The 230,686-nt window shown below is 45.7% G+C and carries 195 protein-coding genes and 3 tRNA genes (2 of these 198 only partly in view); 98 read left to right on the top strand and 100 right to left on the bottom strand.

All coding sequences use genetic code 11. The features are described 5' to 3' along the window. From H6570_09055 to H6570_09100, 10 genes are all read left to right on the top strand, one after another. Positions 1-131, top strand: partial view of a dihydroxy-acid dehydratase gene (locus H6570_09055; GenBank protein MCB9319418.1) — the 3' portion only. Its footprint begins 1,576 nt before the window's first position; 131 of the gene's 1,707 nt are visible here — the last part of the coding sequence; its start codon lies beyond the left edge, outside the window; it ends in the stop codon at positions 129-131. Between the two features lie 22 nt (positions 132-153). Next, on the top strand, positions 154-921 hold the full coding sequence (locus tag H6570_09060; protein MCB9319419.1) for an SDR family oxidoreductase: 768 nt from the start codon (positions 154-156) through the stop codon (positions 919-921). Continuing rightward, on the top strand, positions 914-1,816 hold the full coding sequence (locus H6570_09065) for an SMP-30/gluconolactonase/LRE family protein (GenBank protein ID MCB9319420.1): 903 nt from the start codon (positions 914-916) through the stop codon (positions 1,814-1,816). Before H6570_09060 ends, H6570_09065 begins: the two co-directional genes overlap by 8 nt. Then, positions 1,817-3,253: a sulfatase gene (locus tag H6570_09070; protein MCB9319421.1), complete on the top strand. Its 1,437-nt coding sequence runs from the start codon at positions 1,817-1,819 to the stop codon at positions 3,251-3,253. Between the two features lie 111 nt (positions 3,254-3,364). Then, a complete protein-coding gene (locus H6570_09075; protein ID MCB9319422.1) occupies positions 3,365-4,426 on the top strand; it encodes a formylglycine-generating enzyme family protein in 1,062 nt (353 codons plus the stop codon). Positions 4,427-4,849: 423 nt separating this feature from the next. After that, positions 4,850-16,723, top strand: coding sequence for a T9SS type A sorting domain-containing protein (locus H6570_09080; GenBank protein MCB9319423.1), 11,874 nt, complete (start codon positions 4,850-4,852; stop codon positions 16,721-16,723). Positions 16,724-16,982: 259 nt separating this feature from the next. After that, a complete protein-coding gene (locus H6570_09085; protein MCB9319424.1) occupies positions 16,983-19,325 on the top strand; it encodes a PQQ-binding-like beta-propeller repeat protein in 2,343 nt (780 codons plus the stop codon). Positions 19,326-19,729: 404 nt separating this feature from the next. Continuing rightward, positions 19,730-20,290 carry a hypothetical protein gene (locus tag H6570_09090; protein ID MCB9319425.1) on the top strand — a complete coding sequence of 187 codons (561 nt, stop codon included), beginning with the start codon at positions 19,730-19,732 and terminating at the stop codon, positions 20,288-20,290. A 139-nt stretch (positions 20,291-20,429) separates the two neighbouring features. Further along, positions 20,430-23,267, top strand: a complete 2,838-nt coding sequence (locus H6570_09095; GenBank protein MCB9319426.1) for a response regulator — start codon at positions 20,430-20,432, stop codon at positions 23,265-23,267. Positions 23,268-24,097: 830 nt separating this feature from the next. Then, positions 24,098-24,508, top strand: a complete 411-nt coding sequence (locus H6570_09100; protein MCB9319427.1) for a hypothetical protein — start codon at positions 24,098-24,100, stop codon at positions 24,506-24,508. Between the two features lie 156 nt (positions 24,509-24,664). On the opposite strand, the gene H6570_09105 is transcribed toward H6570_09100, so the two are convergent. From H6570_09105 to H6570_09115, 3 genes are all read right to left on the bottom strand, one after another. Then, the gene (locus H6570_09105) at positions 24,665-26,407 is read right to left on the bottom strand and encodes a SusF/SusE family outer membrane protein (GenBank protein MCB9319428.1); all 1,743 of its coding nucleotides are present in this window, start codon (positions 26,405-26,407) and stop codon (positions 24,665-24,667) included. Between the two features lie 252 nt (positions 26,408-26,659). Next, positions 26,660-29,053, bottom strand: coding sequence for a hypothetical protein (locus H6570_09110; GenBank protein MCB9319429.1), 2,394 nt, complete (start codon positions 29,051-29,053; stop codon positions 26,660-26,662). 227 nt (positions 29,054-29,280) lie between these two features. Next, entirely contained in the window at positions 29,281-29,475 is a 195-nt protein-coding gene (locus H6570_09115) for a hypothetical protein (protein MCB9319430.1), read from the bottom strand. Positions 29,476-29,705: 230 nt separating this feature from the next. Between H6570_09115 and H6570_09120 the strand changes: the two genes are divergently transcribed. Continuing rightward, the gene (locus H6570_09120; protein MCB9319431.1) at positions 29,706-31,004 is read left to right on the top strand and encodes an aspartate aminotransferase family protein; all 1,299 of its coding nucleotides are present in this window, start codon (positions 29,706-29,708) and stop codon (positions 31,002-31,004) included. Positions 31,005-31,045: 41 nt separating this feature from the next. On the opposite strand, the gene H6570_09125 is transcribed toward H6570_09120, so the two are convergent. Further along, positions 31,046-32,491: a sodium:solute symporter family protein gene (locus H6570_09125; GenBank protein ID MCB9319432.1), complete on the bottom strand. Its 1,446-nt coding sequence runs from the start codon at positions 32,489-32,491 to the stop codon at positions 31,046-31,048. Positions 32,492-32,657: 166 nt separating this feature from the next. Here H6570_09125 and H6570_09130 point away from each other — a divergent pair, with 166 nt between their 5' ends. The 7 genes from H6570_09130 (at position 32,658) to H6570_09160 (ending at position 37,130) form a co-directional block, all read left to right on the top strand. Next, positions 32,658-33,950, top strand: coding sequence for an aminotransferase class III-fold pyridoxal phosphate-dependent enzyme (locus tag H6570_09130; protein MCB9319433.1), 1,293 nt, complete (start codon positions 32,658-32,660; stop codon positions 33,948-33,950). A gap of 2 nt (positions 33,951-33,952) precedes the next feature. Next, positions 33,953-34,342: a hypothetical protein gene (locus H6570_09135; protein ID MCB9319434.1), complete on the top strand. Its 390-nt coding sequence runs from the start codon at positions 33,953-33,955 to the stop codon at positions 34,340-34,342. After that, complete coding sequence (locus H6570_09140) at positions 34,308-34,982, top strand: flavodoxin reductase (GenBank protein MCB9319435.1); 675 nt, start codon at positions 34,308-34,310, stop codon at positions 34,980-34,982. Before H6570_09135 ends, H6570_09140 begins: the two co-directional genes overlap by 35 nt. A 90-nt stretch (positions 34,983-35,072) precedes the next feature. After that, positions 35,073-35,306, top strand: coding sequence for a thioredoxin family protein (locus tag H6570_09145; protein MCB9319436.1), 234 nt, complete (start codon positions 35,073-35,075; stop codon positions 35,304-35,306). Positions 35,307-35,383: 77 nt separating this feature from the next. Continuing rightward, the gene (locus H6570_09150) at positions 35,384-35,653 is read left to right on the top strand and encodes a DUF2024 family protein (protein MCB9319437.1); all 270 of its coding nucleotides are present in this window, start codon (positions 35,384-35,386) and stop codon (positions 35,651-35,653) included. An 80-nt stretch (positions 35,654-35,733) separates the two neighbouring features. Next, positions 35,734-36,402, top strand: a complete 669-nt coding sequence (locus tag H6570_09155) for an MCP four helix bundle domain-containing protein (protein MCB9319438.1) — start codon at positions 35,734-35,736, stop codon at positions 36,400-36,402. A gap of 125 nt (positions 36,403-36,527) precedes the next feature. Beyond that, on the top strand, positions 36,528-37,130 hold the full coding sequence (locus H6570_09160) for a winged helix-turn-helix transcriptional regulator (GenBank protein ID MCB9319439.1): 603 nt from the start codon (positions 36,528-36,530) through the stop codon (positions 37,128-37,130). 21 nt (positions 37,131-37,151) lie between these two features. On the opposite strand, the gene H6570_09165 is transcribed toward H6570_09160, so the two are convergent. Further along, positions 37,152-37,505 carry a hypothetical protein gene (locus tag H6570_09165; protein MCB9319440.1) on the bottom strand — a complete coding sequence of 118 codons (354 nt, stop codon included), beginning with the start codon at positions 37,503-37,505 and terminating at the stop codon, positions 37,152-37,154. An 89-nt stretch (positions 37,506-37,594) separates the two neighbouring features. Between H6570_09165 and H6570_09170 the strand changes: the two genes are divergently transcribed. The 25 genes from H6570_09170 to H6570_09290 all read left to right on the top strand — a co-directional run bounded on the left by H6570_09170 (position 37,595) and on the right by H6570_09290 (position 56,912). Further along, positions 37,595-38,182, top strand: coding sequence for a Crp/Fnr family transcriptional regulator (locus H6570_09170; GenBank protein MCB9319441.1), 588 nt, complete (start codon positions 37,595-37,597; stop codon positions 38,180-38,182). Between the two features lie 40 nt (positions 38,183-38,222). Continuing rightward, positions 38,223-38,597, top strand: coding sequence for a DUF488 family protein (locus H6570_09175; GenBank protein ID MCB9319442.1), 375 nt, complete (start codon positions 38,223-38,225; stop codon positions 38,595-38,597). 63 nt (positions 38,598-38,660) lie between these two features. Then, positions 38,661-39,095 (top strand): Rrf2 family transcriptional regulator, encoded by a 435-nt coding sequence (locus tag H6570_09180; GenBank protein MCB9319443.1) that lies wholly within the window; start codon positions 38,661-38,663, stop codon positions 39,093-39,095. A gap of 43 nt (positions 39,096-39,138) precedes the next feature. After that, positions 39,139-39,534 carry a group III truncated hemoglobin gene (locus tag H6570_09185; protein ID MCB9319444.1) on the top strand — a complete coding sequence of 132 codons (396 nt, stop codon included), beginning with the start codon at positions 39,139-39,141 and terminating at the stop codon, positions 39,532-39,534. Beyond that, complete coding sequence (locus tag H6570_09190) at positions 39,531-39,971, top strand: hypothetical protein (protein MCB9319445.1); 441 nt, start codon at positions 39,531-39,533, stop codon at positions 39,969-39,971. The genes H6570_09185 and H6570_09190 overlap by 4 nt, the downstream gene beginning before the upstream one ends. Before the next feature lie 25 nt (positions 39,972-39,996). After that, the gene (gene ric, locus H6570_09195; protein ID MCB9319446.1) at positions 39,997-40,740 is read left to right on the top strand and encodes an iron-sulfur cluster repair di-iron protein; all 744 of its coding nucleotides are present in this window, start codon (positions 39,997-39,999) and stop codon (positions 40,738-40,740) included. Between the two features lie 75 nt (positions 40,741-40,815). Beyond that, positions 40,816-41,112, top strand: coding sequence for a hypothetical protein (locus H6570_09200; GenBank protein MCB9319447.1), 297 nt, complete (start codon positions 40,816-40,818; stop codon positions 41,110-41,112). Positions 41,113-41,132: 20 nt separating this feature from the next. After that, positions 41,133-41,450 (top strand): phosphoribosylpyrophosphate synthetase, encoded by a 318-nt coding sequence (locus H6570_09205; GenBank protein ID MCB9319448.1) that lies wholly within the window; start codon positions 41,133-41,135, stop codon positions 41,448-41,450. A gap of 13 nt (positions 41,451-41,463) precedes the next feature. Further along, positions 41,464-41,775 (top strand): hypothetical protein, encoded by a 312-nt coding sequence (locus H6570_09210; protein MCB9319449.1) that lies wholly within the window; start codon positions 41,464-41,466, stop codon positions 41,773-41,775. Beyond that, on the top strand, positions 41,753-42,241 hold the full coding sequence (locus tag H6570_09215) for a hemerythrin domain-containing protein (protein ID MCB9319450.1): 489 nt from the start codon (positions 41,753-41,755) through the stop codon (positions 42,239-42,241). Before H6570_09210 ends, H6570_09215 begins: the two co-directional genes overlap by 23 nt. Positions 42,242-42,246: 5 nt before the next feature. Further along, positions 42,247-42,735, top strand: coding sequence for a hypothetical protein (locus tag H6570_09220; GenBank protein ID MCB9319451.1), 489 nt, complete (start codon positions 42,247-42,249; stop codon positions 42,733-42,735). A 55-nt stretch (positions 42,736-42,790) separates the two neighbouring features. Then, positions 42,791-44,725 (top strand): cbb3-type cytochrome c oxidase subunit I, encoded by a 1,935-nt coding sequence (locus H6570_09225; GenBank protein MCB9319452.1) that lies wholly within the window; start codon positions 42,791-42,793, stop codon positions 44,723-44,725. A 32-nt stretch (positions 44,726-44,757) separates the two neighbouring features. Beyond that, positions 44,758-45,756: a cytochrome c gene (locus tag H6570_09230; protein MCB9319453.1), complete on the top strand. Its 999-nt coding sequence runs from the start codon at positions 44,758-44,760 to the stop codon at positions 45,754-45,756. A gap of 3 nt (positions 45,757-45,759) precedes the next feature. Next, a complete protein-coding gene (locus tag H6570_09235) occupies positions 45,760-46,038 on the top strand; it encodes a hypothetical protein (GenBank protein MCB9319454.1) in 279 nt (92 codons plus the stop codon). A gap of 2 nt (positions 46,039-46,040) precedes the next feature. Continuing rightward, positions 46,041-46,472 (top strand): cytochrome C, encoded by a 432-nt coding sequence (locus H6570_09240; GenBank protein ID MCB9319455.1) that lies wholly within the window; start codon positions 46,041-46,043, stop codon positions 46,470-46,472. 68 nt (positions 46,473-46,540) lie between these two features. Further along, the gene (locus tag H6570_09245) at positions 46,541-47,908 is read left to right on the top strand and encodes a vanadium-dependent haloperoxidase (protein MCB9319456.1); all 1,368 of its coding nucleotides are present in this window, start codon (positions 46,541-46,543) and stop codon (positions 47,906-47,908) included. A gap of 71 nt (positions 47,909-47,979) precedes the next feature. Then, positions 47,980-48,207 (top strand): hexameric tyrosine-coordinated heme protein, encoded by a 228-nt coding sequence (locus H6570_09250; GenBank protein ID MCB9319457.1) that lies wholly within the window; start codon positions 47,980-47,982, stop codon positions 48,205-48,207. Positions 48,208-48,209: 2 nt separating this feature from the next. Further along, positions 48,210-48,521 (top strand): hypothetical protein, encoded by a 312-nt coding sequence (locus H6570_09255; protein ID MCB9319458.1) that lies wholly within the window; start codon positions 48,210-48,212, stop codon positions 48,519-48,521. A gap of 116 nt (positions 48,522-48,637) precedes the next feature. Further along, a complete protein-coding gene (locus H6570_09260) occupies positions 48,638-50,716 on the top strand; it encodes a 5-formyltetrahydrofolate cyclo-ligase (GenBank protein ID MCB9319459.1) in 2,079 nt (692 codons plus the stop codon). Positions 50,717-51,746: 1,030 nt separating this feature from the next. Next, the gene (locus H6570_09265; GenBank protein ID MCB9319460.1) at positions 51,747-52,394 is read left to right on the top strand and encodes an MBL fold metallo-hydrolase; all 648 of its coding nucleotides are present in this window, start codon (positions 51,747-51,749) and stop codon (positions 52,392-52,394) included. A 63-nt stretch (positions 52,395-52,457) separates the two neighbouring features. Further along, positions 52,458-53,135, top strand: coding sequence for a response regulator transcription factor (locus H6570_09270; GenBank protein MCB9319461.1), 678 nt, complete (start codon positions 52,458-52,460; stop codon positions 53,133-53,135). After that, positions 53,132-54,406, top strand: a complete 1,275-nt coding sequence (locus H6570_09275; protein MCB9319462.1) for a HAMP domain-containing histidine kinase — start codon at positions 53,132-53,134, stop codon at positions 54,404-54,406. The genes H6570_09270 and H6570_09275 overlap by 4 nt, the downstream gene beginning before the upstream one ends. A gap of 121 nt (positions 54,407-54,527) precedes the next feature. Then, on the top strand, positions 54,528-54,971 hold the full coding sequence (locus H6570_09280) for a PepSY-like domain-containing protein (GenBank protein MCB9319463.1): 444 nt from the start codon (positions 54,528-54,530) through the stop codon (positions 54,969-54,971). 140 nt (positions 54,972-55,111) lie between these two features. Next, positions 55,112-56,017: an SdiA-regulated domain-containing protein gene (locus H6570_09285; GenBank protein ID MCB9319464.1), complete on the top strand. Its 906-nt coding sequence runs from the start codon at positions 55,112-55,114 to the stop codon at positions 56,015-56,017. Positions 56,018-56,054: 37 nt separating this feature from the next. Continuing rightward, positions 56,055-56,912, top strand: coding sequence for an MBL fold metallo-hydrolase (locus tag H6570_09290; protein MCB9319465.1), 858 nt, complete (start codon positions 56,055-56,057; stop codon positions 56,910-56,912). 122 nt (positions 56,913-57,034) lie between these two features. Here the strand turns inward: H6570_09290 and H6570_09295 are convergent, their stop codons facing one another. Beyond that, the gene (locus H6570_09295) at positions 57,035-57,802 is read right to left on the bottom strand and encodes an SdiA-regulated domain-containing protein (protein ID MCB9319466.1); all 768 of its coding nucleotides are present in this window, start codon (positions 57,800-57,802) and stop codon (positions 57,035-57,037) included. 142 nt (positions 57,803-57,944) lie between these two features. Next, on the bottom strand, positions 57,945-58,355 hold the full coding sequence (gene rnk, locus H6570_09300; protein MCB9319467.1) for a nucleoside diphosphate kinase regulator: 411 nt from the start codon (positions 58,353-58,355) through the stop codon (positions 57,945-57,947). Between the two features lie 269 nt (positions 58,356-58,624). Here rnk and H6570_09305 point away from each other — a divergent pair, with 269 nt between their 5' ends. Continuing rightward, positions 58,625-58,852: an AbrB/MazE/SpoVT family DNA-binding domain-containing protein gene (locus H6570_09305; protein ID MCB9319468.1), complete on the top strand. Its 228-nt coding sequence runs from the start codon at positions 58,625-58,627 to the stop codon at positions 58,850-58,852. Continuing rightward, on the top strand, positions 58,842-59,177 hold the full coding sequence (locus H6570_09310) for a type II toxin-antitoxin system PemK/MazF family toxin (GenBank protein MCB9319469.1): 336 nt from the start codon (positions 58,842-58,844) through the stop codon (positions 59,175-59,177). The genes H6570_09305 and H6570_09310 overlap by 11 nt, the downstream gene beginning before the upstream one ends. Before the next feature lie 68 nt (positions 59,178-59,245). Here H6570_09310 and H6570_09315 read toward each other — a convergent pair whose 3' ends face one another. The 3 genes from H6570_09315 to H6570_09325 all read right to left on the bottom strand — a co-directional run bounded on the left by H6570_09315 (position 59,246) and on the right by H6570_09325 (position 61,132). Beyond that, positions 59,246-60,076 (bottom strand): hypothetical protein, encoded by an 831-nt coding sequence (locus tag H6570_09315; GenBank protein ID MCB9319470.1) that lies wholly within the window; start codon positions 60,074-60,076, stop codon positions 59,246-59,248. A 17-nt stretch (positions 60,077-60,093) separates the two neighbouring features. After that, complete coding sequence (locus tag H6570_09320; protein ID MCB9319471.1) at positions 60,094-60,312, bottom strand: hypothetical protein; 219 nt, start codon at positions 60,310-60,312, stop codon at positions 60,094-60,096. Between the two features lie 745 nt (positions 60,313-61,057). Then, positions 61,058-61,132 (bottom strand) — tRNA-Pro (locus H6570_09325). 821 nt (positions 61,133-61,953) lie between these two features. On the opposite strand from H6570_09325, the gene H6570_09330 reads away from it, so the two are divergent. Then, positions 61,954-63,570, top strand: coding sequence for a DUF1800 domain-containing protein (locus H6570_09330; GenBank protein ID MCB9319472.1), 1,617 nt, complete (start codon positions 61,954-61,956; stop codon positions 63,568-63,570). A gap of 8 nt (positions 63,571-63,578) precedes the next feature. Then, on the top strand, positions 63,579-64,814 hold the full coding sequence (locus H6570_09335) for a DUF1501 domain-containing protein (protein ID MCB9319473.1): 1,236 nt from the start codon (positions 63,579-63,581) through the stop codon (positions 64,812-64,814). Positions 64,815-65,007: 193 nt separating this feature from the next. Here the strand turns inward: H6570_09335 and H6570_09340 are convergent, their stop codons facing one another. The 25 genes from H6570_09340 to H6570_09460 form a co-directional block, all read right to left on the bottom strand. Continuing rightward, positions 65,008-66,213, bottom strand: coding sequence for a sugar transferase (locus H6570_09340; protein MCB9319474.1), 1,206 nt, complete (start codon positions 66,211-66,213; stop codon positions 65,008-65,010). A gap of 101 nt (positions 66,214-66,314) precedes the next feature. Then, positions 66,315-67,082 carry a hypothetical protein gene (locus tag H6570_09345; GenBank protein ID MCB9319475.1) on the bottom strand — a complete coding sequence of 256 codons (768 nt, stop codon included), beginning with the start codon at positions 67,080-67,082 and terminating at the stop codon, positions 66,315-66,317. 76 nt (positions 67,083-67,158) lie between these two features. Further along, positions 67,159-67,932, bottom strand: a complete 774-nt coding sequence (locus tag H6570_09350; GenBank protein ID MCB9319476.1) for a polysaccharide deacetylase family protein — start codon at positions 67,930-67,932, stop codon at positions 67,159-67,161. 29 nt (positions 67,933-67,961) lie between these two features. Then, the gene (locus tag H6570_09355) at positions 67,962-68,930 is read right to left on the bottom strand and encodes a hypothetical protein (GenBank protein ID MCB9319477.1); all 969 of its coding nucleotides are present in this window, start codon (positions 68,928-68,930) and stop codon (positions 67,962-67,964) included. Continuing rightward, the gene (locus tag H6570_09360; protein ID MCB9319478.1) at positions 68,930-70,339 is read right to left on the bottom strand and encodes an MBOAT family protein; all 1,410 of its coding nucleotides are present in this window, start codon (positions 70,337-70,339) and stop codon (positions 68,930-68,932) included. Before H6570_09360 ends, H6570_09355 begins: the two co-directional genes overlap by 1 nt. 22 nt (positions 70,340-70,361) lie before the next feature. Further along, positions 70,362-71,426 (bottom strand): DUF354 domain-containing protein, encoded by a 1,065-nt coding sequence (locus H6570_09365; GenBank protein MCB9319479.1) that lies wholly within the window; start codon positions 71,424-71,426, stop codon positions 70,362-70,364. Between the two features lies 1 nt (position 71,427). Continuing rightward, positions 71,428-72,456, bottom strand: a complete 1,029-nt coding sequence (locus H6570_09370; GenBank protein ID MCB9319480.1) for a GNAT family N-acetyltransferase — start codon at positions 72,454-72,456, stop codon at positions 71,428-71,430. Beyond that, entirely contained in the window at positions 72,416-73,303 is an 888-nt protein-coding gene (locus tag H6570_09375; protein ID MCB9319481.1) for a polysaccharide deacetylase family protein, read from the bottom strand. Before H6570_09375 ends, H6570_09370 begins: the two co-directional genes overlap by 41 nt. Further along, positions 73,300-74,322, bottom strand: coding sequence for a glycosyltransferase (locus H6570_09380; protein ID MCB9319482.1), 1,023 nt, complete (start codon positions 74,320-74,322; stop codon positions 73,300-73,302). The genes H6570_09375 and H6570_09380 overlap by 4 nt, the downstream gene beginning before the upstream one ends. Further along, positions 74,319-75,398 (bottom strand): hypothetical protein, encoded by a 1,080-nt coding sequence (locus H6570_09385; protein ID MCB9319483.1) that lies wholly within the window; start codon positions 75,396-75,398, stop codon positions 74,319-74,321. Before H6570_09385 ends, H6570_09380 begins: the two co-directional genes overlap by 4 nt. A gap of 107 nt (positions 75,399-75,505) precedes the next feature. Further along, complete coding sequence (locus H6570_09390; GenBank protein MCB9319484.1) at positions 75,506-76,621, bottom strand: GNAT family N-acetyltransferase; 1,116 nt, start codon at positions 76,619-76,621, stop codon at positions 75,506-75,508. After that, positions 76,618-77,760: a GNAT family N-acetyltransferase gene (locus tag H6570_09395; GenBank protein MCB9319485.1), complete on the bottom strand. Its 1,143-nt coding sequence runs from the start codon at positions 77,758-77,760 to the stop codon at positions 76,618-76,620. Before H6570_09395 ends, H6570_09390 begins: the two co-directional genes overlap by 4 nt. Then, positions 77,741-79,393 (bottom strand): hypothetical protein, encoded by a 1,653-nt coding sequence (locus H6570_09400; protein ID MCB9319486.1) that lies wholly within the window; start codon positions 79,391-79,393, stop codon positions 77,741-77,743. The genes H6570_09395 and H6570_09400 overlap by 20 nt, the downstream gene beginning before the upstream one ends. An 86-nt stretch (positions 79,394-79,479) precedes the next feature. Continuing rightward, on the bottom strand, positions 79,480-80,637 hold the full coding sequence (locus H6570_09405) for a polysaccharide deacetylase family protein (protein MCB9319487.1): 1,158 nt from the start codon (positions 80,635-80,637) through the stop codon (positions 79,480-79,482). Then, on the bottom strand, positions 80,624-81,703 hold the full coding sequence (locus H6570_09410; protein MCB9319488.1) for a glycosyltransferase family 4 protein: 1,080 nt from the start codon (positions 81,701-81,703) through the stop codon (positions 80,624-80,626). The genes H6570_09405 and H6570_09410 overlap by 14 nt, the downstream gene beginning before the upstream one ends. Next, positions 81,700-83,148 (bottom strand): hypothetical protein, encoded by a 1,449-nt coding sequence (locus H6570_09415; GenBank protein MCB9319489.1) that lies wholly within the window; start codon positions 83,146-83,148, stop codon positions 81,700-81,702. Before H6570_09415 ends, H6570_09410 begins: the two co-directional genes overlap by 4 nt. A gap of 7 nt (positions 83,149-83,155) precedes the next feature. Then, complete coding sequence (locus H6570_09420) at positions 83,156-84,238, bottom strand: glycosyltransferase family 1 protein (GenBank protein MCB9319490.1); 1,083 nt, start codon at positions 84,236-84,238, stop codon at positions 83,156-83,158. A 75-nt stretch (positions 84,239-84,313) separates the two neighbouring features. Continuing rightward, positions 84,314-85,498, bottom strand: coding sequence for a DegT/DnrJ/EryC1/StrS aminotransferase family protein (locus H6570_09425; GenBank protein MCB9319491.1), 1,185 nt, complete (start codon positions 85,496-85,498; stop codon positions 84,314-84,316). After that, the gene (locus tag H6570_09430) at positions 85,495-86,478 is read right to left on the bottom strand and encodes an NAD-dependent epimerase/dehydratase family protein (protein ID MCB9319492.1); all 984 of its coding nucleotides are present in this window, start codon (positions 86,476-86,478) and stop codon (positions 85,495-85,497) included. The genes H6570_09425 and H6570_09430 overlap by 4 nt, the downstream gene beginning before the upstream one ends. Positions 86,479-86,513: 35 nt before the next feature. Then, entirely contained in the window at positions 86,514-87,671 is a 1,158-nt protein-coding gene (gmd, locus tag H6570_09435; GenBank protein MCB9319493.1) for a GDP-mannose 4,6-dehydratase, read from the bottom strand. A 9-nt stretch (positions 87,672-87,680) separates the two neighbouring features. Beyond that, positions 87,681-89,141: a lipopolysaccharide biosynthesis protein gene (locus H6570_09440; protein ID MCB9319494.1), complete on the bottom strand. Its 1,461-nt coding sequence runs from the start codon at positions 89,139-89,141 to the stop codon at positions 87,681-87,683. A 19-nt stretch (positions 89,142-89,160) separates the two neighbouring features. Beyond that, positions 89,161-91,407 (bottom strand): polysaccharide biosynthesis tyrosine autokinase, encoded by a 2,247-nt coding sequence (locus H6570_09445; GenBank protein MCB9319495.1) that lies wholly within the window; start codon positions 91,405-91,407, stop codon positions 89,161-89,163. Positions 91,408-91,417: 10 nt separating this feature from the next. After that, the gene (locus H6570_09450; GenBank protein MCB9319496.1) at positions 91,418-92,191 is read right to left on the bottom strand and encodes a polysaccharide biosynthesis/export family protein; all 774 of its coding nucleotides are present in this window, start codon (positions 92,189-92,191) and stop codon (positions 91,418-91,420) included. Positions 92,192-92,193: 2 nt separating this feature from the next. Beyond that, on the bottom strand, positions 92,194-92,922 hold the full coding sequence (locus tag H6570_09455; protein MCB9319497.1) for a hypothetical protein: 729 nt from the start codon (positions 92,920-92,922) through the stop codon (positions 92,194-92,196). A gap of 204 nt (positions 92,923-93,126) precedes the next feature. Next, complete coding sequence (locus tag H6570_09460) at positions 93,127-93,678, bottom strand: UpxY family transcription antiterminator (GenBank protein MCB9319498.1); 552 nt, start codon at positions 93,676-93,678, stop codon at positions 93,127-93,129. Between the two features lie 1,105 nt (positions 93,679-94,783). Here H6570_09460 and H6570_09465 point away from each other — a divergent pair. Then, on the top strand, positions 94,784-97,174 hold the full coding sequence (locus tag H6570_09465; protein MCB9319499.1) for an alpha-L-rhamnosidase: 2,391 nt from the start codon (positions 94,784-94,786) through the stop codon (positions 97,172-97,174). A gap of 177 nt (positions 97,175-97,351) precedes the next feature. Then, entirely contained in the window at positions 97,352-98,542 is a 1,191-nt protein-coding gene (locus tag H6570_09470) for a Gfo/Idh/MocA family oxidoreductase (GenBank protein ID MCB9319500.1), read from the top strand. Positions 98,543-98,701: 159 nt separating this feature from the next. Here the strand turns inward: H6570_09470 and H6570_09475 are convergent, their stop codons facing one another. Further along, complete coding sequence (locus tag H6570_09475; protein MCB9319501.1) at positions 98,702-99,142, bottom strand: CBS domain-containing protein; 441 nt, start codon at positions 99,140-99,142, stop codon at positions 98,702-98,704. 216 nt (positions 99,143-99,358) lie between these two features. Here H6570_09475 and H6570_09480 point away from each other — a divergent pair, with 216 nt between their 5' ends. The 3 genes from H6570_09480 (at position 99,359) to H6570_09490 (ending at position 102,310) form a co-directional block, all read left to right on the top strand. Continuing rightward, positions 99,359-99,793, top strand: a complete 435-nt coding sequence (locus H6570_09480) for a CBS domain-containing protein (GenBank protein MCB9319502.1) — start codon at positions 99,359-99,361, stop codon at positions 99,791-99,793. Positions 99,794-99,867: 74 nt separating this feature from the next. Further along, entirely contained in the window at positions 99,868-101,067 is a 1,200-nt protein-coding gene (locus H6570_09485; protein MCB9319503.1) for an MFS transporter, read from the top strand. A 124-nt stretch (positions 101,068-101,191) separates the two neighbouring features. After that, a complete protein-coding gene (locus H6570_09490; protein ID MCB9319504.1) occupies positions 101,192-102,310 on the top strand; it encodes a PHP domain-containing protein in 1,119 nt (372 codons plus the stop codon). Here the strand turns inward: H6570_09490 and H6570_09495 are convergent. Then, positions 102,307-103,710: an alpha-L-fucosidase gene (locus H6570_09495; protein MCB9319505.1), complete on the bottom strand. Its 1,404-nt coding sequence runs from the start codon at positions 103,708-103,710 to the stop codon at positions 102,307-102,309. The two genes, H6570_09490 and H6570_09495, sit on opposite strands and share 4 nt — an antisense overlap. A gap of 297 nt (positions 103,711-104,007) precedes the next feature. Between H6570_09495 and H6570_09500 the strand changes: the two genes are divergently transcribed. Continuing rightward, positions 104,008-105,549, top strand: coding sequence for a GH3 auxin-responsive promoter family protein (locus H6570_09500; GenBank protein MCB9319506.1), 1,542 nt, complete (start codon positions 104,008-104,010; stop codon positions 105,547-105,549). A gap of 184 nt (positions 105,550-105,733) precedes the next feature. Here the strand turns inward: H6570_09500 and H6570_09505 are convergent, their stop codons facing one another. The 8 genes from H6570_09505 to H6570_09540 all read right to left on the bottom strand — a co-directional run bounded on the left by H6570_09505 (position 105,734) and on the right by H6570_09540 (position 110,575). Then, positions 105,734-105,943 (bottom strand): hypothetical protein, encoded by a 210-nt coding sequence (locus H6570_09505; protein ID MCB9319507.1) that lies wholly within the window; start codon positions 105,941-105,943, stop codon positions 105,734-105,736. A 38-nt stretch (positions 105,944-105,981) separates the two neighbouring features. Then, positions 105,982-106,191, bottom strand: a complete 210-nt coding sequence (locus H6570_09510) for a hypothetical protein (protein MCB9319508.1) — start codon at positions 106,189-106,191, stop codon at positions 105,982-105,984. 38 nt (positions 106,192-106,229) lie between these two features. Next, entirely contained in the window at positions 106,230-106,439 is a 210-nt protein-coding gene (locus H6570_09515) for a hypothetical protein (protein ID MCB9319509.1), read from the bottom strand. 107 nt (positions 106,440-106,546) lie between these two features. Next, a tRNA-Ser gene (locus H6570_09520) sits at positions 106,547-106,635 on the bottom strand. Between the two features lie 51 nt (positions 106,636-106,686). Beyond that, a complete protein-coding gene (gene dnaA, locus H6570_09525) occupies positions 106,687-108,087 on the bottom strand; it encodes a chromosomal replication initiator protein DnaA (GenBank protein ID MCB9319510.1) in 1,401 nt (466 codons plus the stop codon). A gap of 289 nt (positions 108,088-108,376) precedes the next feature. Continuing rightward, positions 108,377-109,291, bottom strand: a complete 915-nt coding sequence (locus H6570_09530; GenBank protein MCB9319511.1) for a metallophosphatase — start codon at positions 109,289-109,291, stop codon at positions 108,377-108,379. Continuing rightward, entirely contained in the window at positions 109,288-110,049 is a 762-nt protein-coding gene (locus H6570_09535) for a 5'-nucleotidase C-terminal domain-containing protein (GenBank protein MCB9319512.1), read from the bottom strand. Before H6570_09535 ends, H6570_09530 begins: the two co-directional genes overlap by 4 nt. Further along, positions 110,042-110,575, bottom strand: a complete 534-nt coding sequence (locus H6570_09540; protein ID MCB9319513.1) for a hypothetical protein — start codon at positions 110,573-110,575, stop codon at positions 110,042-110,044. Before H6570_09540 ends, H6570_09535 begins: the two co-directional genes overlap by 8 nt. A gap of 102 nt (positions 110,576-110,677) precedes the next feature. Here H6570_09540 and H6570_09545 point away from each other — a divergent pair, with 102 nt between their 5' ends. Continuing rightward, positions 110,678-111,028, top strand: coding sequence for an iron-sulfur cluster assembly accessory protein (locus tag H6570_09545; GenBank protein MCB9319514.1), 351 nt, complete (start codon positions 110,678-110,680; stop codon positions 111,026-111,028). Between the two features lie 76 nt (positions 111,029-111,104). Here the strand turns inward: H6570_09545 and H6570_09550 are convergent, their stop codons facing one another. Beyond that, positions 111,105-111,485 (bottom strand): hypothetical protein, encoded by a 381-nt coding sequence (locus H6570_09550; GenBank protein MCB9319515.1) that lies wholly within the window; start codon positions 111,483-111,485, stop codon positions 111,105-111,107. A gap of 177 nt (positions 111,486-111,662) precedes the next feature. Continuing rightward, positions 111,663-112,928, bottom strand: a complete 1,266-nt coding sequence (gene icd, locus H6570_09555; GenBank protein ID MCB9319516.1) for an NADP-dependent isocitrate dehydrogenase — start codon at positions 112,926-112,928, stop codon at positions 111,663-111,665. 135 nt (positions 112,929-113,063) lie between these two features. On the opposite strand from icd, the gene ruvB reads away from it, so the two are divergent. Continuing rightward, the gene (gene ruvB, locus H6570_09560) at positions 113,064-114,095 is read left to right on the top strand and encodes a Holliday junction branch migration DNA helicase RuvB (protein ID MCB9319517.1); all 1,032 of its coding nucleotides are present in this window, start codon (positions 113,064-113,066) and stop codon (positions 114,093-114,095) included. Positions 114,096-114,158: 63 nt separating this feature from the next. On the opposite strand, the gene H6570_09565 is transcribed toward ruvB, so the two are convergent. The 4 genes from H6570_09565 to H6570_09580 all read right to left on the bottom strand — a co-directional run bounded on the left by H6570_09565 (position 114,159) and on the right by H6570_09580 (position 115,782). After that, complete coding sequence (locus H6570_09565) at positions 114,159-114,362, bottom strand: CsbD family protein (protein ID MCB9319518.1); 204 nt, start codon at positions 114,360-114,362, stop codon at positions 114,159-114,161. A gap of 50 nt (positions 114,363-114,412) precedes the next feature. Then, on the bottom strand, positions 114,413-114,589 hold the full coding sequence (locus tag H6570_09570) for a DUF1328 domain-containing protein (GenBank protein ID MCB9319519.1): 177 nt from the start codon (positions 114,587-114,589) through the stop codon (positions 114,413-114,415). An 84-nt stretch (positions 114,590-114,673) separates the two neighbouring features. After that, complete coding sequence (locus H6570_09575) at positions 114,674-115,192, bottom strand: sigma-70 family RNA polymerase sigma factor (protein ID MCB9319520.1); 519 nt, start codon at positions 115,190-115,192, stop codon at positions 114,674-114,676. Between the two features lie 71 nt (positions 115,193-115,263). Then, a complete protein-coding gene (locus tag H6570_09580) occupies positions 115,264-115,782 on the bottom strand; it encodes a helix-turn-helix transcriptional regulator (GenBank protein MCB9319521.1) in 519 nt (172 codons plus the stop codon). Between the two features lie 173 nt (positions 115,783-115,955). Between H6570_09580 and H6570_09585 the strand changes: the two genes are divergently transcribed. Next, positions 115,956-116,450, top strand: a complete 495-nt coding sequence (locus H6570_09585; GenBank protein ID MCB9319522.1) for a helix-turn-helix transcriptional regulator — start codon at positions 115,956-115,958, stop codon at positions 116,448-116,450. A 4-nt stretch (positions 116,451-116,454) separates the two neighbouring features. Here the strand turns inward: H6570_09585 and H6570_09590 are convergent, their stop codons facing one another. From H6570_09590 to H6570_09620, 7 genes are all read right to left on the bottom strand, one after another. Then, positions 116,455-116,859 (bottom strand): hypothetical protein, encoded by a 405-nt coding sequence (locus H6570_09590; GenBank protein MCB9319523.1) that lies wholly within the window; start codon positions 116,857-116,859, stop codon positions 116,455-116,457. 152 nt (positions 116,860-117,011) lie between these two features. After that, a complete protein-coding gene (locus H6570_09595; protein MCB9319524.1) occupies positions 117,012-118,478 on the bottom strand; it encodes an MFS transporter in 1,467 nt (488 codons plus the stop codon). A 286-nt stretch (positions 118,479-118,764) separates the two neighbouring features. Next, on the bottom strand, positions 118,765-120,237 hold the full coding sequence (locus H6570_09600; protein MCB9319525.1) for a TolC family protein: 1,473 nt from the start codon (positions 120,235-120,237) through the stop codon (positions 118,765-118,767). Between the two features lie 22 nt (positions 120,238-120,259). Continuing rightward, positions 120,260-121,588, bottom strand: coding sequence for an ABC transporter permease (locus tag H6570_09605; GenBank protein ID MCB9319526.1), 1,329 nt, complete (start codon positions 121,586-121,588; stop codon positions 120,260-120,262). A 9-nt stretch (positions 121,589-121,597) separates the two neighbouring features. Next, entirely contained in the window at positions 121,598-122,986 is a 1,389-nt protein-coding gene (locus H6570_09610) for an efflux RND transporter periplasmic adaptor subunit (protein MCB9319527.1), read from the bottom strand. Positions 122,987-123,190: 204 nt separating this feature from the next. Beyond that, on the bottom strand, positions 123,191-123,406 hold the full coding sequence (locus H6570_09615; protein MCB9319528.1) for a PspC domain-containing protein: 216 nt from the start codon (positions 123,404-123,406) through the stop codon (positions 123,191-123,193). Positions 123,407-123,633: 227 nt separating this feature from the next. Continuing rightward, positions 123,634-123,903, bottom strand: a complete 270-nt coding sequence (locus tag H6570_09620) for a hypothetical protein (protein MCB9319529.1) — start codon at positions 123,901-123,903, stop codon at positions 123,634-123,636. A 317-nt stretch (positions 123,904-124,220) separates the two neighbouring features. On the opposite strand from H6570_09620, the gene H6570_09625 reads away from it, so the two are divergent. Next, on the top strand, positions 124,221-124,526 hold the full coding sequence (locus tag H6570_09625; protein MCB9319530.1) for a DUF3467 domain-containing protein: 306 nt from the start codon (positions 124,221-124,223) through the stop codon (positions 124,524-124,526). Here H6570_09625 and murB read toward each other — a convergent pair whose 3' ends face one another. Continuing rightward, positions 124,527-125,537, bottom strand: a complete 1,011-nt coding sequence (gene murB, locus H6570_09630) for a UDP-N-acetylmuramate dehydrogenase (protein ID MCB9319531.1) — start codon at positions 125,535-125,537, stop codon at positions 124,527-124,529. Next, the gene (locus H6570_09635; protein MCB9319532.1) at positions 125,534-127,390 is read right to left on the bottom strand and encodes an ATP-binding cassette domain-containing protein; all 1,857 of its coding nucleotides are present in this window, start codon (positions 127,388-127,390) and stop codon (positions 125,534-125,536) included. The genes murB and H6570_09635 overlap by 4 nt, the downstream gene beginning before the upstream one ends. A 95-nt stretch (positions 127,391-127,485) precedes the next feature. On the opposite strand from H6570_09635, the gene H6570_09640 reads away from it, so the two are divergent. From H6570_09640 to H6570_09665, 6 genes are read left to right on the top strand one after another with little or no spacing between them, the layout of a single operon-like run. Then, a complete protein-coding gene (locus tag H6570_09640) occupies positions 127,486-128,001 on the top strand; it encodes a heme-binding domain-containing protein (GenBank protein MCB9319533.1) in 516 nt (171 codons plus the stop codon). Then, positions 128,001-128,273 (top strand): acylphosphatase, encoded by a 273-nt coding sequence (locus H6570_09645; protein MCB9319534.1) that lies wholly within the window; start codon positions 128,001-128,003, stop codon positions 128,271-128,273. Before H6570_09640 ends, H6570_09645 begins: the two co-directional genes overlap by 1 nt. 57 nt (positions 128,274-128,330) lie before the next feature. Further along, on the top strand, positions 128,331-129,236 hold the full coding sequence (locus H6570_09650) for a hypothetical protein (protein MCB9319535.1): 906 nt from the start codon (positions 128,331-128,333) through the stop codon (positions 129,234-129,236). Next, complete coding sequence (locus H6570_09655) at positions 129,181-129,795, top strand: hypothetical protein (protein MCB9319536.1); 615 nt, start codon at positions 129,181-129,183, stop codon at positions 129,793-129,795. The genes H6570_09650 and H6570_09655 overlap by 56 nt, the downstream gene beginning before the upstream one ends. Positions 129,796-129,805: 10 nt before the next feature. Continuing rightward, positions 129,806-130,294 (top strand): GNAT family N-acetyltransferase, encoded by a 489-nt coding sequence (locus tag H6570_09660; GenBank protein MCB9319537.1) that lies wholly within the window; start codon positions 129,806-129,808, stop codon positions 130,292-130,294. Positions 130,295-130,328: 34 nt separating this feature from the next. Beyond that, positions 130,329-130,907, top strand: coding sequence for a hypothetical protein (locus H6570_09665; GenBank protein ID MCB9319538.1), 579 nt, complete (start codon positions 130,329-130,331; stop codon positions 130,905-130,907). Here H6570_09665 and H6570_09670 read toward each other — a convergent pair. The 5 genes from H6570_09670 to H6570_09690 form a co-directional block, all read right to left on the bottom strand. Beyond that, the gene (locus tag H6570_09670) at positions 130,882-131,760 is read right to left on the bottom strand and encodes a homocysteine S-methyltransferase family protein (GenBank protein MCB9319539.1); all 879 of its coding nucleotides are present in this window, start codon (positions 131,758-131,760) and stop codon (positions 130,882-130,884) included. The two genes, H6570_09665 and H6570_09670, sit on opposite strands and share 26 nt — an antisense overlap. Next, on the bottom strand, positions 131,757-132,062 hold the full coding sequence (locus H6570_09675) for a phosphoribosylpyrophosphate synthetase (protein ID MCB9319540.1): 306 nt from the start codon (positions 132,060-132,062) through the stop codon (positions 131,757-131,759). Before H6570_09675 ends, H6570_09670 begins: the two co-directional genes overlap by 4 nt. Positions 132,063-132,162: 100 nt before the next feature. Continuing rightward, positions 132,163-132,735, bottom strand: coding sequence for a nitroreductase (locus H6570_09680; GenBank protein MCB9319541.1), 573 nt, complete (start codon positions 132,733-132,735; stop codon positions 132,163-132,165). Between the two features lie 131 nt (positions 132,736-132,866). Then, positions 132,867-133,403, bottom strand: coding sequence for a hypothetical protein (locus H6570_09685; protein MCB9319542.1), 537 nt, complete (start codon positions 133,401-133,403; stop codon positions 132,867-132,869). A gap of 436 nt (positions 133,404-133,839) precedes the next feature. After that, positions 133,840-134,685 carry an OmpA family protein gene (locus H6570_09690; protein MCB9319543.1) on the bottom strand — a complete coding sequence of 282 codons (846 nt, stop codon included), beginning with the start codon at positions 134,683-134,685 and terminating at the stop codon, positions 133,840-133,842. Between the two features lie 243 nt (positions 134,686-134,928). On the opposite strand from H6570_09690, the gene H6570_09695 reads away from it, so the two are divergent. From H6570_09695 to H6570_09720, 6 genes are all read left to right on the top strand, one after another. Next, positions 134,929-136,905: a ComEC/Rec2 family competence protein gene (locus tag H6570_09695; GenBank protein ID MCB9319544.1), complete on the top strand. Its 1,977-nt coding sequence runs from the start codon at positions 134,929-134,931 to the stop codon at positions 136,903-136,905. Next, positions 136,893-137,780: a helix-hairpin-helix domain-containing protein gene (locus tag H6570_09700; GenBank protein MCB9319545.1), complete on the top strand. Its 888-nt coding sequence runs from the start codon at positions 136,893-136,895 to the stop codon at positions 137,778-137,780. Before H6570_09695 ends, H6570_09700 begins: the two co-directional genes overlap by 13 nt. Positions 137,781-137,894: 114 nt before the next feature. After that, positions 137,895-139,691: an ABC transporter ATP-binding protein gene (locus H6570_09705; protein ID MCB9319546.1), complete on the top strand. Its 1,797-nt coding sequence runs from the start codon at positions 137,895-137,897 to the stop codon at positions 139,689-139,691. Positions 139,692-139,756: 65 nt separating this feature from the next. Then, complete coding sequence (locus H6570_09710; GenBank protein MCB9319547.1) at positions 139,757-140,119, top strand: DUF3276 family protein; 363 nt, start codon at positions 139,757-139,759, stop codon at positions 140,117-140,119. A gap of 137 nt (positions 140,120-140,256) precedes the next feature. After that, positions 140,257-141,408, top strand: a complete 1,152-nt coding sequence (locus H6570_09715; protein MCB9319548.1) for a ThiF family adenylyltransferase — start codon at positions 140,257-140,259, stop codon at positions 141,406-141,408. Between the two features lie 41 nt (positions 141,409-141,449). After that, positions 141,450-142,088, top strand: coding sequence for a peroxiredoxin (locus H6570_09720; protein ID MCB9319549.1), 639 nt, complete (start codon positions 141,450-141,452; stop codon positions 142,086-142,088). A 324-nt stretch (positions 142,089-142,412) separates the two neighbouring features. Here H6570_09720 and H6570_09725 read toward each other — a convergent pair whose 3' ends face one another. Next, positions 142,413-143,720, bottom strand: a complete 1,308-nt coding sequence (locus H6570_09725) for an alpha-L-fucosidase (protein MCB9319550.1) — start codon at positions 143,718-143,720, stop codon at positions 142,413-142,415. Positions 143,721-143,820: 100 nt separating this feature from the next. Between H6570_09725 and H6570_09730 the strand changes: the two genes are divergently transcribed. From H6570_09730 to H6570_09750, 5 genes are all read left to right on the top strand, one after another. Continuing rightward, positions 143,821-144,051 carry a DUF2905 domain-containing protein gene (locus tag H6570_09730; GenBank protein MCB9319551.1) on the top strand — a complete coding sequence of 77 codons (231 nt, stop codon included), beginning with the start codon at positions 143,821-143,823 and terminating at the stop codon, positions 144,049-144,051. A 44-nt stretch (positions 144,052-144,095) separates the two neighbouring features. Next, positions 144,096-144,869: a LamB/YcsF family protein gene (locus H6570_09735; protein MCB9319552.1), complete on the top strand. Its 774-nt coding sequence runs from the start codon at positions 144,096-144,098 to the stop codon at positions 144,867-144,869. Next, a complete protein-coding gene (pxpB, locus tag H6570_09740) occupies positions 144,866-145,579 on the top strand; it encodes a 5-oxoprolinase subunit PxpB (protein ID MCB9319553.1) in 714 nt (237 codons plus the stop codon). The genes H6570_09735 and pxpB overlap by 4 nt, the downstream gene beginning before the upstream one ends. Then, a complete protein-coding gene (locus H6570_09745; GenBank protein ID MCB9319554.1) occupies positions 145,572-146,531 on the top strand; it encodes a biotin-dependent carboxyltransferase family protein in 960 nt (319 codons plus the stop codon). Before pxpB ends, H6570_09745 begins: the two co-directional genes overlap by 8 nt. Positions 146,532-146,736: 205 nt before the next feature. Beyond that, positions 146,737-147,528 carry an arylamine N-acetyltransferase gene (locus H6570_09750; protein ID MCB9319555.1) on the top strand — a complete coding sequence of 264 codons (792 nt, stop codon included), beginning with the start codon at positions 146,737-146,739 and terminating at the stop codon, positions 147,526-147,528. A gap of 45 nt (positions 147,529-147,573) precedes the next feature. On the opposite strand, the gene H6570_09755 is transcribed toward H6570_09750, so the two are convergent. After that, the gene (locus H6570_09755; GenBank protein ID MCB9319556.1) at positions 147,574-148,209 is read right to left on the bottom strand and encodes a sterol desaturase family protein; all 636 of its coding nucleotides are present in this window, start codon (positions 148,207-148,209) and stop codon (positions 147,574-147,576) included. 438 nt (positions 148,210-148,647) lie between these two features. Between H6570_09755 and H6570_09760 the strand changes: the two genes are divergently transcribed. Then, positions 148,648-150,279: a right-handed parallel beta-helix repeat-containing protein gene (locus H6570_09760; GenBank protein MCB9319557.1), complete on the top strand. Its 1,632-nt coding sequence runs from the start codon at positions 148,648-148,650 to the stop codon at positions 150,277-150,279. Between the two features lie 49 nt (positions 150,280-150,328). Here the strand turns inward: H6570_09760 and H6570_09765 are convergent, their stop codons facing one another. The 5 genes from H6570_09765 to H6570_09785 all read right to left on the bottom strand — a co-directional run bounded on the left by H6570_09765 (position 150,329) and on the right by H6570_09785 (position 166,095). Then, a complete protein-coding gene (locus tag H6570_09765; protein MCB9319558.1) occupies positions 150,329-152,380 on the bottom strand; it encodes a fibronectin type III domain-containing protein in 2,052 nt (683 codons plus the stop codon). Between the two features lie 113 nt (positions 152,381-152,493). Further along, entirely contained in the window at positions 152,494-156,573 is a 4,080-nt protein-coding gene (locus H6570_09770; protein ID MCB9319559.1) for a hypothetical protein, read from the bottom strand. An 11-nt stretch (positions 156,574-156,584) separates the two neighbouring features. Further along, complete coding sequence (locus H6570_09775; protein ID MCB9319560.1) at positions 156,585-158,921, bottom strand: hypothetical protein; 2,337 nt, start codon at positions 158,919-158,921, stop codon at positions 156,585-156,587. Then, positions 158,918-160,627, bottom strand: coding sequence for a hypothetical protein (locus H6570_09780; protein MCB9319561.1), 1,710 nt, complete (start codon positions 160,625-160,627; stop codon positions 158,918-158,920). Before H6570_09780 ends, H6570_09775 begins: the two co-directional genes overlap by 4 nt. A 56-nt stretch (positions 160,628-160,683) precedes the next feature. Then, a complete protein-coding gene (locus tag H6570_09785; protein MCB9319562.1) occupies positions 160,684-166,095 on the bottom strand; it encodes a hypothetical protein in 5,412 nt (1,803 codons plus the stop codon). A gap of 639 nt (positions 166,096-166,734) precedes the next feature. Between H6570_09785 and H6570_09790 the strand changes: the two genes are divergently transcribed. Next, entirely contained in the window at positions 166,735-167,475 is a 741-nt protein-coding gene (locus tag H6570_09790; GenBank protein ID MCB9319563.1) for a response regulator, read from the top strand. A gap of 66 nt (positions 167,476-167,541) precedes the next feature. Here H6570_09790 and H6570_09795 read toward each other — a convergent pair whose 3' ends face one another. Then, the gene (locus H6570_09795) at positions 167,542-169,938 is read right to left on the bottom strand and encodes a tetratricopeptide repeat protein (GenBank protein MCB9319564.1); all 2,397 of its coding nucleotides are present in this window, start codon (positions 169,936-169,938) and stop codon (positions 167,542-167,544) included. Between the two features lie 349 nt (positions 169,939-170,287). Between H6570_09795 and H6570_09800 the strand changes: the two genes are divergently transcribed. Together H6570_09800 and H6570_09805 are read left to right on the top strand one after the other, a co-directional pair. Next, the gene (locus H6570_09800) at positions 170,288-171,058 is read left to right on the top strand and encodes an arylamine N-acetyltransferase (GenBank protein ID MCB9319565.1); all 771 of its coding nucleotides are present in this window, start codon (positions 170,288-170,290) and stop codon (positions 171,056-171,058) included. A gap of 1 nt (position 171,059) precedes the next feature. After that, positions 171,060-171,716, top strand: coding sequence for a CPBP family intramembrane metalloprotease (locus tag H6570_09805; GenBank protein MCB9319566.1), 657 nt, complete (start codon positions 171,060-171,062; stop codon positions 171,714-171,716). A gap of 43 nt (positions 171,717-171,759) precedes the next feature. Here H6570_09805 and H6570_09810 read toward each other — a convergent pair whose 3' ends face one another. After that, the gene (locus H6570_09810; protein MCB9319567.1) at positions 171,760-173,571 is read right to left on the bottom strand and encodes a CocE/NonD family hydrolase; all 1,812 of its coding nucleotides are present in this window, start codon (positions 173,569-173,571) and stop codon (positions 171,760-171,762) included. A 342-nt stretch (positions 173,572-173,913) separates the two neighbouring features. After that, a complete protein-coding gene (locus tag H6570_09815) occupies positions 173,914-175,038 on the bottom strand; it encodes a DUF5009 domain-containing protein (GenBank protein MCB9319568.1) in 1,125 nt (374 codons plus the stop codon). 312 nt (positions 175,039-175,350) lie between these two features. Between H6570_09815 and H6570_09820 the strand changes: the two genes are divergently transcribed. Next, on the top strand, positions 175,351-176,175 hold the full coding sequence (locus tag H6570_09820; GenBank protein ID MCB9319569.1) for a M48 family metallopeptidase: 825 nt from the start codon (positions 175,351-175,353) through the stop codon (positions 176,173-176,175). A 38-nt stretch (positions 176,176-176,213) separates the two neighbouring features. Here H6570_09820 and H6570_09825 read toward each other — a convergent pair whose 3' ends face one another. The 3 genes from H6570_09825 to H6570_09835 are packed head-to-tail and all read right to left on the bottom strand — an operon-like array spanning position 176,214 to position 181,496. Next, the gene (locus H6570_09825; GenBank protein ID MCB9319570.1) at positions 176,214-177,749 is read right to left on the bottom strand and encodes a hypothetical protein; all 1,536 of its coding nucleotides are present in this window, start codon (positions 177,747-177,749) and stop codon (positions 176,214-176,216) included. After that, positions 177,746-178,789, bottom strand: coding sequence for a DUF4249 domain-containing protein (locus tag H6570_09830; protein MCB9319571.1), 1,044 nt, complete (start codon positions 178,787-178,789; stop codon positions 177,746-177,748). Before H6570_09830 ends, H6570_09825 begins: the two co-directional genes overlap by 4 nt. Before the next feature lies 1 nt (position 178,790). Beyond that, a complete protein-coding gene (locus H6570_09835; protein ID MCB9319572.1) occupies positions 178,791-181,496 on the bottom strand; it encodes a TonB-dependent receptor in 2,706 nt (901 codons plus the stop codon). A 391-nt stretch (positions 181,497-181,887) separates the two neighbouring features. Between H6570_09835 and H6570_09840 the strand changes: the two genes are divergently transcribed. Then, positions 181,888-182,853 (top strand): alpha/beta fold hydrolase, encoded by a 966-nt coding sequence (locus H6570_09840; GenBank protein ID MCB9319573.1) that lies wholly within the window; start codon positions 181,888-181,890, stop codon positions 182,851-182,853. A gap of 25 nt (positions 182,854-182,878) precedes the next feature. On the opposite strand, the gene H6570_09845 is transcribed toward H6570_09840, so the two are convergent. The 3 genes from H6570_09845 to H6570_09855 form a co-directional block, all read right to left on the bottom strand. Next, positions 182,879-184,582 (bottom strand): glycoside hydrolase family 9 protein, encoded by a 1,704-nt coding sequence (locus tag H6570_09845; protein MCB9319574.1) that lies wholly within the window; start codon positions 184,580-184,582, stop codon positions 182,879-182,881. Between the two features lie 268 nt (positions 184,583-184,850). Then, positions 184,851-185,513, bottom strand: coding sequence for a DUF502 domain-containing protein (locus tag H6570_09850; GenBank protein MCB9319575.1), 663 nt, complete (start codon positions 185,511-185,513; stop codon positions 184,851-184,853). Between the two features lie 5 nt (positions 185,514-185,518). Then, positions 185,519-186,637: an MFS transporter gene (locus H6570_09855; GenBank protein ID MCB9319576.1), complete on the bottom strand. Its 1,119-nt coding sequence runs from the start codon at positions 186,635-186,637 to the stop codon at positions 185,519-185,521. A gap of 282 nt (positions 186,638-186,919) precedes the next feature. On the opposite strand from H6570_09855, the gene H6570_09860 reads away from it, so the two are divergent. Continuing rightward, entirely contained in the window at positions 186,920-188,002 is a 1,083-nt protein-coding gene (locus H6570_09860; GenBank protein MCB9319577.1) for a T9SS type A sorting domain-containing protein, read from the top strand. An 87-nt stretch (positions 188,003-188,089) separates the two neighbouring features. Here the strand turns inward: H6570_09860 and H6570_09865 are convergent, their stop codons facing one another. Further along, complete coding sequence (locus tag H6570_09865) at positions 188,090-188,395, bottom strand: hypothetical protein (protein ID MCB9319578.1); 306 nt, start codon at positions 188,393-188,395, stop codon at positions 188,090-188,092. Between the two features lie 39 nt (positions 188,396-188,434). Further along, entirely contained in the window at positions 188,435-189,361 is a 927-nt protein-coding gene (locus H6570_09870) for a DUF4412 domain-containing protein (protein MCB9319579.1), read from the bottom strand. 215 nt (positions 189,362-189,576) lie between these two features. Between H6570_09870 and H6570_09875 the strand changes: the two genes are divergently transcribed. The 7 genes from H6570_09875 to H6570_09905 all read left to right on the top strand — a co-directional run bounded on the left by H6570_09875 (position 189,577) and on the right by H6570_09905 (position 197,032). Then, positions 189,577-190,890, top strand: a complete 1,314-nt coding sequence (locus tag H6570_09875; GenBank protein ID MCB9319580.1) for a sugar porter family MFS transporter — start codon at positions 189,577-189,579, stop codon at positions 190,888-190,890. A 9-nt stretch (positions 190,891-190,899) separates the two neighbouring features. Continuing rightward, positions 190,900-191,997 carry a beta-mannosidase gene (locus H6570_09880; GenBank protein ID MCB9319581.1) on the top strand — a complete coding sequence of 366 codons (1,098 nt, stop codon included), beginning with the start codon at positions 190,900-190,902 and terminating at the stop codon, positions 191,995-191,997. 111 nt (positions 191,998-192,108) lie between these two features. Further along, entirely contained in the window at positions 192,109-193,314 is a 1,206-nt protein-coding gene (locus tag H6570_09885; protein MCB9319582.1) for a glycosidase, read from the top strand. Beyond that, positions 193,311-194,516: an AGE family epimerase/isomerase gene (locus tag H6570_09890; GenBank protein ID MCB9319583.1), complete on the top strand. Its 1,206-nt coding sequence runs from the start codon at positions 193,311-193,313 to the stop codon at positions 194,514-194,516. The genes H6570_09885 and H6570_09890 overlap by 4 nt, the downstream gene beginning before the upstream one ends. Before the next feature lie 34 nt (positions 194,517-194,550). After that, positions 194,551-195,561, top strand: coding sequence for a DUF3500 domain-containing protein (locus H6570_09895; GenBank protein ID MCB9319584.1), 1,011 nt, complete (start codon positions 194,551-194,553; stop codon positions 195,559-195,561). A 68-nt stretch (positions 195,562-195,629) separates the two neighbouring features. After that, positions 195,630-196,817, top strand: coding sequence for an alpha-hydroxy-acid oxidizing protein (locus tag H6570_09900; GenBank protein MCB9319585.1), 1,188 nt, complete (start codon positions 195,630-195,632; stop codon positions 196,815-196,817). A 138-nt stretch (positions 196,818-196,955) separates the two neighbouring features. Next, positions 196,956-197,032 (top strand) — tRNA-Arg (locus H6570_09905). Between the two features lie 339 nt (positions 197,033-197,371). Here H6570_09905 and H6570_09910 read toward each other — a convergent pair. The 5 genes from H6570_09910 to H6570_09930 all read right to left on the bottom strand — a co-directional run bounded on the left by H6570_09910 (position 197,372) and on the right by H6570_09930 (position 200,506). Beyond that, on the bottom strand, positions 197,372-197,554 hold the full coding sequence (locus H6570_09910; protein MCB9319586.1) for a YegP family protein: 183 nt from the start codon (positions 197,552-197,554) through the stop codon (positions 197,372-197,374). A 31-nt stretch (positions 197,555-197,585) separates the two neighbouring features. Beyond that, a complete protein-coding gene (locus H6570_09915) occupies positions 197,586-198,671 on the bottom strand; it encodes a DnaJ domain-containing protein (GenBank protein MCB9319587.1) in 1,086 nt (361 codons plus the stop codon). A gap of 16 nt (positions 198,672-198,687) precedes the next feature. Further along, positions 198,688-199,128 carry a hypothetical protein gene (locus H6570_09920; protein MCB9319588.1) on the bottom strand — a complete coding sequence of 147 codons (441 nt, stop codon included), beginning with the start codon at positions 199,126-199,128 and terminating at the stop codon, positions 198,688-198,690. A gap of 523 nt (positions 199,129-199,651) precedes the next feature. Next, positions 199,652-199,957 (bottom strand): hypothetical protein, encoded by a 306-nt coding sequence (locus tag H6570_09925; protein ID MCB9319589.1) that lies wholly within the window; start codon positions 199,955-199,957, stop codon positions 199,652-199,654. A 69-nt stretch (positions 199,958-200,026) separates the two neighbouring features. Further along, a complete protein-coding gene (locus H6570_09930; protein ID MCB9319590.1) occupies positions 200,027-200,506 on the bottom strand; it encodes a hypothetical protein in 480 nt (159 codons plus the stop codon). 468 nt (positions 200,507-200,974) lie between these two features. Between H6570_09930 and H6570_09935 the strand changes: the two genes are divergently transcribed. Next, the gene (locus H6570_09935; GenBank protein ID MCB9319591.1) at positions 200,975-201,523 is read left to right on the top strand and encodes a hypothetical protein; all 549 of its coding nucleotides are present in this window, start codon (positions 200,975-200,977) and stop codon (positions 201,521-201,523) included. Between the two features lie 188 nt (positions 201,524-201,711). Here the strand turns inward: H6570_09935 and H6570_09940 are convergent, their stop codons facing one another. Further along, positions 201,712-202,182, bottom strand: coding sequence for a hypothetical protein (locus tag H6570_09940; GenBank protein MCB9319592.1), 471 nt, complete (start codon positions 202,180-202,182; stop codon positions 201,712-201,714). A 694-nt stretch (positions 202,183-202,876) separates the two neighbouring features. Here H6570_09940 and H6570_09945 point away from each other — a divergent pair. The 4 genes from H6570_09945 to H6570_09960 all read left to right on the top strand — a co-directional run bounded on the left by H6570_09945 (position 202,877) and on the right by H6570_09960 (position 209,265). Further along, positions 202,877-203,443, top strand: a complete 567-nt coding sequence (locus H6570_09945; GenBank protein ID MCB9319593.1) for an RNA polymerase sigma-70 factor — start codon at positions 202,877-202,879, stop codon at positions 203,441-203,443. 40 nt (positions 203,444-203,483) lie between these two features. Continuing rightward, positions 203,484-204,434: a FecR domain-containing protein gene (locus H6570_09950; protein ID MCB9319594.1), complete on the top strand. Its 951-nt coding sequence runs from the start codon at positions 203,484-203,486 to the stop codon at positions 204,432-204,434. 245 nt (positions 204,435-204,679) lie between these two features. Beyond that, the gene (locus H6570_09955) at positions 204,680-207,148 is read left to right on the top strand and encodes a TonB-dependent receptor (protein ID MCB9319595.1); all 2,469 of its coding nucleotides are present in this window, start codon (positions 204,680-204,682) and stop codon (positions 207,146-207,148) included. 251 nt (positions 207,149-207,399) lie between these two features. Continuing rightward, positions 207,400-209,265: a hypothetical protein gene (locus H6570_09960; GenBank protein MCB9319596.1), complete on the top strand. Its 1,866-nt coding sequence runs from the start codon at positions 207,400-207,402 to the stop codon at positions 209,263-209,265. 208 nt (positions 209,266-209,473) lie between these two features. Here the strand turns inward: H6570_09960 and H6570_09965 are convergent, their stop codons facing one another. From H6570_09965 to H6570_10005, 9 genes are all read right to left on the bottom strand, one after another. Then, complete coding sequence (locus H6570_09965) at positions 209,474-210,376, bottom strand: NAD(P)-dependent oxidoreductase (protein MCB9319597.1); 903 nt, start codon at positions 210,374-210,376, stop codon at positions 209,474-209,476. A 194-nt stretch (positions 210,377-210,570) separates the two neighbouring features. Continuing rightward, entirely contained in the window at positions 210,571-211,107 is a 537-nt protein-coding gene (locus H6570_09970; protein ID MCB9319598.1) for a helix-turn-helix transcriptional regulator, read from the bottom strand. Positions 211,108-211,235: 128 nt separating this feature from the next. After that, positions 211,236-212,741: a class A beta-lactamase-related serine hydrolase gene (locus H6570_09975; protein MCB9319599.1), complete on the bottom strand. Its 1,506-nt coding sequence runs from the start codon at positions 212,739-212,741 to the stop codon at positions 211,236-211,238. Between the two features lie 359 nt (positions 212,742-213,100). Next, on the bottom strand, positions 213,101-215,431 hold the full coding sequence (locus tag H6570_09980; GenBank protein ID MCB9319600.1) for a right-handed parallel beta-helix repeat-containing protein: 2,331 nt from the start codon (positions 215,429-215,431) through the stop codon (positions 213,101-213,103). A 261-nt stretch (positions 215,432-215,692) separates the two neighbouring features. Then, positions 215,693-216,298 (bottom strand): hypothetical protein, encoded by a 606-nt coding sequence (locus H6570_09985; protein MCB9319601.1) that lies wholly within the window; start codon positions 216,296-216,298, stop codon positions 215,693-215,695. A gap of 594 nt (positions 216,299-216,892) precedes the next feature. Beyond that, entirely contained in the window at positions 216,893-217,900 is a 1,008-nt protein-coding gene (locus H6570_09990) for a hypothetical protein (protein MCB9319602.1), read from the bottom strand. Between the two features lie 310 nt (positions 217,901-218,210). After that, a complete protein-coding gene (locus tag H6570_09995; GenBank protein MCB9319603.1) occupies positions 218,211-218,954 on the bottom strand; it encodes a hypothetical protein in 744 nt (247 codons plus the stop codon). Positions 218,955-218,996: 42 nt separating this feature from the next. Further along, a complete protein-coding gene (locus tag H6570_10000; GenBank protein MCB9319604.1) occupies positions 218,997-219,968 on the bottom strand; it encodes a hypothetical protein in 972 nt (323 codons plus the stop codon). Between the two features lie 59 nt (positions 219,969-220,027). Further along, on the bottom strand, positions 220,028-221,149 hold the full coding sequence (locus H6570_10005; protein MCB9319605.1) for a hypothetical protein: 1,122 nt from the start codon (positions 221,147-221,149) through the stop codon (positions 220,028-220,030). 574 nt (positions 221,150-221,723) lie between these two features. Here H6570_10005 and H6570_10010 point away from each other — a divergent pair. The 3 genes from H6570_10010 (at position 221,724) to H6570_10020 (ending at position 226,072) form a co-directional block, all read left to right on the top strand. Further along, entirely contained in the window at positions 221,724-222,002 is a 279-nt protein-coding gene (locus tag H6570_10010) for a cold shock domain-containing protein (protein MCB9319606.1), read from the top strand. Positions 222,003-222,086: 84 nt separating this feature from the next. Beyond that, on the top strand, positions 222,087-224,915 hold the full coding sequence (locus H6570_10015) for an FAD-binding oxidoreductase (GenBank protein MCB9319607.1): 2,829 nt from the start codon (positions 222,087-222,089) through the stop codon (positions 224,913-224,915). 44 nt (positions 224,916-224,959) lie between these two features. Beyond that, on the top strand, positions 224,960-226,072 hold the full coding sequence (locus H6570_10020) for an alanine--glyoxylate aminotransferase family protein (GenBank protein MCB9319608.1): 1,113 nt from the start codon (positions 224,960-224,962) through the stop codon (positions 226,070-226,072). A gap of 54 nt (positions 226,073-226,126) precedes the next feature. Here the strand turns inward: H6570_10020 and trpS are convergent, their stop codons facing one another. Both trpS and H6570_10030 read right to left on the bottom strand, forming a co-directional pair. Then, positions 226,127-227,206, bottom strand: coding sequence for a tryptophan--tRNA ligase (trpS, locus tag H6570_10025; protein MCB9319609.1), 1,080 nt, complete (start codon positions 227,204-227,206; stop codon positions 226,127-226,129). A 176-nt stretch (positions 227,207-227,382) separates the two neighbouring features. Continuing rightward, positions 227,383-229,569 (bottom strand): glycoside hydrolase family 3 C-terminal domain-containing protein, encoded by a 2,187-nt coding sequence (locus H6570_10030; protein MCB9319610.1) that lies wholly within the window; start codon positions 229,567-229,569, stop codon positions 227,383-227,385. A 217-nt stretch (positions 229,570-229,786) separates the two neighbouring features. Here H6570_10030 and H6570_10035 point away from each other — a divergent pair, with 217 nt between their 5' ends. Both H6570_10035 and uxuA read left to right on the top strand, forming a co-directional pair. Next, positions 229,787-230,587 (top strand): hypothetical protein, encoded by an 801-nt coding sequence (locus H6570_10035; protein MCB9319611.1) that lies wholly within the window; start codon positions 229,787-229,789, stop codon positions 230,585-230,587. 61 nt (positions 230,588-230,648) lie between these two features. Then, positions 230,649-230,686: the start of a mannonate dehydratase gene (gene uxuA, locus H6570_10040; GenBank protein MCB9319612.1), read on the top strand. It continues 1,147 nt past the right edge of the window; the window shows 38 of its 1,185 coding nt (coding positions 1-38); its start codon is at positions 230,649-230,651; the stop codon falls past the right edge of the window.

A 230,686-nucleotide genomic window follows, 5' to 3' on the forward strand; every position in this document is an offset into this window, starting at 1 on the left:
CTTTGCCGCCCATCACCGATCGCGGCTATGTTCAGCTGTACATCAATCATGTGCAGGGAGCCCACCTGGGAGCAGATCTTGACTTTCTCAGAGGCGGGTCCGGAAGTCAGGTAACCAAGGATTCCCACTAACCAATAATCCGGACCGGTGAGCATGCGAAATTTAAAGGATAAAGTGGCTATTGTAACCGGTGCAGGTCAGGGCATCGGACTGGAGATATGCCGTCAACTGACGGATGCTGGCGCCAGAGTAGTTTTGAATGATGCCGATGAGAAACTTACTGAAATGGCCGCAGCGACACTGGGAGTTCCCAGCAAAGGGGTTCCCGGTGACTGCAGTGATCCGGCAATTATCGCGGCAATGATCCAAATGGCAATGGATTCATTTGGCCGTCTGGATGTCGTGATCGCCAATGCCGGCATAACTCTATTTGGCGAATTTCTGTCTTATACAAGAGAGGCTTTCGACCGGGTGATGGCTGTAAATCTTGCCGGCTCCTTTTTTCTGGCCCAACAGGCTGCCCTTATCATGAAACAACAAGCCTGGGGTGGAACGATATTGTTTATGTCCTCCGTGACCGGGCACCAGGCTCATCAAAACCTAACGGCCTACGGCATGAGTAAAGCGGCACTGGAAATGCTGGCCAAAGGACTGGTTGTCGAACTTTCTCCTTACCGCATCAACGTAAATGCGATAGCCCCCGGGGCAACCTCCACCGAACGCACACTTGAAGATCCCGGGTATGAGCGAACATGGTCGAAAATCACCCCGATGGGTCGCCCCGCAACCGTTGGTGATATTGCGGCAACAGCACTATTCCTGGTTTCCGATGAAGCCAGACACATTACCGGTCAAACGCTTATCGTCGATGGCGGATGGACCTCCGTGAGTCCCTCACCCTATGACACCGGCAATGCATAGAGCAATTCAACCGGTAACATCCCATCGATCGGAACTGGGAGAGGGCCCGCTGTGGTCGCCTGACAATCAATCCATCCTCTGGTTGGACATCATCAAGGGAATCATTCACGAATACTATCCAGAATCCGGAACGTACCGGAATCTTGAAGCAGGTGAAATGATTGGCGCCATTGCATGGTGTGCTAACGGAAAACTTATTGCCGCACTTCAGTCCGGATTTGCATTCATAGACAGGGAAAATGGAAAGATTCAACGTATCACCGATCCGGAATCCCATTTGACCAATAACCGGTTTAACGATGGAAAGTGTGATCCTGCCGGGCGATTCTGGGCAGGGACCATGCACCTGGAGGAAAGGCCGCACGCAGGAAATCTATACCGGATGGATCCGGACCTGTCAGTACACTTAATGATACCAAAAGTCTCCGTCTCCAACGGCCTGGCCTGGCATGCCGATGGCCGGAAATTCTATTATATCGACTCTCCTACCCGACTGGTGAAGGCCTTTGATTTTAATCCGGAAACCGGTGACCTGTCCAATCCAAAGGATATCATTCATTTCCGGGAAACCGAAGGTTTTCCCGACGGCATGACCATCGATGCGGAAAACAAACTATGGATAGCACATTGGGGCGGATGGCAGGTGAGCCGCTGGGATCCGGAAACGGGTAAAAAACTCCTTCAAATAGATCTCCCGGTGGAAAAGGTAACATCATGTGTATTTGGGGGAGCTGAATTAAAGGATCTTTACGTCACCACCGCCAGCATTGGGCTTAAGGACAGTGAATTAAATCATCAACCATTTGCCGGTCATTTGTTTGTCTGGCCAAACTGTGGTTTTCAGGGTCGCGCGGCTTCTGTCTTTCGACCCGAATTCAGCAAACAAAGTAGTTAAATGAAAACTTTAAAGATCACAGCGCTCATTTATCTGACCATTATTTTTTCTTGTACAGATCCCGTAGAAACTTCCGCCAACGGAAAAAACGATCAGCCGCTTAATTTCATCATATTGTTTGCTGATGATTTGGGATATGGCGATCTGGGAGTCTATGGGCACCCTACCATCCGTACTCCACGATTGGATAAAATGGCCAATGAGGGCCAGAAATGGACCAATTTTTATGTAGGTGCCAGCGTATGCACTCCCAGCCGAGCCGCTTTATTAACGGGGCGCTTGCCGGTAAGGAGTGGGATGACCAGCAGAGTTAACCGCGTCCTTTTTCCTGATTCAAAAAATGGATTGCCGGCAGAAGAAATCACGCTAGCAGAACAATTGAAAAAAGCAGGCTATGCAACTGCATGTGTCGGCAAATGGCATCTCGGCAGTAAAGAGCAATATCTGCCCACCAATAATGGATTTGATTATTATTATGGAATTCCCTATAGCAACGATATGGATAATGTAGCCGATTTTCAAGCCATAGGAGGTTATATGAATTTCTGGAAAACAGCAGCCAGAAAAGACATCAATATGTTTCAGGTCCCTTTGATGCGGAATACGGAGATCATCGAGCGACCAGCAAATCAGCATACCATAACCAAACGCTACACCGACGAATCCATAAAATTCATCAACGAGCATAAAGAAAGTCCATTCTTCCTCTATCTGGCCTATAACCTGCCTCACGTACCTTTATTTGCATCCAAGGAATTTGAAGGCACCAGCCCAAGAGGATTGTATGGCGATGTGGTTGAAGAAATAGATTATAACGTCGGCCGGGTGCTTGACACACTTGCTGCGATGGGCCTGGCAGAAAATACCATTGTTGTCTTCACATCGGATAATGGCCCCTGGCTGATTATGAACCAGGAAGGTGGCAGTGCCGGGTTATTGAGAAATGGCAAAGGCTCTACCTGGGAAGGCGGTATGCGTGAACCGTGCATCTTCTGGTCCCCTGGCAACATCAAACCCGGTCTGGTCACCGGTATCGGCACAACCATGGACCTGTTCACCACCTTCAGTACGTTAGCAGGGGTGGCGATTCCCGACGACCGGGTCATTGATGGCATTGATATCAGTGCAACCTTATTTGAAAACGCCCCAAGTCCACGAAATGAAATGTTCTATTACCGGGGAGACTGGCTGTATGCGGTCCGGGTTGGCGATTATAAGGCGCATTTCATTACCCAGGAAGCTTATGAGCCGGAAGTGACCCGGCATGATCCACCACTACTGTATAATGTCAATGTCGATCCATCCGAACAATTTGATATCGCGGCGGATTATCCGGAAGTCATTGAACAAATCAATGAAGTGGTCAAAAAACACAATGAAAAGCTGATCAAGGGGCCGGATATGCTCAAAGAACGGGAAATTGCCGGAACCAATTAATTCACAATGAGATTATCAAAAAATAATAGTCCTATACTTATTTCATGAATTATCAATTCAGACCTCTTAGGAGTTTTATTATTAAATACGTTGAAAAACATATTCCTGAAAATGTACAAACCATTCATTAAATATTTGATTTTCAGTGGTGTGATCCTGTATTTTTCAGGATGCTCCACTTCCGATGGGGAGAAGCAAGAATCAGCACAAACCACCCAGGCACCGGAAGAGATACCTGAAGGAATGGCCTTTATTCCTGGTGGCTCTTTCGAAATGGGTGGTAAATCTGCCCAGGCCTCCCAGGATGAATTCCCAAGACACAAAGTGGTCATTTCACCATTCTTCATGGACATCACGGAAGTGACCAATACCGAATTTGAACAATTCGTTGACGCGACTCAATATGTCACCATCGCGGAAAAAGACATCGACTGGGAAGAAATGAAAAAGCAGGTTCCGGAAGGCACGCCCAAGCCACCGGATTCGGTCCTCGTAGCTGGCAGTTTGGTCTTCAAGCCTTCCGACCATCCGGTAGACCTCAATGATTATACCCAATGGTGGGAATGGACGCCCGGCGCCAACTGGCGTCATCCGGAAGGGCCCGGCAGTGACCTGAAAGGGCGTATGAATCATCCCGTCGTGCACGTGTCCTGGGAAGATGCCACCGCATACGCAGCATGGGCCGGTAAACGATTGCCCACGGAAGCTGAGTGGGAATGGGCATCCATGGGGGGCAAAGATGATGTAAAATATCCCTGGGGCAATGAGCCCATCGAACAAGCCTCTGACAAGGCAAATTTCTGGCAGGGCGCATTCCCTTATCAGAACTACCTACTTGATGGTTATGCCCGTACAGCTCCGGTCAAGTCTTTTCCTCCTAATGGCTACGGCCTTTACGATATGGCAGGAAATGTATGGGAATGGTGTCAGGATAAATACGATGCCAGCATTTACCAGTCCTATGCGGAAAAAAATCAAGTAAAAGATCCGGTAGGTTCTGAAAACTACAATGATCCCCGCGAACCCTGGTCTCCAAACCATGTTGTACGGGGAGGCTCCTTTTTGTGCAATGAAAGTTATTGCAGCGGATACCGCGTGGCCCGTCGCATGAGTTCCAGCAAAGACTCCGGATTTAATCATACCGGATTCAGGTGTGTGCAGGATGTCGAATAATCTTAGGTACGGATTGATCCGGACAAGACCGTACCCAAGCATTGATATCACCCTCTCCCAATTTTCCCCAGGGATAAAATGGCCTATTTCGCAGACCCGGTCAATTTTTGAATTTTGTTTGCGATTCTAAAACATTTAGGTAAATTGATCACAGCGTAAGGCTTGAAACCAAAATAACCCCAAGATGAAAACCAACTTTTACTCCTTCCTACCATCGATGCATGGTCATTCACCTGGTTCAAACCAGCCCAATCACTTCCAAGGATGCTGGCATCCGGTCGTATCAACATTTAATTTGTCGGGACAATAATATCCCTAATTCGGCATGTTTTGCCCGAGCTTTGGTCAATGAACAATGTGTTTTGTTCACATTAAAGCTAGCTTGTTGCGTATCCTTTCAGATTCCATTTTAAACGCTTGAAGATGAGATTGATCTATTTTTATACACCTCTACTCCTTTTCCTGATACTACTTCCAGGACAACTTTTTACCCAAACCCTGTCTGCGACGGTGGATTCGTCCGACGCGCATATAGACCTCAACTGGATGATCCCCGTGGATCCCTGCTTGCTGGACTACGGTTTGCAATATGATGAATTAGCTATCCAGATTAAAGCCGATGATGGCAGAGGCCTGATTGAGGAGGTCAAGTACACGGATTTAAGTGGTTTCTATGGTCCCCCACAACCCAGCTTTGAGGTAATCATGGCAGGTGAAAACGATAACCAGAAATTGAGATACAGCTTTGCGGATGACTCGGTGATCCAAAAAATCAATAATTATACCCTGGAATTCTGGATCAATCTTGACGCCTCATCTGCCAATCTGATAGAGGATGTAACGGGCAATGGGTACATCCAACTTGAGCAACAGGGTGATCAGTACGTGGTCAAAATTAAAAAGAGTCAGGATAACCAGCCATTCATTTCAAGCCCCCTCCCGATCAAAAAAGGCAAGTGGCAGCACCTTGCATTCACGGGGAATGGTCTCAATCAAACGCAAATTTACCTGAACGGAGACTTCAAAGCTACTGTGGACGTAAAAATTCCGTTGACATCCTTTGCGGCGATACCAATTACCTCCCGGTTTTTCTTTGCAGAATTCCGGGTTTGGGACCGGCTTCGAACCAAAGAAGAAATTAAAGCCAACTATCTCAACATCGATAACAATCAGGCAAACCTGATCATCCGGTTGCAGGCAACTCCGAACGTCGATCAGAAATTTGAGGATAACAATGGAGTGTTGACTACCACCCTTCTTATCAAGGATCAAGCTTCCAGTTACGATGGAAAAACTCAAACTTTTCAACTGGCTGTGGTCAATCAAAACGCCCTAACCATCGTAGTCCCGTACATCCCTACCCCGGATTACAAACCGATTATTGGCAAATTCAGAGACCGGGTTGGTCCAAATAAACTAGTTGGTTACACCCTTGAATTAGAGCTTAAAGGTGGTAATGATATAGATGGAGATGCTGCTTGTGGCAAATTGGAAACGGTTGGTAAAACCCTTGTTTATCAAAAACCGGACCTGCTATCGGTATCGACAAACGAAATTGAAAGGATAGACATCGGATGGCGAAATAATTCGGATTGGATCACACGATATCTGGTGCGAAGGACGAATGCCCAACAAGTCAAAGTGGATCTTCCGGTGGATTTGTCGTCTCTCAATCGGGGGATTCTGTATGCATACGCAGATGCATTTAAATATGGCAGCCCGACAAGCATCAAAAATGGAGCTAAGTATACCTATGCATTGGTTGGAATTGGACCCGATAATGCGGAATTCGTAACTCAGATAGGAACTTCCGGAAGCACCATTCCCATCAATCTTCAGGCCTCCGACATCTCCTCCTTGTTGAAAGATCGGGTCAACCTGACCTGGAACAACCTGAGTGCTTATGCCGATAAATTGGAAATCCTTCGCAAAGGAGAGGTGATATTCCAATTGGCCTCAGACCAAACGAATTATGCTGATTTGGATCCCGAATTCGGAGTAGCAATCGAATATGAATTAAAACTGTTTCGTGCAGGAAAAGCCATAGTTTCCGATTATGATCAGGGAGGTGTTCCGCCCAATGGTCGCATCAGTGGCAAAGTACTTACCCGGTCCGGGGAATTCCCGGTCAAGGGCATCGTGTTGGAATTGACTTCAAAAACCTCTGGTAACAAACTTACGGCCACGACCAATAACCATGGAACCTTTTTGTTTGATGATCTGGCATATGGTATTGTCGACACCTTTACCCTCCGGGCATTACCGCAAAGTTTGCACGATTATTCACCGAATGGGATAAATATCAGTATCTCCAAGGTGAATCCAATTGCTGAAAATATCATTTTGTTTGATGCTTATAATTACAATCCTGGATTTACTCAAATTGATGTTACATCCTTTACCAGCACCTCCCAGGCAGCGCAAGACCAGGTAGCTTTGAATTGGAAAGTCACATCCAATGCCGCCAACACCATCATTGAAGTCTTGCGCGATGCAACGCTTATCTTCCAGGATGCATCCGGTAACAAGCTCAACGGCTCATTTATCGATCAAACCGGTGCGCCGGGCAAACAATACGATTACATCATTAAGGCTTATCAGATCAACGGATCCCAATTGAGTAATCAGCAAAAGAAAATAAAGGAACTTTATCCGGAAGTTGCTGCAGTGCCGGTATTTACGGCCACATTGAATGCAGGGCTGGGGCTCGTTGAATTGGAATGGATGCACACCTCCGATAACAATTCAGGTTACCGGATTTACCGGAACAATGCCTTAATCGCTGAGCTTCCTGCAAGTACCAATAACTATACTGATTTATATCCTGTGCCTGGTGCGGTCACCGAGTATTCGATTACTTCTTTCCGCACTGTAGAGGATTTAACAACCGAATCTGAAGCGACTAATTCGGTAATGGGCGTATTCACCTGCCCCCACTTGCCTGCACCAAAAAATGTAAATGCTCTTGCCGATAACCGGACCCCTGCCATAAAGATCACGTGGGAAAAAGCGGCGGTTGACAACTACAATTTCACCGGCTACCAGATTGCCCGCATTCAGAATGGAACAAGTACGATACTGGCAACCATTCTTAAAGACCGCTTGCTTGAATGGACGGACTATCAGGGTGATCAAAATACGTCTTATCAATATGAAGTCAGGTCGTTTCTTCAAAGCCCGGTCCAGACATTAAAATCAGATCCTGTCACAACGAACACGGTTGTGTTCCCCGTTTTACCTGCTCCAACCAATGTATTCCCAAAAACCAGTACGCAGAAGGAATCTACAGGACAAAAGACAGCGCTGGTTACGCTCAACGTCGATTGGGCGTACGACACCAAAGTGATTAACTTTGATGGATTTATCCTCTATGGAAGTGGTGGAAAAGGATTGGATACCATTGCTGCAACCGCCCGTACTACTATATTTTATGCCAATTATGCTGCGGAAATTGCCCAGGCCAATACGCAGATTAAGCTCAGTGCATATCGTCTGGTGAATGGTAAATTTTTCGAATCCGAGCGTGCAGGAGCCAGCCAACAATCTTCTGATGAGACGATGGTTTCCAATGCGCCCATTGAAAAAGCTTCGAATTTTACCGCATCCAATGACCTGCGAACGCACGTTAAATTATGCTGGCAAAATGAAAATCTGGCCGACCAGGTCATTACCCGTGATGGTATCGTCCTGGATACAGTGAATAATGATGTAGAAAGCTATTACGACTATACGGCGATGCCGGGTAAGATTTACACCTATACCCTTACCGGGAACCTGAACGGCCAGAAGTCATTCAGTTTGGTGGCAAAGGGAAGTTTGCTTAGTGTCAAGAAAGTGTCTGGAATGGTCTATAATGAACAAACAGGAATGGGTGTTCATAAAGCGTTAATTACCATGTCAATTACACCCGGAGGACCGGGGATCAGAGAAGCATTTACCGATTCAACCGGTTATTACGAGATCACCGGACTGCCCCAGATCATAGGACAGGAAATAACTTTAACGGCCGCGCATCCTAACGCCCAATTAACGATACCCGTAAAAAGATTTCAGATCGGTCTTCAGGATGATTATGAGGTTGACTTTGGGGATGCTGGTGTGATACCTGCATCCTTTGATTCAATTGCCGCAATTACCTCATTTATTGCAACACCTGATCCGGTAAACCGTCACCTTATCCTGCATTGGAATACCAGTAGTGACCGGTACGATGGCATTGAATTATTGCGGGGAACTGATGTGCTGGCCTTTATACCGAAACAGACGGAACGTGTTTTCCTGGATTCTTTAGTAGGATCAGGGGTCAAATATGGCTATCTGATCAGGACCTACCAGAACAGCAGCCGGGGAAGACTGGTCTCGGCCTATGTACGTACCGATGCACTGGTACCGAATCTGTTGCCGGCAACCAACCTATCGGCAACGCCGGATACCCGCACCAACCGGGTGGTCGTTCAATGGAGTCACAAATATGATAACCATACGTACTATCAGGTGCTGCGAAACGACGAACCGGTTGCCCAGGTCCCGGTTGGCGGTGCATTGATATTTACAGATCGGGACGGATCACCTGGGGAAACCTACCGGTACACGGTGATCGCTGTCGAAGAATTGACGGGGTTGACAGGAAATACGTTACTGCAATTTTCACAACCTGCAGACATCGAGGTGGTTTATCCATTGGTGGCCCAGGTGCAAAATCTTACCCTGGCCGTAGCTGCTTCAGCCAACCCAGTTAACCTGGAAACCTATAGCAACCCTCCCCTGACTGATAATAATTATACACTAAACTTTGTACAGGTCAACTGGAATTATCCGGATACGAGTTCTGCAGTGGATGGCTTTAACATTTACCGAAATGGACTGTTGGTTGGGATGGTAAATAAAACCGAGCGAACATTTGCTGATTTCTCCGGAATACCCAACAACCCATCCGAATATGAAGTCTCAGCGCGAATCAAGACTTCTATCGGACTCCTGATTGAATCCAACCGGCGTAAGTCAAACATCAATTTCCCCAAAATTGCACAACCTTTTGACCTCTTCATCCAACGGATCGTCAACGACGGCACGGTACAACTCAGTTTCAGTTATCCCGTATATCAGGATCAGATCCATGAAGTGGATAAATTTTATATCTATCGTAATACGACTCCTTCTTTGACGCCAGCACAGATCATCGATACCATCTACATACAACAGGAAAACGCCGGTGCATTTGTCTTTGAAGACCGCAGTGGTGTCCCTGGTACCGAGTATTATTACGGTATACAGGCAGAAGCCGTCAAAAATGCAGTGCAATACACTTCTGCCATCACCTCTCCTACCCGATCCGTTGTCTATCCCGACATCGCCCCACCCATCAATCTGGTTGGCAACAACCATGTCGCTTTCAACATCATTGAATTTACTTGGGATTATGCCAATGAAAATTCAATAGATCGTTTTGAACTGGATCCGGGTAATGGAGAACCAATAGTACAAATAGAAAAAAACCTGCGTAAGCACCGGTATAAGGTCGTTAACCCCATGCCCGCTGTCGGTCATACATTTACACTGTCAGCGGTGAAACGCATCCAAGGTATCGTATACAAGGGAAGTGTCAGTATCCATGCACAGTCTGGAAGTGAAGTATTGGAACAAGCCGTAGCAGGCAGTGGAGTAGCTGATGAGCTAGGTTGGGATATCAAAATGACGGATAACTGGCTGGTAGTCAGTGCACCTCTTGAAAATGGTGCCGGAGCCGTGCATATTTATAAATACAATTTACCCGCTTTCTCCTTTGAGGAATTCGAAGTGATACGAGGTTCTGAGGCGGGTGAGCGGTTCGGTCATTCTGTTGATCTATCCGGAAATTTCCTGGTTGTTGGGGCTCCTCAATACCAGCTTGCCCAGGGTCGAATCGCCATTTATGAATTCAGGGATGGTTCCTGGCTGACCGATCCACCTTTCGTTTATCAATCAAATTATGACAGTTTGGAACTGGGATTTGATGTCTCCATCAGCGATGACCTGGTAGTGGCGAGTATGGCCAATTATCCAAATCGTCCGGATAATCCAACTTCCCGACCTGCTGATTTTAATTACTATACCGCCAGGCATGTTAACGGAACCTGGCAACAAATCAAGCTCAATCACAACAATCCATTTAAATACGCTTGGCACTATGAGGGCGCCGGGAGTGGTGACTCCAGATATCGTGCACAGAACTGGGGAATACCTGGTACCGGAATGACGCGATATTCCAATGAACCCCCGTTTTCTTATTATGCGCAAGATCCATTGCCGGTAACCGCCTTCCGGGAAGGCCAGTCAATTGTTTTACATAAAGGAAGATTGGTTACTACCAGGGTAGCGGGAAATCCCTTGGATGGGTTCTTCAAGTTGCAAATAAACGCGTTTACACTAAATGGTAACACTTGGACAACCGAAACACTTCCTGAAGAAATTCATAATAATGTGGTTCCTTATGTGGGTGAAATTAATCTAGGTCTTTTAAAATTGAAGGATAATGGATTGGTCACCTACCCGGAACAATTGACCGATTTGACAAATAATTATGATCTAACTGTCATCAATCAAAAGGAAGGGACGAGCGAATTAGCAAGGGCTACAGATATTGCTGAAGGATACGGTTCCTATTATAGCAGTACTTTTTCACCTAGTGGCAGGTATGGAATGTACACGTCCATGTCATTTCCAGAAAACCGCGCTCAATTATTGTCCGCACCGAATCCTAACAATGTGTTATTCAATAATTATGCGGGTACTCAAGTCGGTTTTTTTAATAGCTATGCGGATTTTCCATCTAAATTATTTGATTTCCCATCCTCTGATTGTGGAACATCACTGACGAATTTTCAACCTTGTGGCCCAAGCTTCTATTCTTACTATACCCCACCGATAGATACCATAACGTACATTGAATCCGTACCAGGCATCCCCCCTTTCGAACGCACGATTTCCATTCTGGATACGACAGGTTTTGGCAAAGCAATTGCAGTGAATGAAACACATCTGGCCATTGGAGCACCTGGCAGGTCCTTCCCCTTCCAACCTGGATCGGTTGCCTCCCGTTATCCTTATAATAATCCTGTTCCTATCCCGGGAAATGGTGTGGGTGCATTAACCCTGGTGCGATTCCAGGGCAATGAGGGCTATTTTGCCAGTGTAACCGCTACCGATGGAACCAAAGACAATACCGAAATATCCTGGTCGCTGGATGACAGCAAAAATCCTGGAAGCGATTATAAGTTCAAAATATACCGCGATGAGGAATTGATCGGGGAAGTGGCTAAAAATGTACGCAGTTTTAACGAAAGCCAGTCCATCGCCGATAAATCGGCAATCCCAGGCAAACGATATACGTACACGGTTGTATTAATCCAAAATTACGCACGTAAACAAGATGGCGTATTAGTGGATATCCCCCTGGAGCCAGCATCTGACGAAGGATATTCCAGAGCCATCGGCAGAATCTCTGGCAGTGTCCTGGTAAAAGCGGACGCTTCGATCGGCGTGCCCGGGGTTACGATCACTGCTACAAGCATCCTATCCGATCAGTTCGTCCAAAAGTCCGTGGTTACCAATGCAGAAGGCAAATTCTTCCTGGAAGATCTGTTGTTTGAGGAAGATGGCAACCAGTATGTTCTGACTGCTTCGTATAAGAACCATCAATTTGATCCTGTCAAACCCGTTCTGTTATCCATTCAGGAACCCAATAAAACGAATGTACTTCTGTTCGACAACACCAGTTTTGTGGTGAAAGGAACAGTATCCGCTAAAGGGTCTGCGTGTGGCCTGGAGGATCAGGTCGTTCGCTATTATCAACTGGTCAATGGACAGGAAATGTTAAAGGATTCTGCCCGTACCGATGAGAAAGGTTATTATTCATTGATAGTCAATCCGGATGTTCCACAACTGGAAAGAATCAGAATTTCGATCGCAGATGTGCAGACCAAAGCAGTTGGTCATGATTCTACTATGTTTGGTTTGGTCCGGCATCAATACAGGACATCCCATACGGACAATCCCAAGGCCGTCATCAAAAAAAATCCGGCAGGAATCGAAATAACCAACTTCACTAATTTACAGTTAATCAGCCAAGTGGACTTCAAAGATGAATTGGAATATTCCATTCCGATCACTGTCCAAAACGGCTGTGGCAACCGGGTGGACAATACCCTGTTCAAAGTTCGAATTTTCACGTTGGATCTTTGTGTGGATACTACGATTGTAACCCGGATAAACGGAAAAACGGAAATCAATTTAACGCCTAAAGATTACCAGATCGTCGTAACCGGGATTGCAGACGCAACCCCATCCCAGCTCGGAGTTAAGGCCCTGGATTATCTGAAAGTAAGACCCTTTTATCTGAAATTAGCACAATTGCACCAGGAAGCAGCCTTGAATGAGCCGGTGATCCCCTCGGTGGAATTTACGTACCATACCAGGGCAGATATCGTTTTCAACAGCAGTGCATTTTCGAACTATTTTTGTGGTGAAACGACTCAGCCGGCAATCACCGCTCAGGGGCAAAGCTACCGGATGAACTTCAGTGTGGTTGAAAATCACGACAACAACACCTGCGATGTAAAAGAAGGCTACCTGGTGATCCGAAATTCTGGCGCCCTGAATGCCGGCCCCATCCGTCTGGATTTTCAAAACGGCTTTCCGGTTTATGAGTTTACGGCTGCCGGACCGAACCTCATCAGTCCCTATATCTGGACAATCAATGTTCAGTATTTCTCAAAACTGAATAGTCTTCTCGCAGAACGTGCCATTCCGATGATCGTGGAAGGATCAACGGCCTTACCTGGTGCCGGGTTGAATATTAAATTGGACAAGAAAGATGGAGAAATTCAATTACCCTTGTTTATTCTGCGGGATCCTCCAGGTGATGGTAGTTTTGCCTCTATTGAAAAAGGTAGTGTGATCAATTCACAATTGTCCTTCAATAGTGGAAGCTCCGCATCCGGTGGATTTTTCGCTGATATCGCGTTGGCCTTTGCAACCATTGGATTTTTCACCGAGCAAAACATTCAATATGGTACCAATAGCGCCACCACCGGAACGTTTGGCTTAAACATTGAAACAACGGAAACCATTTCCACTTCAGACGATGCGGACTTTACCGGCAGAGCAGCTGATGTAATTGTGGGACTAGGGCTAGCTTCATCTTATGGGGTCATTCAGGGTGTCCGGGTGGTTAAATGTGACAGCATTCAATTGTATACCGATCTGGGCTTTAGTGCCGATGGCGTTTCGACAGAATGGAACTATACAGTGGGATTCATAGAACAATTGATCAAGCAATTGAAGCAGGACAGCCTGCTGTTACGTGAAGGAAGTCTCACGTATCGCTATCCGGACGGCACCTTATATCGTGAACAGGATGCAATCACGAAAGTAGGTAGTGAGATCGCCAGTTGGCAAAAGATCCTGGAATATCACGATATCAATACATTACCTCACTATATTTTATGTACGGACAACGCATACCGGGATCGACTTTCGGAAGCCAATAAAGCCCGTTACGACGCCTGGCGCAATGCTTTTTGCGGAGAAATCGGTGTCTATAAGGCAGACAAATTTGTACTCAATGACCGAATCATCTGGACGGATGACCTGATTAATAAATATCGAAACGTTACCGCCGTGTTGGAAACCTTCAAAGGAGCTGATATCGGTGCATTTGACAATGGAGACCTGGATTTCAGCATGGCTGAGTACCAGAAAGCAGAACGGGCATTGACCAGATTGTATGAAAATGCCACAGATACCTCCATCGTCAATCTTTCAATCAGCGGAGGATTGTCCCGTGAATTTAGTTATACCGCTGCCCGTGCAGCCTCAACCGATATTGAGTTTAATCGGTTTTATACCCTGGACGGTGCGGCAGGGCTATATACTGCAACCGATACAAAAGTGGGATTTGGATTGATCACCAGTATTGTGGAAGGTGAAGGCAAAGTAGGAGCCGCATTTTCATCAGAGGCGAATTTTCAAACCAACCAGGTTGAAGAAAATTCCAAATCGTCCAACATCACCGTAAGTCTCAAGGATGACGATCAGGATGACAACTTTTCGGTGACCATCATTCCCTCGCCGATGTCCAACCACACACCCTATTTTGCCCTGACCGGCGGCCAAAGCAGCTGCCCAACGGAAAAAGCGCTCTCCTCCCGGGATAATGGACCTTTGGCCATCGATAATTTCAGCATGGTGTTGATCGACCCGGAGACAGGGGCTACCGGCACATCATTGGCAAAAAACAACATCCCTGCCAATGGTTTTGTGCAGTTTAAACTGAAGATCAAAAACATTACCAATTTGAACCTGAACCGCATCGTGGACATATATGCCACCAATAACATCTACAATGCCCGAATTGAAGCGGCCAATACACAGCTGGGCGGAGATGGGAAAGTTCGCCTGGACATCACCGGATCAGAAGAAAAAGAGTTGTTTATTTCCATTGCCCGAAACGCACTAAGTAACTTCTATGAGTTTCCAAACATTCGTATTGGGTTGCAACCCTATTGTGATGGTGAAGACACGCGTTTTGAGCTGCAGTCAGCCGCTTTCGTAGATATTACCGTACGATTCCAGCAACCTTGCAGTCAGATCTCACTGGGTGCTCCTTTGAATCAGTTCGTGGTCAACCGCGTCAATACCCGGCAAGCCGATGATCGCGAGCACCTGGCATTTAAAATTTATGATCTGGAAGTCAACAATCCCAATCTGCGCAATGTAAAATTACAATACCGACTAATCGGAGCTGATGCTGATTGGGTTGAATTTACAGAAATTCCGGTTGCAGACATTAAAGCAGCCTATAGCACGTTTGCTTTGGATGATATTCCATTTTATTATTTTGACTGGGACATCACGGGTCAATACGATCGCTACCCGGACGGAACTTATCTGGTAAGAGCGGTATCAAATTGCGGTGCAACAGGTGGTCAGATCTACTCTGAAGAAATAACCGGTACCATCCGACGTAGCGCACTGATTCTGAAAGGTATTCCCGAACCGGCTGATCAGGTATGGGTCAATGGTGATGAAATATCTGTGAGCTACAGTCGCGATTTAAGCTGTGGACTTATCAGCACGCCAAGCTCTATAGTTAACAATTTCCAGTTGTTGGATCGCACTGCGGGTGATGTGCCGGTTGCCTTTGACTTGATCTGTAACAACGGCAAACTGATTCTGCAACCAAAAGAAGACCTCAGGGTTTATGATGGGCATACGCTGGTTGCCATTTATCGGAATGTCCCGGATGTTTCCGGAAATGTAGCTGAGGATATTGAATGGCCTTTCAAAGTCATCGCGCAACAAGCGGACTGGCAGGAACAGGAAATCGTGGTTCGCTTGTACCAGGGTGATCAGATAACCAAAAAAGCACTCATTTACAATACGACCGGAAACCAGGTTACCGGTTTAAATCTGACACGGGCGGATGCCAGTTCCAGTGCCTGGTTAACAATGGACCCGATGAATAATTTGGTGATTCCGGCTGCAGGTCAGACAATCAACTTCTCCATCGATGGCAACCGGGCTCCCGGAGATTATACCGACGACATCGCCATCACAGGTATGGCAGGCAGAATCCCGGTGATCAAGGTTAAAGCAACCATTTTACCTCCGCCGCCTGCCACCGAGAACATTGTAAAGAGAGAAAATGAGATGGAGTTGGTAGCCAACTGGCGTTTTGAAGACTTTAACCTGACCAGTGTGGATTCGTTGGATCAAATTCAGGTACTCATTGATGGTCAGGTGCGAGGCTTGGCGAATATTAAAGCTGTAGGTCCGTTCTATGCGGCAATCATCAAAATTCAGGGTAATGCCAGCGATGCCGGTAAAACGTTGCAATTCAGGGTATGGCATGGCAATGCCTTGACCCTCTATGAAGGAGTTGCCTTATCCGGTTTAATCCAATTCAGCAATGGCACCAAAGTCGGTTCCCTGGATGCCCCGGAACTGATCATTGTAAAGGATGCAATCGTGGTTAGTATTAATGAGGTCAGACAGGATAATGTATTTAAACTTTCCAGCTATCCGAATCCTTTTGCCGAAGCCACGAACATCCGGTTTGAGCTCGATCAACCAAAGGATGCACTGATTCAGATTTTTAATGTTATGGGTCAGATGGTATATGAGGAAAAAGGATATTATGCCAGTGGGGAACATCAGATACGATTTAATTCAACGGCTGGAATGGCCGGAGGCATGTATTATGTTCTGATGCAGTCAGACGGACAAATTGCGACGCATCGTATGATTCTGATCCGATAACCGGATAAATACATTTGAAAGAACAGAATGATGAACAAGTGACATAGCTTGTTCATCATTTTTGTTTAAAGTCCAGAACTATTTAATTCGTAAAATTAAAATCCGGGAATCATCCGGTGTATAAACTTAAAAAAAGGAAAGATGCTTCCAATTCTATCAATAAACGGATCTAAAAATTAGTATTTTGATGAAGACCAAATTAACCGGCTACTTCAGATGACTTTTCATTAGATCAATCTTTTAACGTAATTCTGTGTTTTTGAAATACCTCCACCTGTTTATCCTTATTGCATTCATTTCATCGTGTGCTTCTTCAGATGATGACAAGCCCCAGACTGGATTGCAGGATGCAAATGCAGGAATATTTTCTCAAATCCAGGTTCAGAACGGGCAGCAGTTATTTAATCTGCATTGTGTTGCGTGCCATGGCAATGATCTGCGAGGAACAGAAGGTGGCACGGCTCTGATGGGCGACCACTTCCTGGAGAAATGGAAGGACAGTACAGTGGCCCAATTGTATACGCTGACCCAAAAAACCATGCCCAAGGCTAATCCGGGCTTACTGGATGATCCATCCTATGCCTCATTAATCGCATTTATACTTAGTGCCAATGGATTTCCGTCGGGTGATGCCAAGCTGCCTGATGAAGCTGAACCCCTGAGTCACTTCAAACTTGGCATACCTCCGTCAGCGACCCGTGTCAGTCTTCAATTTAAACCGAAAGCCCTGGACAGTGGAAAGCATTCCGTGGAAGCGGAATGGCTCCAGCACCGGGGTGAATACGCGAGCACCAATTATTCGCCCCTGGATCAGATCAACCGGGACAATGTGAAAAGTCTAAAAATCCTCTGGCGCTGGAAGTCGGATAATTTTGGCCCGGGTCCGGAATACTATTTTAAAGTCACTCCATTGATGGTCAATGGAATTTTATACACCACCGCAGGTACCAGCCGCAGTGTGGTTGCCATTGATGCTGAAACCGGCGAAACCTTGTGGGTATTTCATTTGGATGAAAGGGAGCGACAGCCTTATGTGCCCCGGCAAAATTCCGGCCGTGGTGTCGCTTACTGGGCAAGTCCGGAAGGCCATGACCGGATTCTGTATATTTCTCCTGCCTATCAGTTGGTTGCACTCGATGCGAAATCAGGGCGACCCATCCAACCATTTGGTAAAGATGGTGTGGTAGATCTCAAGAAAGCGCTGGGGCCACACGTAGACCAGAACACGCCCATCGGATCAACATCTCCACCGATCATCGTCAATGATGTTGTGGTTCTCGGGTCGACCTTTCCGGTTGGATTGGCCCCTGAATCGAAAAAACAGGCTCGCGGTGATATTATGGGCTTTGATGTAAGGACAGGTAAAAAATTATGGACCTTTCATTCCATTCCCCAGAAGGGTGAGCCGGGTGTGGAAACCTGGGAAAACAATAGCTGGGAATATACCGGCAATGCCGGAGCCTGGGCACCCTTATCCGCCGACCCGGAACTGGGCTATGTCTATTTGCCCATGGAAGCGGCAACCGGCGATTTTTATGGAGGCCATCGTCCCGGAGATAACCTTTATTCCAGTTCTCTGGTCTGTCTGAATGCAAAAACAGGTGCATTGGTTTGGCATTATCAGATCGTGCATCATGATATCTGGGATTATGATCTGCCGGCACCACCGGTCCTGGCAGACCTCACCGTGGGAGGGAAGCCGGTCAAAGCGGTCATCCAGGTGACGAAGCAGGCTTTTGTTTTTGCATTTGAACGCACGAATGGCCGGCCCATCTGGCCTATTGAGGAAAAACCGGTTCCACAATCAACAGTCTCAGGGGAACGAACTTCTCCGACTCAACCATTTCCTTCCAAGCCTGCACCATTTGATGTCCAGGGTTATTCCGAGGATATCCTCGTTGATTTTACCCCGGAGATCAAAGAGCAAGCGAAAGCAATTGCGGCAAAATATGATAAGGGGCCAATATACAATCCGGTTGCACTCTACCATCCCCCGGATCAACTGGGAACTTTGGTCATTCCGGATGCAGTAGGCGGCGCCAACTGGCAGGGAGCCGTTCTGGACTCGGAAACAGGGGTTTTATATGTTTCTTCCAGTACGGTCCTGCGACCGATGAGTCTGGAACGTGGAGATGAAAGGACGGATATGGATTACATGGCATACCTGGGCAGTTCACGGATAGGCCCTTATGGTCTGCCATTGGTGAAGCCGCCCTACGGTCGTATCACAGCGATCGATATGAACAAAGGAGAGCATCTGTGGATGGTGGCCAATGCGGATTCGCCAGACTGGATTAAAAACAACCCGGCGCTGAAAGGATTGAATATTCCCCGTACAGGTACCCCGGACCGGGTTGGCTTGCTGGTAACCAAGACGCTCTTATTTGCCGGCGAGGGCTCGGGGCTTTATGTTTCTGATGGAGGAGGCGGGAACAAATTTCGCGCTCTGGATAAGGCTACCGGCGAGATTATCGCGGAGATTGAGTTACCAGCCAATCAATGCGGCATCCCGATGACCTACTCCATCAATGGCAGGCAATACATTGTGGTTGCAGTGGGTGCCGTGGGACATCCGGGTGAATTGGTGGCTTTAGGACTATAATTATTTTCATAAAAGGATTACACCTTTCTCATTTAATCCGGTCTATTTACCTGTTAATGATACAAGATGCATCTTACCAGATCTCCACTACCTATCTATATCCTGAACAGTTACGTTGATGTATAATTCTTTAGATCCCATTTAAATCCATTCTGTGTAAGTCACTACTACTTCTCGAGTGACGACATCAAATGGAACTATCAATCGGATATTTTGTGAATTGCTATTGAAAGTAAGCCATGCCACAATTATTCAAACCTGTGCGACACTAATGAAAATGGAACACAGGTATTGTCTTCAACTTTGAAGCGTCAAATTATTTCAACTTTCACAGTCTTCTAAAATTTGAATAACAAATGGACAATTCAATTCCACAGCTCCAAAAGAACATCTGGGTATTCTGTATGTTTTTTTCACCTTTACTTATTACCATTGCGCAGTTTTTTTGGCGAGATGGTATGCTGTCCGCGACCGCCGGCACCATTCAGGTGGTGGCCTTTGTACTTTGGATCATTGCTTTTCAGGGGATGTTTTATAGCATAAGAAATGAATTTCCTCAATACACAATTATAGGATTTATTGTGGCGGTATATGCTTGTGTAGCTGGAAACAATTTTGGGGTGGATGGCATTTATAGTGATGCGATGGGCCTGCAAAGTCTGGACGAATCCAAACAACTGATCGAACGGATAGGCTTCCCAGCCCTGATCTATCTTTACATTCCAGGGATCTTTTTCCCTCTCAGCCTTTTGATGATTGGTATCCAATTGATACGGGCTAGAAAAGTGAGCAAGGTAGCAGGCATGGTACTGGTTATCGGAGCAGTGTGCTTTCCTTTAAGTCGGATTCCCCGCGTGGATTGGATTGCCCATTTGGATAACCTGACATTGATTGCGGGACAAGTCCTGATTGCCAAACAACTTTTTCATCGGAAAACTTCCAAAACGAGTTGGTCAGCAGCATGAACGGAGTAGATAAAGTCTTCGTACTCCTTTCTGCTGGCAATACGATTATGGCCCTTCATGAAGATAGCTGGACAACTATAATGGCCGGTTTTGAATAAAAAATACTTGATATCTTTAATCCATTGCTAAATCACTGGCTTTGCAACGCGTTTCATTCTTTTTTTTGACACTTTTTACCTTGCTTTCCTCTGGATATGCCAGCCCATCGGTAATCATTAGAAATGTACTGCGGATCTATCCTCTCGACTCCAACGGTGAATGGTTGGTTGACAGTAGTGCAAGCATGCAGCTGGATGATGTCAGGGCTAAAACATTTAACTCGGAAATAAACAGCATCAACCGTGTACCACCGCAAGGAGCTCTTTGGTTAAAGACAAATTTGATTGCTGAAGATCAAATTACCGATTGGCTCCTGCTCCTGAAAAATCCATCCCTGGAGTCATCATCCAACCGGTCCATTTATGCAGCTGAATTTTGCTACATGGATGCCTTTTTCATTCACCAGGATGGTAAGATTGAAAGTAAAAAGGATGGATACTTTGTACCTCGACGAGAGCGTGCTTATTACGACCAGCCTTTGGCAAATGCAGTTCCTTTTTCTGTTGAGAAAGAAGACACGTTAACCATTTATGTGCGTGTATTTAATCCCCTCGATGGAATAAAAACCATATCGTGGGAGCTCCGCCCACAGACCTTAGGGATACCAAAAGATAAAACAGGGCTTGCCAATCTCATGACGTTTTGCATGGGCGTCACTAGCATTTTAGGTTTATTATGTTTTTTCTTTTTTCTCGCCGACAAAGATTACGCAAATCTGTATTTCAGTATTTTTTGCTATCTGCTCATGTTTCACTATAGCATTATTCATACGGAATTACCTTTTGTAAAATGGTTTGTTCCGGAGCGACCATGGTTAGCAGAATATGCCTGGTATCTAATGACCAACCTTCTTTCTGTGTTTTTTGTTTTGTTTGTCAGGTCATTTGTCAATCTGAGGGAACACTCAAAACGGTGGGACCAGATAGCCATTTTTGTTCTCGCAAGTAGTTTGTTTTGTTTGACGCTTTCACTACTCAATCATGACCTCTCCTGGCAATTAAGTTTAGAGTGGTTAAATGGGCTGGTATTCGCATGCACACTTATTTTGGTGATCAGAATTGCTTTTTTACCTGGATACCTATCAAAAATTGTCGCCTTCGGTTCCATTTGGATGTTGGTATTTGGTATTCTGGGTATCCTCTCAAATATGGGCTATTTTGGAAAGTTTTTACCCTGGCCTATTGGTCAATTGGGAATGATGGTCATCTATACCTTTGGTTTAGCCTATAAATTACAACTCAACGAACGCTCTAAAGCAGAAGCGCATAAAGTCCTTGAGCTCGATGCCATAAAGAGCCGTTTCTTTGCTAATATTTCTCATGAATTCCGGACACCATTAACGTTGATTTTGGGGCCTTTGAAGAAAGCACAGGAACAAGTTCCTGCAAGTGAATTAGCTGAAATCGAAGAAAGCTCTAAAGTCGATATCAAGGTACCAGCTAAGCATATAGGCTTCATGCGACGTAATGCAGAACGGCTGCAACAACTAATCGATCAGTTGCTTGATTTGGCGAAGCTGGAAAATGGGAGTATGTCCCTCCAATTATCCAAAGGTGATGTGGTTCCTTTCTTGCGGGCACTCGTTTACAGTTTTGAAAGCCTGGCAGAGATGCGCCAGATACACTTTCAAACCGAATTTCCTGCGGGCGGTGCACTTCATTATTTTGACCGGGACAAATTGGAAAAGATCGTAACCAATTTGCTTTCGAATGCATTCAAATTTACGCCAACCCTGGGAAAGGTCTTCGTTCGTGCCCAACTGGAAAAAGGTCGGCTAAAAGTAACCATAGAGGACAGTGGTAACGGTATTCCACCGGAGGAACTGGAAAAAATATTTGAACGGTTTTACCAGGTGGAGGGTACCGAGGATCAAGGTACTGGCATTGGATTAGCTTTGGTAAAGGAACTTGTTCAGATACATCATGGACAGATTAGTGTCGAGAGCGCTCAAGGAAAAGGAACGATCTTTAAAATAAGTATTCCGGTGGATCAAAATTTCTATCGGAAAGAAGAAATTGATCAAGCCCAGCCATTTTCCTCAGCGATCATTCGTGACGCTAATCCTAATACACAAACCGAAACCGATTCGACGCTGTCTGCATCCCCGAAAAATCAAGGATTGCCCCTCATGTTGATTGTAGAAGACAATCCTGATTTACGTCGTTTTATTGCAGAGACATTGCAAAATGATTTTTCGATTGCAACAGCAGAAAATGGCCGATCCGGTCTTAATATGGCTTTAGAGCTTACCCCCGATATTGTTCTTAGCGACGTGATGATGCCTGAAATGGATGGATTTATTTTCTGTGAGACATTGAAAAAGAACGAACGGACCAGCCATATTCCGGTGATTCTTTTGACAGCCAAAGCCGGTCAAGAACACAAAATGGCTGGACTTGAAACTGGGGCTGATGTCTACATGACGAAACCATTTGATGAGGCTGAATTACGCATCCAAGCCCGTAACCTGGTGGATCAGCGTCAGCGATTGCGGAAACGATATGAAGCCCTGGGTGAGTTTCAACGAATGATCCATATGGGTCCTGCTTCGGTTGCAGTAACTTCAGCCGACCAGCGCTTCTTAGAGAAAGTATCTAAAGCCATTGAGAATAACATAGACAATGAATTTTTTTCAGTCGAGGACCTCGCAGGAATCGTCTTCTTTAGCCGTAGTCAATTACACCGCAAGCTGAAATCAATTACTGGGAAAAGCCCAAATGAACTCATCCGGGAATACCGCCTTACACGCGCAAAAGATCTCTTGGAACAAGGCCATGGTAATGTGACCGAGGTAGCCATGAGTGTTGGATACAGCAGCCTGTCCTATTTTTCGAGAAGCTTTAAAGATGCTTTTGGCGTGATGCCCAGTGAGTTGTAAGCTAGTTACGACGGATGTACAATCGCCAATTCACAAGACCAGGATGGATTAGGACTCCGGGTTTAATGTATCCTTTACCGAAAACTTAAGGACTCATGATTTTCGCAAACAGCATGATTCAATTACTATTTAGAAAAATCAGTAGGTGCTAATTCTTAAAAGATCACCTGGGCTTCAACCAGATAAGACGCCTCGGGGATGCGACCCTTACAGTCTTCATTCCAGTTGTTGTTTTATAAAATAAACAAAATACCGATGACCATCAGAACTATTTCCCCCATTGTGTAAATCAGGTATTTTTTCTCACCTGATACGTATCGAACAGCATCCTACAGCTGCGGCGAAATAGCATTGCCACTAATTAAAGGCACAATTGATCTACAATTTACTGAACCTATCAGTAACCGGAATGATGGCGAAAACAAATGGGTTATAGTGATTCCTATGAATTTTTATGCTAGGATATCAGTGTCAATATTGGTAAAATAGTCCTTATGATTCTTGGATCCTCTTGCGAGCAGCTATCCCCAGAACAATCAAACTGCACCCTACAGCTACCAGGGCACCGCTATCTTCTCTAAATACAGCTAACAGATTAAATAATGCACCTATAAAGATGAGTACGGAGTAGCTGTATTTTTTATTTGAATTAAACATACGTTTATTCATGGTCTGGGAATAGTTAAGTTGGTCTGGTAAGTTCGCAAAACCCAGAATACCTGACTTTTTTAATCGATACAATTACCCAAAAGTTCGATAAATAGCATTTCATGCCACGAAACTGATTATATTCATTGTGTTCAGATTCAAAGTTATTAAAACCGTTTGTTATGTCTCTCCTTTCCGATTTGATGGCAGCACCACAGAAGTCGACAGCTCCATCCAGGTATACTACATTTTGCGGCATCTTTTATATGGCAAATGGGCTACTTATTTTAGCTTGGCCTGGTGTCGTTCAAACCTTGTTTCGAGATGAAGCATTTGTCGGGAATGAGTCCATGCTTTTCCGGGTAATCGGTATGCTTCTGACGATCGTCGGTTGGTTCTATTTCTTTGGTGGCAGAGCCGGATCACGGTCATTCGTTGTATCCACAGTGATCGATCGGATCATCCTGGTTCCAGCGGTGCTTATACCGGTTGCTTTGGCTTGTGTATTTCCCCATGTTCTGCTTACATTCGGCATCCTGGATCCCATCCTGGGCTTCATTGGGTGGTACCTCCTGGCATCCGATAAATCATAATTCAACCGCTTAACTCCCCTACTGAATTATTTAAAATCAGTCATTTCATTTAATAATTTATTCCCAACCCGATGTAACGGATATCTTTCACCGTTTATTCAAATTAATTGCCAGAACAGGTTATTTGACTGAATAACTTTGAGCTAATCCACTCGTTTACCTGATCAGAATAACCTTTTTACTTATCGCATATTTTCCATTTGAAATATACATCAGATAATTGCCGGCTGGTAAATCGGAAACATCGAGCCTGGTTGTGCCGTCCACATGCAGGTTGAATGTTTTCACCCGGGCACCCAATGGATTAAATAGAGTGATCTGCACATCTTCGTTTAGTTCATCGGACGTGAGCGAAATATTAATTCCTTCCCTGGCCGGGTTTGGAGAAATACGGACCACCTCCGGATCCAACTTCAATTGATGTACTGCACTTGTGTTCGACTCAAACTTGTATTCACCCGTTTCAGTATTTAAAGTAACTCTGTAATTTCCCGCAGTTACCGGAACACTGCGGCCATTCCGGCTGCCAATTCCGGTCGGGAAACTAACATTGCCCCAGTAATTTGACCAGTCATCATCCGCCCGAAACTTGACTTCACCATCTTTAAGCTGTATCGAATTGATGTACCAGAAATAGTTGTCCAAAGAATCCCTGGTCATTTTCACATCCTCATCCCAGGTACCAATAGAGGTTGCTGTCCCAATGATTCCAACTGTACCAAAAACTTTCACCAAATCTAAATTATACTCCGCGGTCGTTGAATTGAAGGTAATATTGTACCTACCCGCAGGAACAGGAATTGGATCTAATTCGTGGGTGGCAATACCGGATGGAAAGCTTACCCCACCCCAAAAGAAAATCAGGTTCGTATCTGCATTAAATACTAAAAACCCATCGGATAAATCAATCCGTAATCTCCAAATGGATGCATCGTCCGGATCGCGTGTCATAGCTGTTATCATAGTGGAATCACCTGACGGCGTAGTAAATAAGATACTGATACCGCGGTAATGAATGATTTTCTCAAAGTTATATTCGAGTGTTTTAGTGTTGAAAGAGACCTCATATTCACCGGCAGACAGGACTTGAATGTCATAGCCGTCCCGGATAGCTATGCCGTTTGGAAATGAATTCCCACCCCAATTGAAAATCCAGTCATGATTACCTCTGAATTTTAGCTCGCCGACCTCTAGCATTACTCTGGCTGTCCACAAGTCTGCGTTTACCTCATCCTGTTTAAGATCGGTTTCAACATCCCAGACTCCCGCAGTAGCATCTCCAATGATGCCGATAGAATTAAATGAGTTATCCTTCTCAAAGAAGTATTCACCAGTCGATTTATTAAAATGAACCAGGTACTTCCCTTTTGGAACCGGAATAAAAGGCCCATTCGCAATACCAACTCCGGTTGGAAAATCCACATTGCCCCAGGTTAATACCCAGGCATCATTTGCCCGGAATATGACTTCACCATCGGTCAGTTGAATGGATAGACTGTATTGATTGGTATCGCTCGTTTCCTGGTACATATCCATGTCGTAATCAAAGCCACCAGGAGTGGCATAGCCATAAATACCAATGTCGGAGTATGGTACAAATGAATAATCACCAGTGTCAGAGTTGAAGGTGATGCGGTATTTTCCACCTTTCTTTATCGGGATATTCGGACCGTCCTGAGTACCCTTTCCGGACGGAAAACTTCCTGAACTCCAGTTGGCAACCCAGCTGTGGTTCATCCGGAAGGCGCAATCTCCAGGGGTCAATTTCAGGATGAGGGACCACCTGTTTGGATCATCCTGATCCGGGATCAAATCCGTATCTGTATTCCAGCCGCCAGGTGTGGCAGAGCCGATGATCCCGATCGAGTTGGTTTGGGAATAACCATCGATTACCAGCAAACTGAGAAAAATTAGCAGTGGTAGCCGAAATTTTAATTGGTTTAAGATTGCTACCATTTCGGATGCAAGTTTTCAGGGTTAAAACAAAATGGCAAGATCTGGAACAAGTTCATGAACCGGATAACTCACCACATTGATATCAAATTATCACTTGTTTATAAATATTACAACAAACAGGAATAATAACTCCGTTCAACTCTGGAATTGGCCGTTTATAGAACTTACTGTTATCGTTTAATTCTCTGGAAGTTTTCAACGCTTTAGAAAACCAAAGTTGGTCAGAAACTCGACAAACCGGCCATCGGCTTTTACATCTGCAATGAATTGAGGATCCTTAATTAAATTCGGATAAGTCCAGGGATTTGCACAGATGGATTCAAACCGGGAATACGATAAGGAGGTGTTTTTGGCTACTATTTCATAATAATAATAAACCTCGTCAGGGAGGATCAAATCGGCATCCTGTAAGATGACCGACCGTTCGACGGCAGCCGTCGGAAAAGTATTGTTCTCCAGTACCTCAACGACCGCTTGTTCCAGCAACTTTTTGGCATCCGTGGTATCTCCCATCAGATAATCCAGCTTCGGCAAGTAGGAATCGGGATTAAAGACACAGATAGAATTGCGATTTATTGGCCGTAGAACGATGTCTTTCACGTCGGTAAGAATTTTATAGGCCTCCTCATTTTCACCCTGATCCAACAACAACCTCGCCTCATTGAGATTGTCGTTGGCTACCATGGGACATACCCAATTGCCATGTTGCTGGGTATGCGTAGCATACCGGCCCTTCCAATTCTGGTGATAGGCGTCAAATTCATCATTGAACATGGCGACCACCATTTCCTTGTTCTGGATGGCGCGTTCGTCCCATGGATTCATAGCATTGGCTGTCTCGACGCTCTCTTTAAACTTAATGAATGAAGACATCTTGCCATCCTGCAGGAATTGATAATACTTGGATTCAACCAGATAGTGCTTTTCTTCCGGATAGATCTCGTACAGCCGCTCCAGCAAGGGAACCATTTTACCATATTCCCCCTTCATTTCGTAAGCCATGGTGAGGCCATAACTCATCAATCCCTGGTCCTGCGTCAACGCGAACGTCCGCTCCATCATGTCAATGCTCTTGTCCACCTCATTCAGGCTTATGTACACCCGGGACAGCAAACTCATCGAGATCACATCACTCGGGTTTTTTTCGATGGCTTTTTCAAATGCATTGAGCGCGGCAATCCGGTCGTTTTTCACATAGTAGTAGTAGCCTCCTTCTTCACTGAGCACCGACCAGTCATCGGGTGAAAGTTCTTTGGCCTTAGCCAGGGCATCTTCGGCTGCGGCTGCTGCTTTTTCAGTTTCTTCCTGCTTGTCTTCCGACCGGCGCAACACATCGTACCGTTCACTGTGTGCCCACACCAGCATCGACCAGGCTTTGGTGAATTTTGGGTCCATCTTCACCGCATTGTCCAATAATTCCACAACTTCTTCCAATTCGTCATAGGTCTTCCGGGGTTTGTTCAGGATAAACCGGGCCTTCAGGTAATCGTCGTAGGCAGAGAGAACGGTGGTTGGCGGCTTTTCCAGGTCTTTGCGTTGATCTTTTGTGAGGCTGGCTTGCAGTTTCTGGGCAATCTCGGTAGCGATGGACGACTGCAGGTCAAATACATTGATCAGTTCTCCATCGTATTCGTGTGACCACACCGCCTCATTGCTCTGAACATCGACCAGTTGGGCGGTAATCCTCACCTGATCCTCCCATCTGCGTACGGAGCCCTGGAGGATGTAGGAGGCATTAAGTCGCTTCCCTACCTCTTTCAAATCTCCTTCGAAGTCTTTGTACTCCATGACGGAGGATTTCGAAATGATTCTGAAATTGGGTATACCTGCCAGTTTGATCATTACGTCTTCATGGACGCCTTCGGTAAAAAAGATATCCGATGAATCCTGGCTTTGGTGGCTGAAAGGAAGAACGGCAATGGTATTTTCACGTTCTGAATGACTAAATAATGTACCGGATTTGAGCCAAAAAAATACCAGAACGAGAATCAGGACTACGGAAAAGGAAATTGCAATAGGATTTTTCAGCAGGCCGGATTTGGGCTTTGCCTGGGCAAATTTTCCGCGGATGGTTTCTTTCCTGGGAACGTCAAAGCCCTCATTGGCAATGGCAAAAACCTCCAGCGGTTCGCTGACATTTTTAAAATCGAACGGTCCCAGACTCCTCAATTCAAATTCAGACTTATTCTTGATCTGGTCCCTGACGTTCTTTGAAATGAGCACTCCACCGGGAACACCCATCGACTCGATACGGGAAGCTATATTCACTCCGTCGCCAAATACGTTATTTTCAGTGAAAACGACTTCACCCAGGTGAATACCTATCCGCACCGGGATTTGTGCTTCTTTAAAGGTTGTTTGCAGTTGCATGCCACAACGAACACCCTGGCTGGTGCTATCAAATGACAACAGGCAGGCATCTCCGAAATACTGCACGATCACGCCTTCAAAGGTGGGAACAGTACCTTGTAAAAGAGCTTTAAAGGCTTGTAAAAGCTGTAAAGCGCGAGGCTCGTCGTTTTGCATTAAGGCGGTGTACCCCACGATATCAGCAAACAGTATGGTACTAAGTTTTCTTGTTTCCTGCATTTCTTTAACACGATTCACTCCAACGGGGATCGCTAGCCAATTTCAATTCTCCCTGGCTGTGGTTCATAGCGACGACATGTACTCCGTAAAATGTTCCTCACCTCTAAAGGTACCTATTTGATCCTAATTCTCTGAGTGGGAGCCCGGGCATGTCACCGGTTAAGGATAGATTCGTCAATACCTCATCCGTTGGCGTACACCCTTAACAAATCATCCGTGCAACCTGATTATTTAAGAAGGATGGCCGGCTTTTCAAGTGAAATCATGCCATAGAAATAGTCGTTTCGTTTGGCATCGAATGTTTGAGAAAAAGCCGCCATATCGTCCTCTCCATAACTCCGCTTGGTAAAAGCGAATATAGCCAGCGCTTTTTGACCTTCATTAAGTTCTACCTGGCGGTAATGGTAAAGATTAAACTCCACAACTTTTTCCTCTCCGGACTGGCTGAGGAAAAACTCGAGAATGACTTCTTTTCCGTCAGGGCTGTCCTTGGCCTGGTAGCTGCAATACGAATCCGATTGCTTGCGCTGCTCCAGCTCTTCAATTTTCTGGTCAGCTCCATCAATTTGGATTTATTTGGATTTATTGATGGAATCAGGATTACGGTTAAAATAAAAATTGGAACTTGGTTTGGTTTCATAACACATCAGAAATGGATAACAACTCGATATTACACGACCGCAGGAAAATGACCGTACCCCATGGCGTCGGTGTTTTTAACCCGGCTACCGCGGTTTCGGCCCGAAATGCCATCGTAAGGGATGCCAACGGCAAGGAACTGATCGATTTTGCCGGCGGCATTGGCGTCCAGAATGCGGGACACTGTCCCCCGCCCGTGGTCGAGGCAATATGTAACCAGGCGCAAAAGTTGATCCATACTTGTTTCAATGTAGCCACCTACGACATCTATATGGAGCTGGCGGAGGAACTTATTACCTTATTTCCCCATGGAGAACACACCAAAGTGATGCTCACCACGACCGGGGCGGAGTCGGTGGAGAATGCCGTAAAAATTGCCCGTCAGTATACTGGCCGCAGTGCAGTGATAGCCTTTACCGATGGCTTCCATGGACGCAGCATGATGGCGATGACCCTGACCTCCAAGGTCTCCTACAAATTGGGCTGTGGACCCTTTGCTCCGGAGGTGTACCACCTGCCTTACCCTAATTATCACCGGTACCACGATGGTTTGGACCGGGACCAATTTGTTCAAAGGGAAACAGGACGCTTGCGGGAAAGCCTGATTAACCGGGTTGATCCCAACAATGTGGCAGCCGTGATCATTGAACTGGTTCAGGGCGAAGGCGGATTTGTGGTGGCGCCGGTTAAATACATCCAGGAATTACGGAGCATTTGCGACGAATTCGGCATCGTGCTCATCATTGACGAAGTTCAAACCGGTTTCGGCCGTACCAGTAAATGGGGGGCTTACCAGCACTATGGAATCACCCCTGATCTTTCGGTCTGGGCCAAGTCACTGGGTGCCGGCATGCCGATCGGATGCGTAGTGGGGCGCGCTGAGATCATGGATAGTGCGCTGCCCGGAACGATTGGAGGAACCTATCCCGGCAACCCGGTCTGTTCCGCGGCTGCGCTGGCCAACATCCGCTACATGAAGGAAATCGATATCAATGCCCAGGCCGATCGCGTCGGAGCCATCGTCAGGGAGCGCTTTGAAGACATGCAGACCAGAATCGGGGCCATCGGTGATGTGCGCGGGCTGGGTGCCATGCTGGCCTTTTCACTCGTAAAAAACAAAGAGCGGGTACCCGATGCCGCGCTGACAAAAAAATTGGTTCTCGCCTGTCTGGACCGGGGCCTGATCCTGATCAGTGCCGGTGTTTTTGGTAACGTCATCCGCATCTTGAGTCCACTGACCATTTCTGACGAGCTTCTCATCCAGGGGTTGGACATCATTGAAGAAGAGCTGGAACGATTGACCGATCCATGATTCCTCGACAGGGAATTTTATCCTGATTTTCTATGTAAAGTTCACTGGGTGCTTGCTTTCCGAATTTGGAATCGTTTGTCCATAAATGCGGCGACCTGAAAAACCAGTAAGGAAGCGGCAATACCGAACACAATGGGATCCAAACCCAATGGAAGGTTGATGCCGGTAAGGATTAACGCCAACGTGGTGACACCCCCGGCAATCATCGATAAGATGGCCGCCAGTGCCGAATGCTTTTGATTGATCAGCAGCATCAACACCGGTACAAAGATCCCGGAAACCATAAACGCGTAGGAATAAAGCATGATTTCCAACACCTGCTGCATCTGCAACGCAATCAGAATCGCCAGGACCCCGATGATGAGGGTAAACAACTGAGAAGCCCGGATGCTGTCACCGAGCTTATGGTGGAAGGGACGAATAATGTCCGTCATCAGGTTTCCGGAAGCAGCCATCAGGCAACTGTCGGCTGTGGACATAATGGCCGAAAAATAGGCCGACATCACCAGACCCATCAACCCTACCGGTAAAATATGCCTCAGAAATACCGGCAGGGCAATCTCACTGTCAATGTCCGCGACCGAATGGTAGCCCATCCCGGCCAGGAGCCCCTGCTCCAAAGCGATGCGACCGAACAATCCCAGCAGGGTGCCCAGGAAGGCCATCACCGGCCACTCAAACAACCCTGCGATCAGCCAGGCCTTTTTGGCGGTCCGTTCATCCCGGCAAGCATAGATACGTTGATACAGCGTCATACCAATGAACCAGATGGGCACGATGGTGACCATCCAGTTGATAACCTGCACCAGGGAAATATTGGTCAGGCTGAAAAAGTGCGGGGGTAAATAGTTGGCTATGCCTGCCCATCCTCCCAGGTGAAGGTAACCGAAAGGTATCCCAATGAAGATCAATCCGGACATCAGGATGATCCATTGGACGGTGTCGGTATAAACCACCGCCTTGAGCCCTCCGGCGACGGTGTACACAATCGCGATGATCCCAATGATAAGGACCGCTTCGGTTACAGTGATGGTCTGAAAGGTTGCCGAAGCCAGTTTCGCGCCGGCCAGGACCTGCGAACTGGTGAAGCCTATATACCCGATAAATGAAATGACCCCGGCGATGAAGGCCGGCCGCTTGTCGTAATAATGTTCCAGGACCTGGGGGAAACTCAGGAAATTATGATTCCTGCCGTGATGATACACTTTGGGAATCAGGAAAACAACACTCAGCCAGGCTCCGATGATGCCGGTAAAAAGCATCCAGCTCCCGGATATTCCCATGATAAAACCCAGCCCACCCAATCCGATTGAAAAACCTCCTCCCACATCGGTAGCTACCACCGATAAGCCGATATGACCTGCAGACATTTCCCGTTTACCAACGTAGTAGTCTTCCTTCGATTCATTCTTGTGGTAAAAGAAAAATCCGATTCCCAGCATGGAAAACAAGTACACGATGAAGATGGCTAGATCTATCCAATGAATTTCCATACGTCATATGCGGCTGGTTGCAAAACTGGTGATATTTTAAATGTAGGGTTTTAATTTCTAATCACCGGCGTGGCAGGAAATGGAGTTCGATAATATCGGGATCCGTTGTTGGAGGAAATCAGAATTAACCCTAATATTATGCAACCGGGTAATTGCCTTGATGAGTAACCACAACATCCAGCCTCTGCTTAACAAAAACTACCTGAAGGCCACAACGGCCAGAGGCATTTTTATTATTGATGAACATGGTAAAAGTTATTTGGATGGCTCTTCCGGAGCCATCGCCTGCTCGCTGGGACACTCCCACCCTGCCCTGCTGGAGCACATGCAAAAACAACTTGGCAAAATTCAATTTGTCTACCGGTCGCAATTCGGGTCGGAAGAAGCAGAACAACTGGCCACCAAGTTAGCGGCCATTTCTCCCGGTAATAAATACCACCACAGCTTTTTTGTGAACAGCGGCTCGGAGGCTACCGAAACCGCCCTGAAAATTGCCATCCAATACTGGAGGGAAAAAGGTAAGCCGTCCAAAATTCATTTTATCTCCCGGCAAAAGAGTTACCACGGCATCACCATGGGATCTCTCGCCGTCTCCGGGCACCCGATCCGGCGTCAGCAATTCGAACAAGTTCTGTGGCACCGGCCTGAACACCTCAAAAGAGACCTGGAAAAAGACTCGCTTGCGGAACACCTGACCGAATTGGAGACGGTCATCCGGCAAACCGGTGCTGAAAACATTGCCGGCCTGATCCTGGAGCCCGTTATCGGCGCCGCCGGTACCGCGCTGGTTCCGCCGGCAGGCTATTACCAGGCCGTCAAACAATTATGCCACCAGCATGAGATCCTCTTCATGGCGGATGAAGTGATGACGGGCCTGGGGCGGACCGGAAGTTATTTTGGGCTGGATCATTGGGACACCTTTGCTGATATCGTGGCGATTGGCAAGAGCCTGGGCGCCGGCTATGCACCCATTGCGGCCACGTTAATGACCGAAGAAATCCTGGATCCCATCCGCGCAGGAAGCGGACTGATCATGAGCGGCCATACGTACAGTGGCCATCCCCTTTCCTGCGCCACCGCCCTGCAGGTCCTGACCATCATCGAACAGGATGACCTGATCAGCCATGTCCGGCAGATCAGCGCGTTGTTAAGGCAAGGTCTCCAGGGCATCGGTAATACATTCGACTTTGTGCATACAATCCGGGGCAAGGGGCTGTTGCTGGGTATGGAACTTGACCCGGTCATCAAAGGATTGCAGGGCAGGATCATCGACCGGTGTTTTGAGAATGGCCTGTTGGTGTACCCGTCGGTCGGAGGCCAGGAAGGAAAAGATGAAAACGGATTACTGATTGCCCCACCTTATGTCACCTCATCCTCCGGATTCTTTTCGTCAATGGCATTTTGCACATCCTTCAGGCTGACCTTTTCTCCAAATACCGCTGAAGGCGCCTAGTACTGAAGTTAACTTTTGGAATTGTCCCCATTGCTGCGGGGGCGGACAAGTTCCTGAACCTGCTGACCCAATGGGATGAATACCTCTCGCCGGGATTGGCAGGGCTGCTGCCCATTAGCGCTTCCACTTTTATGATGGTGGTGGGCGTGGTTGAAATTGTTGCAGGCATCCTGGTTTTTACAAAAACCCGGCTCGGGGCATACATTGTGTCCGCATGGTTGGTACTGATTGCTTTGAGCCTGCTGTTTACCTGGCATCATGTGGATGTTGCGGTAAGGGACTTGGTGATGGCTGTCGCAGCCTTTACGCTGGCAAAACTGACAGAGATTAGTGTTTCACAACCAACAAACCGGAGATATGGGAAACTGGAAGTACAAAGTCAAAATCCTTAAAAAAGAATGGCTGACACACGATGTGATGCGGCTCGAACTGGAAAGGCCCAAGAATTTTGAATTCACTGCCGGACAAGCAATTGAATTAACAATTGATGAGAAAAAGTACAGAGACGATGCCGCTCCATTTACGCTGACCGGACACAGTTCAGAATCTTTCCTGGAACTAATCCTAAAGGTATATCCCGAACACAACGGGATAACCCTGGGATTATCAATGCTGAATAGAGGGGATACACTTTTGATTGGGGATGCGTGGGATTCCTTCCAATTCAAAGAACCTGGGATTTTTATTGCCGGTGGAACAGGCGTCACGCCTTTTGTCGCCATTTTGAGGGATTTGGAATCCAACGGAGGTATCAATAACCAGATTTTGTTGTTTGCCAATAAAACAGAAAAGGATGTTTTCCTTTCAGAGGAATTCCGTGAAATGGAAGGATTAAAGTTCGTAAGTATCCTGAGTCAAGAAAATGTAGTTAGTCACTGTTTTGGGAGAATCGGGAAAGCATTTCTCGAAAAGCAGATTTCTGACTACAACCAAATGTTCTACCTCTGCGGCCCCGGCAGTTTTTCAGTGGACATCAAAAAGTATCTTACGGATATGGGTGTTGAAGAAGGCAATATCATCAGCGAATATTGAAAAGGTTAAGAAAGCGTTAAAACATTTTTTAGTTAGGATTCCTTACTATATTTACGCTGCGATTTTGCAATCATTCAAAACTCTTCCAAAATGAGTAAATCTGTATTTTATCATGCTGGCTGTCCAGTTTGCGTCAGTGCGGAGCATGACATCGTTAACCTGGTAGGAAATGAAAATGTAGAAGTAGTTCACCTCGGGGAAAAAAAATCCAAAATTGAAGAAGCAGAAAATGCGGGCGTCAAATCTGTCCCCGCTTTAGTTACCCCCAACGGAAATGTATTGCACATCAATTTCGGGGCTTCGATGGAGGATGTAAAAAGCTAATTTTCCTGTAAGCAGCCAAGCGTATGTTAATTCATGCCCGGCTGCTTTTTCTCTTACCAACAAAACAATTTGATTTAATGGGAAAAAAGATAAATGTTTGGGATACCTACGTGACCAAAAAAGAAGGCAACATCATGCACTTCGACATTCTTGTTCCGGCAGAAATTACGGACACGACCACTATTTACAACTATGGTAAAGAATATCTAAAAACAAAAAGACAGGAAGGGCAGCCCCTGAATTCCGAACAATGCAGACTGTGCCATGTCGAAGCACTCCGCCTGGAGTGGGAAGCCGAAATTGCGGATAAAGGATATTTCATTGTAGAAATGGAAGGCTGTAACTAAAACGATTCGTTCTTTTATTAGGATTACTAACTTTACAAGTGATTATCTTACACTTGTACCAAACAATCTTCTAACATTTTATGAAATGGGCTTACAGTATTCAGCAAAAACTCAAAGCGGCTTTATTGCTTGCCGTCGTTTGTGCCGTTGTCCTCATCACCAACCTTTTGGGCAGGTATCACATGGGGGAATTGGGCGACTCATTTTCCTCTGTCATCAAAGACCGCTTAGTCGTCGAGAGTTATATCTATATGATTTCTGACCATTTGCATCAAAAAAAATTGGCACTTAATACTTACTCTGAGCTTGCGAACCCTGATGTCCGTTCAGAAATCGGTCTTCACAATGAATTCATTAATAAAATGCTTTCACTATATGATAAGACCCTACTAACGGAAGAAGAAGCTGTTTATTTAAAGGATTTCAAGGCAAATATCACCGCCTTGCAAGGCCTTGAGTTGCACTTCATGCAATCTCCCCCCGACGAAGCGGCACAACATGCCGCTGACCTCACCCTGCTAAATGAACAGTTTGATTTAGCATCGGCCAATCTTTTTCGGCTCTCCCAAATACAGGTTAAGGAGGGTAAAACGCTCAATGACAAATCTCAAAGCATCGTCAACAGTTCTTCTCTGCTCACCAGTTTTGAAATGGCCATGCTCATCTGCATTGCCATCATCTTGCAGATAATTGTCTTGGCAAGCCGCCCAGCCATTTCTCGGAAGTGGCAGCAGAGCAACTTAAATTAACCTGTTATGTTGGGCTTGGTCGTTATTTCATCGTTGAAATGAAAGTTATAATAAAATTGTTGCACCCTTTCATTGGACTACCAATCCTAAAAAGGATAATATATTTTTTAACATAAATCATTGAGATGAACAATAGCCCTTTTGACCCGGCAAGGCAAAACGTCAACCTCGCTGCAAAAATCACTTCCGGTCTGGAGAGAATTGCGAGTGTGTTCAGGGTATTGTTATGGGAACACGCTAAAACTATCGGTCTTAGTCCCATTCAGATGCAGCTAATGATATTTGTGACCTACCATGACGATACTCTGTGCAATGTCAGTCACCTTGCCAAGGAATTTAACCTGACCAAACCCACTATTAGTGATGCGCTGAAAGTCCTAATGGAAAAAGGTTTGATAAAAAAAGTCCATTCTGAGGTGGATAAAAGGGCATTTACGGTAGCATTGACCACAGAAGGCAGGGCGGTGGTAGAAGAAACAGCGATTTTTGCAAGCCCTGTCGAAGCCTCCATCAATAAATTGGGCAAGGCAGAAAAGGAGCATCTGTTTTTCACCCTAAAAGAATTGATATTCCGGCTCAATAGCTTGGGTGTTATTTCCGTACAAAGAACCTGTTTCGGATGTCTTTATTATGAAAAGAAAGCGGATAGTCATTTCTGCCGGTTTCTTGGTAAAAAGTTATTAAAAAATGAGCTGCGTCTTGATTGCCCAGAATTTGAGGAGCGATAAAAAGGTGTGTTCAGTTTTTCATCAGAAAAACAGCACAAAAAGAAAAGTAATCAGTGGAACAATAACATGGAACAAAACCGTAATCAGGTAAAAAGTAATCTTGGTTTTCGTGGGTTGTTCAGCGATGGTAAGGACGATATTGGTGAAAAATAATAGGATACTAATGCCGACGAAAGCAATGAAACCCGAAAAATAAGACATTGCAAAAATGCTTATTGGCATTATTGCCGCAGGCAGGCTCATCAAAGGTATAAGATACCAGAGTATCCCTTGATTCTCCTGTGATTTACAAAATTCTGTGTACCTGGCGGCTATCCCCGTTTGGTTTTTTTTCTGCTTTATTGTTACGTTATTTGAAGCTATTGATTTAACCATTTTTATTATTTTTAAGCTATTATCAATTTTTTTGACAAAATTACGGACAAATTTGTCCGACTTTTTATGACCTATATCATGTCGTAGAAATGATTGATGAAAAAATACTCAAGGATTACGGGGCAGTGGAAAAACGTCTGGCAAAGGGCGAAACATTGTTTTTGGAAGGTGAAGTGCCAGTGTTCTATTATCAGGTCTTATCAGGCACAATGAAAATGAACAATTACAACAGGAATGGGAACGAAACTATACAGGCAATTTTTACAAAGGGTCAAAGTTTTGGAGAACCAGCAATTTTGGGTGACTTCCCCTTCCCAGCAAATGCTGAAGCCGTGGAAAATACGCATTTAATTTGTCTGGAAAAAGATAGGTTTATCGAAATGCTCCGGGCGCATACTGACATCTGCATTGAGTTACTTCGGGGCATTTCAAAACGGCTTCAGTTTAAAGCCATGATTGCCAAAGAAATGAGTGGCCACGAAGCAGAGCACCGAATACTGACCCTGTTAAAATACCTTAAATCAAATGCCAAAACTGATGGTGAGTTTCGGGTGGACATCACCCGCCAAACTAATGCCAGCCTTGTGGGACTACGGGTCGAGACGGTCATTAGGGCAATTGGTGAGCTTAAAAGAAAAGAGGAGATAAAAGTGCAGAATAGAAAAATATACTTGTGAACCGAACTTGTTCTTGCGTATTCATTAAAATAATAAGGAAATGTTAAGAATAACAATCAAAAGAATATACGAAGCCCCTTCAAAAGAGGATGGCTACCGCATCCTGATTGACCGTGTATGGCCCCGTGGCATTTCAAAAGAGCAGGTAAAACTGGATGAATGGAACAAGAATATTGCTCCTTCTACGGAATTACGGAAGTGGTTTGACCATAGAGAGGAGCGGTTCAAGGAATTTGCCCGGCGGTATGAGTCAGAGCTTTCTGATGCTCAGGAGGATTTAGAGCATATACGTCACATTGCAAAAAACAAAAAGGTTTGCCTTTTGTACGGTGCCAAGGATGAAGAATTCAACCAAGCCGTTGTTTTACAGCGTATTCTGAAATATAAACAGGTTACAAAAGTCTGTCAGAAATAAAAAACACGGACACACTTGTCCGATATGGTGATTACCCCTATCTTTGCAAAAAAAATTCAGTTCATGTTTTCAAAAGCCTGTGAATATGGAATCCGAGCCAGCGTCCATCTTGCCCGATTGTCCGAAAAGGGGGAACGCAGCAGCCTAAAGCAAGTCTCCAAAGCGATTGATTCACCAGTTGCTTTTACGGCTAAGGTTTTACAATTGCTGGCCAGGGACGGAATCATCCATTCTGTACATGGGCCAACTGGAGGGTATGAAATACCGCAGGACAGACTTTCCAAAATTCATTTAAGTGACATCGTGAAAGCCATAGATGGCGACAAAGTGTACAATGGGTGTGGTCTGGGGCTCAAAAATTGCAATGAAAATAAACCTTGCCCGTTGCACTTTCAATTCAAGGCAATTCGGGATAATTTAAAACAAATGCTCCAAACAACGACCATTCAGGATTTAGCGAATGAACTGCACCAGGGTTTGGCATTTTTAAAACGATAAAATTTTTTGACATTAAATCGGACAATTTAATCCGATATTCAATATGAAAAAACAAGATGACATAACTGATATTGAGGATATCAAACTACTGGTCAACACTTTTTATGGAAAAGTTCGACAGGATGATTTGCTGGCAGATATTTTTAATGGAATCATCCAAGACCGTTGGCCGGCTCATTTGGAAAAGATGTACCGCTTTTGGCAGACTGTTTTGCTGAAGGAGCATACTTATTACGGAAGCCCGTTCAGCCCACATGCAAAACTCCCCGTGAGTGCCACACATTTCAAGCGATGGAAGTCATTGTTTTTTGAAACGGTAGATGAGCATTTCTCAGGAGAAAAGGCAGAGGAGGCGAAATGGCGGGCAGAAAAAATGGCGGAAATGTTCCAGTTGAAAATCAATTACTATATAAACAAAGAGGCAAAACCACTTTTATGAGTTTGATTACAAAATATCCGGTGGCCATTGCTGCTGTGTTTATCTGGATTGGCTTCGTTGGAGCCATTAGTTTTATGGAGGCATGGCTAAAGTTCCGAGCACCGGGCATTACCCTGCCACTCGGACTTGGTATCGGACGTCTGGTGTTTGGTGCACTCAATAAAGTGGAATTGGTTCTATCAATTACAATTGTTCTTAGTATGCTGCTTTCAGGCATTAAAGGGTTTGAGTGGAAACACATGTTTTTTGTTATTCCTTTTGTGATTGTCATTATTCAGGGCTTATGGTTTTTGCCTGCCCTCGATGTCCGTGCGGAAATGCACATCCAAGGGCAGGAGGTGTCACATTCCAGCCTTCACTTTTACTATGTGGGAATGGAAGTCGTAAAAATCATCTGCCTGCTTATTTTCGGAATTAAACTTATAAAACCAATATAGGCGGGCAACCTAAAAAATTAACATTATGATTATTGAAAAAGAAAAAACCATTGGGCAAATAGTAGCCGATGACTACCGTACTGCCGCCATTTTTAAATCCTTCGGCATTGATTTTTGTTGCAAGGGCAATCGCACCATTTCAGAAGTATGCAACCAAAAAAATATTTCTGCGGAAACACTCAGAGAAGCACTTGAAAAAACCATAGCACAGGAAAGATATGGCAGTCCAAACTTTGTCAATTGGGCATTGGATTTACTGGTGGATTATATTGAGAAAAAACACCATCGCTATGTACGTGAAAAGATACCCGAACTGAATGCCTACTTGGAAAAACTATGCAAAGTTCATGGGAAAACACATCCCGAACTTTTTGAAATAAAGGAACTTTTCAAAGCTTCCGCAAACGAACTTTTCTCCCACATGCACAAAGAAGAAAGAATACTCTTTCCTGCTATTCGGGCAATGTCGGAAGCTGAAATGAATGGTAGACTGAACATCCAACGCCCCCCTTTCGGGACGGTAGGAAACCCTATCAACATGATGATGCTCGAACACGAAACGGAAGGAGAGCGCTTCAGGAGAATCGCCGCTCTGACTGATGGGTACTCACCGCCTGCGGATGCCTGCACCACTTATAGGGTAACCTTTGCGTTACTTGAGGAATTTGAGGAAGACCTGCATCAGCACATCCATTTAGAGAACAATATCCTATTTCCAAAAGCGATACTGCTGGAAAAAGAATTATCGAACATGGAAAACAGCAACTAATGCGAGTTTTTGTCCACCGTGTTCCTGTCCATAATCATTCATTGTACAGGAACCTGGCTATAAAATTACAGTATTATGAAAACGATGGAAAAGCCACAACTTATCCCCCTATATTTTGGAGAGCAATTCATAGTATTGGAAGTAACCGGAAATGCGGAAGTAAATATGCCACTCCATTATTGTACCAGCGAAACTGTTGTAACCATTCAAAAAGGACGGGCCATTCTGATTATTGATGAGGCAGAAAAAGAATTGGCGACCGGAATGAGCGTGCTGCTTCCTGCAAGGAAGGAACATTCCTTGAAGATAATTGAATCATTGAAAGCACAGGTGGTGATGGCAAAGGATGCCACCATTGAATTTGAATCATAAACAACTTAAAAATTTGTAGCATGCATTCCTACGATACCGTAAGCGAAGCGATGAACAACCTACGAAAAAGAGGCTATACACACGATTTCGCCATTTATGCCGAAAAGGAATGCCTTGTCTGCGGGGAAACCGCTCTAAATCTTTCACCAGAAGAGTTTTATATTGATGAGTTTTATCGTTTTGAAGGTGATTCTGACCCCGGTGATGAAATGGTCGTGTATGCCATATCATCTGAAAAATACGGGTTGAAAGGGATTGTGGTAAATGCTTTCGGCACTTATGCCGATAGTAATGTCTCCAAAATCGTGAAACACTTGCACCGGCATTTATCAATTTAATGTATCACAAACTATGGATTTTATTAGCGCTTTGGTCAACTTTTTTAAAAAAACACCAGAACAAACAAAAGGGAAAAGTCCCGAAGGGGTGTGTCCTATTTGTTGGGGATATAATGAATATGACGGGAAAATCCGAAAAGTATATAAGGATAAGCAAGTTGACGTCAATAATCACAAAGACAGCTACATGCTGGTACAAGAATTTGTAGTGAACCATATTGACGGCATCAGCCTAAAAGAGGGAGAATGGACAAGTTGTCCGACCTGTGGGACTAAACATGAGAAAAAACATTCAAAAAGAAATGGAAAACAAAAAATCTGCTAAACCGATAAAAAGACATACTGCCCTGCAACCTTTAAGCCGTGAACACCATCACGGCTTATTGTTGTCTTGGAAAATACGAGAGGGTTTGAAGTGGAACATCGAGCCTGCGAGAATCAAAAAATACACGGACTGGTTTTGGGAAAACCACCTGCAACACCATTTTGCATTTGAGGAAAAACACATATACCCCATTCTCGGCAACAGCGATAAAATGGTGAAGCGGGCAAAGAAAGAGCATGGCAGGTTGAGGCGATTGTTCACTTCTCCGAAGCAGCCGGTTGAAGTTAACTTATCACTAATTGAAGAAGAGCTCGTCGCCCATATCCGTTTTGAGGAAAGGGTACTGTTCAATGAAATCCAGAAAATAGCCGATGAGAAGCAATTGGCATTATTGGAAAACTGTCACCAACAGTTGTCAAACCCCGAAGCCTGGGAAGACGAATTTTGGGTGAAAAATAAGAATTGATTTTTATGAAAACTGTATTTTATTTTCTGCTCATATTTCTCTTTTCAATTTTAGGTTGCGAAAACAAACCTAAAGAGGAAACAGTCTTATTGGAACTGTTCCAAAAGGAAAAAGCCCTGAACTGCCAATTGGCAGCCATGAAGGACAGTATCACTACCGAGTGGGACAATATCAATTATCTATTAGAAGAAAACCTTCCTGCGGAAATGCCCTCAGAGGAAAAAACGAATATGCTCAAAGTTCGGAATGCCAGCCTTATCCGAATGTTCCAATCTTTTGACAAAGTGGATGAAGGCGTAAAAATGGCTTTAAATAAAACCGAACAATTGGACATGAAAATGACCAAACGGATAACTGTCCTAAAAAAAGAGGCTCAAAAAATAGAATCAGAAATAATAGTGCTTTTTCAAAAAATAAATGAAGCATCGGGCGCTGATGAGCTTGCCCGAATTAAGGGCATACATCAATCTTTACTTTCAGAAAACTGCAAGTGACAGATTAGGATTGATTGAGGGCTTTAAAATTATGATTTTAAAAAATCGAAACGAAATGTCAATAATCAGAAAGGGTATAAGAAGCAGCTATCTAAAATGGATACTTTTTGGGGTTTTGACCTGTTTTGCTTATCCGATTTTTTGTCAGGATTCAGCAAATAATAACTCGATTCTGGGGGAACCTGGTATTATAGGGACTATTGTGTTGGGTGTCACGATTGTAATCGTAGCCGCATTCATAGTTATATACCGAGTTATAGCACTATTAAGAAAGCTGAATGAAAACAGGCAGTTAAAAAGCTGGGGATACCTAAAAGACTTTGCCTCTAATTTGGAAACAAATGAATTGAAAGATGTAATCCATAGAAGAAAGAGCAGCGATAAAATACCTGTAGAAGAATTAAGTCACCCAAGTCTTTCCGAAAATTTCCAAGCAAAAATAAAATGGGCACTTATTCATCTGGAACATCCCCAAATTGACGATTTATTAAACCAAAAACTCGACCGGCTATCGTATCAAATAAAGGGGACGGAATTAGGCTCAAACCTCAAGGCTTCCGATTCCAAAGGATTGATAGTTTCCCAAACAAAGGATATTAAAAGTCCTGTTTATGACCAAAAGCAATACGCTAACTTTCAGATTGTTGCTGACCAAGACTTGGTAAAGGTGGTTTTAGCTTATATTGCTACTTCTGTTTTTTGGTTGCTGTTTGGGACGTTTATAGGACTGTTATTAGGTGTGAAATTTATCCTCCCAGATTTAGACTCGCTTCCTTTTCTTTCCTTTGGTAGAATCCGACCTGTACACACCAATACTGTTTTTTGGGGCTGGACTTCTTTAGCAATGATAGGCTTAGGTTATTTCGTTGTGGCCCGAACTTCTAATTCTAAAATATTTAATAAACGGTGGGCCTGGATAGCTCTGATACTTATGAATGTTTCGGTAGCTGTTGGAACCATAGCACTAATGTCAGGGGTTAACAATGGCGGTGGAGAATATCGGGAATTTATATGGCCAATCATGGCTTTGTTTGCAGTAGGACTGATACTCACTTTTGCAAATTATTATAAAATGGTGGCCAATCGGGCAACGAAAGAAATTTATATATCCAACTGGTATATTTTCGGTGCCTGTATTTGGACAATCGTCTTGACAATAATCGGTTATCTCCCATTTTATCAGGAAGGCTTGGGAGAAACGATAATACAAGGGTATTATATGCACCAAGGAGTTGGAATGTGGTTTATGACATTTACCCTTGGCTTGGTTTATTATTATTTGCCCTCGGCTTTAAACAAGCCAATTTATTCCTATTCTCTCGGTATCCTTGCTTTTTGGACACAGATGCTTTTCTATACTTTAATTGGAACACATCATTTTGTTTTTAGCCCAGTACCCTGGTGGCTTCAAACTGTGGCCATTGTGTTTAGTGCGGGTATGTTCATTCCCGTTCTTGCCGGAACCATGAATTTCCTGCTTACTATGAAAGGCAGCTTTAACCAGATAGGGAGAAGTTATGTCTTACCTTTTATGTTAGTCGGGGTGATGTTTTATTTCATTGGTTCGACACAGGGAAGTTTTCAAGCATTTCGGTTCACTAATTTTGTTTGGCATTTTACGGATTTCAACGTTGCCCATTCCCACATGACAATGTACGGGATTGTCTCTTTCTTCATTTGGGGTTGTATTTATGCAATCATTCCAAAATTGATTGGCAAGCAACCTAACCAATTATTGGTTGGCGTCCATTTCTGGTTGTCTTTTATTGGTTTAATTGCTTACACGTTTGCATTAATGATTGGCGGAACCTTAAAGGGGCTGAGTTGGATTGAAGGTGCTCCGTTCATTGAAAGTGTCGCACTTATGGTACCCTACTGGCTTTGGCGGGCGATTGGAGGCTCATTCATGTTTTTTGGTCACCTTGTATTTTGGTACAACATACACAAGGTGTATAGTAATTGGAAGGGGTTGGAATTAGAAGTTGCTTAAAAGGTTATTCCAAAATTAAAAAGAACAAAGCAATGTTCAACATGTCAGAAAATCACAGGTCATTAGCACTAACATCGTTTGTAGTGTTTGTATTACTAAGTACCATAATTGCAATTGTTCCTGCCGTACAAATGCAACAATCCGTTCAGCCTTTGTCAAAAGCAAAAGACCTGACTACCCAGGAACGGGACGGACTGCATACCTATATCGCTGAAGGTTGTGTGTCATGCCATTCCCAACAGGTAAGGAACATTGAAATGGATAAAATATGGGGAGACCGACCGAGCCTGCCTTCAGATTATTACTATTCAAAACAGCGAATGGGAATTTGGAGACAATCTCCTTCTCTGTTAGGTAGTGAACGAACAGGACCCGATTTAACAAATGTAGGAAAAAGGCAACCAAGCCAGGATTGGCACCTTATTCATCTTTACAACCCACGTATTGTGGTTAAAGAATCTGTTATGCCACCCTATCCCTGGTTATTTAAAGAAGTTTGGAAGGCAGACTCAACCGACGTAAAGGTAAATGTCCCAAAAAAGTTTTTGAAGGATACCTCCAAAATAGTAATAGCCACTGAAAAAGCACTTCATTTAGTGCAATATTTACAATCCCTTCAACAGGTTGACCCCTCTTTTGCAATTGATGACTTCATTCCCTCTACAAAGAGCAAAGAGTTTGAAGAAAGCAGCGTGGTTGATGCCGAAATAGATGGGAAATCACTTTATATTCAAAACTGCGCTGCCTGTCACCAACCTTCCGGCGAAGGACTCGCCGGTGCATTTCCTCCACTAAAAGGAAGTCCAATTGTGATGGATGAAAATTATGAACTCATGGTCAAAATTATTCTTCAGGGCTATGATGCACGACCGGATTATGGGGTCATGCCCGCCCTCGGAGAGCAATTAAGTGATGCAGAGATTGCTGCTATTGTAAATTATGAACGCAATAGCTGGGGCAATGAAGCACCAAAGGTAACGAAGGGTGACATAAAAAGAATTCGGGATTTTGTAAATGCTTTAAATCAATAATTTATGAAAAAGAAAGCCTTTACTTCAGCTTTGATGATGTTTTGCTTCTTTCAAGTCTTTGCTTGTGAACTTTGCAAATCACAACAACCGGAATTATTAAAGGATATTGTTCACGGAACGGGACCGCAGGGGACATTTGATTTTATCATCCTATGGGTCGCCATTATAATCGTTTTAGCTACTCTCGTTTTGAGTGTTTTATTTCTAATAAAGCCTGATAAATCGGACAAGAATTACAAAATTAAATTTCTACCCGTAGAAGAGGGGTTGCAAATAAATTAATTATGGAAAATACAGATTCCAAAAATATTGTGAAAATATTTTTAGACGATGAACCCTTGCCTTTTGCAGAGTTGGAGACTCCGACAAAAATATTATTCGATACTACTAAAATTCCGGACGGGAAACACACCCTCAAATTAGTAGCGAGTTCCTCCGGACGCAGGGAAGGCATCAAAATTATTCCTTTTGAGGTCAGGAACGGCCCGTCTATCTCTGTTATTGGTATTAAAGAAAATCAAGTAGTTGAAGACCAGCTTCCCGTAACTATCAACGCTTATGGAAGTGAGCGCAAAGAAATCTTTGTAGTCAGAGGTTCTGAAAACCCCAAAGGTATTCCTGTATGGATATGGGTGATTATAATTTTATTTATCGGCTGGGGCTTACACTACCTGTTTTTATACTGGGCTAAGGATAATTACAACTCGTTTTTTTAACAACAAGCGGCTCTGTTGTGTGAAATTTCAAACCCATTTCATCATATTTCTAATCAAATTATTGACCTATGAAGAAGATTTACTTACCATTGCTGGCGTTCCTTTTCATCATCAGTTCCTGCCAGAAAGACGATGATGTTCTCGTGACCAGTAGCCCGGCGTCACAGTATTCCTACAACATTCCACTGACCTGGAACCAACTATTTTTGGAAGTGGAAAGATACAGCCCTGGCTATAAGCCACCTGTTTCTGCCCGTAATTATGCTCACATCAATTTGATGGCTTATGAAGCAATCGTACACGGTAGCGGCGGAAAATACCGGAGTTTCTCTGGTCATTTTCCGGGACTGAACATAAACGAACCGGAATATGACGTGGAATATAATTGGGAGGTATGCCTCAATGCAGCTTATGAAAAAGCATTTGAACTGTTCTTCCCGGTTGCCCCTTCCGAACAACAGTTCCAGATGCTTGATGTCAGCCATGCTTTACGGACGGAATTGCAGTCGTCAGTTGCGACGGACATCTACCAACGTTCAGTGGAGTATGGTCAATACGTAGCTCAAACCATATACGATTGGTCAGCCGAAGACAATTGGGGACATGAGGGTTACCTGAACAACAACGACCCGGCTTACGTCCCTCCAACGGGAACGAATCTTTGGAAACCGACTTATCCTGACTTTCTCCCGGCATTGTTGCCACATTGGGGAAAGGTGAGGACATTTGCCGTTCTTCCGACCGATGTTGTTTCCCCACCGCCAAATTTCAGCACCGACCCTGGTTCACAGCTTTATCAGGAAGCATTGGAAACCCAGACCCTCGTCAATGAAATAAAAGCAGGGGGGAATGAAGAAGATTTATGGATTGCCGAATTTTGGAGCGATGACTGTCCGATACTCACATTTAGTCCGGCAGGTAGGTGGGTCAGTATAAACAACCAACTCATTGCTATCGAACGGCTGGATATGCTCGAAACCGTTGTGGCTTATGCCAAATTGGGTATGGCATTGTCAGATGCCGGTGTGAAATGCTGGGGCGAAAAGTACCGCTTCAACTGCCTCCGTCCCATTGACTATATCCGTGAATACATGAACGCCCCCAACTGGAACACTGTAATGTGTCCTGATGGTTCAGGTGGGTTTTATACCCCCAATTTCCCAACCTATCCTTCTGGCCATGCGACTTTTGCTGCTGCCGCTTCAATGGTTTTGGAAGATGTCTTTGGCAAGAATTACACTTTCACCGACCGCAGCCACGAAGGTCGGACAGAATTCAAAGGAACTCCCCGAACATTCAATTCATTTAAGGAAATGGCTTTGGAGAATGCGTACAGCCGTGTGCCGCTCGGTGTGCATTTTAAATCAGATTCTGATGCAGGAAGTGATTTGGGCTTTGTCATCGGTTTACGGGTGACGCACCTGCCTTGGCAATAATTTTTTTAACGTATAAAAAAGTGCTGTTGTCCTATAAAAATGACAACAGCACTTTCTAAAAACAAATTAATATGGACAAATGGTTAAATAGCTTAAAAACGGAAACACCACAGGAAGGGTTTGAACTGGCAATCAAACTCACACGGATGGGCGTAAAATATACCCAGCCCGATATGGAAGTGTTGAAATCAGGCAGAAAAGAATATGCAGAAAATGCAGCATTTCTTATCGAAGCATCACAGGTGGTCGCCATCCATTTTCAGACCGTAGCTAAAGCTAATAATTATTGGGGCAAATAATTATGAAAGTAAAACTCTCAGAAATATTTGTCCCCTTGACAGATAAAAACATCTACACGGCTGAAGAATTATCTGACCTGAATTTGCAACCGGATTTTATCAAAAAAATGGCAGCCGAATTTAACTTGATATATGTTGATAATGTCGCTAATGAAGGCAATTTGTGCTTTGCTGAAAATAAGGAAGTTCGCCAAGAATATAGAATGACATTTAGCAAAGAGGATGTAGCAACACTCATCTTTGCAAAGCCCTCTGTCGAAACGGTTAATATGGAAATAGATGTGGTGAGATTTCCGAAGGAATTTTTCTTTTAAAAGACAACTCCAGTAAAAAATGAATTGGTGAGGAGAGGAGTCTTGGCCGGACATCTTTGCTATAGTGTATAGTGTTACCTACATTATTCTTGACCGATTGTAATTAAACATAAAAGATGAAAATCAAAAAATTAGATGAAGGGCTGTCTGAAATATTACAGTACATAATTGACAATGAGCCAACTATTGAGCTGGAAGTCTCCAATGTACACAAGGATTATAAGTTGAGTGCCAAAAACTTGTGCCGATACCTGATTCTGAGAAGTTTTGATTTAAGGAAATACCACGACACATTGTCTGACATTGGCCTTTCCTCGTTGAGGACTGCGGAAGGATATGTCCTAAGCAATCTATACAATGTGGTCAAGAACTTAAAACGCATCCAAGGGATGCCATTAAAATTCGATAATAAAATCGAATTGATTGGGTACAAAAAAAGCAAGAAGTTATTAAAAAAACACGCCAATAATCTTTTCAATGAAACTCGTAAAAGACATTTTACAGAAATAATGGTCACGCTCCCTAACGAAGCGGCCGAAGACAAACAAATCATCAGGGACATGGCCTTGAGTGGGATGGAAATAGGGAGAATAAATTTGAGTCACGGAAATTTGGGTATTTGGAAAAAAATGGTGGAGATAATCCACGAGGTCCGGGAGGAGACTCAGCAAAACATCAAAATATACATGGATTTATCGGGGCCAAAAATAAGAACTTCAAAAATCGAAATTCATGGAAAAAAGGGCAAGGTCAGGGATGGAATCCCGGTTCAAAAAGGAGAGCATATTATTCTTACAAAAAGACAAACATTAGGGAAGAAATCTTTATTTGGAAAAACAAAAGAACAGCTCGAAAAAGCAGAGGTTGGTATTTTGCTCCATGAAATAATTGACGATGTAAAGGAGGGCGACGTTGTACTTTTTGATGATGGGATGATAAAATCCCTGGTGCTTTCCAAAAAAGAAGACGATGTTGAAGTGGTCATTACAGATTGCTATAAACCGAGATTGTCTTCCCATAAAGGTATTAACCTGCCCAACACCACCCTTAATCTGCCCGCTTTGACTGAAAGGGACATTGAATTACTGCCATTTATTTGTGAGCATTCTGACATAATCGGATACTCATTTGTTCGGAAAAGGGAGGATGTCAAACAACTATACAGGGAGCTTGATAAAATCAATGCCAATGAAATAGGGGTTGTTTTTAAAATCGAAAACCAAGAAGCGTTTGAGAATTTGCCGGAGATATTATTAGAAGGAATGGGACGGAATAAAATCGGTGTAATGATAGCAAGGGGGGATTTGGCAGCAGAGATTGGGTTTGAACGGATTTCCGAGGTTCAAAACCAAATACTCTGGTTTTGTGAGGCTGCACATATACCTGTCATTTGGGCAACCCAAGTGCTTGAAAACCTCGCAAAAACAGGTGTCCCGACAAGGGCCGAGATAAGCGATGCTGCACATGGAGCACAGGCAGAATGTGTCATGCTGAACAAAGGCCCGTATATAAATGACGCCATAAGGGTGCTCAAAGGTGTGCTGATAAGAATGGAAGGGCATTCCTTTAAACAAAAAAGTGAACTTCGGGCACTAAATGTTGCCAAAAATTCGATTAAAAATTTTCAGAGAACAACCATGACTCAAAACATAAAAGAACAAAAAAAATATCTCCGCCAGACCATGCTCGAACGGCGGAATAAAATGCCCCGAAAGGAGCGTAGCCTTCTTTCTGAAAAAATCTGTGACCAACTTTGGAATTTGATTTTAGAAAAAAAGATTCGGGTAATCCACAGTTATCTGACAATGGGTTCGGAGGTAAATGTATTGCCGCTTTTGCAAAAAGCCATCGATAAGGGAATTACGGTTGTTGTTCCGAAAACACTCAAAAAACGGCAGATGCAGAACCTATTTTTGACGGACTTGAAAAACATGGAGGCGGGTATTTTTAACACCTATCATCCCAAAGATGCGGAAGAATACACGGGTGAATACGACTTAATCATCGTTGCCGGGCTTGCTTTTGATAAAAGAGGTTATAGGGTTGGGTATGGTGGCGGTTATTATGATACCTTCCTTGCCGGGCAACCGAAAGCTTTGAAAGTGGGGGTTTGCTTTCCTTTCCAAATGATAGCAGAAGTGCCAGTAGAATCTCATGACATCAAGTTGGATGAGATTTTAACAATCAATGGATAGCTCGGTATAGATACAGCCTGGACAGGCGACGGAAAGTTTTCAGCTATTGTAAAATTGGGGTAGTGGATGAATTCAAGGAACGATAAATGAGACGCCCCCTATGAAACTATCTTCACAGAGGGCGCCATCGTTCATAATAAAAATTAAAATGCAGGATATTATCTCGCCCCTTTTCGCTTTTTCGCCTGCTTGGCTTCCAATTTACGTGCTATTTTCTCTTGTTTTTTTTCTTTTAAATCTATCTTGGGAGGTTTCAATTTTTTCATTCTGGCCATGATGATATTATTTAAGCATGAGTACCTCAATATACCCAACCGCCAATTACCGACTTGGTGTTGACAAAACCAATAAATTATCGGCGAACCATCATTTCATTTAATAAAAGGCAGTTGTTTAAATTGAGGATTAGGATTAATTTGATAAATATCAGACCCATGTCACTTATTCGACAGGAGCCTAACGACAACTCTATATAATCAAGCCTGTACATGCGAGTTCGACCAGGTACCTGCGCACATGGCGATGAATGATAAGGAAACAACGAATAACTGGTTCCTTAATGTCGTAAAGGCTTATAGAATTGAGAAAAGTAATATTGATAAGCACACTCGCAGGTGCTTATAAGGAAAGGAAGATGATTTTCGATTTACGGATTAGCGAAAGTTTTTGGGAGGTAATAATATATCCAAACAAAGCGAAACACATCGTAGATGATGTGAGAAGACTGGTAGTGCTAAATTTAAAAAAATTGCCCATAGCAATGAACAAAATCTAAGGATAGTTAAACATAAACGGCTCAGATAATTGAGCTTTTTTTGAACCCCAAATATCCGCAACAATCAAGGATATTCCTATCTTAAACTGTTTATTTATTTGTTAAAATAGGGAATTTCTAAATTTCGAAGTTCATGCCGCAGTATATTCTGTTTTTAGGTACGACGGCATTCGTTCAAACTGCTAAATGTTGATAGTGGTGATTCTTATTAGACTTCTGCACAATTTTTATATTTTCGAACTTAAATTAATGGACATGGAAAGTCAACCAGTATGGCACGTCAAATTTTACGGGGTCAGGGGTTCTACACCTGTTTGTGAAAAAGGTTTTCAGCTTTTCGGCGGGAACACTACCTGCATCTACACCGATTATTTGCTGAACGACCGAAGCAAAATGATTGTGGTGTTTGATGCCGGAACCGGCATCCGGGCGCTTGGAAAAGACATCATCAATGGGAAAATACCCGATACCGAAAATATATTTTTGGTGTTTACCCATTTTCACTGGGACCACAATCAAGGCCTTCCGTTCTTTGACCCTGCCTATAACCCAAAGCAAAAAATTGGCGTCTTTTCGCCGCTCAAGAGCATGAAGGTCAGCCGGTTAAAAAATATATTCGAGGTGCAGATGCAGAAGGAGTACTTTCCTGTTCAATTAAACAGAATGGGTGCGGAGTTCCAATTTTTCAACACGGAAGAATACAAAACCCATTTTAAGGTAGAAGACAATATCCAATTTACTTACCGCCCCCACAACCATCCTGGCGGGGCATTTAGCTATCGGATGGAGGCAAACGGCCGTTCAGTTGTAATCTGTACCGATTTGGAACATGGGGAATCAATAGACCCAAATCTTTCCAGAATCGCCCTGTTGAGGAACATGATGTTCGGCTCGACTATGTGATTTACTAAAATCTCCAAGTCACCCTTCCCAATTCTTTCCAGAATTTCTATTTAATTTTATCGGATGAAAATTTTAATCATTGAAGATGAGCAAGACCTTCAGGATGCCATAAAGTCATCTTTAGAAAAAGAAGCCTACGTTGTGGAAACTGCGGACGACTTTGATGCTGCTCACGAAAAGCTGTTCATTTATGAATATGATTGCATCCTGCTGGATATTACGTTGCCCAATGGTAGCGGGCTGGAATTGTTGGAAGCATTGAAAAAAGCGGGCAAATCGGAAAACGTCATCATCATTTCTGCTAAAAACTCACTGGACGATAAACTCAAAGGTCTGGAACTCGGGGCTGATGACTATTTGACCAAACCCTTTCATATTGCCGAGCTGAATGCGAGGGTAAAAGCAGTGCTGAGGCGCAACAAATTAGAGGGGAAAAACACCATTGAACTTAAGAACATCAGCTTGGATTTGGAAGAGTGGCTCTTTTTGGTCAATAACCAAGAAGTGCCACTGAACCGAAAAGAATTTGATATTCTCCAATATTTTTTGGTCAACAAAAACCGACTTGTTACCCGTACCGCACTGGCTGAATATGTCTGGGGCGACCATATTGACAAGGCTGATAACTTCGATTTTATCTACTCCCAAATCAAAAATATCCGAAAAAAAATTAAAGATGCCGGCGCTCATTTTGAAATTCAGGCAGTTTATGGAATAGGCTATAAATTGGTTGAGTTATGAAATTATTAAACCGTTCGCTGCTTTATTTATCCATTCCCATTTTTTTACTGATTAGTATTTGGTCTGTGGTTTTTTATTTCAAGATGCTGGATGAAATTTATGACAGTATTGATGATGGGCTGGATAATTATAAACTGTTGATTATTCAAAAATCAAAACGGGATTCAACTGTTTTACATAAATCTGAATTTGACGAAAGCAACTATGCCATAAGAAAGGTTGGAAAATCTGTTGCTCTCAACGTAAAGGATGTTTATTCAGATACGCTGATGTACATGCTCAATGAAGAAGAGATGGAACCTGTCAGGATGTTGACGACCGCATTTCGGCATCAAGACAGCTATTATAAATTGAAAGTGATTTCGTCAATGGTCGAAGAAGATGACCAAATTGACAACCTGACCCGAATGGCAATTTGGTTGTATGTAATTCTGATATTGGGCATTTTAATCATCAACAATTTCGTGCTGCAAAAACTATGGAAACCTTTTTATGAATTACTGGAAAACCTCAAAAGATTCCGCATAGACAAAGACAAATCCATCCCTGACATTCCTACCAACATCAAAGAGTTTCGAGAATTCAAATCTGCCACCAATACGTTGATTGAGCATAGTGTTCGGACTTATAACCGGCAAAAGCAATTTACCGAAAATGCCGCACACGAAATGCAGACACCGTTGGCTGTCATCACCAATAAATTGGAACTGTTGTTGGAAGAAGGCCGTCTGTCCGATGCGGATGCGGAAACAATTGCCCAGGTCATGCAGACAACTGACCGTTTGGTGCAATACAACAAAGCATTATTGCTGTTGAGCAAAATCGAAAACAGACAGTATTTCGATAACCAATCCTTGGTGCTCAACGAATTGGTGAAACAAACAGTAAACGAACTGGAAGATTTTGCCGACTTTAAAAGCATTAAGATAAAAGTGAAAGAAAATGTACCATTGGAGCTAAAAATGGATGCTCAACTCGCTAATATTTTAGTGAGCAACCTTATCAAGAATGCCATTTTTCACAATTTAGAAAACGGTCGGGTAAACATCCACATTGAATCCGATTCTCTCACCATCAGCAATACCTCGAAAAACGGGCCGCTGGATGAAAGTAAAATATACGAACGTTATTACCGAACGAAAAAAACGGATAAGCAAAAAAGCACAGGTTTGGGCCTGCCTATTGTGAAGGCTATTTGCCAACTCTACCATTTTAAAATCAACTATGGCTACTCCGAGGCACAACATTTTTTTACGGTGACTTTTGAATAATTTTCTCCTACCCAACCTTGTTCCCAAATCTTTCCAGAATCACCGCTGAACTTTGTGGTGTAATTTATTGACGATGGCTTGAAAGCAGCATTCAAGTCAATAATTTAAATTAAAATAAACCATGAAGAATTTCTTTTTAATCGCATTGTCATCGTTCATTTTCAGCTTCGTGCAGGCGCAGGATTTAAGCAGGGAACAAGTGCCTTCAGTGGTATTGAACAATTTCGATTCACAATTCCCCAAAGCTATGGACGTAGAGTGGGAAAAGAAAGGCGACCTCTTCAAAGTGGATTTTGAAACCGACCGCCACACCGACCATAATGTTTGGTACGATGCTTCAGGTGACTTGGTGAAACACGAAAAAGACATTGCCAAAAGCGAATTGCCCGCTGCTGTGTTGTCCCGGATTCAAACTGATTTTAAAGGCTACAATCTGGATGACATCGAAATGGTTACAACCAGAGAAGGCACACAGTACGAAGTAGAACTGGATGCGGTTTTCAAGCAAGAATGGAAGGTTATTCTGGATGAAAAAGGGGGAATTATAAGGAAAGTGGCAGATTAGAATTGTCCTTATTTTAAACAGGATTTTCGACCTGAACGGTAATTTCCTGCAGATAGATAACTAAGCGATTTTATTCAAATAAAACCAAGCAAATGGATTGCCCTAATATGTGGCAATCCCTTTCAACAAAAACGACCAAGATGTCAATCAAAATAAAGGAAATAGTTATTGCCGTTGTATCTGCCTTAGTCGGTGCTCTTTTGACTTTTGCCTTTATGAATAAAGGCTATACAAAAAATACATACACCATAGGGGCTAAACTGGGTTACGATTTTAATAAACCAAATGCTAAAATTCAACTCCCCGAAATTTTGCATGAGATTTCGGGACTGACTGATATAGATGAGCATACTCTCGCCTTGGTACAGGACGAGGACGGGATTGTGTTCATATATGACTGGCAAAAAGAAGAAATCATCAAGCAGATAAGATTTGGTGAAGGCGGCGATTATGAAGGGGTGACCAAGGCGGGAAACAGTATCTACGTATTAAGGAGCGATGGGAAGTTGTTTGAAATTGAAAACTTCGAAAGTGAAGATTTCAAGGTAAATGAGTACGACACTGAGATTCCTGTAAAAAACAATGAAGGGCTTGGGTACGATGCAAAACATAAACGGCTGTTGATTGCTGGGAAAAGTAAACCAAAAGGTGATGAATACAAGGGTAAAAGAGCCGTTTTTGCTTTTGACTTGGACAGTATGGGCCTTATGAAACAACCTGTTTATATTTTTAAGGAAGAAAACATAGAACGGTTTGTCAAAGAAAACAAAAGCGATGGGGAAACCGAGCAAAACCTGAAAATAAACCCCTCTGCCATTGCGGTGCACCCAATCACGGACAGATTATTTGTTCTTTCCTCAAAAGATAAACTGGTTTATATTTTTAACCGGGAAAATGGGCTGGAAGCCGTACATCAATTGGACAAAAAGTTACATCTCCAACCGGAAGGCATTACCTTTCTGGACAACGGGGATATGTTCATTTCAAATGAGGGAGTAGAAGAAAGGCCTTCTCTTTTGTTTTTCTCATATAATGAGGAGAAATGAGACTTCTGGGTTTGCACGAATTAAACTTATCGTTTTTATGAACAAACATGTCTGGCATATCAAATTTTATGGAGTAAGAGGCTCCACCCCTGTGTGCGATAGCAATGTCCAAAAGTTTGGAGGGAACACTACTTGCATTTATGCGGATTTACTGACCAACGACCGCAGCAAAATGATTGTGGCGTTTGATGCGGGAACGGGTATTAGGAAATTGGGCAAAGACATGCTCAAAGGCGAATTACCTGATGCAGAAACGATATGGCTTATTTTCACCCATTTCCATTGGGACCATATCCAAGGTCTGCCTTTTTTTGACCCCGCATACAATCCCAAAAAAAAGATTGGTATCTTCACTCCACACCGGGAATTGAGGAAACAGGAATTGAGGCATATTTTTGAACTGCAAATGCAAAAAGAATATTTCCCTGTCCAATTGGAAAAAATGGGGGCGGACTTTAAGTTCCTCACTTCGGATGAATACATATCAGCTTTAGATGTGGAAGAACATGTAAATTTCGATTATAGGATGCACAACCACCCCGGTGGTGCATTCAGTTATCGGATGGAAGCAGAGGGACGTTCTTTTGTAGTTTGTACGGATTTGGAACACGGGGAATCCATAGATTCAGAAGTGGTAGAATTTTGCAGGGATGCCGATTTGCTCATCCACGATGCCCAATATACCGACGAAGAATTAAAAACCCACCGAGGCTGGGGGCACAGCAGTTATTCACAAGCCATCGAATGTGCCAGGAAAGCCAATGTCAAACAGCTCATTTTTACCCATCACGACCCCGACCATGATGACGATTTTTTGGAAAAGATGGAAAAGAAATATCAAAAGGAATTTCCAAATTGCAGGATGGCAAAGGAAGGCATGGAGGTGATGGTTTAGCTTCTTCTCTTTCAACATCCACGTTTACTTTATATGGAAAACAAAGCCAACACAGGATTTGTATCCCTACCTTCCGAAGTAATTACCAATGAATTTCCATCCAGAAAAGTGATGCCTTCTGGTTATGGAAACATTTGGTTGTCAAGTGGTAAAACGTCGAGCGGTTTGCCCTGCCCATCCACGGTCAATAAGAACTGTTCGGAGCTTACGAGCAGGTAGTACAATTCTTTTTCAGGATGGGCGGCGATGCTGGCGATGTTAAATTTGAATTTCACATCGCCCGAACCTTCTTTCCTGAAAAGTTCAATGTCTTTTTTTCGCTCCACCAACTCTAAAACCTCTGAAACAGAAATTTGCAGGGCGGATTTATGCATCATCTTTTCTGTGGCAAGGTCAAAGGCATAAATTGCCCTGAAGCTTTTCTCGAAGGCTTTGTCGGTATATTTCCGCCTTGGGGCAAGCAGCAGGCGGTTATGTTTTTCATCGTAGCAAAGTCCTTCATTATCCAATGCCGGGATTTTTGTATCAATTTGCTGCACATCGGGCTTTCCATTTTCATTAAATACAATTTTGAACATTGCCCCGTCGCTCCGAAGTGCATACATATCATCGCCCACTCTGGTCAGGCCTTCAAAGTCTCCTTGCCCTTCAAAAGTTATCTGCTCGATAATTGTGCAATTTTCAAGGTCATAAACAAAGACATCACCCAGTTCATCCTGCACACAAGCTACCGTTTTGCCGTCCTCATCTGTAAGCCCGGAAATCTCCATTAGTTCCACAGGAAGTTCGCAGACTTTGCTCGGATTCTTGAAATTTGTTTGAGTCGGAAAAGTTGTGTTGCATGAAGTCATTATCAGAGCAACGACGGAAATCATAAATTGGATTATCATGGTCGAAAATTTGATTTTAATGGAATGAAGTCTGAATTCATTCATTAGACATTTGCATAATCTTTAAGAAAATGGTCTGCGAGTGTCTAATTCGCAGACCATTATTCGGTGCAGGCATAAATGTATTTATATTAAAAATCACTTACAAATTAAAATTGCCTGCTGCCTCCGGCTGGTAAATAATTTCTTCAATTTTGACTTTTGTAAGGCCTGCCGGTACAATCCATTCAATCTCATCACCCACTTTATAACCAATCAATGCCGTTGCTATCGGTGATAAAATAGAAATTTTATTCTTTTTCAGGTTTGCTTCTTGGGGATAAGCGATTTGAAATTGAACAGTTTTGCTCGTGTTCAAAAAGCTTATTTTAACAATCGTGTTCATTGTTACAACATTCGCAGGAATTTCGGTTGGTTCTACAATCTTTGCGGATTTCAATTCCTGCAACAGATTCAATGCCTCAGAAGCTTTTAATGAACGGGTTTGTTTTGCGTCATTGATGGCTTTCTGAATTCTAACATAATCAAGCTTGTTCATCATTATCTCACTCATGATTAAAAATTTTAATATTGATAAAAAAGATGAAAACTCTCTGTGCCGGGTTGGGCATAAAACATTTGAAACAAATTAGCCAGGATACAGTTGCTCGTTCTAAAGAGAAAAGGCAATTTTTTCTACAGAAAATGGTGTTAAGCTTATATTTTGTATTACTGACGCTATCACCCAAGTTCTCCAACATTTAATAGTCTAACTCATTTTAAAAATTGACAATCAATGAAGAACTGAGGTAAGGTGGTAAGGAGGAAAGAATAATGGACCAAATTCAATCAAGCAAGATTACATCAAAAGGGCAGACTACCATACCCATCAATATCAGGCAGGCACTTCATCTTAATGCAGGGGATGAAATCCTATTCCATATTGAAGGTGAACAGGTTGTCATCAAGAAAGCCCAGCCTTTGGACGTTGAATACCTAAGAGCGATTCAGTCCTCATTTGCCAACGAATGGGAAAGCCAGGAAGACTGTGAGGCATTTGATGGCCTATGAGCAATGGGATGTTGCCATCGTTCCGTTTCCATTTGTGAACAGCCTTAAATCCAAACCAAGGCCTGTCTTGGTTTTAAGCAATGCTTCGTTCAATCTTCAAACAGGCCATTACATTGCGGCCATGATAACTTCAAGCAGCCAAAATCCGTGGGCTGGAGATACCGAAATAAAGAATATTGAGGAAGCTGGACTTAACAAACCTTCATTAGTCCGCTTGAAACTGTTTACGATGGATGAACGGATTGTGAAAAGAAAAATAGGAAGACTTTCAAATAATGACGTTGTGAATGTTAGAAGTAGTATGAATTCACATATCTCAATTTAGACAAAATGGCAAACAATTGATAAAAAAGAAAAAATAATCTGATAATTTCCGTAATGTATATTATCACTCTATCTATTATATAATTTTTCAACAGTTGTAACAATTTTATTGAAAATCACACTAAAGCCTGCTTCATCAAATAGAGTGGTTGATTTATTATAAATTCCCCTGTCACCTTCATCTAAGTAATCTTCAAGATGACCTGGTAATGCATCGGGCATACTATAAGCTATTATATGTTTTACGGCCATAAGCGCCCACCCCAATTCTACCAAGGATGTTGACGAGACGGGTTCATTGTGCGGATAAATAAAAACGAAAATGCTTGTACGTCTTATCTCTTCCATAACTTCAAGATAGTCTTTGGAGGAATTGCTTGGCCCATTCCAATAATTTATTACAATTTTATTCTGGCAGGTCTCAATGTTAAACCTTTCTTCAAGTTTACTTTTCAGGCCGATTAAATGCTTTTCTACATTTTTTTGCCGTTGCTTATCGACAAATGAAATCGGACATGACAAAAATATCCTTGGGCAATCTGGCTCAAGAAAATGACTGAGCAACCTTGCCTTTGTCCCAATTTCATTTTTTCTCATTTTTTCATGAAGGGACTCTAATGTACCAGATGGGTTGGGAAGGATTTTTATCATATTCTGAAACTCATTCGCAAAAAACTCCCTAATCACCCTGTTTGTGTTCAAAAATATCCCTTTGTTTTCAGTAATGGATAGGGTCAAAGGAACAGCATCCATGTTCTCAGGTATTTTTTCTAAAAGCAGTGTACCCAAGGTAATCATGTTATCTTCTTGGCTTTGATAACCTCCCACCAATACAGTATGATTTTCAATATCACCTGAGATGTCCAACATTATATTCAAATGGCTATCGTGTACTGTCAACCCTCTCAAATTGAGTATCAATACATCATCCAGGACTTCACATTTGCCTTGGCAGTATAGGCCGCCTCTTGCTGGGTGAAGACCAACCCACCAGTGGCGAGGATTTCCCATAGCTCCACGTCCCCACTGATTTTTTGTTCGAGCACCTCTTGAACATGACTGCTCAAAGCCCCATCCTCATAGAAAAGGGCAGTGATTGCGGCTACGTTCTGGCCATATCCGATTGCACTGTCCATAGCAAGTAAATCCTTACACCGTCTTCGTGCAACAGAGTATGGCACGTATCAAAGACAGATTGAACAGAAAAGTTTCAATCTTGAATTTTCTCGGAAATTAATTGAGGGAACTGAAATCAATTGCAAGAAAATAAGGAACGTGCATCCTCAATGATGCAATCTGTCGTGAGCCTCTTGTCCTCATCTGAAACGGTCACTTGCCACAGGTTTTCCCCATCCAATATTTTGACCACTCGCTCCAAGTTGGCTACGTCGTCAAAATAGCATCTCAGGAAATACGAGGTTTTATATGGATTTGCCGTCTTACGGTACTTCGCTTTTGGCTTTGGCATCCTGTCAAGCTCGGATTTCAGTTTGTTGACCAATAGCAAGTCCCTATGGCCGAGCCACAAACTGAGACAGACAGGGTACTGAGAAGGAGGGAAGTTTTCGAAGTCTCTCTTGCAGGACGGAGTGTTCTTTCCTGCCTGAGCAATAATTCTGTCCTTGATGTATTCTTTAGTGATAACTTACCTCTCCTTGATTACAAACGCACGAAATCTTTACTAATGGGTTTGGTCGGCTTTTTCAAGAAAGGAACTGCCTCCCAACTGAGGGGGCTGAAAAAGTTTGAAAAAAAATCTCAATACAAATGACACCAGATAAGGCCAGAACATGTTTGAAAATTGTTTGAAAATAAAAAGAGGGTCAACCGAAATTTCGATTGACCCTCTCGTAATTTGCTGAAAATCAGCGTTTTAAAGTGTCGGGGTGGCAGGATTCGAACCTGCGGCCCCCTGCTCCCAAAGCAGGTACGCTAACCGGACTGCGCTACACCCCGTACTTTTCTTCTCATCTGTATGAGAAGGCAGTAGTATTTTCTTTCAGAATCTGCGTCCCTCCCGCCTTCAGCGGGATACGCTAACCGGACTGCCTGCCCGTCCGTAGCCTTTGGCGAAGGCGGGCGCTACACCCCGTACTTTTCTTTTCTTCTCATCTGCTTGAGAAGGCGGTAGTATTCTCTTTCAGAACCTGCGAACCTCCCGCCTTCAGCGGGATGCGCTAAACGGACTGCCTGCCCGTCGGTAGCCTTTGGCGAAGGCGAGCGCTACACCCCGAACTTTAAACTTTTACCTTCTCAACGGCTTGAAAAGGATGCCTCATCGAAGAAGCTTCACTTGCTTCCTTCAAAAGGCACGCAAAACTATTATTTTCCGTCGGCATTATCCAAATTTTAACCCATAAAGTATCTGCATCCCATTACATATGTTAGTAAAAATAGAAATCCAACGCCCGAGCCAGTATCAGGATGACGATTTTAGGCAGCCAACACCGAATAATTCAGCGATGTTAAAGATATTTAAGACCAATTTCTCAATTCGTGCGTTTTGAATGGATTATATTGTATCACACCATATTTGAACACTCATTGGATACTTTCCCTACCTGTATTAATTTGATCTTTATTCCCTCCAGTATAAGCCCGGGTCTGTGAAATCATGTGATCCGGGCTTCTTTTTTGGGAAGATTTCTGACTTTATCCGCCGATTCAAGCTACCTTACCGGTTTCCGGGATAATCCAATGCATCAGCCGGTCGTTATCCATACGATCAGCAGGGCCCTCACCGGGCCACCATTCGACGAGCCAAAAGTACCGGAAACGTGATCCAAACCAACCACACGACATCCCTCGCCTTACCGGCTTACCAGGGGCCATGGACCACCTCGGAGGCCGCCCACCTCTTGCGGAGGACCCTCTTTGGACCGACGCCTGACCAGATCATGGAAGCCGTTCATGCGGGACCGGAAGCGACGGTGGACCGGTTGCTGGCTGACCGGCCATTGCCCGATCCACCCCTGCATTATAAAAATCATGATCCCGATGTGCCGGTCGGTACAACCTGGGTCGATGCTCCTTACCGGGAAGATATCCATGTGAAGCAGATGGCGAATCGCAACCGCAGCCTCTATGCCTGGAATATGGCGCTGTATTTGGAGAACACCCTTTCAATACGCGAAAAAATGGTGTTGTTCTGGCACAATCACTTTGCCATCCGCGCCATCGAGGATCCCAAATACCTTTACCGCTACAATGCAACCATCCGGGCGCAGGCCACCGGCAATTTCGCTACCCTGATCAAGCAGATGACGGTCGACCCGGCCCTATTGATCTTTCTTAACGGCAACCGGAATCGCCGTGAGGCCCCCAACGAAAATTACGCCCGCGAACTGCTCGAGTTGTACACCGTCGGGAAAGGTCCCCAAACCGGACCGGGGGATTATACCAACTACACCGAGGCAGATGTCGGTGCCATCGCCCGGGCGCTCACCGGTTGGCACGATGAGGGCTTCCTGACAGAAACCGGTGGAGCGCAGGTCCAGGCCCGTTTTTCTTCCGACCATCATGATCCGGGAGATAAACAGTTGTCGCCCCGGCTGCAGTCCCGGTTAGTATGCAATCGGGAGGACACCGAATACCTGGAGTTGCTGGATATTTTATTGGAACAGGAAGCCACCGCCACACACCTCTGTTCCAAATTGTACCGGTGGCTGGTCGATGACCGGGTCGATGAGGTGATGCTGCGGGAGGTGATCCGGCCGTTGGGGGCCTTGTTGCGGCATGAAGACTATGAACTCAAACCGGTCTTGCGAAACATCCTGCTCAGTGCGCATTTCTATCGTGCGGACTACCGGGGGACCATCATCAAAAATCCGCTGGACCTGGTGACTTCCACAGTTAATCCTTTCCAGGATGGAGAGCCACTGGCTACCGGTCAAAGGTACGACCGGTGGTACCGGATCAATGAGTTGGTCCGCACGCTGCAAATGGATCCTTATGAGGTGCCCCAGGTCGCCGGCTGGGATGCCTATTACCGGGCGCCCTTGTATAACCGCCACTGGATCAATGCCGCCACCCTTCCCGTACGGATGGCCACCATTCAAACGTACCTGGACGAAGGATTTCCGGCGTTCGAAGGCAACGGCCCACGGATCCGTCCGGCGTGTGCCAAATGGATTATCCGGCATGACCATCCCGGTGAAGCGGTGGCCTTAACGACCTCACTGACGCAATGGCTCCTCCCGGTACCGCTGGCCGGGGATGAAATCCTGGAATTGAGTAAGAGCCTTGCTCCCGTCAATTTCTCCGGAAGTTGGCAGGACTTAATCCTTGCTTACCAGGAAGACCCACACGCCTCCGGCCTGGAGGTCGAGGTGGATGCATGCATGAAACGATTGATCAAGCGGATATTTTTTCATCCATCCTTTCAACTCAGCTAAATCGGAGCATGAAGCGCAGATCCTTTTTACGGACTTCAGGCCTGCTTGCCGCTATCCCTTACGGGTTAAATGGGCAGTGGCTGTCCACATTTTCACGGATATGGCCGCAGGAAAGCGACCGGATTCTTGTGCTTATTCAATTAAACGGCGGCAACGACGGGCTGGGCTGCGTGGTGCCTATCGCGGACTACGACCGGCTGTACCAGGTCCGCCCCAAGCTGATGGTCCCACAACCCAAACTCCTGCCCGTTGATGACCAAACCGCACTCCATCCATCCCTGTCCGCAATCAGGCAATTGTATGACGAAGGCTTATTGGGCATCGCCCAGGGGGTAGGCTATCCTGAACCAAATCGCTCCCACTTTCGCTCGCTGGACATCATGACCTCCGGGTCCCCGTCCGATGAGATCTGGCAAAGCGGCTGGCTGGGCAGGTACCGGGAAGGATTGGAACGGTCGCCGGCTCCACCGGATGCGGATCCTTACGCCATCACCATGGGCTATTCGATCAGCAACACCTGTCAGGGTATGGTAACCAATTTCAGCACGGCCCTGGTTGACCCGTTTACCACGATTCAGGTGCCTGCGGGTGGCCGGAACGTCGAACCGCCATTCTCCCGCCACCGGGAAGAAATGGAATACATCCGGATGATCAGCACACAGACATTGGACCATTCCCGCAGCATCAAACGTGCCGCTCAGTTGGGTTCCAATCGTATTTCCTACCCGGAATCAGAATTGGGGCGTCAGCTGCAAAGCATCGCTCAGTTGATCTCCGGAGGGCTGCAAACCCAGGTATACATCGCGCATTTATCGGGCTTCGACACCCATGCCGACCAGATCCAACCGGAAAGCAATGGATTGTTGGGCCGGCAGCCGGAACTTTTGACGGATTTGTCGCAATGCATCCATGCCTTTACACAAGACCTGGCCAGGCAGCAGCTGGATCACCGGGTCTTTGGGATGACCTTTTCCGAATTCGGACGGCAAATCCGGGCCAATGAAAGCAACGGCACGGACCATGGAGATGCTTCCGCCGTATTTTATTTCGGTGGAAAGGTCAATCCAGCAGTCATCGGGTCTTCACCCGCCATACCGGAGGAGGTACCGGACCAGGCGGCCCTGACCATGCAATTGGACATCAGAGATGTCTACCAGACGATTCTAACCGATTGGTTCGGGGCTTCAACAGCCTCTTCCCCCAGATGGGCTGAAGGGAAAAGGATTCCGCTATTCCGCGGATAGTAAAGTCTAAATTCTGAGAATTATTGGGCAGTTGCCGGTCGGAGCTGACCGGGCACGGGTAGCCGATACCTGCATGGGTCCACGCAAGTTATTCATAAGAACAAAGTAAAAATCGGGGGGTAAAAGTGAACTCAGCCGAAGGGGGGTAAGTTCAGAACTGCGTTTGGAAATTCAAGATGGTTGGTTTAAGGGATCAATTGCTCCGGGCCTGCTTGATGACAATATTGTACAGCGATTGGACTAAAATCATGAGGTCGGTCCGCAAGGGATTCCGTTCATACGATTTCAGGTACTTCACTTCGGAAGCAACGATCTCGTCAAAAGTCTTTGGTAAATCGGCATAAAAGGGAGGAATATATCCCGGCTTAAAGTTCTTGCGTAATTCTCTGGCTTCTTCCGGATACAGGCTCAGGTAATGACTGCTCACCGGCCGGACGCCAATCAATTTAATGTCTCCCCGCAACAAGTTGATCAACATCGGTATCTCGTCCAGCCAGTATTTGCGCAGGAATTTACCGACGGTGTTGATGCGCGGGTCACTCTTGAATTTGCCTCCGGATTGAAGCCCGTAAGCTTCGTAAATGTACTTCTGGAGGTATTCGGAGAATGGATACATCGTCCGGAATTTATAGACATGGATGGGTTTTCCATTTTTACCCATGCGCTTCAGTGAGATGATGGGGCCATAACTGGCGTGGGTGTTGAATGCCGGCTCATCCACTTTTTTGGCGGCGAAATAAACCAGGCCGTTGTCGTGGATGGTGTCCAGGATCTTGTACCCACAAGACATCAGCCGGCCGTACGTCTCCATCTCAGAAATCACCCGGTTCTTTCCCTTGGTCAAACGGAAATACAACTTTTTCAATTGAGGCATTTTGGGCCACACCCGGTTGATCACGTAGTCGAAGCCATAGGCCACCTGTTTGAAGGGTTTGGGAATCCGAGCCAGGAATCCTTGTTTGCGGTGACTGGCGGTCTCCACACAGCCGATTATGTGTCCGTTAGGCCGCAGGATGCCGTTGATGGATTCAAGCACCTTATTAATGTGCCGCATATCGTTCAATCGCAGCAGATTGACGACACATCCGGTGCCTGCTTCATAATCGGCAAACCATGGATTGACATTCATCGGGTTGATGGGGACGTCGGTTTCAACCAACATCATATCCCATGCCATATCGAGATCGGCATATTCCTCGATGAATTGCAGGACATTCTCGGAAACCCGTTGTCTTAACGCCTTCCGGTACGTCCTTTCCCGCCTTAGTACACTGGGATCGGTCGTGGTGATCGTGGAGGTGGAGATCGCAGGAGGTGCGATGGGAGTGGCAGTATCTGCCAAGGCATTGGAGGTCAAATAACTCGCAAGGCCAGGCAGAGTCAACTGTTGAGTTGCCATGGTGCATACTTTTTATAAACTGGTTTCGAAAAATTGGTTTAAGATCCGCGGGGGCAGTTGGTTGGTATGGTTGGTATGATTGGTTTGGTTGGTCTGTCTTTTTAGTTGGTCTTTCGCAGTTTTATCAATGCATATTTTATGGTGTTTTTTAGTTTTTGAATAAAGAAGTCCCTCCACCACTGCTGGTTATCATCGGTCCAGCGTTCAGGGTGAAAATTGAACATAACCTGTTCCGGGAAATTCCCATTTTTTATGCAATGGATTATTTCTTCCGTGTGGTGAAAAGAGAGGTTAAAATTGGATTTTACCTTATCGCGCACACTGACTTTGTAACCGTCCCAACGGCGTCCGGTGTCCGTGAGGTAAAATATTTTTTTAAAATCCAAATCCAGGTAGGGTTCCGCCAGGATTTTGTATTGCTTATAATCGTAGGATTTCCAGATGTCACGGTTATCATATCTGCTCCGTGGGCTGCCATGCATACATATCGTTTCGATAGGCACAATCAAACGAAGCTTTTTCAGGTGTTTCTCGAAATAGTCCAAAGCCACCGCAGGATCACCATGGGCAAAATCCATATCTTCATAATGATATCCGATCTCATGGCCCATGGAAGCGATCTCACGAATGACTTCTGGGTCGTAACTTTCCGGCACGACCCTGAAATAAAAAGTCGATTGTATGCCGTATTCATGCTGGATTCTGGCAAATTGCAATGAATGCAATTTCCGATCATCCACGTCCTGTCTTAATAAAATGACCCTGGCGGCAGGATTGCGGACAAAATCCCTGACAGTTTGGAACACATATCCTTCATGAACAAGCGCATCCAGTAACCTGCGATAGCTTACCGTCGTAAAATCTCTCATGTCGATGACGGGTTATCTGGCCCTTAATATGGTTTTACAAATTTCATTTGGTGCTTTTCCGGAATCCCTGGTTGCTCTAAGAACCAACCTGGGCGAAATGGAGCTTTTGAATTGGCTTATACAGTAAAGTTTGAGCTTCATCGATCGATCGTACTGCCATCGAGCGAATTTCACAAGACTTGAGAACCTGGTCAAAATATTCAGGTGAACACCCATATTGGGTATATTCTTTCTGGACATCATGGGTGTGGAATATGATCCATGCATTGTGATGCAAGGCCATATCCAATTTATGTTCAATATCCTTTATACTGTATTTTTGCTCGTACAGCTTTATGGATTTCAGGTTTGCCATATCCACATTTCCAAAGTTGAGACCTGGCCTGTTTCCTCTGGCAGATAAAAACTGTTTACCCACGAATTTTTTAAGCGGATAGGTTTCCGACCCAAATGGAAATGAAAAATTCTGAAATTTCATTCCTGGAAATAATTGACTGAGCCGGTGCTGGTTGTATTCAATATCCTGAATTGCCTTTGCCCTGCTTATCTGACTCAGATCGATATGACCGTAAGTGTGACAGCCTATCTCATGACCCTGGTTAACAATTCGCTTTAATTGGGCCAACTGGAAATTCGGTTGTGATTTTAAACCCAGGAATTTAAATGAAACGTAAAATGTACCATGAAATTCCCTTTGCCATAACAGATCGCCGGCATGATCAAAAGTACACCCATAGGAATCATCGAATGTGAAAGATACGATAGGCGCTTTCAGATCTATGGTTTGGTATTTTTGGTAAAACTGCGTGGCAAAGCTTCTACGCATAAATTTCAGCAATCGGTACATCATGAATTATTGGTTTGTTGGTAATTTCTAAATCATTCGTATTCAATAACGGTAACCGGGTCCTGAACCAGGTCAAATGCATCTTTAATTTTATGGGCTACTTTCCGTGTAAAAAGAAGTGCTCCTTCAGGATTAAAATGATCGCGGTCCCCATACCAGGAAGCATGAGTGATGAAGGACATATTTTCCGAATACCGGAACAACGGTATCTGATTCTTCCGGCAATAATTGGCAACATATTGATCGGTAGATGAATTAACCACCTTTAAATTGTAATTCGGAGGGGTAACAATAATCACCTGAACCCCGGCTTTCTTAAACCGGTCCATAAATTCCTCAAAGAGATCAACTGCCTCAGGATTGAGGGGTGCCAGCTCCGACTCGATGGTGAATTCACGTTCTTCCCTGGGATTCACCAGTCCAAACCTTGGCTTCCATCCGTGATCAACCAGCTCGCCGTCAAGATTGTGGAATATATAGGGCCTGAACAGATAATAAAAGCTTGAATTGAATGCATACAAGCGAGATTGGATCAACCATTTCTCAAAAGGAGAAATAGCGTCAATAAACGGTCGTATTTCCGGGTGATCCTGATAAAATGGCCGTAGAAAACCTGCCCGCTCGTATTCGGTAGGCATTTCGAGCATATTATCTTCAACATTAAAGAGTATTAGTTTGGGTGTATAGCGTTTTAGTAAACCTTCCTGAATAATGCGGAAATAAGGTAAACCCTGCCCCCCGCGGCTGGCATTCCAGCATGACATATGCAGTGAATCCTCAATAACGGTTGGCAGATAATCCATTTCTCCGCGAGAATCACCAATGATTACAATATCGTCCTGGCAATCCTCCAGTGAATATTTAGCCTTGTAATACCGGCCATCCGGTGAATGATTTAATGCCAGATCCAAAAGAGCTCCGACACACTGATCAATACCCATCAGGATGACCAGGTAAAGAATGGCTTTCCTTACCAACCCCTTCAATTGTAACGGATCCATCAAAATTGAAAATAGATGAATTGACTGTTATCAAATACGCCCAGTCCCGCCATATAAAGGATTAAAAAACTGGTACTAAATACCCGCACCGCATAAGAACGATGGTACAACAAAGTCCAGTCCGGGCGAAATTCCGCCATCCATTCGCTCACCAGCAGAAATATCACTGCCAGGAGCGCAAAACTGAATATGCCAAGATCACCGGTGTATAAGCCCTGACCAGGGTGAAGGAATATCAGCTGAATAATTTGAAATGCTTCATGGACACTGCCAGCTCTGAAAAAGATCCAGGCAAAGCATGTAAGAGCAAATACAATAATCATGGACATGGCTTTAGGGAGCCGCAACCAATGCGCGTTTTGCAGGGCCTTCTCAACTGTTTGAAAAAACCCATGCAACGCGCCCCAAATTATAAACGTCCAGTTTGCACCGTGCCAGAGGCCGCTGATGACAAACGTGGTAAAAAGATTAGCATAAGTTCGTCCATTGGACTTCCGGCTGCCACCTAATGGGATGTAAACATAATCCCTGAACCAGGTGGATAACGAAATGTGCCACCGGCTCCAAAAATCCTTAAAGGAGCTGGCAAAATATGGGCGATTAAAGTTGTCCATTAAATCAAACCCCAGAGTTTTGGCACATCCGATAGCTATCAGTGAATAGCCGGCAAAATCACAATAGATCTGAATGGCAAAAAAAAACGTCGCAACCACAAAGGTCATCCCATTGTGGTGATCCACATTGCCGTAAACCGCTGCGACATAAAGCCCCAGGCGATCAGCAATAGCCGTCTTCATGAACAAACCCCACACGATCTGCTTGAAACCTGCTGACGCCTTTGCTTCATCAAAATGCCTGATCTCCAGAAACTGAGGCAATAAATTAGAAGCCCGTTCAATAGGACCTGCAACCAGCTGAGGAAAAAAACTAACAAAAGCCAGAAAGGCAACCGGGTCCTTGACGGGTTTTAGCTTTTTACGGTAAATATCGAGTGTGTAGCTCATGGTCTGGAAAGTATAAAAACTGATGCCCACCGGTAAAATGATATTTAACGTGCTAACCTGGATATCCCTTCCAAAAAATGAAAAGGCTTCGACAAAACTGTCTGCAAAAAAATTGTAGTATTTAAAAAATGCCAGCAAGCCTAAATTGCTTGCCACACTTATTGCAACCAATAATTTTCTTTTACCAGATGTACTTACATTGCCCAACTTTAATCCTACCAGGTAATCGATGATCGAACTGAGCAGGATTAACATCAGGAATCGCCAGTCCCACCATCCGTAGAACAAATAGCTGGCACCCAATAAAAATGTATTGCGCAAGAAAATCCCACGGTTGGCCACGAGCCAAAATAACAAGAACACCATCGGGAAAAACAACGCAAAATCAACGGAATTAAAAAGCATCCGGAAATCGGTTTTTGGGGAGTTATTTACTTACCGCGGCAGCAGGCTTAACAATTTGTCTTGCTGCCTCTTCTTTTCCATAATGTTGGTGGATGTAGTCAAACAGATAGGCCGTCACGTCCGTTTTTTCTGCCAGCATTTTCTCCCGGCGGATGCGGAAATGTTCTCTCGGCAGGTTCAGAATGGTGTCCACAAACGAAAGGACTTTTTTAGATTCGGGCGTGTTGTAGATCATCCCGTACCTTTCCTGTTCCTGGCAATAGCTCATCGGATTTGAGTTGATATAAATGGCGGGAGTACCCAGTACACCTGCTTCTGAAGCAATCGTGGAACCTTCACTGACCACAATGGATGCATAATAGAGTGCATGATGCAATCTTTCTGGTGCAATCCTGAACTTATACGATTCCAGTTCTTTGGGCAATTTAGCCTCCGATGAAATGAAAACTTTCATTTTTTTATTCAGCTTGGCCACCAGTTCGGATTTATCTTTTCCGGTAAGGCCATGCTGTCCAATGTCATGGGTGGCATTCCAGGAGACAAATCGCACGATCCCGAAAGGTTCACCTTCCTCCAAACCCAGCCATTCATAGACAGAGGGATCAGGCGTGAAATATTCCGGCCTCAGATAGGCTAATTCATGAAACCCATTGTAACGGATCTGCTTGGGCCCTAGTTGAGCCGGCAGCACATTCGGTGAGATGATGACATCCGTAAATGGTTTATAAATACGGATCTGCTCCATATTTCCGGTATCCTCCATGGCCATATGCTTTTTCCCAAGCAGAAATGCGGCATGGGCAGCGTAGATCGAACCATGGCTTACCAGCAAATCCGGTTTGAATTTCCTGGCCACAGCCCAGAGTTTCAGATCATATTTGATCAAACCCCAGATCTTTCCGGTCATCGATTTGTAATGGGGCCCCAGGGAAATGAAGGGCAGTCCGGCTGCTTTAAGCAACAGCAATTCAAACTCTTTATCCCGGGTGGTGAATAAGACTTCACTTCCTTCATCGATGAGTTTATAGGCCAGATTTTTGAACAGGTGCACATGACCTGGATGTCCGATGTCAAATAATACACGCATGTTACATTACTTTTTGATAGACCCTAAGGCCTAGTTTACCAACTTGATAGAGGGCTTTATTTACAATCAGGTGATAACGGCCAAAGCAGACCTGATCACCACCAAAACGTTCTTTAAAATCTCTTACGGAGTAGGCTTGATCCGGCTGACCGGCACCCATGAAATCGAAATGGTCCATACCGTTCCGGATGGCATAATCGATCGGTGCCCAGGTGGCTAACACACTGGGTGAAATTCCTTTCTCTTTACCATCTTCTCCACACACGTACCATTCATAAATGATGCGGTTCTGATGAATCGGACAGACGATACCTCCCAGGACTTCACCGTCCTTTTTCACCAAAAAGATCTTGCCAGCATCGGACTTCCAGAATTTCAGGAAAAACTCCGCTGCATACAATGGCTTTTTTACTTTTTCTTCATACAGTTTAAGCAGGATCTGATAAAATGCCAGAACATCCTGTTCAGATTCCGGCTCAACGATTTCTGCGCCATTTCGTAAAGAAGATTGTATCTGACGCCAACGGCTTTTACTCATTCTTTGCTTGACCAGATCCAGCGAATCAGTCCTGACCAGGTAATTCAGGTGTGGCCTGTATTCATATCCTGCTCCGATAAAATTCTCCTGCCAGGAAGTCGTATCGAAAGCATTTCGGAATTCAATGAACAAGGATTTACCGGCCGCAAAACGATGCAATTCTTCCAGTAATCCAGTCAATGCCTGTGGCTTGTCATCAGCTACCAATGGACCACCCCATACGATGATGCGCCGGGACAACCAGGACTTCAGACCATTTCCATTGGATTGTATGGTTCCCAGCAATGAACCCACTACCCGACCGCCTTCCTGCGCAAAAAGTAACACCGGTTTCGACTCCGGTATATTCTGGGAAAAGGCAAAATAATTCACCCCCTGGAAAAAATTACTTTCCGGATGTCCTTCAATGAACGTCTTCAAAGCAGCATTTGAAGGATGCTCATTCAATTCTTCAATGCACGATAGCTGGAGTATATCCATTCTTTTTTCCATTTCTAGTTTTTAGAAAACCCCATAATCCCGAGGCTTTGACAATTAATTCATTGAGATCACCCGTGTCATTGATGCTCAACCGTTTTAGACGGAAAGGATCAGATGCGAGGGTATTATATCCGTAGTCCACGGTGACTCCGCATTGATAGCCGGAACTACGGCTGATCTCAACAGTGCGGTCAGAATAATCACCATTGGGATAGGCTATCGCATACACGTCCAGATCAAATTTCTCTTCAAGCATATGCTTACTCTCCCGGATCTCTGCTATCTCCTCTTTTTCAGAGCAAGTGGGCAGGCAGGGATGAAATACTGTATGCGCCTGAAAGTCAACCACTTCCTGCATGGCTTTGATCTCATTACTGCGCATGGCGTGCCTCACAGGATATTCCTGTACACTGGAATAACCATACTTCTCCAGCAGGGAAAGCCGCTCACTGTTTTTCAGGTGTTTTATTCCATTCGGAAGCTTCTGAGCATAGTCGTGTTTAAACCAATAATGTCGGTTGGTATCCACAACCCCAGCACATAGAAATATGGTAGCCGGAATATTGTATTGCTTTAAAAGCGGGAGTAATTTAAAATTACCCTTATGCCCGTCATCAAATGTTACAATCAATGCTTTTTCGGGTATGGTATCTCCCTTGCCACTTCTTAATGCATCGCTGTAGGCTTTCAACGAATAAAAATTATACCTGCTTTTCAGATATGCAAAACTTTTTCGAGCACTCTCCGGATCGATGTCGTGCAACATCAGGATGGTCACCTTATTCCGTTGAATCCATTCCCTAAAGATGATTGGCAATCCGGAAAAGCGTAAAATTTTATACAGGAATTGTGTCATCATGACATTGAAATAGGTTCCCGCTGCTGAGCCATTTCCTCTGATCCGTCTTCAGAAATTACATGGACGTAAATCGATTCAAGCTGTTGTGCCACGTGTTTTCCATCCAGGCCCAAATCATAAATACGGGCTCTTCCTTTTGTCCGGCCCTGGGTCTCAGCATATTTCAGCGCTTCCGCCAGCTTCTCACTATATCCTTCAGCGTCATACGGGCCTACATAACACCCGGGAGTATCACCAATAACCCAGGGTGCGTCCCCTGCCGGGGTTACTACCATAGGACAGTTACAACTCATTGCCTCTTTCACTACATTGGGAGATCCCTCACTGTAGGAACATAGCGTGAATACATCCACTGCATTGAGGTAATCCACAATCGTTTCGTGTGAAACTTTGTAAATATTGATGAACTCCAGATCCGGGCGGTCCAGCAATTGAACGGCATTCTGAACAAGCTGGATGTTCTTATTGGGGTCTTCCGGATTAGCGAGAAATAATACATACTGCTTATTTGGATCCAGTCCCAATTTTGTACGCGCGTCATAATTCAATGGTCTGAACTTATCCATGCGAATGCCATTGGGAATCGCGTATACTTCTTTCCTCTTGACTACTTTGGCACGCATTCCCGCTGATTTTACGATAACAACATCCACAAAAGGCTGAACGAACCGGGTAAGCAGCACGAATAAATTGCTTTTGAATTTTCGTTTGCCTTTTTCATTGATGTCACCGAATACATCGCTACCCATCAGGGACAAAATAATCGGCAACCTGGTCAATGTGAGTACAGCAACCCATCCGCAAAGGGCATAATGAGCGTGTAACAGATCGTAATTATTTGATTTTATTTCCTTCCTCAGGATTGGAACATTTTTTAAATAATTTCGAATTCCTTTGCCCCTGATGTAGAAAAAATCAACCACCACGCCATCCGATTCAAGCGATTCGGCCTGGGCCTTAATAAATGGTGATAGAGTATTGAAAGTAGCATTCCCACTGCAAATAAATAAAACCTTCATATCAGCAAACTTTCATGATGTTTTAGACTAAGAATCTGAATGAAATGGTCAATACGGAGCAAAAAGGATAAATATTGGTTGAAATCTCCCGCTTCAAACACCCAATGACCATCCAGGTATCGATATCTTCCGGGTTCGCCATCCACCAGCATCTGGTAAGGATCCGATTGTCCGAATATGCATTGCATTTCATTGACCAGGAAATGACCATCCGGGTCTACAAACAGATCAACCGATAAGGAGTAAAATCCGGCACGATCCGTAATTTCCTTGATGAAGTCCAGGAGTTCCAGCGGCGGATTGTCGTAATTTTTTAAAAGAGCTCCACTTGCTTTCTCTCCCTTAACCATTTTTTTATGGGCAAAGAAGGATTCACCAATGCGGACGCACCGCCATTCAAACTGATGGGGAATAAATTCCTGGAAGATCACAAAATCGCGTTGGAGTTCGGATCTTTCAAGCCGGTAATGCCTGAGCCGATCCATGATGGAACTCGGCTTGAATAATTTCTTGAACGCACGGGTTATCAGTCCTTTTTTTCGCCAATTAGGTCCGGTAACCCTTCCCCCTCCTTTGCCGGCAAATAAATTGGCCACATAACGTCTGGCCGCAACTTCATTGCGAAGGATTACGACTCCTTTGCCGGAAGCGCCTACACTCATCTTGCCAACAACCGGATATCCGGTATAGGACAGGAACTCATAGGCATCCTTATCGTGATAAAATACGTGGGTAGCAGGATGCGGTATCTTATTAGCCTTCAACCAGTAGGCCAAATATTTTTTGTTTTCGTAGACCAACACTTCGTCTACGGACGGATAAATGGGAATGTCGAATGAACGGCTTATAATGGCCAGACGTTCATCATACATGGTCTTTAATGCAGAAGTAAGCCCCGGGGGAATAGCCAGAAGCCCATCGAAATTACCTTCTGCAATCTGTTCAAACCAGTCGGATCGACTCAGATCGACAATGGTATAGTTTAACTTATTTTGTCGTAGTCGGCAGACTTTCTCCCACCAACGGTAATCTTCATCAAATTCCGTTCGCAGAATCGCAACATTAAATTTTTGCATAGAAAGGCTGGTTAATTGAAATGATTAATACTTCTCCTGACTGTACAGGAAAAGGATTTTGCAAGTTTAAATGTATCGTGAAGTACATTTCGTAATTCGGTTACAAGTCAATTTATCAGGTGGGTTGCTCGGTTTAATAGCGGCTTCAACTGGTGTAAAAAGATGTTTTTTAATCTCGGTCTCCTTTTTAACTCCTTTTGTAAAAAAGCCGAAATAATAAACCAGATGCTCAACCGGTTGGCTATTTGTATACGTTCCAGTTTACGGTCTGAAACGGGAAATTCATATTTATAGGGATCATCGCCATCACCAAAATCGAGACAACGAATTCCATTGTTTTTCATCCATTCAATCAGGTAGGTAAAAAGTACTTTACCGGGGCTGTGTTTATAAAAACTCATCATGTAGCCTTGCCCCTGACCCACAAAGGTATCTCCCTGTAACAATCCAAAATTAGTAGCGATACGCTGTTTTTCTACCACCAGAGCTGCACGTACCAACACACCCTCCTGGGCCCATATTTGCAGGCATTCCAGAAGCAGATTCCGCTCTTCCTTGTTGTGATATTTTGAAGGCGTATCGGTCTGATCCCAGCGTTCCATGTGCATACGGATGAAATCATCGACCCAATTTTGCATATCCTCAGTTCCGGTCAGAATTTCAAAATGAGTAGGATAATTCCGGCTAAGACGCCTCGATTTGTATTGAACATTTTTACTGATTTCCATCCGGTCAAACAGGTTTTCCGGTGAATCGTCCGATATGTAGGGTGATAACGCGTAATGATAGCTATTCATATAGCTGCTCTGCATCTGGGCTGCCAGTTTCATCATGTCGTACTGCCTGACCCATGCCGGAACCTTATTAAGCATGAGGTTCCACCTTTTGGTTTTAACCTGATGAAAGAAGTCATTAAAAAACAATTCCAGGTCATAGGGTCGCAATTGCGACGACATGACAAAGAAATTCAAATCCGACCGAACATCAGATAAAAAGTGAAACGCTCTTTTTTCCTTCCTGAAAAACCCAACACCCAGTAACTCATTGTCTTGCCAAAATTGGTATGTAGCTGTATTTCCGGAATATTTGTCCATAAAAAATCGAACAAGTGCCGGAATGTAGAATACCGATTTGGGGTTACTGTTCTGCCATAAAGTGTCGTAATGTTTCCAAAAGGTTTCCTGAGGTGTTGCAAAGCTTATAAAGGCTTCAACTTTTTTCATGAGGATGTCTTTATAAAAGTCAGCATTTTTTTTGTGTAACCGGCCAGGCCTAAATGCTGAATTACATTTTTTAGATCGTCCATTAATCTGGCTTTAATAATAAAGCCTATTTTTTCCGGTGGGGACAGCCGTATGCTGTATAGGGGTAGAGTTTGGTTCGTCAGAGATTGTTTATAGGATTCCCCACCCTCTCCAAAATCTAGAACCAGATATCCATGGTCCTTCATCCATTTTGCCATCGTTAGCAGAAGTACTCTACCTGGACTGTATTTCTTAAAGTCCATATCAAAGGCCGTAGTATGATGGATCAACGTCTTTCCGTGGAGCAGGCATATCGAGTAAGCAATGCGATGGGTACCAATCCGGATTGAGAACCGAACAACAACGCCATCATCAATCCAGGCATGCATAGCTCTTCTCATCATTTCCCGCTGTTCTTCATCATTGTATTTTGACGGAGTATCCGTGGGATCCCAGCGCAGACGGTGTAGCTCAAAATAACCATCCAGCCAGGTTTCAAGATCCTCTTCTCCGGTCAATATCTCGAACACCGGATGATGATGCCGGATTAACTTTCGCTCGCGTTCACGAATATCCTTTGATTCCAACAGGAATTTACTTACCTCCTCCGGCTGGTTTACATTCAACACCATGCATACCTTCTGTTTAGACAGGTACCGCGGCATTTTTGAATGTTTTATTTCATGAAGTAAAATATCCACATCCCTTGTCCAGGAAGGAATGTTTTTCAGAAATATCTGGCTCCTTAATTTCCTGAGGTGACGAAATAAATTCTGGTAGAATTCCCTGATTTCACAATCTGTACATGCTTCGTGAATAATGAAATAATTGTGATCAGATCGTACATCACTCAGTAAATGATAAACATCTTCTTCTTTTCGAAACAGGACAGCTCCCAGGAGGTGATTGCGCTTTTCCATTTTAAAAACCGCCAGGTTGCCCATAAACTGATTGGCCAGAGAAGCCATATAAGCCGGCGCCTGAAATGGCGACCGGTTCTTACTAGACCACCACAGGTTATCGTAGGAATCCCAAAAACTGGAATCCGGTTTTTCGTCAAAATGAAAAGAGACAAAATTATTTATCAGAGGGTTAATACTAATAAGTTGTGCTTGCATAATGGTTGGCATTCAGCTTAGTAATTCCATAAGCAATACTAAGCCAGTTTATTAGTGTGTCCCGATCCAGTCCCTTAAATGATATCCCGGTTCCGGGTATAACATCTAATGGAGAATCATGCATAAAGCGGTTGATTATCACGAAGACATTATTATCATCATGTACTTCATTTTTATTTAATTTTTGAATCAGATAACGGTAGAGTAATATGGGCTTACGCCAGGATTCCCCTACATCATTCGGAGCGTATCCTTTGGATGTTTTTAACCGATACAGCTTATCATCACTGTTTCGAAGCACCTGCGCATAAAAAAATTGACCAATCATCCGCTTGAACTTGCTTTCTTCAAACAAGGGGCGATGGACGCCCGACCAGACGGTTTGATTTAATGCCCGGACAAATTCATATTGCAAATAAGGTGTCCTATTATTTAAAAAATGACTCTGCATGATGATTTCGGGGCCAAAATATTTACGAAAAAGCTCTTCGTAAACAAACCGGTAAAATCTGGGATTTCCATCCAAACCGGATTCATTAAGGTATTTATCCAAATCCTCGATCAGAGCCTCCAATTCCTGATCGTATTTACTTTGCGCCCAGCTTTTAACATATTCATTGAGCCGATCTTTCCAGCGATTATCCCGCGAAGAAAATACATCGATCAACTGTCTGGTCATCATCATCCCCGGAAGATGCAAGGCCCGGAATAGCTCGCTGCCAAAATTCCCGGTCATGATCACTGGAGTATCCTGGCCCAATAAGGCAGCACTGTAGTAATAATGCGGCCTGCCAATGTTCCCATGGAAATCCGTTAACGACATGAAAGCTGCCAGGGCTTCACTGGCGTTGTTTTCCAGATATTTATCACCCAAAATAATAGACTTGTACTGCAGCCCCAGTGTCAAAGCCTGTTGCGCTGGTACCATTATATCGGAAGAATTGGACTCACCGAAGCTGTAGGTAAAAAAATCCCGCCGGTATTTTCTCCCGACACCGACCAGCGTGCGTCCATCAAAACCGCCGGTGAGCGAAATACCAAAGCGACTTGCCGGCATAAAGTCATTGCAGGAGTCAATAAATTGATCGGCTAACTGCCGCAGGTCCTTCTTTCCAGATCTGGAGGGATGACCGGCATAACCGGTAAAATCCAGAGTCCGCTGAATGGAAACCTGATCTTCATTCCAGGATAGTTGACTATGGGCAGGTAATAATTTTATGGATGAATACCAGGTCGAATTAAATAATGGGTAATGAAACAACAGTCGTTCCAGGATATAACGACGGTCATCAGCCGGCGCATGGGTCTGTTCTGCAAGGATAACGGATGACGAACAGATATAGGTGCCATCGTCTTGTTTGTTGTAATAAACGGGGGTTATTCCGCCAAATGAAGAGCCTAGCCTCAGCTGTTTTCCTTTAATCCAAAACCAATAATAATGTCCGGACAGGTCTTTATACAATTGATTTAAGTCGATCGCACCATCAGCCGCAATTACACGATCTGGATCCAGTCCTTTTCCAATGGGGTCACCCAATACCCACAATTTACCTCCCAAAGGAACTTCATAGCTGGAAATAAATTGCTTTCCGGCATCCAGATATAACACATTCTCTTCAATCCCGGGAGGCAAATCTCCAGAAAAGATTGTAACCCGGAAGGGTCGGAATGATTGGTATGTGTGTTTAAGAAAAAAGAACATCTGGTATTACCTATAAATCAGACACGTTTAAGCAAACGGTTTTTCAAATTGTACATTTCGCGTACTGTACGATATGGTTGCCGCTGATAATGGCTGTTTATTTTAAAGTGAAACTTCTGTCGGCTTATCCAGGGAGCATTTTCAAAATCACCCCCCAACCTTGGAATACGATCCAGTTTGGTTGCCTCATCAGAAAGCTTACCGGAAGTGGTAGCACGATAGCCTACAGAACGGGCTAATTCATGGGCTTCCTGGGTATTGTCACCGTGTGGCCAGCACAGGAATTTAACCGGCTTCTCCAGCTTCTGTTCCAATATTTCCTTGGACGTTACCACTTCGTAATGCATTCGCTGGTAGTATTGCTGATCAGGCTCCTGATCAATCACCAGATTTTGTGTTACCTGAAAGTTTTTCAGGATTTGACGGGCTTTGATTTCATATTCCTGCCGAGCTGCAGGCTCCTCTAAATCTTTAGAATTTTGTAGAGAATGCAGTTGCTGATAGAGTTCGGGATTGATCGTGATCCGGTGTGCTATAACCGCCGATTCTTCTTTGAAAAGCGGATAGCCCCAGGGAAGCCGGTGCTCGAAATCAAGGTCAGCCATATAGTCCGGCTTAAGCCCCGGATTGAGGTTCCAAATTGGATACACTCCACGGGAACCTCCATAATAAAATCCCTGTAACTCACCAGAAGTGACATACTTGGTATGCGACATGGTGTGGGATTGAATATCAACGACGCCCGAATCCTGCATCATTCGCAATTCATCCCATGTCAAATACCCCTTATCATCCAGGTCCTGTAGGTTGCAATTTCCATCCCATACATCTTCCAGATTTGGCCGTATAAGTGAACGTGGATCTATACATTCCGGTGAAACAAAGAGCGTAAAACGCAAGCCGTACTTCTTCACCAAAGGCCAGACATAAACCCAATTATCCAGATAACCATCGTCAAAAGTGAGACAGATCTCGTTGCCCTGACCAGGCTTTTTCCCCTCCCGGATGTCACTGTATTCATCCAAAAAAAGAGACTTAAACCCATGTTTTACCAGATATTGCAACTGGTCCTCAAATTTTTCCAGTGAAAATGTAAGTCCATTCAGTACCCAGCCAGAAATTCTTTTTGGAGCTACCGAATGGTAATAAAAAACTGGTGGACTACATCTGGACATAAAGGGCTTTGATTTGATCCACATGATTTTGCTGAGAAAATCGATGCTTCAATTCTTCAATCATAGATAATGGTTTAGAAGCGAGAACGGGATAAGTTCGTACCGCCTGGATAAATCGCTGTTTAATAAATTCATAATTATCAGGTTTACCCAGTTCAAAAACATGATGTTCGCCATAGATTTCCCGAAATGCCGGAATATCACTGGTTAATATGGGGAGGCCTGTAAGCAATGCCTCGACAAGTACATTACCAAAGGATTCAAATGCGCTCAGGAAAAGGAATAGATCCATTTCTCCATAAAATCGTTCGATGTCTGCAATAAACCCGTGACAAATGATGCGCTGATGAAATGGGCTGGCATCACATTGTTTTTGAATGGCCTCCTGTAATGGCCCGGAGCCGGCAATATGCAACTCCAGCTGCGGATGGTCTGCCGCTATTTCTTCAAATAACCGAACGACCAGCTCAACATTTTTCCCCGGATGCAGTCTGCCGACATAAGCCATTTTCTTTAATCCTTTACGGGGATGAAAATGAGCATAAAAGCGGCTGGTGTCTATTCCATTGTAAATAACCAGCGTGTTGACCGGTAAAACATTATCATGAAATACTTTTTTGCTGTAGTGGGAATTGGCCACAAAGGTGACTTTACGGAAAGTCAGTAACATCCGGATTACGAACCATACAAACTTTAAATAGATCTTCTGGATGCCTGATTTCCAATAAATTGTGCCGTGAATGTGATAGATCGGGTTTTTAATCCCTGCTAAAAGTGTGATGAGCAGGATGACCGGTCCCCCGTTGTTCAAATGAAAAATATCCCTGCGGTTTGATCGGCAATATTTCCAATATTTCCAGTACGTATTACCTGGGCTATTCCGGGCACAAATGACTTTTATTTTTTTCTCGTCGAAAAGTGTGTTTTCGGTTGCACGGAGGCCATAAACCTCCATTTTGGAACGGCCGTAAAAATGGTCAATGTATTGCAGAACATTTAATTCCATGCCTCCGGGGCCGAGATCCCAAAGGATATAATGGATCGGCTTCGTGTTAGCTTGATTCATACTGCTACTGCTGACTCTGTTTTTTCCTTGGGCAAGGCATAGAAATACGTCAATGCGATCATACCGAAGAATACTGCTTGTGTAATTCCTGTAGAAGGAAATTGGTAATAGGCAAATTCTTGTTCGGAACTGGAATGTATAATAAACCATCCGATGAAGTAAATCGGAAATAAAAGTAATGCCTTGCGGTATTTGAAATCAAAATCGACATTCATATATCGAAGCCATAACTTGACGGTCACAAATCCAATAAAGAAGATCAATAAACCGGCACCTATTATCCCCGATTGCATCAGGATGTTTTGATTGCCCACGTGTACATCATTATTTTCCATAAATTCCCTGGAAAAGCCCCACCCGGTTAATTTTGACAGTTCCCATTTGCGCATGACACGCGGTCCTCTTTCGGTTATGCGAATCAATGTACCACCTGCGGTCGCGTCCCCCTGTGCCAGTTTTTCAAGTGTCAGTAGGCGCTTGAAGGCATTATTGGTCTGGATTCTGAGAGTGGGTATGGCCTGACTTGCCAGTATTGCCAGTAAGATGATTGTTGATACAGACATCACCCTGCGGCGGTCAAATTGTACAATGAATAGCATCGAACTTAAAAGAATAAAAACCATATAAATGGTCCATCCTCGGGTCGCAGAAAGAAATATGGAAGCAAAATTTGCAATTAACACCGTAAACAAATACAGATTGGAAAAATGGCTTTTCCGCTGAGCCAGGTAAAAAAGTGCTCCCAAGTTACTGGCTATAATGAGGCTTTCGTTGTACAGTCCGCGGTAGGTCTTGTCTTTCGTGATCTCTATTGCCCACCATATTTCTTTTTTTGCTCCAAAAAAGGCGACAGGAGAAGAACTGGTCAATATGGTAAACAGCTGTGTTCCCAACGCCACCAGGGCTACCGGAAAGAGGTAAACGAACAATTCCGTATACTGCTCCTGTTTTTGGAATAAACGCGGTATCGAATAGAGCAGCATCAGCGGGACGATCCACTTAAAGATCCTGAACTGCACATTCATGGCTAAATCCACGCCAGCTACATAGCCCTGTATGATCAGGAAAATGAGGTAAATGGACAGAACGATCAAAGGCGTCTGGTAGAATGGCCGGTATGTCGAGACGGTATTTCTGGCTTTAATAATGCTTAGGATAATGTACAGCTGCGATACTTCCACTTCCGGCAATCCAGGTAGCAGGCTTAACGTAACTTCGTACAATCCAAAAAAGCCGAAAAATCCGTCGGCCAGAATGAAAAAATACGCCAGCCAAAATGGCTCCTCTTCCGGTTTACTTTTAAAATAAACGACCAAAGTCGCAAGGTGAAAGAGAACCTTACCCCATACCGGAGCATAATAATTGGCCAGTATAGCCATGATGGCCAGGCCAAAAAAGCGCAGGACTTTCACCAGATCCGACCGTGTATGTTCATGGTTGCTCATTCGGGGACTAGCGGTTTACCAATACTTTCTGGTTTTTTACAGTGGATCCTATTTTCATGGTCTCGGCAAGTAACGCTGCATTATTCGCTATGGAATGTTTTTCCTTTACCAGGTTTTGCATCCAGACGACCAAAGCACGGCGCTCTTTTTCGTGACTCAGGTAATAAGCGGTCATTTCGCGGGCTTCATCAAACACCTTGACGGCCGGCACTTCCGCATCACCAAATATCTCCACAACATTTTGTTGCCATTCCAGGACAGGCAGCGCCCCGGCACCCAATGCTTCCACCCAACGCCAGTGCAAGGCATTCAACAGTCCCGGATTTGCATCGACAGGTGCAATTTTTGTCGCATTATACATATCGTTCAGGCGTTCCACTGTGATGTGTCCGGTCCGAGGACGGTAACATTTTTCTATCTCCGGATAATATTCGAACCACCGTTCCATGGAATCATCGCTGTGGATCTGTAAGTCGAAATCAGCAAAGCAGCTCAGGAATTTCGCTTTTTTCATCCCCCAGCTGGTCTTATACCCCATGCCTACATAGAGGACTTCAGATTTTAATTCCTGATAAACTTCATCGGATAATTTCTTTTCGTAAAATGAATCCGTCGGGGTATTTGGATACAGATAATGCATATTCCGGATTCCCATTTTAGTCATCTGCTCGATCCAAAATGTGTCGTACGTATAAACGGCATCCGCAAAATAAAGCAATGGTAAAAAATGACGGTTTCCCGGAGTATAATAGGGACAGTCTCCCAAAAAGAAAGCAATTTTTGATTTCCTTTTAAAATAGGCCAGTGTCTCCGGCACCAATAATTCGTGGTTGTAAATGAATACAATGTCCGGTTGTATCCGGTCATATTCATCACGATATAATTTATTGATATCCTGATAATAATACCCTTCCCATTTTTGCCTCCATTTATCCGGTAAACGGAACATCTGAGTATTGATTCGTTGCTTCCAGCCTACCATGATGTGTTGATAGTCAATGGTATGGATCTCTCCACCTAACGCCTCAAAGGTTTCCCGGAAAGACTGGTGAAATCCATATCTTTTGGGTACCAGTAATAGAACTTTCATCACTTATCGATTATAATTATTTCCGTAATTCTTATTACTCATTGCATTATCATACGCAATCGTAAATGCCGGTTCTCAGGATAAATGTTCAAATACCTTGACCACAGCTTCCACGACACGTTCTTTCTCCTGATCGGTCATTACCGGATAAATAGGCAATCGCAATAAACGATTGAAAAAAGCCATTGATCCGGGAAATGCTTCGTCGGTTCCCAGGTGTTGGTAATACTTGTTCCGGTGCAATGGGGTGTAATGCACATTAGCCATCACCCCTTCCGCTCGTAAGGCATCCATGATCCAGTACTTGCGTTCTTCAGGAACGAGGATCCCGAACAGATGCCAATTGGAGGTTACATCCCCGTCCACGTGAAGGAAGTCGAGACCAGCAATTCCCTGAAGATTCGACAGATAATACTCTGCAATCTCTTTCCGGCGCTCATTCATGGCTTCCAGCCTGTTGAGTTGTGTAATCCCCATGGCTCCGTTGATGTTGGACTGGACATAACTATTTCCGATGTCTACATACTCGTAATAGCCACGGGTCTGCTGGTCCGTCAGAAAGCTGTACTTATTCGTTCCTTTTTCGCGTAAGATCTTAATGCGTTCAGCTATGCGGTCATCGTTAGTAACCAGCGCCCCGCCCTCGCCGGTGGTAAGATTTTTGGTTCCATGAAATGAGAAGGTACTTGCATCGCCTTGATTGCCGGTGTATTCTCCCCGGTATTTCGAGCCAATGGATTGAGCAGTATCCTGCACAATGTAGAGGTTATGTTTTTTTGCGATTTCCCGGATGCGGTGCATTTCGGGTGGATTTCCGGCATAGTCTACCGGACATATCGCCACGGTCCGGGAGGTAATATAGGATTCTAGCTTATCGACGTCAATATTGCCATTATCCGGACGTACATCGGCAAGAACGACCTTGAGCCCATTAAGCAATGGCCCAAGTGCTGTGCTGGTGTAGGTGAAGTTTGGCACGATCACTTCACTTCCTGCCGGAAAATCTTTGACTCTGAACGCCAGATCCAAAGCAACCGTACAGGACGTCATGAAGAGGGCATGTTTAACACCCAGATACTGTTTGAGGTGTTCCTCAAACTTACGGCATTCGGGTCCGTCACCACTGACAAATGTGCTCTTTACTGCATCGGTAACTGCCAGTACATCCGCTTCATTTATCGAAGGTTTATGGATGAGAATCGGTTCTCTGGAGACTGGCTCTCCACCCTGGATTGCCAGGGCCTCTTTGGTTAGGATCATACGAGTGCGTGTTTATTGTTTTGCTGGATTACGTTCTGGTGAGATTCGTACCATTCGATGGCTTCGGCCACTCCCTGATAAAATGGCCTGGATGGTTGCCAGCCCATCAACTGATATCCACGGGTTCCGTCGACCGTTTTATAGGCTGCCCCGTCAGGCTTACTGGTATCCAGACGGATCTCACCCTGAAAGCCGGTCAGTTCCCTGATAACCTGGCTCATTTCCCAGACCGAGATGCCCTCTCCGATACCAACATTAATAAACTCCTGGGTCGGCGGAAGGATGGAGGCCCGGATCATCGCCTCGGCTCCGTCATCTACATGCATCCATTCACGAACCGGCTTGCCACTACCCCATACGGTGACATAAGGTGCACCGGTGCGCTTAGCATCAACAAATTTCATGATCAAAGCTCCCAATGCGTGTGACCGCTCTTCCTCAAAATGATCTTCCGGTCCATACATATTGGATAATACAATATTGATCACATCGAGTCCGTACTGTCTTGCATTTGCCCAGGAACCTACCCAAAATGCCTTTCGTACGAACCCATACACCATAACGGATTCATGCATCGGGCCGTCCCAGATCTCATCTTCTTTGAAAAGCATTGCTTTTGCCGGATAGACGCAATTGGAAATAGGATTCACAATTCTGCCTACGCCACTCTCCCGCGCTGCCCGCAGTAGATTGACATTCATGAGCAGATTGTTCTCGAACAATTCCGCCGGATATTTATACCCGAATTGAATCCCGCCTACAAACGAAGCACAGTTGAACAGAAGATCTGGCTGAACCTGCTGAAAGTAAGCGTAAGTTTCTTCGTAATTTCGCAGATCGACGCCCAGACTCAAGGACGTTTTCTCAGCAAAAATTCCTTCTGCCTCCAGCATCCTGGATAGACGTTTACCCAGAAAACCAGTCGCTCCGGTTATTAAAATGCGTTTATCGCGAATGGCATTAAAATCAAACTTTGCCATGGAGATGAATTGATTAATGGTGATTAAATGTGTCGTTAAATAATATCCTCCAGTTCATTGTGGACCACAAAACCATTTTTCATCAAATGATGATTGCGTTTCAAGAGGTCAATGTCGTTATCGATCATTTCTGTGATCATCTCTTCCAGTGTATATTTCGGTGTCCAGCCCAGCGTATCACGTGCTTTACTGGCATCACCAATGAGTAGATTTACTTCGGTAGGCCGGTAGTAAAATGGATCGATCTGGATGACCGCCTGTCCGGGATAAATGTTTTCCGGAGCCATGCCGAGTTTATCACCAAAGCGGTCTTTATCAATACCCGAAATCAGACCTTTTTCATCCTTGCCGGCACCGGTAAACTCCAGCTCAATACCTACCTCACCAAAGGCGTGGTGGGCAAAATCACGGATCGTTGTCGTCCTTCCGGTCGCGATGACATAATCATCCGGGTGATCCTGCTGCATCATGAGATACATGGCCTCTACAAAGTCTTTGGCGTGGCCCCAGTCACGTTTGGCGTCCAGATTACCCAATGAAAGGATACTCTGCAGGCCAAGGGAAATGTTTGCTACCGCCCGGGTAATTTTACGCGTCACGAATGTTTCACCACGCACAGGAGATTCATGATTGAACAGGATTCCATTGCAGGCAAACATGTTGTAGGCTTCCCGGTAGTTGACCGTAATCCAGTATGCGTATAATTTGGCCACACCATATGGACTGCGCGGATAAAAGGGTGTCTTCTCCGACTGCGGTACTTGTTGTACAAGCCCAAATAACTCAGAGGTTGAAGCCTGATAAACTTTGGTCTTGGCAGTGAGGCCCAGCATTCGCACAGCCTCCAGGATACGCAGTGTGCCCAACCCATCCGCATTACCTGTGTACTCCGGTGTGTCGAAACTGACTTTTACGTGGGACATGGCCGCCAGGTTGTAAATCTCGTCTGGCTGGATCTCCTGAATGTAGCGGATGATGTTGCTGGCATCCGTCAGATCACCATAGAAATAATGGAATCGTGGGTTTCCATCCTGACGGTCATTCGCAAATAAGGCATCTATCCGTGCGGTATTGAAAGAGGAACTCCTGCGTTTCATGCCCCACACCGTATAACCTTTCTGAAGCAGGTATTCTGCCAGATACGAACCGTCCTGACCGGTAATTCCGGTAATCAATGCCACTTTTTCAGCCATGATATTTCGTTAAGATTTTAAGATCATTTTGTAAGCCCTGGGCATCAGATCTTCCAGCAGTAATCGGAATTCATCTGACTTGAAGACCCAGTGCAACAACACATAGATGCCGCCGCCGCCCAGGCCCCCCACCAACAACATTAGCAGCGGAGGTAGGTCCAGGGTAATTTGCACCAAAGCGACCGAGAGCCCGGCAATCACTGCGAAAACCAGACTGGAGGTGACATCCCGGAGTTGCTCTCCAATGGGATAATCCAGGAAAAGCTTGGTGTAGTACGAGTTGATGATGATCGCGATGTAATAGGAGATCACCTGGCTGATGACCAGTCCTAAAATGCCGAACTGGATTCCAATCACGATCAGGATGCCGGTAATAATTTTTTTGACGATTTCTATACGCAGGCATAAATCCACCCGGCCCAGAACGAGTAATAAATCCAGATTGATGGAATTCAGATGGTACGTAAGACCTGCCGCACTGAGCAATTGGAGAAATAAAGTCGCCGGCAGCCATTTTTCTCCTACGGTGACAACAAGCAAAGGGCCGGCTAAAACACCCATCAGGATCATGACGGGAACAATAAAAAAGGAACTCATTTTGATCACCTGACGATACCCTTCTTTTAGCCTGACCAAATCGCTTTTTAATTTGGACAAAATGGGATAGGTGATTTTCTGAATGGCCTGCTGAAAATTATTTGCAGCCATATTGGTAAAACTGTTGGCCTGGGCATAATATCCAAGCGTGACCACGGAGAAAAATTTACCGATCAAAACCTGGACGATCTGACGGAAAAATTTGTCGATCAATGCTTCCGCCAGTAGCCGGGATCCGAATCCAAAAAGTTTCCTGAAAGAAGCCCTGCTGAATACGAGACTTAATTTCCAGGAATTATACACCCAGAGCAAAACGGTACTGAAAAATTCATTGAGGAGCAATTTGGCAACCAGTGCCCAAACACCCCAACCATAATAGGCCATGGCGATAGCAATGGATCCCGACAAAACCACCCCGATAAAACGAATCTTGGTCTGGGACTTGAAATCTATCTTGTGGGTCAGAATCGTCTGCTGGATGGCTCCTAAAGCGTTGATGATCAGCATCAAACCCATCACCCGGACGATACCGGATAGCATGGGCTGACTGAAGAAATTTGCAATGGCAGGCGCTGCGAAAAATAACAGCCCATAACAGCAGACCGCTACCGCCAGGTTGAAAATGAACGTGGTACTTTTATCCACATCCGATATTTCTTCCTCCCGGATAAGAGCAAAGGAAAATCCGCTTTGGATAAAGGTGGAGGCAAGTTCAAAGAAGATCATCACCATTGCCAGCAGACCAAACTCCGCAGGAGAAAGTAATCTGGCAAGAATGATGGTGATCAAAAAATTGGAAGTACTACTACCCAATTTATCGATTACCACCCAGAAAAATGCCTTTACCGATTTGTCTTTTAAATTGTCGGACATTGCTTAATTCAGCAAAAGATCAATAGTGATATCCGTACTGCTGGCTGTTCTTAAACTTAAAGCCATTGAGAACAACATACGGATTGGGGAATTTTTTATTTACGACGATATCCTTCAGTTTATCCAACATGGTCTTGGGAGTGTAGTCCGAACGCACCACAAAAATGGTGGCATCGGCAATATCATGCAGGTGGAAGGTATCAGCTACCGGAGCTATGGGTGGAGCGTCCAGAATGATCATATCGTACTGGCGTCTGGCTTCATCGATCAGGCGGCGCAAACGGCTGGACATCAGCAATTCACTGGGGTTACTGGGTTTGGTGCCGCAGTAGATCACATCCAGGTTTTTATTGAGCTCACCCTTACTGGTTATTTTTAGGCGTGTCAGATTTGAACTGCTGAGATAATCGGAAATACCAAATTCCGGTTTCTCCTTAATTTTTTGGTATTCCAATTGTTTGGGCTGACGCAAGTCAAGTTCAATCAATAGTACCTTTTTATCACCCAGTGCCTGAATCATCGCCAGGTTCAGTGCGACATACGATTTGCCTTCGCCCGAGACAGAGGAGGTTACCAGCCAGGTCTTCAGGCTGTCTCCGGGAGAGACAAAGGACACATTTGCGCGCAGAGCCCGGAACATTTCCGTGGATAATGAAGTTCCGTTTTCTTTGATGGCCAGCTGCCGGCTCCGGCTTCCGTGGGGCAAAATACCCAGGATCTGTACCTTCACTTTATTCGTTATATCCCGCTCTTCCAGGACTTTATCATTCAAAGAATTGAAAAGTAATACCAGAGCGGAAGGAAATGCCAGTCCAAGGAAGCCGCCCACCAATAAGATAAGCGGTGGTTTGGGGCTGATCGGGTCGGACGCATTAGCTGGTTCGATCAGTTTTCCATTATCCGTTGTGACTGCCATGGAGATCAAGGTCTCTTCCCTTTTTTGAAGTAAATAGGTATAGATATCTTCCTTAATGCTTTTCATCCGCTGGATATCCAGCAGGTCGCGCTCCCGCTTGGGCAGACTTTGAAGCCGGTCAGTCAAACTGGATTTGATCTCTGCACTGGCATCGCGTTCAATGGTAAGATCCTTCTTGATGCTGTGGATGTTGTCAATGATATTTTCACGCAAATTGGCCAGCTGCCGGTTTATCTGAATGGTGGTTTCATGCTTTGGCCCATAGGTATTGGTGTTGCGACGGGACAGCTGCTCATTGAATTTATCAATCTGAGAAGCCAGCATGAGGTTATTGATGCTCAGGTTGGTAGGCACGTATTCAAAATCATCTTTATTCTTGGATAGAAAGTCTTCTATTCCGGACAGGATCTCCAATTCCGTATTGTTTTTTACGAGGTCCTTATTAACGGACATGACTTCATTAAGCAATAAATTTCCTTCCGAAGACAGCTCAGTGATATTATGACTCTGACGGTATGTCTGCGCCTGCTGTTCGATGGAGGATAACTCAGTAACGACCAGGTTAATGCGCTCATTGATCAGATTAAGGCTGTTTTCAAAGGCTACTGTGCGGTCCTTTTTGGACTCTTCATTGTATGCCTCCAGAAGTTCCGACAATATGGATTCGGCTCGCTGAGGCACCTGGTCGCGAATGGATAATGATACAACACTGGAATTTTCATCAATGATACTTACCTCCAGCGCTTCGCATAAATTCAATGCTTTGAGCTTTGGGGTCATTGCAGTGACCCGGTATTTTTTACCCAGGGTAGAAAAATTATTACGGGCTAAGGTTACTTTACCGATGGGCAACGCCAGTTCCTGGCCGAATTCACCCCGGTATTCTTCTTTCTCCATTTTAAGGGTATACTGACCATGCTCGCCGGGCATAATTTCACACTCCAGGACCTGAAATTCATCTGCAGGCAGCCAGTTTACCACATCGATCGGATGGTTTTCATAGAGATCAACCGGTTTCCAGCCACTGATGTCAACATACTGATTTGCAATGCCGAGTTTATTGACCACCTGTTCCATGAGCGGACTTGAGGTCAGGATGTTGACTTCATTGCCGATGGAATTATCCGCCTTGTGCATACGGATGTCGGAGAAGATACCTTCTTCGGGCACCTGCCCAGCATTTTTAACCCCTTTGATTAAAATCCGGGTCTGGGCTTCGTATTGAAATGGGGTGATCTGCAGATAGAAGTAAGCTGCTCCCACGGTTAAAGGAAGCAGTATTAAATAGAGCCACCAGTACTTTAATGCCTTCTTGAAGACATGGATAAGATTTACTTTATCTTCGTTCATGGAGAATGGATTACTTGTTTAAGGAAGCACCTAACAAAAAGGTAACGAGTGTTACTACCGGAAAAAAGATACCTGAGTAACGCTGGAAAAAGTCGCCGGTAGTAGCATATTGTTTGGCCTTGAGAGGATCGACTATGACAATGTCATTTGGACTCAAATAGAAATAGGGTGAAGCAAAGACTGATTTGTCTTTTGTGTTGATCCGGTGAAATTCCCTGACCTGATTTCTTTCCCGAATAATCAATACGGAATTGCGTTTCGCGTAGGGTGTAAAGTCGCCGGCCATTCCGATGGCTTCAAGAATATTCAGTCGCTCGTTTGGAATAACATAGGTATTTGGTCGATTGACTTCACCCATCAGGGTTACCTTAAAATTAACGAACCGGACCTGAACATTGGCTTTAGGCAAATATTGAATCAGGCGAGAATTTATATCCTGCCGGACAGCCATGATTGTCTTACCGGCGGCTTCTACCTGGCCTATATAAGGAAGGTAGATGTACCCCTGTTCATCAACGCGATATCCCTCCGATACACCAAGTGCTTTCTCACCTGCTTCACCGGTTGCATTGATCGTGTGCTGAAAAGCGCTTATGGTATTATTGTCTTCATCGACCACCTGGATGTTCAGAATATCATCCGGCTGGATTTTCAGTACCGGTAATGAATCCACATTGGCCACTGCATCCTGTACATCGGTAAGCATCAGCATGTCCGAATGCTTCACACTTCCGCAGCTGCTTACCAAAATGACCATTAAACCAAAAAACAAGATATTCTTCATATTCAGTTGGGTTGTAGCAATTGTGCATTTAGAAATCGGAGGCTGGAAGGATCAAACGAATAAAGCCCCAATTGAGCCGGATGGTGCAGGTCCGTGCCTGCGAAATGGTACATCTGGTGTTCTATTAACTGCCGGCTCCAGTTGGAAACTTCACGGCCGTAATAACCGGCAGGCGACAATAAATTCAGCTGCATCAAACAGCCCATCTGCTGCAATTCCTGGAAAGTTGCCAGGTCTCTCCGGTAATAGGAATACCTTTCCGGATGTGCAAGTATAGGAGTATAACCTACCTGAAGGATCGATTCCACAAACCGCTTTGCCAAAGGAAAGGGCTTATGCATCGGAAATTCTATAAGCAAATACCGGTCAGCAATAGAGAGAACCTGCCGTGAATTCAGGTGATCCATGAAGCCTTCATCCAGCATGTATTCTGCAGCGAGCCCCAGTTCAACTTCAATGCCTTCTTCTGTCACCCTCTTAACCAATGCTTGAAAAACATTTCGAAGCTTGGTTGCATGATTTCCATAATGATCATGCATGATATGAGGGGTAGCAATAAGTTTTCGAAATCCGAGGCTGACAAGGCCACGGATCATAATAAGGCTAACATCGATATCCGGTGATCCATCATCCACTCCGGGGAGCCAGTGCGCATGCATATCCACTTCGATATCAGCAAAATGGACATCCTGGGTTTGCTTATTATTTAGTGGAAATAAACGAAACACCATGATAAGATGTTTTTCGAACTATGATATGGCTTCGCCGTTAAAAAATCCCGAAGGTTTTTTTTCTGAAAAATTGCAGATAAAGCAATTGTATTTAGATATCAATCAGCAACAGAAAATAATGATTGCTGATTGGGACCGCTGCCATAAGGCAGCGATCTATTTCAGAATATTCCCGGTCACCCGGGAAAAAATATATTGGGCGCTTTATAGCGCAGAAACCCTGCTTGCCGATAATTTCAAGCAAGCCGGATCTACATACATTCGAAAACTCTGTCCGATGCCAGAAAATTCCACGAGGAAATTCTTTTTGTTTGAAGTATTCATCAATGTGCCTTTCAAACCAATTAAATTTCCCCGAACGACTTCCACTCGCTGGCCCGCAATCATACCTTCCTGATCCAATTCAATGCTTAGGTCTTCCAGAAGGATTTTTTGCAACCATTGGATTTCTTCTTCCGGTATGGAAATAAGATTATCGGAGAACTTGATAAATTTTACGACGCCTTCAGTTTCAAGAACTGAAACATATTCTTTGCGGGTAATTTTGGTAAATACATAACAGCTGATGAGGGGAATGTCGAAATGACGAAGTCTTTTGTCATATTTCCGGAAACGACGGGTCAGGGGGACGTACGAATCGATCCCTTTATCCTTTAACCTTTTTAGAACCACTTTTTCCTGCTTGTAGCGTGTGTACACAGCAAACCACCTGGGTTCTAGTTCATCCAATTGATTTATAGCATGTTTGAGATTCATAACCAAGTTCTGAATTCACGTGTTGCTGAATAATGTCTAACGTATTGGAAGAAACTTCAGGGGGGGTGAGGTCTTCTCGGACCAGGGATAAACATACGTTTAGCCTTGAGTCAAAATAGCGTCTCAAACAATCAGAACAATTAAAAATCCTGATTCTGACAACTGACATCAAACGTGAAAAACATTCAGCGATGAATTCAGACCAAGTGATTACAGACATCCCAGGAACTGGAATGCATACACGCATTGTACGAAACATAAATGGAGAATCTTGCTGGAACGAGCTGGGGTCTCTTAATCCGGAAGCAAGATGTTACGTAAGATCTATACTCTTTGGCGTTAAATATAGTCTTATACGTAGCCCACCTTAATTCAAGGCGTGCACATGATTCAAAAAATTACCGCATCTCACAGTTTGGCATCAGCGTCTATGCTTGATGATGCACTATGAACAATCTCGTATAAAGACTTAATTACTACAAAAATAAACTTCCAAACGCAAAAGTAAAATTAAATCATAAAAAAATATTGAGCCCGGCCAATTGGATAAAAGGCAGCATTCATAGCACCAACGGCACACCAATAATAAACTCCATGCATATCTGCCCTCCACCTCATATTATACTGATTTTCAATATACTTTACACACTTATCATTAACAGTGAATTAAACTTTATTGTATTATTTATTATAACCATTTATTAATATGTTTTTCACATCTATTATATTACCAAATTAACATCTATGAATTTCTTACAAATTAAGAATTGTATAATTTAACAGCCTATTCTATCAAAAGGTATTGGTTAACAAGCCTTTAAAATTACGCTTAAACATGCTATCAAATTTCCTGTAATGCGTACCAGCTATAAATTACAGCAATTATAATTGAAGAAATAATTCATTTAATCCGGCTTATCTTTTTTACTACATCTCAATGACAGGGTTTGTAAACACCGCTTTCAGGGTTAAAATCTTCACCACCGGGAGGCCTATTGCCCTTCAGGCCCTGTTCATTACATTCAGTCAACTGATTGTTGAGGGGCATTCTTAGCCGATTTCATTCAAAACAGGTTAAATTAGAACCTGTAATAAATCAGCATCCATGCGATACAAGTTCATTCTGCCTTCCCTCTTCTTAGTGCCTGCAATTCTGCCGGGACAAACTGGCCAAGAATCTCTTCCTGCTACCAGATTAGCAGATCAATCCTGGACCGCAAACTGGATAGGCCATCCCGAAGGATCACCTTATGATTTTGGTGTTTACCATTTTAGAAGGGATTTTGATCTGACTACCCTACCCGATCACCTGGTCATTAATGTGTCAGCAGATAACCGGTATCAACTTTACATCAATGGAGAGCGAATCAGTGAAGGTCCTGCAAAAGGTGATTTGTTGCATTATCACTATGAAACAATTGACATTGCCCCATACCTGCAGGCAGGAATAAATTGTCTGGCTGCAGTCGTTTGGAATTTCGGAATAAGAAGACCAGTTGCACAAATGAGCCATCGGACTGCGTTTCTGTTACAGGCCAACGAACCTGAATTTGACTACCTGAATTCCGGGCCGGCGTGGAAAACGATTCAGGATAATGCCTACTCCTTATTACCGGCGGAAGGAGGCAATCTGAGAACCTACCTGGTCACCGGGCCGCGAATCCATCTACAGGCAGGTCTCTGTCCCTGGGGCTGGGAATCCCCGGAATTTAATGATGAGTCCTGGACGGCTGCCCGGAATGTTGGGCAAGCCCATGCTTCCGGACATACCACAGAATTTAACTGGGAACTGGTACCCCGGGCTATTCCACAGATGGAGTTGATTAAGGAAGATGCACCGGTTGTACGCAGAACTGATATCAACGGGAACAAGGAACAACCTCCAGCCAAATTTCCAATGCATATTCCCCCACACACCAAATGTACCATCCTGCTTGATCAACAGCATCTGACCAATGCCTATCCCCATCTGTATGTCAGCGGCGGAATGAACAGTAAGATACGTTTGGAATATGCGGAATCGCTGTTTGATGCAAATGGCCAAAAAGGAAACCGGGATGAGATCGAAGGCAAAATCATCAAAGGATATTTCGATGAATTCAGTCCGGATGGCGAGGCTGACAGGCTTTTTAGCACGTTATGGTTCCGTACCTGGCGGTATATTGAAGTTACCGTTGAAACCCAGGATGACCCTGTGGAAATCAATACTTTCTTTGGCATGAGGCGAACCTACCCTTTCAAATCCGTGGCACATTTTACTGCTCCTGTTGAAAACCTGGATAATCTCTGGGAAGTGGGATGGAGGACCGCCCGGCTTTGTGCAGGTGAGACCTACTACGATTGTCCCTACTACGAACAATTGCAATACGTGGGTGACACCAGGATCCAGGCATTGATTTCGCTCTATGTGACTGGTGATGATCGTCTTATGCGGAACGCCATCCAGCAATTTGCAGATTCACGTTATTCCGATGGTCTAACCAAAAGCCGCTATCCGGATCTGGCCGGACAGGTGATACCCACCTATTCGCTCTTCTGGATCAATATGGTGCATGACTACTGGATGCTAAGGCCCGACAGTGCTTTTGTAAGTCAGCAGTTAACTACCGTCCGAACGATCCTTGAATGGTATGATCAGCAGGTAGACAGCAATACCGGGCTGATTGGAGCCACCAACTATTGGAATTTTGTCGATTGGTCCGACTGGCCAGATGACGGCGGACATCAGTTCGGAGGGGTGCCGCCTCTGAAAGGAGGCAGTTCAATACTCACCTTACAGTGGGTTTATGCCTTGCAGGATGCCGTCGAACTGATGGAAGCATTTGGCTCGAGAGGTGATAAAATCTGGTATCAGAAACAAATGGAACGAGCAAAAAGAGCTGTCAGGATGTATTGCTGGGATCCGGATAGGAAACTATTCAGTGACACTCCCGATAAGACATCTTACAGTCAGCATGCGAATATCTGGGCCATACTTACGCACCTGATCCCGGAAGCAGAAGAACCTGCCATGATTGATCGAATCGTCCAGGACAAGTCCCTGATACAGGCTACATTCTATTTCCGGTTTTATCTGATGCAGGCACTCCATCAGGCTGGTTTGGGTGATCGCTACATGGACGAATTAAAACCATGGTTTGACATGCTGGACATCGGATTAACCACTTTTGCTGAAAAACCAGACCCTACTCGGTCCGACTGTCATGCCTGGAGCGCCAGTCCGAACTACGACCTCCTGGCTACGGTAGCTGGTATCCGGCCGGCGGCTCCGGGATTTAGGAGTGTTTCCATCCGGCCAGCCCCTGGAAGGCTCGATCAATTTGACGCGGTAGCAGCTCATCCCCGCGGTACTATCCATGTCCGGTACAACCGCAAAAGCCAGGAGAATGAATTTGAGATCACCCTGCCGGATATGACACCGGGTCAGCTGATCTACCAGAATAAAATGTATGACCTGCATCCCGGTAAGCAAATTATTTCGGTAAAGCCTGAATGAGCCTCCGTTTATGTTTCCGGTGAGCAGGAGCAAAACCAGTAAACGATCCTGGTGATCAGGTTTTCGACAGCGGCAAGGATGAGGTACATCATTCGTGTTTATACCGGATTTTACGAACTTAAGCCGCGAATAGTACCCAATGTGGGTTATTTGATCATCACTTGTATCTAAATAAGCATGAAGCGCAGAGAATTTATTAAGCAAAGTGGAACCATAACTGCCGGGTTGTATGCCTTTCCTTCCGTAATCAACAATTATCAGAAAGAGCGTATCAGAGTTGGTGTGATCGGTACCGGAGACCGGGGCTTAGGTGTCTCCGGAGTCATGCAGGGAAGTGAATGGTTTGATGTGAAAGGCTGCTGCGATGTCTTACCTTTCCGACTGGACAATGCCCGTAAACAGTTTGGAGGTGAATCCACCTATTACACCGACTACCGAAAAATGCTGGACAATCCCGAGCTGGATGCGATTTTAGTGGCAACACCGCTGTCCATGCACCATGAAATGGCGATGGCCGCATTGGATGCCGGAAAACACGTGTATTGTGAAAAAACCATGGCATTCCACATTCCGGAAGTGCAGGACATGGCAGCCAAAGTTAAGAACTCGGATAAGACCTTTCTGGTTGGACACCAGTATCGCAGTGTTCCATTATACTACCGTGTAGCCGAGATGATCCAGGAAGGTTACATAGGTCAGGTGACCAATATCTATGTCCAGTGGAACCGTAATGGAAACTGGCGCAGGCCGGTACCAGACCCACAGTATGAGCGCATGGTCAACTGGAGGATGTACCGGGAATTTTCCGGTGGTCTAACAGCTGAATTACACAGTCACCAGATCGATTTTATCAACTATGTATTTAACAGCCACCCGGTACGCATCATGGGCATGGGTAGCATCGATTATTGGAAAGATGGCCGCGAGACCTTCGACAATGTCAATAATGTACTGGAATATCCGAATGGCATGAAAGTCAACCTGATATCCCTGACCGCAAACGCACGAAACGATTATCTGATGGAGTTTAGGGGCAGCAAAGGCACGATTGTGCTGGGTATGGATGAAGCGCGGGTCTATCCAGAATCTGACGAAGTCAAACAATTAACCACGGTAGACGGGGTTACCGGAGCAACTGCTCAGGCTTTAATACGCGGTGAGGGGATACCCGTTAAAGTAGCACATCAGGAAGGCTGGTCCAATACCACCTATGCGCTTCAGAATTTTTATGACTCCATTGTCAATCAAGCCAAACCTTACTCTACGGTTGTTTCAGGTGGAACAACTGCCATTATTGTACGGCTGATCATTGATGCCATGGTAGACGGAGAGATTAAGACCTGGCAACCGGAATACAAACTGGGCTGATACGGATCAGGATTTCTTTTTCTTCAATGGACAATCCTTACAACGCTTCGAGGTTTTGTATTTTTCACAGCATTTCTTTTTCTTCTTGCCCATTTGCTTCGAACTCCTCCGGGTTGATCTTCCGGACGCATGGAAATAACAAAAGAAAATGGATATTGATCATTCTGCCATTCCGTGACCATTGCTATTGGTAAATACCTGAGGTCTGAATTGAAACTTCAGAATATCGTAGGTGGTCACAATCCCAACCAGCCTTCCATGATCCACCACCGGTAGCGCATGAAAGTATTGATCCAAAAAGATATTCGCTGCCTGCTCAATGGTTTCGCGAGGTGAAATGGTGAATACTTTACTGGTCATGATGTCACGAGCCAAAATGCTCCGGTAGGCATTCTCGCTGAAGTGATGACGTACTGCGGTCAGTCGCAACAGGTCCTCTTTACTGATGATGCCCTGAAGGATATTTAATTCATTGACGACCGGAAGATGATGGAACAGATGATGTTCAAATATGGCATTGATTTTCTCCAAGCTCGTATCAGGCATAATGGTTAAGGGGAAAGTCGACATGATCGTTTCCACCGGTATTCGTTTTTCCATATGGTGTCTAATTATCAGGTTGTCAGAGGGGATTTAATCTACAGTCAGACACTCCCGGTTGTATTGATGAAGGTCATAAACCCGTATGATTCTAGGCTCATGCATGCATAAGGATTCTAATTATATTAGTAATGGATCATGGGTATCTGATGATTTCCTTATTTTGGTACGCATGATTGCCAATACGACAGATCGTGTATTAAAAGCCTAATTGATATGAACGTAAATGCACCTGTTTCAGACTATATGAGCTATCCTCTTTATTCCGTTCAGCCGGAAGACCCTTTGAAACTGGCTCAGGATTTATTCCAGGAACATCAAATCCATCATCTGCTCGTTACGGAAGAAGATCGATTAATGGGGATTCTTAGCTATGGTGATCTCCTTTATCTTTTGAACCGTATGGACAATGACGGATTTGAAGCCTACCGGAATCAGGTTCGACTCAAGAACTATAAAGTGAATGAGATCATGAGTTCAAAAGTCATCACCTTACAGAAAGATGAACCATTACTTCATGCTTTAAATCTGTTCTTGGATAAGCGGATCAATGCACTACCGGTCATGGACGGTGATAAACTTGTTGGCATCATTACCACCCGGGACATCATCAAAAAACTGGTGAAAGAAGCCATGGTCAAAACAGCCTGACATTACCTGGTCACCCTAATCTTTTTTAAGGCAGCCTGTTTCAGCTAGTACACCAGGATGCTATCTTCGTGCTCATGTCAGAAACCGCTACATCAACTCCGATTGGCATTATTAAGGTCATCACCCATCTGCATGCCTTTATACGTCACAAACTTGCCCTGCATACGGGATTTCTCTTCGCGGTTGACAGCATACTATTTGGTAGCTGGGTAGCACACATTCCCTGGCTCAAAGAGCGCTTCGGCCTTGATGAGGCAGGATTAGGGATTGTATTATTTGGTTTACCCGCAGGCCTCCTGACCATGAACCCGATTTCCGGAAAAATAATTGCCCGTATCGGCTTGCGCAATGCCTGCCTGATTGGCGGGACCGGCGTAAGCCTGGGCTTAGGCAGTGTGGTGTCAATGCCAAGCCCTTATTTTGTTTTTGGAGCATTGTATTTCGCCGGAGCTTTTAACGCCCTGCTCAATGTTGCGATGAACACCAGTGCTGCAGAAATAGAGCGGCAGGAAAATATCAAGATCATGTCCGTTTGTCACGGGATGTGGAGTTTCGGAGGTATGGTTGGCGCCGGAGTTACGGCCGTGTTGATCGGTTTACACCTTGATCCGCGGATCCATATGGCGGTACTGGCCGTATTAATCCTGCTGGTAATATTTCGCGCCGTGTACGTTCTGAGTAGCCTACCCGATGTATTCAAGGGATCCAGCGAGGCATTGGCACGTCCAAACCTGTGGTTGCTGTTGTTGATCTTCATTGGTTTTACGGTGAATTTGGGAGAAGGGATCGCATTTGACTGGTCTGCTGTTTACCTGAAAGAGACGCTGATATCCACATCATCTATAGCGGCATTGGCTTTCACTCTGTTCAGCTGTGCAATGATGTTAACACGATTCACCGGCGATCTTCTGATTGCCAGGTTTGGCACACATCGATTACTGGCAACCGGAGGAATTGTCGCCGGAGTAGCAATGATTGTACTGGTCTTGGCTTCAACGCCATGGATTGGTTTGGGTGCTTTCCTCATCCTTGGGATTGGGGTCGCCCTGGGAGCTCCGATAACCTATGCCATGTCCATGCGAATACCATCCATACCGCCTGCAACGGGACTTGCCACCTATGCTACCTTTAGTTTTCTGGGTTTTCTGATCGGACCGCCAATAATCGGCCTAATCGCAAAAGCCATTGGCTTGCGCTATGCCTTCCTGATTGTCAGCTTGTTATTACTTATGGGGGTACTGGCAACAAGGGGGCTATTGAAAAAATCTGCCTGACGGCGGTTTCGGGATATTAGATTATCAGCCATCAGTTTACAATTTCTTAGCAATAATTTTGCGACTCTTTAACTTGTCATTCCAACGATATTGTAGTTCTTTGGGCTACCAATAAATTATAATCATGCGTCTTTTAACCTTATTGCTCACCACGGTTCCGATGGCTTTTTCCTTTGGGCAGGATCATGGTCACAGTCATGGCCGCGTCATCGAATTTCCGGATGTGCCGGGATACAAAACACTGAAATGCGATTTTCATATTCACACTGTGTTTTCAGATGGCAGTGTATGGCCAACGATTCGGGTAGAGGAAGCGGTAAAAGACGGGCTGGATGCAATATCCCTTACGGAGCATATTGAGTATCAGCCGCATAAAGAGGACATACCTCATCCCGACCGGAATCGTTCTTTTGAGATCGTCCAGGAATTGGCCAAAGCCTACGACCTTATGATCATTCACGGTACCGAGATAACCAGGGAAATGCCTCCCGGACACTCCAATGCTATTTTCATTCAGGACGTTAATAAGATCAATGTGGATGACCCGGTTGAAGCGTTCCGGGAAGCAAAACGTCAGGGTGCATTCATATTCTGGAATCACCCCAACTGGATAAGGCAGGTGCCCACCGGTATTGCCACCCTGACTGATCTGCACAAGCAACTTATCACGGAGCACTTACTGGACGGCATTGAAGTTGTCAATGATGTAACGTATTCTCAGGAGGCCCTGCAGATCGCGCTGGACAACAACCTGACTGTGATGGGAACTTCGGATATTCATGGCCTCGTCGACTGGCAGTTTGGAATTCCCGAGGGAGGTCACCGGCCAATCACCCTGGTCCTGGCAAAAGAACGTTCTCCCGAAAGCATCCGGGAAGCATTGGATGCCAAAAGGACCATAGCTTATTTTAATGATATCCTGGCCGGGTATCAACAGCCACTGGAGTTATTGTTAAGTTCCTGTCTGGTTGCCGGAAAGGCTACGTACCAGGGTTCTTCTTCGGTAGTCAATGTAGAGTTAACCAATCTGGGTGATGCACCACTTATTCTCCGCAATAAAAGCCCGTATGCCTTTCACGCGCATGCAGACATTATTACCATCGCACCACATACCATGGAAACATTACAGGTAAAAACGATGGAACAGTTGCGTGATTTCGTCCTTACTTTCGAAGTGTTAAATGCCGTGTATGCACCGGAAAAGCACCCAACGCTTGAATGGAAAATTGAGGTAACCCCTTAGTCAGCAACAGGGACTTTGAAGACCCAGGCATAATCACAGGGACGATTGGAAGGTTCCTGCAGCGTAGCCGGTATGGATACGACGACTTCCCCACCCTGTTCATGCTGTTCCAGGGCTGTGTCCGATCCCAACAACCGGATGTCACCTCCTGCTACAGGTTTTATTGTGCCAAGCTTCAGTTCATCACCAGGCCAGGATGTCGCGATGATGTAAGCCGTTTTTCCGTCTTTGCTATACGTTATTTTGGTTGTTTCATCAAGTTGATAGGGATTCCCATTCCTTCTGGTGTTGTAAATGGCTTCCGAGTTAACATGCATCCATTTTCCGATATCGTGCAACCTTTCAACACTTGCCTCCGGGATCAATCCTTCGGCAGTAGGACCTATATTCAGTAAATAGTTACCTCCTTTAGCAGCACAGTCAATCAGGTTATTGATCAATGTTTGGGAGGATTTCCAATGGTCATCGAATGACTTGTATCCCCAGGTATCGTTCATGGTCATGCAAGACTCCCAGTCGTAATCCGAAGTGCCGGTAAGGATCTCCTGCTCGGGTGTGCCAAAATCGCCGGCATAATCCTGATCACCTTTATTCATGCCCTGCATCCCCTGCATACCTTTACCCACCCGGTTATTTATGATCAGTTCGGGCTTCAGGTTTCGCAGCTCATTGTACAATGCTTTGCCCTGGTCTTCAGTCCATTCAGGGATCCATTCTCCATCAAACCAAAGGACTGCCGGATCGTATTTCGCTATCAGTTCATGCAATTGTGGCCGCAGGTAATTGTCACGATACTGTGCGAATTCAGGATTCATCTTGTCCTGGGAATTGTAATCAGGATAATTGATCGATTGCGCCTGAGGGTGATGCCAATCCATAATCGAATGATAAAAACATAATTTTACACCGGCATCGTCACAAGCCTTCTTTAGTGACGCCAGGATATCCTTTTTGTAGGGAGATGCATCCATCACGTCGTATTGGCTGACTTGGGAATCCCAGAGGCAAAAACCGTCATGGTGTTTTGAGGTGATCACCAGGTATTTCATCCCTGCATCGGCGGCTGTTTGAGCCCAAAAGACCGGATCAAACTGAACCGGATTAAACTCCCCGGCCAATTTTTCGTAATCGGAAACGGGAATGTGGAGGGTTTGCATGATCCACTCACCAATGGAATGGGTTGTGTCTCCCTGGAAAACTCCCGCCGGAATAGCGTAAAGACCCCAATGGACAAACATTCCGAAACGGGCATCCCGCCACCATTCCATCCGGGAATCAAAATCGGCCTGCGATTCATGCAGGTAATCGACCGGTTCGGCAGTCTGTTCGTTTGACGCAGTCTGACAGGCCGCCCAGACGGCCACCCAAAGAACCAATAACATGAAGCGCATTTGAGCCATAGAATTGAGAATTTTTATATCCATTGTGACTGGATGAAGATACAATTTTAGCCCGTTAAATCTATGGCTTAGGCTTAGGCACCACGAGTGAATAGGAAGTGCATCGAACGGAAAATTTGCCCGGCACAAGCAGCCATTTAATGTGAAAGTGCCAACGTCTGGGCCCCAGAAATTGGATCATAAATACCGCTGATCGGTCCTTATCTCCAATGAGGATTTTCTTAATCCATACTTTTTTCTAAATTTCGTCCTCCAAATACCATCGAAACGGGTCAATCGTACAGGATAAAATAGCTCATGTCGCCAATCATTGGAAATTTAATCAAACGAGGATTATCCCTTGGGGAGACTTTTGAATCCCGTCAGGTAGACGTTTCTCCCATTCATTTCCAAAAGAAGACCCTTTACCGGCTGCTGCGTAAAGCACAATCCACCACATTCGGAAAATATTACGGTTTTCGCGACCTGATGCGATCACCGGACATCATCAAAAGTTACCAGGAGACTGTTCCTCTCTACACCTATGATCAGATGTACAACCGGTGGTGGCACATGAGTCTGAAGCAGATCGATAATGTATCCTGGCCCGAAAAGGTGAAATATTTTGCCCTTTCCAGCGGCACATCAGGCGCTCCAAGTAAATACATCCCCATAACCGATGACCTCCAAAAGTCCATGCGCAGAGGGGGTTTACGTATGTTTTTTGCCTTATCCCAGTTTAATGTGGATCCGGCTTTGTTTACCAGATCCATGATGATGCTGGGCGGGAGCAGTGATCTGCAGAACGGAAGCGGCTATTTTGCGGGGGACCTCAGTGGGATCAATGCCAACAAATTGCCCTTATGGCTGCGACCATATTACAAACCAGGTATGGAGATCGCGCAATTGGCAGACTGGGATTCGAGGCTCGATCGTATCGCCAGAAATGCCAGGGAGTGGGATATCGGGTTTTTAGTCGGGATTCCTTCGTGGTTACAGTTGATGATGGACCGGATCATTCATTATCATAAGGTTGATACCATTCATGACATCTGGCCCAATTTGGAGGTATGCGTGCACGGAGGGGTTGCCTTTGAGCCATATCGCAAGAGTATGGAAAAATACTTCGCCCGCCCACTGATATACATGGACAGTTATCTTGCTTCGGAAGGTTTTATTGCGTTTCAGAGCCGCCCGGAGACCAATGCCATGAAGCTTCTCCTGAACAACGGGATATTTTTAGAGTTCATCCCGTACACCGATGCAAATTTTGATGCGGAAGGGAACATGATCGGCCAGCCTCATGCCTATTCGATCGGCCAGGTCGTGGAAGGAGAGAATTATGCCTTGTTGTTATCCACTTCCGGAGGAGCATGGAGGTACCTCATCGGAGATACCGTCCGTTTTACGGATGTCGCTCGTTCAGAGATCATCATTACTGGTCGTACCAAACATTTTTTGAGTGTTTGTGGTGAACACGTTTCGGTGGACAATATGAATCAGGTGGTCCAGAAACTGGAAGAGGATTTCAATGTCTATATTCCTGAATTCACAGCCGGTGCCATCCAATCCGGCAATCGTCATGCTCACCGTTGGTATATTGGTATGGAACCCATGATGGATCCCAAAAAGGCGCTCGAGGTCCTGGACAAAAAGATGTGCGAGATCAATGATGATTATCGCACCGAACGGAGTCATGTCTTACTGGAGCCCGAGATCATCATCATTCCTCCGCAGCTGTTCCTGGATTTCCAGCGACAAAAGGGACAGTTGGGCGGTCAATACAAATTCCCCCGAGTGATGCGCGGTGCTGCATTTGCCGAGTGGGAACAATTTGTGATGAGTCACCAGGTAGCATGATCAGCCAGCTGGTTCCAACAATCCACTCCTTGGGTGGCAGAGCTCTCAGTCCATTAATCTACAGATGAACAAAGTGGGTAAGCAAATTAAGCCTTGACTTCGTCGATCCCGATGATGGGGTGTCCTGCTATACCTTTTCTTTCCATCGCTGGCTCAATGGTTTTTTATTTCCTTCATCCAGGCTTCAAGCATAGCTTGGCCTGCCTGCCGCGATGGATTGACTTCGTCGATCCCGGTGATGGGGTGTCCTGCTATACCTTTTCTGTCCATCGCTGGCGAAATTGTTTTTTATTTCCTTCATCCAGGCTTCAAGCAAAGCTTGGCCTGCCTGCCATGATGGATTGACTTCGTCGATCCCGGTGATGGGGTGTCCTGCTATACCTTTTCTGTCCATCGCTGGCGCTATGGTTTTTTATTTCCTTCATCCAGGCTTCAAGCATAGCTTGGCCTGCCTGCCGCGATGGATTGACTTCGTCGATCCCGGTGATGGGGTGTCCTGCTATACCTTTTCTGTCCATCGCTGGCGCTATGGTTTTTTATTTCCTTCATCCAGGCTTCAAGCATAGCTTGGCCTGCCTGCCGCGATGGATTGACTTCGTCGATCCCGGTGATGGGGTGTCCTGCTATACCTTTTCTGTCCATCGCTGGCGCTATGGTTTTTTATTTCCTTCATCCAGGCTTCAAGCATAGCTTGGCCTGCCTGCCGCGATGGATTGACTTCGTCGATCCCGGTGATGGGGTGTCCTGCTATACCTTTTCTGTCCATCGCTGGCGCTATGGTTTTTTATTTCCTTCATCCAGGCTTCAAGCATAGCTTGGCCTGCCTGCCTCGATGGATTGACTTCGTCGATCCCGGTGATGGGGTGTCCTGCTATACCTTTTCTGTCCATCGCTGGCGCTATGGTTTTTTATTTCCTTCATCCAGGCTTCAAGCATAGCTTGGCCTGCCTGCCGGAAATAAAAAAGTCCCGCCTATGGCGGGACAGAAAAGGTATTGCGGTGGAGGCGGGATTCGAACCCGCGGTACCCCTTTCGAAGTACGACGGTTTAGCAAACCGTTGGTTTCAGCCACTCACCCACTCCACCGGGTGTTTGTCTGAATTGTGGGTTGGCAAAGATAAGTTATTGCCCAAAATATCAGTAGGCCAATGTCATTTTAATTTTTTTCTCGAGAGACTGCATCGAGTTGCGAAACTCCTGGTCGGTATCCAGCAAATCCTGTACCGCCTTTATGGCATAGATTACAGTACTGTGGTCGCGGCCGCCAAATTCTTCACCGATGGCTTTAAGAGGTTCATCGGTCAGATTTTTAGCCAGGTACATAGCTACCTGCCTGGCCATTACCACTTCCCGCTTACGAGTCTTGCTACTAATCCGTGCAACCGGCAAACCAAAGTGTTCGGCTACGATATTCTGAATGTTGGCAACGTTAATCTCCTTATGCTGGCGCTGAACAAAATTCTGGATTACCTCCTTAGCGAGTTCGACGGTGATCTTCTTGTTGTTAAGCGATGCCTGTGCAACCAGACTGATCAATACACCTTCCAATTCGCGGATGTTGCTGTTGACGTGATAGCAGATGTACTCGAGCACCTTTTCCGGTATACTGGTTCTCTCCTTTTCAGCTTTCTTATGGAGTATTGCGATGCGGGTTTCAAGATCCGGGATCTGGAGATCGGCGTTGAGTCCCCACTTAAACCGGGATATCAGGCGTTCTTCCAGGCCGTCAAGATCCTTGGGAGGCCGGTCTGAAGTGAGCACGATTTGTTTCTGGCTCTGGTGGAGCTGATTAAAGATATGGAAGAAGATCTCCTGGGTTTTGGTCCGGTTGGCAAGAAACTGAATGTCATCCACAATCAGTACATCTACCAACTGATAGAAGTTGATCAGATCGTTGATGGAATTGTTCTTGATGGCTTGAATGATCTGGTTCGAAAATTTTTCGATGCTTACATAAAGCACGGTTTTGTTAGAACCATTCTGAACGATGGCATTACCGATAGCGTGAGCCAGGTGTGTTTTGCCCAGCCCGACATCACCAAAGATCACCAGCGGATTAAAGGCAGTAGCTCCGGGCCGGTCTGCAACGGCGATACCGGCACTGCGAGCCAGCCTGTTGCAATCTCCCTCCACAAAGGTGTCGAAGGTATACCACGAATTTAACTGTGGATCTACCCGCATCTTCTTGATGCCCGGAATGACAAAAGGGTTCTGGATTTGATTTGCATTGATCATCTCCACATCCTCATTGATCCAGTTGCCACGTTGGGATTCACTGGCTTGCTGATCCAGGAGAATCTGATATTCGAGCCGACCTTTATCACCTAATTCAGACTTAATGGTTTTTTTCAGGAGACCCAGGTAATGTTCTTCCAGCCATTCGTAAAAGAATTGATTGGGGACCTGGATGGTTAAGATGTCATTATCAAGCCGTACCGGTTTGATTGGTTCAAACCAGGTCTTGAAACTCTGCATGGAAACGTTTTCGCGGATCTGTTGCAGACAATTTTCCCAGACTGTTGTACGGTCCTTTGTCACCATTCTCAGTTATAAATCCTCTTACTAACTCTTTCTTCACGATCCCGGGAGCAGCATCGAATTGTCAGGTTCTATCTCTGTCTTCGTAGCGTCCAACATTAGACAGAGTGTAACAAAGATTGCAATTTTTTTTGATATATCAGGATCAAATCAGGCAATCTTTTATATAATTTGCCAATTTTTATAAAGATCAGAATATCAGTATTTTAGCTACTGCCACCCCCATGATTCACCTTCGGTTTTTTGGTGGGGCCGCAAGGTAAGTAAAATTAAAGGAAGTGGAAAGCGATCAGGCAACTTGTAAGTTGCTACAGGTCACACAATGTTTACGTTTGTTCTTTTCCAGGTAGATATCCAGCCTGCCGAGAATCAGCCCGGCCCATCCGACTTGATTGATTATCACCGGTTTACCAACGCTGTTATTTCGTGTTTCCGGTTTATCCATAAACGTGTGGGTATGACCTCCGATGATGATGTCAATATTTTCACTTTGATCGGCCAGTATCTGGTCAGATACCTTCTCTTCCTTGTACCGGTATCCTAAATGGGAAAGACAGATCACCAGATCACATTTTTCTTCGTGAACGAGTAGCCTGGCCATCCGGTTGCCTTCCTGAACAGGATCAAGGTACTTCGTCTCTCCGAAAAGTTTATCCGGTACCAATCCGCTTAATTCAATCCCCAAACCAAAAATGCCAATGCGTACTTCATCACGGACGAATACCTTGTAGGGACTGACCAGATCCTGCATGGGCGTATTGCGAAAATCGTAATTGGCTATCAGCAATGGAAAGTTCGCATGGGGCATCTGTTTTGCGAGACCGTCAACTCCGGCATCAAAATCATGATTTCCAATGGTGCCGGCATCGTATCCCATATCGGACATCAACTGCATCTCCAGCTCTCCCTTGAAGAAATTAAAGTAAGGGGTCCCCTGAAAAATATCACCTGCATCAACCAACAATACATTAGGCTCTGCTGCCCGAACTGCTGCGATCATTGCAGCACGGCGGGCCGCTCCTCCCTGACCCTGATTCCGGCTTCCATCCATCGGAAAAGGATCAATGCGGCTATGAACATCATTGGTATGCAATAGAGTGAGCTTCGTAATCTCTGGTTGGCCTACGGCAGCTAAAAGTGAATTTCCCCAGAGCAGCCCTCCGGTAGCCAGGGTGGATTGTCTGAGAAACTGTCTCCTGATCATTGGTTGATGATTTTTATCCGGCCGTCTTTAACAGCCTCGATCGCATGGCCTTTTTTTGTTTCTGCCTTTACATACTCAATCAGACCGTCCCGGATTAATAAGCCGGTTTGTTCCTGGGGATTGTCTTTCAGGAAATCACAGTTATCACCTCCATTGGCTACATAATCAGGTAATGCAACCCGGTACGTCCGGCTGGCGTCAATTGGTTTTCCTTCAAACAGAATATTCTCTGCATGACCATCCCGGATAGCATAATGAATACCCCTGCTGATAGGCCATCCACCGGTTGCAGCCATATGGTTAATGAACTGCACCAGTTCAGCACTGTCCAGTGTTAAGATCACCAGATAATTATCAAAAGGCATCAATTCGTAAATCGTACCCACTTTGACAGGTCCGGCGGTCAGGTTGCTTATGCGTATACCTCCAAAATTCTGGACTGCAAAATCCACAGGCTTGCTGCTCGCCGTATTTCCCATGGCTACCAGAGCATCCCCAAACCAGTTGCTGAGGGTCGATTCAGGCCTTTCTTTGACCATGGTTTTCGTACACTGGCCGATGACGGTCTCCATGGCATCTGTCAGCTGTGCACGATATGGTGCGATGGTCGCATCCATTTCCTGATCGATGTTTCCGGGTTGGACCGACTGGCTTTCTTTCTCAATCCGTGCCAGGTGATAGACCGGTTTACACCCGGCAACCAATACCAGAAGTGCAAACGTTAAATAGCGGATTGGAGCAAAATTCCGGTTAAACATAGAGTTGTACTTCCTGATTGATGGCCTCTAATGCTTTGTATAATGGATTCTTATCCGGCAAAGGATCCAGCTCAAATAATTTCTGAATAAGCTGGTCTCCCGTACCCTTATCTCCCGCTACCTGCATAGCCTGATTTACAAGATGTGCAATGTCATCTTTAGCGAGGCGGATGATCTGCCATAACTTATGGGACACATAGATCTGCTGGCTCATATTGTGCTCAAATTCCTTCTGGATACTTATGAAGATTGCTGCTCCCAGGTCCTGTGCGGATATACCTGGACTGTTGAGCCGAAATATCAATTGTGGAATGGAGATCCGTTCACAAAATAATGCCAGCCGTTCGTAAGCCTGTAGCTTAAGCGGACTGTGTTGCTGCCTCGCTGAACGAAGGTTGCTGGATTGATTTAGTCCGAAAAAGAGTCTCAGGAAGTACCTCCCCAGCCAAAAAATAGCCAGGGACAAGGCGGTAAGTTTAATCAGGAAGTAGACAAGATGGATGCCTCCTGCAAGCATATCGGTCATGGTTTGCGATTAAAGGAGCGAAGTTAATGAACTAAAGAACTAAGGGATGTGTTAAAATGGAAATTTAGCGTTTTCTTTATATTTGTATAAAATCTAAATAAGATGCCTGAAACGCATACCCAAATAGATCCGATCCAGCTTACTGATGGTGCCGTAAAGCAGCTTCGGGCGATCATGTCTGAACAAAACATCACCGATGAATACGGATTACGGGTCGGTGTCAAAGGAGGCGGATGCTCTGGGTTCAGTTATCAGCTTGGCTTCGACCACCCCAAAGAACATGATGAGATTTACTTCATTAATGGAATGCGGGTTTTCATGCAAAAGGCCCATGCGATCTACCTGCTGGGCATGGAAATCGATTGGGTGGAAGGTCTGAATAACCGTGGTTTCTCATTTAACAACCCCAATGCAAAAGATACTTGCGGATGTGGGACTTCCTTCTCCGCGTAAGAACGTTTTTCAACATATCAAAGGCTAAGAAGAAAGGACCGGGTGAATTTACATTCATCCGGTTTTTCTTTTACGGTTATCTGTTTTTCACCACAAAAGTCATGAACTCACTTTTCAGATCCCTGAACATCTGTTTGTAGGTATCCATGGCTGTGCGCATACTTCTGTGGTCGCCGATCGGCTTATGCTCCACGGCACCATTCCTGGCAATACTTACCAGTAAATCTTCGTGGACATTAATCTGATGTCTTATTTCATCATTCACTTCACGCTGCCGGATAAACTGATTCTGGAAATGTTCTACCCAACGCATGGCTTCCGAATCATGGTTCCCGGTAGCTATTTCCTCCAGCCGATGGGTCAAAACCGCCAAATCGTCAAGATAGAATTCCAAATCATTTTTCCAGCTTAAGTGCTCGGCATGCAGATCCTGCATGTCGACGGTATACTCTTTCATAACCTTGCTTTTTTACAAATAAAATTAACCACACCCGGATATCAGAGTGTGACCATCACAGCTGCCAATGATCATGGTCATTCCTTCCTGCCCTCGTAGAGGTAAATGAACGTTCACCTGATCTATGTCAGCAATTTTAAGAACTCATGAATACAGTGAAACCTGATGTCGCCTGGCTTACATATTGTTTACGATCTCCTGCCCGAATTCACTACACTTCAATAAGGTAGCTCCTTCCATCAAGCGGTGGAAATCGTAGGTTACATGTTTTTTCCCGATGGCACGTTCCATCCCGCTGGTGATCAGATCCGCAGCTTCCTGCCATCCCATGTATTCGAACATCATCACCCCGGAAAGGATTACCGAGGACGGGTTGACCTTATCAAGTCCGGCATATTTTGGAGCGGTACCGTGAGTCGCTTCGAATATGGCTGATCCATTGGTGTAGTTAATATTGGCGCCGGGAGCAATTCCGATCCCACCTACCATGGCAGCCAATGCATCGGAAATATAATCCCCATTCAGATTCAGCGTGGCAATGACATCATATTCTGCCGGACGCAGCAGGATTTGTTGCAGGAAGGCGTCAGCGATCACGTCTTTGATGAGCAGTTTACCGCTTTTCATTGCAGCATCCTGGGCTGCATTGGCGGCAGCACTACCTTCCTGTTCTGCAATCCGGTCATATTGTGCCCAGGTGAACACCTGATCTGCATATTCGCGTTCAGCAACCTCATAGCCCCATTCTTTGAACTTGCCCTCCGTAAATTTCATAATATTACCCTTATGGACCAAAGTCACCGATTTCTTACCCTGAGCCAGGGCATAGTCAATGGCGGCACGAACCAGCCGTTCGGTTCCTTCCACAGAGACTGGTTTGATACCGAGAGAAACTGAATTCGGGAAGCGGATCTGTTTTACACCCATCTCATTGATGAGGAAACTTTTGACTTTATCACATTCCGGCGTCCCGTTCAGGTATTCAATACCGGCATAAATATCCTCCGTGTTTTCCCGATAGATCGTCATATTCACTTTCTCAGGATAGACAACCGGGCTGGGCACGCCTTCAAACCACCTGACCGGGCGAACACAGGCATACAAGTCCAATTTTTGCCGTAGAGCCACATTCAGTGAGCGAATACCACCGCCGACCGGAGTAGTCAATGGACCTTTAATTGCAATCAGATATTCTTCAATGGTGTCTAAAGTCTCCTGGGGTAGCCAGCTACCAGTCTTCTCGAATGCCTTCTCGCCAGCAAGGACTTCAATCCAATGGATTTTGCGTTGGCCTCCATAGGCTTTCTCTACAGCAGCATCAAAGACCATTTGCGATGCATACCAAATATCCGGGCCGGTGCCATCACCTTCAATAAAAGGAATAATCGGATTATTTGGAACCTGAAGTGCTCCATCCTTAATTGTAACCTTAGATCCACTCATTGATATTATCTTTTATATTAATTTGTAAATTGTTCAGAAAAATCGGGGCAAAGGTATGAAATTAGAGCTTCACCAAGGCATTGGGACCGGGTAACTTATCAAAATTTTCCATCTTTGTCTGGCAATGCTTCATCTATGCATAATCCATATTTAAACCCTCAGGGAAGTGGAGGTCCACCGGAAGACCAGATCATTGAAAAGGCACTACGGCCCAAGGATCTTCAGGAATTCCATGGGCAGTTAAAGATCGTTGAAAACCTGAAAATATTCATTCAGGCAGCGCGTCAACGGGGAGAGGCACTGGATCATGTACTTTTGCATGGCCCTCCCGGACTGGGCAAAACGACCCTGGCGCATATCATTGCCAACGAGCTGGATAAGAACTTAAGGATGACTTCCGGCCCCGTTATTGAAAAGCCAGGCGACCTCGCCGGCCTGCTGACCAATCTCCAGGAGGGAGACGTGCTTTTCATCGATGAAATACACCGCTTGAACAATGTCGTGGAAGAGTACCTGTATTCCGCCATGGAAGACTACCGGATCGATATATTGATCGACAGCGGACCCAATGCACGCAGTGTCCAGATCGGTCTTGCACCGTTTACCCTGGTCGGCGCCACCACGCGGGTAGGCTTGCTTACTCCGCCCATGCGTGCACGGTTTGGCATTACATTCCATCTGGATTACTACAACAGCGATGTTCTGGCTGGGATCATCAAGCGCTCAGCCAATATCCTGCAGGTACCTATCGATGATAAGGGGGCATATGAGATAGCAAGAAGAAGCCGCGGCACACCCCGTATCGCGAATGCTTTGCTCAGACGCATCCGGGACTTCGCCCAGATCAAGGGTGATGGCCACATTGATCAGGGCATTGCTTCGTTTGGACTCGAGGCGTTGAATGTAGATATCCATGGCCTTGACGAAATGGATAACCGGATTCTGGGTGCTATCATCCATAAATTCAAGGGTGGACCTGTGGGACTGACCACCATTGCCACAGCAGTAGGTGAAGAACCTGGCACCATCGAGGAAGTGCACGAACCTTTCCTGATCATGGAAGGATTCATCCAGCGCACACCCCGTGGAAGAGAAGCGACCGAAAAAGCCTATCGCCATCTGAAAGTGGTGCCACCTACCCAAAACCAGGGTAAGCTTTTTGAATAATAAAAAAGCACCCGGTAAGTACCGGATGCTTCTTTCATAGTAAGTGCAATGATTCCTGCCGAATTAATTAAGCAGATCGTTTAGCTCACGGCTTATGGCATCCTTTGATTTGCCCAATTTTTTCTCCAGGAGACCAACGAGCTGATCGGTTTTTCCTTTTGTTTTAACTAAATCGTCATCGGTCAATTCACCGTACTTTTCTTTGAGTTTTCCCTTCAGTGAATCCCAGTTACCTTCTATTTTCAATTTTATTGCATCGATATTCATTGCGTGATTTTTAGGTGATCAATTATTTTTGATTATTTAATTGAATCAAGCTATAGTCTCGGTGCCCTTCCGGTAACCAGATGAGCCAGAATTGAGATAACAGCTAATACGAGAAAAATGTAAAACACGATTTTTGCAATACCTGCAGAGGCCACAGCTATACCTGAAAAGCCAAATAAACCAGCGATAATTGCAATAATAAACAACCAAATTGCTGCGCGTAACATAACGATAATTTTAAAAGGTTAAACAAATCGATATTAAGACAATACAAGGGAAGTATTTTGTTCGGCAGATAGTATCTTATTTATTCAATTAACAGCAGGATAGAGCGGATATACGCTATTAATTTTGAATTTATTTCTTAAAAAATTAATGCGACTTTTTACGGTTCCCATTGCAATATTGAGCATGGTGGCTATTTCAATATAGGTGTAGCCATCCACAAACAATGCAAATGCTTCATAGCTGCGTTCACCGAACACCCGTGCCATTTTCTGAATATCTTCGACGACAAGGCTCCAGTAACCATCATTTTGCCGTCTGTCCTGATTGTAGAAAAAAGCCTCGCTATTTCCATTTTTGACAAGCAGGTTCCGGCGCCGGGTTTCTTTGCGAAATGCATTCAGATAAGTATGATGCAACACCCGCAACATCCAGGGATAGAACCGGTCGGAATCCAGTAGCGAGGAGCGGTGCTCATAAGCATGCAAGGATGCATTTTGCAAAAGATCCTTCGCATCATCGGCATCTCCGGTATACCGGTGCGCCTGATACAAAAGCCTTTCATAGCAGGATTTGTAAGCGATTTCAAATTGCGAATTGTTCATTACATTTTGATTGAAGTTCTATTTTAGAACAGAACCACGATCAAAAATGTTGTGTTATTCTACAATTTTGTTTATTTATTTGTCTTTTGTGTAGAATTTACACGATTTATTTCCGCGATCAATAATGCATTTTGATGCAGCAATTGTCTGATGATAAACACCAGCTGTTTGCTGGTCAGGTCAATGGAAGCATCCTGCTGTTGCAGGGCATGAAGTGCCAATACTCCTTCGAATGCCTTCTCAATCTGACGGTAACGGCTGACAAAAGTATTAAGCACTCCCGAAGTCAGTTTCGGCAGCTGGACCAAAGGCAAAGGTCCCGATACCTTCGGTTGAGTTCCAGATTGGTACCTGGTTTTCAAGGAGTCATAATTATCTCTGGTAACCGGCACAGTAACCAGTACATCGATAGAAATGGAAAAGTAAGCAGCGATTTTAGCTAGCAGTACCAATTTGGGTTCGATGTTCTGGGTTTCATAGGATGCAATGCGGGTTCGGGTCACTCCTACTGCCTTAGCCAGTTTTTCCTGGTTAATATGCTTTAATTGTCGTAATGTTTTTAAGTTCTTACCCAGTAAAGTTGTCGCCATAGACCTCAATTCTAAACTCCTTTTGTTTGACTAAAGGACACTACTCTGCAACTGCATTGTTCGGTCTTGCACCCAAAATGTCTACAAATTTAACATTTATTAAATAAACGTCTATTTTTTAAACAAATTTCAACCTGTTAACCGGACCTGTATGAATTAACATTTGACAATGCATGATTAGCATTATCTTGCTTATTATGGAGATGGAAGAACCTGTTACATTTTTCAAAGAGAATCTCCGCTTTCTGCGGAAGAAAGCCACCTTGAGCCAGGACTCCCTGGCAGCTCTACTGGGATGGAAGAGGAGTTTGGTGACGGCATATGAATCAGGGCTTTCTGAACCAAATCACCAGCGATTATTACAACTGGCTCAATATTTTGGTATCGGGCTGGATGCCCTGATCCTGATCGATCTGCGGGTCAATAAATTGGAGAAGCCTGCCATGAAGACATTTGCCATTAAAGACATGCAGGAAATCCACGAAAGTACAAAACTCGCCCTGGAAGGCCTGCAGGCCATGATCGATCTTGCACAGGGCGAAGAAGGTGTAACACAAAGTCTGGGGTATCAGGAAACAAAGCAACTTTTGTGGCTTGCACAAAAGTTGCTTTCAATGAATGACGAATTGCTAAAGACCCTTAACAACGAGGAACCTCAAGCTTCCTGATCGGTCAGGAATCGTCCCGCAAAGCTTTATCCAATTCCGCAAAATATTCTTTGGTCTCCCGCTTAAAGACGTCCCAGTGTTTAGCAGCATCGTCCTGTTGCATTTTTAATTTGTCCTGGATTTTATTTTTCCAGCTGACCAAATCACGCTTCTTTTTTTCAAGCGTTGTTTTCGCATCACCACTGGCATCTGCCAACTGATCATCTATTTCTTTGATCCTGTCATCGATCTTACCCTGATAGGATTCAAGGGATGATTTGATGTCATTCCATTGTTGTTTCACATCGGATGCCATTTGTTCGGTCAGGTCCTGAACCGCCTCACCTACATCCTTTGCATCGTCTTTTTGTTTTGAATTGCAAGCAAAAATCAATGCCAATACCATAAATAAACCAACGATCTTTTTCATAACTGCGTCTTTTAGTGTTTCAATAATAATTCTTACCACGGTGTATATGCGTAGTAATAAATAAGAAACACATTAAAGACAATACCAGTTTGGCATTTGTTCGGTGACTGGCAAGGAGTACCTTAATTTCCTACCCTATTTTGCAGAAAAGATCAGTTGTGATCATGTACCCTTAACACCAGAATGGCAGCGATCAGGAATGAAATCCCTCCCAATAACATGGCATTGATCGCTTCTCCATGAAAAAACTGAGTCAACAAATATCCCAGGATTGAAGCAGCAATGATTTGTGGTATCACAATAAAAAAATTGAAAACACCCATATAATAGCCCATTTTACCGGCAGGAAGTGCCCCGGTTAGAATAGCATAGGGCATGGAAAGGATACTTGCCCAGGCAATACCGATACCAACCATGGAAGCGAGTAGCAGCCTGTAATCGTGAATCACCAGGATGGACAATAATCCAATGGCTCCGATCACCAAACAGATGGCGTGAGCCATTTTGCGGCTGGTGCGCTTCGCTAATACGGGCAACAAAAAGGCAACGATGGCTGCGATCCCATTGTAAACCGCAAAGCAAATTCCAACCCAATTCGCTCCCTGGTTGTACAATTCCGAGGCTTTATCGGTCGCGCCAAAAATGTGGCTGGTCACTGCGGAGGTGGTATAGATCCACAAGGCAAATAAAGCAAACCATGAAAAGAATTGTACCCAGGCCAATTGTTTCATGGTCGCAGGCATGTCATGAAAGTCATTAATGATGGTCACGAATCCATTTTGGTACCGGCCCGAACGCTGTAACTGACCTGATGCCAATAACAACAATCCCAGCACCAGCATACCGCCTGACAGGACAAATACCTCCTTTTCAACATGCAGCTTGCTTAAAAGCCACCACAGCAGGGCGCCTGCTGTAAAGACAATGGCACCATTGCGTATTTGCCTTGCCCCATTCGCTGAATAGGATGATGCGGTTGTCGTTTCCTTATGGTAAACCTCTTTGCTTTCAGCTCGCTCGAAAGCTTCCAGCTCTTCGGGCGGGTATTCACTGGAACGGAAAACAGTCCACAATACGGCCAGCAGGAAAATACTCCCGCCTAAATAAAAAGAGAGTTTGACAGAGTCCGGTACGATTCCTTCCGCTGCTGTATTCGATACCCCAAACCAATTTGTCAGCATGTAGGGCATTGCAGATGCTACCACGGCCCCGATACCTATAAAAAAACTCTGCATGGCAAATCCGGTCGTACGCTGATGGGAAGGCAGGTTGTCACCAACAAACGCCCGGAACGGCTCCATGGAAATATTGATGGAAGCATCCATGATCCATAACATACCTGCAGCCGCCCAGAGTGCCGGAGAATTTGGCATGATGAATAAGGCCAGGGATGCCAGTATGGCTCCAACCAGGAAATAGGGCCTTCTTCTGCCAAGGCGGTTCCAGGTTCTGTCACTAAAATAACCGATGATGGGTTGTACGATCAAGCCGGTCAGAGGGGCCGCAACCCAGAGGATGGGTATGTCCTCAACATCCGCACCTAAGGTCTCGAATATGCGACTTACGTTAGCATTCTGCAATGCAAATCCAAACTGGATTCCTAAAAATCCGAAGCTCATATTCCATATTTCCCAGAAAGTGAGCGTTGGTTTTGCCTTCACGGTCTTATCAGTAGTCACGATATGCGTTTTTAATCCAATCGAATATCGCCGGTCGCCTGCTCATACCCTATAATTATTTGCTTACAAGCGCAAAGTACGACTTCACAGAGGTGTATGTTGTTTGCGCACACAGCTTAGCGAATATACTCAAATAAAACCGGAGCATCGCTGACCGCAGCTATGACATATCTATTACTGATCAATGAAAAGTTGTCCGTGTAGCCGTATTGATTAGGAGATCACCCTAATTTTCGATCACGTCCCGCATGAGGGGCTCATTGCTGATAAAGTCAAACAATGTAAGGGTCCTGATCTCGTAATAGGCGGTCCAGAACGACTGCACAGCGTTTACATAGGCCTGTCGGTTGCTCTCCCGGTCATTGTTAGCCAGGTTTAACTCGGTGACATCCACTTTGCCAATGACATAGCGCTTGCCGGTCAGGTCAAAACGTTTATTAGCCGCTTCCAGGGCTTTCTGTGCACGCTTTACCCCTTCCCGCAGTAAGGTGAGTTGCTGGACCTTGATGATGATATCACGCTCAAAATTAACGCGCTCCTGGGCAACATTTTGTTGTTCCAGTTTTTGCCGGGCTTTAGCTATTTCGATACGGGATTTTCGCTTACCCCAATCCGCGATGGGAACGGTAATTCCCAGGGTAAAGATTTCCTGGTCCAGCAATTCCGTATACACATCACCGATCACGGGACCATTTTGAGTCAGACCAAAACGCCCGTTCATGTTGAGATTTACACCTCCGGCTTTCTTTTGTTCTTCAACATTGCTTTCCATCTGCAAAAGCCGTCGTTCAAATTCGTCGATCTTGCTCCGATTGGCTGTGGCGTACCGCAACGCTTCTTCCTGGTTGATGATAAACTCCGGAATCTCATCCGGTGGAACCAGGTCAAAATCGATGGCGTCATGAATACCCAAAAAATTGCGCAGTACTTCTGTCTTCGTTTTGATATCCAGCTCTGCCTGATTGAGGGAGGCATCCGCATTCATCACCCGGAGTTCGAGCTGGAGCAACTCAGTCTCTGCAATTTTGCCCACCTCAAACCTACCCTGCCCGATCAGGTACAAAGTATCCGCAGCCGCCTTTTCCTGTTCTGCGGCCCGGACCGCCAGTTGTGACCCCAGCAGATCAAAATAATTCTGCACGGCCTGGTAGGCAATCTGTTCCATATCCTCGGAATAGGATTTCTCCGCTTCTTTCAACTGGAGAGGCTCGATCAGTTTACGCCATTTCCAATCATTGTATCCAAATATGGGTTGCTGGATCTGAATACTGATGGGATTGGATAAATATTGGGTATAGGGATCAATATTGGGCGTACGCAGGTTGTCAAAACGCTGAAGACTGGTGTACGCAAAGACTTGTCCTCCCGTTTGCGGTATGGCCTGTTGTAAGGTCAATCCCAGGTTTCCGGAAAAATTCGCCCGTTGAATGAATTGTTCCGCTCCGTTGGGCTGAACCACCGATTCAATTGCACGGGTAAGGCTGGGAAACGTGCCAAACAAGTTCAGCTGTGGTTTCAGATCGGCACGATAGGACTTAAACAGCCAATATGCCTGGGAGTACCTGGTTTCCGCCAGCAATACATCCGGTGCATCCGACTGCGCGAGGTCGATGACCTGCTGCATGGTCAACCGCACGGATTGCTGAGCATCGGAATAATAGAACACACACACCAAAACCAGGGTATAAATAACTCGCATACATGACAATTATATGGTAATATCAATCGGTTCGCAATGCTTTAATGGGGTCCTGCATGGCCGCGCGCTGAGCCGGGATCAATCCAAAGACCAGGCCGATAATAAAGGCCACACCAAAGGACACTGCCACCGACCAGCCTGAAACCACAGTGGGTATATTTGCGGAGTTAGCGATCAGGCTTGCCGAAACAACGCCCAGGACTATGCCGATCAGTCCGCCAATCAGACTGATCAGGATCGCTTCCAGCAAAAACTGAAGGACTATATCGATCCGTTGTGCACCCAGCGATCTACGCACACCGATCTCTTTGATCCGCTCCAATACGGAGGCCAGCATAATGTTCATGATACCGATTCCACCGACCAACAAGGAAATACCTGCTATCACGGCCAGGACAAGGTTAAAGGTCTCCTGGGTTTTCTGCTGTTGCTGCAGCAATAGTTCCGGGATCTCCATTTCAAAATCGACCTGACCCTGATGTCTTCTTTTCAACAACCTGGAGATAACATCCGCAGTAGCCTGCAGCTGATGTGTATCATGCACCCGGACGACCAACCGGTCCAATTGGTGGTAACTGTCCACCTCCTGATTCTGGCCACGCTCACCAATATCCCGGTTGGTGATTTTAGCCCGGTTCTCAAACCGCAGCAAAGCCGTATGCAATGGGACATAAACGTCTGAATTATAATCGCGTATGCCCAGCTTGTCCAGATTTTCCTTCTGGGTGATGCGTCGTTCCAAAACTCCAATGATACGTAGCCAGGTATTGCCTACCTTGATCGTTTCTCCGATCGGGTCACGTTGCTGGAAATAGTTTTTCTGAATATTCCGGCCAATGATACAGACCGGTGCACCTGACTCATGATGAAAGCTGGCGAAGTCATGGCCGGCTCCCATAGGTATATTATTCAGGTCAAAAAAGTCTCCGGTTATCCCTACACAGCGCACATCTCCCTGACGGTTATTGGCCAGTAGCTTTTTACTCATGATGACCTCCGGAGATATTTTTTCAACAGTGGGAACTACTGCTGTGATGGCATCAACATCGGATTCACGCAGTCCCGGACTCCATTTCGTTTTCCCTTCTTTTTGAGAATCCGAGCTCGTTCCGGAACCTTCTTCCGCTTCATCCTGTGAGATCGTTTCTTTCTTGATCTGAACCACGATGGAATTGGAACCAATGAGTTTAAGCTGGTCGAGGATAGCAGCTTTAGCGCCTTCTCCGATGGCAAGCATCGCGATAACTGCGGCCACCCCGAAAATGATACCCAGTGCTGTAAGGAAAGCCCGGAGCTTATTCATCAATACGCCATCGATGGCCAATACCAGATTGAATAGAAACCGATCCATGGATAGTTGTTAGAATATGATAAAATCTCCTCCTCCGGACTGATCCGCTGAAATTTCTACGTTCTTGACTTTTGACCGCAATGCATCCTTGGCTTTCTGACGATCCAACCGGTCCTGGGTCAGGGTATTCAGCGCCTGACCTTTTTCATTGGGCTCCAGGTAGTGAACGGGAAACGAGTTAGCGTCTTCCGGAACACTGATCAGGATGCGGGTCCCCGGTTTCAACCCATACCAGACGATCACTTCGTTGTCGTTCGCATCACCCAGAACCACCTCCTGTTTATACGTGCCGGCGTGATCATCAACGAACACATAGGACAGAGAGTCCCGCACGATGGCATCCAGCGGCACAAAGGTGACCTTGTCGAATTCGTCGGTGATGATCTCAAGGGCTGCGGTCATTGCCGGTCTTAGCAGTGAATCAAATTCATTGATCAATACCGACACTTCAAATACTTTCGAATCGTAGTTACGGTAGTTTTCTCCGATGTTGGCAACCTGGATGATCTGCCCGGTAAATTCTTTCTTGGCCAGCGCATCCACGGTGATTTTCGTATCCATTCCCAGACCGATCTTATTGATATCCACTTCATTGACGTATGCCTGAACGATCATCTCCGATAAGTCCGGAAGTTCGGCAATACGAGGGTTCCAGGCGTTAATCTGTGAACCGGGTCCTTGCTTGGATCCGTTCCAGTTCCGGATATAAATGACCATCCCTTCCGTCGGGGCGGTGATTGTAAAATCTTTGGCCACCAGGTTCAGTTGATCCTGCTTATACTGTTGCTGTTTCAGATTTGTCAGGATTTCCCGGATCTTGGCATCTGCCTTTTCTTTGGACAGTTTGAGATTGTTGGAAGTTTTATTAAGGTCCCGCTCGGCTTTCTCCATATCAATCTCGTTCTGTCTGCGGATGGCTTCAGGCTCATACTTGTTCAGTTCAAGCTGCAGTTGTTTTTCCTGAATCGAGAACTCCAGGTCCTTGATCTGGTCCCGGATGTTTCGCAGGTCAATGGTCGTATCGATGATGGCCTGCTCAAGTTGTGTATTGATCTTATCGATCTCCGCCTGTGCATCATTTAACTGAGAAGCCAGTGGGGTGCGGTCCAGCTGAGCTACGAATTCACCCTTGCCAACGACCGTTCCCTCCGGGATAATATTCTGAATGGTGGTTTGATAAACACCTACCCGCTGCATGGCAGCAGGTCCCCGAATCACTTCAGAACGTTTGGCTTTGATTTCACCGGTAGCTAATACCTGTACTGAAAAAGGGCCTTCGGTAACCTCAGTGAAAATTTCCTTGATTTGTTCCTCTTTTTTCGAGCCGGAAAATAGTACAATAGCGGCAATAACGGCACCCAGGAGGAGAATGGGTAATAATAGCTTGTTCAGTTTCATGGATGAATTTGTTGCAGGCATACCTCATAGAGTGGACATGGGTTGCCTGAAGTTCTTGTTGTATAGATGGAAAGTAAGTCAAAAAAGTTGGTTAGACATCTCAACTTTTTCAGGTTAACATTTCCGTAGGACAACTTTAACATATGTAAAATGCTGTCCAGCAGACCCGTTGGGTCTGTGAAAAGAACTTATCAGGAGGAGAAGTTAATCAAGCAGCAGGTTGTAATTTCTGCGGATGTAATTCTTCACATTCAACCAGAATGCTGCAACCAGATAAAAAATCAAAGGGCTGCCCAGGGTCAATAGGGAGGCGTAAATAAAATAAATCCGGATACGTGAGGTAGCAATGCCAAACCGCTCGCCGATGGATGCGCAAACACCAAAGGCAGATCGTTCAATAAGGTCTTTGATCCTGATCATATTACACAATTGAACATGTTGTAATAATACATAAAATGCAGAATTGGTTCAACAGTCCATTGAAAATTATCATTATTCCAGGATCACCTCAAGGCAAGATCCGGGACAGTTAATCCTTAAACGCTCGGAATTGGCAAAACAGCATATTGGGGGTAAAAAAGCGGGGGGCTAGTAGGTTAGCGCTTACAAACCACTCATGAGATGTGTGAACCAATGCAACGGGTAAATCACTTTACGGTATCCGCTGCACTTTCAGGTAACTTCACTTCTTCTTTTACTGGAGTTATCAGTTGCTTCTGACTTACGATCATACCGGATTGGGTATGCATTTTTTGCTGTGTGTAAGCCGTCGTGCGACTTGATGTCGAGACCAGATAAATGGAACCAATCAGGCCGATTGCTCCAACCAGGTACAACAATGTATTGTCCAGGGAGACTCGCTTCGGCGATTGTTTTTGGTGAGGTGAAACAGGTTTACGATGTAGAGTTACTGCCATAGGACTTTTTAATTGGTTAACAAATATAGTATTTCAAACATATATTACAAATAAGTGTAATACATTAATTCTTTTCCAATACGATCTATTTCAATATGTCCTAACATCGGGACAAATTCGGATACAAACTTGTGTGGTTGGAATAAGAAGGAAATACTTTTCGTAGATGAATTCCTGTGGAGGAATTCCAGATTGGTAAGTAAATCTACCTATTTCCCTGTAATAATCAAGGGTTAGAACAAAAAACTTGATATAATCCACAAGATTCTGACCATTTAGTCCCATTGAACTATCTTTATCGGGCAAATGAACTCAATATGTCAGAAAATAAGAACCAGGTTAACATCGAGTTACCTGAAGAGATTGCTGAAGGCACCTATTCAAATCTTGCCATCATTTCACATTCCCACGCTGAATTTGTGATTGACTTCATCCGGCTGATGCCCAATGTTCCAAAAGCCAAAGTTAAAGCTAGGATCATCGTCACTCCGGAACATGCAAAACGTATGCTCAAAGCACTAAAGGACAATATCAAAAAATACGAAGCCCAGTTTGGGGTCATCGATGAGCCGGAACCTCAGATTCCGCCGATGAACTTCAATACGCCTACTGCACAGGCCTGATCAACCGACAATATTCACTTCCGGTTCAAGGCTTATACCAAATGCCTCTTCTACGGAACGTTGAATCGCTATAGCCAGTTGGACGATATCCTGTCCGGAGGCATCGCCGTAGTTCACGAGGACCAGGGCATGCTTTTCATGGACACCTGCATCACCCATGCGATAGCCTTTCCAGCCCAGATGATCAATAAACCAGGCGGCGGGTATCTTAATCCGGTCCGTTTCCGCCGGGTATCCGGGAATATCCGGATGACGATTTAAAAATGCTTCGTACGCATCCAGAGAAACCGTTGGGTTTTTAAAAAAACTACCAGCGTTACCTATTTTCGCCGGGTCGGGCAGTTTGCTTTGCCGGATGCGGATGATTGCATTACTCACCTCCCGCACATCCGGGACCTTAACATCCATGGCCTTCAATTCGTCCCGAATAGCACCATAATCCAGGTGCAAAACCGGATGACGCAATAACCGGAAATAAACCCGGAGAATGAAAAGCTTATTGCGGTAGGTCGTTTTAAAAATGCTGGTCCGGTATCCGAATTCACAGACTGAGGCCGGGAACCGAAGCACTTCACCTTTTTCCAGATCATAGGCATCAACAGCCTCGATGACTGATCCGACCTCCACACCGTATGCGCCAATGTTTTGAATTGGAGCTGCCCCCACCTGGCCGGGTATCAATGCCAGATTTTCAAGCCCTCCATAGCCTCGCTCTACCGACCACATGACCAGGTCATGCCAGCGCATACCAGCGCCCACCGCCAAACGGGCCTCATCATCATTTTCCTGAAGGATATCAATACCCTGGATCTGGTTGGACAATACAGCTGCAGGCAGGTCATCAGTGAATAAAATATTGCTTCCTCCACCGAGGATAAAAAAGGGTGCAGGCTGTTCACGGACCGCACTTTCGAGGGTGGCCAGATCTGTAATCTGGGCGAAAAAGGCCGATTTTGCCTGGACACCGAACGTGTTGAGTTCGCGTAGAGATTTATCCGTTTCCCAGATCATTCGCTTGTATCAAATTGTAATTTGGCAAAGCTGGAATAAGCTCCATCCGGAATAGCGGCCAGCTCTTCATGAGTGCCTTTTTCGATGACCTTGCCGTGTTCAATGACGTAGATACAATCCACTTCCTTTATGGTGGCCAGACGGTGCGCGATGATCACCGAGGTTCTGCCCTGCATCAGATTATCCAATGCCTCCTGTACAACCCGCTCTGATTCGGCATCGAGCGATGACGTAGCCTCGTCCAGGATCAAAATTTTAGGATCACGTAAGATGGCTCTGGCGATCGCAATCCGTTGTCGTTGTCCTCCGGAAAGTTTGATCCCCCGTTCCCCCACCCTGGTTTCCAGGCCATCCGGGAATGACTTGATGAACTCCCAGGCATTGGCCTGTCTGGCCGCTTCGATCAACTGGTCTTCAGTTGCATCAGGATTACCATATAAAATGTTCTCGCGGATAGTGCCTCCAAAGAGGATAACCTCCTGTGGTACCAGCCCAAGAATGGAGCGATAAGATTCCAGCGGCATCCCGGAAATGCGCTGATCGTCGAGCAAGATGGCTCCACCGGTCGGCTCATAAAAACGTAGCAGCAATTGGGCGATCGTTGACTTTCCCGCCCCACTCGTTCCGACCAGGGCAATTTTATGACCGGCAGCTATCTCCATATTAATTCCCTTGAGTACCGGTACATCCGAACGGGTCGGATAGCTGAATTCAACCTCCTCGAACCGGATATTACCCACTACAGGTGGGCGTTTCGTATTCCGTTGGGTGGATACCTCCACATCATGATTCAGGATCTCACGGATCCTCTCGGTGCCGCCGACGGCAGAAATGATCGTGGTATAAAAGTTACCTAAACTTCCTATTGCTCCTCCAATAAACATGGTATAAGCAATGAAGGCTACCAGCTGTCCGACCGTCATCGAACCATCCTGGACCATACGTGCTCCAAACCACAACAAAAAAAAGATCCCTCCAAAGAGAACCACTATCACAAAACTGCCGAAAGAGGCCCGGTATTTGGCCAGATGCAAAGCCGTCTGAACAACCTCCTGGATCTTATCCCGGTAACGACCAAACTCAAACCATTCATTGGTGAATGACTTGACGGTGTGGATTGTTTGCAGGGTCTCATCAACGACCGTATTGGTTGCAGCCAGCTTCTCCTGCCGCTCTTTTGATAATCTCCGGATAAAACGACCGAAGAAAAAGGCAGCAATTACAATCAACGGGAATGTAGCCAGCATCAGCAATGAAAGACGTGGCGATGACACCAGCAACAGGGTAATGCCTACAATCAATATGAGGATCTGCCGGATAAATTCTGCCATCGTGACAGACAAAACCTGCTGCAATTGATCCACATCCGCCGTAATGCGGCTGATCAATTCTCCCACGCGGTTCTTGTCGTAAAAGACCACCGGCAGGGTGATCAGTTTCTGATAAAGCGCCACCCGGACATCGGCCATGCTTTTTTCGCTGAAAATGGTGAACAGGATTACCCGGACATAGGACACGACACCCTGTAATACCAAAATGAGCAATAAGATGCCTCCCACCTGATCCAGGGTGAGATGTAATTTCGACTTGCCGGTAGCAATATCTGCCAATTCTCCCGCCAGGTAAGGAAAGGCCATCACGATAACGGAAGAGAAAAAAAGCAATACCAGTCCCAGGACAAACTGAGTAGTATAGGGCTTAATGAATCGTGCGAAATAGACCAGCTCTTTGATCTGTTCTCTGGTTACTTTCGATTTTTTTGTTTTTTCCATTGCCAATGCAAATATGAAGAAAATGAAAGATACCCACTGTACCTTTCCTTTCACCTTGCATAAGAACGGATCGCATACCATTAGGTTCAAGGAATTGATCCGGCCACCTCAACAGCCGACAGGTGCCAGGTAATCAGAGCCTGGAAGCCACGACGGTTTTTCTTAATTTCGCGCCTATGAACAAATCGAAGCGATGGAGAAAGGCAGGCTTGGGTCTGCTAACACTCCTGATGGTGCTGCAGTTGATACCGGTTGACAGAACGAATCCCCCGCTAAATACGGGAGAGGACTTACTCTATTCGAGGATGGTATCCCAGGAAATGCAGACACTAGTGAAGACCGCGTGCTATGATTGCCATTCCAATGAAACCAATTATCCCTGGTATGCACGGATAGCTCCGGTATCCTTCATCCTGCATCATCATGTCCGGGAAGGTCGCGAACACCTCAATTTTTCGATCTGGAACACCTACATGGATAAACGAAAGGACCACACGCTTGATGAATGCATCGAAGTCGTCGAACAAGCAGAGATGCCATTAAAATCTTATACCTGGCTGCATCCTGCGGCCCGGTTGACATCAGATCAGCGTAGCCGAATCGCAGATTTCTTTAAAGAGCAAGTCGCGGCTCTTGGCTGGCGGGAGATGGGTAACGAGGAGGAAGAGGAAATGGAAAATGAACACAGGTAATGGCAGCAAAACGATATATCATCAGTGGCAAAGTACAGGGTGTCTGGTTTCGGGCTTCTGCAAAACAGCAGGCTGACTCCTTAGGACTGACCGGTTTTGTACACAATCTTATAGGTGGCGAGGTTGAAGCTTTTGTGCAGGGGCCTGCTGATGCATTGCTGGCTTTTGAAGATTGGTGCCGAACCGGACCACCTCTTGCAAGAGTCACGCACGTTGAAATCATAACACAGCCCGAGGATCCTGCTCTGGTGTCCTTTTCGGTCCTGAGGTAAAAAAACTGGATTCAGTGCTTCAAAAGGGGTAACTTAATATCAAATCAAACCGTAAATATGATCGTACGACCAATATTTTCATGGCTTCTTCCGCTCCTGATGCTGATGCACACCCTCACCACTGGTTCCGCCCAAAAATCAGGTCGCCAGGACTACCCTAACCTTGGCATTTCTTTTACCATCCCGGATGGCTGGGTCGGACAGGAAACCAATGATGGAATGATCATCGGGCATCAGACGATCCCGGGCGTCATCATAATGAATACCCATACTTACCGCACCATTGAAGAACTTAAGGAAGAAGCAAAAACCGGACTACAGGCCGACGCAGGGACGCAACTATTGTTAGCGGGAACTCCAGGCCTGTTGGACAATCAGGCAGTAGAAGCGCATTACGAAGGCACATTACAATGGGAGCCAGCCAAAGCATATGCCATCGGTGTTTTGAATACCAAGGGAGCCGGCGTCCTGCTCATGGCCATAGCCAACAAGTCCGTTTATCAATCAGAACTAGAGAACACCTTGCGCAGGTTACGTAAAAGTCTTGTCTTCAGCGCTCCTAAAACCGGTCCGATCGTTGAACAATGGAAAAGCCTGCTTCAGGGTACCAGACTAACCTATATGGAATCTTACACATCCGGCAGTTCCTACGATGGAGGCATAGGCGGAGGTTACAGTAGTGATGCCCGTATCGATCTCTGCTCACAAGGCTATTTCAAGTTCGCCAGTAATTCATCCGTGGGTGTAGGAGGTGCAGGTGTCAGTGGATATGCAGGAGGAAATGATAACGGTGCCGGCACCTGGACAATCGAAGCCCCCACCGGAGTTCCGCTGCTGGTCCTTACCTTCAATGGCGGAGAAGTTCAGCAATATCAATTAACCAGCGATGGCGATAAAATCTTTTTAAATGGAAGAAGATATTTTCGTACCACGAGTGGTGAATATGCACCCGATTGTCCTTAAGTGGGCATTTGTAATTATTCCGGCACTATTCTGGTCCGGCTCATTGCAAGCTCAAAGTAAGCCATTCGTCTTGCCAGATACACTTTCCTATCCGGCTTGGATGGGGCTGAATGAAGCAGAACAGCAGCAATATCTCGAGCAATGGAATGAACAGATGAATTCCTGCATTGTACAGCTGGAACAACAGCTGGAATTGGAAATCAACCAATTCCGAGAACAGGGAGAACTTAGAAAATCAACCTTTTTACGAAAAAAATCATCCGCTCTGGATAGTCTGGAACATGTCTTTCTGATTCAGTTTGAGGCTTTGAGTGGTCAGGAAGAACAATCTTTTTTTAAAGAAAAGAAATTTCAGGCCAGGGATGCATTACAGGCGGATTACGACCTGGCCAAGGACAGGTTTCAAGCAGAATGGGCGATAAAGGAAGCAGCGATGCTGGATAAATTGCATCAATTAAGTGCTTCAAACACCCAGATACTGAGCGAAATGCTCAATAAAAATTTAACCTGGCTGGAAGGATACCGCAACCGGCTAATTTCCACCCAAAAACATCAATAACGCTCTTGGAATGATCACATACCGGACTGCCCTGGATACCGAATGGCCAGCCATTATAGATCTTTGTACATTAACTATTAAGCACATTAATAGTCAAGATTATCTACCTGAGCAGGTCAGGGAATGGGTCAGCAGAATTTCCAATCCGGGACGGATGAAAAATCGACTGATCGAACAATCGGTGTGGGTAGCGGTCGATCGGGACTCGCTGGCCGGAGTTATCACCTGGAAATCAATCGGATACATTGACCTTTTGTATGTAAGCAGGGATCATCAGCGTCAGGGAATCGGAAGCCGCCTACTGGCCATCGCTGAAGAAGTATTGTCTGAAATTAATGTTCGTGAAATCCAGGTGGATGTAAGCCTGACTGCCAAACCCCTGTTTGAACAAAACGGATATGAGGTATTGCAAATGCAACAGGTGGTGATTGGAGCGGCCACCTTAACCAATTTTAAGATGGTGAAGCGACTCAATGTACCGGAGGAACAGAAACAATAATCCTATATCTTTGTCCGAAGAATTTTGAGAAACCATGAAGCAGGGCTTTCGGCTTAATGCCATTCTGACGATGCTATTTCTTTTTCTGGCAGTTCTGGCGTTCGGGCAACGCAAGGTTTATGCCGGTGGAAAGATTGGCGGATCAAGTTATCCGGCACTGATCGACACCCGGTTTAATTATTACGGAGCCTCCCCGGTATTTCAGTTGCCGGTTTCCCGTAAAAAGGAAAATGTCCTCTGGACCATCGATTTTGGTTACCAGAAAGGTAGCAAGTCCAGATTTCACGGAAGCATCCTCCACGCTCAAACGGGAATACAATGGTACTTCAATACCGAGCCAAAAGGATTTTATCTGGCACCGCAGGTTTCCATCCTGAAGGAAAAGACCACTGAGCAGCAAATACTGGGACTGGATCTATTCGCCGCAGTAAACAGGCAGGTCTATTACGGAGGTGAAATCGGCTCTGGTTATGAGTTTTTGTTAACACCGAATTTCCGGATGGGACTACAGGGATATGCGACTTTCTATACCCCAGACTTTGTAGTCAGGCCCAAAGTTCAATATGGAGCAAACCTTACCTTTATATTCAAAATTCCTCTTGAGTATTATTGATGTGCAGGTTTTGACGGATCGCCCGGATCATTTCCGGTGTAGAACCGCAACAACCACCCACAACGGAAGCTCCCTGACTAATCCAATACATGGCGGATCGCACAAAACCTTCAATTCCTTCCTGATCATGATTGTCCCACCCGCAGGCAGGATCAGGCGCTCCCGGACCATTGGCATAGATCCCCCAGGGTTTACCGGCATCGCTGAACACTTTCAACCAGTCATTCATTTCTGTATGAGGCCGGCAATTCAAAAGGACCATGGAAGCCCCCAGATTCCACAGCTTAACTATGGCTTCATGGAGCATTTCCTCCTCATTAAATGATGAATCCGGTCCGGGCAACAGGCTTATCCACGCCGGAATATTTGCCTTTATACAGCACGATAAGATCACTTCAGCTTCCTGTAAGGTATTGATGGTTTCCGCAAGTATCAGGTCTGCCCCGCTCGCCTTCAACCATTGGATCTGAAGCTGATGTGACTTCAGCAAAGCGTTATCATCCGGTACCAGATCCGGACGATAGCAGTCCTCAACCGGCGCCAGCGATCCCGCCAGGATTACCTTTCTTTCACTCTGAACAATGCATTGTTTAGCGATAGACACTGCTGTGTCCAAAGCCTGGTGGGCTTCCTGATCGCTTCGTCCCGCCTTATGGTAGGCATAGGCTGTGGTACGAAAGGTATGCGCAGTGATGATATCAGCTCCCGCATCCAAATAAGCGAGATGAATGTCCCTGAGCATGTCCGGATGTGTCATGGCCGCCTCGGCAGTCCATAAGACCGGATGACCGGGATAGCCGCGTTGTTCAAGCAAGGTTCCTACCGCCCCATCCAATAGTCGCACTAGGCTCATAAATAGTTTACCCGCATCTTATCTATCATTTCAGGAGAAAGCGCATCACCATATACACCATAGGCATCAACCAGTGTGCCTTTCATCCCGTCATCGGTTTCGATAAGATATAATATGGAGTTATCGTCGGTACTGCTCATACCTTCGAAACGATGCACTTCTACAATTTCAAAGTGGGAAGGGTCATAGATGCTTTGGTTACCATGACAGAACAATTCCTCATAGTGCAACTTAAAGTCAACTGAAAAGCCCCGCTTGCGCACATCCTCCAGGGCCGCTACTAAGGTATCATAATGATGCATTGGCTAAGCGTTAATAGGATGAACAATCCAGTTCCAATGAAATGGACTGGTTATTCTATTATAACCATCGCCAAATAAATGAGTTCAGCAGAGTCGACAACTACCTCCGGAATACTACTTTATCCTGCCAATCACCGCGTTCTCCGGTAGGCCAGTAATCATCGGCGACGGTTCCCATATACAACAAACCCAATAAGGACTGGCCTTCAGGCAGATCAAATAACTCCCTGCCATGATTGACTAAAAAACCAGGTGAAGACCAATACGCGCCGATGTGATAGGCGGCACAAGTCAACCACATGTTCTGTATCGCGCAAGCTACGGCAGCCTCTTCCTCCCACTCGGGTAAGGAAGCCTTAGGATCGCGTTGCATCAGCAGGACGATGGTTGCAGATGCCTGTAATGGCTTTTGGGCAATTTTACGCCATTTGATTTCGGAGAATGCATCTTCTGGGGTAAATTTCTTGAATGCTCCGCCTACAATTTCAGAAAGCTCCTGACGCGCCTCTCCACTGTATAGGATGAAGCGCCACGGCTCAGTCAGTTTATGGGTAGGCGCCCAATTGGCATTTTCCAATATTTCATTCAGGATTGCCTGTGGGATCTCTCCACCGGTAAATGCTCCTTCGAAAACAGCTCTTCTTTTTCGAATGATCTCAGATACGGGATGCATAATATTGTTTTTTAATGATCATCATTTGTCGCCGCAAAATTAGGGCTTAACCAGAAAATTTCATGTCATGGAAATAAAAAAAGCCACCGTGAAAGGTGGCTTCATTTATTTAGGTTAGAGCAAGTTAAATATCAAGTTTCCTTGCCGCCCTGGAGGAAGTGCTGGTAGTCATCCAATTCCTGCCATTTGCCTTCGTGAGCCAATCTCGCCTGTTTGGGCCAGGTGCCCGGATCGGCCAGTTTGTAGCGGTCACCAGCTGCATCCAGGATTTGCTGGATTTTCTCCACGGAGGTGGCAGCCAATGCTTCCCAGGTTTTGACACCGGCATCATGGAGCAGCCCTTCAATCTTAGGCCCGATGCCTTCGACCAGCTTCAGGTCGTCTTTGGCAAACTTGCGGAGCAATCCCATTTTAATTAAAAGTTTCTCCACTTTTGAGTCGGTAGGTCCTGTATTTGTATCCCTACCCGTATCAAGTGCTTTCTGCATGTCTATTAACCGGGGCCATTCTCCCTTACTTGCCAGAGCTGCCTGGTCTGGCCAGGTCGTCGGATCAATAATCTGATACCTGGTCCCAGATTTATCCAGTAGAGCACGCAGTCCTTCGGGCGTTTGTGCGGCAAGTGCTGACCAGGTCTTTATTCCATTACTTTTCAGCACTTCATCCATTTTGGGTCCAATTCCCTCGACCACCTGTAAGTTGTCTTCTTTTAATGCTGCATACATATTTGCCGAGCCCCGCAGCACTTCACCTCCGGCCAGAGAGCTCACGGCGCCACCTACGGCTGCAGAGGCAACCGGGGCTCCTGCTTTAGGTTTCGACGCCGCCGCAGCCTCCATTTCACGGATACGGCCGCGTAGTGTAGCATTCTCATTTTCCAGAGATTTATATGCTTTCCGGCATTCAGCCAGGTCTTCTTCCAGTTGTTTGGATTTTTTCCGACAAGCAGCCAGTTCCTCTTCGGCTTGCTTCAACAATCCCTGGAATCTGCCCCAGAGTAACCATCCCAACAGGAGGCCAATTAAAAAAGGTAGTAACCACATCAACCACCAGGGGACGGAACAGAGTGAAATCAGAAAAAACATAGTCCGTTGATTTTAGGTTTTATTTAATCAATTCAATTTCTGCACGACGATTCTTTTTACGATTTTCTGCGCTGGTATTAGGAACCATCGGATCATTTTCGCCTTTACTTGCCACTGTGATCCGGCCTGGGTCCACACCTAATTTAGTCAGATAATCTCGTACGACCTCTGCCCGCCACATTCCTAAGTGGTAATTACTGGCTTCGGGGCCCAGGTCACAGGTGTGTCCCGTTATGACCACTTTCTCAGTCGTTTTTGCTAGCCGGTCAGCCATATCCCGGAGGTATTTTTCGATATCCGGATCGTCTATCCGGCGCGTTGAGTTGTAAGGGAAATAGACGATGGCTTTGTTATCTATTTCCTTGACGGTCTCTTTGAAAACAGCGTAATCAAACCGGGCACTCCGGAATGGATTATCACGGATCCCTTCCCGGTCAGAGACCAACTCACTGGCAAACTGAAATTTATCATCACTTTCTCCTGGCCATAATTTCATCTTAATGGCATGAGCCCTGGCGATACCGAGGTTTTCATAACTGGAATTGTTGGTTTCATCCGCAAAATATTGTCCGGTAATACGCAACTTCTGGTCTGCCTGCATGCTGGAGAGGAGTGAGTCCCGCAACCGTTCATAACCTGCTCCCAGAATGGGATCATCACTGTTGAAACGGAATAATATCGGGCCTGTTTCCGCGGTGAATGCTGGAGTAGTTACCACCGGCTTCTCAGGAGCCTCATTGATAATCTTTTCAGTGCCCTGAGTTGTCGAAATCTCACTGGGACAACATTCCTGCTGCATGGAACACATGTAATATCCCAACAGGAAATAGAGTATCAGTAAGATAATTATCCATACTGTTCTCATTCGAAACTGATTTTTAGTGCCTTTAAGATATTAAAAACCACACGATAATTTTCAGTTCCGATCTAAAATCAAAAAGCCGGAAGCGTGAAATTTATTCAAATATCATGGCGCCGAATGATGAAAGCCTTAAAATTATTGATATGCAATAAATTCATATGTATGTAATGCTGCCTTTTCTACGATCTGCTTAAACGTGGGCTTTAGATTTGACGTGAATAGCACACGCTCCAATTCACTGTCCCGATGCCAGCAAAACCCAGATATCCGATCCTTCTCTTTACGCTTCCTTTTTTACTAGGAGCCCTGCTGACGAAACTGTTGCCTTCTTCAGTCACCGTACCCCAATCCTATTTTTTGTGCAGCTTGGGAGTCCTGGCTGTTCTCTCCATTCTGGCCAGGGAACAGCCTGTTTTTGACCGGCTGTTTTGGGGGGCCCTGGCTATTACAGCCCTGAGTAGTGGCTACTGGTTATTGGAGGATGCGGCCAGAATGCCTGGCCTGGACCGGTTTGACCCACCAAGTGCTGTACGGATAACCGGAAAAGTTGTCCAGCGAAATGAAACGTCGAACGGACAGTTTCTTGTCATCAGAAGCCAATCAGTGCTAATGGAAGGAATGGAGCCTGTACGCTGCAACGATCTATTACAAATTTATGTGCCCGGCAATAAGGTTCTTCCCCTGTCGAGCTTGATCACCTGTCAGGGCAGCCTACAAAGGCAATCTCCCAGCGCCTCCTTTGAACCGGTGAATTGGTTCGCGATACGTGAAATGCAGGGGATCAATCACATCATGTGGATCCGGGATACCTCCCAGATTACCTTGCTTCATACTTCAAAGTTGCATGCATGGGCAATGCAATTCAATCAACTGCTGGCAGAGAGGATTCATCTGGGGGTAAGTGCTCCAAGCAATCAGATTCTTGAAGCAATGATTTTGGGAAATAAATCAGTCCTGGATCCTTCGGTGAAACAGGTATTCAGGGAATCCGGAACTGCACATGTCCTGGCTATTTCCGGCCTTCACGCTGGAATCCTTTACGTTTTTTTGTTGTGGATTTTTCGTCTTGCCGGATTGTCGTTAGGCTACCGCGGCATGGTTCCGGTTGCCTTAGCCATCACAGGACTCTGGGTGTACGCTTTCCTCACCGGGCTTCAGCCACCAATCCTACGAACAGCCTTTTTATTATCCCTTTTGCAAATAGGCAGGATGTTTTTCCGGGAAATCTCAACCCTGACGTTACTCACAGTCATTGCAGTCGGATTCCTCCTTTTTGATCCTCTGTTGTTATGGAATACCGGATTTGAGCTATCCTTTCTTGCTGTGGGCGGGATCTTGTTGTTTTATCCACGACTCATGCGCCTTGTAAAAGGCCGGTCTGCCGTTATTCGTTATCTCTGGGGTTTAACGAGTGTTTCCATTGCCGCACAGGCCCTGATTCTGCCAATTCTTTTATTCCAATTTCACTACTTTCCTTCTTACTTCGTTCTGACCTCCCTATTTGCTGTGCCTTTGACCGGTCTAATCCTGACCGGAAGTTTTGGGACGCTCCTGCTGGGTGCCTTGATTCCCTGGATCAATGTCTGGGGATGGAAAGGAGTCGACCTGCTGACTGGGTGGCTTTACAAGAGTCTGAATTTTTTCCAGCAACTGCCAGCTTCCTACTTAGGCCCGTTTCATATACCAGGTATTGCGCTAATCCCACTTACTGCTGTATTGTTGTTATTCCTCTATTCCATATTGTACCAGCCACGTTATCCTGCTACCACAACCGGATTCCTGCTAATGGCTGCGATCACCGCTTACCTCAGCTTTGAGGCACAACCAAAAGTTATGGCTGAATACCTTGATGGAAGAGTTATCGTCCATTTTTCGGACTCCCCCTATTGCTACGACTGGGTTCTGCGAAGAACTTCATCAGAAAATGCAAAATCCGCTGAGGAGGGAAGTGAAGCGGAATTCCATCAGGCATATAATAAGGTCCGGGTCCTGCTTCCGGATCAGTTTCAAAACCATGAAATATGGAAATACCGGGACCTGGTTTTGTTCAACGGTCACACCTATGCAACGGAAAATCTGGTTCATACCATGGCTGCTACCACTCTTTCGCAGGCCATCTTCTTTTCATCTGTCAGGGAACAGGCCTGCAGCCATAAAAGAGATCAACTTGATGTTTTCTGTCCTGAAAGGCTCCATAAAGAAGGTTATCAATGGATCGAATAAAACCTATCAAACCAACATTCACCCGGCATCAGCGGGACCGGACGGCAGGATTGATTCTGACGGCTGTGGCTCTTGCAGCTATGGCGTGGTATCATTTCAATCACCAAATCCGTCCGTTACGAGAAAAGGAAATGCTTGCCCTGGTTGAAACTGCAAAAGCATACTACGATTCACTGGATGCGGCCGCCGGGTTCGATGGCCAGCAATTCCCAAAAACCATCATCCTAAGACCAGAGAACAGCAAACCGGAACATGGAAAAGAGTACATTGAAAACAAGGATGAAAACAACCGGGATCCGGATGCCCTGGCAGGTAGTCATAGCGATACTTCTTTAACCTCATCGACCGATAAAATAACACACAGTTCCGGGATCAAATCCGTGGCTCATCCGCCTTCCACATTTACAGGTGCATCAGTAAATAAAATTACACCGCGAAAAATCCTTCCGGTTGACATCAATCGATCGGAAGCGTTGGACTGGGAAAGCCTTCCCGGGATAGGCCCGTATTATGCCAGTAAGATCATTGAATTCCGGGAGAGACTGGGTGGGTTTTACAGTAAGGACCAGGTGCAGGAGACCTGGCAGTTGCCGGATTCCACATTCCGCAAGATCCTGCCTTATCTGCAGGAATCACCCATCATGCGATTCATCGATCTGAACGACGTGGATATACCTACCCTGGCCAACCATCCTTACCTTACCTGGAAAGATGCCAAATTAATAGTCCGGTACAGGCAGCAACATGGAAGGTATTTGTTCATCGAAGACCTGCTCAATATCCATGCCTTCGATAGTTCTTATCTGAACCGGGTGATGCCCTATTTTCAGGTAAAACAAACCGCTCCCCCGATCACCTCTGGTGTAGGAAGCTGATCTAGGCCCTGAAAAATAATTTTCACCGGTATCGGTTGTGCAGCTCAACCCCCACCAGCATTTCCTGTTAGTAATGGATATTTGATGTATCATTGCAATGAGAATTCACGTATGGTGAAGAACCTGGCTGCACTAAATCATTATATTTTACGATACAAATGGAAATTTCTACTGGGATTTCTGTTTGTCGCCCTGTCCAATTATTTCAATGTCCTTCAACCGCAGATGGTGCGCCAGGCTCTGGACCTGGTGGTTCAAAATATCAGTCTTTACCGGATGCAACAGGGCTTTGTACATCAATCGGAATTGTACAAATCCATTGGAACCGGGTTATTGATTTTTGGCCTGTTGGTTATTCTGTTTGCCATCCTGATGGGATTCTTCATGTATTGGATGCGGCAGACCATTATTGTCATGTCCCGGTTGATCGAATACGACATCCGCAAGGACATCTATCTGCATTACCAGACCCTGGACCAGGCCTTTTTCCGCAGGAATAAGACCGGTGATCTGATGGCCAGGATCACGGAAGATGTGTCAAAAGTACGGATGTATCTGGGCCCAGGGATACTATATGCCATGAACCTGGTGACGCTTTTTGTGCTGGTTGTCGGCAGCATGGTTAAAGTCAACCTCGAGCTGACAATCTACACCCTGGCTCCGCTCCCCTTCTTGTCTGTTTCGATTTATTACATCAGCAACATCATCAACCGGAAGTCCGAAGTCATCCAGCGGCAACTATCAAGATTGAATAGTATAGCCCAGGAGATGTATTCCGGAATACGGGTGGTCAAATCCTATGTCCAGGAGAAATTTCTGGTTAAATACTTTGATCAGGAATGCCGGGACTATCAGGAGAAGAGTATGCAAATGGTCACCGTTGATGCGTTGTTTTTCCCAATCATCATTTTTTTCATTGGCATTTCATCTGTCCTGTCCATCTACATTGGAGGAATCAAAGTCAATCAAGGCCTGATCACGGCAGGTAATATCGCAGAATTTGTCATTTACATCAATATGCTCACCTGGCCGGTTACCGCCATCGGTTGGATCGCATCCATCGTACAACAAGCCGAGGCTTCACAAAAACGGCTCAATGAATTTCTCGATACCGAATCAACCATTAAAAACCCTGAAGTTGGCCCGCACCGGTTAAGTGGTGAAGTCCAGTTTGACCAGGTATCATTTGTCTATCCGGACACCGGTGTAGATGCCCTGAAAAAAGTGACTTTCCGGCTTAAGCCCGGCGAAAAGCTGGCCATTTTAGGAAGGACCGGATCAGGCAAGAGTACCATCTGTGATTTGCTACTGAGAATGTATGACGTAACGGAAGGAAGTATTAAGCTGGATGGAAGCGACCTGCGCGAACTGCGGCTGGAAGATATCCGGAAGAATATTGCCTACGTACCTCAGGATGTATTCCTTTTTTCGGACACCATTGCCGATAATATCAGTTTTGGTCTCGATGCCAATCCTCCGGAGGAAGTCCTGGATCGTTATTCCGAATACGCCTCGGTCCGTGAAGAGATTGATTCACTCCCCAATCGCTACAATTCCATGGTTGGTGAACGGGGTGTTACTTTATCAGGCGGTCAAAAACAACGCATTTCCATCGCCCGGGCCCTCATCAAGGACCCCAAGATCGTGGTTCTGGATGACTGCCTGTCTGCCGTAGATACCAAAACAGAAAGACAGATACTCGACCACCTGCAATCCGGGCTCTCCCGGAAGACTGTCATCATGGTAACCCACCGGGTTACCGGTATTACCAACTTCGATCACATCCTCGTGCTGGACAAAGGCCGGGTCGTGGAATATGGAAACCATGATACGCTGTATTCCCGTCAGGGTTATTATTTCAAAATGGTGGAACAACAAAGACTGGAAGAAGAACAAATTAAATTGCAGTGAATTAGGACATATCCACAGAATTTTTAATTTTGTTAACAAATGATTGCTAATCAAAATGGAACACCGTGGATAACGAAAGGTCAGGACGAAGATTTGAAAGCGTATACTCGACAAAAGTAAGAGCTGGAAGAAGAAGAACTTATTTTTTTGATGTACGGAAAACCAAAGGTGAGGATTTCTACATTACGCTTACCGAGAGTACTAAAAAATTCAACGATGGAGGCTACGAGCGGCATAAAATTTTCCTGTACAAAGAAGATTTTAACCGTTTTTTGGCGGCACTTGAGGATACTATACAGCATGTAAAGACCTCCTTGATGCCAGATTACGATTACGATGAATTCGATCATCAGTACGAAGAAGACTCCGAAAACAACATGGATGATACCAATGAAAATTCGACGGCTGAAGAAGATATGAATTGGTAGTGACTTCCTTATTCCCAGTTATCACCACTAGCAATGGTCCTTTATCCGGACAGTATTGAAATTGCTGACCGATAAATAAAATCATACGTTAATTGCCTTTCAATTTCAACTTTGGAAGGCAATTTTGTTTATTAGATATGGCTCATTCAAATCTCGATAGTACGGAGCGATACATCCGGCAAATGAATCTGCCGGATATTGGTTTGGCTGGACAAGAACGGTTGGCCAAGGCTAAAGTGCTGATCGTTGGAGCCGGTGGTCTTGGTGTCCCTAATCTGCAGTATCTGGCGGCCGCAGGGGTTGGCCACATTGGGCTGGTTGATGGGGATAAGGTAAGTCTGAGCAATCTGCACCGGCAAGTCCTTTACCGGGAGGCAGATGTCCACAAATCCAAGGTTCAGGTAGCAACCCAACATCTTATGGATTTGAATCATCAGATCCAGATAACTCCCTACCAGACTTACCTTGACCGGGATAATATCCTTGAATTGTTCGGCGGATACGATGTGGTCATTGATGGCACCGACAAGATACCGGTGAGATATCTCATCAACGATGCCTGTTACCGCCTGGGTATTCCGTTTATCTACGGGTCCATCTATCGCTACGATGGCCAGGTAGCCGTATTCAATGTATTGATGGAAGATGGCAGCAGAAGCACCAATTACCGGGATGTTTTCCCTACTCCACCGCCACCGAATGCCATACCGGACTGCAACGATGGCGGGGTTATCGGCCCTCTTCCCGGCATTGTAGGCAGTATTCAGGCATTTCAAGCTTTACAATACCTGCTGACAAGTCGTTGCAGCCTGGTCAACACCCTGCTCACCATTGATGCTGCGACCATGGATTTCCGTCACATCCGCGTTAAAGTACTGGAGGCGAATCCCCTTTACCAACGGGAGCCGGAAGATACACCACTGATCGACTACGATGCCTTTTGCAAACAAACCTCAATACTCAATCAACCTATGAAATCAGTTAATGTAAAGCAGCTGAAGCTGATGCTGGATGCTGGTGAAGACATTCAGGTTATCGATGTCCGCGAACCGTATGAATACGATATCGTGAACATCGGAGCTATCCTGATGCCAATGAGCCAGATCGGCAACTATGTGGATGAAATACTAAAGGACAAACCGGTGATCGTCCATTGCCGCAGTGGTAAACGCAGTGGCGATATCATCCAGTGGCTCGAGTCCGAATACGGGTACGACAACCTGTACAATCTGGAAGGTGGAATCCTGGCCTGGGCGGACGAGATCGATCCGTCACTCTCCAAATACTAAGACTTTTTATTCCTCATTCAATAACCTAAATTAATTACACTATGTCAGTAAAGCTTGGAGAAGCAGCTCCTAATTTTAAAGCTAAGACGACCCAGGGCGACCTGGATTTCTACGATTATCTGGGTGAATCCTGGGGTGTTTTATTTTCGCATCCTGCGGATTTCACTCCGGTCTGTACGACTGAATTAGGCACCGTTGCCCGGCTGAAGCCGGAATTTGACAAACGGAATGTCAAAGTGATCGCATTAAGTGTCGATCCACTGGATTCGCACATGCAATGGCTCGGAGACATCGAGGAGACACAGCACACCACGATGAATTATCCCGTGATAGCCGATGAAAGCCAGGAGATAGCCCAGAAGTACGACATGATCCATCCGGGGGCCAAAGAAAAGGCCACAGTGCGTTCGGTCTTTGTGATTGGCCCGGATAAGAAAGTTAAATTGACGTTGACCTATCCGCCATCAACCGGACGTAATTTCCAGGAGATCCTGCGGGTCATCGATTCCTTGCAATTGACCGCCTACCATAGCGTAGCAACTCCTGCTGATTGGGTGGATGGTGAAGAGGTGGTGATCCTGCCTTCTGTGAAGGACGAGGACATCCCGGCAAAATTCCCTAAGGGGTATACGAAAATTAAACCTTACCTGCGGATGACTCCGCAACCGAACAAAGACTAAATGTTCGACCGGGATGCTGTGTAAGCATCCCGGTTTTATTTTAACCAAGAATCCACACCAACTTCCTTATAAATGCTCAATAAGAAAGTGGAATCTGATGATTTCAGGCTTAAAATCAGGATTAGGATTCGCATGAAATCTTGTTCCGGATCTGTTGAATGATGGCATAACTGATCATTCCAATTCCAGCGATCGTTACAAGCGTCTGCCAGGTATGGCCAAGGGGTGCCCACTCGGGTAATAACAGAAGAAAAACGCCCGAATAAGCCCATAAACAGGAGTTATTAGGGCAGTTACCCGTAGCACAAGAAGATTGATTCCTACTCATTCCAATTCAAGTTTTCCTTTAAGCTGCACTGCGATCACCGTCATATCGTGGTCCAGAACATAATCCGGTACATCAATGTAAACCAAACCGGCATGTGAGCTCCAGTATGGCTTCATCAAAACCTGATGATCCAGCTTCGTACCATCTCCTACAACACGAATACGGTTGATTTGGTTTTTAACACCACGCAACTCGATCTGTCCTTTTGGGTCATAAGGCAAAAACAGGTACAATGTCTCACCGTCTGGTGATAGTGTCGAAGGCCCATAAAAATAGCCCGGTGGGAGCCCTGCCCGGGTCCCGTAGATGGCCTCTTTGTTCTTTTGGGTCCACCGGCCCAGGTCCAGGAGGATTTGGGACTGTTCGGCCGGGATTGTCCCATCGGCCTTGGGACCAATATCCAATAACAAATTGCCCCCATTCCCGATCACATTGGCAAAGATCTGGATGATCTGCCGGGAGGTCTTATAATTGGAGTCGTTAGGTTGGTAACCCCAGGAATCATTCATGGTCATACACAACTCCCAGTAAGCATCATCTGGTTTTTTCACGGGCAGCCCTTGCTCTGGGGTAGCGTAATCGCCATGACCTGCTAACCGTGAATTGATAATGACTTCCGGGTCTGCGGCTAACAAGTGGTTACGGACTTTCGCTGCCTCCCATTGTTCAGCAGAAAATTCCCAGTCCCCGTCAAACCACCACAGATCCGGGTGATAAGCCTTTTCCAACTCATTTAGCTGGCCTTCATAATAGGACAGGAAATGCTGCCACCGTTGTGGGTCTTTCGTGGCATCGTAACGCTTGATGCTCTTCGTCTCATTCGGATAATCAGTGAAGGACCAATCCGGCAGCGAGTAATACAATCCAAGACGCAATCCCTGCTCACGTACTGCATGAACAAAGGGCGTCAGTACATCCCGCTTTGCAGCACTATTTAATGCATTCAGTTCGCTGCCTTTGGTATTCCATAAGGAAAATCCATCATGATGACGGGTGGTTATCACCGCATATCTGGCCCCACTGGTTTTGATCAGGTGTGCCCATTCACCGGGATCGTATTGCGAGGCCGTAAAACCTTCGGTTTGTTTCAGATAGTCATCATGGCTCAGGTATTCATTGAAGAAGGACCAGGACTCATCGATCCCCTTTACGGCATAGATGCCCCAGTGAATAAAGATTCCCAGTTTGGCATCATGAAACCATTGCATGCGGCTGGCTTCGTTTAAGGAATCCGGCTGTCCGAATCCGGGCCGGACAATGCATAATAACAGCAAGGCTGCAGCGGCTATTTTTTTACAGATCATGTTCAATCATTAGTCCGGGCAAGATACTAACATTTGAAATTAAGCTCCCGCCTGCCAAAACCGCCTTTTGCTTTGGTAATTAATTCTCTACATTTGGCTAATGGATCATACCAATGTAGGTAAAGGAATTGTCGTTGTGGGAGGTATCATCCTGGCTATCGGTGTAATCTGGTATTTCTGGGGGAATAAACTATCCTGGATTGGTCATCTTCCGGGAGATATCCGCATTGAACGGGAGAATATACGCATCTACATTCCAATTACGACCATGATCCTGGCCAGCCTGATTTTGTCCATCCTTCTGCGTGTGTTCAGACATCTATTACACTGACAGATCATGATGATGTCTTTTTGAAAATCTAAAATCTGAATTGTATGGCAAGCCGCCACAGCATTGACATTAACTGCGACATGGGAGAGAGCTTTGGAATCTATACCATTGGCCAGGATGAAAAGATATTTCCCTACATAACATCCTGTAGTATAGCCTGCGGGTTCCATGGAGGGGATCCGCTCCACATCGAAAAGACCATTATCCATGCTTTACATGAACAGGTAAGCATCGGTGCGCATCCATCCTACCCGGACCTGGCCGGATTTGGACGCCGGAAGATGTCGATTGCGCCGGCAGAGCTTAAGGCCATCGTCAAATATCAGATCGCAGCCATCAAAGGCATGACCGAAGCCGAAGGTGGGCGATTGGCTTATGTAAAACCCCATGGCGCCCTTTACAATACAGCCTCCGATCAGGAACCGGAATGCCTGGCGATCATCCAGGCTATCCTGGAGATCGATGACCGGCTTCCACTCATGGGATTAGCCGGAAGCCGTATGGAGGAACTGGCCCAGCAATACCAACACCCTTTTATTGCTGAGGCATTTGCAGATCGCCATTACGAGCCGGACGGACAATTGCGATCCAGGGCTAAAGAAGACGCCGTCATCCTCGATCCGGCCATTGCTGCAGAACAAGTCCTATCGATTATATTAAAGCAGGAGGTCATTGCCATTGATGGATCCGTGATCCCAATCAAAGCACATAGCATCTGCATTCATGGAGACAATCCGCAGGCGGTTGACATTCTGCAGGCCATTGACAAAAAACTGGAAGAGCACGGAATTCAAAAACAAAGTATTGCGGCCCTATGAACATTCAGACCTTTGGTGATCAGGCTATCATTCTTCAATTCTCTTCAGAAATCGATCCTGAAGCTCATCAACAGGTCATAGCTTATCTGAAACATCTGCAAGAAAAAGCTGTATCTGGCATCAATTACCTGATTCCGGCCTATGGATCACTTACCATAGGATATAATCCGGAAAGGATCAGTTTTGAAGCGCTGACTGCTCTGCTCGAAGGATACCAGCATAATGTGGATAAAACCGAGCCATTTGCCGGCACAAGGCGATGGAAAATACCGGTTTGTTACGACCCTCCATTCGCTCCGGATCTCGAACAGGTAGCGGCACACACCGGCCTGACTGTGGAGGAAATTATCAACCAGCACAGCAAGACAAGATATCGCGTCTACATGATTGGTTTCTTACCCGGTTTTCCCTATCTGGGTATCCTACCCAAATCTCTAGCCACCCCGCGCCGGAAATCACCCCGGCTGCATGTCCAGGCCGGATCGGTAGGAATCGCACAACGACAGACCGGCATTTATCCGAATGAAGCTCCCGGTGGCTGGCAAATCATCGGGCGGACACCCATCCCAATGTACACCCGGACTGATCAATCGTTTTTACTCCAGGCGGGCGATGAAGTCCAATTTGAATGCATAACCGGTGAAGAATTTAATTACTGGTCAGCGCGCGTGGGATCAGAAGATTTCTCCTTAAGTGAATTGCATGGATAATCAGATCCGGATCGAATGCCTTCACCCCGGACTGATGACAACCATCCAGGACCAGGGCCGTTCAGGGAAGCAACATCTGGGCATCCCTCCCGGGGGAGCGCTGGATGGACAATCCGCTCGAATTGCCAATGCACTGGCAGGTAATAACATTCGTAATCCGGTTCTGGAAATCACCGTGATCGGTCCACAGTTAAAATTTCATAACGACTGCCAAATTGCATTGACAGGGGCACGAATCCCGGTTCTTGCTGATGGCCACCATGTACCCTATTACCAAACCATAAATTTACCTGCAGGTACCGTGCTTCGGTTTGGCCGGGTATTGGATGGATGCCGCTCCTATTTAGCCGTTAACGGTGAATGGCAAGTCGATCAATGGATGGGGAGTTCAAGCGCCCTCACGTCCACTCGCCAGGAACATACCGCATTTGCATACCTGAAAGCGAAATCTGTGCTTTCTATCGTGCGGGGAAAGAATATTCAACCCATTTCCATCCCACCCTTCTGGTGGCCGGATTATACCCATTTCCCACCCATCCGATTGATGCCAGGGCCGGAGTTCTTTTCGGTAGATCAGCGTGCATTGGATATTCTGCTTAGCCATCCCCATACGGTATCAAGGGACTCCAATCGTATGGGATACCGTCTCAAGAGCCGGTTTCAATTTCCGGAATCAAGCAGGGAAATGCTCTCGTCAGCCATCCTTCCGGGCACCATTCAACTGACCTCATCAGGGCAACCTATATTATTACTCGCAGATGCCCAGACGACCGGTGGATATTACCGGGTGGGTCAGGTGATTGCAGCAGATATAGATCTGTTGGGTCAACTAAAACCCGGCGATGAAATAGGATTCATCATGGTAAACAGCCATGCCGCTCTGAAAGCTGCAGATGAATACCTTAACCGGGAAACACTGATCATGGCCTCAATCCGGAAGACCCGGCAATAGAAGCACCTGATGGAATAACATAATTGTTATGATGCAAATCCATGGGGCTAAGGACCGGATCCAAATTAACAGTTGGTGTAAGCTCATATGACAGGACCGTAAAAACCGTGGTGATGCTTGTTTTCGGATAACGAGGCACGGGCAGTGAACACCGGATATTCATAAAATTTATTTGGATATTTGAAGTGTCCTGCTTTTTATTCACATGAACGAACGCACGCTCACATATCTCAATCGCCTAGGCTATTATCAGCCGGTGACACCCACGATTCAGCATTTGAATGCTTTGCAACATCGTCACTTGCAGCGCATCCCATTTGAAAACCTCGACATTCACCTGGGCAGGAAAATCTTATTGGACCGGGACCTGATCTATGCAAAGATCATATTGGATAATCGTGGTGGTTTCTGCTTTGAGGTGAACTCCCTTTTCCAGGAGTTGCTTGACAATCTGGGTTACAACAGCTACCTGATCTCCTGTGCCGTATTTTCAGAAGTCGATCAGGCATTTACGCTGGATGGAGGCCATGCGGCGGTTGTCGTTCAATTGCTGGGAAAGAAATGGCTGGTCGATGTCGGGTTTGGTGATGGCATTCAACACCCGGTACCTCTTCCCGGTGAGGATCCTGAAATGCATAATTACCGGTATTATAAGGTATTTGAGCTGGATGATTATTATCAGCTGATGAAATCGGATGACCGGACCAAGTGGACGCCGATGTATCGATTTAAAGACCATCCGGTCGAACTGTCTTATTTTAATCCAATGTGTCATTTTCATCAGACTTCCCCTTCTTCTCCCTTTACACAGCGCCGGTTGTGTACCAAACTGGTTCCGGAAGGACGGGTAACGCTGGCCGGTGACCGCATCATCCGTACCTGGAAAGATGACCGGCATGAAACCATGATCAATCCGGGCGAATTTGATCGATATCTTGATGAACTATTTGATATACGTATTGACGGAGACTGGCAACCAATCCCACAAAAGACGTAAGAGACCACCTTGTAGTGAGACAATCCTTTCCTGGATTACAGCTCCTTATTTAACAGCCTTCTTGGGAGGCATCGTACCAAACACCCAATCCCAAAACATGGTGGAAACACCAAACGCCTTCTCCGGATATTTATAATGGTGCAGGGCATGGTGACGGTACTGCGCCTTTAAATAACCGGGTACAGGTGTGGTGTGTGTTTTGTAATGGATATATGTATAAAACAAATATCCGGTCAGAAATCCAGCCAGGAAAAGGTAAACATTGGATCTAAGGAATAGCAGTCCTACCAGATACAATGTTCCAATAATAAGCAATCCAGGCGCCGGCGGCATGATGATCCTGCTTATATCACGCGGATAATCGTGGTGTATGCCATGAAAGATATAACTGACACGTGCGGCAAGCTTCGATTCCGGGAAATAGTGGTCCAGATGAAAAAAGTAACGATGGGCAAAATATTCAAAAAAGGTCCAGAAGACAAATGCCCCGAAGTACCACAAGGCTGCAACGCCAGGCTGAACCATCTTACCAAAATTCCAGGCGAGGACCAATAAGGTCAATATCACGAGAGCATAAATGGCTGCGGACACCCGGGGAGGTGATTTGGAAAAAAACTCAAGTGCGGGGTTCTGAAAGATCTGGCCTTGCGCACCGGCCGTGTCATTTGGTGTTTGGTTCATATTCAATCGTTATAAAGCCTCCTTGCAAAAATAGAGCATAGCTGCTTTCAGGGAAATATTTTACTACAATAAAATTACAAACACTTCCTGCAATTCGTAACAATCCGGCAAAATATACACACTTTTTTAGGTACGATCCGTTGAAAACAATCGATACAACCACTTAATAACCAAAGCTTAAGGCATACTCTCTTTCTCCTTATGTTCCATAACCATCATCAGATCACTGACCTGATTGGATCCCGGATAGTCCTAAATTGCTTTCTGTCTGGTCCTGCGATCCATATCCGCATTAAACTTAATCTGTAGTCCCCAATTCCGGAAATGATATTAGTCATTTCAAGGAAATCACGAATCCACTTTTCGTGTCGGAGTAATACTAATTCCCGAATCACAACGTATTCTATATAACCCTAATATCCATCAACTCGTTCACTTATGAAATACACCCCCTTTCTGACTATTGGCATGGTCCTATTGACGATTGTCCGGTCACAGGCTGCATCCTTTTACATCGATCCATCACTGGGCAAGCAAACCAATGACGGAAGTATCACGGCCCCCTGGCGCACCCTGGAGGAAGTAGTATCAGATGGTCTTATCCAATCCTATGTTTACCAGCCACTCCCTTACAATGCTGCATCAAGCAAATTGGTTGCCTTTAACATAAGTGCTCCGGTCCAACCCGGCGACACCCTGATCCTGCGGTCGGGCCTGCACGGTAATCTTTTCCTGAAGAATTATAATAATGCCCTTCCCATCACCCTGATGGCCGGCCCTGGCGAAACTCCGGTTCTCGAAGAAGTACACTTGCAAGCCTGCAGTAATTGGATATTGGATGGTCTGACTGTCAGCTCGGAGCCTTATGGGCATTACCTCTCCGATAAGTTGATCTATCTGGAATCTCATGGATGGCAGGGACCGACAAAAAACATCACCATCCGGAACTGCCATATATACAGTACAAAAAGTCCCTGGACCAATGCTGCTGACTGGGTGAATAAGGCAAGTGATGGATTGTTTATCAAAGCCGATTCTGTATTGGCCCAGGGAAATATTCTGGAAAACGTCCATTTTGGATTAACAGCCTCCGGGGATTACATTCAGGCCATTGGCAACCAGATTATCAATTTCTCGGGCGATGGGATGCGGATTCTCGGCTCGTACATCCTGTTTGACGGCAACACAATAAAAAATTGCTACGATGTGGACGAGAACCATGATGATGGCATCCAGTCATTCACCACGAACGGCCACATCGTTGATCATAATATCATCCGCAACAATGTCATCCTGAACTACGAAGATCCGGATCAACCCCTCCTGGGACCGTTACAGGGGATAGGTTGCTTTGACGGCTTTTACAACGACTGGCTCATCGAGAACAATCTCATCTGTGTCAATCACTGGCACGGCATTACCTTGCTTGGGGCCAATAACTGCCGTATCATCCACAATACAGTCATTGATCCGACACCGGATGAGGAACCTGGTCCCAGTTGGATCCGGATCGATGACCACAAGGACGGACGCAAGAGCAGCAATTGTGTCGTTGCCAATAACATCGCTAACCGGATCATCGCTGACGCCGACACCTCCGGAAACTTTGAACTAAGAACATACCAGCAATACCGGGAGCAATTTGTTGATTATACAAATTATGATTTCCACCTGCTTGCCCACAGTACCCTGATTGACCGGGGTACAGCTAATTACGGCAATGGTTTTGATGCAGAAGGCACGATCCGGCCACAAGGAGCTCAGGTAGATCCGGGTTGTTATGAGTTTTCTGCTTTAACAAGTCTTCACTCCTCTATCATTGCAAGTGAACCACAGCTCAAGCTCTATCCTAACCCGGTGGCCAACCAACTACTCCTGACGACTAAATTGGAATGGCATCACCTCGTAGTATGCGATGTACAGGGGAAGCCATTGATTTATTTATCGCAAACCAATGATCCAAAGACAGCCACCATAGACGTGACACAATTGTCTTCCGGAGTATATTGGATTAAAGTCATATCCCGGAATGGAGAAACAACGGGCTTTGGCAAATTCATGAAGTTATAGTTGAATGGCTATGACATTATTATTTGTATTACAACTAATTATGAATCATTTATTCCGTCGATATCTCCGTTATCCGTGACTCTCTTCCATCTTTTCCTTTTACCTTGATCCCATAATGATAGGTTGTCCGTCGTTTGATATCTGTGTCCTGCCAGGACGTAACACCGGATAGATGCTTGTAGGTTTGTAAAGGCTGAGTATCTATACTCCGATACAGAATAAAAGAATATTCATCTGCCTGCGAATAAGACCACTGCAATGTTGCCGATTCTTTATCCAATTCAACCTTAAAGCTTTCAACATCCGGCAGATAAAAAGGACGCACCGGAGACAGCAATAAAGTTTTTGGAGCGACAACCTGATTGCCGTCATCATCCTTCGTTACAAGCCGGTATTCGTATAGCCCCCCTTCAACCAGGTCGGTATCCATATATACGGTTGATGTATCTGAAAAATCGGTAACCTGGCTCCATGGGCCCTCATTTGTACGACGTTCAAGATGTACGGATTCAACATCTGCACTGACACTCCTGAGCCAATAAAGTCTGATGGTATCTTCGCTGACCCTGTAATCGGAAAAAATGGATGGCGATGGATGTATTACATCCGGCTTTTTAACTTCCAGAAGTTCTGAGGCTTCGGAGGCATTGTAACTCCAATCAACGGCAATCACATAAAAGTACATGCGTTCCGTGAGGGAATGCAGATTAAGCGAATCGACAAAATAAGTATGCGTCAGGTAGGATCCGGGTACCACGGCAAATTCTCCATTTGCATCATTCGCATAATGGATCAGATAACCCCGGATATCTTTGTCTGCCGGAGCATCCCATTCTACCAGAAGCCTACCCGAAGAATCGATCTGATACTGTAAGTTTTGCGGCGGTTGGGGAGCCAGTTCATCGGTCGTGATGGCAAAACGAACCGGAGACAAGGCTTCATTGCCACTGTGGTCTACAGAGGCTACGTAATAATAGTTGGTCTTTTGCTGATCCGGATCGACATCGACGAATTCTCGTACGTCGACAGGTAGGAGGGTTTCGTTCTGTCTGATAAAATTCCCGTCAGCGTCAGTAGCAGCATAAACATTGAACCCGGCCAGATCCGGCGTTTGATCCTCAATCTGCCAGTCAAGTACGAGCGCATGGTCCTGCATCTCACGGATCTCCAGTTCGACAGGAGCTGAGGGCGGCGTTCTATCTACTCCGGCAGCCCGCACGAACCGGGATGGGTTCGATTCTTCGGCAAAAGCATCGATACCGATCACCCGGTAATAATAAGAGATACCATTTTCTGCAACAGAATCCGTATAGATGATTAGATCATTATCCGGACGTAAGTTGGTCACGGCATTAATGAAAGGCTGATCGTTCAGTCGTTCAAAATGAATGCTGTCCCTACCCCGCTCGATCCAATACCCTGAAAATCCGGGACGGCTACCATACCACCGTACCTGAATGGTGTATTCTTCTTCCACCGGATCCAGCAAGACAGGTCCCGGTGAAGTGGAAGGTTTTTCAAAACCCAGCACCTGATAAGTTGTGTCTGAAGCGTACCCGGATGACGCATCGTAAATGAAGATCCGGTACAGTCCATACGTATTGGCAGAGGTATCTTTTTCCAGAAATAATAGTCCGGAGGCTTCGGCTGCCTTCCTGTCAAAGTCCGCTGCCAGCAGATTGTAGCCCAGGCGATTCTCTTCATCACGTGCTATATCAACAAATCCGCCAAGGGCATTGCGTTCCCCGTAGATGGCCATAGCCGCAGCTGCTGTGTACGGCGTTTGATCATTGACAATGGATTGCCAGTCATCCAGCGGCCATGGCTTGATGGGCGAATCCGTTACCGGAACAAATGGGTTTTCCCCGGAAGGTACCCCTTGCTTCAATACTTGTCTTTCCAGCCGATAACCATATCGCATGCCCATCTGCCAGGTCACCGGATTGGTAGGAGCCCACCGGATAAGCAAACCCTGCTGGGTTGATTTTTCAATGAGTTGGATGTCCGGTAAAGCTGGTGCTGCCTGATCGGCAACGGGCGTCTGAAAAGGCACCTCTCTGACCTGAATTAAACTGTCCTGGGCATGCACTAAAGGAGTCATTATTATTCCAAAGCAAAGGACAAACCATGCTTTGTGTAATCTTGGAATGTCAGAGAGCCAATGACAATCTTTCAGCTTAGCAACTATGTTCGGACGGGTCATTTCTTTCGGTTTTAATAAAATGTTTTTAAGATGTAGGATTGGTGGTTCATCACCTTGCCTACTTCAAAATAGGGCGTATTGTAGATCATGGTTATCCGGTAGGGTTCACTATTTGCTGGCCTTAATCGGGTATAATGATCTGCAGCCGTGATCCGGAAATCCGTCAAATTGGGAATACTAGCAGGGTATAAATTTGAGTTAAACAACGTCGGCCAGGTAATTTTTGTAAATACATTCACCGCTCCCTGGTCTGCGCTGGGTATTGGATAATTTGACAGGTATTGGATGATCCAGTCCATTTTTTTCAAATCCGAGTTATACACGTGATTTTGCGTGTTCATTTGCAATGCGCCCCATCCGGCCTGAAAGGCCGTTGAATACTGGTCTTTCAATCCCAGATAGACATTATCATCGTTGTTGAACTTCAAGTCTTTAGTATATGCAGGATAATAATTCTTTTCCTGACTGTACAGACGGTAGTAATTCGCCACCCTCATGCTGTAATAGAAATATTCGAAAAGGTTGCGGTAAGCATTCTTGGCGATGCCGGTCGCATAATCTTCTTTGACGAGTATGGTAGGGAAATTGGGGACCTGATTGTCGGTGAGATACCGCCATATCAGTTCTTCATGGCTAAAATATTCCTGATTCTGAAACCTATAAGTTACCCGGGGAACAGCCAGGTCGCTATTACGCTGATCATCCAATGTAGTGGGAAAATTCACTTTCTGATAAAGTGAGTTGTATTTGCTGGTCTTAAACTTATAGCTGAAAATAACATGCTCAGGAGGTGCCTCGCTGATGTAATTCTGATACGTCTGGCCTTTGGTAATGTACACGTAGTCCCCTTGCCGGCCTTGCCGGTCTGCAATCTCGTTGCCGGAGAGATTGTAATTCGTATTCTGGTAAGGTACCCGGACAAAATCCACCTGATATTGGGTATTGTTAGCCAATCGATCCGGCATACCGAACGTGTAAACCGTACCACCGTTGTACGTGGAAATGGCGGTTTCAAAATTTTGCTGTGATGACAGGTCGGTAATCCGGGCAATCACTTTGGTAAACCATTGCTCTCCAGCTGGCTTCTGTTCCTGGAACAAATACCCGGTGCTGAGTGCTACCTCCATCAGACCCTGTTTGTATTTGTTTTCATCCTGGAGGTAATAGCTCTCATCTTTAAATGGATAAACCAACTTGACATTATCCAGGGTAATGTAATTCGGGAGCGCACCTGTCTGAAATGCCACCTCTTTGTACTCCGTTAACGGTTGATTGGTTTTAGGATCATAAAAGAGTGCCCAAGTCCCATTAACCCACTCATAGACCTGTAAGGTGACTGCAGTTTTATAGGTGGTGTAGGGCTCCAAACGTTCCTGAATACGCAGGGTCGATGAAAGAAGATCTGCGGAGGTCTCCAGGCTGGCAGGAATACTCCGGTTACTCTTGAGATTAATCAGTGTAAAACTGGCCATCCTTACGTCAAAGTTGCGGTAGGTAGCCACGCCGGCATCATTATGTGAAACCGGAACATCGTATTTGCCAATGTGGTTTTCAAAACTCACCCGTGGGTTTACAAAGACAGAAACATCTTTGGTTCCTGAGCCCGGGTCCATGTCGGCGATGAAATGTACTCCGGCGAACGGATCCGAAACAACTTCTTCGCATTTCTCTCCAACTTCAACCGAAAAACTGGTATTGCCTTTGAGTAAACCGCCTAATACTTCATAGCCCATCCGGGCTTGTCCTTTGACCCAAATGGGGTTGGGCAGCCCGCCCTGGATCAGCATGACCGCATAGATCTTTGCCAGAGAGAATTTACCCGTATAAAACCACAGATCCACATCCAGGCCTATGTCGCCTTCCAGACCGGCATATACCTGGCCATTGGCATAATACCCGGCCATACCGATCGCTTCTCCACTTTGCCGACAGGTCACACCGGGATGATTGAGCAGGCTGAGATCAAAACCAAACATGGCCCTAAAGTTGGCATACAGGATGGAAGCCTGAATATCCAGTTTGTAATCAAGACTCATACCGATAGCAAAGCCATCACTTTCACGTGTTTGCTGTTTTCCGCTAACCCGGGCAGCCTGGAAATTACCATCCGTGCCCCGGTTGAACAGGCCGGTAATGAAAGGATCTAGGCGTGCTTCTTCAAATACGACCCCATTGCCCATCATCAGATAAGCCTTGGCGTCCACACCGTAGTTGATCCCGGGCAATTGCAGGCGTACGAGACCGGGAAGGCTGGGCCGGCCCATCAACAAGGACCATTTGTCAGCATCCACATGCATGGTTGAAGTGACTACCTGATTGGGTTTGCCTCCCGGCATGGCACCGGTAATCAACCCCTGAGCCACATTGGCATAAATATCCAGATTGGCGTCAAAGGTGGTTTCCTCGCCTTTGATGTTGAGTTTAGCAGCCAGGTCTATCTTAATACCGTCCAGTTCTCCGGGAGCCTGTTCTTTCATCTCCGGTTGAAGCATATAGGCCTCCCCGGCGAGCGAGATGTTGTTGATGCCTCCATCTCCGTTAAACTCACCCTGCAGGGCTGTTTTCGCCCAGAAAACCTGAGGCTGGGTGATGGAGAAGGTTAACCCTGCACGCAGCCCCAGCAGGGTTTGGTTGTCGGGAGTATAACGTTGTTCCGGAGTGCCTAATGGTTGTTTCTCCTTCATATGGTAGTATGCCCCGCCATTAAATCCGTAGATCTGCAGATATTGACCGACCACAAATAACGGGGTTGGCGGACCATTGGAAGAGCCACCTTTTTCCAGGTCTCCAAACAGGTACCAATAGGTATAGTCCGGTTTATTACCAAACCGGGCATCCAATCGGACATCGACCAACGGCATTTTCACTTCCAGGTTACCCAGCATGCCATTCCCAAAGTCCGGATCACTGTTGTAAAATCCCAGCTTGCCGGCAATCTCAATGGCTTTGAGCTCACCTTCGATGGAAAAGGAATCCAGCCGGAATGCATCATAAGCCAAGGAATAACCACTGCCAGAGGACTTAACCCTGGAAGAAATGGTAAATGCTCCCTTGGCCGTAATTGCAAAACCCTCTTGTTTTTTACCTGCTGATTGAGAACCGGTTGCCGTTTTGTTTTGCCCGCCTACCAGGATTACCGAAGGTTGAACTTCCAGGTTGACAAGCAGACCATCCGTCATAGTCACTTCCTCCTGTTCTTGCCCGGATTCGCCAAATGTAAATTCAACTTTGTCCAGATTCAGGGAAAAGCCATTCATCCTGGCGGGTGATTCCGGAGCTTCCGGCTCCGTGGCTTGTGATGCCGGACCGGCATCTGCAGCGGTTTGACCCGGTATCTGGTTGGTATTGCCAGTCAGATCTTTGAGGTTTATGCCCGTCAGGCTTAACACCGGTCGTTTGAAGATCAATGGGCTGGCTTTACCCGGGGTGGATTGGGGTGTAGCCTGAGAAGCAGCAGCAGTCGTATTTTGAGTCGTATTGCTTTTACGGGTCATACGGCTCAGCTCCATACCCTCAAATCGGATTCCCGGCAATTCAATGGCTGGAGTTCCTGCATCTCTTGCGGCATTTGCCCCTTCGATGAGGTTCATCTTTAGCGATATCTTGCCTGCCAACTGCGCAGAAAAGCCTTTTTCCGTTTTATCGTTTTTGAGTATAAATTGGGACGTTTCATCAAAATCGATATGCGCCTTCAGCCAATCCAAATCGTAACCCTCTTTGTCGGGTTTGACGATGAAAGCCATTTGCAATGGTTCCGTTGATCCTGGTCCACCAGGGTTAATTACATTGGTTGGGGCAATTGTTGTGGTAGTGGATTTAGCCCGGTCTATGACACCTTCATAGTTGAGGAAAGAGCCTTCGGGCAGAATAGGTAAGCCCAATCGGCCGGTCATCCTGACTTGTTTGAAATCTCCACGGATGATATCTAGGTTCAAAGCTTCAATGGATACGGCAAAACCTTCCAGTGATCCTTTATCGATGGAGAGAAGATGCTCTGCAGCACCTGCGACAGAGATCCCCACATCATCTTTAATGAAATTCCTGATGCCGGCGGTGAGGCGTTCGTCGGAAGGTGACGCCAGCCAGTCCACGGGCGCTTTGATCAGAGCCTGCTCAAACCAGATCCCTTCCAGGTTTTGTCCGTAGCCTGTCTGGCATACCCTTGCGGAAATGCGATCCCCGGTGGATTGGACAGGTCGGAGGCATCATAATAGCCATTCTTTAGTTCAAAACTAAATCCTTCCAATCCGGGAATCTGACAAGGTGATATGGAAGCTGACAACAGATAATTGCTGGCTTTCTGGAAGGTGCCGGATAAGGTCATTTTTACATTGCCATCTATCAGATTCCCTGTTTCGTCCTCCGGGATCAGGATGCTGCGGGGTACAGGCAGCTCAGCGGTCAATTGGCCTTCTTTAAATCCACTGCAGTCCACCGTAACATAACATCCCTGAATATTACCTGAATTATGGGTATCGCTTGCTTTCAGGGTAAGGGTACCCTGGCCGGTCTCAATGGCGTAATCTCTGGCCAGAAACAGTTTTACATCCGATCCGAATCCTGTTTGGGTGAAACAAATATTCGTAGCTCCCAGGGCAGGCACATACTGTCCCCAATCAGGGTTCTCCAAGCTTATCATCGCCGTCATGGTGGCTTGTCGCGGAGTAAAAATCATGTCAGTGATCCCCACAATCATCTTGTCGCCATCGACGTCTCGGTCAAATCCCAGAGGAAGCTTGGTCTCCTTCCCGGCCAGGGCTGAAACCAGTTTCCCCGAAGTACGCAGCGCGGTACTAAGTGTCTTTGCCTGTTCAAAGTCCATATCGAGCAGGGTGCTTCCCGCTGTAGTAGCCAACCCATCAATCCGGGCTGTCGACTCGTCGTAGATCGCATGGGCCTCTCCGGCAAAAACAAATTTGCCCTTATTTGCTTTCATCCCGGTGAAGGCAACCTGTACTTTAATATTCCCCATGAAATTGATGGTAACATAACCAGTGCCCTGATACCCTCCATTGGCATTATCCTTGGAAACTTCACTAACGGTCAGCGCGAGCTTACCCATAAAATAAGACTGCCGCCTTTTGATAGGCTCTTCGATCTGATCCACGGGCAAACTGGTGAGACATTCACCTCCACAGCCACTTGAATCAACCTTTGGTTCTTCACCATAAATGAATTGTACAATCGGACTGAAGCCTTCATTTTCAAACTGGATGCGGTCATCATGCGGGCTCTCCACCTGGAGGACCATGGCATATTGATGGTTTTTCACCATGGGGTGTTCCGGGTCCATCGTCAGTACAGAGTCCCTGGCCCGCACCGGGATTTCCCACAGATAATCATAATCCCCGTTCTCGAAATTGACACGCTCGATCGATGTAATCTTTTGCGTATCCATGTCCACGACCTTTAACGAATATTGCAGGGACGCACTCAGTGCCGGATCTTCCAGTTCATGATCCCAGGAATAAGGCAGACTACCCTGAGTAGCCAGAAAGCCTCCTGACGCCGGTGCCAAAATCGTTGGCGCCGCAAGCTGTTCATTTTCAGGAGTTTCCTCCTGTACTTCCGGCCCATAATAAAATGTCACCAGCTCACTTTGCCCACCAAATTGATAGCCAATGATACCATTCGGGTCGTATGCGGTCACCCGGATTGCATATCGATGGCCTGTCACCAAAGGCAAGTCGATATCATTTTGCAGGGTGACGCTGAAGTTACCATCCAGGTCTTCTTCGTATTCGGGAGAAATACCCGGATCGAGCATGGCATTTTCCACATTGCTTATATTTTGCTCTGTCAGATCCAGGATCTTGAGAATAAAGTGGGTCCGCATTTGCGCTTCCGGATCATTAAGCACCTGGGTCCACGCCACCTGGATGGTTGGGTCCAGGGAATCCAATACCTGTCCATCAAAAGGCATCATGATCTGTGGCCGCTCCGGAAAGGTAACCGGAATTTGAGTACATCCCTGTGAAGGGTCAGACAACGGCTGCCCCATCTCATCAAATGCCCGCAGGCAAAGCTGATATTCTCCTTCCGGGATCTGTCGGTTCAGTAAAATGGCATCAATCTGCTCGCGCGACAATCCATTGATATCAAAATCGGAAGTTCCAATCTCAGCAAATAAGTCCTGGATATCTCCGGGACTCAGCAAGTTGATTCCAGGTTCGACCCGGATAGCCGGGCCTAACAGGCCATTTGATTTTACAGAAACCCGGCCGGACATTTCCTGAAAACTGGCTTCAAAATAAACATCCATCGCCTGATTGGTCGAATTGGTTATCTGAACCAGATTTTGCTCCAGGTAATCGACATAGGCATCGAGATTGGCAGGATAAGGTGGCAATACGGATATGGTCACTTCAATGGGATAGCTTTGAGCCTGAATAATCAGTCCCCACATACAGGCAACCAGAAGGATTCCTGCTTTTTTCATTTGGTGGATTTTTTTGATGGTAAATAGTAGCTGAATTTCGCTGTACCTCTGTATTCCTGGTATTTCCGGTCGGGGGCATTACGGAAGACGACATTCCCATCCAGGCCAATGGTGAACGCCTGTTTTTTCCGGTATTCCAAACTGAGCCTGGTGGTAAGCGTGTTGCCGTCCGGATTGCTGTTAAGGAAATTTTCAAAATATCCTGCTGATGGGCGGACCGATAACTGACGATCAAAAAATCGCTTCTTCAGGCTCAGCGATCCACCGATACGGGTAGACTGCCGGTCGGCAAATTCATTTTGGGTGCCCAGGATACTCCAGGCTACCTGAAGATCGGCCGGCTTGATCATCAGATTGTAGTTGATGGCCGCATTGTAATTCAGTATCTGCTGCCGAACCTCACCCAACGCATTCAGATCGTTGAGCTCCTGGTAATTTGCACTTAATGCGAGTGTAGAAACATACTGGCCGCTTCCAAATTGAAACCTTGGAACCAAACCATAGGAAGTCGTCGCCCTGGCCAGCCGGATCGTATCGTCAATATTCAACAATCCGGGCGTTTGGTCATCCTGAAAATTAGCAAAGCGTCCGTTGACCGTGAAGAAAGTGAAAGGCCGTACACTCACATTCAGATTGGCTATTTTCCGGGTGTTGGTGTATTTGCGCAGGCCATTCAGGTTGTTTCGTTGAATACCGCCTTGTCCATTGAAAGTGAGACGGTTTTTCCATAGGTTAAGCCTTAGTTTGAGGGTATAGTTCTCGTAATCTTCCTGGAAATAATAGGTGCCCAGGCTCTTATAGGCAGGGTCTACCCTTTTGTATTGACCACCAAATCCAATATTCTTAAAATTCAGATCTGCTGACACATCGCCGGCAAATTGCAGCTTGGACGAGATGTTTAAGGTGAACAGTTCATTGAGGCGGATCAGCGCAGGATCGGCATTCTCATCAAGAATCCCCAGCGCTTCCTGGTTACTGGTCAATGCGCTGGCAGCTACATTTCCACGAATGGTAAGGAGTTTGACCGGGCTGATTCCCATACTTAACCCCAGGACCAAATTTTCTTCCGGTTTTACCAGATCAGTCCGAATGGATAAATGGCTTACAGAAGTTAAATCGTCCTTGGCCCGGAAGGCAGTCAGGTCAATAAAATTATTGCCTTTGCCAACACCCAGTTTTACAGCCATGGCTTGCCGACGATAACTGGGCAACAACTCGGCTCCCTCCACTAAGGTATCTATCTGGGTCAATGGATTTTCAAGGGTTCCATAGGTTGCCGCCAAGCGAAACACTCCGGGTGTAAGCTCCAGGGCTGCCCCTTTAATGATCTGCCCGGACAATGCATAGGGATGCCACTGAACACTCGTATTTCCGAGTTGTAATGAGATCCATTTGTAGGAGGGATTGATAGAAAACCGGTTGAAAGGAGAGGACAAGCTACCCTGCTGGTCTCGATAGGTAAAACTCAGGGGAACGTCAAATCCATAGAGGGTGATCACCGGAGCGGCAGTGATGTAATAGGCAAATGGACTCCTGCGGTTGGCAATACCTTGTGCCTGGTAGACAGAGGTACCGATCGAAAGGCTCCCGGACAAAGCAATCGGGGTGGACCGGTCAAATTGCTCCAACCGCTGGGCAGCTACCTGCGCACAGGCAAGGAGCAGGAGGCACAAAACACCTGATGTTGTGCGAAAAGATGGACGCATAGGTATGCTGTTTATTTTGATCGCATTCAGATTTGAGCACCAAAGCAATCCGGCAACTAGTGCACGATGATGACCGGCCTGGACGTAAGCACGTTTCGGGAAATGACCTTCAATACATACCAGCCCTCCGACAACTGATAAGCAGGTATGCGGTCCTGGACCGTACCCCTGGAATATTCTTTTTCCCACCTGATACGGCCGGTGAGGTCGATCAACAGCATCCGGGTAGATTGATATTGATCCCGCAACGCCAGGTCAATGTTCACGTATTCATCTCCCGGATTGGGAAATACCTGCAGATGTTCAACATAACGGCTATCCTGCACCGCAGTCGATGCATCGATACCAAAAGAAAACTCCTCCGTACAGCCGTATTTGTCGGTCACCTGGACCCAATGGGTGTCCAGTGAAAGATCAATCGTCATAAAACTCGTATCACCATTATCCCATAACACCTGGAAAGGGCCTGTACCCGAAGTGACGAAAACAGATGCATCTCCCAAATCGCCATTGGGGTGGATGGACGTATTGATGGTCACCTGGATGGGTGGAGGATTCGTAACCATGACCGACTTACTTACCGTACATCCGAGTGAATCACTAACGGTCAATGTGTACTGGCCGGCTTTCGTCACTACCGGATCTGACAGATCCGACATGAAGCCATCCGGGCCTGACCAGGAAAAGGATGTTCCTACCATGGAGGTAGCACTTATCTGAAGGGTCCCGTTATTGCATGGAATAATACCACCGCTGACCTGCAGATCCGGTAACGAAACGTCTTTCTGAACCGTAAGCTGGGCACTATCCATACAGTTTTGTGTATTGGAGACAACCAGGGAATAATTACCGGGATCAAACACCTGAATCATCATATCCTCCGCAGAAAAACCATCCGGACCCGTCCATTGATACCGGATGGCATCTGCAGATATTCCGGTCAACAGGACGGAATTATTTGAGCAGGTTAGCAAACTGTCACCTGAAATAGTGACTGATGGGCTCGACAATAATGCCTGATATTCATCACTTCTGGGACAACCATTACGACCAGTGAACGTGACCTTATACAGGCCTTCCTGGTGAATATCAATCCAGGCAGAATCGGCACTGAAGTTGTCCGGACCTGACCAGGTAAATACTCCGGGCAAGGGATTGGATAATGCTGTCAATCGCTGGGTATGGTCCATACAATTGACAGTGCCCGCTGTGATATTTATGAGCGGAGATGCCGTATCCCGGATCACCGTTAAGCTTTTCTTCCTGGAGCATCCGTTGGCCCCTGTTACGAATACGAAATACTTACCCGGTGATTTTACCCATGGATTTGAATCAGGAAACACAATGGTATCAGCATAGGCCCAAAAGTAGGTTATGTCTGGTTGTGTGGACAAGACGGTGAGTTGAACGGAATCCTTCAGGCATGTCAGGGTATCATTTTTGACTGTAAAATTGGGCAACGATTGGTCGGCAATGACATCAAGCTCAAAAGTTGTAACGCAACCATTTGCCCCTTTGACCGCACCCTGATATATTCCCGCTTCGTTTACCCAGGGATTCATTTTCGCAGAAGTAAATCCTGCTGGTCCCGTCCAAGCAATCTGATACTGCTGCTGATCAACTTGGAGTGAAAGTTGCAACGAATCGACATCACAGGTTAGGGTATCGCTCATCACATGAACTACAGGTAGAGCGTTATCCTGGACAATGGTCAATGAAGCCATCGTAGTACAACCATTCGGTGCTGTCACCTCTAGGGTATAATCCCCAGGAATCTGCGTCCACGGATTCAGTTCACTGGAGTGGAAATTACCGGGACCGCTCCATGCATAGGTGTAATCGCTGACCGCCGGGCTCACAAATAGCCGCAGAGAGTCTTTCGAGCAGGTCAGCGTATCATTGTGCAATTCGAAGGCGGGCGGTGTCTGGTCGGACACGATCGTCAGCGAAGCCATCGTACTGCATCCATTCGGTGCTTTCACCTCTAGGGTATAATCCCCGGGAATCTGCGTCCACGGATTCAGTTCGCTGGAGTGGAAATTACTGGGACCGCTCCATGCATAGGTATAATCACTGACCGCCGGACTTACAAACAACTGCAGGGAGTCTTTCGAGCAGGTCAGCGTGTCATCATGCAATTCGAAGGCGGGTGGTGTCTGGTCGGACACGATCGTCAGCGAAGCCATCGTTTTGCATCCATTCGGTGCTGTCACCACCAGGGTATAATCCCCGGGAATCTGCGTCCGCGGATTCAGTTCGCTGGAGTGGAAATTACCGGGACCGCTCCATGCATAGGTATAATCACTGACCGCCGGACTTACGAACAGCCGCAGGGAGTCTTTCGAGCAGGTCAGTGTATCATCGTGCAATTCAAAGGCGGGTGGTGTCTTGTTGGATTCGATCGTCAGCGAAGCCATCGTTTTGCATCCATTCGGTGCTGTCACCAGCAGGGTATAATCCCCGGGAGTCTTCGTCCACGGATTCAGTTCGCTGGAGTGGAAATTACCGGGACCGCTCCATGCATAGGTAAAATCACTGACCGCTGGGCTCACAAACAGCCGCAGGGAGTCTTTCGAGCAGGTCAGCGTGTCATCGTGCAATTCGAAGGCGGGTGGAGTCTGGTCGGACACGATCGTCAGCGAAGCCATCGTTGAACATCCGTTGGGAGCTGTCACTACCAGGGTATAATCCCCGGGAGTCTTCGTCCACGGATTCAGCTCGCTGGAGTGGAAATTACCGGGACCGCTCCATGCATAGGTATAATCGCTAACCGCCGGACTGACAAACAACCGCAGGGAGTCTTTCGAGCAGGTCAGCGTGTCATCGTGCAATTCGAAGGCGGGTGGTGTCTGGTCGGACACGATCGTCAGCGAAGCCATCGTTGAGCATCCGTTGGGAGCTGTCACCACAAGCGTATAATCCCCGGGGGTGTTCGTCCACGGATTCAGTTCTCCGGAATGGAAATTATCGGGGCCGCTCCATGCATAGGTGTAATCGCTGACCACCGGACTTACGAACAGCCTCAGAGAGTCTTTCGAGCACGTCAGCGTGTCATCGCGCAATTCAAAGGCGGGAGAAACGGTGTCTATTGGAACCTCAATCGTTGTTTGTACCGCGCATCCCAATGGTGATGTAACGGTCAACTGATAGATCCCAGGAACTGTTACAGCTTCAGAAGAATTTGCACTGGTAAAACCTTGTGGTCCATTCCACAAGAAAGATGATCCGGTTATGCTGGAAGTACCATTTAACGTAACGGTTGGCTGATTGCAACTTAATGTTCCGCCCGAAGCCGTTACTACCGGCAGTGGATTCACGACAATGTCGATGGTGTCCATTGCACAACAGCCATTGGTAGATGTTACTGTTACGATGTAAGTCCCAGCATTCTTAACAGCAATTTGCTGGGTTGTCGCACCGGTCGACCAGAGGTAGGAGCTTCCCTCATGTCCGGCATTCAGATATGCTGTATCCCCTTTACACAATACCCTATCAGGACCCAGATCCACATTTAGATTATTCATAACGGTTACGGTCCAGTCGTAGTGCGCTGCATTACCACATGGGTCGGTTACATCCCAGGAATATTGAACGATCTGAGCTAGGCTTCCTGTCGTGCAATCCCCAGACTGGATGCTGGATGCCATCGTTATCCGGTCACTGACATCTCCGTAACAGGAATCAAATGCAGTAATTACCGGCATAGCTGGCATGACCTGATCACAGGTGATGGTAACATCAGGCAGCATACCTGTAAATACCGGGGCTGTAGTATCTAAAACATTGACCACAAAGGACTGGACTGTTTCATGACCGCAGTCATCGGCTACCGAATAAGTGTACGTTATCTGTTCGTAGATACCAATCGTGTCCGGAAGCTCACAACCAAATACTGTGGAAGAAATGGCTACCTGGATCCGGTCGGTTACGTCCCCCAGACAGGAATCGTAGGCTGTAATCTGATTTCCAATTTCAGGTAATCCTTCAATCGCAGAACCACAATAAGCAATTGCGGAACCGGAAGGCACACCGGATAACACCGGAGGATGCGTATCCTGTAACCGAACGATAACGTGCCTTTTCTCGGGGTTCTCATTTCCAGATGGATCATACAACGTCACCTCATACAAGTCCTCATAGGCAAATCCACAAATAGTCTGATGATCGATCAACGTGAATTTTGTAAAGTCATTTCCACACAGCCGATGATCATACGCCCAGTACTGAAGACTATCCGGAATATTGTAATTCGTTCCATCGCATTCAAAGGTAAGAACGGTATCAGCAGTTGGTGGCCACCAGATCGGGGCTATGGTATCCACAACGGTGATGAAGTAAGTACACTCACTGGTCTGATTGCCGTCTGAAACCCGGTACACGAAGCGGTTGATCCCATACTGATAAACGTAGTTCTCATATTTTGCACCACTCTCACCCAGATTCCGGTTCTGTGTTCCATAAAATATATCGTCCAGGTAATAATCAAACTGTGCTGAAACAATGCCGCAATTGTCAGAAAAAGTCGGCACCTCAAAAGTGAGTGGGGCAACCCACTGACAAGTGTCATTCGCCGCATTATCGGGTATATATACCGTCAGATCCGGAGGACATGTGATTGTCGGCGGTGTTAAATCATTCATCGATACATTGACCTGAACATCTTGCTCGCAAATAGAAAGTGCACTTGAGCGTTCAGACGACAAATAATTGGTAATGTGAATGGTATAAGCACCGGGTGATAATCCTTCCCAATGACTTGTCGTCACGGTTAGACCATTATTCAGGGAAAAGTAGGTCGGAAAGCAGGAGCCACCATCCGTAATCAATTCGATCGTTCCGTCATTTACTGCGGAACAACTTGCATCCGTTACATTAACCGCAACCACTTCGGGACAGATGAGATTAAAAGTCAGATTGACACAGGAAACAGTGATGTCATCCGGCAAACCACAAAATCCAATTTCCCAGTCCCCGTTTGGATTAATCCCCAAATCATTGAGTTCGGTAAAGTCATCGAAAGGCTGGTAGGACTTACCGGAAGGCTGGGCCACGTTAGCCGAAGAGAAAGGCAAATTGGGACAACCTTTAAATTCGATGTTCAGTGGTCCGTTTGAATAATTAGGGAAGCTATTGAGGCCTTCTTCCCCGGAGGCCAGCAAATAGATGCTGTCATTTGGTGCGCGGAGATAAATATTGCAGGCAAATCCGGCGGATTGGGAAAGGACTACCCCTACCCCGTCGATCCCGTAGTTATCAGCCCCCAGATTCCCGACACCGCTCACCGGAACAGAGATCCAGGTCATGGTGGGACAATTGGCAGTGATAGAGACATCGACTCCACAGTCCGCATTGGCAAAAAAAGCAATTTGGCTTAATGCTGAAGATACGCTGATCATGAGCAAAGCACCAATCAGGAGAACCGATTGATGCATCAGGCGGTTGGTGCGTTTGATTGAATAATAGTTCATGTTGGACGGGTTTTTCTTGTTCGATTAAATCACCAATAGCGATTCTTTCGTAACTAAAATTAGTCAGCGAGACCTCCCATCCTGTCTCTGTGGTTATGAGTGCATGTCTTCGATGTCATGAACGGGGGCATAGAGGTCATGAGCGGTAAAAGAGAATGAGATTTAGATTTAAGATTATTTGATTTAAGATTTGAGATTTGAGATTATGTGATTTGAGATTAATTGATTTGAGATTTTGGAATCTTACTTACACCCCAGAAAACCACAAAACCCTTGCCTCCCTGACTCCCTGATGCCCTGCATTACCCACCCCTGTTTCCCCTCCTGGGAGGGGACTAATTACTGCTGTTCTGATGTCTCTTCCGGCAAGCATAGTCAATGCATGGATGAAATCGTAACGAAGCCACAGCAGATGATATGCTTTGATTACAGATAATGTGATTTGAGATTATGTGATTTGAGATTTGAGATTAATTGATTTGAGATTTTGGAATCTTACTTACACCCCAGAAAACCACAAAACCAGAAAACCACAATACCACAAAACCACAATACCACAAAACCACAATACCTTTGCCTCCCTGACACTCTGATGCCCTGATGCCTTGATACCTCGCAACCATTCCATATCTTCATTTCATGTCCCTCAAGAAAAACATCCTGATCGTAGAAGATGAGCTCCTATATGCCTCCAGGCTGGAGATGCAATTGGAGTTGCTGGGCTACACGGTGGTTGGGAGCGCCGACAGCAGCGAAACGGCATTGGATATGATCCGGGAGAATGATGTTGATCTGATCCTCATGGATATCCACATCCAGGGAAATTATGATGGAGTTGAGTTGACTGAGCAGGTCCAAAAAATTCAACCGGTCCCGGTTATATTCCTTACCTCTCAGGAGGACGAAATGACCTTTAAACGGGCGGCGCGTACCAAGCCCGCCGGGTTTATCCTTAAGCCTTGTTCCGATGTACAGCTGCAACGTTCCATCCAATTAGCCCTGGACCAGGAGAAGCAGGAGACTATATCTGACAGCGACCAGGAAGCAACCAGGGTTATAGAAGAAGATCTGTTCATCCAGAAGAATCAGACCGTGCACCGTGTACCCATACGTTCCATTGAATACCTGGAAGCCGATGGCCGGTATTGCCGCGTGCATTGTGATCTTGGACTTTTCCTGGTGCGTAAACCGCTGAAAGAACTACTGAAATTGTTACCCGAATCCCATTTTATCCAGTGTCACCGGAGCTATGTTATCAATCTCCAACAGGTAGAAAAAATCGACCTGGAAGACGATCAAATTGTACTCAAGAGCCATCGGATCCCGGTCAGTAAACGGGAACGCGAACACGTCCTGGAGCGACTCCGGCTGCTTAAATAATGATTAAACTTCCGTTTGTTTTCCCCAGAAACCGCACCAGCTTGAAGAAGTGGGAACATTTGATACTCAGGAAATAGCCGGAAGTGTTACCGTGATCTTTGTACCATGTCCTTTTTCACTCTCCACACTAATAGTCCCCTTGTTTTGTTCCACAAGGTCTTTGCAGAGGACCAATCCCAGCCCGGTCCCCCGTTCGCCATAGGTCCCGGAAGTTGATTTATGAGAGAGTTCAAACAGCTGATTCAATTGCTCCCGATTCATTCCTTCTCCCTGATCAACAATCGATAGTTGAGTGATGTTGCCCAGTGACTTGGCTTCCAATTCAATAACCTGGCCCGTGAAACTGAACTTCAGGGCATTGGAAAGTAAATTCCTTAGGAGGGTATGCAAGGCATTCTTATCGGCAAATACCATACAATCCGAATCCACCCAAGGCCGGATGGTAATCTCTTTTTGCAGTGCGGTGGAAGTATAGATCGAAATCACCTCTTCAAAGGCTTTCGCTACACGGATTTGTTCAGGATGGTAAGGGATCACGCCCAATTGCTGCCGGGCCCAATTCAATAAATTGTCTAGCAATGCACTCAACTGGTGGGTTGTCTTTCCTACCAGTCCGGCGATCTTCTCCACCTTTTTGTGATCGCCTTTATCCAGGAAATAGGCCATCTGCTGGTCCACCGATTCCAGGGCTACCATGGGACTGCGCAAATCATGGGCAATGATACTGAAGAAGCGGTCTTTTGTATGATTGAGGTTTTGAAGTGTTTCATTTTGAGCTTGTAGCATGGACCTTGTTTTACGCAACTGGAAAAACAAATAAGTCCCAAATGCCAGTAATATTGCCAGGATTATGGCTGCAATCAAGTAAGCAATGTTTTGCTGTTTAAGCAGGGATGCATAGGCTTCTGCCTGCTCCGTTTGCCGGATGTGCTCATCCACCTGCTGTTTGACCTGCTCCTGTTTTAAGAGTTGCTGAGCGTTTTCCGTGAAGACGCTATCCTTATAAGCCTGATACGATTTTTGATGCTGCAATGCTTCCGTATAATCACCATTGAGCTCATATAAATGACTCAGTAATAAATGCGCTGACTGGAGCCTTGATTTACTCACCTTAAATTTTTCAGCGACTTCAAGTGCTTGTCTGGCATGTTGAATGGCATCTTTGTATTTGCCTTCATTTTCCTCAATATTGGATAAACCGATGAAAGCCGTTTGCAACAAGTGGGCATCCTGCATTTGTTCGAGCTTTGGCAATAAACCAAGGATTATTTGTTCACCATATTGGTTATTATCTGTTCTGGAATAAAGTTTGGCCATTTGAATTTTACTTTCAAAACTGCTCAATGTATCACCGACGGATAAATAGATCGAGTCGGCACGGGTATACATCTTCAGGGCGAAGTCAATGTTCTCCTGCATCTCATAAACCCGGCCTATCCGTAAGGTGATGTCTGCCGCATCTTCCGGAAAGCTTTGGATGATCTCGTAAGCTTGATTAAAATAATGCAGTGCCTGATCGTAGTCCAGCGTGGTATAAAATAAATTACCCAACCTGATCAGGACACGGCCTGTCCATTTTTTATCCGTCAATGCTTCATACAGCTTTTTGGAAAGTTCATAGTGACTTAAAGCCTCAGATATATCTCCGGCAGTGGCATTAAAATCACCCAGATACATATGCGCATACGCAATGTCCGATGAGTTTGTGTGTTCTGCGATCTGAACACCTGTCTCTCCTTCTGCAATGGCTTCCCGGTATTTGCCCATTTTCATTAGCAACGCCCCCAGGTACAAATGGCTTTGCAACAAATTAGCCAAACCATGATCTGCATATTGTGCACTTACACGACCCAATCGCGCATCTATGGGTGGAGCGCTTCTAAACGACTCAAAGATCCGGATGGACTGCCGGTATGCGTCCTCTGCCTGGACAAACTGGCCGTTTTTCTCATATTCCCAGGCTACCGCTTTGTATATATTGCCCAGGTTTTTGGGTGAAATTTGTGCCGAATCCGGGAACAGCGCATCCAACAATTCAATACCCCGTTCCGGGCTGTAGTCACCAAACTCAACCCAAATGTAGGTCGTGAAGGCGGTGGCATCCTGTGAGCCGGATTGAATGGCCAGATCCATGGCCTCGCGAGACGAGGTATAATAGTCACCTCCCTGATTGTATTCAATCTGTGCAATGAAATTGAGACATTCGGATTCTAAATCCAGCTTACCTAACCCTTCGGCAATCGGCAGAGCCTGTGTCGCATATTCCATTGCACGTGGGCTATTGCCTTTTAACATGGATTGTCGTGCAAGCCCGAGCAGTACATCCACTTTATCGGCACCCGGGCGCGCATGTTCGAGCATCAGCTGCAGGCTGTCCATGATGTAGGCATCAGGATCACTCTGGGCATGAAGTGACTTCGTTAGTAGAAGCGCAAGAGCGTACAGATAAAACAGGCGTTTCATGAGGAGTAAATTAAGCAATAATATGGTTTGATGCCTGCACCCTGATTCTGGAAAAATCTGCAACAACAAAGGCCAATGCGATTAACCTTTGTTAAGCGTGGAATTCTCAGCATTTGAAATTAGCCAACTCCTGCGATCAAATCGATCCAAGAAATCATAACCTTTTGAAGCCTGATAATCTCCAGCGTGCCGATAGCTTTAAGCAACCTTTTATTTCATCCACCAAAGGCTTGAATTGCACTTAAGATAATATTGGTCGGTCATTTAAATCATTTGATAGAAATATTAAATCACGAATTATTCGCTTGAAACAATTTTATCCATTCATTCGATTAAACCTCAAATAACCATGATTCGTACAGAATACCTGACAAGACTAGGACTGCCTGCTCCTGAACAATTTGATTTAGCCACACTATTCCGCGTTCACCGTCAACATCTCTATCGAATTCCCTTTGAAAACCTGGACATTCACGCCGGCCGTAAGATCGAGCTGGATATTGAACGCATCTATCAAAAAATTGTCCATGAGGTACGGGGCGGATTCTGTTTTGAACTGAATGGTTTATTCCACTGGTTCCTGCAGGAATCCGGATACACCTGTTATTTCATTTCTTGTGCCGTGTACATCCCACCTCAGGAAAAATACGGAGCCGATGGGGGTCATATGGCCATCATCGCCTCACTGGACAACCAGCTGTGGTTGGTGGATGTAGGTTTTGGCAATAGTTTTCCGGAGCCCATCGCACTTAATTCTACCGAAATCGTAAGCCATCATGGCCAGTATTACCGGCTGGATAGGGACCAAGAGGATCATTATATCCTTTATAACTCCAGGGACCAGCAGAACTGGATCCCTCTGTACCGTTTCAGGGATAACCCGGTACCTTTCAACTATTTTGAGCCATTCTGTGAATTCCATCAGACCTCTCCCCTCTCACCATTCACTCAGCGCAAATTGTGCTCCCAACTGGTGGAAGGAGGGCGCATAACCCTGGCAGGTAATACCCTGATCAACACCATCGATGGTCTGCGGGAAGAGATACCTGTTGAAGAGGAAGAATTTGACCATTACCTGCAGGAACTATTTGGTATTTCTATACAACATTCAGTTCAATAACATGACTTCAAAAACCAACTTTTACACTTATCTGGGGATTTTGATCTCCTATACGACGATATCCCTGGTCAACTGGCTCTTCAAGACCTACAACGGCGCAATGCTGAGTAACTCGCAGGCCGTCAGTAAAGAGCTGATCATCCTGGGCATGGTGGGTGTGCTCTTTCTGATCATCAGATTTGGTGAAAAGCAAGGCCTGGGCTCCATTGGATTGTATCCTCAGAATTTCGGCAGATCAGTTTTACGGGCATTATTCATTGCTGTCTTATCAGTGGCTGCAGTGGCCGTCGCTATCTTTATATGTCAGGCGGTAGGCTGGTCTTTCGGTGAGTCACATACTTTTGATCAATTGTCCCTATGGACGGTCACTTTGATTGTGATCCGGGCCGGCATTGCGGAGGAGGTATTTATGCGTGGTTTTTTGCTTGAAAGACTGAGTACCATAACAGGAAGTAAATGGGTAGCCGCTGCATTATCGCTAATCCCCTTTGCCCTCTTGCATTATCCCGGCCAAGGCTGGGCAGGTGTGCTCGTTTCTTTTGCTGCCGGCGGAGTCCTGACCTGGTTTTATTTCTGGAAGCGGGATCTGAAAGCAAACATAGTAGCACACTTCCTGGTAGATTTTATTCCAAATGTCGCCGCACAATGGTTTGTATGAACATAGTACCTCCATTCGTGCTATATCCAATATTGATCAATCATCACCGGTCGATCCGGGGCAATATGATCCGGGAAGGATGCATGGCGTCGTGGTAAATTTGATTTTCTGCTGAAATCAGCTCCTTATCGGTTGCTATTACATTGCCCGTATTGGGATTGGGATCGTAATGCGGTGCCATGCTGCTGGTGACATGCAGACGGATCCGGTGACCCTTTTTAAACAGATTGGAGGTATAAGCCTGGCCTATCCTAATCTTGTACACTTCCCCTGGATTCATCAATTCCTGTTTATCCAGGCCATTGCGATACCGCATCCTTAAGTAGCCGGCATCCAGACCATGCAAATTGACTGATGTACCATCCGGATAGACATCACACAGTGTGAAAGAAAAATCCGTGTCTTTCCCCGAGGAGCTGACATACAACTCTGCAACCAGTTCTCCGGTTATTTCCAGGTCCTGTTCCAGAGCTTCGGAAGTATAGACCAGTACATCTTTTCTTGATTCAATGGAACGCTGATCATAGGGATAGGATTTTTCATAGGAAATATCCCATACCGGATCGTTGGGATCAAAAACATATTGATCCGGTGATTCTTTTCCGGGCGCAACCAGGTCGAGTTTTCCATTGTTTTTATCCAGTGCGCTCCTGCCGGTACTGTGCAGATAATACGACACTGGCTGGGCACGCTTCAGGGGCCATTCTTTTTCAGCGCGCCATTTATTTTCACCCATCACAAAAATATTCACTGGTGCCACCTTGATATCCATGTCAGGTTCCTTCAGGATACCGTCATACCAGTTCAATAATTCGTAGTCATAGTCCATTCCGGCATTGGTCCCGAAGTCCATGATCCCAAATTTTGTCTTGCGACTGTTAAGTGAAGTATGATTCCAGGGCCCCAATACCAGTCTGGTCTTTTCTCTAGCCACCGGTGATCCGGATTCCCTGGTCATCTTATTAAATGCCCGGGTAGCTCCTTCCGGCCCGTAAGAAGCATCATACCACCCGCTTAACAGAAAAACAGGATTTTTGAATTTACCAAAGTCCTGCTCCACATTCAGAAAATCCCACCAGGCACTCAAATCCGGATGCGACAACCATTCGTAATATTCGGGTGCATATTGCTTCAAAAGGGGCATATCAGCCAACGGGCGGTAATTGTACCAGGGGCGCCGGTCCGTGGCTTCCCATGCTTCTGTAGCCGGCTCATCATCCCAGGGACCTGACCTATCGCCGGCCCGCTTGCGTTTATCCGGTATAATGTATGGCATGAACCAGTCCAGCCACACGGCCGAAAAGGCACCGCCAAAATACATAAAGTGATGGCTGCCAACCGGCGTCATCTCCGGAGCCGCCGCAGCCAGGTGTGGAGGAGCTTGCGACATGGCCAGCCATTGTACAATTCCCGGGTAGGAACCACCATAAGTGGCCACTTTTCCGTTACACTGCGGATATTTGGCCACCCATTCGATTACATCATAGCCGTCCGCCTTTTCGTTGCGGTAGGCTTCAAATTCTCCTTCGCTGCGTAATCGCCCACGCACGTCCACCAAAAAGACCAGGTATCCCCTCCGGGCTGCCTTGATGGGAAATTCAGCATAACCATCGTAATCATCGATCCCGTAAGGTGTACGGTAAACGATGGCAGGGTAAGAACCGGGGGCTTCCGGACGGTACAAAATGGCACCCAGCTTAACGCTATCCGACATGGGAATCATGATCTCCTCCCGTTTCAGATTATATGAATGCTGAGCGGCCAGGGTCCCGGTCAGCAATACTAATATCGTCAGCAGGGTGCAAACCCGTTTTTGACCCATCATCCGGGTGTTGTGGTGGTTGAATTGATGCATGTGCTAAAGATAAAAGGTTAGCTTCAGTCTCAGGCAGTAATGAACCATCAAAACGAAGGTTATCGCTCAAGGCCCTAACTATCGTACATTGTACTTTCTGGCGATTGATCTAATTCGAAAAACAGTACATTTTCCTCAATTCGCCTCCATTTGCTTCCTCAATTCTTCAAATCAATTCTTCACTACACGGATCTCAAGATTTTCCGGACGGATGTTTTTGAGCAGGAGCATCGATTTGCCGTCCCGGCGAACATCGTAATTAGGTATGGCGTAACCCGATTGTGGATATAATCCTTCCATAACCAGTTCCGCATTGCCAAAATCAAATTCGGATAGCCCGGCTTACACTTTCAGGAATATTTTCTTCTTCCAGAGAATGTACAAGAATATCCAGGCGGTCATAACATAGGCTGTAGCGCCCAGGAGTTCCGACCAGCTTTCCGGGAAAAGATTGATCAATCCACCAAATAAAAACTTGGATGTATGCCCGAAATCAATGACAGAACCAGCTAAATAAATGGTGATGGAATTCATCCCAATGACCCTGAAAAAGAACGTCCATTTTTGGTATTTCCAAATGTCGATGACCAGATAAAACAGAGAGAATAACACCATGCTCATCCCACCTACATAACATACGAAAGAACTGGACCACAAATATTTATTGATCGGAAAGATCAAGTTCCACAACTGTCCCAACACAATCAACAGGATACCGGCTCCCACCATGTAGCCTATTTTGCGATAAGGCAGGTCCTGCAGATAAGAAGAACGGATGAACTGGCCGGTAAGCATTCCCAATAGAGCAGTTGAAATGGCAGGTATGGTTGTCAGAATACCTTCACTATCTCCGTATTCGTAACAACAAAATTTACCGGGAAGTAAAAGGCGATCGATGTAACCTGAAAGATTGCCCTGCATGGAGAATGGATCCGTATCTCCCAGGTCCGGTGCATGCGTAAAACGAAGCAACAACCAGTAACCAATCAGGATTCCCCATAGCCAGATAATCCTGGCCCGCGTGTTGGTGTTCATAAAGATCAGCGCGGCAAACATCCAGGCCAGACCGATACGGCCCAATACACTACCATAGCGCATATTGGCAAAATCAAACTGGATGGCGTTGTTGTAAATGATACCCAGGAGTACCAGGATCAATCCACGGGCTATGACATGGCGATACAATGCCTTACGGTTCTCCTGGCCATGGTAACGTTTGGCCATCGAAAACGGAAAAGAGATACCTGCGATGAATAAAAATAACGGGAAGATCATGTCATAGAAATGGAACCCGTGCCATTTCCCGTGTTGTAATTGTCCTGCCCACCATTCCAGTATGGGCCAGTGGGTCAAAGCGGCCAGAGCGACAAAAATTCCTTCGCCCCCCATGATCCAGAACATATCAAACCCTCTCAGTGCATCCAGCGAGAGCAAACGGCCGGATGTTTTGTTGCCTTCATTTTCCATTTTGCCAATTGCGATTTAATGATCAATCCTCGCAAATACAGTCCGTTGAATTTAATACTATTTTCAGGTTATCCGGACGAAAGCATCCACACGCAGACTATTTTTTCGTTTACGGGTCAATTCAACGATGTCGTTGGCGCCCCGGCAACCCGGTTTTTGAACCATTTGGTACACACCATAAAAAACGGCGAAGTGTTAAAAAAAGAGGCTTAAAGTAATTTTCCGGGTTTATTTACCTCCTGCCCGCCTCTGTTCGTCTTAAATACTTGGCGTTTTCCTGCTCCACACTGAACTTCAATAAAAAATCAGAACATGAACCTTTCCCGACTCCATTCACTCAAAGGCTTTGAGTATCAGCACCCCAGAGATAAAAAAGCCATGCGCGCGCTACAGGAGACCAAAGGTATAGAGCGCGTCGTGAAGAAGTTTTACGATATGGGCATTGAAAAGATCATCAAACTGCAATCCACCGGCAGCAGCCTGGCAGCTACACCAAAGGCTTTCCCGGAGTTAAACCGGGCTCTTGATACTGCATGTACCATTTTGCAGGTTCCTACACGGCCGGACCTCTACATCCGCCGGTCGGAGGCACTGGATGCCATCACCCTTGGAGTCGAACACCCGATCATCCTGCTCACTTCAGAAAGTGTAAACCGCTGTTCGCATCAGGAGTTGCTGTTCATCTTCGGCCGCCAGCTGGCACACATTCAAAACAACCACATCCTGTACAAAGAAATCGGATTCATCTTTCCTGAATTGATAGACACCCTCGCTCCAGTAACTCTGGGACTAAGTTCCTTACTGTCCGGCGGGCTTCGTTATGCCTTGTTTTACTGGGAACAAATGGCGGAATTTACTGCTGACCGTGGTGGGCTGCTTACCTGCCAGGATGTACCGACAGTTAAGTTATTGCTGGCTAAGATTGCCGGCTTACCTGAAAAACACTGGGGTAATTTTGATCTTGAGGCCTTTGAACAACAAGCCCGGGAATATGAACTGGAAGACGAAAAGACGTTCGAAAAATTCATGCGCTACCTATTTGGAAATAATACCATGGCGGTAGCCCGGGCAAGCGAACTCACCAATTGGATTGAATCCGGTGATTTCGGAGCCATGATGACGCTCCATGGCCGGTGATCTGGATATTGAAAAGAGTAAGAGGCGTAGAGGCCAGGTTACTTCACTTTAAAGTCCTTAACGGACTGCACCAGGTGCCGGTTTTCCAGTCGGCACTCGGTATACCGGAACACTCCGGATTCATCACTGTGCAGATAACACCCGGGACTGTCTTTGACAACCTGCAGCATAGGGACAGGTACTAATACTGGAGTAGCTCCCTGAGCCTTACCCGGTTTAAACCATTCATAATTACTACCCTTCGTCAATCCGGTGATATTGATTGGTTTTGATCCGGTTACGTAGCTGGGTTTAGTGATGATCTCAATGATACCGTTACGAGCGATCGGTCCGAATCGTTGACGTGTTGTATTTAATGAACGGTACAAGCGAATTGCCGTACACTGATCAAATGGGATCTCAAAAAGCTGCTTGATATCCGGCTGGAATACACCATTGATCATAAGTTTAGGAGCGTCATCAAACCAGTTCTTCACATCCGCATTAAGAACCCGAATGGAATGATTATTACGCTTGTTGATGATCTTCAGGGGCAGGATCACTTCTCGGATGAAAAGTTCGAGTGATTCGAAAGCCAGGTATTTACTCAGATCGTATTCGTCATCATACTGGCTCAGCACGGTTGCTGTGGTGTCTATCGGAATCGCAGGCTGCATATAGTTAAATATGTGGGCGACCAATGTTCTTTTTTCCTCTTTCTCCAGCAGGGCATTATACAGGCTTTCCGGTACATCCGCCGGCATGAGGTCATCCGGTTGCCAAAGAGATGGCGGCAACATTGCTGGCGGCAGATCCAATAGTTGGCCATCGGTCAACCTGATAAACTGAAAGTCTTTCCGTCCTTCAAAATCCGCTACCATAAAACTGCCCTGCTGTTCCTCCAGGTCCAAGGGCAACGCCTGTAAACTGTTTATATCGTAAGCCGTCACCTTACCGTCCAGATTAGCCTGATCAAGGTGAATGCCCAGTTCATATCCGTAGCGCGTAGACAAATCAGCGGCACGGTAGGAGCGCCAGGAACTGAGGGGTAACCATTCCTGCAAACCTACCCATCCAAGGGACATACCCGGTTGGCGTTCCAGGCAGATCTGTTTATCAATCGACGATTCCGGTATTGGCTCATTAGCGGCAACCGGTTCTATATTGTCTTTAAAGAGAAAATATTTCTGGTCTGCTTTACCCAAAACCTGGATTACCTGGTCACATTCTTCCAGCACCTGGGTATAGGTTTCATTCCACAGCGCCAGCGAAAGGATATAGCTACCAGGAGTAAGTGATTCTCCGGTGGCGTGCTGTCCAATCCAGAAAGCAGAATCTGGCCGGATGGACCACCGATCCAGTATCGTACCATTGCGGTCGGAGAGCGAGCCATGGATGACCGGATAGCGGTTCTCCCTGAGCAGAAAATTATCGAGCGCCATGCCATACCAGATCCGTTCACCGGGCATGATAACCGGTTTGGGTACGGTCAGAAATACTGTCATCGTTTCCCTCTGCGAAAATCCACTCAGGGGTATGATCAAGTCCAATAATAGGATGACCAGGAAGCGTCGGGAAATTCTGAAACCACTCATGGGAAATAGTCAGGTTTAACCAGGGTACTGTTGGCAATTTTCAGACAGTCATGGCAGTAGTCGTGTAAGGTTGTCATGGTAGGATCCAGACATAGTGGAAACACTTCGATGCCGAGGTCAAGGCTATTGGTAAAAAACCGCTTTTCTTTTACAGCAGCTACGGTAAAATTCCCCAGTACTTCCTCCCCGGAATCGTTGGCATTGTACATATTACCACGCACTTTGCCCAGCGGTGAATCGAACAGGCCAATATCCTGATTTGCCAGTTTTGACACTTTTTCCCAGTACAGGTAAGATTCACGGCTGATGGTATGCTGGTAGATATGGAAGCAATAGTTGAAGGAAAAGCGATGGTCCGGTTTGGTAGAGAAAAATAATTCGTGGTCAATTTTCGCGTCCGGCTCGTCAATACCCGAAAACACCGTAACCTGACCATAATCCGGGTATTCTTTCGGATAACAATGCCGTGGATTCAGATCCATAGCACCCTCATATTCCCAAAAGTCGTATTCGCCTACGATCCGGTAGAGATTATTGGTTTTCTGACCATCCACCTGCATATCCGCAGACAGAAAGAGCCCTACTTTCAGGACCGGTGTGATGGCATTGTCACTGGTCAGTTCATTGGTCTCGAACTTCTGGGGAGATACATCAAAGTCACTTTCTTCTGTGGGTATCCGTTCATACGCCGAGTAATAGGTTTTCCCATCCGGGGTAATTACCTCAGCACGGTAGGACTTGCCGGCTGTTCCTTTTGCCATGACACGATAGAAGCCCTCGATCTCTTCTGTAAATTGTATTCGTTCTCCATCTTCACTTTCGACATATACGGTAGCGCCTACCACCGGTTGTCCGTATATCGGCCCTCCCTGCCTCACCGGTGCCGCTTTCAGCACGATGATTTCCTGGGTCTCCAGGCTGTCGGTAAACTGTCCGGCAATATTGATTGCGTCAGTAGATTCCTTGACCGGAAACGGGATTTCATCCACGCAACCAATGGTCATAAAAATCAACAATATGCAGATCTGAAGCCTTTTCATACTACCATTCAAGATTATAGGTGATGGAAGGGAATATGGAGCCTAACACTGCCAGCCGGTAGGTGGAAAGGCTTTGGAATGGTTTCTGCCTGAAGTAAATGGAATACGCGTTCTTCCTTCCCAGCAAGTTGTAGATGGACAGGGACCAGCTACTCTGAAATTTCCGGTCCTTGCGGTAACCCGGAAACAAATTCGCCGAAACATCCATCCGGTAGTAATCCGGTATCCGGTATTGATTGCGGTCGGAGTATATGGGAACGTTGATAACGTGCCAGTCGGTGTATTTACCGGTAGGTGCCGTAATAGGGCGGCCGGTATTATAGGTAAAACTCACATTAAGACTCAACCGCTGCATGAGGTTGAAGTTAACCAGCATGGTCACATCGTGAGGCTTGTCAAAATACGAAGGATACCATCTGCCCTGATTGACATTCAGCTCGGGGATCTCTGTTTTTACCCTGCGGATGGATCGGCTGTAGGTATAGGACAACCGGCCGGAAACCAATCCCAGGTTTTTTTTGATGCTGACCTCCAGACCGTAGTTCCTTCCGTCCGCCGGGACCAATTCCGTCTCCAGGAATTCATTGCCCAACAATTCCGGAAAATCCCGGTATTCCGGCACATTCCTGAGGGCCTTAAAATAGACTTCTGCAGAGGTCTCCCAAACATTGTTGTTGAAATTGCGGTAATAACCCAGGCTGATGCCGTCAGCTTTTTGTGGTTTCAGGTAGGTATCCGCCAGTTTCCAAAAGTCAACCGGAGTAGCCGCTACGGTATTCGAAATCAAGGACAGGTATTGATAGGTACGTGTCGCTCCCAACTTTAGACTCGCCGTTTCCGTCAAACGGTAATTGACCGAAATCCGGGGTTCCAGTCCAAAATAGGTATCGATAAGTTCCCCGGAGCCAAAACTTACCGTATCGATGGCTTCTCCATAGCTGACCGACTCCCTGGTACCGGCGTAGGTCCGCACCCGTTTGGCGCCCTGCAACGCAAATCCGCTCAGCCGGAGTCCTGCTGAAAAGGAAAGCTTATCCGAAAAATTTTGTTCGGTCTCCACGTACAGTCCACCTTCCCATCCCTGCTCTTCCGGAGTCGACTCTTTCACGACCAGGGATTCAGGATTATCGGGTCCGAGAATACCGGGGTTCACCTTGTAGCGGATCGCTTCGATACCTGCCACCCAGGTCGCCCGTTGATTCTGCTGAAATACCATCTCAGTACGTCCTTTCAGATAACCTATTCCTGTTGAGAACACCGATGGATTCAAAGGTTTCAGATCTCCGAGATCGCTGGTGTACAACCCGTAGATGACTTTGGTGTTTAAGTTGGCACGGTTACCGATCAGGGTATTGTAATAGGCGGCCAGTGACTTCGTGGAGTAATTAAAACGAGCCTCATCGGCAAACCGAAAATAGTCGCTTCCCTGATAGCCTTCCAGTCCTATGCTCGATTTATTGGTCAGCCGGTGATCCAGTTTCCCTTGAAAATCAAAGAATGAAACGCGGCTTTTCTTCACCTGTGGCTCATTGACCAGCTTGAGAATCCAGTTGATGTAGGAGATCCGGCCACCGAGTACCAGTGAAGTTTTATCCTTTACCAGTGGACCGTCCAGCGACACTTTGGAGGACATGACTCCTATTCCCGCCTTGAAAGTCCAGTCTTGTTTATTCCCTGTCCGCATGCTGGTGGCCAGAACCGAAGAAAGACGACCACCATATTTAGCTGGTATATTTCCTTTAAAAAGTTTGACATCGTCGACCAGGTCCGGATGAAATAGCGAAAAGAAACCTAGTGCATGGCTTGGGTTAAAATAGATGATATCATCCTGGATGATCAGGTTCTGATCGATGTTGCCACCTCGTACATTAATACCGCCCACGCCTTCTCCCGCAGTACTTACTCCGGGCAATGCGATCAGGCTTTTAAGGACATCAAATTCTCCCAGAAATGCCGGCAATTTGGCAATTTCTTTCATATTGAGCTGTTCAATGCCCATCGTCAAAGACCGCAGGTTCTGGTCAGCCGCCTTCTCAGAAACGACAATTTCTTCCAGTTGCAGGCTCGCACGGTGAATGAAAATATCATGACTGCCGTTGCCTGCCATGACCAGCGGAATTTCCTTTTGTTCCATACCGATGGATGTAACCACCAGCACATTTTCTCCCACGGGAAGCTGTAGGTCATAGGAACCGTCCACATCCGTCACCGTGGGTTCTCCCCCATTCTGTGGTATGATGGTGGCCCCAATGATGGTTTCACCGGTCTCTTCATCCCGCACGACACCTTTGAGTTCTAATCTATTGGAAAGTGGTGCACCAGCCTGCAGGTTGCCAATCACGACGACCTCGGTTTTCTTGTCCTGCTTGTCTGCCAGGGCTGAAAGCAGCTTATTACGGCGATTCCATGCTTCCAGCGGGCGGGCGGCGTCTGCGTAGCTGACCACAATCCAGGTGTTCGCATTGTATACGATACAAGTAAGACCAAGTGATTCGAGCCAGTGGTTAAATTCTGAATGCAGGTCCTTATTCCGGTCCCAGGTGAATTGAAGTTTATCCCCGGATAAAGCACGCGCGGTATCAGAGAAAACATGGACATCGCCCCAGGATTCTACTGCCGCACGGATTGCTGACCAATCACCGGAAATATTGCTGGATGGAAGATTTTGTGACCAACCCCGGACTACCAATAGTAATCCGAAACACATTAAACATAACTGCGTTAATGTTATTCGAAGGCTGCTACTCTTCACTCGATTCACTTCGGCATTTGCTCGTTAATCCTTCTTCATGGTTCCGGCTACAATTTTATGTAAAACCGCCTTGCCATAAAACACAATCCATTAAATATCAGCCTATTATTAATAAATACAGTGATAATATCCTGGTATTCAATGTGTGTTTCACCGAAAAAACATGAATTGCATTAAAGGTATATCCTTTTTTTGCTTATCTGAATTTTGCCGGCTGAAAAGCGACGAAACCGATGATTGTGAGGACGTACCGGCTTCTAACCTCCATGAATATAGACCGATAAGCAGCAATAGCCTGAAAAAACACGGCGGCCACCAATCTTGGATAAAACCTATTTTTGCAGGTATGCCTATTTTGGACGGGACATCCTACCGGCCGCCCTGGTATCTTCCAAGCGGTCATCTGCAAACCTTGTATCCTTATTTTTTCAGGAAAGTAAGGCCTGAATATATGCGGGAGCGTATCACGCTTCCAGATGGTGATTTTGTTGATCTGGACAGCCTAAGGCAACACAGTAAAAACCTGGCATTTCTTTGCCACGGACTGGAAGGAGATTCCAGCAGTCAGTACATCCGCGGAATGGCAGACTTCCTGTACCGGCGGGGCTGGGATGTGATCGCACTTAATTTCAGGTCCTGCAGTGGTGAGCCTAACCGGGTCCTGCAGTCCTACCATCACGGCGAGATCAGGGATCTGACCTACCTATTGGAACAATTAAACGCAAGTGGAGAATACCACCGGATCGTGCCGATAGGTTTCAGCCTGGGTGGGAATGTGGTCCTGAAATACCTGGGCTCGCATGGTGAGCAACTGCCGGATACCATCCACGGGGGTATTGCTGTAAGCGTGCCAACCGACCTGCTCAGTTCCAGCAGGCGTCTGGATCAGTGGGATAACTGGATCTACACCCGCAGGTTCCGGATGAATCTAAAAGAGAAGTTTGAAGCAAAGGATCGGCTGTTTCCCGGGGTTCTTGATATGCATCGCTGGAATGAAGTCAAACGTTGGGAAGACTTTGACAACACCTATACATCAAAAATATTTGGATTTCGTGACGCCTATGCATACTACGAGCAGGGCTCGGCAAATAATTTCCTGCAAGGCTTACGGCGTCCTACCCTGTTGATCAATGCATTGAATGACCCATTTTTAGAGACTCCCAGTTACCCTTACGAACGGGCTAAAGACTCCCGATTCCTCCATCTCCTGACACCCAAGGAAGGAGGCCACGTAGGATTTCCCCTGGCAGGCACCACCGAAACCTGGGAAGAAAGGGTTGCCTGGGAATTTATTCAGGAGTACCTGGCTTAGAGCCTGGCGGGATGGATGAAGTGATTTAATGTCCGGCAAAATAAGCCATCACATAGATCAGTGTGGCTGTACCATCCATTGTCGGCTCATTGGTTGAATAATCCCCGATATCATCGTGATAGACCACTGTCGGATTTTGGAAAGCTGCATATTCATCCGGATTCTGCATAGTGAGGCCCTGTAATTGCTTAAAGATGCTGGCTTTCACCGGTCCATCCACTAGTCCCCCGCGAACGACCTGATGGGTGAGCGCATAGATACTGGTGTGTACATCTTTCGGGTAATCTCCATCAAAGGGTACACCGGTGACCATCGTTGTGCCCCAGCTATTGGTCCCCAATAACCAATCCCTCGTACGGAGCAGCAGCGGATGATAGGTGATGTCACCGGTCATTTTTTCATATTCGATGATTTGGATGATGAGGGCAGCCGCGACATTGTTCGAACACCAGATAAATGGATGTCCTACCCCGAATGGCGACTGTTCCGCACGTACGAGTGTAGCTTCCAGGCTCTCCCGGTAATAGCCTGCCAGCGTATCCTGGAATTTCTTGTCTACCCAGGGAAAGAGGGCTGCATGTCCCATGTTGACGAACGGATAGATCTCATAATGCCGGGCAGTGTCGTAGCGCTGCACACTGTGAGCCCCAATCATCCGGGCATATTTCTTGGCTTCATCGATGAAGGAAGGATCCCGGGTGGTGGCATACATTTCAGCTGCCGCCCATTCCATATCATCAGCCCAGGTATTTTCCAGGTAACGATATGGTGCCCCGTAAGAATTACCCTGCTGATACCCGGGTTTATCTTTTCCCAGGTTGTACAGATGTGCCGCAGCATCCAGGTATAATGCAGCCTTGACCACTTCCTCCTTATTCCACCAGATGCGGCTGGCAATGGCACACGCAGCTGCTGCCCTGCCGGCGATATTGGCAATACCGGTGGCCTGGCTCTTGTATTTGCCCAAACCCTGCGGAAGGCCATTGGCAGCATACACAGGCCGGTAGGAATTGGGGCCCCAACCGTAATCGGATGAGTCCGCTTGCGGCCACTTCCATCCAATATGGTCACGGTCATCGGCCACCTGATGAAAAAGGCTGGTAGGATCCGGATGCATCCTGATGATCCAATCGAGTCCCCAGCGCGCCTCATCAAGGATATCTTCCCAGTCGTTGGCTCCCGGGTCCCCGAGTTCATCGTAACCATCGTTCCAGCCTCCGGGATAATCCTCATAGGCTTTCAGTAATATCCCGGTGGCAAAGGTCGCCGTGATCATGTATTTCAACTGATCGCCGGCATCGTGCCATCCGCCTCTGGCATCGATAACCACACTATCACCCTGAGGACCATAAAATGAAATTCCATCTTTAGCATGGCAATAATTCCCGATGAAAGGATTGTATCCACATTGTTGCTGACGCATGAATTCCAGTCCTGCTTCGCGCGCCTCACCATATAAGGAGGGGCCGACATGAATGGTGTCCACCGGTGTATTTCCGCGATAGAGAACATATGCCCCTTCTGTGTTCAGTTTAGTGACATCAATAGCATAATAGTTCCAGTTACCCCAACCTTCCTGCTCCAATGGCTGGAGGTTTACAGGATAGGCTTTCAGATCTGCCAGGCGCCGCCAGATCAGCGTGCCCTCCCCGACCGGCTTTTCCGCCATAAGGATAACCCGCTTGTTCTCATCGGGTAGATACCCCAACAGGTTGTGCCGCAAGACCATATTCTGTGCAATGCTCTGCGTGGCACCAAGCAGCAATAGTAAATTGGTTAAAAGGAAATACGCCCTCATAGTTTATCAATTCTTCCGCTATCTGTAAAGATAAACGCTGATTCACGAATAGCTCTTAAGAAATGATATTTTGTTATCATCTGTCAAGTCTCCAAATAAAAGAAACGGAAACGGAGAGCAAATAATTCGGACATCTGCTTCAGACCGAGTCCTACTAAAAATCTGCTGATTGATTTAATGCATGCCTAGTGAAGCGGGTTTATCGCTCCACTTCATCCATCTCGTTAACGGTGGAGGTAGCCGTACTTTGGGTATTGGATTTCCTGGGAGCGTTGAGTACGTCCTGGGAACCAACCCCAATGGCGATGATCGAACGCAATGCTTTATCGGTTTCGACATTTAGCAATTCAACCTGGTTGGCAGGCATATGGAAAACAAATCCATTGGTGGGGTTAGGTGCGGTAGGGACAAATACCGTGTAAATGCCGTCTGTTTCATCGGTGATAAATCCGGTCATTTTCGCTCCGGTGTTAAAGGGATCTACCAGTACCACCTTGCGGAAAGGCATCTCTTTTTGACCAGAAAACTGCTGCACGGTTTCTTTGATAATGTTGTACATGGGGAGCTTGCCCAACCACTGGGATTCAATCTGATGCCAGATGCGCTTGCCCAACTGGGTCTCTATGAACAGGCCCACAAAAAAGAAGAAGGCGATCACCACGCCGAATGCGATCAGGCTGGCCAGAAATTCGTTGAGGTCTTTGTGGATGTCAATCAGGTTCGTGAGGGGCTGGATCAGGTTGAAAGTAAACCGGAACACCAGCCTGACCAGGATAAAAACGATGGTCAATGGCAGGATAACGAGCAGTCCCCCCAGGATGGTGGTCAGAAAGAAATGTCGTGCTCTTTTGACAAATGACATGGAATTCATTTAGCTGTGAACGCATTAATAAACATGGATAACATTGAAAAGATTAAAAAAATGCCTCCCGGGATCACAATCTCACTAAAATTACCCCCGGCTATATACCATGCTGAGAGTGCCGGTCCGGCTGCCTGGCCAAGCCAATTGGTTATGGTACCAAGTGCCACTTTACTGCCTGAAGGATCCTTGCTGGCCAGAACGCTGAACAAATTTGGAAGCACAATGGTAAACCCAAATCCGAGCAAGGTTATTCCAGCAAGATAGAACAATGGGACTCCCGGCCATAAATGCAGGATGGCAAGGGAGCAGAACATGAGCGACAGACCCAGGAAGATCTGATGGGCGTACGATAAAAACCGGGCAAGAAGCAGAACCAGGAAACCGGAAATCAAACCGACAAAGATGCTTAACCCGATGGAAAAGCCTAAAAAGGCGGGCGAGAGCCCGTTTTCATGTCCCAGCCGTTCACTAAAACTAAAGATGGTGGAATTACTGCATTGAAAGAAAAGAAAGGCGATCAGGACCCAGCCCACTTTTCCACCGGTCAGTACCTGGCGATCCGGCTTATAAGCCGGTTCAGAAGATGCCGGAAAGGCGCGCATGGCCAGGAAGTAAGCAATGACGCTGAACAGGAATAAAATCCCGAAACCAAAATAATAGCTTATCCCCAGGATGTATGGATAAATCATCAGCAATAGCCCACTGATGATGCTGTAAACAATGATGTAGCTGGTAAATCCTAATTCCGGCCGCTTCAGACGGGCAAAATAACTTAACGCTGCAGTGTAAGCCAATCCTCCAAACCACCCGGCCAAAAAACGGACACCGATCAGAGCGATTGGCTGGGCCAGCAACAGGCTGATCAGATGCAGCAAAATCTGGACACCCAAGCCGCCCAGAATAAGTTTTCTCAGAGACATTCTTTTGCCCAGGTAATACGTCGAAATACCACTGAGCATCACCCCGGATGTATCTGCCGCGGCGAACCAACCCAATTGGATTTTGGTAAATCCGAGATAGTCGTTTGCAGCTCCCACCATGAAAGGAAGGACAGTAATGATGTTAATGCCCGCCGTAATAATGGTGGCTACTGCCGCCAGGTGACTCCACGTTTTTTCCATTAGGAAAAATTAGCGGCCGAAACTACAAAGACTCCGGATCAAAGCACCATAATCACTGCCTTAACATGAAAATAGATTTACCGTCAAATGGAAATCACACCATTATTGTTGTTGTGGCAGATTCCAGATTACAAAAGATACGTGGAATAGAAGCTGAAACCCAGTGCAGATCCTGGTATGTTATATGTTACTTATCTTGTGGCCCTTTCTGAAATTACTATGGCGTCAAATCTTTCTAAATGTAGTTTACTTGCGGCTGGAATGCTATTGTCCACGCTCACGATGAATGGGCAAGACTTACGGTTGGTGACCCAGCTGCCTAAAAAAGTCCATGAAACCTCCGGCATTGAACTGACCGGTCCGGATCAAATCTGGACATTCAATGATTCAGGAGGAGAACCCGAGCTTTATCTGTGTGATACCAGTGGTCAACTATTACGGACGGTACGGATCCAGAATGCCTGGAATCGCGACTGGGAAGATATCACTCAGGACGATGCCGGAAATTTTTACATCGGGAATATCGGAAATAACAACAACTCAAATACAGACCTGACCATCTTTAAAATAACCAATCCGGACGCCACATCCGATTCGGTTGTGGAAGCGGAAGTGATCTATTTCCACTACGAAGATCAACATACTTTTCCTCCCCCGGAGGATAGTCTTAACTTTGATTGTGAGGCACTGTACTGGTATCGCAACCATCTGTATCTGACCACTAAAAACCGGACACAACCCTTTGACGGGGAGATACACACTTACCGGATACCGGACACCCCCGGCACCTATACTGCTGAAAAAATAGCCACCTGGTCTTCCGGCGGAACCTCCATGCTGAATTTCTGGATTACCGCTGGTGATGTCAGCCCTGATGGCACCAAGCTCTGCCTGCTTTCAAGTGATAAGCTCTGGGTCTTCTATGATTTCGTCGATGACGATTTTTTTGGCGGCAAATACGAGGTGATAAAACTGGGTAATTTTTCACAGAAGGAGGCGGTCTGCTTCCTGGATGAAAACACACTTTATATTACCGATGAGGAATTACTGGGAGGATTTGGTCGCAACCTGTACAATTTGAAGATCGGTACGCTCACAACGGCTACCCATGCGGTAGTTGACTCCTCTTCGTCGTTACTGGTGTACCCCAATCCCTGTAAAGACTGGATCAATGTCGAAGGCGCATTGAAGGGAAGAATCCTGGAACTCTTTGATGAGCAGGGCACTCGCCAGGCGACCTTCACCCCACGGGAAAACAGCCTGCGAATTCCATTGGCCAAATACCCGGCAGGGGTCTATTATTTAAAAATGACTGACAACCAGGAAAAAACGTATCTCCGCAAAGTGGTCAAGTCAAATAAATGATCCGACCTATTTCCGGAATCTCAGCGAAAAAAGTTCAGATGAAGTACGTGAGATGTGGCCTGAAGAAGAGCTGATCCGAAGCAATGATCAGAACTGACTGATCAATACCAGCAGGGATGTTCCGGCCAACACGGCCAGCCAAACACCGATAAAGGCCTGCATCAGATTTTGTTTTTGATTAAAGTAGGACCAGATAATACCTGCTGTGCTGGTGACCACACAAGCAAGGATAAAATACATCCAGATGTAAATTTTGGTGAACATCATGTCCAACTGAAAGGCAACATTGGTAAGCCAGTGATTGTATTGGGGGGCCTGCAATACCTGGGTAAAAATCAGAACGGTAAGAAAAGCTAATCCGTAGCCTAACCATACCCGAAAAGTAACAGCCATACTCAGATCGTTTTCACCAAAACGGTGGATCCGGAAGGTTTATTGTGTGGAAAACTGGTAATCACCTTTTTGTATTTTGACATCGTTGTGGTCAACTTTGGTGACCTCAAACGTGTTGACATCCTTCTTGTTCTTTTTGGATGTCGACGTGCTTTCCATCGCCATTCCTTCCACCTTTTTAAACTCATCCTGATATTCCAGGCTGGTGAACCGTTGCATAAAGCTGCCATACGTGTCTTTCCAGATATTTTTCAATTCCGGAGCCACATAAATCTCATACGTATGATCATCATCTTCGGCGAGGTACTGCTGGCATGAATATCCGGCCACGATTTTTTGTTTGTTGCCCTTGCGGATGTGATAATTGGCCATCACGGAATCCATGGACTGGGCAGCGGCACGTCCCGCAAAATTCATCATATTGGGTAATGCCTGAGCGGTTTTTTCACCCTTCTTGCTGGTCTGAAACATCACTATCAAATCCTTATCGAGGTCAATGACAATGAGATTGGTCCCTCCGTTTTCTTCCTGTTCAATGGCGAAAACCGGGCTCCCCTCGCTGTAATAAAACACACTTTCATCTTCCTCCTTGCCGGTGCCCATCACACAATCAAATTTCCAGTTGAATACATATTCTTCCGGGACATCTGCAGCACGATTCATATTGGACAGGTATCTGGAAACCGCTTCGCTGGCGTCCACATAAGCCGTATCTCCTTTTTGGGCACGATCAATGGAATCCTGCCGTACCGCTTCTCGCGTCAGCTCTTCCCAATAATGGTCCAATTGTTTTTCCAGCTGGCGGGCAAGCATGTCGGCAATCAGGTCAGAAGCCTTTTCTTCCAGCGCATTGTTAACCTTATTCATCGTTTTGTCGAGCACGCGATTCAGGATCTGGCCCTGGACCGGAGGCATAAATGCCAACAGACAAGTGGACAACACAAAATAAATCCCCAGCTTCCTCATGTTTTCGATGGTTTATTGAGATTCAAAAATAGGTGGTTTTACGGCAAGACACAATGAAGTTAACTTAATTAAGCATTAGGCTTGCTGCCCTAATAGTCCACGGTTCTTCCATTCCAATTCTTAAGACCATATTCCCAGGCACTTAAGGTAAGCTCGCTTTCGGCACATCCAATTCCCATCACTTTAATTATCTTAGGCAATGCAAAATGGGAGCTATGCAAACACGAAAACTTTGGTACTGGTCAATTACGGTGGCAATTGCCGGATTTCTTTTTGGCTTTGATACTGCTGTTATTTCCGGCGCCGATAAACCGATACAGGAATTGTGGCACACCGGGGATCTGTTCCACGGTTTTTTCATTATGTCCATGGCCCTGTGGGGCACTGTCATCGGGGCATTGGGTGGTGGTATTCCGACCGATCGCTGGGGACGGAAAAAGACACTGATCTGGGTAGGTGTTTTGTACCTGGTCTCTGCTCTGGGTTCAGGTTTGGCTCCGGAACCCTACAGTTTTTCCTTTTTCCGGTTCATCGGAGGTGTTGGCGTAGGAATCTCTTCCGTTGCCGCACCGACTTATATCTCAGAGATCTCTCCCCCGGCCCAGCGCGGCCGCATGGTCATATTATTCCAGCTAAACATTGTGGTAGGTATCCTCATCGCTTATCTGTCCAACTTTTTGCTGGGGAACCTTGGAGCCGAATCCTGGCGCTGGATGCTGGGCGTGGAAGCCATACCGGCTGCAATCTACCTGTTCATGGTATTTGGTGTTCCCCGCAGCCCCCGTTGGTTGCTTCTGCATGGCAACCAGGAAACGGAAGCGCGTGAAGTGTTGGGAATGATGGGCGTCGCGGATATCGACCAGGAAGTCAAAACCATCCGGGCATCCAAAAGCGTCCGGAAAGAACATGCCTTCTTTTCTTCCCGGTTCCGCAAACCGATATTACTGGCTTTTTTAATTGCTGCATTTAACCAATTATCCGGCATCAATTTCATCATTTATTACGCACCCAGGATCTTTGAGGAAGCGGGCATGGGAGCTAGCACGGCATTGCTTTCTACCGCAGGAATCGGACTGGCAAATCTGCTCTTTACATTGCTGGGGATGATATTGATTGACCGCTCAGGCAGAAAACGATTGATGCTCATCGGGTCCATCGGTTACCTGATATCCCTGAGTCTTGTTGCAAGGGCCTTTTTTATCGAAGATTTCGCCTCCCTGTCGGTACCTATTTATCTTTTCATTTTTATTGCAGCCCATGCCATAGGTCAGGGAGCCGTCATCTGGGTATTCATATCCGAGATCTTTCCAAATGAAGTTCGCGCCTATGGCCAAAGTCTGGGAGCCGGGACGCACTGGGTATTTGCAGCAATCATCACGCTGGTTATGCCGGCTATTTTGAATAAATTTTCCGGAGGCCCCATCTTTACTTTCTTTGCCATCATGATGTTTCTACAGTTACTATTTGTGCTATTCATGATGCCTGAGACCAAAGGCGTTTCCCTGGAAGCTATGGAGGACTCCATATAACCACCATCAATGAAATTTTCAGTCACTTTACGCTGGGCAAGTTATCTTCTGGCATGCTATATACCGGTCCTTTGTATCGGACAGCCACGCAGTGAGCAGACCCGGCATTTATTCGACAACCTGCAGTCATTGGCAAAAACCAATGTTCTTTTTGGCCACCAGGATGATCTGGCTTACGGTGTCCATTGGAAGAAGGAGCGACACCGGTCGGACATCAAAGATGTCTGTGGCGATTACCCGGCGGTTTTTGGCTGGGAGATCGGACACATCGGCCAAAGTGAATACAGCCTGGACACCGTTTGGTTTAAGGATATGCGTAAATGGATCCGGGAAGCCTATCACCTTGGCGGCGTCAACACCATCTCATGGCACCTGAACAACCCATGCACCGGTGGTAGCGCCTGGGACAATACCGCATGCATCCATGACATCCTGCCGGGCGGACCTAAGCATCAGGTTTATCTTGACCAGCTGAGAGCAGTCGGTGATTTTATTGGTTCCCTGCGAACCGGGCTTTTGTCCAAAAAGCGGATCCCGGTTATTTTCCGGCCATTCCATGAACACAGTGGAGGCTGGTTCTGGTGGGGCAAGGGGCACACAACAGCAGAAGATTACATTGCCCTTTACCGGTTTACCGTGGATTATTTACGCAAAGAACGGGGGCTGGATAATGTATTGATCTGCTATTCCCCGGATGTGGTTCCGGACACCACCGCCTATCTTGAATTTTATCCCGGTGACGAATACGTGGACCTCATGGGCCTGGATGACTACCACGATGTGGGCCAAAGGGACCATGCCGGTGACCTGACCAAACGTCTGCATTTTCTGGTGGAATTGGCCGAGTCGCGGGGTAAGATCCCCGTGCTGAGTGAAACCGGCCTCAATGGCATTCCCGACCCGGAGTGGTGGACCGGCGTCCTTTGGTCAGCTATAGCCGGAGACCCTGTCGCGAGCCGTATCGCCTATCTGATGGTCTGGCGCAATGCCCGTACCAATCACCATTATGGCCCGTATCGTGGTCATGCGAGCGCAGCAGACTTTGTGAAATTCGTCCAGGATCCGCGGGTGCTCACCGTGAGTGAATTGCCGGATCTTTATCATTGATGAGGAAATGAGGAAATGAGGAGAAAGGAGAAAGGTGAAAGGTGAAAGGTGAAAGGTGAAAGGTGAAAGACAAATGGAAAACGGCAAATAAGAACGTGATGAAAACCCCGAATGATGAATGAACAATTTAAAGAACGCCTGCAGCAATTATACCACAACCACACGGCGCTGATCGCCCGGAAAAATGAACCGGTCATCCCGGGCAATGGGATCTTCAGCCGCTGGAAATTCCCAGTTGTCACCGCTGCCCATATCCCAATTTCCTGGAGGTATGACCTGGATCCCAAATCCAATCCTTACCTCATGGAACGGATGGGCATCAATGCAACCTTCAATGCCGGTGCTATCCTCTTGCAGGGAAAATACCTGATGATGGTCCGGGTGGAAGGGAACGATCGCAAGTCTTTTTTTGCCATTGCTGAAAGTCCTAATGGGGTAGACCAGTTTCGCTTCTGGCCCTATCCGGTCGAGATGCCTGAAACGGAAGACCCGGACACCAATGTCTATGATATGCGCTTGACTGCTCACGAAGATGGCTGGATCTACGGCTTGTTCTGTACCGAACGAAAGGACAGAAAGCTACCCCATGATACCACTGCCGCGGTAGCTAATTGTGGCATCGCCCGAACCAAAGACCTGATCCGCTGGGAACGTCTGCCAGACCTGATCAGCTTCTCAGGTCAACAGCGTAATGTGGTATTGCATCCCGAATTCATCGATGGCAAATACGGTTTGTACACCCGACCCCAGGATGGATTTATCGAGGTTGGATCAGGTGGTGGAATTGGCTGGGGTCTCACCGGCAATATGGAACATGCCCAGGTTGATCACGAAGAAATTATAGACAGCAAGGTCTATCACACCATCAAAGAGGTCAAGAACGGCCAGGGCCCCCCACCCCTGAAGACTTCTGCCGGGTGGCTGCATCTGGCGCACGGTGTACGCAATACTGCGGCAGGATTGCGTTACACCCTTTACCTCTTCCTCACGGCATTGGATGAGCCCTGGAAGATCGTCCATAAGCCGGGAGGTTACCTGATCGCTCCGGAAGGTGACGAACGGGTAGGTGATGTTTCGAACGTTACCTTTTCCAACGGCTGGATCTGTAATGAGCGGGATGAAGTCTTCATTTATTACGGCTCTTCCGATACCAGGCTTCATGTTGCAACGACGACGGTGGACCGGTTGCTGGATTACGTCATACACACACCGGCCGATCCCGGAAATACTGCCTTATGCGTGCAGCAGCGTATGGATCTGATCCATCATAATGAACAGCAGCTAAAGAAATTATTGGACGAAGGTATCATCTCATGAATGAACACTTCGATATTCCGGGACCCGAAGCCTTTGCGGAGGAGTTGAATAATGAGCTTACCAGCATCCTCGACTGGTGGATCGGGCAATTATGGGACCCGGCTACACACAGCTGGTATGGCCGCATCAGTGGAGAAGGCGTACTGGACCGGTCGCATCCGCGGAGCATCATCCTGTATACCCGTTTGTTGTGGACGTATGCTGCTGCCGCAAGGAAGACAAATCAGGTTGTCTACAAGGATGTTGCAGATCATACATTCCGTTATCTGGAAGAACATTTCTGGGATCGTGAATACGGTGGATTGTACTGGATGCTGGACGCTCTGGGAAATCCACTGGATTCCAAAAAGCAGATCTACGCACAAGCTTTTGGTATCTACGCGTACAGTGAATACCATCTCCTTACCGGTTCAGCACCTGCATTGTCGCAGGCGAATGAGCTTTTTAAACTTATTGAAAAACATAGTTTTGATAAATCACTAAATGGCTATTTCGAGGCTTTCGATCGCGAATGGAGGCTCCTGCAGGATATGCGGCTTTCTTCGAAGGATGCCAATGAGGCGAAAACCATGAACACCCATCTGCACATCCTGGAAGCCTATACCCTGTACGCCCGGGTAAACCCGGACCAGGAGCTCATGGAGCGTTTGAAAAATCTCATTCAATTGTTCACCGACCATTTTATCGATCCGGAAACACACCACCTGATCCTCTTTTTCGATGCGAACTGGAACCGGAAGGGAGGGACAATCTCCTATGGTCACGATATTGAAGCCAGCTGGTTGTTAACGGAAGCTTGCGAAACGGCGGGCGACCCTGATATGGTGGCAGGTATGCACCAGATTGCGTTGCATATGGTGGAGGCTGTGATCAAAGAGGGCTTGGCACCACAGGGTGGTATCTGGTACGAAAAACATGGTGATACGGTTGACCGCGAGCGGCACTGGTGGCCGCAAATCGAAGCGGTTGTAGGACTTATCAATGCCTGGCAGATCATCCACAATCCATATTATTATTTGTTGGCGTATCGAATCTGGGAATACATTAAAGAAAACCTGATCGACAAAAATCATGGCGAGTGGTTCTGGAGTGTTCTGGATGATGGCACACCTAATATACGCGATGACAAGGCAGGCCCCTGGAAAGCGAATTACCACAATGGGCGGGGATGCATGGAAGTCGCGGCCCGATTAATGACATAATGGATACAAACTTTTAGAATAAAAAAATATAGGAATGAAAACCCCGATCAAACTGTTGCTCCTATTCTTAATTATCTCATCAGCTGCATTCACCATTATTGATAATAACCCGGCGCTTCGATTTATCCGGTCGTTGGACCCGGATCAGAAAAGCAAAATCATGCTGCCTTTTGATGACGATTCAAAATCGAACTGGCATTTTATTCCGAGCAGTACCTGGGAAAGACCGGGACTGCAGCTTGGTAACCTCCGTGCTGATCAGAAAGAATTGTTTTTTCAGCTCTTGCACAGTGCACTTTCTGAAAAGGGATATTCGAAAACTACAAAAATAATTGACCTTGAAAATGTGCTGCTGGAAATGTCCGGGGATTCGGTAATGCGGGATCCGGATAAATATTATGTGGCCATTTATGGTAATCCTGAGGTTGACAGTCTGTGGTCCTGGCGATTTGAAGGCCACCATATTTCTCTGAATTTTACGATTTCGAATGGAGAGACCTCTATTGCACCCCGGTTCCTGGGAGCAAACCCCGCTACCATACCTTATGGTCCACGCAAGGGAGAAAGAACCCTGGGCCGGGAGGAGGATTTAGGTTTCGATCTGGTTCATTCACTCACTGCTAATCAGCAACAGAAGGCGATTTTTCAGGAAAAACCCTTTTATGAAATTGTAACATCTAATTCTCCGGAAGCAAGTCCATTGGATCCGGTAGGCATTCCATATGGTGAACTAAATGAATCTCAACAAGGGATCCTTCTTGAAATAATTCAGGAATACCTTTCCAGTATGCCCGTGGATATGGCGATGGAAAGAATGGCCAACCTAAAAAAGGAAGAAATGAATGCAATCATGTTTGGCTGGGCGGGTAGTACCCATGCCGGCGAAGGCCATTATTACCGGGTACAGGGCAAGACCTTCTTAATCGAGTTTGACAATACCCAGAACAATGCCAATCACATCCACAGTGTATGGAGGGACTTTACCGGTGACTTTGGCAGGGATTTAATCCGGTTACATTATATGCATTCCGACCATCGGAATTAGTTACATGAAATTCAAAATACCACAGACTATTATAGGTAAGATTCAAATCAAATAGCAATAATTCAAAAATGATAACTCCGGACGGCCAACAAGATATTCACCGCAGGCAATTTTTGAAATGGGCTGGCCTGTCATCCATTATCCTCTCTCTCCCCTTTGGATGCACCATTGATACGGATGATCATACCAGTCTGTCCAACGCAGCAATAGATTTTAGCAGCTTTAAGAACATTTTTGACCTGGAAAAAAGATCGGGGCAGGTCATGGGCGAGGACGCTTTAAACTACCTGAATGGCGGCGCAGATGATTTGAATACCGTAAAAGCGAATCACGCGGCTTATCAAAAAATCCAGATCAGGGCCAGGCGGCTGATCGATGTGAGAAATATTTCCACCACTGTTGAGCTTTTTGGCAAAAAACTGGACAATCCAATAATAATTAGTCCGGTTGGGTTCCAGCAATTCTTTCATCCGGATGGGGAAATCGCTACTGCCAAAGCAGCGGTAGCAAAGAATCATCAGATGGTTGTTTCCTCCGTTTCAAATTATTCGGTAGGAGATATTGCCAAAGGTTCAGGAGCCGATTTATGGTTTCAGCTCTACCCTTCACCCGACCGGGGTGTCACCAAAGCGCTGCTCAACAAAGCTGCCGAGGCGGGATGTAAAGTATGTTTTCTGACCCTGGACACGCCGGTTGTGGGCAACCGGGAGAACCACGGTACAACCCTGCTGCAGATGATTGCAGATGGAAAACTTGAAATGGGCAATTTCAAGGACATACTGCCGAAGGGTATGAGCTTTACGGATCCCGGCATGACCTGGGATATGATCGACTGGCTTCGGACCAATTGCGATATGAAAATCGTGCTGAAGGGTATTGTGACCAGGGAGGATGCTTTACTGGCCAAGGAGCGGAATGTGGACGGACTTGTGGTATCAAATCACGGAGGCAGACAGTTGGAAAGTAACCGGGCAACGATTGATTGCTTGCCAGAGGTTGTAGATGCGGTTGATGGAGCCTTTCCGGTTCTGATTGACGGAGGGATCCGAAGAGGTACGGATATATTCAAGGCACTGGCGCTGGGAGCAAGTGCTGTTGGTATTGGACGACCCTTTTGCTGGGGCCTGGGCGCTTTTGGGCAACAAGGCGTGGAATTAGCTCTGGATATTCTCAAAACCGAACTGATCCGGGATATGCAATTAGCAGGTACTACATCCGTCAAGGAAATCACCCGGAATTATGTTACGAATGGCTAGTCCGAATTATTAAATACTCATGGCTGGATGGTTATTGTCCGATCATGAAGGGAAGGTCATGATGAGACCTGGAATGAATAGCATTTTGATGATGACTTTCAATTCTTGAAGAATCTATTAATTTTGTGCCCTGTTTCGGGTCCCGTAGCTCAGCTGGATAGAGCAACTGACTTCTAATCAGTAGGTCACAGGTTCGAATCCTGTCGGGATCACCAGAGCATCCCTGAAACCCCAGTAAAATGAGGGTTTTAACAAAAATGGGTAAAACATAGGTAAAACATGGAGGTTCTTTTCGGGCCTCCATGTTTGAATCCTGTGTATGTTAGCAACCTTCAAGCTAACAGAACTAGATTAACAGTGATTGTAAGCTAACGAATGGATTTACCTCAAAGTTCAGTATAAATTCCAAGGTAAATAAGCGATTTAAGACTCATCTCTTTTCTTATACAAGGTCAATCTGATTCTGATAATTCGACATAGGGGGTATCGAAAAAAAGAAGGAAAGACTCGGGGTATGACGTTACTTAGTATGGAGTTGTGTTTGGTCATTAGAATTACTCATACAGGTCTTCAATATGTGATATAGGAGCATTCTGTTTGACTGAAGCAATTCCATTTTCCATTCCTAATTTGGCCTTATACATCTCACTTCGACCAATGATTTCGTTGTTCTTTGCGAAAAGGACTAAGCAATTTTGTCCATATTTATTTTTTTTCAGGTCGAAATCAACATTCACTTAATAAATAATAACGACCTTTAATCAAGTTTTATTCATTTACTTCTTCGACATATTCTACTTCCGCCGCGTCAATATCTTTGAATATTCTTTTTGTTGTAAATACAAAATGCATCATTGAATAAGCTACTAAAAGTAGCAAAGCTACATAACTGAGTTCAATCAGGGTAATTGGATTTTCGAAACTTATCTTAATAGTAAATATTCCATAAACTAGGGCAGCAATTAATATTATTGCAGCATTCAAATACGTTACAATACTGCAGAAATTTAAAAATCTTGTTAATATTATTTTATCTGAAAAATCGTCTTTCAGAATTTTAATTAAATAACTTTTAGCGGTTATGAAGTAGTATAGAATACAAAACATTCCACCACTAAAATAGAAAATATAAGGTTTTCTATTAATAATAGAGTACATGGAAGCAAGGATAAATAATCCACTAAAACAAATTGTTACCCAAAAAGTAAAATTCAAATCTTTATGATTTTTTACCAATTCAATACCGTTTAAATAATTAGCACCTTGAATTTCTTCGGATTCACCAAAGGAGTCATGCTCTTCTTCTTTAATCTCATTGATTATTCGACCTTTAAAGTGTTGATATAATTCTGAGTATGTTTCATTTGACAAATAGATACTTTTATCAGCTTTTCTCGAAATATAGGTGTTTTCAGCAATTAACTCTAATTTGATCTTTTCATTTCTAAAATCATTAATTTTATATGTTTTTGTTCCTATCGGCTCAACAGTCCCGAAAGGTTTTATTATCACTTTGTCAGCATTTATCACTTTCCATTTAATGATTACTTGTTCTCCATACCTGAATGAGGGTTTGTCTGAAGAAAAATATACTATTTCTGGGCTGAAATTTGAAGTCTGATTGTTTGAAGCGTAATACTGATTTCTCTTTATTTGGTTATCATATATTTTTCGTTGTGATGCATCAATTAAAATATCATATGCTTCTTGAATTTCTTTAAATCGTTCTTCAAAAAACTTATCTCCTTCATTTTTATCCGGATGAAATTTTAATGAAAGCTTTTTATATGCTTTCTTTATTTCTTCGTTTGTAGCGTCTTGCCTTAAACCGAGTATGTAATAATAGTCCTTCATTTACAATGAATCTATGTTAATCTTCCTGACGTTCATGTTGCCAACAATAGCCCGATGGATTGTCAGTTAAACGTTTACACCGTGAACCATCCTTTGTTATCCCCAAACATTGAATCGCTTTTGGCAAATCATCATAACATCCACTTGCCTCACCAATTATTTGAACTGAGTACTCATATCCTCTTTCAGAGGTGAAGTTTAAATAACCTTCCCAATCGAATTCAGTATGCTCATAGTGATCATTACCCAAATGTCCATTTGGAAAGTTGATCCTATCAAGTTCATTGTCATCAACTACGATTGTCAATGTATATTCAGATTCTCTACCGGTGTTCGGATTGTAATAGGTGACTTCGGCGCAATACGCTCCATCATAGATGTTCTTTCCATGCTGATTAGTGTTGATACATTCATTGAAAAGTATGCAGGAAAAGAGCAAAAGTATAAATGTCCTCACTTCACAAAATTAGTTCAGGATAGATAAGCTGCTTCAGAGCCTTAACCTTCCAAATTTAGAAACATCATGAGAAATTTTCAATATCTGGTTTATTAATTGAAATTCAGTTGGGTCTCATATTGTTAGGACAATACCTAAAGGACGCCTTATTCAAAGTCTATTGTGAGGATTTGGAAACCTTACCATAGCCATCAAATGAAGTGGTATAAATGAAAACCAAACGATTTCCATAGTATAAAGTGCAAATATTTAACGAATCGTTAAACTATTGAGGTATTTAAAAGCGCATATATATTATTCAAGTCCAAATTCATCATTTTACTGGTTATCACAATTTTTAACCTAATTTCTTCATACAATCCAAAGCACATCGCTCAAAACTCAAGATTGCTTTAACTGTATTAGCTTCTTTCCCATAGCTCTCCATTCAACGAATTGGCAAACTCAATCCTTAGTAATGAAATTTCATAACTTGATAAACTATTCAAGATACTGAGTAAAGGTTAACGTGACGTTAACTTTGTCAAAGATTTTTGTCAATAACATCCTTAACTTTTTCTCGAATCTTAGAATTTATAGAATTATCCTTTTCCTTAATTATTGCTGGATATACAAAAAAATAAAAAGCGAGTAGGGCTATAATTAAGAAAGCAATTGGAGCTTCAATAGGATTAGGATTCACTATGGTTAAATAACAAATAAATGAAGATAAAAGAACTACAGCACTTCCAGCTATCACCTTTGATGTTTTATTCGCAAAAATAGCCTTAATAACAAATATGTAAAGAGTCGTAAATATACTAAAAACTAAAATTCCTAAAATTTTCATATATGTAGTTTTGTTATTATCCTCAAATAAATAAACGAATATTAATAAATTATTGTATTTCAAATTATTTTAGTCAAAGTATATCTTTCCTTTAGTATATCCGTAATTATTATCCACTTTTAGAATGGCATCATCGTAAGTTGCATACTCGTAACAATACCTTGTTTCGATATAGTATTTAGTTCCTTCCAATTTATAGATGTTACTACCTTTGCGTGTTATCTCGATTTCATATGTTCCTTCTTCAATTCTTGCAGGGACAAGTATTAACTCCGCATCCTCAATATCTCCACTAGTAGTCAAAACTTTTACCCCGTAATCGGGTTCAATAGCCTGATAAAATTCAGCAACATCACAGTCTCTTCCCGTATTCGAAATATAATAAGCAACTTCAGCGAAATCCTTTCCACGATAGGTATTCTCCGTTGTGTCATCTTCATAATTGAAGGAAATGAGTTCTGAATCCCATAAGGTATGACATAACTGATTAGCATTGCTATTTTCAATGAATTGTATGCATGAAAAGAGTATCAGTATAAAAGTTCTCACTTCCCCAGATTTGTTAAGAAGAGAGGCGCTGCTTCAGCACATCACCTTTCCAAATATAAGCACATATCCACAATTTTTCCTTGGAATAGTTCCACAATGTGATACAGATCATGTTCAACAAATATAGTCAATATGAATTGGATTCATCTATCATGTCCGATACTTAGCCCATAGTTGCAAGTATGTTAATAAAATCAAATCTGACAATATAATTTTCAGCAATGAACACAAGAACAAATTGGTCAATGCAAAAGGTAATACTCAAAAATATTTATATCTTGTATGCTGATATACTAAAGTTCGGATTTAACGAAAGTGTAGAGTATTACCATATGCCAAACTAGCTAATTTGATCTTTAATAATATTAGATGATTTAGCAAAAATGCACAACAATAATATAACCATTCTTTTATAACAAATTGGTAATTTAAATCATTGATCATTTTGTTTGCATAAATAAATAAAATATGAATAAAATAATTTTCAAAGTAATTATCGCAACTCTATTGCTAGTATCATGTGGAAGTTCAAATGAAAACGACAAAAAGTCTTTAGAAGAGGAAAATAGAATAAATGCGAGAAAATTAAGATTACTTAAGTTCGAAAAGATTACCCAAGATTACAAAATTGCATATGACTGGGATACCTTGAATCTTGATTTTACGATAGAACATGACACAATATTAAAGTCTAAGCATCAATTAATAAAGAATATTGATATCTTGGATGTACAAAAAAATGATACTTTATATTCAGTAATAATACAATGTGACTCATACCCAATATACATTTTTACACTTACAACAACAGATCATAATATTATTGAGATAATTATTAACAATAAAGATATAATTAATTATAAATTTGCAATGATCGTTAGCATTAAAAAAATTAAAAAAGGCTTATTCCAAATAAGTTCCGAAATAAATGATGATGGTTTTGCTCATCCTGAACTTGAACCTTCTGATTACTATTTTGGAGAAGGAGAACTAATAAACTTAATTAAAGTTGATTAAAATTACTCAGGTTAAAAGTGTTTATAGTTTGATAAAATATTAATTTCTCTCAATTAAGATAAAAGTTTGAAATGAGAGTCTACTTGAAGTTTAATAATTTCATCATAGTCGGTTGATTTAGAGACTATCATCGGACTGTTAAAAATTACCTAAAGTACCCTCAGAACTCAAAGCACATAGCCAAAATCTCAAGATTGCTTCAACCTATACCTCTCTTCTCCCAGTTCGGCATCCAACATCTGACTTACTTGTGCTTTGACTACCTCAAACTGACTTTCCGGAACAAGAATGGAGTCGTGTTTGGTTATTACATGGAATCCTTCCTCCTGCAAATTGTGAAGGAGCAAATCCACAAAGATAGAGGCTTCCAAGTTCATTAAAAGTATGGAAAGGCAACTGTTACCAGCCTTGTATGTTGTTTTACTCTTCTTTTCCCGGGAATGTACACAACCGCAATAAAGAGAGTTCCCAGCAATGTCTTCTGATTCAAACTCGTTGTGCATATATGCTTTCAAGTCTTTTACAAGATTTAGGACGCCTGGCGGGGAGGTCGACCTTGGAACACTATGGATCGCCGCAAGGCAATCCGGATATTGACCCGTTTTATACATATTACCCACCCCTAAATCCCCTCCAGGGAGGGGACTTCCTTGCAACATCGGTTATTCTTAATTGATACATTCATATTGACCCTGGAGCACTAAAGGTCGCGCTTGAGATTTCTCCATTTCGGCTCATTCTTCGCCTCCAGTCGAAATGACAGATAACTTTATAGATCAGCATAGAGCCGCAACGGATCAAATCTGCATAGCCATTGAGTTCCTTTCACCATTTCAATGTTTCAATTATTATTACTCTGTGTACCTATGTGCAAGACTCTGTGGTCCTCTGTGGTTCCCTTAGGACACGCTATTGGCCGCCTGGCGGGGAGGTTGACCTTGGAGCCCCAAGGATGGCCGTAAGGCAATCCGGATATTGACCCGTTTTATGCATATTACCCACCCCTAAATCCCCTCCTCGGAGGGGACTTCCTTGCAACATCAGTTATTGTTAATTGATACATTCATATTGACCCTGGAGCACTAAAGGTCGCACTTGAGATTTCTCCATTTCGGCTCATCCTTCACCTTCAGTCGAAATGACAGATAACTATATAAATTAGCAGAGAGCATCAATGGATCGTTACTGCATAGCCATTGAGTTCCTTTCACCATTTCAATGTTTCAATTACTATTACTCTGTGTACCTCTGTGCGAGACTCTGTGGTCCTCTGTGGTTACCTTAGGACACGCTATTGGCCGCGGATTTTATCCAAAAGTGGGTACGGTTGGTAAATATTCAATAATTTTCGGGATGACGGACCGCGAACTATGGCAACGCATCCAGGCAGGAAATGAAGCGGCCTTCCAGGAACTCTTTTACCGCCATCACCCGGCCATGGTTAACCTGGCATTTGTGATGCTTCGGGATGAATCCCTGGCCAGGGACATTGCACAGGATGTCTTTGTCCGGTTATGGGTAAAACGATCCGAAATCCAGATCCACGGAGCATGCAAATCTTACTTATTATCCGCCGTACGCAACCGATGCATCACCGAACTCAAAAAGGAGAAAAAACTTGATTTTACCGATCAGATTGAAACACTGGCCCCAGCTCAGGATGCACACGACAACATGCATATCCAGGATCTGGAAAAGTCGATCCAGTCCGGGATCCAGCGTTTGCCTGATGCCTGCCGCACCGTTTTTGTGCTGCGTCGCCTGGAAGAGTTATCACTTAAAGAAATCGCCAGTCAGTTAGGGATATCACCGAAGACCGTAGAAAATCAATTGACCAAAGCACATAAGATCCTGGCATCACACTTAAAACCATTGCTCCTGTGGATATGGGTTTTACTCAATTTTATTCATCGGCCGTAGGGGATGCCTGCCGTAGAATTGTCTAAAGAAAGGAATACGAATGAACGACGAAGACCGGTATATTGAACTAGTGCTCAAGGAAGCAGATCAGGGACTTTCCCCGGTGGAACAGCAGGAGCTGGACCAGTGGTTGCTGCAATCTGCAGTTAATCAGGAAAAAGCAGCCAAAGCGCGTGAAGCATGGCGGACATCAGGCAATCCCGATTCTGTCCCGCATCTTGACCTTGAACAGGAATATGCCGCTGTTCAAAAAAAAATCAGCAGTCATAACCGTCGCATCACCCTAAGAAATTGGTCGGTGGCGGCAGCAATTTTCCTATTGATCGCCTCAGGAATTATTGGCGTCCTGCTCACCAGATCGGTGCAAGGAAAAACACTGGTCATTGAGGGACCCGTGGAGCAATATCACCTGGAAGACGGATCCACCGTTTGGCTTAAGCAGGACAGTAAGCTGGAAGTTCACTTTACAGAGGACGTCCGGAGGACCACCTTTTCAGGCCGGGGATTTTTCGAGGTTGCTCCCAATACAAGCCGCCCGTTTGAAATAATAACCGATCAGGGAAACGTTACCGTGGTAGGCACTTCTTTTGAAGTACGTGCCGATCTGTCAAAGTTAAAAGTTATCGTTTCAACAGGTCGGGTAAAATTGACAAACAATCAACAGGATCAGATCGAGCTAGCAGCAGGTGAGTCCGGCCAGGCATCTCCATCGAACCTGGAAAAAATACCACTTGATCAGCCCGCCGGAGCCTGGATGCTACCACCGGTCAACTACCAACAAACCGAACTAGGCGTAATCATCAAGGAAATAGAATCCAAATACCATGTCCGGTTTACGACAGACAACACGGTAGTTTTTCAATGTAAAGTGACTTTCACGTTGGATTACCCGGACAAAACTGTATTGTTTCGCATACTGGAAACATTGCTGGATATCCAAATTGAGAAACTGAGTGAAACAGAATACCAGATTACCGGACAGGGATGCTGATGAAAGACCTTTCCAATTCAGGAATATTGCTTTGCCGGATGATACTTCAAAAATGCAGGCAGTTGTTAAAATGGTCAATTACAGGCACTTTGCTTTTTTGCCTGTCTCTCCCTTCTATATCACAAAATACATCCCCATCATCCGAAAACATTCGTAACGTATTAGAAAAATTCCAGGAAAATTTACCCTTTAGACTGGGTTACAGTGAGTCAATTTTAGATCAACCCAGCGTTTCGATTATTCAATTGAATCCCACAGCCGGATGGAAAAACAACCTCAAAATAATTCAGGATGGCTTACAATTGGATTATCGGATCATCGGTGATCAACTGATTCTGTTTCCACGCAAAAAATACTTAATTCAGGGATTCATTTACGATCAGCAGACCGGAGAGTCCTTACCGGGAGCTCATGTATTGCTATTAAACTATCAAACCGGCACAACCAGTAATGATGCTGGCTATTATCAGTTACTGGTTCCGGAAGGACCCTTAAAATTGTCGATATCCTACATCGGCTATGAGACACAATCCATTGAAAAGGAGGTTTCTAAACCCATCCGTGAGGACTTCCGGCTCAACGGAGCAGTTAACCTCCCGGAAGTGGTGGTCAATGCAGAAAACATGGCCTCCACCGCCCTACCCTTTTACCAATCCGAGGAGCAAAATTTACCCTTGAAGACCCTGCATGCATTGCCATCCATCGGCTCATCCATGGATGTATTACGGTACCTGCAACTGAATGCCGGAGTCATTTCCGGGGGCGATGGCCTCGGTGGATTACATGTTCGGGGCGGTAATGCAGATCAGAATCTGATCTTGCTGGAAGACATCCCCATCTTTAACCCCTATCATCTATTTGGCATCAGTTCCATCTTTAACTCCTACGCAGTTCAGGAAGCGGATTTTAGTAAATCGGACTTTGATGCTGCCTATGATGGCCGTTTGTCCTCCCTCTTAAAAATTACCATCCGGGACGGGCACCGTACTCAAAAGAAACTGGATGCCTCTACCGGGTTGCTTGACACCCATGTCCTCCTGGAAACACCCATTGCTCATCAAAAAGGCACCATAATGCTGGCTGGACAAGTCAGTCACGCGGGCAGTCTGATCAAGGCCTATACGCATCAGAACCGGGCTCTTTATGATAATGATGGTTATCTAAAACCCAGGTTCTGGGATCTCTACGCCAAATCGATGATCGAATTAAACCGGGCCAATAAACTGGTATTCAACGGTTATATCGGGTCAAATAATCACCTGGATATAAACCGCTATCCTTTCGACGGGGGATTGGATACAACCTATGTGGATCAATATCAGGATGAGTTTTATTGGGGGAACACCGCGGCCGGCATCAAGTGGCTGCATGAGATTAACGGTCATGCCTTTTTAAAAATAAATGCCTACCACAGTGGTTACCGGTACCATTCCATCAACGCTTACTCCGAAAAGATCAGGACGACGGGCCAGGAAGCGGACGGATATTACGAGATCAGCGAATTCCGGTCTTCCATCCTTGAGACCGGGATCAAAGGCGATCTGGAATATCTGATCAACTTCAAACACCGTCTAAAATTGGGTTTTGCCGCTGCGCTACATCAATATGTGCCGGGCATAATTGCTTACGGTGAAGATGCCAGCCAAAACCCCCGTTTTGAGATCGGCACCAGGCTTCCTTCCCTTTCAGATACCTTATTTGATGATCTTTCCTTCACCAGTAAACAAGCAACCATTTACGCAGAGGATACCTGGGAAATCAATCCCAAATGGAATCTTCGTTTCGGGATCAACAGCATTCTTTTTTCAAACGGAACCGACCTCTTTTTCTCAGCCCAACCCAGGTTACTGGTCTCCCGCAAGATGAAAAAAGGAGCCATCAGTCTTTCTATTAACAGACTTTACCAACCCCAACATCTGCTTACCACTACCGATAATGGCCTGCCTAATGAATTGTGGGTGCCGTCAACAACACAAATCCCGCCGCAGGAATCCTGGCAGGCTGGCATAAGCTGGAGTCACCCATTCTCAGAAAACACTTTGCTTAAAAGCAGCATTTACTACAAAAGGATGTTTGGTCTGGTCAACTTCAGAGACGAACCTGGCTATCTGAATTACGGACCACTGGACAATGTGGATGCCTCCATCTGGGAAGACGACGTCAGCATAGGAGATGGAGAAAGCTGGGGTATCGAGACCAGTCTTCAGCAACATTGGAAAGATTTTCACCTTCTGGCCAATTATACCTTCAGCAAGAGTAACCGGTATTTTGAGGGTAAAAATCTCGACTACATCGTGCCGTATGAATTTGAAGCACCGCACGTCTTTAATGCCATGGGTATCTGGTCCATCAATGACCGGTGGCAATTATCGATGACCTGGCAATTTGCCAGTGGCACAAGTGCCGTTCTGACTCCCGGTAATTACGAAGTTTACGACAATCACGAACAGTTCATAGAGGACTTTGAAATCGGTGATCAGGATATCCAACTGCTCATCCTGCCCGTGTACCATCGTCTTGATCTCTCCGCCACCTGGGAACTCAGGTCCAGTAAGGCATTACACCATCAAATCAAGTTGAGTCTGATCAATGTCTACAACCAGCAGAATACGGTATTACCACGTATTTATCGTGATCCATATTATTCGACCATCCGCTATGGGCAGGGCCTGCCGTTTATCCCCTCGGTATCTTACCATCTTACGATACATTAAATAAGCGCTCAAACCATGTCTCACTGTCAAAAATAAAACGATGGAGGTATGTGCTGACAGTTACTGTTACAATTACACTGTAAGCCGTTGTTTATCCAACCTGGTAATGAAATAGTTTATAATAAAACTGGGCTCCACATAGGGGATACCCCCTACCCGCTTGTCATAGTAGAAAGAAACGAAAGACTCTCTCTATTGCAGCATTTCTACCAAAAGCTTTATTAACCCGGCGCAAGCCAAAATCTGAATTCATGAAACGCATATTAATCTATGTATGCCTGGCATACACCTTCATCCTTATGCCCTCGTGCAAAAAAGATCTATCGCTGGATAATCTGGTAACGGCAGAGCAAACGGTAGAATCCACCGCCCGGATAAGCCGTTGTAATACGGATAAACGAATGGACCTCCTCTATCAAAGCCGGCCTGGTTACCGTTCGGAAATTATGGAAGGAAGGCAGAGAGAAATGCTGAATCTCGAAACCAGGACACCAACCGAACTCGCATTACTGACCATCCCCGTTCACGTGATTGTCGTGCATCGCACCGGACAAGCGGTTGGTACCGGAACCAACATCAGTGATCAGCGCATCCTCAGTCAGATCGCCGCTCTGAACCTTGACTTTCTGCGCAAAAATGCAGACGCGGTCAATACGCCTTCTGTTTTCAAAGTCAGTGGTGGACAGATCCAGTTTTGTCTGGCATCCGTGGATCCCAACGGCAATGCTACGAATGGCATCACCCGCTACCCCACAAACCAGGATTTTGACAACAATGAAATTGCAATCAAACGGGCATCCCACTGGGATCCCAAGCGCTATATGAATGTTTGGGTTGCTCCCAATATCGACGGTCTAGGCTATGCTTATCTGCCTACGCCAAACTCTCTACCAAGCACGGACGAAGACGGCGTGGTTATCCTCACCGAGGCCTTCGGTGGACCAAACAGTGGTGCTACCGCACCATTTAACCTGGGCAGATCCCTTACCCACGAAGCAGGCCATTATCTGGGACTGGACCACATCTGGGGCGATGGCTGCCAGGTGGATGACGGTATTTCGGATACGCCGAACCAGGCACAGGAAAATTACGATTGTCCAAACCATCCCAGCCCTTCGTGCAACAATCAGGGCGACATGTTTATGGATTACATGGACTATGTCGATGATGACTGCATGAATGCTTTTTCGACCGGGCAGGTCACCTACATGCGTTCCATCCTTGGCAGCTCCCGCGCCCAGCTGATCACCCCGGGAAGAACGACCTGCTCAACCGGCACGCCAACGCCACCCCAGCCCACCTGCGATGATGGTATTAAAAATGGAGATGAGACCGGGATCGACTGCGGTGGTTCCTGCAAGCCTTGTGAAGTGGCCGCATCGGGAGTGGACGCAGGATTGACCAGCCTTACCTACACCGTCAGCAGTACGCAGGCATGCAGCCCTTCGGTTAATTTCAAAGTAATCCTTAACAATTATGGGACTACGGCATTGACCAGTGTGGTGATTGAACTTTCGGGTAATGGAGGAAAACTGCTTGGATACACCTGGAAAGGGCAACTGGCGGCAAAAGGAAAAACAACAGTCACCCTTCCATCCGTGACCATCGGTGGCGGTCAGCAACAAATAGTAGCCACAAGCAAAAGCCCGAACGGAAAAACGGATGCCAATACCGGTAATGATCAAACCAGCGCGAATGTCACGGCACCAGGCGGATCACAGATGACTCTGGTAATTAAGCCGGACGACTTTGGCGCTGACATCTCCTGGAAGATCCGGGACAGCCAGGGCAAAGTGGTCGCCAAAGGCGGAGGTTACCCCGATTTTGACCGGAAACAGATCAGCGAGTCCATATGCCTGCCTTCAGGATGCTATAAACTCACCATGTATGACAGTTACGGAGACGGCATCTGCTGCGATTATGGCAAGGGCTGGTATGAATTAAGAGATGCTAATGGCCGTGTCATTCTGGATTCGGATGGCTACTATGGATACCGGGAAACACAGAGCTTTTGCATCGATTCAAAAAACAGATCTTCTTTACAACAAGTCGAGCGCGACACGCGTCAGGTTCTGCCGGACCGTCGGGTAACAGCCAATCCGGTCAAGAATCAATAACCCCAAATTACTGCAACAAAGCCTCCGGGAATGCCCGGGGGCTTTTTGTTTTGTAGCTGGACTATAAGATCAATCCCATTTCGATGAAGGAACAAAAAGGGCAATCCGCTGGATGAGGAGCAACCCGGCAGGTCAGATAAATACACCGAGTGGTATCACCTTGTAAAAAATGGCATCGGTGAAACACAATTGTGACGGCCGGACAGGCTCAGTCCCACTTCACATACTTCCGCCAGTTGTGTTGTTCTTTGAACCCTAATAGTTCACGGATTTTACGATTGGAAAACAAAGCTTCATGTTCACCCAATTCGCGGGTAACCGGCACATTGGGAAAGAATTTTTCAGCCAATTCCATACTGGGAATAACAGCACCATTGTGATCGTTTCCGGCATTAAAAACCTGGTAACCCAGACCATCTTTTTTCAAACACAAATCTACGATTTGCCCCAGATCACGGGCATCTATATAACAGAAGGCATTTCTTCGACGTACCTGTGGATTTTGAAAATAATACGGAAAGAGTTTGGCGTATTCATCCGGTTCAATCACATTCCCAATACGCAACGCATAAATATCAAAACCAGAACGCCGCTGGAAACTACGGGCGGTCTGTTCGTTGACCACCTTCGACAATCCATAGCTATCCATAGGATCAACATCGTAGTCCTCCTCCAGAGGCAGAGATTTTGGGTCGGTCTCCCCATCGGAAAAACAGATGCCGTAGGTCGTCTCCGATGAAGCAATAATAATTTTTCGAATTCCAAGTTTTACAGCTGCCTCCAGCACATTATAGGTTCCTATGGTATTCACCCGAAACGTTTCATTATCCGGCTTGATCAGAATTCTGGGTATCGCCGCAAAATGCACTACGGCATCAAAAGTGGGTTTGCCATTCCCTGTATCCAATTCATCCAGGCCCATGTAGGAACTCAGCGCATTAAACATTTGTCCCGAATCCGTAATATCAGCGATCAGATTATCCACTCCCGGATGATCAAGCGGAACGAGATCAACATTCAACACCCGGTGCCCCTGGTCAAGAAGATACGGAATAACATGCTTACCAGCTTTACCCGAACCTCCCGTGAAAAATATCCGCAACTTTTTCATAGACACCCTATTTGATTCTTTACTGTGCCTCTAGCATTTATAGCCCGAAAATACAACGCACCGTTATAAATCGCCTCTATTTCTGAGGAACAATGCTAATCGCTCCCGGATGGGCTTAGAGAATCGAATACCCATTATTGTGATGCAATTAGGTCCTGGCAAATCCTGGCTGTCGGTTCTTTTGTCAGACCATTTCATAAAATGGAGAACTTTAAAGCGATCTGAAGCTTGCCATTTTTTTGCAGTTGTATGCCGTTTTTTACCAGGATAAAAAGATTCGCCAATAGGGCCACCACGACCACGGTGAGCGTAACCATATTGTTATCGTTTAAGAGTCGTTTGACGAAGGAGCTCAATACCACCAGGATGGCAGTGGCTATCAACCAAACCAATTGAATATCTACCATCTTTCTGGCCGTTGGCGACCAATTATTGTAGTAATACATGATAATCAGAGGAGCAATTACCTGAAGCGGTGGTAAAATCAGAAAAGGAATTGGAATAAAATTGATGTACCTCAGGGCTTTATCTGTTGACTGACCTGTTTCCTTTTTTTCCAATAAATCAATTTCATCAATACCCAGTGATTTAGCGAGCGTTTTCCTGGAATAGCCTTTGGGTACCTCCCCAGCTTCAATCCTTTGGATGGTGCGAACAGAAACACCAGATTGTTCTGCAAGCTCCTTTTGCGTTAAATTTAACCGTTCCCGGTGGTAAACCAAAGGGTTCATCCTCGCTTAAGATTCTAGGTACAATGCATTCAAGTCTGGCTGCTCGAGCGGGTTACACGTCTCATAACCCCTTAAGCCCTGACTTTGGACAATGTACGAAATGAACCTGTTTCTTTGCAAGTGCATTGCTATCCCTCCAAATTTCGCCGTACGATTTCTGCACCCAGCTCGTCAAAATATTCTTCAATGATCTTTTTCCAGATCTTCAACCCGTTTTCCGAATTAATAAAAAGGACCAGACCACGCTTTGACTCCGGCAAAACCATTGCGATGCATTTAGTGCCCGTGTCACCTCCGGTATGAACCAAAGCATATTCATTACCGGGTAAATTGGGAAAAACCTGCATACCAAGCCCCCAGTTTATGCCTTCCTTCACGATCGAAAGCGGGCTACTGAATAACCTATATAACTCCGGCGAGAGACCTGCTCCATCCAGGATATACACCAGAAACTTGCCATAATCTTCGACAGTAGTCAGCAGATTGGCAGCAGCATTTACCGTTTTATATTTGTCATAAGCCAGTGGGTTTCCTTCCGGATCGCTTTCAACCGCATAACGGTTTTCGTCAACCTGATCCGACCAGAAATAATGGGTGTCATGCATCCCCAGCGGTTCAAACAATTCCTGACGCGCGATTTCATCCAACGTTTTGGAAAATTTGTGTTCCAATGCCTTCCTGAGGTATTCAAAACCTTCCCCGGAGTATTGAAATTTTGTACCCGGCTTAAATTCAAAAACCAATTTCTTATCCGCTCGCAAATACCTCCAGTTAGGCAATCCCGATTGCTGACTCAGAACATTTCTGGTCGTTAATTTCGGAAGATATGGAGCATCTTTTAGCTCCGGATCCACGTAATACAAGGATAGCGGTTCGTCCAGGTCCCAAATCCCTTTATCCACCAACTTCAAGACGGTGAGTGCCGTAATGGGCTTGGTCAGAGAAGCCACTTTATACAGGCTGTTGTAAGTGATCGGGAGGCCTGGCTTTTGCTCGCCAAAAGCACGGATCTGTTGCAATTTGCCGTCATGGATGTACCCGATGGATATGGACGGGATCTTGAGTGCCTTGATCAGCGATTCAATATTTCCGTCGTCATTAAACAAAGGAAATGGAAAATGGTCCTCGAATGGTTCAGGGTATCGTTCAGGCTGTTGATGATCGTAGCTGATTGCTCGGAATAATTTCCAATTGCCCTGTTCCAGAATCCAAATGTGGGTAAACTTACCATTGACGGTAAAACGCAGTTCTTTACCCGGTACTGCAATGAAAAACTCATGGATTCCTGTCTGGATAGCGCCATATAATTTACCCTCATTCTTTAACGGATAAACCTGCAAGCTACCTTTGACCAACTTTCGAATGGGCTTAATATCCGGGTTTGAGCAAATACTTTCCTCAAAGCCCTGGAAAAAGGCATCCCGGTCCTGCATCCCGTTTTGATCGTGCATAAATTGCAGATCCGGGTGCATGATCTCCTTTAAAACTTCGAGATTGCAATGATTAAATCCCTCATCGAAGACTAAGCTATCCGCAACCCTCAACTGCTTATACAGGTCGGAATCTTCAGCGACCTGACCTATGCCATTTGTGATTAATAACAGATAAGTTATCATAAAAAATATCAGTCTCATTTAGTATGAATTTTAAGCAGACAAGTTATCTGCATAATCGATTTAACGGCCGATATGGGAGCCGCCAATATGCCGCCAATAGCATGACAGAACTATAATCATCTATAAATCAATATTTTAAAGATCAGCTATTACAGCATAGTTTCATTGGCCCAGCAAAGAACCACGCACTCCGGTTTTATAAAAAGGGTGTAGAAAATGGGACACGAAGACCATCTGAAGCTAACCGAGACACCGTAAAACACATATATATATTTTTTGATGCAGGGATTTGCACCGGAAGGACTGATCATTGAACCATCGTTTGATAAGGACCTGTGTCGTCTTTCATAACGCTTATCTTCAACCAGGGTTAACCGTCACTCCATAGTATTACCGGGAATCACCACAACATTTTCTTTTTGATTCCGGAAGATGACCATCTGCACTGGCTGGGTCAGGTCTGTTTGTTTTGCAGCTAGAAGCAATTCATCCAGGTTATTCACCGGCACACCTGCAAACTGGAGGATCACATCATTGGCCTGGATGAAATCCCGCATCCGGCTGTCGTACTTTACCTGAGTCACCACATAAATACCTCGTTCGGAATCCATCCCGGTCGCCGATCGCTCACCTAATGTCTCGAGGTTCTTAATCCGCCATCCCTGCCATACCATAGTGTTTGTACCGGATGCATGTTGATTTTGTATAGGAACCGGCATACGCGGTGTTTTGGCCATGTTCTTCAGACGGGGAGAGACTACACCGAATTTGTCCATGGGGAAGTTTTGAAAGCCCATTTCGAACACCTCTAAATCCTGGGCCTCCACACTAAAATCACCCTTTTGTGGATTAACGAAATCAATCTTTGTTTCGATGGAATGCTGATCCGTACCATGCTGCCGGGCAGTTTCCAGGGCTTCCTGGTCGGTAAAGAGGTTATAATCAACCATCTCGCCCCATCCCTGCAGCTGGATAGGTGCGTACTGACTCATCACAATATTCCGGGTAAATACATCACTGCTTTTTGCAAACCATACATGCGGATGGAAGGTGCTGTTAACCAGGATGTTGTTCTCAACCACACGGTAAAAGCCTTCACGGAGTTTGATGCCACCATTCAGGCATAAATTGTCATAAATGCGGTAGTTACTCGAACCATCATCCAGGTCGATGTCCCACCCGCGGTCACAACGGAATCGATTATTGCGGATAACCGTGGTTGCCATGGCATCAGCCAGAATCAGCGCTGGCTCTTCCGTGACCAGTGTGTCCATCGTGGCGCGCTTTGGGTGCCAGAAACGATCACGCCCCCAGGAATTGAAAGAACCGTGGTCTCCGGTTTCTTTCACCGTATCGAATACATCGTTGTACTCAATAATATGACCACCCCAGGTGCCTTCACTGACGTTGATCCCGGCACGGGGGACTTCATAAATACTATTGTGGCTTACCGTAATCCCCTGGCTCATCGAAATCTCCACGCCGGTAATCTGTTTTTCAAATAATCCAATGTTATGGATCAGGTTGTCCAATACGAAACAATTAGAGGGGAAGTTGCTAGTTCTAGGTCCCGGTGCCCGATTGATCTTCTGTAATGGGACAAACTCATTGTATTCAAAACTGGGTGATCGTAAGGCACCGGTGTCACCTACAAAGCAAACCGCACTCGCACCTATCTGTGTCAGATGGCATCCGGAAATGCCGGAATTGCGATTATATTTTGAAAAGAAGACGGCATTTCCTCCCAGATTATGTAGATATGCATTTTGGATGGTACAGTTCTCCGTTCCTTCCAAAAAAATGGCTCCTCCACGGTATATCGTCCAATCAGAACGCAACAAGGGTTCATAGTGCTCCATAAACGTCCGGGTGGCAAGTGTAAACTCCAGGTCTTTCAGGATGATGTTTTTGACCGGATTCGCTGTAGTTCCTCTCACCTCAATAAGGTGTTTCAGTTTTGCGACTTCAAAATTTGCCGTATGAATGTCTTCACTGGCGAGGGGGTAATAATACAATATGGATTGTTGAGAATTGAAGTACCATTCTCCCGGGGCATCCAACTCCTCAAAGATGTTTTCTACCATGCGGTTGTCCGGGCTCAGGCCATTTCTCCGGTTATTTTGCCATCCGCCTTCCATTTCCAGTCCATCATCTGCTGTTTTACCGGTAAAACGGTAGTGAAAATCACCCCAGTCTCCGCGGTGCATGGCATGAAGAAAGCCACCTGCTGGATTATTCCAGGTTTTAATTCGCGCGGGTGAAGTCGCATCGGCCGCGGTACCATTGAAGCGTAATGCGGTCGAATCGTAATTCGGATACCGCGCCATCGGCCGTATGACACCATTGACCGTCATCAGGTCCATTGAACTCAAATCATGAACATGAGCCTGCATGATCCCTTTTTGAAACGGGGCCCACTGAAGGTTCAGATTAACGCCACCGCTGATCACCACATGTTCTCCGGGGTATCCAGAAATTGTCAATTGTTTACCCTCATTGCCATCTTCAGGTGTAAATACCAGCACATTGTCAAGATAATAGGTCCCCTCCCGGAGATAAATCGTAATAAGTCCTGATATACGGCGAGCAAGTTCCTGGGCATGTACCAGGGTCTTGAAAGGTTGGTCTATCGTACCCGGATTTTCATCGTTCCCGCCTGGAGATATAAAATAAGCCGTTTGGGCTGAAAGGCTCAGGGATGCACTCATCCCCAACAACAACAAACATTTGTAAAACCAGTAGCATAAAGCTTGTTTCCTCATTCCGGACTATTTGCATACAGGTTGCAAATTAACCCAAAACATGCAATAGCTATCGCAGCTCAGTGCAATTATGCATCAGAACAGGAAGTGCAACCTGCCAGGTAACGGCAGGCACTTAAAAAACTTGAATCATGCTGATCGTCACGGAAGTTGCAAGAGTGGCTGATTGGTTTGCCAGGATCCTTTACATGCTCAGGGCTATCCAGGTCAACCTTTGCGCCCTCCGAAAGAATATCCAAACGTCAAACCGAAATCCAATCCGGATGCAACTTTGTAATTCCTGGCGTAGGTATCTCCATCCTCAGGCACCTCATTTTTCCAGGTGTATTTTCCGCCCACCGGTGGTCCATAGCCCAACCAATAACTTATGGTAAAGCCCTTTTTCCAGACATAGGTCTGTCCGATGCCGACACCTATGAATGAAGCATGATACAGGAATTCAGCTTCCTTATGAATTCCGTCCAAATTGAAGTACCGTACGTTAAGGTCTGCAAACGTGTTGCGATAGGACGACTTGATCAGCCATAAGAATTTGGCATCTGAAACGGGTTTGAAAAAATATTTGTAGTGTAGTCCAAGCCCATATTCCTTTTCCTCTGAGATAGAAGGGAACGAGCCACCTCCCTGGAAGAACAGGGCATGACGGGGAGTTAAACGGATTTCATAAGCGATCCCCCATCGTTCAAAAGCCAATCCTGCAACATTCAACTGAATAGAATGCCGGTAAAATAGCTCATTAGACGGCTGGGCTTGAACAAAGCAAGAAATCGTTAAGAGCCCAACCAGACTGAAAACACATCGTAAATAACGCATCTGAATTATAAATTTTCAATTAATCAAATGTCCACTAAACACTAAACCATTCCACGTTATGCATATGAGACTTACATTCATTTGAAGCAATGATTCATATCATTTAAACTAGTGATACGCTCACCACTTTTTCCTGAATGTCAAATCTGATATGGATTATGAGTACTACCCTGAAAGAACGGTATCGTTTCTTATTTCAGCATCTGCCGGCAGATTTAACAGCTGATTATAACGTGAAGTATAGATTAAAGAATAAGGATAGCATACAGGTTCATCAGAGGGTCACAAGTTCATTCAGCAATATCTTCGCACAGAGGACCAAGTTTTCATAATGGCTCAGGCTATTATTTATTTTACTTAAGGTTTTCTTTCAATTTCATTTTCGACATCCTTCAAGAGTGACTTTGAATCTTCTAAATGTGACTTTAATCGGATAGAGATGAAATTAGCCTGATTGAGTACACCGATTATGCTTGCAGACAAATCTGAACCAAAATGCCAATAACTACCAGGATGATTTCTCCAATGACATATTGAATATATTTACCGAACTTTATTCTGCCTGATTCTCCGGAGTAATTTTATCATCGCTGATTATAATGAAGATTTTAACCTGAACTTCAAGACCTTCATACCGAAAATATCTCCCACATAAATGTTACCAGCTTTGTCCATGGTAATGTCATGATACCAGGATGGTTTTCGAAGAGGGGAACCATCAGATCCAAAGCGAAAACGTTCATCCCCCGTGGGACCAAATCCAAAAATGGTTGATCCATTTGCCATTGAATCTTTTTGAATGCGTGAATCGTAATCAACGGCAACTAACATCCCAAGATCAGATAGAGTCAGGGAGGGTATTTGTTCAACGTCTTGATTATTTTTAAATGTCCGTAGGTACTTGCCCAGACCATCAAATTCCTGGATCCGGTTATTTTGCCGGTCTGCCACGTAAACATTCCCATCCTGGTCCAGATCGATGGCGTGCGGGATATTGAATTGGCCCTCCAGATCACCAAACGAACCCCAACTCAGCAGGTATTTTCCCTCAGCAGAAAATTTAGCCACCCTGCTATTACCGTACCCGTCACTTACGTAGAACGTCCCATCCTTGCTAACGGCAACATCGGTAGGGAGATTGAAATGGGTGGAATCGTTGCCAGGTGTTTTTGCTTCTCCCAGTGTCATCAGCAATTGGCCTTCATGACTGAATTTTAAGACCTGGTGCAAGCCAACATCGGTTACCCAGACATTATTGCTTTGATCAACAGTCAGTCCATGGGGCATAATAAATAGGTTCGCACCCCAACTATTAATAATTTCCCCGGATTCACAATCTATTTCGAGGATCGTATTGCGTCCAATGGTTGTATCGGGAAATGGCGTCGTCCACAGACGTCCGGCCCGGTGAAATACAAAGAGGTGATTATTGCTATCCACGTCAATTCCGGTTGGCTGGCCGATGGTACCCGGTGGATAATGCGGCCAGTTGTCAACCAATTCGTAGTCTATCTTTTTGTTGTCATCAACTACGTGGTCTGGTTGGTTATTACAAGCAATAATGAATAGAAGCAATACTGAAAAGGTAAATCGGAAATTCATGATTAATGTTACGAATTTGACGAATGAATGCAATTATAATGATCAGGGTTACGGATAAAGGACTTTACCTTAATCTTCCCCGGAGATGGTTTTTACACTGACCTGGAAGAGAAAAGCACTTTTTCTTTTGAAAATAGTCGTTTTTCTTTCAAATTCATTTTCAAGTAAAGATCATCGTGTTTTAACTCATAAGAATTGGACCGCATAAAAAATGATACTTTTTCAACTGGCCCTTATCGACTTGATTTTTTCTCAATCCCCGTAAGAGTCTTAACTTGGATTTATGACTTGCATGCTACATAAATATTCTTTACAATGATTCTAAATCCTCATTGATTAAAGCTAATACATTTTGGGTTTCTTTTAAATTTCTAAGGAGCATTGTACCGATGATATTGCGCTGTACTTTTACCGATTTCAACATGGCTAAATAGGTTTTATCATCCAGCAACGACGTGTAGTCATGAGGGACCAATGGAATGCTTAATGGGTTATGGACATCGAATTTTTCATCATCATAGTCAAACAGCTGGTCAATTTGAGTTTGCCGGTTTGGTTGAAAAGATTCAAAATATTCCATCTCCTCAAGCAAATTATTTTGTGCGATCTCAAATAACTCAATGACACCATTTCTCACCGTATCTGAAGCTATGATGTGATACCCTATATTCTTAAGATTTTCGTACCCTGCAGTTGACAAAGATATATTTGTACCTGGTATGCGGGCATTGTGAAAGTGGATGTTGAAGGAGTCGTTATAATCGGCTCCCTCTTGTAACGCCTTAATAATGATATCGCTTGATCTGTTCCATTTCGCCCTTCTTAAGGAGTCCTGAACCATTTCATTATCATTTGCTTCCAGTGATTTTTTAATTTCAATCAAGGTCTTTATTTCTAACGCCCTTTCTTTTCTCCATTCATTCCAGTTATTGATTTGTAGGGCAATGAGGATTCCGAGCACAACCAGTACAATCTCTCCGGTGGCATACTTCAAGTATTTCAGGCTGGAGGTGTTTTTAAAAAAATCCCGACGAATGTTACGAAAAAACTTCATGGTTTCAGGGTTTCAGGATGCTGTTTGTGTTGCATCCTACTGTTATTTCGCAGATAGCCAATGCAACGTGTTTAAAACAAATTGTTTCCAATCGTAAGTCGTCAGATTCATTCCGGCGGCCTGTTTTGCCAAATGCTCGTCTTCATAATTCTGGACTATTCCGTCAGCTGGCTTTGACTGGTCTTCGGTATCAAATAGCATGGCCGTAAATCCATTGGCGTCTCCAAATGCAACAACCTTTCCTCTTCCAACTGTACCTGCCAGACCCTGTGAGTCTCCCTTGCCGATCGGTCCGACACCGGTAGCGTGCATCACATTTTCAGATGACTCAGCCAGCCTTAATAAATTGGAATATCCTTCACCCGATAGTCCGCTTCCACCGAACGACAATAATTTGTTAATCCTTTCGGATGGTTTTCGCCCCTGAATAATGGGGTGTTCCCTGTTCAGAGTTCCATTTTCCGTAGAAAATTCAATCCATCCTGTTCTCCCGATTTTCTTATTATAATGGGCGGTGTCGATGGTGTAACCAATGCTTGATGTAATACCAAATTTGTGTAGCAACGGATTTATTGCCTGGTCAAATGGCGCATGTTCACTGAATACCACGAGAGCCCCACCGTTGGATACCCAATCATACAGACTGGTTATTTCTTCTTCGGAAAAGGTGGATTCATTGGTGACTTCGTTTTTTGTGGTGAAATCAAAAGGAAGCGCCGTGATAATCATTAAGATATCAAACTGATCTAAGTATTGCGGTGTAAATTCTGAATGACCGACAATGGGTACGTAGCCATCCGCTTTAGCCAGGTCAAAGAAAGGTTGGATAAAATTCCACTGAATAAAAAAATTATGGTGAGCCCCATCCAATCCAATTTTAGGCCCTTTCCCGATCGCATAAGCGGGGGAATTCACCCTGGTATCAAATGTTGTGTCGTTTGACATGGGCCATTGGCTAAAAACAACACTTAATGGTAAAATCACAAAAAGGAATGCCAGGCAGGATCTTGTCATTTGGTTTTAAGGATTAAATGAATAATAACTAATTGCTAGACTTTCAACTTCCTGATAAATCACACCCGAATAAAAATCTTCTTACGGTACAGGACATAAAGTACAATCCACTGGATCAGGATCAGGCCTGCCGAAAGAATGAATTTTTGTGCGGCCTGATTTTCAAATAGTTCGGAAAATCCTTTAAAAAAGAAATCACGGCTACCATTTAAGGGAAGATACCATTTTGCCGCATAAACCGTGATAGCATTCATGCCAATGGGGACAAAAAACCAGCCAAACCATTTCATATTCCACACATCTATGACTGTATAGAAAAGGGCCAGAAGAAGCAACGACCATCCGGCTGACCACAGCACATAGGATGGCGTCCACAGCCCTTTGATGATGGGAATGATGTAACTCCACAGCCACCCGAGCACCAGACAGCCCAGGCCTGCTACCACTAATTCAATGCTGCACCGAAGAATTGGTTGGCGAAAGGATTTGATCCGCTGCCCGACCAAACCACCCAATAGCCCGAGCATCCCGGCTGTAAAAATCCGGATAGTACCTTCCGCATCATAAACCCCGACCGCCAGATTGGTTTTGATAAAATTGCGGTCCAGCCAGGCAGCAAGGTTGTTTTCCGGAGTGATCACCTCGCCTTTGCCCGGATATGGCAGATAGAAAATGACCAGATTATAGATAATCAGGACGCCGAAAAAAATAAGGAGTCGATACTTCCAGCTTTCAACATGAAGATTGATGCTTGCCCCGATCAGATAACTCATTCCGATCAGCCATAAGACCTGGTAAAGACGGATGGCATCCCATTGAAATTTAAACAGGCTAAAACTCAGTCCAATTAAAACCAGTATGAATGTTCGCTTTATTATCCGGATCTGCAATTTGCTGACCGGCACTCCTTTCGCTTTATCAGAAAGCACCGAGTATGGTACCGTAACTCCGGAAATAAAAATGAAGAGCGGAAAAATCAAATCCAGGAAATGAAATCCATCCCATGTTACATGCTCCATTTGCAATGCTAATCCATCCACCCAACTTTTCGGAAATCCCAGCAAATCTACCAATGCAACCAGCATGCCAGCTCCACCGATGATCCAAAACATGTCAAAGCCGCGTAAAGCATCAAGGGACATCAAGCGGGTTTTCTTGATTTCAGTGTTTTCCTCAGCCATGCAGTCCGGTGGTTATCAGGTTATTCATTAGCAATAAATATAGCTTAATCAAAAGGTTTATTTGAACCCAATTCGCGTCCCGAATTTCATTGCATAGGGTATTTTCGAATCTTAGCAGGTCCATATCGTTATCAGGCATCCTGTGCTGCAGTGGAGTAGCCGGCTATCAGCACCCCATCAGCAACCGGTCCGGGAAACGATTCGACACGACCCATCCTGCCCCACCCCGGACTAAATGAAATTCAGAAAAATTTGTTTTGAGCGGGGTATTGAAGAACATTTTGCCTTAACGATTGTATAAACGAGGGAAGTTTGCATTTATGACACCTCCGGTACAGCCTGCGAAAAGTACGTGGACCATTGAATAATCGTTTGCTTAACCTCGGTAAAATCAAATCAGGTATCTTTGACCCTGATCGGGTCCTGGTCATTATAAAGCATTACCAGGGAATTGTCATCCTGGTATTTGCTGGTGTGCAAGTGTTCATGCTCAATCGTTGGCCGGGATTACAGGTGTTACGCGAGCAATGATCTGCAAATTACCAGAATACTTTAACCTTCAAATAAACCATGTATGTTCATCGACAAGATTAAACAACTCTTCACCGGAAATAAAAGTAGCAGCACCAGTACTTCCTCAACAGGGCACACCGGCATCGTGAAGTACTTCAGCTTTCGCAAGGGATTCGGCTTCATCATCGATGATGCATCAAAGAAGGACATTTATGTCCATCATAGCGGCCTGATCGATAAAGTCCGCAAGGGGGATCAGGTGGAGTTTAAGCTGGATAAAAATGATCAGGGCCTAATAGCCATAGAGGTGCGCAGACAACCCAACACCAAGCCGAAATAATAATCTCCTATCTGCGAATTAATCCCAGGTTGATACCCGTTTTTTCAAACCCTTTTCCCTATTTTGACCATCCAGCGAATAAGGATGAAGAAGAACGAACTGGAGTTCCAATTACGTAATATTTTACCTGCCGGGAGGGTCAAAACACGTTTGATCGACCGGTATGCCTATGCCAGCGACGCCAGCCACTTTTACCTTCTTCCGGAAGCAGTAGTACAGCCGATTACGGTGGATGAAGTGAAGTCATTGTTCCGGATTTCCCACCAATTAAAAGTGCCTATGACATTCCGCGCTGGAGGCACGAGCTTGTCCGGTCAGGGCCTCAGCGATGGCATCCTGGTTGACCTGAGCAATTATTGGCGGAAGATCATTCCCGAGCAGAATGGCCATTTGGTCCGGGTAGAGCCCGGAGCGATCGGAGCTCATGTCAACCGCGTATTACGACCTTTCGGACGCAAGATCGGACCGGATCCGGCATCGATCAATGCGGCCATGATGGGTGGGATCCTTTCCAACAATTCCAGTGGCATGTGCTGCGGGGTACTTAACAACTCCTACCATACCCTGCAATCCATGACCTTTCTGCTGCCCAATGGCCATACTTACAATACGGAGATCCAAAGCGATTATGAGCGCTTTGAGCAGGAGGACTCCGAAATTGCAGAAGGGATCATCCATCTGAAGCAGGGCATCCTGAGCCAACCCGATCTGGTTCACCGAATCCGAAAAAAGTATCAGCAAAAAAACACCGTAGGGTACGGACTAAATGCTTTTCTCGACTTTGAACATCCTCTTGATATTCTGACCCATGTCCTGATCGGAGGGGAAGGAACGCTGGCCTTCATTGCTGAGGCAGTGCTCAGAACCCTGCCCGACCTGCCCCACAAACTGACGGGAATGCTTTATTTTGATCATCCGGCTACGGCCTGTGCTTCCATAGCGGAATTAAAAACGACCGGTGCTGAAGCCCTGGAATTTATGGACCGGGCTTCTCTGCGATCGGTCGAAAATATGCCCGGAGTCCCCCCATTTCTCAAAGAATTACCAGAAAATGCTTCAGCCATACTTTGTGAGTTTCAGCAAAACACGCCTGCTGCCCTGAAGGATCAGTATCAGGCTGCTGAACCGCTGTTTGCCCAGCTCCCCCTGATCATGGCTCCACAATTCACCAGTGATCCTGCCGAGCAGGCCCTCCTCTGGAAGATACGCAAAGGCATGTATCCTTCCGTTGCCGGCATGCGGGCCAAAGGGACCTCGGCACTATTGGAGGATATTACCTTCCCGGTGGACCGATTAGGAGATGCTGTCATCGATATCCAGGCCCTATTTAAAAAACATGGCTACGAACAAGGCATCATCTTCGGACATGCCAAGGATGGTAATCTGCACTTCGTGGTCTCCCAGTCGTTTGCCACTGAAAAGGACATTGCTGATTACGAACTGTTTAACGACGACTTGTTCAGCATGGTACTGAAAAAGTACGATGGCTCTTTGAAAGGAGAACACAGTTCAGGAAGAGCTGTCACCGCTTACATTCCCAAAGAGTGGGGTCCGGATGCGTATGCCATCATGGAAAAACTTAAAAACCTGGTCGACCCGGAGCATCTGCTAAACCCGGGCATTGTCGTTTCCGATGATCCCTTGACCCATATCCATAACCTGAAGGTTATGCCTGTGGTAGACCCTGAAGTCGACCGATGCATCGAATGTGGTTTTTGTGAACATGTATGCCCAAGCCGCGACCTGACCCTTACTCCACGGCGAAGAATTGGTATCCGGAGGGCCATCAAACGGGCTCAGATGACCGGGCAACATCAAACTGCAAAAGAACTGCAGCAAGCATTTCAATACGACGGTATGGATACCTGTGCGGTGGATGGTCTTTGCGCCACGCAATGTCCTGTTGATATCAATACCGGTGATCTGATCAAAAAACTGCGAAGAGAAAAGCATTCGGCTATTCAGAACAGTCTGGCTAAATGGACCGCCAATAACTTCAGCATTGCCGAAGCCGCTGCCCGGGTGGCGCTCAAAACCGGGCAGCGCATCAATAAAATTCTGGGCAAAAACCGGATGACCCGGACCACCCACTGGATGCGGAAAAGACATTTACCGATACCTCAGTGGTCGAACGCGCTCAATGAGCTGAGTGTACCTAAATCTGGTAAAATCATGGACTCCGGCCAGGGCTTCACAACCCAGCTGGAAGTGTGCTATTTTTCATCATGCATTACCCGCATGATGGATGGAGAATTCTTAAACCATTTTTTATCCGTCTGTCACAAAACCGGGATAGGGCTCATCTATCCGGATCCCATAAACGGGGCCTGCTGCGGTCAGATCTTTTCATCCAAAGGGTACCAACCGGCATTTGAAATTATGGTCAACAAGACCATCAACCGATTGTATGAAGCATCGAAACAGGGAACATTGCCAATTGTGCTGGATGTAACCAGCTGCACCCAAACCATCCGGGGTTGCCGACCCTACCTACAGGATGAAAACCAGATAAAATTCGATACATTGGAATTTTTGGATATCATTGAATTTGCAGCAGACTTCATGCTGCCCAGGCTAAAAATTACGCACCCAAAGAATCGCATTGTATTGCACCCGGTCTGTTCAGCGGTAAAAATGGACTTGGTTTCCAAGTTGCAAAAAATTGGAAATGCCTGCGCCGAAAATTGCCTGATCCCAGCTAGTGCCGGCTGTTGCGGAATGGCCGGTGACCGTGGATTTTTAGTTCCTGAATTGACTACTGCGGCAACCAGGCTGGAAGCTTCTGAAGTACAGTCGCTGTCCGATAACAATGGTTGCTATTCAACATCTAAAACCTGCGAAATGGCTATGTCAGAGGCCGTCGGTAAAAATTATGCCTCGATATTGAAACTATTGGATGAGGTGTCCATATAATCGAATCTTCATCCTTAAATTTGTGCTGCTAAGCCAGAATTGACATGTCAACAACCTTTAATCCCCCTACCCGAGTATTGATGGGTCCCGGACCATCCGACGCGCATCCGCGTGTTTTGCAAGCCATGGCAAGGCCCCTGATCGGACATCTGGATCCGGAATTTATCCGGCTCATGGATCAGGTCAAAACCATGATCCAGGACACCTTATACACCCGTAATCATCTCACCTTTGTTGTTTCAGCTCCAGGCAGTGCAGGTATGGAGACCTGTCTGGTCAATTTGCTGGAACCCGGCGATGAATGCATCATCTGCATTAATGGTGTATTCGGTGGCAGAATGGCAGACATAGCATCCCGTTGCGGCGCCACCGTCCATAAAGTTGAAACCGAGTGGGGTAAAATCACCGAACCTGACCAGGTGCGGGCGGCACTGAAGATCTGCCCGAAACCCAAACTACTTGCACTGGTACACGCTGAAACCTCCACCGGAGCTCTGCAACCCATCCGGGAAATCAGTGACCTGGTCCATGAGGTAGGCGCGTTATTGGTGGTTGACGCAGTCACTTCCTACGGTGGCGTACGACTGCATATGGATGAATGGGGCATTGATGCCCTGTATTCCGGATCACAAAAGTGCCTGAGCGCCCCTCCCGGATTATCACCCGTAAGTCTTTCCGCTGCAGCGATCGATGTTCTGGATCACCGCAAAACCAAGGTTCAGTCCTGGTTTCTGGATCTGACCATGGTTAAAAACTACTGGGAAGGCTCACGCCGCGCCTACCACCATACCGCACCGGTTTCTGCGATTTACGCATTGCATGAAGCACTGGCACTGGTGATCGAAGAAGGTATTGAACACCGTTGGGAACGTCATCACCAGGTACACCTGCTCCTGAGATCCAAACTCGAAGCATTGGGCTTCCGCTATCTGGTGGAAGAAGATTACCGGCTTCCAAATCTGAATTCCGTTTATCTGCCGGAGGGCGTTGATGAAGCTGTTATGCGCCAGCGCTTGCTGAATGAATACAATATTGAGGTGGGTGGCGGACTCGGCGCCTTCGCAGGGAAAATCTGGCGGATAGGCCTGATGGGAGAAAGCTGTACACCCAATCACGTGCATATGCTGATCGGCGCACTGGAGGATCTGCTTCCTTAAGAGCTTAATGATCCTTGGTATACACCATTACTTGGTGGTCTGTAATAAGCGGGGCTAAAGGGTTGTATCGCTTGCGGATGAAGAATGTGTTTTTATCCGGTCGGTAGCTTTGCGCTCGATACTTCTCCAGGCTGTGACAAACCCCATTGCTTTCCGCATTTCATACAAAGTCTTCTGAACTTCCTTTCGAACTTTTTGTGTGCCATCATAAATGACCTCGTCGACAAACCCTTTCTGTTGTTCGAAATGAGCCCTGCGTTCCCGGATAGGATCCAGAAAGGCATTTAGCGCCCTTGCCAGCTTTTCTTTTACTTCCACATCGCCAACCGTTCCCTGCTGGTAACGTTCTTTCAGGTTCTGAATTTCTGCTTTGTCGGGATTGAATATATCGTGGTAAATAAACACGGGATTCCCTTCTATCCTACCGGGGATGTCAGCCCGGATCCGATTCGGATCGGTGAACATACCCATGACTTTCTTATCAACCGATTTGCTGTCATCTGACAAATAGATGGTGTTATTCAGTGATTTGCTCATCTTGGCACCTCCGTCTGTCCCTACCAGGGTAGGCACATCACCCACCAGTACCTCCGGTATCGGAAATACCTCTCCATAGAGGTGATTGAAGCGACGGGCGATCTCCCGGGTTACTTCCACATGGGCTGCATTATCCTTTCCCACGGGTACAAGCTCACCTTTGACACACAGGATATCAGCCGATTGCAGCACCGGATAGCCCAGCAGGCCGTACGGCATTTCGGATTTGCCGGTATCGCGGGCCATTTCTTTCAGACTGGGGATCCGTTCAAGCCGAGGTACAGAGATAAGATTTTGAAACAGGGTGTTCATTTCCGCTACTTCCGGGATTGCCGACTGCAGATAGAAAGTTGCCAGATCAGGGTCAATACCTGCTGCGATGTTATCCAGTACCAGGTGCCGGGCATTTTCAGCCGTTTTCTGAATGTCCTCCTTGCTATTTTTAGTGGTCAGCATGTGCAGGTCGGCAATGATGAAAAAACACTCATAGGCCCGATGCAGTCGCACACGATTTTCCAGGGTGCCCACGTAATGACCCAAATGCAATTTCCCGGTTGGGCGGTCTCCGGTCAGGATCCTTTTCTTAGCATGCTCCATCCGGCAAAGGTAACGAAATTCCTCCCTCATCCCATCTTCAATGCCCCTGGCTGTATCAGCGTATAGTTATGAAGCATTGAGGTCTTTGGGATTCCTTTTCCCTTTATCCTTTATCCTTTCTCCTTTGTCCTTTGTCCTTTATCCTTTCTCCTTTTCCCTTTATCCCCATTCTAACCTCATTTCACCTTCAGGGTTACTTCCTGCCATCCTGGCATGCCCAACTCCCGGGAACGGGGGGTAGGCAACGATCCTCCCAGATATACCTTAAAGTCACCGGATTCCACCTTTTGGCTGCCATCGTTCAGTACTAAGGCCAGTTGCTCAGGCCCGATGGTAAACTCGACCGTTGTTTCTTCACCGGGTTTTAGGTGTATCCGTTTTACCCCTTTCAATGAAAACAGCGGTGTCGGCGCCGATCCGGCAACATCGTGAATGTACAACTGCACCACTTCATCGGATGCGTAGGAGCCACTATTCCTTACGACAACCGAAGCCACCGTGGATCCATTGGCCATAATCTCCGATGCAGATAATTTAAGGTTACTGTACTCAAAAGTGGTGTAACTCAATCCAAAGCCGAACGGATACAAAGGCTCCGCTTCCATGTAGCGATAGGTCCGGCCGGTCATGTTATAATCCTCATAGGGCGGCAGCTGATCCAGGCTCTTAGGAAATGTTACCGGCAGTCTTCCGGAAGGCGAAACCTTGCCAAAAAGGATATCAGCAACAGCATGTCCGCCCTCTTCACCGGGATACCAGGCCATGATAACAGCATCGGCAATTTCCTGCACCTCGGTCAGATTGAGCGGGCACCCCCCGGTGATGATGGCGATAACAGGTTTATTGTGACCTTGCTTCAGCTTCCGGAGGAATTCGATCTGGTGTGGAGGAATGATGTATTCGAGCATATCACCGGCATGGTCGGAAGCGATGGCCGCACCCTCTTCACCTTCGAGGGCGCCGGTGATCCCCAGAACGGCAAAATTGGCATCACTGCCGGCGGCATTTCCGGTGGTCCAGTCGGCAGGATTCGTATTCGGCCGGTCGAGCAGAATACCCGTCCGGTATTGAAGCTGACTCCCTGGAGCAATGGCTGCGGATATCCCTTCCAGAAAGGTGACCATTTCCGGATTGACTCCGTAATAGTTGCCGATCAGAGCATCTATATTGGCGGCATTGGGACCCGTAATGAAATACTTGGGCAAATCATTTCTCAAAGGCAGGACACCATTATTCTTAAGGAGAACAATCCCTTTCTCCGCAGTCTCCCGCGCCAGTTCCCGGTGAGATGAACTATTGATCACCTCAGGACCTATGTGCGCATAGGGATTATCATCATCCGCATCAAACATACCCAGTTTAAACCGGGTTACCATCAGGTGACTCAGTGCCTCATCAATCTCCTTTTCCGTTATCAGGCCACGCTTGACGGCATCCACGAGTGAACCATAAGAGTTGCCACAATTCAGAACAACGCCGTTTTTTACTGCTTCGGCAGAGGCTTCAGCAGCATCGGCGGAGAAATGATGGCCGGTGCGGCTGTAAAAATCAGCGATTGCCCAGCAATCACTCAAAATATGTCCCTTAAAACCCCAGGACTTAACCAATATATCCTGAAGCACGCGGTGGTTTGCGCAACAAGGTTCGCCATCGGTGGCATTGTAGGCGCACATCACTGCTTCCACGCCTGCATTGACCAGGCTATGAAAGGCAGGCAAATAGGTTTCATTCAGATCCTTCTCCGATACTACCGCATCAAATTCGTGACGCAATTTTTCCGGGCCGCTGTGGACTACGAAATGTTTTGCACACGCTGCGGTTTTCAGGTAATGCGGATCGTCGCCCTGCATGCCCCGGACAAATGCTGCACCCAACTGACTGGTAAGGAACGGATCTTCACCATACGTCTCCTGGCCCCGCCCCCAGCGAGGGTCCCGGAATATATTGACATTGGGAGACCAGAAAGTAAGGCCACCATACTGTTCATGGTATCCCTGATTGATCGCCGCCTGGTACATGGCGCGAGCCTCATCGGAAATGGCGTCCGCCACCCGGTAGATCAGGCTGGGGTCAAATGTCGCACCCAATCCGATGGCCTGAGGGAATATGGTCGCAGTTCCGGACCGTGCTATCCCATGCAGTGCTTCATTCCACCAGTTGTAGGCAGGCAATCCCAGCCGAGGAATGGCCGGCGCTGAATGCATCATCTGGTCGGCTTTTTCTTCCAGGGTCATGCGGCTGACCAAATCCGCAGCGCGCCGTTCATAACTCAGCCTGGTGTCCAGATAATCCGGGGACTGTGCCATACACCAGCCGGTAAAACCGATCACCATACATGCTGGTAAAATATTCTTAAGCTTCATATCAGGTATTTTAATTGGCGGATCTTCCCAAAATGGTGTTGGAAAGTAAATTATTGATTCAAAAGTGGTTTGAAAAGTTACCAGGCACTTTTTTAATAAAAGAAAACCTTAATCAGTCTCACCGGTGATCTAATTCACTAATGAAGTCCTGTGACATGCGGTAATTCGCTGCATCAAAACATAAAAGCTGATCATGCTCCATGCAAATAATTTCAGAATGCCCCTATTGATCTTTAGCCTATTCTTATTGATTCTTGGATGTAACCAGACATCAAATGGCATAGAAACCCAATCGACAGCCGCTGAAAACGTAAACCGGTATTGTGTTGTCTGCCATACCAGCCAAAACTTACCGGAAGAAAGCCTGATTGCCCCTCCGCTGGAAGCGGTAAAGCGTCGCTATCAGACAGAGTATCCGGTCCGGGATACATTTATACAGCAAATGACCTCCTTCGTACTGTATCCGGACCATGAGAAAGCCCTCATGTTCGGCGCTGTCCGCAGGTTCCAGATCATGCCGAAACAGCCCATAGAGGGCGCGGCAATTGCAGAGATCGCGGCCTTTATATTTGACAACAGGCTGGACCAGCCGGATTGGTTTGAGGCCCATTATCAACAGAGTCATCCGCAAGCCAGTGCAAGCCTTCCCGACTATCAGGATCAATTTAAACAACTGGACGAGACTATGGATCTGCATCTGAACGAAGGGGCAAAATGGATCATACCGAACGAACTTTTCGCCAGAGTAAGACAACTCCAGGCTTATGTCAATAGCCTGAAGTCAGAAAACAGCCTGGAGGATTATCCGATAATAGCACAAGCCATCCGAAGCAAAATGCCGTCCACCTCAATGAGCGCTTTTGATAACAATACGGTATACAGGAATTTCCAAAGTGTCCTGGAAACAAAAATCGCCTACCTGGAACAATCGGAAACCAAAGAGCAGGGTGAATATGCCTTGCTGCAGATCAACCAACAACTGCTGTTGTTTGATGCTTACTTTATGGCTAAAGAATAAATCCGCCGGCTGAAGGATAAGTCCGGAAATCGCTTATTTTCAGGTCAAAATTAAGTTGTACATGATTGGAATGGAACAGACCATGCGCTGGTTCGGGCC

The sequence above is a fragment of the Lewinellaceae bacterium genome (assembly GCA_020636135.1).
In the GTDB taxonomy this organism is placed as follows: Bacteria; Bacteroidota; Bacteroidia; order Chitinophagales; family Saprospiraceae; genus JAGQXC01.

Excerpts from the sequence above, each read along its gene's own strand:
- H6570_09060 (MCB9319419.1), top strand. The coding sequence starts at position 154 with ATGCGAAATTTAAAGGATAAAGTGGCTATTGTAACCGGTGCAGGTCAG.
- H6570_09065 (MCB9319420.1), top strand. The coding sequence starts at position 914 with ATGCATAGAGCAATTCAACCGGTAACATCCCATCGATCGGAACTGGGA.
- H6570_09070 (MCB9319421.1), top strand. The coding sequence starts at position 1,817 with ATGAAAACTTTAAAGATCACAGCGCTCATTTATCTGACCATTATTTTT.
- H6570_09075 (MCB9319422.1), top strand. The coding sequence starts at position 3,365 with ATGTACAAACCATTCATTAAATATTTGATTTTCAGTGGTGTGATCCTG.
- H6570_09080 (MCB9319423.1), top strand. The coding sequence starts at position 4,850 with ATGAGATTGATCTATTTTTATACACCTCTACTCCTTTTCCTGATACTA.
- H6570_09090 (MCB9319425.1), top strand. The coding sequence starts at position 19,730 with ATGTTTTTTTCACCTTTACTTATTACCATTGCGCAGTTTTTTTGGCGA.
- H6570_09100 (MCB9319427.1), top strand. The coding sequence starts at position 24,098 with ATGTCTCTCCTTTCCGATTTGATGGCAGCACCACAGAAGTCGACAGCT.
- H6570_09110 (MCB9319429.1), bottom strand. The coding sequence starts at position 29,053 with ATGCAGGAAACAAGAAAACTTAGTACCATACTGTTTGCTGATATCGTG.
- H6570_09120 (MCB9319431.1), top strand. The coding sequence starts at position 29,706 with ATGGATAACAACTCGATATTACACGACCGCAGGAAAATGACCGTACCC.
- H6570_09130 (MCB9319433.1), top strand. The coding sequence starts at position 32,658 with ATGAGTAACCACAACATCCAGCCTCTGCTTAACAAAAACTACCTGAAG.
- H6570_09140 (MCB9319435.1), top strand. The coding sequence starts at position 34,308 with ATGGGAAACTGGAAGTACAAAGTCAAAATCCTTAAAAAAGAATGGCTG.
- H6570_09145 (MCB9319436.1), top strand. The coding sequence starts at position 35,073 with ATGAGTAAATCTGTATTTTATCATGCTGGCTGTCCAGTTTGCGTCAGT.
- H6570_09150 (MCB9319437.1), top strand. The coding sequence starts at position 35,384 with ATGGGAAAAAAGATAAATGTTTGGGATACCTACGTGACCAAAAAAGAA.
- H6570_09155 (MCB9319438.1), top strand. The coding sequence starts at position 35,734 with ATGAAATGGGCTTACAGTATTCAGCAAAAACTCAAAGCGGCTTTATTG.
- H6570_09160 (MCB9319439.1), top strand. The coding sequence starts at position 36,528 with ATGAACAATAGCCCTTTTGACCCGGCAAGGCAAAACGTCAACCTCGCT.
- H6570_09165 (MCB9319440.1), bottom strand. The coding sequence starts at position 37,505 with ATGGTTAAATCAATAGCTTCAAATAACGTAACAATAAAGCAGAAAAAA.
- H6570_09170 (MCB9319441.1), top strand. The coding sequence starts at position 37,595 with ATGATTGATGAAAAAATACTCAAGGATTACGGGGCAGTGGAAAAACGT.
- H6570_09175 (MCB9319442.1), top strand. The coding sequence starts at position 38,223 with ATGTTAAGAATAACAATCAAAAGAATATACGAAGCCCCTTCAAAAGAG.
- H6570_09180 (MCB9319443.1), top strand. The coding sequence starts at position 38,661 with ATGTTTTCAAAAGCCTGTGAATATGGAATCCGAGCCAGCGTCCATCTT.
- H6570_09185 (MCB9319444.1), top strand. The coding sequence starts at position 39,139 with ATGAAAAAACAAGATGACATAACTGATATTGAGGATATCAAACTACTG.
- H6570_09190 (MCB9319445.1), top strand. The coding sequence starts at position 39,531 with ATGAGTTTGATTACAAAATATCCGGTGGCCATTGCTGCTGTGTTTATC.
- ric (MCB9319446.1), top strand. The coding sequence starts at position 39,997 with ATGATTATTGAAAAAGAAAAAACCATTGGGCAAATAGTAGCCGATGAC.
- H6570_09200 (MCB9319447.1), top strand. The coding sequence starts at position 40,816 with ATGAAAACGATGGAAAAGCCACAACTTATCCCCCTATATTTTGGAGAG.
- H6570_09205 (MCB9319448.1), top strand. The coding sequence starts at position 41,133 with ATGCATTCCTACGATACCGTAAGCGAAGCGATGAACAACCTACGAAAA.
- H6570_09210 (MCB9319449.1), top strand. The coding sequence starts at position 41,464 with ATGGATTTTATTAGCGCTTTGGTCAACTTTTTTAAAAAAACACCAGAA.
- H6570_09215 (MCB9319450.1), top strand. The coding sequence starts at position 41,753 with ATGGAAAACAAAAAATCTGCTAAACCGATAAAAAGACATACTGCCCTG.
- H6570_09220 (MCB9319451.1), top strand. The coding sequence starts at position 42,247 with ATGAAAACTGTATTTTATTTTCTGCTCATATTTCTCTTTTCAATTTTA.
- H6570_09225 (MCB9319452.1), top strand. The coding sequence starts at position 42,791 with ATGTCAATAATCAGAAAGGGTATAAGAAGCAGCTATCTAAAATGGATA.
- H6570_09230 (MCB9319453.1), top strand. The coding sequence starts at position 44,758 with ATGTTCAACATGTCAGAAAATCACAGGTCATTAGCACTAACATCGTTT.
- H6570_09235 (MCB9319454.1), top strand. The coding sequence starts at position 45,760 with ATGAAAAAGAAAGCCTTTACTTCAGCTTTGATGATGTTTTGCTTCTTT.
- H6570_09240 (MCB9319455.1), top strand. The coding sequence starts at position 46,041 with ATGGAAAATACAGATTCCAAAAATATTGTGAAAATATTTTTAGACGAT.
- H6570_09245 (MCB9319456.1), top strand. The coding sequence starts at position 46,541 with ATGAAGAAGATTTACTTACCATTGCTGGCGTTCCTTTTCATCATCAGT.
- H6570_09250 (MCB9319457.1), top strand. The coding sequence starts at position 47,980 with ATGGACAAATGGTTAAATAGCTTAAAAACGGAAACACCACAGGAAGGG.
- H6570_09255 (MCB9319458.1), top strand. The coding sequence starts at position 48,210 with ATGAAAGTAAAACTCTCAGAAATATTTGTCCCCTTGACAGATAAAAAC.
- H6570_09260 (MCB9319459.1), top strand. The coding sequence starts at position 48,638 with ATGAAAATCAAAAAATTAGATGAAGGGCTGTCTGAAATATTACAGTAC.
- H6570_09265 (MCB9319460.1), top strand. The coding sequence starts at position 51,747 with ATGGAAAGTCAACCAGTATGGCACGTCAAATTTTACGGGGTCAGGGGT.
- H6570_09270 (MCB9319461.1), top strand. The coding sequence starts at position 52,458 with ATGAAAATTTTAATCATTGAAGATGAGCAAGACCTTCAGGATGCCATA.
- H6570_09275 (MCB9319462.1), top strand. The coding sequence starts at position 53,132 with ATGAAATTATTAAACCGTTCGCTGCTTTATTTATCCATTCCCATTTTT.
- H6570_09280 (MCB9319463.1), top strand. The coding sequence starts at position 54,528 with ATGAAGAATTTCTTTTTAATCGCATTGTCATCGTTCATTTTCAGCTTC.
- H6570_09285 (MCB9319464.1), top strand. The coding sequence starts at position 55,112 with ATGTCAATCAAAATAAAGGAAATAGTTATTGCCGTTGTATCTGCCTTA.
- H6570_09290 (MCB9319465.1), top strand. The coding sequence starts at position 56,055 with ATGAACAAACATGTCTGGCATATCAAATTTTATGGAGTAAGAGGCTCC.
- H6570_09295 (MCB9319466.1), bottom strand. The coding sequence starts at position 57,802 with ATGATAATCCAATTTATGATTTCCGTCGTTGCTCTGATAATGACTTCA.
- rnk (MCB9319467.1), bottom strand. The coding sequence starts at position 58,355 with ATGAGTGAGATAATGATGAACAAGCTTGATTATGTTAGAATTCAGAAA.
- H6570_09310 (MCB9319469.1), top strand. The coding sequence starts at position 58,842 with ATGGCCTATGAGCAATGGGATGTTGCCATCGTTCCGTTTCCATTTGTG.
- H6570_09320 (MCB9319471.1), bottom strand. The coding sequence starts at position 60,312 with ATGGACAGTGCAATCGGATATGGCCAGAACGTAGCCGCAATCACTGCC.
- H6570_09335 (MCB9319473.1), top strand. The coding sequence starts at position 63,579 with ATGAAGCGCAGATCCTTTTTACGGACTTCAGGCCTGCTTGCCGCTATC.
- H6570_09340 (MCB9319474.1), bottom strand. The coding sequence starts at position 66,213 with ATGGCAACTCAACAGTTGACTCTGCCTGGCCTTGCGAGTTATTTGACC.
- H6570_09345 (MCB9319475.1), bottom strand. The coding sequence starts at position 67,082 with ATGAGAGATTTTACGACGGTAAGCTATCGCAGGTTACTGGATGCGCTT.
- H6570_09350 (MCB9319476.1), bottom strand. The coding sequence starts at position 67,932 with ATGATGTACCGATTGCTGAAATTTATGCGTAGAAGCTTTGCCACGCAG.
- H6570_09355 (MCB9319477.1), bottom strand. The coding sequence starts at position 68,930 with ATGGATCCGTTACAATTGAAGGGGTTGGTAAGGAAAGCCATTCTTTAC.
- H6570_09360 (MCB9319478.1), bottom strand. The coding sequence starts at position 70,339 with ATGCTTTTTAATTCCGTTGATTTTGCGTTGTTTTTCCCGATGGTGTTC.
- H6570_09365 (MCB9319479.1), bottom strand. The coding sequence starts at position 71,426 with ATGCGTGTATTATTTGACATCGGACATCCAGGTCATGTGCACCTGTTC.
- H6570_09370 (MCB9319480.1), bottom strand. The coding sequence starts at position 72,456 with ATGGAAAAAAGAATGGATATACTCCAGCTATCGTGCATTGAAGAATTG.
- H6570_09375 (MCB9319481.1), bottom strand. The coding sequence starts at position 73,303 with ATGATGACACAATTCCTGTATAAAATTTTACGCTTTTCCGGATTGCCA.
- H6570_09380 (MCB9319482.1), bottom strand. The coding sequence starts at position 74,322 with ATGAAGGTTTTATTTATTTGCAGTGGGAATGCTACTTTCAATACTCTA.
- H6570_09385 (MCB9319483.1), bottom strand. The coding sequence starts at position 75,398 with ATGCAAAAATTTAATGTTGCGATTCTGCGAACGGAATTTGATGAAGAT.
- H6570_09390 (MCB9319484.1), bottom strand. The coding sequence starts at position 76,621 with ATGAAAAAAGTTGAAGCCTTTATAAGCTTTGCAACACCTCAGGAAACC.
- H6570_09395 (MCB9319485.1), bottom strand. The coding sequence starts at position 77,760 with ATGCAAGCACAACTTATTAGTATTAACCCTCTGATAAATAATTTTGTC.
- H6570_09405 (MCB9319487.1), bottom strand. The coding sequence starts at position 80,637 with ATGTCCAGATGTAGTCCACCAGTTTTTTATTACCATTCGGTAGCTCCA.
- H6570_09410 (MCB9319488.1), bottom strand. The coding sequence starts at position 81,703 with ATGAATCAAGCTAACACGAAGCCGATCCATTATATCCTTTGGGATCTC.
- H6570_09415 (MCB9319489.1), bottom strand. The coding sequence starts at position 83,148 with ATGAGCAACCATGAACATACACGGTCGGATCTGGTGAAAGTCCTGCGC.
- H6570_09420 (MCB9319490.1), bottom strand. The coding sequence starts at position 84,238 with ATGAAAGTTCTATTACTGGTACCCAAAAGATATGGATTTCACCAGTCT.
- H6570_09425 (MCB9319491.1), bottom strand. The coding sequence starts at position 85,498 with ATGATCCTAACCAAAGAGGCCCTGGCAATCCAGGGTGGAGAGCCAGTC.
- H6570_09430 (MCB9319492.1), bottom strand. The coding sequence starts at position 86,478 with ATGGCAAAGTTTGATTTTAATGCCATTCGCGATAAACGCATTTTAATA.
- gmd (MCB9319493.1), bottom strand. The coding sequence starts at position 87,671 with ATGGCTGAAAAAGTGGCATTGATTACCGGAATTACCGGTCAGGACGGT.
- H6570_09440 (MCB9319494.1), bottom strand. The coding sequence starts at position 89,141 with ATGTCCGACAATTTAAAAGACAAATCGGTAAAGGCATTTTTCTGGGTG.
- H6570_09445 (MCB9319495.1), bottom strand. The coding sequence starts at position 91,407 with ATGAACGAAGATAAAGTAAATCTTATCCATGTCTTCAAGAAGGCATTA.
- H6570_09450 (MCB9319496.1), bottom strand. The coding sequence starts at position 92,191 with ATGAAGAATATCTTGTTTTTTGGTTTAATGGTCATTTTGGTAAGCAGC.
- H6570_09455 (MCB9319497.1), bottom strand. The coding sequence starts at position 92,922 with ATGGTGTTTCGTTTATTTCCACTAAATAATAAGCAAACCCAGGATGTC.
- H6570_09460 (MCB9319498.1), bottom strand. The coding sequence starts at position 93,678 with ATGAATCTCAAACATGCTATAAATCAATTGGATGAACTAGAACCCAGG.
- H6570_09465 (MCB9319499.1), top strand. The coding sequence starts at position 94,784 with ATGCGATACAAGTTCATTCTGCCTTCCCTCTTCTTAGTGCCTGCAATT.
- H6570_09470 (MCB9319500.1), top strand. The coding sequence starts at position 97,352 with ATGAAGCGCAGAGAATTTATTAAGCAAAGTGGAACCATAACTGCCGGG.
- H6570_09475 (MCB9319501.1), bottom strand. The coding sequence starts at position 99,142 with ATGGAAAAACGAATACCGGTGGAAACGATCATGTCGACTTTCCCCTTA.
- H6570_09480 (MCB9319502.1), top strand. The coding sequence starts at position 99,359 with ATGAACGTAAATGCACCTGTTTCAGACTATATGAGCTATCCTCTTTAT.
- H6570_09485 (MCB9319503.1), top strand. The coding sequence starts at position 99,868 with ATGTCAGAAACCGCTACATCAACTCCGATTGGCATTATTAAGGTCATC.
- H6570_09490 (MCB9319504.1), top strand. The coding sequence starts at position 101,192 with ATGCGTCTTTTAACCTTATTGCTCACCACGGTTCCGATGGCTTTTTCC.
- H6570_09495 (MCB9319505.1), bottom strand. The coding sequence starts at position 103,710 with ATGGCTCAAATGCGCTTCATGTTATTGGTTCTTTGGGTGGCCGTCTGG.
- H6570_09500 (MCB9319506.1), top strand. The coding sequence starts at position 104,008 with ATGTCGCCAATCATTGGAAATTTAATCAAACGAGGATTATCCCTTGGG.
- H6570_09505 (MCB9319507.1), bottom strand. The coding sequence starts at position 105,943 with ATGGACAGAAAAGGTATAGCAGGACACCCCATCACCGGGATCGACGAA.
- H6570_09510 (MCB9319508.1), bottom strand. The coding sequence starts at position 106,191 with ATGGACAGAAAAGGTATAGCAGGACACCCCATCACCGGGATCGACGAA.
- H6570_09515 (MCB9319509.1), bottom strand. The coding sequence starts at position 106,439 with ATGGACAGAAAAGGTATAGCAGGACACCCCATCACCGGGATCGACGAA.
- H6570_09530 (MCB9319511.1), bottom strand. The coding sequence starts at position 109,291 with ATGATCAGGAGACAGTTTCTCAGACAATCCACCCTGGCTACCGGAGGG.
- H6570_09535 (MCB9319512.1), bottom strand. The coding sequence starts at position 110,049 with ATGTTTAACCGGAATTTTGCTCCAATCCGCTATTTAACGTTTGCACTT.
- H6570_09540 (MCB9319513.1), bottom strand. The coding sequence starts at position 110,575 with ATGACCGATATGCTTGCAGGAGGCATCCATCTTGTCTACTTCCTGATT.
- H6570_09545 (MCB9319514.1), top strand. The coding sequence starts at position 110,678 with ATGCCTGAAACGCATACCCAAATAGATCCGATCCAGCTTACTGATGGT.
- H6570_09550 (MCB9319515.1), bottom strand. The coding sequence starts at position 111,485 with ATGAAAGAGTATACCGTCGACATGCAGGATCTGCATGCCGAGCACTTA.
- icd (MCB9319516.1), bottom strand. The coding sequence starts at position 112,928 with ATGAGTGGATCTAAGGTTACAATTAAGGATGGAGCACTTCAGGTTCCA.
- ruvB (MCB9319517.1), top strand. The coding sequence starts at position 113,064 with ATGCATAATCCATATTTAAACCCTCAGGGAAGTGGAGGTCCACCGGAA.
- H6570_09565 (MCB9319518.1), bottom strand. The coding sequence starts at position 114,362 with ATGAATATCGATGCAATAAAATTGAAAATAGAAGGTAACTGGGATTCA.
- H6570_09570 (MCB9319519.1), bottom strand. The coding sequence starts at position 114,589 with ATGTTACGCGCAGCAATTTGGTTGTTTATTATTGCAATTATCGCTGGT.
- H6570_09575 (MCB9319520.1), bottom strand. The coding sequence starts at position 115,192 with ATGAACAATTCGCAATTTGAAATCGCTTACAAATCCTGCTATGAAAGG.
- H6570_09580 (MCB9319521.1), bottom strand. The coding sequence starts at position 115,782 with ATGGCGACAACTTTACTGGGTAAGAACTTAAAAACATTACGACAATTA.
- H6570_09585 (MCB9319522.1), top strand. The coding sequence starts at position 115,956 with ATGATTAGCATTATCTTGCTTATTATGGAGATGGAAGAACCTGTTACA.
- H6570_09590 (MCB9319523.1), bottom strand. The coding sequence starts at position 116,859 with ATGAAAAAGATCGTTGGTTTATTTATGGTATTGGCATTGATTTTTGCT.
- H6570_09595 (MCB9319524.1), bottom strand. The coding sequence starts at position 118,478 with ATGAGCTTCGGATTTTTAGGAATCCAGTTTGGATTTGCATTGCAGAAT.
- H6570_09600 (MCB9319525.1), bottom strand. The coding sequence starts at position 120,237 with ATGCGAGTTATTTATACCCTGGTTTTGGTGTGTGTGTTCTATTATTCC.
- H6570_09605 (MCB9319526.1), bottom strand. The coding sequence starts at position 121,588 with ATGGATCGGTTTCTATTCAATCTGGTATTGGCCATCGATGGCGTATTG.
- H6570_09610 (MCB9319527.1), bottom strand. The coding sequence starts at position 122,986 with ATGAAACTGAACAAGCTATTATTACCCATTCTCCTCCTGGGTGCCGTT.
- H6570_09615 (MCB9319528.1), bottom strand. The coding sequence starts at position 123,406 with ATGATCAGGATCAAAGACCTTATTGAACGATCTGCCTTTGGTGTTTGC.
- H6570_09620 (MCB9319529.1), bottom strand. The coding sequence starts at position 123,903 with ATGGCAGTAACTCTACATCGTAAACCTGTTTCACCTCACCAAAAACAA.
- H6570_09625 (MCB9319530.1), top strand. The coding sequence starts at position 124,221 with ATGTCAGAAAATAAGAACCAGGTTAACATCGAGTTACCTGAAGAGATT.
- murB (MCB9319531.1), bottom strand. The coding sequence starts at position 125,537 with ATGATCTGGGAAACGGATAAATCTCTACGCGAACTCAACACGTTCGGT.
- H6570_09635 (MCB9319532.1), bottom strand. The coding sequence starts at position 127,390 with ATGGTATGCGATCCGTTCTTATGCAAGGTGAAAGGAAAGGTACAGTGG.
- H6570_09640 (MCB9319533.1), top strand. The coding sequence starts at position 127,486 with ATGAACAAATCGAAGCGATGGAGAAAGGCAGGCTTGGGTCTGCTAACA.
- H6570_09645 (MCB9319534.1), top strand. The coding sequence starts at position 128,001 with ATGGCAGCAAAACGATATATCATCAGTGGCAAAGTACAGGGTGTCTGG.
- H6570_09650 (MCB9319535.1), top strand. The coding sequence starts at position 128,331 with ATGATCGTACGACCAATATTTTCATGGCTTCTTCCGCTCCTGATGCTG.
- H6570_09655 (MCB9319536.1), top strand. The coding sequence starts at position 129,181 with ATGGAAGAAGATATTTTCGTACCACGAGTGGTGAATATGCACCCGATT.
- H6570_09660 (MCB9319537.1), top strand. The coding sequence starts at position 129,806 with ATGATCACATACCGGACTGCCCTGGATACCGAATGGCCAGCCATTATA.
- H6570_09665 (MCB9319538.1), top strand. The coding sequence starts at position 130,329 with ATGAAGCAGGGCTTTCGGCTTAATGCCATTCTGACGATGCTATTTCTT.
- H6570_09670 (MCB9319539.1), bottom strand. The coding sequence starts at position 131,760 with ATGAGCCTAGTGCGACTATTGGATGGGGCGGTAGGAACCTTGCTTGAA.
- H6570_09675 (MCB9319540.1), bottom strand. The coding sequence starts at position 132,062 with ATGCATCATTATGATACCTTAGTAGCGGCCCTGGAGGATGTGCGCAAG.
- H6570_09680 (MCB9319541.1), bottom strand. The coding sequence starts at position 132,735 with ATGCATCCCGTATCTGAGATCATTCGAAAAAGAAGAGCTGTTTTCGAA.
- H6570_09685 (MCB9319542.1), bottom strand. The coding sequence starts at position 133,403 with ATGGATGAAGTGCTGAAAAGTAATGGAATAAAGACCTGGTCAGCACTT.
- H6570_09690 (MCB9319543.1), bottom strand. The coding sequence starts at position 134,685 with ATGAGAACAGTATGGATAATTATCTTACTGATACTCTATTTCCTGTTG.
- H6570_09695 (MCB9319544.1), top strand. The coding sequence starts at position 134,929 with ATGCCAGCAAAACCCAGATATCCGATCCTTCTCTTTACGCTTCCTTTT.
- H6570_09700 (MCB9319545.1), top strand. The coding sequence starts at position 136,893 with ATGGATCGAATAAAACCTATCAAACCAACATTCACCCGGCATCAGCGG.
- H6570_09715 (MCB9319548.1), top strand. The coding sequence starts at position 140,257 with ATGGCTCATTCAAATCTCGATAGTACGGAGCGATACATCCGGCAAATG.
- H6570_09720 (MCB9319549.1), top strand. The coding sequence starts at position 141,450 with ATGTCAGTAAAGCTTGGAGAAGCAGCTCCTAATTTTAAAGCTAAGACG.
- H6570_09725 (MCB9319550.1), bottom strand. The coding sequence starts at position 143,720 with ATGATCTGTAAAAAAATAGCCGCTGCAGCCTTGCTGTTATTATGCATT.
- H6570_09730 (MCB9319551.1), top strand. The coding sequence starts at position 143,821 with ATGGATCATACCAATGTAGGTAAAGGAATTGTCGTTGTGGGAGGTATC.
- H6570_09735 (MCB9319552.1), top strand. The coding sequence starts at position 144,096 with ATGGCAAGCCGCCACAGCATTGACATTAACTGCGACATGGGAGAGAGC.
- pxpB (MCB9319553.1), top strand. The coding sequence starts at position 144,866 with ATGAACATTCAGACCTTTGGTGATCAGGCTATCATTCTTCAATTCTCT.
- H6570_09745 (MCB9319554.1), top strand. The coding sequence starts at position 145,572 with ATGGATAATCAGATCCGGATCGAATGCCTTCACCCCGGACTGATGACA.
- H6570_09750 (MCB9319555.1), top strand. The coding sequence starts at position 146,737 with ATGAACGAACGCACGCTCACATATCTCAATCGCCTAGGCTATTATCAG.
- H6570_09755 (MCB9319556.1), bottom strand. The coding sequence starts at position 148,209 with ATGAACCAAACACCAAATGACACGGCCGGTGCGCAAGGCCAGATCTTT.
- H6570_09760 (MCB9319557.1), top strand. The coding sequence starts at position 148,648 with ATGAAATACACCCCCTTTCTGACTATTGGCATGGTCCTATTGACGATT.
- H6570_09765 (MCB9319558.1), bottom strand. The coding sequence starts at position 152,380 with ATGACTCCTTTAGTGCATGCCCAGGACAGTTTAATTCAGGTCAGAGAG.
- H6570_09775 (MCB9319560.1), bottom strand. The coding sequence starts at position 158,921 with ATGAAAAAAGCAGGAATCCTTCTGGTTGCCTGTATGTGGGGACTGATT.
- H6570_09780 (MCB9319561.1), bottom strand. The coding sequence starts at position 160,627 with ATGCGTCCATCTTTTCGCACAACATCAGGTGTTTTGTGCCTCCTGCTC.
- H6570_09785 (MCB9319562.1), bottom strand. The coding sequence starts at position 166,095 with ATGAACTATTATTCAATCAAACGCACCAACCGCCTGATGCATCAATCG.
- H6570_09790 (MCB9319563.1), top strand. The coding sequence starts at position 166,735 with ATGTCCCTCAAGAAAAACATCCTGATCGTAGAAGATGAGCTCCTATAT.
- H6570_09795 (MCB9319564.1), bottom strand. The coding sequence starts at position 169,938 with ATGAAACGCCTGTTTTATCTGTACGCTCTTGCGCTTCTACTAACGAAG.
- H6570_09800 (MCB9319565.1), top strand. The coding sequence starts at position 170,288 with ATGATTCGTACAGAATACCTGACAAGACTAGGACTGCCTGCTCCTGAA.
- H6570_09805 (MCB9319566.1), top strand. The coding sequence starts at position 171,060 with ATGACTTCAAAAACCAACTTTTACACTTATCTGGGGATTTTGATCTCC.
- H6570_09810 (MCB9319567.1), bottom strand. The coding sequence starts at position 173,571 with ATGCATCAATTCAACCACCACAACACCCGGATGATGGGTCAAAAACGG.
- H6570_09815 (MCB9319568.1), bottom strand. The coding sequence starts at position 175,038 with ATGGAAAATGAAGGCAACAAAACATCCGGCCGTTTGCTCTCGCTGGAT.
- H6570_09820 (MCB9319569.1), top strand. The coding sequence starts at position 175,351 with ATGAACCTTTCCCGACTCCATTCACTCAAAGGCTTTGAGTATCAGCAC.
- H6570_09825 (MCB9319570.1), bottom strand. The coding sequence starts at position 177,749 with ATGAGTGGTTTCAGAATTTCCCGACGCTTCCTGGTCATCCTATTATTG.
- H6570_09830 (MCB9319571.1), bottom strand. The coding sequence starts at position 178,789 with ATGAAAAGGCTTCAGATCTGCATATTGTTGATTTTTATGACCATTGGT.
- H6570_09835 (MCB9319572.1), bottom strand. The coding sequence starts at position 181,496 with ATGTGTTTCGGATTACTATTGGTAGTCCGGGGTTGGTCACAAAATCTT.
- H6570_09840 (MCB9319573.1), top strand. The coding sequence starts at position 181,888 with ATGCCTATTTTGGACGGGACATCCTACCGGCCGCCCTGGTATCTTCCA.
- H6570_09845 (MCB9319574.1), bottom strand. The coding sequence starts at position 184,582 with ATGGTCTTGCGGCACAACCTGTTGGGGTATCTACCCGATGAGAACAAG.
- H6570_09850 (MCB9319575.1), bottom strand. The coding sequence starts at position 185,513 with ATGTCATTTGTCAAAAGAGCACGACATTTCTTTCTGACCACCATCCTG.
- H6570_09855 (MCB9319576.1), bottom strand. The coding sequence starts at position 186,637 with ATGGAAAAAACGTGGAGTCACCTGGCGGCAGTAGCCACCATTATTACG.
- H6570_09860 (MCB9319577.1), top strand. The coding sequence starts at position 186,920 with ATGAATGGGCAAGACTTACGGTTGGTGACCCAGCTGCCTAAAAAAGTC.
- H6570_09865 (MCB9319578.1), bottom strand. The coding sequence starts at position 188,395 with ATGGCTGTTACTTTTCGGGTATGGTTAGGCTACGGATTAGCTTTTCTT.
- H6570_09870 (MCB9319579.1), bottom strand. The coding sequence starts at position 189,361 with ATGAGGAAGCTGGGGATTTATTTTGTGTTGTCCACTTGTCTGTTGGCA.
- H6570_09875 (MCB9319580.1), top strand. The coding sequence starts at position 189,577 with ATGCAAACACGAAAACTTTGGTACTGGTCAATTACGGTGGCAATTGCC.
- H6570_09880 (MCB9319581.1), top strand. The coding sequence starts at position 190,900 with ATGAAATTTTCAGTCACTTTACGCTGGGCAAGTTATCTTCTGGCATGC.
- H6570_09885 (MCB9319582.1), top strand. The coding sequence starts at position 192,109 with ATGATGAATGAACAATTTAAAGAACGCCTGCAGCAATTATACCACAAC.
- H6570_09890 (MCB9319583.1), top strand. The coding sequence starts at position 193,311 with ATGAATGAACACTTCGATATTCCGGGACCCGAAGCCTTTGCGGAGGAG.
- H6570_09895 (MCB9319584.1), top strand. The coding sequence starts at position 194,551 with ATGAAAACCCCGATCAAACTGTTGCTCCTATTCTTAATTATCTCATCA.
- H6570_09900 (MCB9319585.1), top strand. The coding sequence starts at position 195,630 with ATGATAACTCCGGACGGCCAACAAGATATTCACCGCAGGCAATTTTTG.
- H6570_09915 (MCB9319587.1), bottom strand. The coding sequence starts at position 198,671 with ATGAAGGACTATTATTACATACTCGGTTTAAGGCAAGACGCTACAAAC.
- H6570_09925 (MCB9319589.1), bottom strand. The coding sequence starts at position 199,957 with ATGAAAATTTTAGGAATTTTAGTTTTTAGTATATTTACGACTCTTTAC.
- H6570_09935 (MCB9319591.1), top strand. The coding sequence starts at position 200,975 with ATGAATAAAATAATTTTCAAAGTAATTATCGCAACTCTATTGCTAGTA.
- H6570_09940 (MCB9319592.1), bottom strand. The coding sequence starts at position 202,182 with ATGTTGCAAGGAAGTCCCCTCCCTGGAGGGGATTTAGGGGTGGGTAAT.
- H6570_09945 (MCB9319593.1), top strand. The coding sequence starts at position 202,877 with ATGACGGACCGCGAACTATGGCAACGCATCCAGGCAGGAAATGAAGCG.
- H6570_09950 (MCB9319594.1), top strand. The coding sequence starts at position 203,484 with ATGAACGACGAAGACCGGTATATTGAACTAGTGCTCAAGGAAGCAGAT.
- H6570_09960 (MCB9319596.1), top strand. The coding sequence starts at position 207,400 with ATGAAACGCATATTAATCTATGTATGCCTGGCATACACCTTCATCCTT.
- H6570_09965 (MCB9319597.1), bottom strand. The coding sequence starts at position 210,376 with ATGAAAAAGTTGCGGATATTTTTCACGGGAGGTTCGGGTAAAGCTGGT.
- H6570_09970 (MCB9319598.1), bottom strand. The coding sequence starts at position 211,107 with ATGAACCCTTTGGTTTACCACCGGGAACGGTTAAATTTAACGCAAAAG.
- H6570_09975 (MCB9319599.1), bottom strand. The coding sequence starts at position 212,741 with ATGAGACTGATATTTTTTATGATAACTTATCTGTTATTAATCACAAAT.
- H6570_09980 (MCB9319600.1), bottom strand. The coding sequence starts at position 215,431 with ATGAGTGCATCCCTGAGCCTTTCAGCCCAAACGGCTTATTTTATATCT.
- H6570_09985 (MCB9319601.1), bottom strand. The coding sequence starts at position 216,298 with ATGCGTTATTTACGATGTGTTTTCAGTCTGGTTGGGCTCTTAACGATT.
- H6570_09990 (MCB9319602.1), bottom strand. The coding sequence starts at position 217,900 with ATGAATTTCCGATTTACCTTTTCAGTATTGCTTCTATTCATTATTGCT.
- H6570_09995 (MCB9319603.1), bottom strand. The coding sequence starts at position 218,954 with ATGAAGTTTTTTCGTAACATTCGTCGGGATTTTTTTAAAAACACCTCC.
- H6570_10000 (MCB9319604.1), bottom strand. The coding sequence starts at position 219,968 with ATGACAAGATCCTGCCTGGCATTCCTTTTTGTGATTTTACCATTAAGT.
- H6570_10005 (MCB9319605.1), bottom strand. The coding sequence starts at position 221,149 with ATGGCTGAGGAAAACACTGAAATCAAGAAAACCCGCTTGATGTCCCTT.
- H6570_10010 (MCB9319606.1), top strand. The coding sequence starts at position 221,724 with ATGTTCATCGACAAGATTAAACAACTCTTCACCGGAAATAAAAGTAGC.
- H6570_10015 (MCB9319607.1), top strand. The coding sequence starts at position 222,087 with ATGAAGAAGAACGAACTGGAGTTCCAATTACGTAATATTTTACCTGCC.
- H6570_10020 (MCB9319608.1), top strand. The coding sequence starts at position 224,960 with ATGTCAACAACCTTTAATCCCCCTACCCGAGTATTGATGGGTCCCGGA.
- trpS (MCB9319609.1), bottom strand. The coding sequence starts at position 227,206 with ATGGAGCATGCTAAGAAAAGGATCCTGACCGGAGACCGCCCAACCGGG.
- H6570_10030 (MCB9319610.1), bottom strand. The coding sequence starts at position 229,569 with ATGAAGCTTAAGAATATTTTACCAGCATGTATGGTGATCGGTTTTACC.
- H6570_10035 (MCB9319611.1), top strand. The coding sequence starts at position 229,787 with ATGCCCCTATTGATCTTTAGCCTATTCTTATTGATTCTTGGATGTAAC.